Source organism: Stappia indica (genome assembly GCF_020177335.1).
Classification (GTDB): domain Bacteria; phylum Pseudomonadota; class Alphaproteobacteria; order Rhizobiales; family Stappiaceae; genus Stappia; species Stappia indica_B.
This window is the reverse complement of sequence record NZ_JAIVMG010000008.1, coordinates 1-229,293: the sequence shown is the minus strand read 5'-3', so window position 1 is coordinate 229,293 and position 229,293 is coordinate 1. Positions and strand designations below refer to the sequence as shown.

At 65.8% G+C, this 229,293-nt stretch carries 208 protein-coding genes, 1 tRNA gene and 5 pseudogenes (1 of these 214 only partly in view); 86 read left to right on the top strand and 128 right to left on the bottom strand.

The genetic code is table 11. From position 1 onward, the window contains the following. On the top strand, positions 1–1,849 hold the 3' portion of the coding sequence (gene hrpB, locus LC062_RS12880) for an ATP-dependent helicase HrpB (RefSeq protein WP_224911429.1). Its footprint begins 629 nt before the window's first position; 1,849 of the gene's 2,478 nt are visible here — the last part of the coding sequence; its start codon lies beyond the left edge, outside the window; the stop codon is at positions 1,847–1,849. Between the two features lie 432 nt (positions 1,850–2,281). Here the strand turns inward: hrpB and putA are convergent, their stop codons facing one another. Then, a complete protein-coding gene (putA, locus tag LC062_RS12875) occupies positions 2,282–5,443 on the bottom strand; it encodes a bifunctional proline dehydrogenase/L-glutamate gamma-semialdehyde dehydrogenase PutA (protein WP_404829714.1) in 3,162 nt (1,053 codons plus the stop codon). A 136-nt stretch (positions 5,444–5,579) separates the two neighbouring features. Between putA and LC062_RS12870 the strand changes: the two genes are divergently transcribed. The 4 genes from LC062_RS12870 to LC062_RS12855 all read left to right on the top strand — a co-directional run bounded on the left by LC062_RS12870 (position 5,580) and on the right by LC062_RS12855 (position 9,782). Beyond that, the gene (locus tag LC062_RS12870) at positions 5,580–6,065 is read left to right on the top strand and encodes an Lrp/AsnC ligand binding domain-containing protein (RefSeq protein WP_224911428.1); all 486 of its coding nucleotides are present in this window, start codon (positions 5,580–5,582) and stop codon (positions 6,063–6,065) included. Positions 6,066–6,158: 93 nt separating this feature from the next. Continuing rightward, complete coding sequence (locus tag LC062_RS12865) at positions 6,159–7,388, top strand: ABC transporter substrate-binding protein (protein ID WP_224911427.1); 1,230 nt, start codon at positions 6,159–6,161, stop codon at positions 7,386–7,388. Positions 7,389–7,419: 31 nt separating this feature from the next. Then, positions 7,420–9,102: an ABC transporter permease gene (locus LC062_RS12860; protein WP_224911426.1), complete on the top strand. Its 1,683-nt coding sequence runs from the start codon at positions 7,420–7,422 to the stop codon at positions 9,100–9,102. Further along, positions 9,099–9,782: an ATP-binding cassette domain-containing protein gene (locus tag LC062_RS12855; protein ID WP_224911425.1), complete on the top strand. Its 684-nt coding sequence runs from the start codon at positions 9,099–9,101 to the stop codon at positions 9,780–9,782. Before LC062_RS12860 ends, LC062_RS12855 begins: the two co-directional genes overlap by 4 nt. Positions 9,783–9,789: 7 nt before the next feature. On the opposite strand, the gene bfr is transcribed toward LC062_RS12855, so the two are convergent. Together bfr and LC062_RS12845 are read right to left on the bottom strand one after the other, a co-directional pair. Further along, on the bottom strand, positions 9,790–10,275 hold the full coding sequence (gene bfr, locus LC062_RS12850) for a bacterioferritin (RefSeq protein ID WP_181760996.1): 486 nt from the start codon (positions 10,273–10,275) through the stop codon (positions 9,790–9,792). Further along, on the bottom strand, positions 10,265–10,498 hold the full coding sequence (locus LC062_RS12845; protein WP_181760997.1) for a (2Fe-2S)-binding protein: 234 nt from the start codon (positions 10,496–10,498) through the stop codon (positions 10,265–10,267). Before LC062_RS12845 ends, bfr begins: the two co-directional genes overlap by 11 nt. 130 nt (positions 10,499–10,628) lie before the next feature. Between LC062_RS12845 and LC062_RS12840 the strand changes: the two genes are divergently transcribed. From LC062_RS12840 to LC062_RS12830, 3 genes are all read left to right on the top strand, one after another. Continuing rightward, on the top strand, positions 10,629–11,378 hold the full coding sequence (locus LC062_RS12840) for an SDR family NAD(P)-dependent oxidoreductase (RefSeq protein WP_224911424.1): 750 nt from the start codon (positions 10,629–10,631) through the stop codon (positions 11,376–11,378). Positions 11,379–11,545: 167 nt separating this feature from the next. Further along, positions 11,546–13,261 carry a methyl-accepting chemotaxis protein gene (locus tag LC062_RS12835; protein ID WP_224911423.1) on the top strand — a complete coding sequence of 572 codons (1,716 nt, stop codon included), beginning with the start codon at positions 11,546–11,548 and terminating at the stop codon, positions 13,259–13,261. A 194-nt stretch (positions 13,262–13,455) separates the two neighbouring features. After that, positions 13,456–15,891: a methyl-accepting chemotaxis protein gene (locus LC062_RS12830; protein ID WP_224911422.1), complete on the top strand. Its 2,436-nt coding sequence runs from the start codon at positions 13,456–13,458 to the stop codon at positions 15,889–15,891. 276 nt (positions 15,892–16,167) lie between these two features. On the opposite strand, the gene LC062_RS12825 is transcribed toward LC062_RS12830, so the two are convergent. The 5 genes from LC062_RS12825 to LC062_RS12805 form a co-directional block, all read right to left on the bottom strand. Then, entirely contained in the window at positions 16,168–17,313 is a 1,146-nt protein-coding gene (locus LC062_RS12825) for a serine hydrolase domain-containing protein (protein WP_224911421.1), read from the bottom strand. Between the two features lie 166 nt (positions 17,314–17,479). Continuing rightward, positions 17,480–18,280, bottom strand: a complete 801-nt coding sequence (locus LC062_RS12820) for an FAD binding domain-containing protein (protein WP_224911420.1) — start codon at positions 18,278–18,280, stop codon at positions 17,480–17,482. A gap of 149 nt (positions 18,281–18,429) precedes the next feature. Continuing rightward, entirely contained in the window at positions 18,430–20,799 is a 2,370-nt protein-coding gene (locus LC062_RS12815) for a xanthine dehydrogenase family protein molybdopterin-binding subunit (protein ID WP_224911419.1), read from the bottom strand. Positions 20,800–20,951: 152 nt separating this feature from the next. After that, positions 20,952–21,440: a (2Fe-2S)-binding protein gene (locus LC062_RS12810; RefSeq protein ID WP_181761004.1), complete on the bottom strand. Its 489-nt coding sequence runs from the start codon at positions 21,438–21,440 to the stop codon at positions 20,952–20,954. A gap of 90 nt (positions 21,441–21,530) precedes the next feature. Further along, the gene (locus tag LC062_RS12805; protein WP_224911418.1) at positions 21,531–22,241 is read right to left on the bottom strand and encodes an SRPBCC family protein; all 711 of its coding nucleotides are present in this window, start codon (positions 22,239–22,241) and stop codon (positions 21,531–21,533) included. A 331-nt stretch (positions 22,242–22,572) separates the two neighbouring features. Between LC062_RS12805 and LC062_RS12800 the strand changes: the two genes are divergently transcribed. Genes LC062_RS12800 through LC062_RS12790 form a run of 3 tightly spaced genes read left to right on the top strand, consistent with a single transcriptional unit; the run spans position 22,573 to position 25,249 of the window. Next, positions 22,573–23,511: a class I SAM-dependent methyltransferase gene (locus LC062_RS12800; RefSeq protein ID WP_224911417.1), complete on the top strand. Its 939-nt coding sequence runs from the start codon at positions 22,573–22,575 to the stop codon at positions 23,509–23,511. After that, a complete protein-coding gene (locus LC062_RS12795; protein WP_224911416.1) occupies positions 23,508–24,362 on the top strand; it encodes a TrmH family RNA methyltransferase in 855 nt (284 codons plus the stop codon). Before LC062_RS12800 ends, LC062_RS12795 begins: the two co-directional genes overlap by 4 nt. Positions 24,363–24,382: 20 nt before the next feature. Continuing rightward, positions 24,383–25,249, top strand: a complete 867-nt coding sequence (locus tag LC062_RS12790; RefSeq protein WP_224911415.1) for an SDR family oxidoreductase — start codon at positions 24,383–24,385, stop codon at positions 25,247–25,249. Positions 25,250–25,256: 7 nt separating this feature from the next. Here the strand turns inward: LC062_RS12790 and glpK are convergent, their stop codons facing one another. Further along, positions 25,257–26,762 carry a glycerol kinase GlpK gene (glpK, locus tag LC062_RS12785; protein ID WP_224911414.1) on the bottom strand — a complete coding sequence of 502 codons (1,506 nt, stop codon included), beginning with the start codon at positions 26,760–26,762 and terminating at the stop codon, positions 25,257–25,259. Positions 26,763–26,972: 210 nt separating this feature from the next. Here glpK and LC062_RS12780 point away from each other — a divergent pair, with 210 nt between their 5' ends. Continuing rightward, positions 26,973–28,157, top strand: a complete 1,185-nt coding sequence (locus tag LC062_RS12780; RefSeq protein WP_224911413.1) for an MFS transporter — start codon at positions 26,973–26,975, stop codon at positions 28,155–28,157. A gap of 139 nt (positions 28,158–28,296) precedes the next feature. On the opposite strand, the gene LC062_RS12775 is transcribed toward LC062_RS12780, so the two are convergent. Then, positions 28,297–28,497, bottom strand: a complete 201-nt coding sequence (locus tag LC062_RS12775) for a cold shock domain-containing protein (RefSeq protein WP_224911412.1) — start codon at positions 28,495–28,497, stop codon at positions 28,297–28,299. A gap of 440 nt (positions 28,498–28,937) precedes the next feature. Here LC062_RS12775 and LC062_RS12770 point away from each other — a divergent pair, with 440 nt between their 5' ends. Next, on the top strand, positions 28,938–30,542 hold the full coding sequence (locus tag LC062_RS12770) for a B12-binding domain-containing radical SAM protein (RefSeq protein ID WP_224911411.1): 1,605 nt from the start codon (positions 28,938–28,940) through the stop codon (positions 30,540–30,542). Between the two features lie 27 nt (positions 30,543–30,569). On the opposite strand, the gene lepA is transcribed toward LC062_RS12770, so the two are convergent. The 4 genes from lepA to LC062_RS12750 form a co-directional block, all read right to left on the bottom strand. Continuing rightward, positions 30,570–32,375, bottom strand: coding sequence for a translation elongation factor 4 (gene lepA / locus LC062_RS12765; RefSeq protein ID WP_224911410.1), 1,806 nt, complete (start codon positions 32,373–32,375; stop codon positions 30,570–30,572). 74 nt (positions 32,376–32,449) lie between these two features. After that, positions 32,450–33,592: a penicillin-insensitive murein endopeptidase gene (gene mepA / locus LC062_RS12760; RefSeq protein WP_224911409.1), complete on the bottom strand. Its 1,143-nt coding sequence runs from the start codon at positions 33,590–33,592 to the stop codon at positions 32,450–32,452. Between the two features lie 150 nt (positions 33,593–33,742). Continuing rightward, positions 33,743–34,807 (bottom strand): patatin-like phospholipase family protein, encoded by a 1,065-nt coding sequence (locus LC062_RS12755; protein WP_224911408.1) that lies wholly within the window; start codon positions 34,805–34,807, stop codon positions 33,743–33,745. A gap of 105 nt (positions 34,808–34,912) precedes the next feature. Next, positions 34,913–35,719: an alpha/beta hydrolase gene (locus tag LC062_RS12750; RefSeq protein ID WP_224911407.1), complete on the bottom strand. Its 807-nt coding sequence runs from the start codon at positions 35,717–35,719 to the stop codon at positions 34,913–34,915. Between the two features lie 124 nt (positions 35,720–35,843). On the opposite strand from LC062_RS12750, the gene LC062_RS12745 reads away from it, so the two are divergent. From LC062_RS12745 to LC062_RS12725, 5 genes are all read left to right on the top strand, one after another. Beyond that, positions 35,844–37,034 carry a glycosyltransferase family 4 protein gene (locus LC062_RS12745; protein ID WP_224911406.1) on the top strand — a complete coding sequence of 397 codons (1,191 nt, stop codon included), beginning with the start codon at positions 35,844–35,846 and terminating at the stop codon, positions 37,032–37,034. 150 nt (positions 37,035–37,184) lie between these two features. After that, positions 37,185–37,727 carry a translation initiation factor IF-3 gene (gene infC / locus LC062_RS12740; RefSeq protein ID WP_224911457.1) on the top strand — a complete coding sequence of 181 codons (543 nt, stop codon included), beginning with the start codon at positions 37,185–37,187 and terminating at the stop codon, positions 37,725–37,727. A 325-nt stretch (positions 37,728–38,052) separates the two neighbouring features. Then, complete coding sequence (gene rpmI, locus LC062_RS12735; protein ID WP_224911405.1) at positions 38,053–38,250, top strand: 50S ribosomal protein L35; 198 nt, start codon at positions 38,053–38,055, stop codon at positions 38,248–38,250. A gap of 38 nt (positions 38,251–38,288) precedes the next feature. Then, positions 38,289–38,648, top strand: coding sequence for a 50S ribosomal protein L20 (gene rplT / locus LC062_RS12730; RefSeq protein WP_224911404.1), 360 nt, complete (start codon positions 38,289–38,291; stop codon positions 38,646–38,648). Positions 38,649–38,866: 218 nt separating this feature from the next. Further along, positions 38,867–39,925, top strand: coding sequence for an aromatic ring-hydroxylating oxygenase subunit alpha (locus LC062_RS12725; RefSeq protein WP_224911403.1), 1,059 nt, complete (start codon positions 38,867–38,869; stop codon positions 39,923–39,925). Between the two features lie 27 nt (positions 39,926–39,952). Here the strand turns inward: LC062_RS12725 and LC062_RS12720 are convergent, their stop codons facing one another. The 7 genes from LC062_RS12720 to LC062_RS12690 all read right to left on the bottom strand — a co-directional run bounded on the left by LC062_RS12720 (position 39,953) and on the right by LC062_RS12690 (position 45,139). After that, the gene (locus LC062_RS12720) at positions 39,953–40,537 is read right to left on the bottom strand and encodes a TetR/AcrR family transcriptional regulator (RefSeq protein ID WP_224911402.1); all 585 of its coding nucleotides are present in this window, start codon (positions 40,535–40,537) and stop codon (positions 39,953–39,955) included. Positions 40,538–40,569: 32 nt separating this feature from the next. Further along, on the bottom strand, positions 40,570–41,112 hold the full coding sequence (locus LC062_RS12715; RefSeq protein WP_224911401.1) for a carboxymuconolactone decarboxylase family protein: 543 nt from the start codon (positions 41,110–41,112) through the stop codon (positions 40,570–40,572). Between the two features lie 16 nt (positions 41,113–41,128). Beyond that, complete coding sequence (locus tag LC062_RS12710) at positions 41,129–41,548, bottom strand: PACE efflux transporter (RefSeq protein ID WP_181761021.1); 420 nt, start codon at positions 41,546–41,548, stop codon at positions 41,129–41,131. A gap of 309 nt (positions 41,549–41,857) precedes the next feature. Then, positions 41,858–42,505, bottom strand: coding sequence for a response regulator (locus tag LC062_RS12705; protein WP_224911400.1), 648 nt, complete (start codon positions 42,503–42,505; stop codon positions 41,858–41,860). 328 nt (positions 42,506–42,833) lie between these two features. Continuing rightward, a complete protein-coding gene (locus tag LC062_RS12700; protein WP_224911399.1) occupies positions 42,834–43,718 on the bottom strand; it encodes a pyridoxamine 5'-phosphate oxidase family protein in 885 nt (294 codons plus the stop codon). An 18-nt stretch (positions 43,719–43,736) separates the two neighbouring features. Continuing rightward, positions 43,737–44,384, bottom strand: a complete 648-nt coding sequence (locus tag LC062_RS12695; protein WP_224911398.1) for a glutathione S-transferase family protein — start codon at positions 44,382–44,384, stop codon at positions 43,737–43,739. Positions 44,385–44,584: 200 nt separating this feature from the next. Continuing rightward, on the bottom strand, positions 44,585–45,139 hold the full coding sequence (locus LC062_RS12690; RefSeq protein WP_224911397.1) for a carboxymuconolactone decarboxylase family protein: 555 nt from the start codon (positions 45,137–45,139) through the stop codon (positions 44,585–44,587). 103 nt (positions 45,140–45,242) lie between these two features. Between LC062_RS12690 and LC062_RS12685 the strand changes: the two genes are divergently transcribed. Then, positions 45,243–46,142 (top strand): LysR family transcriptional regulator, encoded by a 900-nt coding sequence (locus LC062_RS12685; RefSeq protein WP_224911396.1) that lies wholly within the window; start codon positions 45,243–45,245, stop codon positions 46,140–46,142. 30 nt (positions 46,143–46,172) lie between these two features. On the opposite strand, the gene LC062_RS12680 is transcribed toward LC062_RS12685, so the two are convergent. Genes LC062_RS12680 through LC062_RS12660 form a run of 5 tightly spaced genes read right to left on the bottom strand, consistent with a single transcriptional unit; the run spans position 46,173 to position 50,261 of the window. After that, positions 46,173–46,589, bottom strand: a complete 417-nt coding sequence (locus LC062_RS12680; RefSeq protein WP_224911395.1) for a hypothetical protein — start codon at positions 46,587–46,589, stop codon at positions 46,173–46,175. Positions 46,590–46,611: 22 nt separating this feature from the next. Beyond that, a complete protein-coding gene (locus LC062_RS12675) occupies positions 46,612–47,337 on the bottom strand; it encodes an ABC transporter ATP-binding protein (RefSeq protein WP_224911394.1) in 726 nt (241 codons plus the stop codon). Positions 47,338–47,341: 4 nt separating this feature from the next. Further along, entirely contained in the window at positions 47,342–48,475 is a 1,134-nt protein-coding gene (locus LC062_RS12670; protein ID WP_224911393.1) for an ABC transporter permease, read from the bottom strand. Then, on the bottom strand, positions 48,472–49,635 hold the full coding sequence (locus LC062_RS12665) for an efflux RND transporter periplasmic adaptor subunit (protein ID WP_224911392.1): 1,164 nt from the start codon (positions 49,633–49,635) through the stop codon (positions 48,472–48,474). Before LC062_RS12665 ends, LC062_RS12670 begins: the two co-directional genes overlap by 4 nt. Further along, on the bottom strand, positions 49,632–50,261 hold the full coding sequence (locus LC062_RS12660) for a TetR/AcrR family transcriptional regulator (protein WP_224911391.1): 630 nt from the start codon (positions 50,259–50,261) through the stop codon (positions 49,632–49,634). Before LC062_RS12660 ends, LC062_RS12665 begins: the two co-directional genes overlap by 4 nt. A 157-nt stretch (positions 50,262–50,418) precedes the next feature. Here LC062_RS12660 and LC062_RS12655 point away from each other — a divergent pair, with 157 nt between their 5' ends. Further along, on the top strand, positions 50,419–50,994 hold the full coding sequence (locus LC062_RS12655; RefSeq protein WP_224911390.1) for a HutD/Ves family protein: 576 nt from the start codon (positions 50,419–50,421) through the stop codon (positions 50,992–50,994). Positions 50,995–50,999: 5 nt separating this feature from the next. Here the strand turns inward: LC062_RS12655 and LC062_RS12650 are convergent, their stop codons facing one another. From LC062_RS12650 to LC062_RS12605, 9 genes and pseudogenes are all read right to left on the bottom strand, one after another. After that, on the bottom strand, positions 51,000–51,755 hold the full coding sequence (locus LC062_RS12650) for a sulfite exporter TauE/SafE family protein (protein WP_224911389.1): 756 nt from the start codon (positions 51,753–51,755) through the stop codon (positions 51,000–51,002). A gap of 127 nt (positions 51,756–51,882) precedes the next feature. Beyond that, a pseudogene (locus LC062_RS12645) lies at positions 51,883–52,350 on the bottom strand (amino acid ABC transporter substrate-binding protein); the annotation flags it as partial. Next, positions 52,296–52,555, bottom strand: a pseudogene (locus LC062_RS12640) (NAD(FAD)-dependent dehydrogenase); the annotation flags it as partial. The pseudogenes LC062_RS12645 and LC062_RS12640, both read right to left, overlap by 55 nt. 124 nt (positions 52,556–52,679) lie before the next feature. Further along, the gene (locus LC062_RS12635) at positions 52,680–53,627 is read right to left on the bottom strand and encodes an MBL fold metallo-hydrolase (RefSeq protein ID WP_224911388.1); all 948 of its coding nucleotides are present in this window, start codon (positions 53,625–53,627) and stop codon (positions 52,680–52,682) included. Between the two features lie 124 nt (positions 53,628–53,751). After that, positions 53,752–53,964 carry a YgaP family membrane protein gene (locus LC062_RS12630; RefSeq protein WP_224911387.1) on the bottom strand — a complete coding sequence of 71 codons (213 nt, stop codon included), beginning with the start codon at positions 53,962–53,964 and terminating at the stop codon, positions 53,752–53,754. Between the two features lie 221 nt (positions 53,965–54,185). Continuing rightward, positions 54,186–54,409: pseudogene (locus tag LC062_RS21380) on the bottom strand (DUF3422 family protein). Positions 54,410–54,567: 158 nt separating this feature from the next. Continuing rightward, positions 54,568–55,024 (bottom strand): annotated as a pseudogene (locus tag LC062_RS21575) (DUF3422 family protein). Further along, positions 54,946–55,617: a Crp/Fnr family transcriptional regulator gene (locus LC062_RS12610; protein WP_224911385.1), complete on the bottom strand. Its 672-nt coding sequence runs from the start codon at positions 55,615–55,617 to the stop codon at positions 54,946–54,948. Before LC062_RS12610 ends, LC062_RS21575 begins: the two are co-directional and overlap by 79 nt. A gap of 63 nt (positions 55,618–55,680) precedes the next feature. Beyond that, positions 55,681–56,337, bottom strand: coding sequence for a peroxiredoxin (locus LC062_RS12605; RefSeq protein WP_224911384.1), 657 nt, complete (start codon positions 56,335–56,337; stop codon positions 55,681–55,683). Between the two features lie 100 nt (positions 56,338–56,437). Between LC062_RS12605 and LC062_RS12600 the strand changes: the two genes are divergently transcribed. Continuing rightward, positions 56,438–57,358: a hydrogen peroxide-inducible genes activator gene (locus LC062_RS12600; protein WP_224911383.1), complete on the top strand. Its 921-nt coding sequence runs from the start codon at positions 56,438–56,440 to the stop codon at positions 57,356–57,358. Here the strand turns inward: LC062_RS12600 and LC062_RS12595 are convergent. The 13 genes from LC062_RS12595 to LC062_RS12535 form a co-directional block, all read right to left on the bottom strand. Continuing rightward, positions 57,343–58,311, bottom strand: coding sequence for an SLAC1 anion channel family protein (locus LC062_RS12595; protein ID WP_224911382.1), 969 nt, complete (start codon positions 58,309–58,311; stop codon positions 57,343–57,345). The two genes, LC062_RS12600 and LC062_RS12595, sit on opposite strands and share 16 nt — an antisense overlap. Before the next feature lie 12 nt (positions 58,312–58,323). Continuing rightward, positions 58,324–58,809 carry a bacterioferritin gene (locus tag LC062_RS12590; RefSeq protein ID WP_224911381.1) on the bottom strand — a complete coding sequence of 162 codons (486 nt, stop codon included), beginning with the start codon at positions 58,807–58,809 and terminating at the stop codon, positions 58,324–58,326. A gap of 53 nt (positions 58,810–58,862) precedes the next feature. Then, a complete protein-coding gene (locus LC062_RS12585) occupies positions 58,863–59,228 on the bottom strand; it encodes a DUF5368 domain-containing protein (RefSeq protein WP_224911380.1) in 366 nt (121 codons plus the stop codon). Positions 59,229–59,240: 12 nt separating this feature from the next. Continuing rightward, on the bottom strand, positions 59,241–60,542 hold the full coding sequence (locus LC062_RS12580) for an NAD(P)/FAD-dependent oxidoreductase (RefSeq protein WP_224911379.1): 1,302 nt from the start codon (positions 60,540–60,542) through the stop codon (positions 59,241–59,243). Between the two features lie 230 nt (positions 60,543–60,772). Next, positions 60,773–60,880 (bottom strand): hypothetical protein, encoded by a 108-nt coding sequence (locus tag LC062_RS21570; protein WP_404829717.1) that lies wholly within the window; start codon positions 60,878–60,880, stop codon positions 60,773–60,775. 226 nt (positions 60,881–61,106) lie between these two features. Then, the gene (gene cydX / locus LC062_RS12570; RefSeq protein ID WP_224911378.1) at positions 61,107–61,244 is read right to left on the bottom strand and encodes a cytochrome bd-I oxidase subunit CydX; all 138 of its coding nucleotides are present in this window, start codon (positions 61,242–61,244) and stop codon (positions 61,107–61,109) included. A 14-nt stretch (positions 61,245–61,258) separates the two neighbouring features. Then, positions 61,259–62,422 carry a cytochrome d ubiquinol oxidase subunit II gene (cydB, locus tag LC062_RS12565; protein ID WP_224911377.1) on the bottom strand — a complete coding sequence of 388 codons (1,164 nt, stop codon included), beginning with the start codon at positions 62,420–62,422 and terminating at the stop codon, positions 61,259–61,261. Positions 62,423–62,427: 5 nt separating this feature from the next. Continuing rightward, a complete protein-coding gene (locus LC062_RS12560; RefSeq protein ID WP_224911376.1) occupies positions 62,428–64,095 on the bottom strand; it encodes a cytochrome ubiquinol oxidase subunit I in 1,668 nt (555 codons plus the stop codon). A gap of 108 nt (positions 64,096–64,203) precedes the next feature. Further along, positions 64,204–65,805, bottom strand: a complete 1,602-nt coding sequence (locus LC062_RS12555) for an amino acid ABC transporter ATP-binding/permease protein (protein ID WP_224911375.1) — start codon at positions 65,803–65,805, stop codon at positions 64,204–64,206. Beyond that, a complete protein-coding gene (locus LC062_RS12550; protein ID WP_224911374.1) occupies positions 65,802–67,448 on the bottom strand; it encodes an ABC transporter ATP-binding protein/permease in 1,647 nt (548 codons plus the stop codon). Before LC062_RS12550 ends, LC062_RS12555 begins: the two co-directional genes overlap by 4 nt. Before the next feature lie 57 nt (positions 67,449–67,505). Beyond that, the gene (locus LC062_RS12545; RefSeq protein WP_224911373.1) at positions 67,506–68,207 is read right to left on the bottom strand and encodes a Crp/Fnr family transcriptional regulator; all 702 of its coding nucleotides are present in this window, start codon (positions 68,205–68,207) and stop codon (positions 67,506–67,508) included. A 53-nt stretch (positions 68,208–68,260) separates the two neighbouring features. Next, positions 68,261–69,469 carry a TsoY family (seleno)protein gene (locus LC062_RS12540; RefSeq protein ID WP_224911372.1) on the bottom strand — a complete coding sequence of 403 codons (1,209 nt, stop codon included), beginning with the start codon at positions 69,467–69,469 and terminating at the stop codon, positions 68,261–68,263. A gap of 509 nt (positions 69,470–69,978) precedes the next feature. Then, positions 69,979–70,473 carry an Rrf2 family transcriptional regulator gene (locus LC062_RS12535; protein WP_224911371.1) on the bottom strand — a complete coding sequence of 165 codons (495 nt, stop codon included), beginning with the start codon at positions 70,471–70,473 and terminating at the stop codon, positions 69,979–69,981. A gap of 101 nt (positions 70,474–70,574) precedes the next feature. Here LC062_RS12535 and LC062_RS12530 point away from each other — a divergent pair, with 101 nt between their 5' ends. Further along, positions 70,575–71,045 carry a carboxymuconolactone decarboxylase family protein gene (locus LC062_RS12530; protein ID WP_224911370.1) on the top strand — a complete coding sequence of 157 codons (471 nt, stop codon included), beginning with the start codon at positions 70,575–70,577 and terminating at the stop codon, positions 71,043–71,045. Between the two features lie 245 nt (positions 71,046–71,290). Here the strand turns inward: LC062_RS12530 and LC062_RS12525 are convergent. Then, positions 71,291–71,380: transfer RNA gene (locus LC062_RS12525), tRNA-Ser, on the bottom strand. A gap of 255 nt (positions 71,381–71,635) precedes the next feature. On the opposite strand from LC062_RS12525, the gene LC062_RS12520 reads away from it, so the two are divergent. From LC062_RS12520 to pabB, 3 genes are all read left to right on the top strand, one after another. Next, the gene (locus tag LC062_RS12520) at positions 71,636–71,956 is read left to right on the top strand and encodes a hypothetical protein (protein ID WP_224911369.1); all 321 of its coding nucleotides are present in this window, start codon (positions 71,636–71,638) and stop codon (positions 71,954–71,956) included. 51 nt (positions 71,957–72,007) lie between these two features. Next, entirely contained in the window at positions 72,008–72,667 is a 660-nt protein-coding gene (gene msrA, locus LC062_RS12515; protein WP_224911368.1) for a peptide-methionine (S)-S-oxide reductase MsrA, read from the top strand. 215 nt (positions 72,668–72,882) lie between these two features. After that, the gene (pabB, locus tag LC062_RS12510; RefSeq protein WP_224911367.1) at positions 72,883–74,796 is read left to right on the top strand and encodes an aminodeoxychorismate synthase component I; all 1,914 of its coding nucleotides are present in this window, start codon (positions 72,883–72,885) and stop codon (positions 74,794–74,796) included. 8 nt (positions 74,797–74,804) lie between these two features. On the opposite strand, the pseudogene LC062_RS12505 reads toward pabB, so the two are convergent. The 5 genes and pseudogenes from LC062_RS12505 to hemP form a co-directional block, all read right to left on the bottom strand. Next, positions 74,805–75,251: pseudogene (locus tag LC062_RS12505) on the bottom strand (nucleotidyltransferase family protein); the annotation flags it as partial. A gap of 249 nt (positions 75,252–75,500) precedes the next feature. Continuing rightward, positions 75,501–77,927, bottom strand: a complete 2,427-nt coding sequence (pheT, locus tag LC062_RS12500; protein WP_224911366.1) for a phenylalanine--tRNA ligase subunit beta — start codon at positions 77,925–77,927, stop codon at positions 75,501–75,503. A gap of 55 nt (positions 77,928–77,982) precedes the next feature. After that, the gene (locus tag LC062_RS12495; protein ID WP_224911365.1) at positions 77,983–78,666 is read right to left on the bottom strand and encodes a phenylalanyl-tRNA synthetase subunit alpha; all 684 of its coding nucleotides are present in this window, start codon (positions 78,664–78,666) and stop codon (positions 77,983–77,985) included. Further along, a complete protein-coding gene (gene pheS, locus LC062_RS12490) occupies positions 78,663–79,745 on the bottom strand; it encodes a phenylalanine--tRNA ligase subunit alpha (protein ID WP_224911364.1) in 1,083 nt (360 codons plus the stop codon). The genes LC062_RS12495 and pheS overlap by 4 nt, the downstream gene beginning before the upstream one ends. Before the next feature lie 407 nt (positions 79,746–80,152). Next, complete coding sequence (hemP, locus tag LC062_RS12485) at positions 80,153–80,350, bottom strand: hemin uptake protein HemP (protein WP_224911363.1); 198 nt, start codon at positions 80,348–80,350, stop codon at positions 80,153–80,155. A 263-nt stretch (positions 80,351–80,613) separates the two neighbouring features. Between hemP and LC062_RS12480 the strand changes: the two genes are divergently transcribed. After that, a complete protein-coding gene (locus LC062_RS12480) occupies positions 80,614–81,870 on the top strand; it encodes a DUF2325 domain-containing protein (RefSeq protein ID WP_224911362.1) in 1,257 nt (418 codons plus the stop codon). Here LC062_RS12480 and LC062_RS12475 read toward each other — a convergent pair. After that, on the bottom strand, positions 81,867–82,529 hold the full coding sequence (locus LC062_RS12475; protein WP_224911361.1) for a class II aldolase/adducin family protein: 663 nt from the start codon (positions 82,527–82,529) through the stop codon (positions 81,867–81,869). The two genes, LC062_RS12480 and LC062_RS12475, sit on opposite strands and share 4 nt — an antisense overlap. A 214-nt stretch (positions 82,530–82,743) precedes the next feature. Here LC062_RS12475 and mtnA point away from each other — a divergent pair, with 214 nt between their 5' ends. Next, positions 82,744–83,844 carry an S-methyl-5-thioribose-1-phosphate isomerase gene (gene mtnA / locus LC062_RS12470; RefSeq protein ID WP_224911360.1) on the top strand — a complete coding sequence of 367 codons (1,101 nt, stop codon included), beginning with the start codon at positions 82,744–82,746 and terminating at the stop codon, positions 83,842–83,844. Positions 83,845–84,035: 191 nt separating this feature from the next. Further along, complete coding sequence (locus tag LC062_RS12465; RefSeq protein ID WP_224911359.1) at positions 84,036–85,091, top strand: dipeptidase; 1,056 nt, start codon at positions 84,036–84,038, stop codon at positions 85,089–85,091. A 35-nt stretch (positions 85,092–85,126) separates the two neighbouring features. Here the strand turns inward: LC062_RS12465 and LC062_RS12460 are convergent, their stop codons facing one another. Beyond that, entirely contained in the window at positions 85,127–85,420 is a 294-nt protein-coding gene (locus LC062_RS12460) for a hypothetical protein (RefSeq protein ID WP_224911358.1), read from the bottom strand. Positions 85,421–85,718: 298 nt separating this feature from the next. Between LC062_RS12460 and LC062_RS12455 the strand changes: the two genes are divergently transcribed. The 5 genes from LC062_RS12455 (at position 85,719) to LC062_RS12435 (ending at position 90,286) form a co-directional block, all read left to right on the top strand. After that, the gene (locus tag LC062_RS12455; RefSeq protein ID WP_224911357.1) at positions 85,719–86,534 is read left to right on the top strand and encodes an ion channel; all 816 of its coding nucleotides are present in this window, start codon (positions 85,719–85,721) and stop codon (positions 86,532–86,534) included. A gap of 199 nt (positions 86,535–86,733) precedes the next feature. Continuing rightward, a complete protein-coding gene (locus tag LC062_RS12450; protein WP_224911356.1) occupies positions 86,734–88,140 on the top strand; it encodes a cytochrome ubiquinol oxidase subunit I in 1,407 nt (468 codons plus the stop codon). A 5-nt stretch (positions 88,141–88,145) separates the two neighbouring features. After that, the gene (cydB, locus tag LC062_RS12445; RefSeq protein ID WP_224911355.1) at positions 88,146–89,153 is read left to right on the top strand and encodes a cytochrome d ubiquinol oxidase subunit II; all 1,008 of its coding nucleotides are present in this window, start codon (positions 88,146–88,148) and stop codon (positions 89,151–89,153) included. Then, the gene (locus LC062_RS12440; protein ID WP_224911354.1) at positions 89,153–89,293 is read left to right on the top strand and encodes a DUF2474 domain-containing protein; all 141 of its coding nucleotides are present in this window, start codon (positions 89,153–89,155) and stop codon (positions 89,291–89,293) included. The genes cydB (LC062_RS12445) and LC062_RS12440 overlap by 1 nt, the downstream gene beginning before the upstream one ends. A gap of 117 nt (positions 89,294–89,410) precedes the next feature. Then, the gene (locus tag LC062_RS12435) at positions 89,411–90,286 is read left to right on the top strand and encodes an alpha/beta hydrolase family esterase (protein WP_224911353.1); all 876 of its coding nucleotides are present in this window, start codon (positions 89,411–89,413) and stop codon (positions 90,284–90,286) included. A gap of 40 nt (positions 90,287–90,326) precedes the next feature. Here LC062_RS12435 and LC062_RS12430 read toward each other — a convergent pair whose 3' ends face one another. Next, positions 90,327–91,592, bottom strand: a complete 1,266-nt coding sequence (locus LC062_RS12430; protein WP_224911352.1) for an OpgC family protein — start codon at positions 91,590–91,592, stop codon at positions 90,327–90,329. A 49-nt stretch (positions 91,593–91,641) separates the two neighbouring features. Continuing rightward, positions 91,642–93,024 (bottom strand): tetratricopeptide repeat protein, encoded by a 1,383-nt coding sequence (locus tag LC062_RS12425; RefSeq protein ID WP_224911351.1) that lies wholly within the window; start codon positions 93,022–93,024, stop codon positions 91,642–91,644. 290 nt (positions 93,025–93,314) lie between these two features. Between LC062_RS12425 and LC062_RS12420 the strand changes: the two genes are divergently transcribed. Next, the gene (locus tag LC062_RS12420; RefSeq protein WP_224911350.1) at positions 93,315–94,475 is read left to right on the top strand and encodes a YeeE/YedE family protein; all 1,161 of its coding nucleotides are present in this window, start codon (positions 93,315–93,317) and stop codon (positions 94,473–94,475) included. A gap of 60 nt (positions 94,476–94,535) precedes the next feature. Here the strand turns inward: LC062_RS12420 and LC062_RS12415 are convergent, their stop codons facing one another. From LC062_RS12415 to mdoH, 4 genes are all read right to left on the bottom strand, one after another. Further along, complete coding sequence (locus LC062_RS12415) at positions 94,536–96,164, bottom strand: thiamine pyrophosphate-binding protein (RefSeq protein WP_224911349.1); 1,629 nt, start codon at positions 96,162–96,164, stop codon at positions 94,536–94,538. Next, entirely contained in the window at positions 96,161–97,420 is a 1,260-nt protein-coding gene (locus LC062_RS12410; protein ID WP_224911348.1) for a CaiB/BaiF CoA transferase family protein, read from the bottom strand. The genes LC062_RS12415 and LC062_RS12410 overlap by 4 nt, the downstream gene beginning before the upstream one ends. Positions 97,421–97,536: 116 nt before the next feature. Beyond that, positions 97,537–98,049 carry a hypothetical protein gene (locus LC062_RS12405; protein ID WP_224911347.1) on the bottom strand — a complete coding sequence of 171 codons (513 nt, stop codon included), beginning with the start codon at positions 98,047–98,049 and terminating at the stop codon, positions 97,537–97,539. 160 nt (positions 98,050–98,209) lie between these two features. Then, entirely contained in the window at positions 98,210–100,108 is a 1,899-nt protein-coding gene (gene mdoH / locus LC062_RS12400) for a glucans biosynthesis glucosyltransferase MdoH (protein WP_224911346.1), read from the bottom strand. A gap of 225 nt (positions 100,109–100,333) precedes the next feature. Here mdoH and LC062_RS12395 point away from each other — a divergent pair, with 225 nt between their 5' ends. From LC062_RS12395 to LC062_RS12380, 4 genes are read left to right on the top strand one after another with little or no spacing between them, the layout of a single operon-like run. Next, positions 100,334–101,230, top strand: a complete 897-nt coding sequence (locus LC062_RS12395) for a zinc-dependent alcohol dehydrogenase (protein WP_224911345.1) — start codon at positions 100,334–100,336, stop codon at positions 101,228–101,230. A gap of 23 nt (positions 101,231–101,253) precedes the next feature. Beyond that, positions 101,254–101,655: a 6-pyruvoyl trahydropterin synthase family protein gene (locus tag LC062_RS12390; RefSeq protein WP_224911344.1), complete on the top strand. Its 402-nt coding sequence runs from the start codon at positions 101,254–101,256 to the stop codon at positions 101,653–101,655. Next, positions 101,652–102,737 carry a glycosyltransferase family 4 protein gene (locus LC062_RS12385; RefSeq protein WP_224911343.1) on the top strand — a complete coding sequence of 362 codons (1,086 nt, stop codon included), beginning with the start codon at positions 101,652–101,654 and terminating at the stop codon, positions 102,735–102,737. Before LC062_RS12390 ends, LC062_RS12385 begins: the two co-directional genes overlap by 4 nt. After that, positions 102,734–103,546 (top strand): class I SAM-dependent methyltransferase, encoded by an 813-nt coding sequence (locus tag LC062_RS12380; protein WP_224911342.1) that lies wholly within the window; start codon positions 102,734–102,736, stop codon positions 103,544–103,546. The genes LC062_RS12385 and LC062_RS12380 overlap by 4 nt, the downstream gene beginning before the upstream one ends. A gap of 63 nt (positions 103,547–103,609) precedes the next feature. Here LC062_RS12380 and pcaF read toward each other — a convergent pair whose 3' ends face one another. Beyond that, complete coding sequence (gene pcaF, locus LC062_RS12375; protein ID WP_224911341.1) at positions 103,610–104,815, bottom strand: 3-oxoadipyl-CoA thiolase; 1,206 nt, start codon at positions 104,813–104,815, stop codon at positions 103,610–103,612. A gap of 319 nt (positions 104,816–105,134) precedes the next feature. Here pcaF and LC062_RS12370 point away from each other — a divergent pair, with 319 nt between their 5' ends. Genes LC062_RS12370 through LC062_RS12350 form a run of 5 tightly spaced genes read left to right on the top strand, consistent with a single transcriptional unit; the run spans position 105,135 to position 111,050 of the window. Continuing rightward, positions 105,135–105,392, top strand: a complete 258-nt coding sequence (locus LC062_RS12370) for an acyl carrier protein (protein ID WP_224911340.1) — start codon at positions 105,135–105,137, stop codon at positions 105,390–105,392. After that, positions 105,392–106,573: an acyl-CoA dehydrogenase family protein gene (locus tag LC062_RS12365; RefSeq protein ID WP_224911339.1), complete on the top strand. Its 1,182-nt coding sequence runs from the start codon at positions 105,392–105,394 to the stop codon at positions 106,571–106,573. The genes LC062_RS12370 and LC062_RS12365 overlap by 1 nt, the downstream gene beginning before the upstream one ends. Positions 106,574–106,584: 11 nt before the next feature. Further along, positions 106,585–107,493: an amino acid--[acyl-carrier-protein] ligase gene (locus tag LC062_RS12360; protein ID WP_224911338.1), complete on the top strand. Its 909-nt coding sequence runs from the start codon at positions 106,585–106,587 to the stop codon at positions 107,491–107,493. 14 nt (positions 107,494–107,507) lie between these two features. Next, complete coding sequence (locus tag LC062_RS12355; RefSeq protein WP_224911337.1) at positions 107,508–108,509, top strand: DUF1839 family protein; 1,002 nt, start codon at positions 107,508–107,510, stop codon at positions 108,507–108,509. A gap of 48 nt (positions 108,510–108,557) precedes the next feature. Further along, positions 108,558–111,050, top strand: a complete 2,493-nt coding sequence (locus LC062_RS12350; RefSeq protein ID WP_404829716.1) for a glycosyl hydrolase 2 galactose-binding domain-containing protein — start codon at positions 108,558–108,560, stop codon at positions 111,048–111,050. Here the strand turns inward: LC062_RS12350 and LC062_RS12345 are convergent. Genes LC062_RS12345 through LC062_RS12330 form a run of 4 tightly spaced genes read right to left on the bottom strand, consistent with a single transcriptional unit; the run spans position 111,035 to position 116,535 of the window. Further along, positions 111,035–112,849, bottom strand: coding sequence for an alpha/beta fold hydrolase (locus tag LC062_RS12345; RefSeq protein WP_224911335.1), 1,815 nt, complete (start codon positions 112,847–112,849; stop codon positions 111,035–111,037). The two genes, LC062_RS12350 and LC062_RS12345, sit on opposite strands and share 16 nt — an antisense overlap. Continuing rightward, positions 112,846–113,898 carry a glycoside hydrolase family 5 protein gene (locus tag LC062_RS12340; RefSeq protein WP_224911334.1) on the bottom strand — a complete coding sequence of 351 codons (1,053 nt, stop codon included), beginning with the start codon at positions 113,896–113,898 and terminating at the stop codon, positions 112,846–112,848. Before LC062_RS12340 ends, LC062_RS12345 begins: the two co-directional genes overlap by 4 nt. 46 nt (positions 113,899–113,944) lie before the next feature. Next, entirely contained in the window at positions 113,945–115,330 is a 1,386-nt protein-coding gene (locus LC062_RS12335; protein ID WP_224911333.1) for a lipopolysaccharide biosynthesis protein, read from the bottom strand. Continuing rightward, positions 115,327–116,535 carry a glycosyltransferase gene (locus LC062_RS12330; RefSeq protein WP_224911454.1) on the bottom strand — a complete coding sequence of 403 codons (1,209 nt, stop codon included), beginning with the start codon at positions 116,533–116,535 and terminating at the stop codon, positions 115,327–115,329. Before LC062_RS12330 ends, LC062_RS12335 begins: the two co-directional genes overlap by 4 nt. Before the next feature lie 328 nt (positions 116,536–116,863). Between LC062_RS12330 and LC062_RS12325 the strand changes: the two genes are divergently transcribed. Both LC062_RS12325 and LC062_RS12320 read left to right on the top strand, forming a co-directional pair. Further along, positions 116,864–117,949 carry a polysaccharide deacetylase family protein gene (locus LC062_RS12325; protein WP_224911332.1) on the top strand — a complete coding sequence of 362 codons (1,086 nt, stop codon included), beginning with the start codon at positions 116,864–116,866 and terminating at the stop codon, positions 117,947–117,949. A 1-nt stretch (position 117,950) separates the two neighbouring features. Continuing rightward, on the top strand, positions 117,951–119,135 hold the full coding sequence (locus LC062_RS12320) for a glycosyltransferase family 4 protein (protein WP_224911331.1): 1,185 nt from the start codon (positions 117,951–117,953) through the stop codon (positions 119,133–119,135). Here LC062_RS12320 and LC062_RS12315 read toward each other — a convergent pair. Both LC062_RS12315 and LC062_RS12310 read right to left on the bottom strand, forming a co-directional pair. Further along, the gene (locus LC062_RS12315; RefSeq protein ID WP_224911330.1) at positions 119,099–120,433 is read right to left on the bottom strand and encodes a UDP-phosphate alpha N-acetylglucosaminyltransferase; all 1,335 of its coding nucleotides are present in this window, start codon (positions 120,431–120,433) and stop codon (positions 119,099–119,101) included. The genes LC062_RS12320 and LC062_RS12315 overlap by 37 nt on opposite strands. 16 nt (positions 120,434–120,449) lie before the next feature. Beyond that, positions 120,450–122,558 carry a GumC family protein gene (locus tag LC062_RS12310; protein ID WP_224911329.1) on the bottom strand — a complete coding sequence of 703 codons (2,109 nt, stop codon included), beginning with the start codon at positions 122,556–122,558 and terminating at the stop codon, positions 120,450–120,452. A 333-nt stretch (positions 122,559–122,891) separates the two neighbouring features. On the opposite strand from LC062_RS12310, the gene LC062_RS12305 reads away from it, so the two are divergent. Next, the gene (locus tag LC062_RS12305) at positions 122,892–123,641 is read left to right on the top strand and encodes a WecB/TagA/CpsF family glycosyltransferase (protein WP_224911328.1); all 750 of its coding nucleotides are present in this window, start codon (positions 122,892–122,894) and stop codon (positions 123,639–123,641) included. Positions 123,642–123,658: 17 nt separating this feature from the next. On the opposite strand, the gene LC062_RS12300 is transcribed toward LC062_RS12305, so the two are convergent. Next, entirely contained in the window at positions 123,659–124,429 is a 771-nt protein-coding gene (locus LC062_RS12300) for a cobalt-precorrin-6A reductase (protein WP_224911327.1), read from the bottom strand. Then, positions 124,426–125,550, bottom strand: coding sequence for a cobalt-precorrin-5B (C(1))-methyltransferase (locus LC062_RS12295; RefSeq protein ID WP_224911453.1), 1,125 nt, complete (start codon positions 125,548–125,550; stop codon positions 124,426–124,428). Before LC062_RS12295 ends, LC062_RS12300 begins: the two co-directional genes overlap by 4 nt. A gap of 158 nt (positions 125,551–125,708) precedes the next feature. Here LC062_RS12295 and cobA point away from each other — a divergent pair, with 158 nt between their 5' ends. Both cobA and LC062_RS12285 read left to right on the top strand, forming a co-directional pair. Then, a complete protein-coding gene (gene cobA / locus LC062_RS12290; RefSeq protein WP_224911326.1) occupies positions 125,709–126,581 on the top strand; it encodes a uroporphyrinogen-III C-methyltransferase in 873 nt (290 codons plus the stop codon). Beyond that, the gene (locus LC062_RS12285) at positions 126,578–127,897 is read left to right on the top strand and encodes a cobyrinate a,c-diamide synthase (protein WP_224911325.1); all 1,320 of its coding nucleotides are present in this window, start codon (positions 126,578–126,580) and stop codon (positions 127,895–127,897) included. Before cobA ends, LC062_RS12285 begins: the two co-directional genes overlap by 4 nt. A gap of 81 nt (positions 127,898–127,978) precedes the next feature. On the opposite strand, the gene LC062_RS12280 is transcribed toward LC062_RS12285, so the two are convergent. Beyond that, positions 127,979–128,506 carry a flavin reductase family protein gene (locus LC062_RS12280; RefSeq protein WP_404829715.1) on the bottom strand — a complete coding sequence of 176 codons (528 nt, stop codon included), beginning with the start codon at positions 128,504–128,506 and terminating at the stop codon, positions 127,979–127,981. 11 nt (positions 128,507–128,517) lie between these two features. Further along, entirely contained in the window at positions 128,518–129,642 is a 1,125-nt protein-coding gene (locus LC062_RS12275) for an LLM class flavin-dependent oxidoreductase (RefSeq protein WP_224911323.1), read from the bottom strand. Positions 129,643–129,813: 171 nt separating this feature from the next. On the opposite strand from LC062_RS12275, the gene LC062_RS12270 reads away from it, so the two are divergent. Next, entirely contained in the window at positions 129,814–130,377 is a 564-nt protein-coding gene (locus LC062_RS12270) for a winged helix DNA-binding protein (protein ID WP_224911322.1), read from the top strand. A gap of 16 nt (positions 130,378–130,393) precedes the next feature. Here LC062_RS12270 and cobM read toward each other — a convergent pair whose 3' ends face one another. The 7 genes from cobM to LC062_RS12235 are packed head-to-tail and all read right to left on the bottom strand — an operon-like array spanning position 130,394 to position 136,960. Then, entirely contained in the window at positions 130,394–131,173 is a 780-nt protein-coding gene (gene cobM / locus LC062_RS12265) for a precorrin-4 C(11)-methyltransferase (RefSeq protein ID WP_224911321.1), read from the bottom strand. After that, on the bottom strand, positions 131,170–132,990 hold the full coding sequence (gene cobJ / locus LC062_RS12260; protein WP_224911320.1) for a precorrin-3B C(17)-methyltransferase: 1,821 nt from the start codon (positions 132,988–132,990) through the stop codon (positions 131,170–131,172). The genes cobM and cobJ overlap by 4 nt, the downstream gene beginning before the upstream one ends. Beyond that, on the bottom strand, positions 132,960–133,691 hold the full coding sequence (gene cobI / locus LC062_RS12255) for a precorrin-2 C(20)-methyltransferase (RefSeq protein ID WP_318246105.1): 732 nt from the start codon (positions 133,689–133,691) through the stop codon (positions 132,960–132,962). The genes cobJ and cobI overlap by 31 nt, the downstream gene beginning before the upstream one ends. Next, a complete protein-coding gene (gene cbiE / locus LC062_RS12250; protein WP_224911318.1) occupies positions 133,688–134,893 on the bottom strand; it encodes a precorrin-6y C5,15-methyltransferase (decarboxylating) subunit CbiE in 1,206 nt (401 codons plus the stop codon). The genes cobI and cbiE overlap by 4 nt, the downstream gene beginning before the upstream one ends. Continuing rightward, positions 134,890–135,552, bottom strand: a complete 663-nt coding sequence (locus LC062_RS12245) for a precorrin-8X methylmutase (protein ID WP_224911317.1) — start codon at positions 135,550–135,552, stop codon at positions 134,890–134,892. The genes cbiE and LC062_RS12245 overlap by 4 nt, the downstream gene beginning before the upstream one ends. After that, positions 135,549–136,703: a sirohydrochlorin chelatase gene (locus LC062_RS12240; RefSeq protein ID WP_224911316.1), complete on the bottom strand. Its 1,155-nt coding sequence runs from the start codon at positions 136,701–136,703 to the stop codon at positions 135,549–135,551. Before LC062_RS12240 ends, LC062_RS12245 begins: the two co-directional genes overlap by 4 nt. Then, complete coding sequence (locus LC062_RS12235) at positions 136,700–136,960, bottom strand: DUF6732 family protein (protein ID WP_224911315.1); 261 nt, start codon at positions 136,958–136,960, stop codon at positions 136,700–136,702. Before LC062_RS12235 ends, LC062_RS12240 begins: the two co-directional genes overlap by 4 nt. Before the next feature lie 410 nt (positions 136,961–137,370). Between LC062_RS12235 and LC062_RS12230 the strand changes: the two genes are divergently transcribed. Together LC062_RS12230 and LC062_RS12225 are read left to right on the top strand one after the other, a co-directional pair. After that, a complete protein-coding gene (locus LC062_RS12230; RefSeq protein WP_224911314.1) occupies positions 137,371–137,898 on the top strand; it encodes a cupin domain-containing protein in 528 nt (175 codons plus the stop codon). A 107-nt stretch (positions 137,899–138,005) separates the two neighbouring features. After that, positions 138,006–138,527, top strand: a complete 522-nt coding sequence (locus tag LC062_RS12225; protein WP_224911313.1) for a glycine cleavage system protein R — start codon at positions 138,006–138,008, stop codon at positions 138,525–138,527. A gap of 27 nt (positions 138,528–138,554) precedes the next feature. On the opposite strand, the gene LC062_RS12220 is transcribed toward LC062_RS12225, so the two are convergent. The 15 genes from LC062_RS12220 to LC062_RS12150 all read right to left on the bottom strand — a co-directional run bounded on the left by LC062_RS12220 (position 138,555) and on the right by LC062_RS12150 (position 155,062). Then, positions 138,555–139,358, bottom strand: coding sequence for an ABC transporter ATP-binding protein (locus tag LC062_RS12220; protein WP_224911312.1), 804 nt, complete (start codon positions 139,356–139,358; stop codon positions 138,555–138,557). Further along, positions 139,351–140,217, bottom strand: a complete 867-nt coding sequence (locus LC062_RS12215) for an ABC transporter ATP-binding protein (protein ID WP_224911311.1) — start codon at positions 140,215–140,217, stop codon at positions 139,351–139,353. The genes LC062_RS12220 and LC062_RS12215 overlap by 8 nt, the downstream gene beginning before the upstream one ends. A 7-nt stretch (positions 140,218–140,224) precedes the next feature. After that, on the bottom strand, positions 140,225–141,157 hold the full coding sequence (locus tag LC062_RS12210) for an ABC transporter permease (RefSeq protein ID WP_224911452.1): 933 nt from the start codon (positions 141,155–141,157) through the stop codon (positions 140,225–140,227). Further along, positions 141,157–142,221: an ABC transporter permease gene (locus LC062_RS12205; protein ID WP_224911310.1), complete on the bottom strand. Its 1,065-nt coding sequence runs from the start codon at positions 142,219–142,221 to the stop codon at positions 141,157–141,159. Before LC062_RS12205 ends, LC062_RS12210 begins: the two co-directional genes overlap by 1 nt. Before the next feature lie 12 nt (positions 142,222–142,233). After that, positions 142,234–143,844, bottom strand: a complete 1,611-nt coding sequence (locus tag LC062_RS12200) for an ABC transporter substrate-binding protein (protein ID WP_224911309.1) — start codon at positions 143,842–143,844, stop codon at positions 142,234–142,236. A 149-nt stretch (positions 143,845–143,993) separates the two neighbouring features. Beyond that, a complete protein-coding gene (locus tag LC062_RS12195; protein WP_224911308.1) occupies positions 143,994–145,145 on the bottom strand; it encodes a DUF1513 domain-containing protein in 1,152 nt (383 codons plus the stop codon). Beyond that, a complete protein-coding gene (locus tag LC062_RS12190; protein ID WP_224911307.1) occupies positions 145,126–146,271 on the bottom strand; it encodes an imelysin family protein in 1,146 nt (381 codons plus the stop codon). The genes LC062_RS12195 and LC062_RS12190 overlap by 20 nt, the downstream gene beginning before the upstream one ends. Before the next feature lie 43 nt (positions 146,272–146,314). Beyond that, the gene (locus LC062_RS12185) at positions 146,315–147,838 is read right to left on the bottom strand and encodes a di-heme oxidoreductase family protein (RefSeq protein ID WP_224911306.1); all 1,524 of its coding nucleotides are present in this window, start codon (positions 147,836–147,838) and stop codon (positions 146,315–146,317) included. Between the two features lie 98 nt (positions 147,839–147,936). Beyond that, entirely contained in the window at positions 147,937–149,208 is a 1,272-nt protein-coding gene (locus LC062_RS12180; RefSeq protein ID WP_224911305.1) for an imelysin family protein, read from the bottom strand. 51 nt (positions 149,209–149,259) lie between these two features. Further along, entirely contained in the window at positions 149,260–149,769 is a 510-nt protein-coding gene (locus LC062_RS12175) for a hypothetical protein (RefSeq protein ID WP_224911304.1), read from the bottom strand. A gap of 153 nt (positions 149,770–149,922) precedes the next feature. Next, positions 149,923–150,384, bottom strand: coding sequence for a MarR family winged helix-turn-helix transcriptional regulator (locus LC062_RS12170; RefSeq protein WP_224911303.1), 462 nt, complete (start codon positions 150,382–150,384; stop codon positions 149,923–149,925). Between the two features lie 9 nt (positions 150,385–150,393). Beyond that, positions 150,394–151,668: a flavin-dependent oxidoreductase gene (locus tag LC062_RS12165; RefSeq protein WP_224911302.1), complete on the bottom strand. Its 1,275-nt coding sequence runs from the start codon at positions 151,666–151,668 to the stop codon at positions 150,394–150,396. An 88-nt stretch (positions 151,669–151,756) separates the two neighbouring features. Next, positions 151,757–152,794 (bottom strand): TRAP transporter substrate-binding protein, encoded by a 1,038-nt coding sequence (locus LC062_RS12160; RefSeq protein ID WP_224911301.1) that lies wholly within the window; start codon positions 152,792–152,794, stop codon positions 151,757–151,759. 166 nt (positions 152,795–152,960) lie between these two features. Beyond that, positions 152,961–153,680: a UTRA domain-containing protein gene (locus LC062_RS12155; RefSeq protein WP_224911451.1), complete on the bottom strand. Its 720-nt coding sequence runs from the start codon at positions 153,678–153,680 to the stop codon at positions 152,961–152,963. 5 nt (positions 153,681–153,685) lie between these two features. Further along, positions 153,686–155,062: a formimidoylglutamate deiminase gene (locus tag LC062_RS12150; protein ID WP_224911300.1), complete on the bottom strand. Its 1,377-nt coding sequence runs from the start codon at positions 155,060–155,062 to the stop codon at positions 153,686–153,688. 116 nt (positions 155,063–155,178) lie between these two features. On the opposite strand from LC062_RS12150, the gene hutI reads away from it, so the two are divergent. The 7 genes from hutI to LC062_RS12115 all read left to right on the top strand — a co-directional run bounded on the left by hutI (position 155,179) and on the right by LC062_RS12115 (position 163,801). After that, complete coding sequence (gene hutI, locus LC062_RS12145; RefSeq protein ID WP_224911299.1) at positions 155,179–156,390, top strand: imidazolonepropionase; 1,212 nt, start codon at positions 155,179–155,181, stop codon at positions 156,388–156,390. Beyond that, positions 156,387–157,937 carry a histidine ammonia-lyase gene (gene hutH / locus LC062_RS12140; protein ID WP_224911298.1) on the top strand — a complete coding sequence of 517 codons (1,551 nt, stop codon included), beginning with the start codon at positions 156,387–156,389 and terminating at the stop codon, positions 157,935–157,937. Before hutI ends, hutH begins: the two co-directional genes overlap by 4 nt. Beyond that, positions 157,934–158,755 (top strand): N-formylglutamate deformylase, encoded by an 822-nt coding sequence (gene hutG / locus LC062_RS12135; protein ID WP_224911297.1) that lies wholly within the window; start codon positions 157,934–157,936, stop codon positions 158,753–158,755. The genes hutH and hutG overlap by 4 nt, the downstream gene beginning before the upstream one ends. After that, the gene (hutU, locus tag LC062_RS12130) at positions 158,752–160,425 is read left to right on the top strand and encodes a urocanate hydratase (RefSeq protein ID WP_224911296.1); all 1,674 of its coding nucleotides are present in this window, start codon (positions 158,752–158,754) and stop codon (positions 160,423–160,425) included. Before hutG ends, hutU begins: the two co-directional genes overlap by 4 nt. An 81-nt stretch (positions 160,426–160,506) precedes the next feature. Further along, on the top strand, positions 160,507–161,604 hold the full coding sequence (locus tag LC062_RS12125) for a TRAP transporter substrate-binding protein (RefSeq protein WP_224911295.1): 1,098 nt from the start codon (positions 160,507–160,509) through the stop codon (positions 161,602–161,604). A gap of 134 nt (positions 161,605–161,738) precedes the next feature. Further along, entirely contained in the window at positions 161,739–162,251 is a 513-nt protein-coding gene (locus tag LC062_RS12120) for a TRAP transporter small permease subunit (RefSeq protein WP_224911294.1), read from the top strand. Continuing rightward, positions 162,248–163,801: a TRAP transporter large permease gene (locus LC062_RS12115; RefSeq protein WP_224911293.1), complete on the top strand. Its 1,554-nt coding sequence runs from the start codon at positions 162,248–162,250 to the stop codon at positions 163,799–163,801. The genes LC062_RS12120 and LC062_RS12115 overlap by 4 nt, the downstream gene beginning before the upstream one ends. Positions 163,802–163,856: 55 nt before the next feature. On the opposite strand, the gene LC062_RS12110 is transcribed toward LC062_RS12115, so the two are convergent. After that, positions 163,857–164,390: an ureidoglycolate lyase gene (locus LC062_RS12110; protein ID WP_404829713.1), complete on the bottom strand. Its 534-nt coding sequence runs from the start codon at positions 164,388–164,390 to the stop codon at positions 163,857–163,859. Positions 164,391–164,626: 236 nt separating this feature from the next. Here LC062_RS12110 and LC062_RS12105 point away from each other — a divergent pair, with 236 nt between their 5' ends. The 6 genes from LC062_RS12105 (at position 164,627) to LC062_RS12080 (ending at position 178,291) form a co-directional block, all read left to right on the top strand. Then, complete coding sequence (locus tag LC062_RS12105) at positions 164,627–174,628, top strand: right-handed parallel beta-helix repeat-containing protein (protein WP_224911292.1); 10,002 nt, start codon at positions 164,627–164,629, stop codon at positions 174,626–174,628. Between the two features lie 157 nt (positions 174,629–174,785). Next, positions 174,786–175,307: a phage tail protein gene (locus tag LC062_RS12100; protein ID WP_224911291.1), complete on the top strand. Its 522-nt coding sequence runs from the start codon at positions 174,786–174,788 to the stop codon at positions 175,305–175,307. Positions 175,308–175,358: 51 nt separating this feature from the next. Next, complete coding sequence (locus LC062_RS12095) at positions 175,359–175,877, top strand: phage tail protein (RefSeq protein WP_224911290.1); 519 nt, start codon at positions 175,359–175,361, stop codon at positions 175,875–175,877. A 12-nt stretch (positions 175,878–175,889) separates the two neighbouring features. Continuing rightward, positions 175,890–176,417 (top strand): phage tail protein, encoded by a 528-nt coding sequence (locus LC062_RS12090; RefSeq protein ID WP_224911289.1) that lies wholly within the window; start codon positions 175,890–175,892, stop codon positions 176,415–176,417. Between the two features lie 43 nt (positions 176,418–176,460). Next, the gene (locus LC062_RS12085) at positions 176,461–177,738 is read left to right on the top strand and encodes a hypothetical protein (protein ID WP_224911288.1); all 1,278 of its coding nucleotides are present in this window, start codon (positions 176,461–176,463) and stop codon (positions 177,736–177,738) included. A 1-nt stretch (position 177,739) separates the two neighbouring features. Further along, positions 177,740–178,291 carry a GNAT family N-acetyltransferase gene (locus tag LC062_RS12080; RefSeq protein ID WP_224911287.1) on the top strand — a complete coding sequence of 184 codons (552 nt, stop codon included), beginning with the start codon at positions 177,740–177,742 and terminating at the stop codon, positions 178,289–178,291. A gap of 101 nt (positions 178,292–178,392) precedes the next feature. Here the strand turns inward: LC062_RS12080 and LC062_RS12075 are convergent, their stop codons facing one another. Together LC062_RS12075 and LC062_RS12070 are read right to left on the bottom strand one after the other, a co-directional pair. Beyond that, positions 178,393–178,695, bottom strand: coding sequence for a DUF6916 family protein (locus LC062_RS12075; protein ID WP_224911286.1), 303 nt, complete (start codon positions 178,693–178,695; stop codon positions 178,393–178,395). 34 nt (positions 178,696–178,729) lie between these two features. Beyond that, positions 178,730–179,170, bottom strand: coding sequence for a hypothetical protein (locus tag LC062_RS12070; protein ID WP_224911285.1), 441 nt, complete (start codon positions 179,168–179,170; stop codon positions 178,730–178,732). 179 nt (positions 179,171–179,349) lie between these two features. Here LC062_RS12070 and LC062_RS12065 point away from each other — a divergent pair, with 179 nt between their 5' ends. Next, positions 179,350–180,126 (top strand): SapC family protein, encoded by a 777-nt coding sequence (locus LC062_RS12065; RefSeq protein WP_224911284.1) that lies wholly within the window; start codon positions 179,350–179,352, stop codon positions 180,124–180,126. A gap of 93 nt (positions 180,127–180,219) precedes the next feature. On the opposite strand, the gene LC062_RS12060 is transcribed toward LC062_RS12065, so the two are convergent. The 10 genes from LC062_RS12060 to LC062_RS12015 form a co-directional block, all read right to left on the bottom strand. After that, the gene (locus tag LC062_RS12060; RefSeq protein WP_224911283.1) at positions 180,220–180,780 is read right to left on the bottom strand and encodes an invasion associated locus B family protein; all 561 of its coding nucleotides are present in this window, start codon (positions 180,778–180,780) and stop codon (positions 180,220–180,222) included. 115 nt (positions 180,781–180,895) lie between these two features. Then, positions 180,896–181,429: a dTDP-4-dehydrorhamnose 3,5-epimerase family protein gene (locus LC062_RS12055; protein ID WP_224911282.1), complete on the bottom strand. Its 534-nt coding sequence runs from the start codon at positions 181,427–181,429 to the stop codon at positions 180,896–180,898. Continuing rightward, positions 181,429–182,670, bottom strand: coding sequence for a class I SAM-dependent methyltransferase (locus LC062_RS12050; RefSeq protein ID WP_224911281.1), 1,242 nt, complete (start codon positions 182,668–182,670; stop codon positions 181,429–181,431). Before LC062_RS12050 ends, LC062_RS12055 begins: the two co-directional genes overlap by 1 nt. Further along, complete coding sequence (gene rfbG, locus LC062_RS12045) at positions 182,667–183,740, bottom strand: CDP-glucose 4,6-dehydratase (RefSeq protein ID WP_224911280.1); 1,074 nt, start codon at positions 183,738–183,740, stop codon at positions 182,667–182,669. The genes LC062_RS12050 and rfbG overlap by 4 nt, the downstream gene beginning before the upstream one ends. Before the next feature lie 3 nt (positions 183,741–183,743). Beyond that, positions 183,744–184,514, bottom strand: coding sequence for a glucose-1-phosphate cytidylyltransferase (rfbF, locus tag LC062_RS12040; protein WP_224911279.1), 771 nt, complete (start codon positions 184,512–184,514; stop codon positions 183,744–183,746). Positions 184,515–184,633: 119 nt separating this feature from the next. Next, positions 184,634–185,704 (bottom strand): class I SAM-dependent methyltransferase, encoded by a 1,071-nt coding sequence (locus LC062_RS12035; protein WP_224911278.1) that lies wholly within the window; start codon positions 185,702–185,704, stop codon positions 184,634–184,636. A 62-nt stretch (positions 185,705–185,766) separates the two neighbouring features. Beyond that, on the bottom strand, positions 185,767–186,603 hold the full coding sequence (locus tag LC062_RS12030) for a phytanoyl-CoA dioxygenase family protein (protein ID WP_224911277.1): 837 nt from the start codon (positions 186,601–186,603) through the stop codon (positions 185,767–185,769). Further along, the gene (locus LC062_RS12025; RefSeq protein ID WP_224911276.1) at positions 186,600–187,325 is read right to left on the bottom strand and encodes a WbqC family protein; all 726 of its coding nucleotides are present in this window, start codon (positions 187,323–187,325) and stop codon (positions 186,600–186,602) included. Before LC062_RS12025 ends, LC062_RS12030 begins: the two co-directional genes overlap by 4 nt. Further along, a complete protein-coding gene (locus LC062_RS12020) occupies positions 187,322–187,843 on the bottom strand; it encodes a GNAT family N-acetyltransferase (RefSeq protein WP_224911275.1) in 522 nt (173 codons plus the stop codon). Before LC062_RS12020 ends, LC062_RS12025 begins: the two co-directional genes overlap by 4 nt. Positions 187,844–187,848: 5 nt before the next feature. Further along, positions 187,849–188,592 carry a cephalosporin hydroxylase family protein gene (locus LC062_RS12015; RefSeq protein WP_224911449.1) on the bottom strand — a complete coding sequence of 248 codons (744 nt, stop codon included), beginning with the start codon at positions 188,590–188,592 and terminating at the stop codon, positions 187,849–187,851. A 134-nt stretch (positions 188,593–188,726) separates the two neighbouring features. Here LC062_RS12015 and LC062_RS12010 point away from each other — a divergent pair, with 134 nt between their 5' ends. After that, positions 188,727–189,863 (top strand): DegT/DnrJ/EryC1/StrS family aminotransferase, encoded by a 1,137-nt coding sequence (locus tag LC062_RS12010; RefSeq protein WP_224911274.1) that lies wholly within the window; start codon positions 188,727–188,729, stop codon positions 189,861–189,863. Between the two features lie 48 nt (positions 189,864–189,911). Here the strand turns inward: LC062_RS12010 and LC062_RS12005 are convergent, their stop codons facing one another. Next, entirely contained in the window at positions 189,912–190,814 is a 903-nt protein-coding gene (locus tag LC062_RS12005) for a glycosyltransferase family 2 protein (RefSeq protein ID WP_224911273.1), read from the bottom strand. A gap of 195 nt (positions 190,815–191,009) precedes the next feature. On the opposite strand from LC062_RS12005, the gene LC062_RS12000 reads away from it, so the two are divergent. Together LC062_RS12000 and LC062_RS11995 are read left to right on the top strand one after the other, a co-directional pair. After that, a complete protein-coding gene (locus LC062_RS12000; protein ID WP_224911272.1) occupies positions 191,010–192,176 on the top strand; it encodes a glycosyltransferase family 61 protein in 1,167 nt (388 codons plus the stop codon). A 161-nt stretch (positions 192,177–192,337) separates the two neighbouring features. Next, positions 192,338–192,862: a DUF2938 domain-containing protein gene (locus LC062_RS11995; protein ID WP_224911271.1), complete on the top strand. Its 525-nt coding sequence runs from the start codon at positions 192,338–192,340 to the stop codon at positions 192,860–192,862. A 75-nt stretch (positions 192,863–192,937) separates the two neighbouring features. Here the strand turns inward: LC062_RS11995 and LC062_RS11990 are convergent, their stop codons facing one another. Continuing rightward, entirely contained in the window at positions 192,938–194,260 is a 1,323-nt protein-coding gene (locus LC062_RS11990; protein ID WP_224911270.1) for an acetamidase/formamidase family protein, read from the bottom strand. A gap of 170 nt (positions 194,261–194,430) precedes the next feature. Beyond that, positions 194,431–194,895, bottom strand: a complete 465-nt coding sequence (locus tag LC062_RS11985) for an Lrp/AsnC family transcriptional regulator (protein ID WP_224911269.1) — start codon at positions 194,893–194,895, stop codon at positions 194,431–194,433. A 105-nt stretch (positions 194,896–195,000) separates the two neighbouring features. Here LC062_RS11985 and LC062_RS11980 point away from each other — a divergent pair, with 105 nt between their 5' ends. From LC062_RS11980 to LC062_RS11935, 10 genes are all read left to right on the top strand, one after another. Then, positions 195,001–196,461, top strand: a complete 1,461-nt coding sequence (locus LC062_RS11980) for an aminotransferase class V-fold PLP-dependent enzyme (RefSeq protein WP_224911268.1) — start codon at positions 195,001–195,003, stop codon at positions 196,459–196,461. After that, the gene (locus LC062_RS11975; RefSeq protein ID WP_224911267.1) at positions 196,458–197,810 is read left to right on the top strand and encodes an MFS transporter; all 1,353 of its coding nucleotides are present in this window, start codon (positions 196,458–196,460) and stop codon (positions 197,808–197,810) included. The genes LC062_RS11980 and LC062_RS11975 overlap by 4 nt, the downstream gene beginning before the upstream one ends. A 39-nt stretch (positions 197,811–197,849) precedes the next feature. Next, a complete protein-coding gene (locus LC062_RS11970; protein WP_224911266.1) occupies positions 197,850–199,325 on the top strand; it encodes an NAD(P)-binding domain-containing protein in 1,476 nt (491 codons plus the stop codon). Beyond that, positions 199,322–199,804: a hypothetical protein gene (locus LC062_RS11965; protein ID WP_224911265.1), complete on the top strand. Its 483-nt coding sequence runs from the start codon at positions 199,322–199,324 to the stop codon at positions 199,802–199,804. Before LC062_RS11970 ends, LC062_RS11965 begins: the two co-directional genes overlap by 4 nt. Continuing rightward, positions 199,801–200,388 carry a peroxidase-related enzyme gene (locus LC062_RS11960; protein ID WP_224911264.1) on the top strand — a complete coding sequence of 196 codons (588 nt, stop codon included), beginning with the start codon at positions 199,801–199,803 and terminating at the stop codon, positions 200,386–200,388. Before LC062_RS11965 ends, LC062_RS11960 begins: the two co-directional genes overlap by 4 nt. A 228-nt stretch (positions 200,389–200,616) precedes the next feature. After that, entirely contained in the window at positions 200,617–201,741 is a 1,125-nt protein-coding gene (locus LC062_RS11955) for an NAD/NADP-dependent octopine/nopaline dehydrogenase family protein (protein ID WP_224911263.1), read from the top strand. A 50-nt stretch (positions 201,742–201,791) separates the two neighbouring features. Beyond that, complete coding sequence (locus LC062_RS11950) at positions 201,792–202,898, top strand: ABC transporter substrate-binding protein (RefSeq protein ID WP_224911262.1); 1,107 nt, start codon at positions 201,792–201,794, stop codon at positions 202,896–202,898. An 82-nt stretch (positions 202,899–202,980) separates the two neighbouring features. Continuing rightward, positions 202,981–203,970 carry an ABC transporter permease gene (locus LC062_RS11945; RefSeq protein WP_224911261.1) on the top strand — a complete coding sequence of 330 codons (990 nt, stop codon included), beginning with the start codon at positions 202,981–202,983 and terminating at the stop codon, positions 203,968–203,970. Continuing rightward, positions 203,967–204,758: an ABC transporter permease gene (locus tag LC062_RS11940; protein WP_181760859.1), complete on the top strand. Its 792-nt coding sequence runs from the start codon at positions 203,967–203,969 to the stop codon at positions 204,756–204,758. Before LC062_RS11945 ends, LC062_RS11940 begins: the two co-directional genes overlap by 4 nt. Then, positions 204,755–205,840, top strand: a complete 1,086-nt coding sequence (locus tag LC062_RS11935; RefSeq protein WP_224911260.1) for an ABC transporter ATP-binding protein — start codon at positions 204,755–204,757, stop codon at positions 205,838–205,840. The genes LC062_RS11940 and LC062_RS11935 overlap by 4 nt, the downstream gene beginning before the upstream one ends. Before the next feature lie 90 nt (positions 205,841–205,930). Here the strand turns inward: LC062_RS11935 and LC062_RS11930 are convergent, their stop codons facing one another. From LC062_RS11930 to LC062_RS11890, 9 genes are read right to left on the bottom strand one after another with little or no spacing between them, the layout of a single operon-like run. Beyond that, positions 205,931–206,761 (bottom strand): 4'-phosphopantetheinyl transferase family protein, encoded by an 831-nt coding sequence (locus LC062_RS11930; RefSeq protein WP_224911259.1) that lies wholly within the window; start codon positions 206,759–206,761, stop codon positions 205,931–205,933. A 13-nt stretch (positions 206,762–206,774) separates the two neighbouring features. Then, complete coding sequence (locus LC062_RS11925; protein ID WP_224911258.1) at positions 206,775–207,977, bottom strand: acyl-CoA dehydrogenase family protein; 1,203 nt, start codon at positions 207,975–207,977, stop codon at positions 206,775–206,777. Further along, complete coding sequence (locus LC062_RS11920) at positions 207,958–209,034, bottom strand: C45 family autoproteolytic acyltransferase/hydolase (RefSeq protein WP_224911257.1); 1,077 nt, start codon at positions 209,032–209,034, stop codon at positions 207,958–207,960. Before LC062_RS11920 ends, LC062_RS11925 begins: the two co-directional genes overlap by 20 nt. Continuing rightward, positions 209,018–209,638 (bottom strand): GNAT family N-acetyltransferase, encoded by a 621-nt coding sequence (locus tag LC062_RS11915; protein WP_224911256.1) that lies wholly within the window; start codon positions 209,636–209,638, stop codon positions 209,018–209,020. The genes LC062_RS11920 and LC062_RS11915 overlap by 17 nt, the downstream gene beginning before the upstream one ends. Then, the gene (locus tag LC062_RS11910; RefSeq protein ID WP_224911255.1) at positions 209,635–209,901 is read right to left on the bottom strand and encodes an acyl carrier protein; all 267 of its coding nucleotides are present in this window, start codon (positions 209,899–209,901) and stop codon (positions 209,635–209,637) included. The genes LC062_RS11915 and LC062_RS11910 overlap by 4 nt, the downstream gene beginning before the upstream one ends. Further along, positions 209,898–211,439 carry an AMP-binding protein gene (locus LC062_RS11905; RefSeq protein ID WP_224911254.1) on the bottom strand — a complete coding sequence of 514 codons (1,542 nt, stop codon included), beginning with the start codon at positions 211,437–211,439 and terminating at the stop codon, positions 209,898–209,900. The genes LC062_RS11910 and LC062_RS11905 overlap by 4 nt, the downstream gene beginning before the upstream one ends. Continuing rightward, positions 211,439–213,487 (bottom strand): class I tRNA ligase family protein, encoded by a 2,049-nt coding sequence (locus LC062_RS11900; RefSeq protein WP_224911253.1) that lies wholly within the window; start codon positions 213,485–213,487, stop codon positions 211,439–211,441. The genes LC062_RS11905 and LC062_RS11900 overlap by 1 nt, the downstream gene beginning before the upstream one ends. Further along, the gene (locus LC062_RS11895) at positions 213,487–214,566 is read right to left on the bottom strand and encodes an NAD(P)/FAD-dependent oxidoreductase (protein ID WP_224911252.1); all 1,080 of its coding nucleotides are present in this window, start codon (positions 214,564–214,566) and stop codon (positions 213,487–213,489) included. Before LC062_RS11895 ends, LC062_RS11900 begins: the two co-directional genes overlap by 1 nt. After that, positions 214,563–215,846 (bottom strand): lysine N(6)-hydroxylase/L-ornithine N(5)-oxygenase family protein, encoded by a 1,284-nt coding sequence (locus LC062_RS11890; RefSeq protein ID WP_224911448.1) that lies wholly within the window; start codon positions 215,844–215,846, stop codon positions 214,563–214,565. Before LC062_RS11890 ends, LC062_RS11895 begins: the two co-directional genes overlap by 4 nt. Before the next feature lie 464 nt (positions 215,847–216,310). On the opposite strand from LC062_RS11890, the gene LC062_RS11885 reads away from it, so the two are divergent. Beyond that, the gene (locus LC062_RS11885) at positions 216,311–216,517 is read left to right on the top strand and encodes a helix-turn-helix domain-containing protein (RefSeq protein ID WP_280513992.1); all 207 of its coding nucleotides are present in this window, start codon (positions 216,311–216,313) and stop codon (positions 216,515–216,517) included. A 270-nt stretch (positions 216,518–216,787) separates the two neighbouring features. Here LC062_RS11885 and LC062_RS11880 read toward each other — a convergent pair whose 3' ends face one another. From LC062_RS11880 to LC062_RS11845, 8 genes are all read right to left on the bottom strand, one after another. Then, positions 216,788–216,934, bottom strand: coding sequence for a hypothetical protein (locus LC062_RS11880; protein ID WP_224911251.1), 147 nt, complete (start codon positions 216,932–216,934; stop codon positions 216,788–216,790). Beyond that, complete coding sequence (locus tag LC062_RS11875; protein WP_224911250.1) at positions 216,931–218,163, bottom strand: MFS transporter; 1,233 nt, start codon at positions 218,161–218,163, stop codon at positions 216,931–216,933. Before LC062_RS11875 ends, LC062_RS11880 begins: the two co-directional genes overlap by 4 nt. 92 nt (positions 218,164–218,255) lie before the next feature. Beyond that, the gene (locus LC062_RS11870) at positions 218,256–219,188 is read right to left on the bottom strand and encodes a diiron oxygenase (RefSeq protein ID WP_181760871.1); all 933 of its coding nucleotides are present in this window, start codon (positions 219,186–219,188) and stop codon (positions 218,256–218,258) included. Between the two features lie 33 nt (positions 219,189–219,221). After that, positions 219,222–220,160: an alpha/beta fold hydrolase gene (locus LC062_RS11865; RefSeq protein WP_224911249.1), complete on the bottom strand. Its 939-nt coding sequence runs from the start codon at positions 220,158–220,160 to the stop codon at positions 219,222–219,224. Then, entirely contained in the window at positions 220,150–221,049 is a 900-nt protein-coding gene (locus LC062_RS11860) for a beta-ketoacyl synthase N-terminal-like domain-containing protein (protein WP_224911248.1), read from the bottom strand. The genes LC062_RS11865 and LC062_RS11860 overlap by 11 nt, the downstream gene beginning before the upstream one ends. Beyond that, positions 221,046–222,236, bottom strand: coding sequence for a beta-ketoacyl-[acyl-carrier-protein] synthase family protein (locus tag LC062_RS11855; protein ID WP_224911247.1), 1,191 nt, complete (start codon positions 222,234–222,236; stop codon positions 221,046–221,048). Before LC062_RS11855 ends, LC062_RS11860 begins: the two co-directional genes overlap by 4 nt. Then, positions 222,233–222,490, bottom strand: a complete 258-nt coding sequence (locus tag LC062_RS11850; RefSeq protein WP_224911246.1) for an acyl carrier protein — start codon at positions 222,488–222,490, stop codon at positions 222,233–222,235. The genes LC062_RS11855 and LC062_RS11850 overlap by 4 nt, the downstream gene beginning before the upstream one ends. Further along, the gene (locus tag LC062_RS11845) at positions 222,483–223,991 is read right to left on the bottom strand and encodes an MFS transporter (RefSeq protein ID WP_224911245.1); all 1,509 of its coding nucleotides are present in this window, start codon (positions 223,989–223,991) and stop codon (positions 222,483–222,485) included. The genes LC062_RS11850 and LC062_RS11845 overlap by 8 nt, the downstream gene beginning before the upstream one ends. Before the next feature lie 352 nt (positions 223,992–224,343). On the opposite strand from LC062_RS11845, the gene LC062_RS11840 reads away from it, so the two are divergent. From LC062_RS11840 to LC062_RS11810, 7 genes are all read left to right on the top strand, one after another. After that, positions 224,344–225,504, top strand: a complete 1,161-nt coding sequence (locus tag LC062_RS11840) for an ABC transporter substrate-binding protein (RefSeq protein WP_224911244.1) — start codon at positions 224,344–224,346, stop codon at positions 225,502–225,504. 47 nt (positions 225,505–225,551) lie between these two features. Further along, on the top strand, positions 225,552–226,025 hold the full coding sequence (locus tag LC062_RS11835; RefSeq protein WP_224911243.1) for a 3-hydroxyacyl-ACP dehydratase FabZ family protein: 474 nt from the start codon (positions 225,552–225,554) through the stop codon (positions 226,023–226,025). A gap of 102 nt (positions 226,026–226,127) precedes the next feature. Continuing rightward, a complete protein-coding gene (locus LC062_RS11830) occupies positions 226,128–226,433 on the top strand; it encodes an acyl carrier protein (RefSeq protein WP_224911242.1) in 306 nt (101 codons plus the stop codon). A gap of 21 nt (positions 226,434–226,454) precedes the next feature. Beyond that, positions 226,455–227,156 (top strand): hypothetical protein, encoded by a 702-nt coding sequence (locus LC062_RS11825; protein WP_224911241.1) that lies wholly within the window; start codon positions 226,455–226,457, stop codon positions 227,154–227,156. After that, positions 227,153–227,893, top strand: a complete 741-nt coding sequence (locus LC062_RS11820) for an SDR family NAD(P)-dependent oxidoreductase (protein WP_224911240.1) — start codon at positions 227,153–227,155, stop codon at positions 227,891–227,893. Before LC062_RS11825 ends, LC062_RS11820 begins: the two co-directional genes overlap by 4 nt. A 52-nt stretch (positions 227,894–227,945) precedes the next feature. Further along, entirely contained in the window at positions 227,946–228,404 is a 459-nt protein-coding gene (locus tag LC062_RS11815) for a MaoC family dehydratase (RefSeq protein WP_224911239.1), read from the top strand. A gap of 137 nt (positions 228,405–228,541) precedes the next feature. Then, positions 228,542–229,293 (top strand): alpha/beta hydrolase family protein (locus LC062_RS11810; RefSeq protein WP_224911238.1); only part of this gene is annotated, 752 nt, incomplete at its 3' end.

Below are 229,293 nucleotides of genomic sequence, written 5' to 3'. Positions count from 1 at the left end.
CCGCCAGGCGCTCGACACCGAGAGCGGCTCGATCCTTGCCTTCCTGCCGGGCCAGGGGGAGATCCACAAGGTGGCGGAGCTTCTTGCCGCCAACCTGCCCGCCGGGGTCGATCTCGCGCCGCTTTACGGCGCGCTGACGGCGTCCGCCCAGAACGCGGCCATCCGCCCGGCCGCGAAGGGACGGCGCAAGCTGGTGCTGGCCACCTCCATTGCCCAGACCTCGCTGACCATCGAGGGGGTGCGGGTGGTGATCGACAGCGGCATGGCCCGGGTTCCGCGCTACGAGCCGGCCACCGGGTTGACCCGGCTGGAAACCGTGCGAGTGTCACGGGCTGCCGCCGATCAGCGGCGCGGCCGTGCCGGACGAACCGAGCCGGGCATCTGCTACCGGCTGTGGGACGAGGCGCAGACCCGGGCGCTTGCCGCCGACGACCGACCGGCAATCCTTGAGGCGGATCTGTCGCGGCTTGTTCTCGACCTCGCCGCCTGGGGCGTCACCGATCCGGCGATGCTGCGGTTTGCCGATCCGCCGCCTGCGGCCGCCTGGTCCGAGGCGGTGTCTCTGCTGCGCTCCCTGCATGCCCTTGACGCAAGCGGTGCGCTCACCAGCGAGGGCCGGCGGATGATGCGCCTGCCGCTGGCGCCGCGCCTTGCGCATATGCTGATCGCATCAGTGGCGGAGGATGCGGGCGGGCTCGCCGCCAGAACGGCGGCGGTTCTGTCCGAAACCGGCCTAGGCGGCCGCTCCACCGACCTGCGCGACCGGCTGGCCGGACTTGCCCGGGGCAAGGACCCGCGCGGCAACGCCGCCCGCGATCTCGCCGAGCGCTGGCGCAAGCAGGCGGGACTGTCCCGGGGCAGCGCCGGGCCGGAGGCGGCGGGCCGGGTGCTGGCGCTTGGCTATCCGGACCGGGTGGCCCAGGCCCAGGACGGGCGCGGCGGCTTTCGCATGGCCAGCGGACGCGGCGCCCGGCTAGAGGAGACCGACCCGCTCGCCCGCGAGGCGTTCCTTGCCATCGCCGAGGTACAGGGCACCGCCGCACGCGGGCGCATCCTGCTCGCCGCCCCGCTGGCACGTGCCGATATCGAGGAGCTGTTCGCCGAGGACATCACCCAAGAGGTTGTCGTGACCTGCGACGCGGAGGGCAAGGTCCGGGCAAGGCGGCGCCGGATGTTCGGGAAGCTCCGCCTGTCGGAGGACATCGAGCCGGCGCCGGATCCGGACAAGGTGGCGGCGGCGCTGTCCCGCTATCTGAAGGACAGGGGCGCCGGCGCGCTCGACTGGTCGAAGACACAGCGGGCCCTGCGCGCCCGCATCGGCTTCCTGCGGCAAAGGCTCGGGCCGGAGGCAGCGGCGGACTGGCCGGATCTTTCCGACGCGGCACTGACGGAGACGATGGACGACTGGCTCGCGCCCTATCTCGCCGGCCGCAGCCGGGCCAGCGAGATCGGCCCGGACGTCCTTGGCGATGCGCTGTCAGGGCTGTTGCCGCAGCACCGGATGGCGGAGCTGGAACGGCAGACGCCGACGCATTTTTCCGCGCCTTCCGGCTCGCATGTGCCGATCGACTATGACCGGGAGGACGGACCGACGCTGGCCATCCGCGTGCAGGAGCTGTTTGGCCTCGACCGGCATCCGGCGATTGCCGGCGGGCGGGTGCCGCTGATCCTGGAGCTGCTGTCCCCGGCCCACCGGCCGATCCAGATCACCCGCGACCTGCCCGGGTTCTGGCGCGGCTCCTGGGCGCAGGTGAAGTCCGAGATGAAGGGCCGCTACCCCAAGCACCCCTGGCCGGATGATCCCGTTACCGCACAAGCAACCGCCCGGGCGAAACCGCGCGGCACGTGATCCCCGAGCAAAGCCTCAACCGTCTTCAACTCACTACGGTAAATGCGTCTCTCATGCGCGGCTTAAGCATGACGATGATCTTTCGCGTGAGAAAAGGTGAGGCCTGCAGACTCGTGTCCTCCCGCCTTGCGCCCCAAGATCGAGAAGCAGAACGGCAAGCGGTTTGATGAGGTTGGTCCCGAGAGACCTTGCCTCGCCGATCCCGGATCTCCGCTTGCGCGTCGTCCGGGAGGACGCGGAGCGCAAGGATGGTCGGAGGGACCCAGCCGTTTCCTCATGTCTCGGCGTCATCCCGGGCAAGCTCTAGCGCGACCCGGGATCGGAGAGCCGAAAGACTCGCCTTTGCAATGGACTGGGCCCCACTGGCCGTGGGTCGCCGTTCCCGGGACGGCGCTCACGCACCGCCCCGGAGGGTTTGCCCGGGCCGGGGCCTCAGTCTTCCTCGGCCATGGCGATCAGGCTGGCGTTGCCGCCAGCGGCGGCGGTGTTGATCGACACCACCTGTTCCAGCGCGAAGCGGCCGAGATAGGCCGGGCCGCCGGCCTTCGGCCCGGTGCCGGACAGGCCCGACCCGCCGAAGGGCTGGGTGCCGACCACCGCGCCGATGGTGTTGCGGTTGACATAGACATTGCCGACGGACAGCCGGTCGACCACCTTCGCCACCGTCGCATCGATGCGGCTGTGGACACCGAGGGTCAGGCCAAAGCCGGTGGCGGCAATCGTCTCCAGCATCTGCGGCAGTTCGGCGGCCTTGTAGCGCACCACATGCAGGATCGGCCCGAAGGTCTCGCGGGTCAGCGCCTCCGGCCGGTCCAGTTCGACGATATGCGGCGCAACCCAGGTGCCACCGGTGAAGCTGCCGCCGGGCACCGGACCGGAGTACACCACCTTCTGCGAGGCCCGCATGTCCTCAAGATGGGCGTTCAGCTTGTCCCGCGCCGCCGCGTCGATCACCGGGCCGATGTCAGAGGCCGGGTCGGCCGGATCGCCCAATGACAATTCCGCTGCCGCGCCCTTCAGCATCTCCAGTTGCTTGTCGGCGACATCCTCCTGCAGATACAGGAGCCGCAGGGCCGAACAGCGTTGTCCGGCGGAGCGGAAGGCGGACATCATCACATCGTCGCAAACCTGCTCCGGCAGCGCGGTGGCATCCACCAGCATGGCGTTGACGCCGCCGGTCTCGGCGATCAGCGGCACGATCGGCCCGCGCTTTTCCGCCAGCGCCCGGTTGATCGCCCAGGCGGTTTCGGTGGAGCCGGTGAAGGCAACACCCGCCACCCGCGGCTCGGCGACAATCGCCGCGCCGAGCTCCCGCCCACCGGGCGCGAACAGGAACACATCGCGCGGCACGCCCGCCTCATGGATCAACTTCGCCGCCTCATAGGCGATCAGCGGCGTCTGTTCCGCCGGCTTGGCGATCACCGCATTGCCGGCAAGCAAGGCCGCCGTCACCTGCCCCAGATAGATCGCCAGCGGGAAATTCCAGGGCGAAATGCAGACGAAGACGCCGCGCCCACGCAGGCGGTAGCGGTTTTCCTCGCCGGTCGGCCCGGGCATCAACACCCCTTCGCCGAAGCTGCGCTGCGCCTCGGCGGCGTAGTAGCGGCAGAAATCGACCGCCTCGCGCACTTCCGCCAGCCCGTCGGGCAGGGTTTTTCCGCCCTCGCGGGCCAGGAGCGCCATCAGTCGCGGGGAATGCTCCTCCAGCAGATCGCCGAGCCGGGCAATCGCCGCGGCGCGGGTTTCCACCGGGGTCCGCGACCAGCGATCAAAGCCCTTGCCGGCGGCATCGAACATCGCCGTCACCTCGCCGGCAGACGCCTCGCGCACCCGTCCGGCGCGGGTCACCCCGTCGGTGGGCGAGAGCACCGGACGACCAAGGCCGCCCGCCGGCGCGCCGGGATAAAGCGGCGCGGCATCATCGACAGGCGCGGTATGGGCGGCCATGGTGCTGACCAGCCCGGCCCGCTCCTCGGCCCAGCCGAATTCGAGACCGGCGGAGTTCTGCCGGCTGGTTCCGTAAAGCCGGCCGGGCAGCGGGATCTTCGGATTGCGCGCCCGGGTGCCGCCGGCCAGCGCCTCCTCCGGCCGGGCCAAGAGCCGGGTGATCGGCACCGACGCATCGCCCACGGCGGAAACGAAGGAGGAATTGGCGCCGTTTTCCAGAAGACGGCGGACCAGATAGGCGAGCAGATCCCGATGGCCGCCGACCGGCGCATAGATGCGACAGGGATGGCCGTCCCGTTCGGTCACCGCCTTGTAGAGGCTCTCGCCCATGCCGTGCAGCCGCTGGAACTCAAAGCCCCCGCTGTCGCCGGCAAGGGTGACGATCTGCGCCACCGACAGGGCATTGTGGGTCGCGAACTGCGGGTAGATGCGCGGCCGTGCCGCTAGCAACGCCCGGGCACAGGCGAGATAGGAAAGATCCGTCGCCGCCTTGCGCGTGAACACCGGAAAATCGTCAAGCCCCCGTTCCTGCGCCCGCTTGATCTCGGTGTCCCAATAGGCGCCCTTGACCAGCCGCACCATGAAGCGCCGATCGAGCCGGGTCGCCAGATCGACGATCCAGTTGACCACATCGAGCGCCCGTTTCTGATAGGCCTGAATGGCAAGGCCGAAGCCGTCCCAGCCGGCGAGCGAGGGATCGGCGGCGACCACCGCGAACAGGTCGAGCGAGATTTCCAGCCGGTCGGCCTCTTCCGCATCGACGGTGAAATTGAGGTCATGACGCTTGGCCGCCTGCGCCAGTTGCAACAGCCGGGGCGCCAGTTCATCGCGCACCCTTGCGCCCTTGACCGCTTCGTAGCGCGGATGCAGCGCCGACAGCTTGACCGAAATCCCCGGCCGGGCCGGCAGCTCCTTCTTGCCCGCCGCCTTGCCGATCGCCTCGATCGCCGCCGCATAGGACTGGAAGTAGCGCTCGGCATCGGCGGCGGTGCGCGCGCCCTCGCCCAGCATGTCATAGGAATAGCGGTAGCCCTTGGCCTCCTGGCCGGCGGCGCGCTGCAGCGCGTTCTTGATCGTTTCGCCGAGCACGAACTGATGGCCAAGAATGCGCATCGCCTGACGGGTGGCGCCGCGCACCGCCGGCATTCCCATGCGCTTGACCAACGCGGCGAGGATCGTGTCCGGCTTCTCGCCCGGATGGATCAGCCGCGAGGTCACGCCCAGCGCCCAGGAGGAGGCGGAGACCAGCCAGGTGTCGGAGGGGCCGTTCTCCGTCTCGTCGAAGCGGGCGGCGGCGAGCTTGTCCTCGATCAGCTTGTCGGCGGTGGCCGCATCCGGCACCCGGAGCAGCGCCTCGGCAAGCACCATCAGCGCCAGCCCCTCGCGGGTGGACAGGCCGTATTCCCGGAGGAAGTCCTCCACCCCGCCAAGACCGCCAATCGCCGAGCGAATGGTCTGGATATACCCGGAGGCAAGATCGTCGATCCGGGTTTCCTCGGCCGCATCGAAGCCGACCGCACTGATCAGGCGCCGCACCGCCTTTTCATCGCCGGGGGCATAGGGCGCGCGAAACGGGGCAAGCGCCCCGGTCGCGTCGGATGGGGACACCGAAGTCTGAAACGGCGGGGTCTGCAACGGCTGGCTCACAACACACTCCTCCACAAGCGCACAGGATCGACCGGCCCGAGAGCGGGCAGGACACCTCCCTGAGATTTTCGCTATTATACGGCCTGATTCACTGTTATTTTCACCAAATCAATCATCAAATTCAGGAAATAACACTATGAATGGCGAAGATTCCGCGAATTCCCCTAATCTGGACAGGACCGACCGCAGGATCCTCGCCGTCTTGCAGAGCGAGGGGCGCATCACCAACACAGACCTGGCCGCGCGGGTGAACCTGTCGCCGACAGCAACGGCGGAGCGGATGAAACGTCTCGGCCGGGACGGCTATATCCTGCGGTTCTCCGCCGAGCTCGATCCGGAGCTTCTCGGCCTCGGCCTCCTGGTGTTCGTGCAGATCAAGCTCGACCGCACGACACCGGATGTGTTCGACGCCTTCGCCCGGGCGGTCAAACGGGTGCCGCAGGTGCTGGAATGCCATATGGTGGCCGGCGGCTTCGACTACCTGGTGAAGGCCCGGGTGGCGGACATGACCGCCTATCGGCGCCTGCTCGCCGATGTGGTGCTCGACCTGCCCGGCGTGCGCGAGACCCACACCTATGCGGTGATGGAGGAGGTCAAGGACACCCACGTCCTGCCGCTGTGACCGAAGAGCCGCTGGAAAGGCTGTCGTCACGAAGCCGTGTCTTGACCCGCCGGGGTGGCTCTTGCACCTAACAAACCATAAGGAGACCCGCCCATGCTTCACCGCCTCGCGCCGCTCGCCGCGCTTTGCCTCGCCGCCTCCCTGCTGATCGGGACGCCCTCGACCCGCGCCGAAACGCCGGATCCGAAGGACTGGCCGGCGGTGCTGGAGGCAGCGCGCGGACAGACCGTCTATTTCCACGCCTGGGGCGGCGAGCCACGCATCAACGCCTATATCGACTGGGCCGGGGCGGAGGTGAAGCAACGCTATGGCGTGACCCTGCGCCATGTGAAGGTCGATGACGCAGCCACCGTGGTCGGGCGGATCGTGACGGAAAAGGCCGCCGGCAAGGACAGCGGCGGCGCGGTCGATCTGGTCTGGATCAATGGCGAGAATTTCGCCGCGCTGAAGAAAGCCGGCCTGCTGATGAGCCCGGGCTGGGCAGAGGACCTGCCTAACTGGCCTTTGGTCGACACCGTGGCAAACCCGGCGGTTCTGACCGACTTCACTGAACCGACCGATGGGCTGGAAAGCCCATGGGGACTGGCCAAGCTCGTTTTCATGCATGACAGCGCCCATGTCTCCTCCCCGCCCCGGAGCCTTGCGGCGCTCGCCGACTACGCCGCGCGCAACCCCGGCCGCTTCACCTATCCGCAGCCGCCGAACTTCCATGGCTCCACCTTCCTGAAACAGGTGCTGGCGCAAACCATCGCCGATCCGGAAAAGCTCAGCCATCCGGTCGATCCGGCCAGTTTCGACGCCGACATCGCGCCGATGCTGGCCTATCTCGACGCGCTGCATCCCCATCTCTGGCGTCAGGGCCGGGCCTTCCCGCAAAATGTCGCGGCCCTGCGGCGGTTGCTCGACGATGGCGAGATCGACATCGCCTTCAGCTTCAACCCCTCCGATGCCTCTGCCGCCATTGCCGCCGGCGAACTGCCGGACACCGTGCGCAACTTCGTCCTGGACGGCGGCACCATCGGCAACGCCCATTTCGTGGCGATCCCCTACAATGCCACTGCCAAGGCGGGGGCGCTGGTGGTCGCCAATTTCCTGCTGGAGCCGGAAGCGCAGGCGCGCAAGCAGGACCCGGCCGTCTGGGGCGATCCGACCGTGCTCGCGCTCGGCGCCCTGCCGGCGGCGGACAAAGCCCGGTTCGCGGCGCTGGATCTGGGCATCGCCACCCTGCCGCCAGAAGACCTCGGCCCGGTGATCGACGAGCCGCACGCAAGCTGGATGGTGCGGCTGGAAGAGGTCTGGGCGCAACGCTACGGGGCCCGGTGAGCGCCGCCCGCCCGGGCCGGGAGCCTGCATCATGCTGAAACTGGCACCGCTTGCGACGCTCGCCCTGATGCTGGGGCCGGTGATCGCCGGACTGGCCGGAACGGTGCTGCCCGCCTTCGGCTACATGCCGGCCCTCGGCGGCGACAGCCTGAGCCTTGCTCCGTTTCATGATCTTCTGTCCCGGCCCGGGCTTGCCACCTCGCTGGCGCTCAGCCTCGGCACCGGGCTTGCCGCCAGCTTCGGTGCCTTCACCATCGCCATCCTGTTCACCGCCGCCTTCGAGGGCGGACGGTTCTTCCGGGCGATGCGCGCGCTGTTGTCGCCGCTCCTCGCCGTGCCACATGCGGCGGCGGCCTTCGGCCTTGCCTTCCTGATCGCCCCGTCCGGCTGGGCGATGCGGCTCCTGTCCCCCTGGGCCACGGGCGCGACCCGGCCGCCGGACCTTCTGATCATCGGCGATCCTTACGGCCTGTCGATGACCCTGGGGCTGATGGCCAAGGAGGTGCCGTTCCTGCTGCTGATGGTGCTGGCCGCTCTGCCGCAGACCGATTCCTTGCGCGCGCGCCATGTGGCCACCGGCCTTGGCTATGCCCGCATATCCGGCTGGCTGGGCGCGGTGCTGCCCCGGCTCTATCCACAAATCCGCCTGCCGGTCTTCGCCGTGATCGCCTATGCCACCTCCGTCGTCGATGTCGCCATCATCCTCGGCCCGACCACCCCGGCACCGCTGGCCGTGCGCCTCGTCGGCTGGATGCGCGATCCGGACCTTGCCATGCGCTTCACCGCCTCCGCCGGGGCGCTGGTGCAACTCGGCCTCAGCGCGTTTGCCATCGGTCTCTGGGTCGCCGGCGAGCGGCTGGTGGCGGTGATCGGCCGGGCCCGGCTGCGATCCGGGCGGCGACAGGCGGGCGATCGGGTCAGTGCCACCAGTTCGGCGCTGGCGATGGGCGGGCTGACCGCCGCGCTGCTTGCGGGCCTTGTCGCCATCGCCCTTTGGTCTTTCGCCGAGCGATGGCGTTTCCCCGACGCCCTGCCCGGCACGCTGACGCTCGCAAGCTGGCAAGCCCATCTTGGCCACCTCGGTGCGGCGAGCGCGGTTACCCTTGCCATCGCCGTTCCGGTCACGCTGACGGCGCTTGTGCTGGCGCTCGCCTGCCTCGAAGGCGAGACCCGAAAAGGGATCGCCCTGCGCCACCGGACCCTTCCCTTGCTCTATGTGCCGCTGATCGTGCCGCAGATCGCCTTCCTGTTCGGCTTTCAGATCCTGCTCTTGACCCTTGGGATCGCCGATACCCTGCTGGCGGTCGGCCTTGCCCATCTGGTGTTCGTGCTGCCTTACGTGTTTCTCGCCCTGTCCGATCCGTGGCGGGCCATCGACCCGCGCTATGGCCATGTGGCCAGCGCGCTGGGGGCCTCGCCGAACCGCATCTTCTGGCGCGTGCGCCTGCCGCTGGCCTTGCGCGCCGCGGCCACCGCCGCCGCCCTCGGCCTTGCGGTCTCGGTGGCCCAGTATCTGCCGACGCTTTTGATCGGCGGCGGGCGTCATGCCACCATCACCACCGAGGCCGTCGCCCTGTCGGCCGGCGGCAATCGCCGCCTGATCGCGCTTTACGCCATGACCCAGATGATCCTGCCCTTCCTCGCCTTCACCCTGGCCGCCCTCGCACCGGCGGTCGCCTTCCGCCAGCGCCAGGCCTTGCGGGCCTCCGCATGACGGACGCCAAACCCACCCCCGCCCCTGAGACGACGCCGCCGGCCGAGCTGGTGTTCGATGCGGTCCGGATCGAGCGGCAGGGCGTGCCGCTGATCGCGCTTGATGCCCGGGTCGCGCAGGGGGAGGTGCTGACGCTGATGGGCCCCTCCGGCATCGGCAAGTCGACACTGCTGGCCTATGCCGCCGGCTTCCTCGACCCGGCTTTCAGCGCGCGGGGGCGGGTTCTCGTCGGCGGGCAGGATATCACGGGCCTGCCCGCGCACCGGCGCCATGTGGGTTTGCTGTTCCAGGATCCGCTGCTGTTTCCGCACTTGAGCGTTGGGGACAATCTCGCCTTCGCCCTGCCGGAGGCGATCCGAGGCCGCAGCGCTCGGCGCGATGCGGTGCACCAGGCCCTGTGCGAGGTGGAGCTCGGCGGCTATGGCGCCCGCGACCCGGCAACCCTGTCGGGCGGGCAAAAGGCGCGGATCGCGTTGATGCGGGTGCTGGTGTCGGAGCCCCGGGCGCTGCTGCTGGACGAACCGTTTTCCAAGCTCGACACGGGGCTGAAGGCGCAGATGCGCGATCTGGTGTTCGGCAAGGCGCGCAGGCGCGGGTTGCCGGTGCTGCTGGTGACCCATGACCGGGACGACGCGGCAGCGGCCGGGGGGCCGATCGTCGACCTGTCCCCCGGCAAATGACGACCGATTACTCGGCTTCGTTGGCGGCGCCGGCCTGCAACTGACCGTAACGCTCGACGCCGATCTGCTCGATCAGCTCAAGCTGCGTCTCCAGATAGTCGATGTGCCCTTCCTCGTCGGCCATCAGCTCCTCGAACAGGCGCAGGGACACGTAATCGCCAGCGGTGTTGCAGACCTCGCGGGCCTCCTTGTAGAGCGCGCGGGCGGAGTATTCGCCGGCCAGATCGGCCTCGACAACCTCCTTCAGCGACTGGCCGATCCGCAAGGGATCGAGGCTCTGCATGTTGGGAAAGCCTTCCAGGAACAGGATCCGCTCGATCAGCTTGTCGGCGTGCTCCATCTCCTCGATGGATTCCTCGCGCTCCTTCTTGGCCAGCTTGGTGTAGCCCCAGTCATCCAGCAGCCGGTAGTGCAGCCAGTACTGGTTGACCGCCGTCAGTTCGTGGCGCAGCGCCTTGTTGAGATAGTCGATGACCTTGCTGTCACCCTTCATGTTCCGCCTCCGGCTGTTCCGGTGACCGCTCCCGGCCACCTTGTGATTCTTCATGAATGATCGGAATGATGGCCTTGAAGCAGCCGCCGCAACGGGGCCGCTTGCCCAGCGCGCGAAACACCGCGCCCGGTGTGACGATCACGCCATCGGGACCGGACTGCAGCTCGCGCGCGGCGCGGCGCAATTCCTTGTCCGTCAGCACATTGCAGGAGCATACGATCACGCGCTTATCCGGCCTGGTCGCGACGAGGTGGATTTCCCTCGTCAACTGAACTGTCCCCGCCTACATATGGAAGCCGGCGACGAGATGCAATTCGTTTGCCCCCTTACCCAGAGCGAAAGGCCCTCCTTGCATGACACCCGACGGTGAACGAAAGACCCTTGTCCTGACCGGAGCCAGCCGGGGGATCGGCCATGCGACGGTGAAGCGGTTTTCCGCCGATGGCTGGCGGGTGATCACCTGTTCGCGCCAGCCGTTCTCCGACAAGTGTCCCTGGCCTTCCGGCCCGGAGGATCACATCCAGGTGGACCTGTCCGATCCGGAGAACCTTGGGGTCGCCGTCGCCGAAATCCGCAAGCGGCTGGAGGCTGGCGGCTCGCGCCTGCATGCGCTGGTCAACAACGCAGGGATCAGCCCCAAGAACGAAAATCGCGAACGACTCAACTCGCTGACGACGCCGATGCACCTGTGGCGCACCGTGTTTCAGGTCAACTTCTTCGCTCCGATCCTGCTGGCGCGGGGGCTGTTCGACGAATTGGCCCGGGCGCGCGGCGCGGTGGTGAACGTCACCTCGATCGCAGGCATCCGCGTCCATCCGTTTGCCGGCACCGCCTATGCAACCTCAAAAGCGGCGCTCGCCAGCCTCACCCGGGAGATGGCCGCCGATTTCGGCCAGCACGGCATCCGCGTCAATGCCATCTCGCCGGGAGAGATCGACACCTCCATCCTGTCGCCCGGCACCGAGGAAATGATCGGCGACATCCCGCTGCGCCGGCTCGGCACACCGCTGGAGGTCGCCGAAACCATCTTCTTCCTGTGCTCCTCCTCCTCCTCCTACGTCACCGGAGCGGAGGTTCACGTCAACGGCGGTCAGCACGTATAAGAGACTGACCTTTCTCCGATTTTTTCCAGAAAAAACTCAAGGAAAGCTTCTCCCCGCAAGGCCATTCCGCAGCGATAACCGGGAGTTTACAAATACTCCCCGATACTCCTTCCCCAAGGGCGCCCAGGAGGATAGCGCCACGATTACCCAGGAGGGGTTTTGGGCCTATGCGTATTCTTTCCCGTTTCAATCTCGTTTCCATTGTCTCCGCCACCACTGCCTTGATGATCGGACTTTCACTCGTCGCCGTCGGCGTGGTGATCTTCATCGTTCTGTCCGGGCAGATCCAGACCGATGCGGTCACCCGTCAGGACACCAGCCTGAGGATCGCCGCCAGCATCGTCGCCCGCGACATGCCGGGCACCTCGGTGAGTTGGGGCGAGGACGGCAATGTCGAGCGCATCGTCATGGACACCTTGCCGGATGCGGTCGAAGATCATGCGATGATCGATGAAATCGGCCGGATGACCGGGGAGACCGTCACTGTCTTCAAGTGGGACCCGGACACCCGCGATTTCTGGCGCAAGACCACCAACATCGTCAAACCCGATGGCAGCCGCGCGGTGGGAACCCGGCTTGGACAAAACGGCGCCGTCTACCCGGTGCTGACCGGGGGCAAGACCTTTCGCGGCGAAGCGGTGATCCTCGGCACCCCCTATTATACGATCTATCAGCCAATCTTCTCGCCCTCCGGCGAGGTCAGCGGCATTCTCTACGCCGGCGTGCGCAAGTCGGTGATCACCGCCCTTCTCGGCTCCGTCACCTGGAACCTGCTTCTTGCCTTTGTGCCGATCCTCGTCATCGCAACGGCGGTCATGGCGGTGCTGGCCCGCCGGCTGCTGCGGCCGATCCCGCTGATCGCGGCGACCGCCCACCGGATCGCCGAGGATGATCTTGACGTGGACGTGCCCTATGCCGACCGCCGCGATGAAATCGGCCAACTGGCCGATGCAGTGGAGATCCTCAAGCAACGCGCGCTGGAGCGGCGTAGCCTCGCCGCCGGCCGGGACGAGGCCGATACGCGGCAACAAACCCGTCAGGCGGAAATCGACCGGCTGATCGCCGCCTTCCGCGCCCGCGTTGCCGAGGTCAACCAGATGAGCGCGGCCACAGCTGAAAGCCTTTCCCAGGCTTCCAGCGAGTTGACCGATCTTGCCCGCGACAGCTCGGACAAGGCGCGGGAGACCTACGGCGCCAGCGAAAGCACGTCGGGCCAGGTGGAAACCGTCGCCAGCGCGGCGGAGGAGTTGTCCAGCTCGATCGCCGAAATCGCCCGGCAGGTGACGCAAACCACCGAGGTGGTCGGCAAGGCCACAAAGGACACCCATGCGACCAACGAGAAAGTCGCGGGGCTGTCCGATGCGGCCAACAAGATCGGCGAAGTGATCAGCCTCATCCAGGCGATTGCCGAGCAGACCAACCTGCTGGCGCTGAACGCCACCATCGAGGCAGCGCGGGCCGGCGAGGCCGGGCGAGGCTTTGCCGTGGTCGCGGCGGAGGTGAAGGAGTTGGCCAACCAGACCTCCAAGGCGACCGAGGAGATCGGCGCGCAGATCTCGGCGATCCAGGGCGCCACCAACGACGCGGTTTCGGCCATCGGCGGCATTGCCAGAATCATCGAGGAGGTCAATGGCTACACCGCCTCGATTTCCTGCGCGGTGGAACAGCAAGGTGGGGCCACCGGCGAGATTTCCCGCAATGTGCTGCAGGCCGCCGAAGGCACCAGTCTCGTCATGCGCAACATGACAAACCTTGCCGACACGGTGGGCCGCACCAACACGGCCGCAGGCTCGGTGCTCTCCGCCTCCACCGCCATGTCGGAGCAGTCCGATGCGCTGCGCCAGGAAATCGACCGCTTCCTGGAACAGGTCGCGGCGGCCTAGGATCCAGACTCACAAACAGGCAAGGGGAACGGGCCGACGGCCCGTTCCCTTTCTCCGCGTCAAGCAAACGCGGACCGGGGCGAGGGCGGCCAACACCACCAGTAATTGTTAATTCTGACGATGCCCGCAGCTTTACCCAAACTTCACACACCGTCTCCTAGTCTCCGACCACGTATTGCTTTCAGGAGGGACGTATGTCGCGTTTGCTTGGGGTTGTGGGGAACTTGGGCTTCGCCGCCAAAATCGGCGGCGGCTTTGCAATTGTCCTGTTATTGACCGCCGTCGTCGGCGGCGTCGGCATCATCGCCATTGGCGGATTGACCGACCAGATGAAGACTTCGGAGATCGCCTCCCGGGTGATGGTCAAGCTTCAGGATGTCTCCGCCAGCCGCGAGGCCTTCCTGACCTCGCGCGACGAGACCCGGCTGGAACAGACCAACGGGCTGATCGGCGAGTTGAACACGGAGTTGAAGAGCCTGCGCGCCTCGGTGGCCGATGACGCCGGCTCTCTGAAGCAGGTCGATGAAGCGATCGCCTCGATCGCCCGGCTGCAGGAGACCGTGACCGGCGTTGGCGCGGAGATCGCCACGCAGACTGTGCTTCTTGGCAATCTGCAGGAGGCGAGCGTCAAGCTCGATTCCCTTGCCACCACGATCAACAACGAGATGCAGGACGAGGGTCGCGCCGCCAAGCAGGCGAGCATGAACGCCTCCGCGGTGCAGCGTAAGGCCGATCAGATCGGCCGGATCGTTTCCTCGCTGCAGGAGGAAGCGCTGAGGACCCAGTACCTGTTCCTCCACTCCACCACCTCCACGGCTCCCGAGGCCCTCAAGGAGGCGATCAAGGAAGCGGCGGACCTTGCCGACAACGCGCGGGTCCTGACCCATACCAACCTTGAGGGCATCGACAAGGCGCTGATCACCGAGCTCGCAGCCAAGGCCGCCAATCTGGAAGAGAATCTGGACAAGCTGGTCAATTCGGCGGATTTCGCGGTCATCTACCAGGTGCGCCAGACCGTCCGCACGACGATCTCGGAAATCACCGAACTGGCCGACAAGGTGCGCACCTCCGCCTATACCGCCATCGACGCGGTTCAGGCAGAGGTGCGCAGCAGCGCCATGGCCCAGATCAAGGTCGATCTGGTCAGCAAGAACAGTGCCGACCTGGCCCGCCAGGCCCTGACGGTCAAGGCCTCGACCCTGCAGCTCCTGTCCTCGCTGGGCGAAGCCTCCGAAGCGCAGGTGCGTGCCGAACTTGCGCAAGTGCGGACCATTGCCGAGAACCTCACCACCCTTGCAGGCGGCTTCCCCGCCGTTGCCATTCTGGTGAAGGACATCCAGACCCAGATCAGCGCTTATGACACCGCCTTCGGCGAAATGCTGACCAGTGTCGCCGCCCTGGAGCGCATGACCGCCGAACTCGGCACCCTGGCAGTGACCACGCGCGGGCAGATCGCCGATGTGGTCGGCGAGCAGGCGAGCCAGGCCGCCATGGCTGGAACCACCATGTTGTGGACCATCGCCACCACCTTGCTGATCGCCACCGCCTTCGGCGCCCTGGTGGCCGTCGTCCTGTCGCTTGCCATCACCCGCCCCACCCGCCGGCTGACCGCCGTGATGGGGCGTCTGGCGAAAGGCGACACCGATGTGACCATCCCCGACGCCGAACGGGGCGACGAAATCGGCGCCATGAGCCGCACGGTCGAGGTGTTCCGCGACAATGCCCTGGAGCGGGCGCGGATGCGCGCGGCGCAGGAAGAGGAGCAGGCGGCCAACAGCGCGCGCCAGGCGCGTGTCGACGGGCTGATCGCCGAGTTCCGCACCCAGGTGCAGGAGCTTCTCACCTCGGTTGGCGACACCGCCGGCGGCATGGAGGCGACGGCGCAGGATCTGACGCGGATCGCCAGCGAAAGCTCGATGCGGGCGGAGGAAACCACCCGCAACAGCACCTCCGCCACCCAGAACGTGGAAAGCGTGGCGACGGCAGCGGAAGAACTGGCCGCCTCCATCGCCGAGATCTCCCGTCAGGTCGGTCAGACCACCCAGGTGGTGGAAAAGGCCACGCAAGGCACCCGCTCCACCAACGAAACGGTGGCAGGGCTTGCCCAGGCGGCCAACAAGATCGGCGAGGTGGTGACCCTGATCCAGGCGATTGCCGAGCAGACCAACCTTCTTGCGCTGAATGCCACCATCGAGGCGGCGCGGGCCGGTGAAGCCGGACGCGGCTTTGCCGTCGTCGCGGCGGAAGTGAAGGAGCTGGCAACCCAGACCTCCAAGGCAACGGAAGAGATCGGCACGCAGATCGCCACCATCCAGGGCTCGACCCGGGAGGCGGTCGAGGCCATCGGCGCGATCACCGCAACCATGCAGGAGGTCGACAGCTACACCTCGGCCATCGCCGCGGCGGTGGAGCAGCAGGGGGCAGCGACCAACGAGATCTCGCGCAACGTGCAGAACGCCGCTGAGGGCACCACTTCGGTCAGTGCCAATGTGGGCGAACTGTCGAACGCGGTGGCGGAGACCAACGCTTCGGCCGACATGGTGCTCGCCGCATCAAGCGATGTCGGCGACAAGACCCGGGAGCTGCGCCAGCGCATCGACGGGTTCCTGACCAGCGTGGCGGCGGCCTGACCGCCAGCGCCGTCACCGCTCCCACCAGATAAAAAAACGGCCCGGGTCATCCCCGGGCCGTTTGTGTAAGGACAATTCCTCTGGGTCGTCATCCCGGACGCAGCAAAGCGGCGATCCGGGATCGGCGAGCCACGGTCTGCCGGTTTCAGACCCATGAAACGCACGGCTTTCGGTTCCCCGATCCCGGCTCGGGGCCGGGATGACGCCGAGAGGGACCGTTGCCCTTTGCTCGCCGTTTTCATGTCGGCGGGCGGAGGCTCAACGCGCCGCAGGTGCTCACCGGGCGTAGAGCGCCCGTTCATAGGCCTCGTAGACTTGCGTGAAACGCGGCTCCACGAAGGGTAGCGACTGGGTCATGATCACCGCCGCCATATCCTTGGCCGGATCGAACCAGTAGTGGGAATTCAGGACGCCGGCCCAGGTCTGCGTCCCGGCCGAGCGCATCCCCGGCACATCCTCCTCCACCCGCAGGAAGCCGAAGCTGTGGGTCTTGCGCACCTCCGGGAAGGGATTGCAATCGGCGCTGACCATCGGCATCACCGTCACCATCGGCGTGAACTGCAAGCCGCCCATGTGATCGGCCAGCATCCAGTCGACGCTGTCCTCGCGCAAGAGGCGCTGACCGTCGAGACTGCCCCGGCCCAGGAACAGGCGCAGGAAGCGCAGATAATCCGGCGCGGTGGAATAGAGCGCATGGCCCATGCCATAGACTTCCGGGTGCGAGGGCGGCACCAGGTTCGCCGGCGTGAAGCCGCCCTCCCCGTTGCGGGCGGAAACGGCGGACAGCCGCGCCAGCCGCCCCTCATCCAGTTCGAACACCGTGTCGTTCATGGCCAGCGGCTCGAAAATCTCCTGGCGGCAGAAATCGTCGATCCGCCGCCCGTCGACCGCCTCGACGGCCATGCCGAGCCAGTCGATGCTAATGCCGTAGTCCCAGCCGGTCCCCGGGTCGCGCACCATCGGGTAGTTGAGCGCCGCTTTGGTGCCGGCCAGCGCCGACGGATGGCCGGTGGCCTTCATGTAGCGCCGCACGTCGTCGTTCCAGAACTCATAAGGCAACCCGGCGGTGTGGGTGGCCAGATGGCGGATGATCGCCCGGGTGCGCGGCGGCCGCATCACCGGCTCGTCCCCCTCGAACCGGTCGATCACCTGCAGACGACCGAAGTCGGGCAGGATCTCCTCCACCGGGGTCTCGGCATCGAGCTTGCCCCGTTCGATCAGCAGCATTGCCGCCAGCGAGCCAATCGCCTTGGTCATGGAGAAAATACGAAAGACCGTATCCTCCCCCGCCGCGCGGCCCGGCGCTGCGTCGCCGAAACTGCCCGAATAGGTGGTTCCGGCGGCGTTGCCGGCCATCGCCACGACAAAAGGAACGTCCTGCCGCTCCACCGCGGCGGCGAGAACCTCATCAACTGACCGCATATCGCTCACTTCCCTTTCCGAATGCTCCGCTGGGTTCCAGGCGCGGCGCGCACGCGCGCCTGCACGCGCCGCCCTTTTGGGGCGACGCGCCTCGTCAGTCTGATTTTTCCGGACTATCGGCGACCGGCGGCGCACACCGCCAGCCGCTGCGCCAATCCCGCAGCCGTCAGCCGCAGGCGGCGACCGCGCGCTTGGCCATCACCGTGACCAGATGGGCGCGATACTCGGCCGAGCCGTGAATGTCGGACAGCATCTCGTCGGCGTCGACGGCGATGCCATCGAGCGCTTCGGCGGCGAAATTGCCGGCAAGCGCCTGTTCCATGCCCTCGTGCCGGAACACCCCGTCCTGACCGGCGCCGGTCACCGCCACCCGCACGCCGCCATCGCCGAGCCTGGCGACGAAGACGCCGGCCATGGCATAGCGCGAGGCCGGATTGGGGTATTTGGCATAGGCAGAGGCCGTTGCCGCCGGGAACTCCACCGCCGTGATGATCTCGCCCTCGTCAAGGGCGGTCTCGAACATGCCTGCGAAGAATTCCTCGGCCGGAAGCTGACGCGTATAGGTGTGGATCACCGCCCCGAGCGCCAGCACCGCGCTGGGATAATCCGCCGCCGGATCGTTGTTGGCCAGCGAGCCGCCGATGGTGCCGCGATGGCGGACATGCGGATCGCCGATATGACCGGCCAGCGCCGCCAGCCCCGGCAGCAGGCGCTTGACGATCTCCGAGCCGGCGACCTCCGCATGGGTGGTGGCCGCGCCGATGCGCACACCGCCGCCGGTCTCGGCAATGCCCTTCAGGTCGGCGATGTGGGTCAGGTCGATCACATCGGACGGGGCGGCGAGCCGCTGTTTCATGGTCGGCAGCAGGGTCTGGCCGCCGGCCAGAAGCTTGCCATCCTCGGCGCCAGCCAGCCGGGTCGCCGCATCGGCAACGCTTTCCGCGCGGTGATAGGTCGTTTCATACATGGGTCTCTCCTCGCCCGAACCTTGCCCGGATGCTTACCCGGGAAACCTCTTTCGTCCTGCCGCGCGGGGATCCACGCACGGCGCCTTGTCCATGGATGCAACCGGACGGGACCGGCGGCGTTTCCCGCCAGCCCCGCACGGTACGGGATCTACTCGGCGGCCTCCGCCGTGCGCCCCTGGCGGATCGCCTGCCAGACGGCCGCCGGGGTTGCCGGCATCACCAGATCATTGCTGCCGATGGCATCGGTGATGGCGTTGATGACCGCCGGCGGCGAACCGATGGCCCCGGCCTCGCCGCACCCCTTCATGCCGAGCGGATTGCCCGGACAGGTGGTCACCGTGGTCATCAAGCGGTAGGACGGCACGTCGTCGGCGCGCGGCATGCAGTAGTCCATATAGGAGCCGCTCAGAAGCTGACCGTCCTCGTCATAGGCGGCGTTCTCCAGCAGCGCCTGGCCGATGCCTTGCGTCAGCCCGCCATGCACCTGACCCTCGACGATCATCGGATTGATGATGGTGCCGAAATCGTCGGCGGCGACGAAATCGACGATCTCGGTCTTGCCCGTGTCCGGGTCGATTTCCACCTCGCAGATGTAGGTGCCCGCCGGGAAGGTGAAGTTGGTGGGATCGTAAAACGCCCCTTCCTTCAGGCCCGGCTCCATGCCTTCGGGCATGTTGTGGGCGGTGTAGGCGGCCAGCGCCACCTGGAAGAACGGCAGCTCCTTGTCCGTGCCGGCGACCTTGAAGGTGCCGCCCTCAAGGGTGATATCGCCTTCGGCGGCCTCCATCAGATGGGCGGCGAGCTTCTTGGCCTTGGCCTCCACCTTGTCGAGCGCCTTGACGATCGCCGACATGCCAACCGCGCCGGAGCGCGAGCCATAGGTGCCCATGCCGAACTGGACCTTGTCGGTGTCGCCATGGACGATCGACACGGTGTCGAGGCCAACCCCGAAGCGATCGGAGACGAGCTGGGCGAAGGTGGTCTCATGGCCCTGGCCATGGCTGTGCGAGCCGGTCAGAACCTCGATGGTGCCCACCGGATTGACCCGCACCTCCGCCGATTCCCACAGGCCGACGCCGGCGCCGAGGGAGCCCACCGCCTGGGACGGGGCGATGCCGCAGGCCTCGATATAGCAGGAGAAACCGATGCCGCGCAGCTTGCCGCGGCTTGCCGCCTCCGCCTTGCGCGCGGCAAAGCCGGCGTAGTCGATTGCCTGCAGCGCCGCATCGAGCGAGGCATCATAATCGCCCGCGTCGTAGCACATGATCACCGGCGTCTGATGCGGGAAGGAGCGGACGAAGTTCTTGCGGCGGAACTCGGCCGGATCCATGCCGACCTCGCGCGCCGCCGTCTCCATCACCCGTTCGACAAGATAGGTGGCTTCCGGCCGGCCCGCGCCGCGATAGGCATCGACCGGCGTGGTGTTGGTGTAGACCGCCTTGACGTTGGCGTGGATCGCCGGAATGGCGTACTGGCCCGACAGCAGCGTCGCGTAGAGATAGGTCGGCACCGAGGAGGAGAACAGCGACATGTAGGCGCCGAGATTGGCCACCGTCTTCACCCGGAAACCGGTGATCCGGTTGTCGGCGTCCAGCGCCAGCTCCGCCTCCGAATGATGGTCGCGGCCATGGGCGTCGGTCAGGAACGCCTCGGTGCGGTCCGCCGCCCACTTGACCGGCAAGCCGGTCTTCTTCGAGGCCCAGAGACAGACCATCTCTTCCGGGTAGATGAAGATCTTCGAGCCGAAGCCGCCGCCCACATCCGGGGCGATCACCCGCAGCTTGTGTTCCGGGGCGATGTTGTAGAACGCCGACAGCACCAGCCGCGCCACATGCGGGTTCTGCGAGGTGGTCCAGAGCGTGTAATGCTCCTCCGCCTCGTCATAGGAGGCGAGCGCCGCGCGCGGCTCCATCGCATTGGGCACCAGCCGGTTGTTGCGGATCTCCATCCGCGTCACGTGGGCGGCCGAGGCGAAAGCGGCATCCGTCGTCGCCTGATCGCCGATCTCCCAATCGTAGATGAGGTTGCCTTCCGCTTCCGGATGAAGCTGCGGCGCGCCGGGCTTCAGCGCGTCGAGCGCATCGACCACCGCGTCGAGCGGCTCATACTCCACCACCACCGCATCGGCGGCATCGCGCGCCCGCGCCGGGGTGTCGGCGACAACCACCGCCACCGCCTGGCCCACATGGCGCACCGTGTCACCTTCCAGCGCCCGCCAGGCGCCCATCTTCATCGGCGAGCCGTCCTTGGAATGGATCATCCAGCCGCAGATCAGGTTGCCGACGCCATCGGCGACCAGTTCCTCGCTGGTCAGCACCGCCTCGACGCCCGGCATCGCCCGCGCCGCCGAGGCGTCGAGCGAAGTCACTTTCGCATGGGCGTGCGGCGAACGCACGAAGGCCGCATGGGCCATGCCCGGAACGGTCATGTCGTCGGTGTAGCGCCCCTTGCCGGTCACGAACCGCTTGTCCTCGCGCCGCGTCACCCGCGCGCCGATACCCTCAGCAGAAGATGTCATCCTGGTTCCTCCCTCACCCGCCTTTTAACGGGCGTCACTGTCGTCCTTGCCAATGCTTTCCGGGCCAGTCCTTCCCGTGCCGGGTCCTCGCGTTCCCCCTCCCAAGGGTACCCGCGTCTCTCCCGGCCGCGCGGCCCTTCGCCCGCCGCGCCTTATTCCGCGGCGGTCCGCACCCCCGCCATTTCGGCGCTGGCCGCGGCAATGGCCTTGACGATGTTGTGATAGCCGGTGCAGCGACAGATGTTGCCTTCCAGCTCGGCGCGGATCGTCGCCTCGTCCAGCGGACCGCCGAGCCGGTTGATCATGTCGACCGCCGCCATGATCATGCCCGGCGTGCAGAAGCCGCATTGCAGCCCGTGATGCTCACGGAACGCCGCCTGCACCGGGTGCAGCTCGCCGCCGGAGGCCAGCCCTTCGATGGTGGTTACCTCGGAGCCGGCGGCCTGGGCGGCCAGCATGGTGCAGGACTTCACCGCCTTGCCGTCCACATGCACGACGCAGGCACCGCATTGCGAGGTGTCGCAGCCCACATGAGTGCCCGTCAGCCCGGCGCCCTCACGCAGGAACTGGACCAGCAAGGTGCGGTCCTCCACCGTCTTCGACACCGTCTTCCCGTTTACCGTCATGGTCACGTCGGCCATGCTCTTCCTCCCTGCTCAATCGTTCTCGCAGGACCCGCCCCGATGGCCGGCTCCCGCTGGTTCCACGACCCTTTCAACCGTCCTTCCGGCCTATCCCATCAAGGCCAGCACGACGATGACACCCGCCAGCGCGATCAGCCCCCAGACCATCGGTCCGCCGAGCACCCCGCGTCCGGCCGCAGCCTCCACTTCGACCTCGACATCATGCACCGCCTTTTCGATGCGGGTTTCGACGGCCTCCGCCGCCTCCACCACCGCTTCGGGCGCATGATCAAGGGCGATGGTCTTCGCCTCTTCGATCACGCCCGCATCCGGACCATCGCCCGCCATCGCCGCCGCGGACGGGGCCGCCGCCGCGCCGCCGTCCTCCACGATCCCCTTGAAGGTGCCGAAGAACTCATCGGCCATCTTGCGCGCCGTCGAGGCGATCAACCGGCTGCCGAGCTGGGCCAGCTTGCCGCCGACCTGGGCCTTGACGTCATAGGTCAGGACCGTCTCGTCGCCGTCTTCGGTCAGATGCACCTCCGCCCCGCCCTTGGCGAAACCGGCGACACCGCCCTTGCCCTCGCCAACGATCCGGTAGCTTTCCGGCGGGTTCAGGTCTTCAAGCGTGACGGCGCCCTTGAAGGTCGCCTTCACCGGTCCGACCTTCGCCACCACCGTGGCGCTCATCTCCGTGTCGGAGTGCTTTTCAAGTTCCTTGCAACCGGGAATGCACTGGCGCAGCACATCCGCGTCATTCAACGCCGCCCAGACGGCCTCGCGCCCCGCGGCAATCCGGTACTCGCCAGATAGATCCATATCCTGTCCTCCATCGCCGACACGCGTCCCTGACGCCGGTCCGCCGCATGCACCGGTTCCGCAAGGTCAGCGCACACCGCCCGGGCGCGCGCGAGGTCGGCCGCTGTTTCATCGAGGTCAGCTTGTACAACCAGCCGCGACCTTGCAAGTGCTTGAATTCAAGAAAAAAGTGACAAGGGATCGTTGTGCACCGCAACAGAAGCGCCATCGCACCCGCGCAGGTACGCCCGTACAGTTTCGGCAGGCGCATTGACCCAGGCCGCGAAGCGTCTTAAGGCGATCCGGACCGAGCCCTTTTCCTCATGTCCGCAGCCAGTGGAGGCGCTTTCCCGTGTCCGACCCCTTGTCCAGTGCCGTTCCGGCCGCTCCCGGCAAGCCGCCGCGCTCCGTCTGGCCGGTGATGCTGGAGACCCGTGGCTGGGATGACTATGCCCTGCTCGACATGGGCGAGGGGCGCAAGCTGGAGCGCTACGGCCCGGTGACCGTCGACCGGCCGGAACCGCAGGCCATGGGGCCGCGCCGACTGCCGCCCCGCGCCTGGGACGCGGCGGATGCCGTGTTCACCGGCACCGATGAGGATGACGGGCCGGGCCGCTGGCGCGTCAACCGCGACCTGCCGGAAACCTGGGAGATGGCCTATGACGGGGTGCGCTATCTCGGCCGCTTCATGTCCTTCCGTCACGTCGGCGTCTTCCCCGAACAGGCGGCCCACTGGCAATGGATGGCCGATCAGGTGCGCCGCGCCAACCGACCGCTGAAGGTCCTCAATCTGTTCGGCTACACCGGGCTTGCCTCCCTGCTGCCGGCGGCGGCGGGCGCGAAGGTCACCCATGTTGATGCCTCCAAGAAAGCAATCGGCTGGGCGCGCGAGAACCAGGCGCTGTCGGGTATGGAGGATCTGCCGATCCGCTGGATCTGCGACGACGCGCTGAAATTCGTCGCCCGCGAGGTCAAGCGCGGCAACACCTATGACGGCATCGTCCTCGACCCGCCGAAATACGGACGCGGCCCGAAGGGCGAGATCTGGGACCTTTATGAAAGCCTGCCGGAAATGCTCACCCTCTTGGAGCGCATTCTGGCGCCCGATGCCCGGTTCCTGGTGCTGACCGCCTATGCGATCCGCTCCTCCTTCCTGTCGCTGCACGAGGTGATGGCCGACACGCTGAAGACCCGGGGCGGCCTTCTGGAATCGGGCGAGTTGGTGCTGCGCGCCGAAGCCGGCGACCGGGCGCTGTCGACCTCGCTGTTCTCGCGCTGGAGCGGAGCATGAGCGCCGCCCGCCCGCCGGCCGGCGGCACGGGACGGCCAGGACCGGTCAAGAAGATCACCTCCTTCTCCAATCCGCTGATCAAGGACATCAAGGCGCTGGTCGGCCAGCGCAAGCACCGGCAGCGGACCGGCCGCTTCGTCGCGGAAGGGCTGAAGTTGGCGACCGACGCGCTCGCCGCCGGCTGGACCATCGACATGCTGGTTCTGGGACCGGAGGCGCTGGAAAGCGACGCGGCCCGCGAGACCGCCGCCCGGGCGCGGGCACGCGGGGCCACCATCCTGGAGGTCTCCACCGCGGTCCTCGCCGCCGTCACCCGCCGCGACAATCCGCAGATGGTGGTCGGCGTCTACGAACAGAAGTTCCTCGCCCCCGAGGCGATCGCGAAGGACCCGCAAGGGGTCTGGATCGCCCTTGACCACGTGCGCGACCCGGGCAACCTCGGCACCATCCTGCGCACCGCCGACGCGGTCGGCGCCCGGGGCCTGTTGCTCATCGGCGAGACCACCGATCCCTTCGCCGTGGAAGCGGTGCGGGCCACCATGGGCTCGATCTTCCACGTGCCGATGACCCGGATGAGCCGGGAGGCGTTTCGCGCGCTGGCGAAGAAATGGCCGGGAACGGTGGTCGGCACCCATCTCAAGGGCTCGACCGACTACCGAACCATCCCCTACGCGCGGCCAACCCTCCTTCTGATGGGCAACGAGCAGGCCGGCCTGCCGGACGAGATGGCCGAGGCCTGCACCCATCTGGCGCGCATTCCCCAGGTGGGCCAGGCCGACAGCCTCAACCTTGCGGTCGCCACCGCCGTGATGCTTTACGAGATCCGCCGCGACGACCTGTCGCTGACCTGACCCAACCGCAAAGGTCCGCCATGCGCCTGTTCATCTTCGGTTTCGGCTATTCCGCCTCAGCCTTCGCCGAGCGGGTCCGCGGCCGCTGCTCGTGGATCGGCGCCACCACCCGCTCCGCCGACAAGGCGGCGACGATGACGGCGGCGGGCATCGCCCCGTTCCTGTTCGACGGCACGGTGCGCGATCCGGCAACCGCCGAAGCGCTGCGACAGGCCAGTCACGTACTCATCTCCATCGGCCCGGATGCAGACGGCGATCCGGTGCTGCGGCACTACCGGGGCGATCTCAGCGCAGCCCGGCCGCAGTGGACCGGCTACCTGTCCACCGTCGGGGTCTACGGCAATCACGATGGCGCCTGGGTCGATGAGGACACGCCCTGCCGGCCGGTGTCCCGGCGCTCGGTGCAGCGGCTGGCGGCGGAAGAAGCGTGGCTTGACTGGGCCAAGACCAGTGGCCTTCCGGTCGAGATCTTTCGCCTCGCCGGCATCTACGGTCCCGGGCGCAATGCCTTCGTCAACTTCGACAAGGGCACCGCCCGGCGGCTGGTCAAGCCGGGGCAGGTATTCAACCGCATCCATGTGGCGGATATCGCCGGCGCGCTGGAGGCGGCCATCGACGCCCCCCCGGCAACGCGAATCTTCAACGTCACCGACGATGAACCGGCCCCGCCGCAGGATGTGGTTGCCTTTGCTGCCGAGCTGCTGGGCCGGACCCCGCCACCGGATCAGGATTTCGAAACCGCCGAGCTGTCGCCGATGGCCCGCTCGTTCTATGGCGAGAACAAGCGGGTTTCCAACGCCCGGCTGAAGCGGGAGCTGGGCTACGCCTTCCGCTTTCCCGACTACCGGCAGGCGCTGGAGGCGCTCTACCGGGACGGCTGGCGCTAGAGAAGGCTCAGGCGCCACTGCCGGCGGAGCGGGTGCGGGCGACCGCGTCCTGCCAGCCGGCGTAAAGCCTGTCGCGTTCCTCCGCCGACATCTGCGGCTCGAAGCGGCGCTCCAGCCGCCAGCGCTCGGCGAAGGCCTCCCGGTCCGGCCAGACCCCCGCCTTCCAGCCGGCGAGCCAGGCCGCGCCCAGCGCCGTGGTCTCCAGCACCTCCGGCCGGTCGACCGGCGCACCGAGACTGTCGGCGAGGAACTGCATGGTCCAGTCGGACACGGTCATGCCGCCATCGACCCGCAGCACCATGTTCTCTTCACCGATGCCGGAGGCATCACTACGCATCGCCTCGATCAGGTCCCGTGTCTGATAGCCGACGCTTTCCAGCGCCGCACGGCAGAAATCAGCCGGCCCGCTCGCCCGGGTGAGACCGAAGATCGCGCCGCGCGCATCCGGATCCCAATAGGGCGCGCCGAGGCCAACGAAGGCCGGCACCATGTAAAGTCGCGCTTCCGGGTCGGAGGCTTCGGCAAGCCGCTGGCTTTCATCCGCCTGCGAAATGATCTTCAGACCGTCGCGCAGCCACTGCACCGCGCTGCCGGCGACGAAGATCGAGCCCTCCAGCGCATAGGTGGTCTCACCGTCGAGCCGGTAGGCGATGGTCGACAAGAGCCGGTTCCGCGACACCACACGGGTATCACCGGTGTTGATCAGCGCGAAACAGCCGGTGCCATAGGTCGACTTGACCATGCCGGGCGCAAAGCAGGCCTGGCCGACGGTCGCCGCCTGCTGGTCGCCGGCAACCCCGAGGATCGGCAGTTCAGCCCCGAAATGCTCCGCATCGACCGTGCCGAACAGATCGGCGCTGTCCTTCACCTCCGGCAGCATCGACATGGGAATATCGAGCAGCGCGCAAAGCTCCGCGTCCCAGCAATTGTCATTGATGTTGTAAAGCAGGGTGCGCGAGGCGTTGGTGGCATCGGTCACATGGGAGCGGCCTCCGGTCAGCCGCCAGATCAGCCAGCTGTCGACCGTGCCGAACAGAAGATCGCCCTCCTTGGCCGCCGCGCGGGCCCCCTCCACATGATCAAGGATCCAGGCGAGCTTGGTGCCGGAGAAGTAAGGATCGAGCAGCAGGCCGGTCTTTTCGATCACCGCCGCTTCATGGCCCTCGCGCTTCAGCCGGGCGCAGGTTGCGGCCGTGCGCCTGTCCTGCCAGACGATGGCATTGGCCACCGGCCGGCCGGTCTTGCGGTTCCACACCACCGTGGTCTCGCGCTGGTTGGTGATGCCGATTGCGGCAATCTCAGAAGCGCCGCCAGGAACGCCGGCAAGCGCTTCGCGGCAGACCGCCAGCGTGCTGGTCCAGATGTCTTCCGGATCATGCTCCACCCAGCCGGAATGCGGAAAATGCTGGGCAAACTCCTGCTGCCCGCTCGCCACCGACCGCAAGGCCTCGTCAAAGACGATGGCCCGGCTGGATGTGGTGCCCAGATCAATGGCGAGGATAAATCCGCTCATCCGGCGATGCCTCCCGAAGTTTCGTTTTCTTTCAATGCCGACCGGGCGGACAATCAAACGAAACAAAAATCCGGTCAATCGAAAATCCGGCCCGGATCGCCGAGGATCGCCCCGGTTGACCGGTCGGCTCAAAACAAACGATGCTTCGTCGTACGGCGCCCCCGCCGCTGACCGACAGGAGCCACGGCGATCAAGACCACCGCCCTCACCTTGCTGGCCATTGCCGTGGTGGCCGCCCTTTCCCTGTGGTTCGTCTCGGCGGCGATCCTGCCGGAGATGCTGCGCGAGGCGCCGGTGTCCAGCCTGCGCCAGGCGCTGCTGTCGAGCGGGGTGCAAATCGGCTTCGTCATCGGAGCGCTGACCTCGGCGGTGCTTGGCCTGCCCGACCGGATCCACCCCAGCCGTCTGTTCGCCGCCTGTGCGGCACTGGCCGCACTGGTCAACGCCAGCCTTCTGGTGCTGCCCATCGGCGGCAGCGCGGCGATTGCCGCAAGGATGGCCACCGGCGCGCTGCTTGCCGGCGTCTATCCGGTGGGCATGAAGATCGCGGTTGGCTGGGGGGTGCGCGACCGGGGATTTCTCGTCGGCCTTCTGGTCGGCGCCGTAACACTCGGCTCAGCCGCGCCGTATCTGATCTCCTTTGCCGGCGGCGCCAATTGGCGGGCAACGGTCATCACCGCCTCGCTGGCTGCGCTCGCCGCCGCCGGCCTGGCGCTGCTGGTCCGGCTTGGCCCGCACCACGCCAGCGCCGCCCGGTTCGACCCGAGCGTCATTGCCTCCGCCTGGACCAACCGGGGCATCCGCCTCGCCTATGCGGGCTATCTCGGCCATATGTGGGAGCTCTATGCGGTGTGGACCTGGGCGGTCGCCGCCATGACCGCGTCCTTCGCCCTCACTCTTGAGGGCGGCGAGGCGCTGGCATGGGCGCGCATCGTCACCTTCGCCGCGATCGCCGCAGGGGGCTGCGCCTGTATCGGCGCTGGCTGGATCGCCGACCGGATCGGCAAGGAGAACGTCGCCATTGCCGCACTTGCGACCAGCGGCACCTGCGCCATTGCCGCGGCACTCAGCTTCGGCGGCGCGCCGCTGCTGGTCGGCGCGATCTTCCTTGTCTGGGGGTTTTCGATCATTCCGGATTCCGCGCAGTTTTCCGCGCTGGTGGCCGATCATGCACCGCCAGAGCAAGCCGGCAGTCTGATGACCCTGCAAACCGCGCTTGGCTTTACCTTGAGCTTCATCACCGTGCAGGCAACACCAATGCTGGCCGAAGCGCTCGGCTGGCCGGTCATGCTGGCCCTTCTGGCGCTCGGCCCTGCGTTTGGCCTGGTGGCGATGGTGCGGTTGCGGAAGATGTCGGCCCGGGCGCGATCCACGCCGGCGGGCGGGGGAAACTGAAGGCGGCGTGCTTCACACGCACGGCGCCCCGTTTCCGGCATCTGGCGCTCTCACGGAGCTGCCCTCGATGCATCAGTTCAAGAGGTCAGTCCTATCCGCCCCGGAGACCTTGTCCGGTCCGGGACAGCTCGTTTCCGGTTCAGAGAACGCGCAGGTTGTCGGCGACCGAACGGCCCTTCGCGTATTCCAGGTCATAGACAACCAACTGGCCTTCGCGCAGCGTTGCCTCGCCGGCACGGCGAACCACATCAATGCCCACATGAACGAAGTCGCCTTCGTCCGCTTCAATCTGTCCGACACCGGTGCCGATATCGAACCACTTTACATTTCCAAGCTGCATTTCAAGTCTCTTTCTTCTGCTTTCTTGGCATTGTGCTTTTTTGGCAATTGCCCATCCCTTCCGGCACCGCCAGTCCTCAGCCACACCGCACATGAGACCGGACGGAGGTCCGGCCCTTGCGGGGCCTGAAAACGCGAATTTTCGGAAGCAGCCGTGCCCGGGTAGAAAATCGGGTCGCCCGACCGCGGAAACCTTACCGGTTCCGAATGCGCCGAATACTTATGAACAATCACTGTTAAGAAATGGTGACTGTTCTGCAAATTGCAATAGCTCCCGTCAGACCGATGCATAAAAAGACCTGGCGGGCACACCTCCCGCGTGGAGTCCTGCCGTTTTCGGTCTGTATTTTCACGGAAGTTTTGTTAACGTGCCTCAACGACAGCGTGCCGACCGACACGGAGACCGGCATGCCTTGCAATGCCCCGACATGGGAGACCACGATGCCGACCGACATCAACGTGCTGATGGTCTACCCCCGCTTTCAGGCTGGGTCCTTCTGGAACTACCGCAGCACCTGCGAACTGGTCGGCGCGAAATACCCCGCCCCACCGCTCGGGCTGATCACGGTCGCGGCAATGCTGCCGGACAGCTGGAGCGTGCGGCTGATCGACCGCAACACCGACACGCTGGCGGAGGACGACATCCGGTCAGCGGATATCGTCTTCACCGGCGGCATGCTGCCGCAACAGTCGGATGTGCAGACGATCATCGCGAAATGCCGAAGCGCGGGGGTTCCGGTCGTGGTCGGCGGCCCCGACGTGACCTCAAGCCCGGAGCAGTACGGCGACGCCGACTTCCGGGTACTCGGCGAGGCGGAAGAGGTCTTGCCGCGCTTCATCGCCGCCTTCGAGCGGGGCGAGCGCGCGGGCACTTTCGAGGCGGAGAAATTCAAGACCGACGTCACCCAGACACCGGTGCCGCGCTTCGACCTTTTGAATTTCGACAATTACGTTCAGGTCAACGTTCAGTATTCACGCGGCTGTCCGTTCACCTGCGAATTTTGCGACATCATCGAGCTTTACGGGCGCAAGCCGCGCACCAAGACCAATGCGCAGATCCTGCGCGAGCTGCAGGCGCTCTACGATCTCGGCTATCGCGGCCATGTGGATTTCGTCGATGACAATCTGATCGGCAACAAGAAAGCGGTGAAGGCGTTCCTGCCGGAGCTGATCGCCTGGCAGAAGGCCCACAAGCACCCGTTCGAACTGTCGACCGAAGCCTCGCTCAACCTGGCCGACGACAAGGCCCTGCTAACGATGATGCAGCAGGCCGGCTTCTTCGTCGTGTTCATCGGTATCGAAAGCCCCGATCCGGATGTTCTCACCGCTACGCGCAAGAAGCAGAACACCCGCCGCGACATCGCCGCCAGCGTGCGCAAGGTCTATGAGGCGGGCATCTTCGTAGTCGGCGGCTTCATCGTCGGCTTCGATGAGGAAAGCGACCGGGTGGCCGACGAGATTGCCGGCTTGATCGAGGAGGCGGCCGTGCCGGTTGCCATGGCCGGGCTGCTCTATGCCCTGCCCACCACCCAGCTCACTCGGAGGCTGGCGGCGCAGGGGCGGCTTCACGCCGAATTCGACGTGGCCGACCCCGAACATCAGGTCGGCGACCAATGCACAGCCGGGCTCAACTTCGAGACCCTGCGGCCGCGCGCCGAAATCCTCGCCGATTATCGCAAGGTGATCGCCCGGGTCTATGCACCGGAGGCCTATTTCGCCCGGTTGCGCAAGCTGGTGTCGCTTCTGGACATGAGCGGGCCCAATGGCGACATGCTCAACGCCCGTCTCGGCTCCGATCTCAAGAAGCTGGGCCGGCTGATCTGGTCGATCACGCGCAAGCACCCCGCCCACCGCAGCCATCTGTGGCGGATGATCGGCCACACCTTGCTGCGCAATCCGCGCGCGCTCAATCCGATGCTGCAGATGGTGGCGCTCTATGTCCACCTTGGCCCGTTCGCGCGCTTTGTCCTGGAGCAGATCGACCGGCAGATCGCGGAGATCGAAAGCGGCGCGTGGCAACGGCCGGCGCTGGTCGCCGCCGAATAGGCCGCGACAGCGCCACGCCGATACTACTCAGGAATCCATCTTCAGGGCCTTGATGAAGGCTTCCTGCGGGATCTCCACCTTGCCGAACTGGCGCATCTTCTTCTTGCCTTCCTTCTGCTTCTCCAGAAGCTTGCGCTTTCGGGTGGCATCGCCGCCGTAACATTTGGCGGTGACGTCCTTGCGCAGGGCGGCAATGGTTTCGCGCGCGATCACCCGGGCGCCGATGGCGGCCTGGATCGGGATCTTGAACATGTGCCGGGGGATCAGGTCCTTGAGCTTCTCGCACATGGCCCGGCCGCGACGGTCGGCCTGCGACCGGTGCACCAGCACCGACAGCGCATCCACCGGTTCCGCATTGACGAGGATCGACATCTTCACCAGATCGCCCTCGCGATAATCGGTGATCTGATAGTCGAACGAGGCATAGCCCTTGGAGATCGACTTCAGCCGGTCGTAGAAATCGAACACCACCTCGTTCAGCGGCAGGTCATAGGTGACCATCGCCCGGCTGCCGACGTAGTTCAGATCGACCTGCACGCCGCGCCGCTCCTGGCAGAGGGTCAGGATCGCCCCGAGATACTCGTCGGGGGTCATGATGGTGGCGCGGATCCACGGTTCCTCGATGCTGGCGATCTTCACCGGATCGGGCATGTCCGCCGGGTTGTGCAGCTCCTGCAAGGTGTCGTCGGTCAGATGCATCCGGTAGACCACCGACGGCGCAGTGGCGATCAGGTCGAGATCGAACTCGCGCTCCAGCCGCTCCTGAATGATTTCCAGATGCAACAGGCCGAGGAAGCCACAACGGAAGCCAAAGCCCAGCGCCGCCGAGGTCTCCATCTCGAACGAGAAAGAGGCATCGTTCAGCCGCAGCTTGCCCATGGCCGCGCGCAGATCCTCGAAGTCGTTGGCATCGACCGGGAACAGCCCGCAGAACACCACCGGCTGCGCCGGCTTGAACCCGGCCAGCGCCTCGGCACAGGGCTTGCGGTCATCGGTGATGGTGTCGCCGACACGGGTATCGGCCACTTCCTTGATCGAGGCGGTGAGAACGCCGATTTCGCCGGGGCCGAGGTCGTCGATGGTCAGGAACTTCGGCGTCATCACGCCGACCCGGTCCACCTCATAGGAGGCGCCAGTGCCCATCATCTTGATCTTCTGGCCCTTCTTCAACCGGCCATCGATGATGCGCACCAGCACCATCACGCCGAGATAGGCGTCGTACCAGCTGTCGACCAGCAGCGCCTTGAGCGGCGCATCCGGATCGCCCTGCGGCGCCGGCAGGCGGGTGACGATGGCTTCCAGCACCTCGTCGACGCCAAGCCCGGTCTTGGCCGAGATCATCACCGCATCGGACGCATCGAGGCCGATCACGTCCTCGATCTGCTCCTTGACACGGTCCGGCTCGGCCGCCGGCAGATCGACCTTGTTCAGCACCGGGACGATCTCGTGATCGTTGTCGATCGCCTGATAGACATTGGCCAGCGTCTGCGCCTCGACGCCCTGGCTGGCGTCGACCACCAGCAGCGAGCCCTCGCAGGCGGCCAGCGAGCGCGACACCTCATAGGCGAAGTCGACATGGCCCGGGGTGTCGATCAGGTTCAGCTTGTATTGCTGCCCGTCCTTGGCGGTGTAGATCAGGCGCACGGTCTGCGCCTTGATGGTGATGCCGCGTTCGCGCTCGATGTCCATCGAATCGAGCACCTGCTCCTTCATCTCACGGGTCGTCAGCGTCCCGGTCATCTGGATCAGGCGGTCGGCCAATGTCGACTTGCCATGGTCGATATGGGCGACGATGGAAAAGTTGCGGATATCGGAGATGGTCTTGGTGCTCATGCGCGCCCGTTTACCATCGCCGCACGCAAGCGCAAAGGGGTTTCACGCAGGCACAACGGGGATTAGTGCCCCCTCTAGCGCGCCATCAGCACATCCATGCAGGCATCGGGCAGGGCGGCGAGGGTCAGCCCGGGTTTTTTCTTCGCCGGTTTCGACGGTTTCACCGGCTTTTTCGGCACCCAGGGCTCGTCGGACAGCCACCAGGCCAGCTCCTTGCCGCAACCATCGCCGGGCGGCGGCGGATTCTGGTCCTTGCAGCCGGCACTCCCCGCAGGACACGTCATGCGCACGTGGAAATGATAGTGATGGCCCCACCACGGCCGGACCTTGCGCAGCCAGCCGCGATTGCCGGTCTCGAAGCGGCACAGCGCCTGCTTGATGCCCGGGTGAACGAAGATGCGGGCCACGCGCGGATCGCTGGCGGCGCGGCGGATCAGCCGGGCGCGGGAGGCGGTCCATTTCGCCGGATCGACGCCCCGGTCGGCGTTCTTCAGGTTCGACGGCCCCTTGAGCATGGAGACGGCGGAAATCTCCTCGCGCTCCTGGCGGGTCAACACCCGGTCCGGCATCGGCGTCAGCCAGATATCCGCATCCAGGCCGATCTGATGGCTGGCGTGACCGGACAGCATCGGCCCGCCGCGCGGCTGTGCCAGATCGCCGACGAGAAGCCCATTCCAGCCGAGCCTGGGCGCATCGGCGGCAAGGCTCTCCAGAAACTCGATCAGCTCAGGATGGCCCCAGTTGCGGTTGCGTGACAGGCGCATCACCTGCCAGCTCGGCCCATTGATCGCCAGGGCACGCCCCCCGGCCAGGCAACCCTTGGCGTAGGAGCCGATGGAGCGGGCGGCGAGCGGCGCCGGCGTGGTCCGGGCGCCGAAATAGGTCTTGGCCACCGCCTTGCGGGACGGACGTTTGAAGGCCCCCTCGCGGACCACCGGCGCAGCAGGAGAGCTGGCGGGCGGGCGGCTCTGCGGTGCCGGCACCGGCAGCGGCACCGCCGCCAGTTGCGCCTCGCCCCTGCCCTGCGTCCGGGGAACCTCGCCCGGGGCGACAGTCACGGGCATCAGCGCCGCCGGCGTAATGGTGGAGGTGGCAACGAGCCGAGCGATATCGGCCGAGGGCTTGGCGCGCGGCAACGGCGTGTCCGCCAGCGCCGATGACGCAACCGCTCCCCCGCCGGCAAGCGCCAGACAGAGTGCGGCCGCGCGGCCTGTCACACCGGCTCTCCGGCGGATCTCCTGTGCGTGATGGAACCGGGACATCCGCATCTCTCCCTCACCCCCACCTGCGTGCGGCTGCTTCTTGCCCGGAAGGGCGGGGCTTGAAGAGCGCTCATGCAAGTGTCGCACCGAGGCGTTTACACTCGGTTAACCATGCTGCGACAGCCCCCCGGCGGTCCAGTCGCTCCGCTCGGAGATTTCCCCGGCAAGCCGGTCGAGCAATTCGGTGTTGTCGCGAATGATCCGGTCGGCGACGCCGTTGAGCTCGATGATGTTGCCCGGCCGGGTGTTGTCGATCGCCTCGGCCGCGCGCGGCAAGTCGCCATCGAGGCGGATCACCTCGGCAACGCCAGCCTCCGGCAGCAGCCAGTCGGCCTGGTAAGCGGCAGTGGTAGCCTGACCATGCGACAGCACCGACTGCAGCGGTGTGTCATTTGCCGGCGACAGCCAGCCAAGCGCACCCCAGCCGGCAGCCTCCTCGTAACTGTAGCCACGGTGACGGCGCGCGCCGGTGCCCAACGACAGGATCACCATATCCTCGGGCCGCCAGCCGAGCTTGCGCCCTTCCACATAGGCGGTGAGCACCGGGTTGTTGAGGAACACTCCGCCGTCGACCAGCACCTGATCGGTGCCTTGGGTGAGATTTTCCACCTTCGCCGGCTCGAAATACACCGGCGCGGCGGTGGTCGCACGCACTGCCTGCCAGATATAGAAATCATCCGGACGGCTGCCGTCGCTCTGGCGCCCGTTGGTCATGAACACCGCCTCGCGCGCCTCCATGTCATAGGCGGTCAGCACCACATGGGTCAGCGCCGAGGCAATCGAGGTCCAGCCGAACCGGGCCTTGAGCAGCCGCTCCAGAGGACGTTCGTCATAGCGCTGATCGAACAGGGCCAGCGGATTGGTGACAAGGCGCTCCAGCAGCCGCCGACGGTGGAACACCTCGCGAGCCTCCACCTCGAAAAAGCGGCGCAACTCCTCGACGGTCGCCGCCGGGGCACCGCTCATGTCGTCCGGTTTCGGCGCGCTGAGGCCGGCGACGATCAGGCCGCCGGTGGAGGTGCCGGCCATCAGATCGAAATAACGGTGCAGCGGCCCGGACTTGCCGCGCGCGCGCATCCGTGTTTCGAGGCTTTCCAGAACCCGCAAGGGCACCAGCCCGCGCACACCGCCGCCGTCGATTGCGAGAATGAAATGCTTGCGACCTGTCATGGAATCCTCACCGCTTGGGAACCGATGGAAAGATGATGCCAAGACAAGCCTTTTCGCGAAATACGACAAAGCGATGACCTGAGGCGGAAAATCCGGGCGCCCTCGTCAGATATCGGCCTCGGCACCCTCCGCAAGACTTGCCGCCGCCGCCATCAGCCGGACCATGTCCTCTGGCCGCGACAGGCGGTGATCGCCGTCCTTGACGAGGGTTAGGGTCACATCGTCGCGTGCCAGGCACTCCACCAATCGCAAGGCGTGCTGCCACGGCACCGCGTCGTCGCGCTGGCCCTGCAGGATCGTCACCGGACAGCCGGTTTCCACTGCCCCGCCCAACAGCAGGTTGCGGCGACCATCCTCGATCAGCTCGCGGGTGATCACATAGGGGCTGTCGTCATACTCGGACGGACGCTCGAAGCGGCCTTCACGCAGGATCGTCTCGCGAATCTCGTCGGTGAACTCCTGCTTCCACATCAGCTCCTCGGTGAAATCCGGCGCCGGAGCGATCAGCACCATGCCGGCAAGCGGGGCGACGGCCTGCCCGCGCGCGCGCAACGCCCGCGCCAGAAGCAGCGCGATCCAGCCGCCCATGGAGGAGCCGACCACGACCGTCGGCTCGGCGCAGCAGCGCTCGAACACCGCCAGCGCCTCCTCCGCCCAGCGGGAAATCGTGCCCGCCTCGAAGTCGCCTTCCGACACGCCATGGCCAGAATAGTCGAAGCGAGTCATCGCCCGGCCGGTCTGCGCGGCAAAACCGGCGAGCTCCTCCGCCTTGGTTCCGGCCATGTCCGACTTGAAGCCGGACAGCCAGAAAAAGCCGCAGCGATCGGGCGTCCCCACGGCCCGGTCGATGGCGATGCGGCGGGCGTCCGCGCCCTCGCCAACCGTGATGAATTGCAGTTCCGGTGCTGACATACTATGCCTCCATGCCTCGCCTGCTGCCGGGTTTGGCACAGGCGCGCGCCGATGAGAAGGCCCGCCCTTTCCATCGCGCCGTTTGCGACAGACCGCCACCACAGGCCCCGCCAAGGACCCCGCCGTGCTCCCCTATTGCGTTCTTCAGATCATCCCGGAGCTGGAAACCGGCGGCGCGGAACGGACCACCGTCGACATCGCCGCCGCGCTGGTCTCTGCCGGCCACCGGGCGCTGGTCGCCTCCGCCGGCGGGCGGCTGGTGGCGGAGCTGGAGGCACTGGGGGCGGAGCACATCACCCTGCCGCTGGCGACGAAATCCCCCTGGCGGATCTGGCGCAACGCCGGCACGCTGGCGCGAATCGTTGAGCGGGAACAGGTCGACCTCCTGCATGCGCGCTCCCGCGCCCCGGCCTGGTCGGCGCTGATCGCCGCGCGGCGTACGGCGCGGCCCTTCGTCACCACCTATCATGGCATCTACAAGCAGACCAACGCGCTGAAGGGGCTGTACAATTCCGTCATGGTGCGGGGCGATGCAGTGATCGCCAACTCCCGCTACACCGCCGAGCTGATCGCCGAACGCCACCCCTTCGCGGCGGATCGGCTCAAGGTGATCCACCGCGGCTCGGATCTGGGCGGGCTGGCGCCGCAGGCGGTGTCCGACGCCCGCCGCGACGCCCTGCGGCAGGCCTGGGGGATCGCGGCCGGCACGCCGGTGATCCTGAACCTGGCCCGGCTGACCGGCTGGAAAGGCCAGACGGTGCTGATCGACGCCTTGGCGCGGCTTGCCACGGAGCATCCGGATGCGGCGTGGACCGCGATCCTTGCCGGCGACGATCAGGGCCGGCGGGAGTATTCGCAAATGCTGCAGGCACGGATCGCAGCGGCAGGGCTCGCCGACCGGATACGGTTGCCCGGTCACTGCGACGATGTGGCCGCGGCGCTGGCGCTCGCCGATGTCTCGGTGGTCGCCTCGACCGAGCCCGAAGCCTTTGGCCGGGCGGCGGTGGAGGCCCAGGCGGCCTCGGTGCCGATCATCGCCACCGACCTTGGCGGGGCACGCGAAACCGTGCTCGCCCCGCCCGATGTGGCGGAGGAGGCGCGCACCGGCTGGCGGGTTCCGGCCGGCGATGCGTCCGCGCTTGCCGATGCCCTCGCCCAGGTGCTGGCGCTCGACGCCAGGACCCGCACTGACGTGACCGCACGGGCGCTCAGGCATGTCAGCGCGCGCTTCTCGCGCGAGGCCATGTGCGGGGCGACCCTTGCGATCTATGACAGGCTCATCGACAATTGCCGCGCCGACAGCAAACACGGTTGACTTTGCCGCGGTTTCGCTGGATTTTCATGTCTCCGGATTGCCTGCCTTCCTGACCTCGGCGTTCAACGTGCGGGGCCTTTGGCGTAAGCCATGGAAGGCTTTTGCGATTCGGGCCCATCGTTTGTTTGAACAACAGAGGAGATCGCGACCATTCGCCGTCCATACCGCGCACCGCCGCCGACCAAGGAAGGCCCGCGCACAAACCAAGAGATCCGCGTTCGGGAAGTACAGCTCATCGATCAGGACGGGGGCAACCTCGGCGTGACGCCGACGGAAGAAGCCCTGCGCCTCGCCGAAGAAGCTGGCCTCGATCTGGTCGAAATCTCGCCGAACTCTTCCCCGCCCGTCTGCAAGATCCTCGACTATGGCCGGTACAAGTACCAGAGCCAGAAAAAGGCTGCGGAAGCGCGCAAGAAGCAGAAGGTCGTCGAGGTCAAAGAAATCAAGATGCGGCCGAACATCGACACCCATGATTATGAGGTGAAGATGCGGAACATGAAGCGTTTCTTCGACGAAGGCGACAAGGTGAAGGTGACCCTGCGGTTTCGCGGACGCGAAATGGCGCATCAGGACCTCGGTGTCGCTCTCCTGAACAAGGTGCGTGACGAGACCGCCGAATTCGCCAAGGTCGAATCCCATCCGCGGCTGGAAGGCCGGCAGATGGTGATGGTGCTGGCGCCGATCGCCCGCTGACCTTCGCGCAGGTGCCCGACGACAGCGCCGAGGCACCGTCAGGACACTGACCGGAACGCCAAAAGGCTCGGCCCTTGCGCCGGGCCTTTTTCGTTCCGCCATCGCCACCCCGACCGGGGGCGCATCGGGGTGGGAAAGCAGCACGAATCCTCTTGTGTTTTGCCGGAACGCTGCCTATAAGCCCCTGTCCTGAGCCGCCCGGCTTCGCGGGACCCGTTGGCCTTGTGCCAACCCCTTGCGACAAAAGGGCATGCCGTGGCGGTTCATAACGGCTTCCAACACAAATCGGCTGGTTCAGCGCCAGCCGTGCAAGAAAGGACGCAAAATGCCCAAGCTGAAAACGAAGTCCGGCGCCAAGAAGCGCTTCAAACTGACCGCGACCGGCAAGGTCAAGACCGCCCAGGCGGGCAAGCGGCACGGCATGATCAAGCGGACGAAGAAGTTCATCCGCAACGCGCGCGGCACCACCGTGCTGTGTGAAGCCGACGCTCGCATCGTCAAGAAGTTCCTGCCCTACGGCTGAGCCTGACGGCGTCTTAGACTTTCCAAGGAGTACTACCCATGTCGCGTGTCAAAAGGGGCGTAACCGCCCACGCAAAGCACAAGAAGGTCCTCAAGGCCGCCAAGGGCTACTACGGCCGGCGCAAGAACACGATTCGCGTCGCCAAGCAGGCGGTCGAGCGTGCCGCCCAGTACGCCTACCGCGACCGCAAGGCGCGCAAGCGCAATTTCCGCTCGCTGTGGATCCAGCGGATCAACGCGGCGGTGCGCGAGCAGGGCCTCACCTATGGCCGCTTCATCGACGGTCTGAACAAGGCCGGCATCGAGGTTGACCGCAAGGTGCTGTCCGATCTCGCCATCCGCGAGCCGGAAGCATTCAAGGCGCTGACGGAAAAGGCCAAGGGCGCGCTCGGCGCGTAAGACGCTTCGCCGGCGGGCCAGCCCGCCGCCGCAAGGCGTTCCGGACGAGACAAGATCAAGGCGCGCTCCACCTGGAGACGCGCCTTTTTCATATGCCACCTGCCGTTCCCTGCGCCGCCCACCTCGCCGCCTCATCCGGCATTGCCCGCGCTTGAGTGTGGCGGCGCAACCGGGTAAACCGCCGGGGTGTCCGCCCCCCAGCGCCGGAGTTGCGTTCCATGAACAATCTTGAGGCCGACCTGCTGCGCGGTCTGTGGTATGTCGCCTGCCCTTCCTCCGAGATCGCCGCCGGCAAGATGCTGGGCAAGACCCTGATGGGGGAGCCGGTGTTGATCGGCCGCGCGGCGAACGGCAGCGTCTTTGCCTTGCGCGACATCTGCCCGCATCGCGGCATTCCGCTGCGCCATGGCTGGTTCGACGGCGAGACGGTACAATGCTGCTATCACGGCTGGCGGTTCGACACCGGCGGCACCTGCGTGGAGATCCCCTCCACCCATGCGGCCCAGACCATCGACACCTCCAAGATCAGCTGCGGCGCTTATGCCGCACGCGAGCAGAACGGGTTGATCTGGATCTATTTCCCGGAAAACGGCGAGCGCCCGGAAGACGGCCGCCAGACGGAGCCACCGCTGTTGCCGGATTTCGCCGCCGATGCGGCGCCGCAACTGGCGATCATGCTGCCCTTCGTCTGTTCGGTCGACCATGCGGCGCTGGGGCTGATGGACCCGACCCATGCGGCCTTCGTGCACACCTCCTGGTGGTTCAAGAAGAACGCCAAGAAGCTGCGGCCGAAGGAAAAGCCGTTCGCGCCGTCCGAGCTGGGCTGGGCGATGGTGCGCCACAAGCTGCCGCCGCAAAACATCGCCTACAAGGTGCTGGGCGACGATGTCACCACCGAAATTCGCTACGCCCTGCCGGGGCTGCGCATCGAGCACATCCAGGGCAGCAAGCATTCGGTGGTCGGGCTGACCTCGATCACGCCGATCGACAGCACCCACACGGAAGTGCGGCAGATGTTCTGGGCGAGCATGGGCTGGGTACGGCCGTTCAAACCGCTGATCCGCCACCTGATGACCGTATTCCTCGATCAGGACCGGCGCGTCGTGGTGCAGCAGCGCGAGGGGCTGAAGTACAATCCCAAGCTGATGCTGATCAATGATGCGGACACGCAAGGGCGCTGGTGGATGCAGCTCAAGGACGAATGGGTGCGCTCTGGCGCGGAAAACCGCCCGTTCCAGAACCCGGTCAAGGCCCGCACCCTGCGCTGGATGAGCTGACGGAACGGGGGACGCATCCCCTTTCGCTCAGCCCGGATGGAGGGTGAGCGCGATCATCGCCGAGGCGATCTCGCTCTCGGCCTCGGCGCGGGGCAGATCCCCGTCCAGCACCGCACGCCCCAGTTCCTCGGCAACGCCATAAAGAGCAATCCAGCGGCCGGGCGTCAGCAAGCCGTCGGCCCCGGACAGGAACGGCCCGAGCGCCCGGCTGAACGCCGCGCAATAGGCGCGGCGGATCTTGCCATGAATGCCCTGATGCTGCGGATAGGCGGCAAGCGCGGCGACCGCCGCGTCATAGACCCCGCCGTAGGTCACGGTACAATCGAGATAGCTTGCGGCGATCACCCTGGCGGCGCCGGCAAGATCTCGCGCCTTGCCACGCAGGCCCTCGCGCATGCGGGCGGCGAGCCATTCGTCATAGCGCCGGTAGAGCGCCAAGAGCAGAAACTCGCGGCTTTCGAAGTGATTGTAGGTGATCGGCTTGGTGACGCCCGCGGCTTCCGCGAGCGTCGTCAATGTCAGCGCCTCGGCGCCCCGGGTGGCAACAATCTCGGCGGCGGTGTCCAGGAGATGGTCCCTTCGGGCCTCTTTCGACATTCGGCGCTGCTGCATTTTGCCACTCCCCTCGTTGCCGCCCGCCCCTTTTACGGCTGAAGCGGCACCTTGGGGAAGTCGATCTTCGGCCGGGCGAGGTTGTTGATCCAGTTGCTGAAGGCGTTCAGCCCGGTCCAGGCGCAGATCTGCACGATCTGCGGCTCGCTCAGGCCCGCCTCGCGCGCGCCCGCCAGTTCCGCATCCTCCAGATGGCCGCGCGCCTCGATCAGCCGCAGGGCGAGGGTCAACGCCGCCTGTTCGCGCGCGTCTTCCGCCTTGCCGCATTGGGCGGCGATGCAGTCCTCCGGCGACAGGCCGGCCTTCTTGCCGGAGAAGGTGTGACCGCTGACGCAATAGTGACAGCCATTGGCATTGGAGACGGCGAGCGCGATCATCTCGCGCAGCCGCTCGGTGAGAAGGTCGTTTTCCTCCAGCGCCTTGGCAAAATTCAGATAGGCGCTGAGGCTCGCCCCATCGACGCCGAGCGCGGCGAAGAAGTTCGGGATCATGCCGTATTGCGTCTTGAAGCCTTCAAGGATCGGCGTTGCCACCGGATCGGCACTGTCGACGGTGACGGGGGTCATGCGGTTCATCGGGAAGCTCCTTTGGTCATTGAGCAGCAAGGGGCAGACCGAAAACCCGGTCGAAGGCCCAGTTGTAGGCGAAGGTGAAAAACATGAAGAAAAGCGTCAGGCTGGCGTCGAGCAGGAAGGCTTCGGCCAGCGTCATGTCGAGCCACCAGGCGAACATCGGCAGGGTGATCGTCACCAGACCGACTTCAAAGCCGACCGCATGAGCGATACGCCGGCCGAGCGAGCGGCCACGGCGGGCGCGGCCCGCCTCCCACATCTCGAACAGGCTGTTGTAAATCGTGTTCCAGACGATGGCGACGACGACGGTCATCACTCCGAGGCTGCCGGAATGCACCGCATCCTTGCCCGAGGCGGCGATAAAGGCGGCGCTGATGATGAGGAAGGTCAACGCCTCGTAAAGGGCCACATAGGTGACCCGTCTCTTGATGCCCTGCATCTTCTGTCTCCGTGAAATCCAACGCGCGAAAGGACGGCCAGGGGCCGGCACGTCACGGACCGGGAGGACAGTGCATGCAGCGGCCCCGGCGCCAACGGCGCGGGAGGTCCCGCCGGTCGGCCCGGTCTCCCGCCCACGCGGGATCGCTGATGAAGAGGAGGGCAGATGAGAACATGGCACCGGGCCGGGGTTGATACGCGAATTGCGACCGCCCTTAAATTACTAATCGTAACTTATGTCAAGCACCCCGTCCCACCGCCACTGCATGGCAGCCCTGCGGTGGCGGTTGGTGGGAAGGGGCAGATGAGATCAACTCCGAACGCGCGCAAGCACATCAAGCACGAGATGAACCAACTCATCGGGCCGCTGAGTGGCACCAAACACCGCAGCCGGAAGGGGTTTCTCGAGCCGGCCGACGTATAGAATAACAGGTGGAGCAAATTTCTTTCGGGCGAGCGCTTCTGCGAATTTGAGGCCAGCCTTTTCCTCTCCTGGCCTTGCCACATCCGACAGAATGACATCGTAGCGCGTCCGCTCCAACGCCCGGCTCGCTTCGTCATTAGTCAGTCGCACATCAACCTTTGCGCCAGCCTCTTCAAACAACTCCTGCTCTCTTCGGTTATTTTCCGGCGAGTCATCAACCCAAAGTATGCGAGCCCCCTCCAGTAATTGCGAGGACTGCGCAAGGCGACGCGAAACGCGTCCAAGATCGGCGGCAGATAATTTCTGTGCTCGCTGATCAGCCGCCTCTTCAATTGCATGCTGAAACCCTATTTCGAGCCCTGCAACATTCAACTTCTCAACCCGCCCCAGCGCGCCCAATAGCCTCTCTCGCCCCACCCAAAACAAAACAAAAACTATTAGACCTGACCAAATAAGGTGCGGAATCAGGTAACTTATATAATATAAAAAAGAACACCCCTTCACACCATCACTCAAATATTCTAGCTCAAGCATAGCCTACCCGTCTTCATAAACTTTACAACATGAATTATAATGAAAATTATATCATAATAATATTATTTATTATAATTCGTCGTAATTTAAATGACAATAGAAGAGAATTCATCATCCACCGCCCCACCTCCCCCTCTACACGCAGACCATTAACTGCTTCAACCCAAACTTCAACCTTTCGCGCCCCTGCCCCCCTGGGTAGCGCTGCAGAGCCAGACAATGCCCGTGCGGAAGCGGGGTGGGAGCAGGCGACTTGTGGGAGGGGGGGCGCCCGGCCAACAAGTGATTTTGCGCTACGGTTGGCCGGTGCGGCCGGGCGCATATCAGGTCATTCGCCGGCAAGGACGGCGGGCGGCAGCGCGTTGCGGACATGCCAGACCTCTTCCGGCACCATGTCCACCACGCGCTCGGCGCCCTCGAACGCCGCAGCCCGAGCGGGGGACCAATCGACACCAGCGGAACCCGTCAGCAGGAGGGCGTCACCGCTGGCAAAATCGGGGATGAACAGCCCGGCACGGCCACTGACGCCGATATTGCCGAGCGTATTAAAGAAGCGATTGCCGGCGTAATCGGGAAAGCAGAGCGTGCCGTCCCCGCTCAAACGGAGGAACCCGGGCGCGCCGCCGCGATGAGACACATCCGTCCCGCCCTTCGCATGAGACGCGATGAAGAATGTGTCCGCGTAAGAGAGGATCCGGCGCGCCGCCGCATTGTCCATGGTGACGCGGGTGCCCTCAGGCTGGCGTTGGGGCCCGGCAGGCTGAGGAAACGTGCGCGTGCGGATGTATTTCGGGCAGTTGCCAAAGCTCTGCTCGACGGCGATGTCCAGCCCTTCGCCTTCCGCAGCGGTGATCGTGCCATTCATCCGGTTCCGCCGCCGGGTGGCAAATTCCAGCCCAAGCACGGCCACCTTGGCTCCTGGCCGCAGGTCGAGACCGAGCGTTTCGGCAAGAACCGGGCGGCCGCTGAGTGAGAGCCCGGCGCTCGTGGTCCGCGCCCCCTCGGGAAGCAGGCAGGCGGTGGCCCAAGGCCGGCCCATCCCGTCCTGCAGGCCGAGAAACAAGAGCGGCAGGCTTTCGAAGAAGCGCTGGTGCTGCTCCGGCATGGCCGCGCGGATGGCGCGGGCGGCGCGGGCGCGCCACTCCTCGGACACACCGGCGCGCTCCTGCATCGCGCGTTCGCCCGCGTGGAAGATCCGATTGGCCTGGGTCATGCCGCCTCGCTTTCCTTCTCAGGTTTCTTCGAGAACGGGGGAGCGCACCATGCCGACGAAGCCCGGCAGCGCCTCGATCCGGGCGAGCCATGCCCGAAGCGCCGGGTAGCCTTCCAGGCTGACGCCCCCTTCCGGAGCATGGGCGATATAGGTATAGCCGGCGATATCGGCGATGGTGATGGCCTTGCCGGCAAGGAACGGCCGGTCCTGCAGGATCGCCTCCATGACCGCGAACAGCCTGTGCGCCTTGGCCCTGGCGGCGTCACGGTCGAGCGGGACACCGATTAGCACGGCCAGCCGGGCCGCCGCCGGACCTGCGGCGATCTCTCCGGCGGCCACCGACAGCCAGCGCTGCACTTCGGCCGCCGCAACGGGATCATCCGGCAGCCACGCGTGGCCATCGGGGTACTTCTTGACCAGATAGACCAGGATGGCGCTGGAATCGGCCAAGGTGGTGCCGTTGTCATCGATTGCCGGAACCTGGCCGAAAGGGTTGATCTTGAGGAACGCAGGCGCCTTGTGCGCACCGCCCGCCATGTCCAGATCGACGAGCTCGTAGGGCACGCCAAGCAGCGACAACATCAGCTCAACCCTGTGGCTGTGCCCCGATTTCGGATTGCGGTAGAGCTTGACTGGTGCGGCATCGGCTGGGAATTGCGGATTCATGGACATGTCCTCCCGGGATCAAAAGTAGAAGTCGCAAGGCCCTGATACGGGCCAGGCCTGCGGCGCATTGGCCAAGGAAACTTATACGTGTCCGCGCGGATGGGCATCGCCTGCATGTCAGGGGACCTTTTCCCACTGGGACGGTCTTGCGTGAACGAAGAAAACGGCCAGACCGCAGCCGGCCCGGCCGCTTGCGCAGATCAGGCGGCGCGCTCGCCGGCCTCGACCACGGGGAAATCGATTTCGGTCTGGGCCAGCTCGTTCATGTAGTTGGTCCAGGTGTTCAGCGCGACATGCTGCACGATCTCGACGATCTGGCCGTCGTCATAGCCGGCATCGCGAACCGCCCGCAGTTCCTCGGCATCGACACGACCACGCGCATGGGTCAGCTTGGCGGCGAACCGGACCGCCGCATCCGCCTTAGCATCGTTCGAGCGGCCGGCACGGTTGGCCGCGATTTCGGCCGCGTCGAGCTTGGCGAGATTCTTGCCCAGGTAAGTATGAGCCGAAAGGCAATAGTCGCAGCCGTTGATCTGTGCCACGGCCAGTGCCACGCGCTCACGGGTGGCCGCCGGCAGACGACCTTTGCCGAGAGCGCCGGACAGGCCGAGATACCCTTCCAGCGCGGCCGGGCTGATGCTGACCAGGCGAAACAGGTTCGGGACGGAGCCCAACTGCTTCTCGACGGCCTGCAGCAGGGGCTGCGAGGCTTCGGGTGCGTCGGCAATGCTGGCGGGATAAGAGATGCGAGACATGTGAAAGCTCCTTTGCTTGCTGTATGAGCCAGATCTAGATCCTTCCATTGATTGGCAGTAGATCATAAGATTGAAAACACCCCTTCCATAAATTGGAAATTTCATGACCGACCGTCTTGGAACCATGGCCATCTTCGTGCGCGTGGTGGAGGAAGGCAGCCTGACGGCCGGCGCGCGAGCGTTGCGCATGCCGATCGCCACCGTCAGCCGCCGGATTTCCGAACTGGAGGAGAAGCTCGGGGCCGAGCTGTTGCTGCGCTCTCCGCGGGGCCTCACGCTCACGGACACCGGCCGGAGCTATGTCGCGGCCTGCCGCCGGATCCTGGAAGACGTTTCGGAAGCCGAACGCAATGCTTCCGGCGAGTTCACCGCGCCGCGCGGAACACTGACGATGACGGCCCCCATCGTCTTCGGCCGGCTGCATGTGCTGCCTTCGGTGACCGCGTTTCTGACGGCCTTTCCGGATATCGACGTGCGGCTGGAGCTGACCGACCGTCCCGTGAACCTCCACGAGGAGCATCTCGATCTGGCCATACGCATCGGTCCTCTTGCCGACAGCATGTTCATTGCCCGCAAGGTGGGCGAGGTGCGCCGGATCGTCTGCGCCAGCCCCTCCTACCTCAAGGACCGGGAGATGCCACAGGTGCCCGGCGATCTGGAGCCCCTCGACGGCATCACCTTTCAGAGCCTGATGTCCCCGCAGACCTGGCGGTTCGGATCCGGCCGCGACGAAAAGGCGGTCTCAGTGCATTCGCGCCTGATCGTGAACACGGCGGAAGCGGCCATCGACGCGGCCATCGACGGGCTCGGTTTCACGCGGGTTCTGTCCTACCAGGCAGCCGCCGCGATCAAGGCCGGACAGCTCGTGCCTCTCCTGGAGGCGTTCGAACCCGAGCCATGGCCGGTCCATCTTCTCTATGAGCCGCGCGCCTTGATCCCGCAGAAACTGCGCGCATTCCTCGATTTCGCCATCCCCAGGATTTCGGCCGGCATGGCGAGCTGAACGATGCTCCCTCCTCCCCACGGGCACTCGTCACCCTCGGATGGGGCGGAAGGTCCAGACGATGCCGGCCCAGACCAGGGTTCGGACCGTCATTGCCCCAAGCGTGCGCGCCTCGAACGCCCCGCCCATCAGGATATGCCCGGCAAAGCCTGCGAAAACCGCAAGGGTGGCGGCGAGGATCACCCATGACAGCCGCACCGCCCAGCGGCGACCGCGCCACAGCCCCACCCCGGCGGCCGCATAGGCAAAACCGGCGAGAAAGTTGAACCAGAGCACGAAGGGCACGATATCGCCCGCCGCCGCCCGGGCTTCGGCACCGCCGAAGAGCACCCGCCCGCCAGCGAGCACAGTCACCCCGCCGAACAGGATCGCCGCTGCCGCAGTCCCCCGTTGCCAGCGCCGTTTGCCTGCCTCGCCCCCTGGAACCGGACTCGCTCCCGTCGTCATCGCCGCAGCCTCCGTTTTGTCGCTAGCCTGTCGCCGCGCCGTCCTCGCCGCCATTGCCATTGAGCCGGCCGTCGCGCAGGTGGAAGATGTGGTCGAACCGGTCGAAGATCTTCTCGTCATGGGTAACGGCAATGATGCAGGCGTCCTGTTCGGCGGCGAGCTTGCGCAAGAGATCCATGACGATGCCCGCCCGCTTGGAATCGAGCGCGGCAGTCGGCTCGTCGGCCAGGATGATGCGCGGATTGTTGGCCAGCGCCCGGGCAATCGCCACCCGCTGGGCCTCGCCGCCGGAAAGCTGCGCCGGCATGGCATCGCGGCGGTGGCCGATCTCCAGATATTCCAGCAGCTCCACCGCCCGCTCGCGCGCCTGCCGGCGGGTCTTGCCGGCCAGCTCCAGCACCAGCGCCACATTGTCGGTGGTGTCGAGAAACGGCAGCAGGTTGTGAAACTGGAAGATGAAGCCGATCTTGTCGAGGCGCAGGCGGCGCAGGTCACCGCGCAGCCAGCGCCCGTTGTAGACGTCCTCGCCATCAATGGTGAGGCGGCCGGCCGCCGGCTCGACAATGCAGCCGATGACATTGAGCAGCGTGGTCTTGCCCGAACCCGACGGGCCCAGCAGCGCCACCACCTCGCCGGAGCGAATGTCGAGGCTCACCTGGCGCAGGGCATCAACCCGGGTGTCGCCTTCGCCGAAATGCTTCGACACCCCGTCGATCTCAATCAGAACCTTGCGGTCGCGCGTGCTCATGGGCTCAGCCCCCCAATGCCGTTGCCGGATCGATCTTCAGCGCCGCGCGCACGCCCAGACCGCTGGCCAGAATGCAGACGGCGGCGATGATCCCGGCGAGCACAAGCGCGTTCTCCGGCTCCAGCACCACCCGGCGCGGGAAGTAATCCTTGACCAACATGACGACGCCGAGGCCGAAGGCCCAGCCGATGCCGCCCAGCGCCAGCGCCTGCTGGACGATCAGACCGACGATGGTGCGGTCCGGCGCGCCGATCAGCTTCAAAGTCGCGATCTGCTTCAGCTTTTCCATGGTCATGGTGTAGATGATGAGGGCAATCACCACCGCCGAGACGGTCAGCAGAATCGCCATGAACAGGCCGATCTGCCGCCGGGCGCGATCCACCACCGAGCGGGTGAGAAGGTTTTCCTGCCCCGCCTGGCTCATTGCCGCCAGATGCTTCCAGCGGCGCACAGTGTCGGCAACCGCATCGGCGGAGATGTTGGGATCCACCCGGGCGATCACCGCGTTGACCGTGTCGGTGCCTTCCACCGATCCGCCCCGGGCGATCCTCAACCGCGCGGCCGGCGGCGCCAGCTCGAATTGCAGGGTCTGGGCGTCGCTCAAGGTGATGTAGACCGCCGGATCGCCGCCTGAATTGACATGGTTCCGGACGAGCCCGACCACCTGGAAGGAATTGCGCCCCAACCGCAGCCGATCACCCAGTTCCAGCTTCGTGCGGGTATCGGCCACCAGTTCATAGTGGCTGCGGGCAATCGGCCGGCCGGCGACCAGATCCTTCGGCGCGCCCGGCCGTCCCGGCTCGTGGCCGACCACATAGAGCCGCAGCTTGCCGCCAGCGAAGTCGGCCTCCGCCGTCTGATATGTGACGCTGCCCGCCGCCGTCACCCCATGCAGCCGGGCGACCGATTCGCGGGTGTCGGCGGGAATGCGCGAGGCCTCGGCGAAGGGGCCGCGCGTGCCCTCCTCCACCACCCAGACATCGGCGCCAGGGGCGCGGGCGATGGTCAGGGCATCGACCACCAAGCCGTTGTAGATGCCGATCATCGACAGCACCACGGCCATCAGCAGGCTGAGGCCGAAGCAGGTCAGGAGGAAGCGGAACAGGTTGTGGCGCACATCCCGATAGGCAAGGTTCATGGCGCGGCCCCATCGCTCACCCGGGCCAGGCGGCCTTCGCGCAGCCCCGGCACGGTGCCGCTGACGATGCGCGCGCCCTCCGGCAGACCGCCGGTTACCTCAAGCCGGGCATCCTCGCTGCGGTGGCCGAAGACCAGCGCCCGGCGCTGAAACCGGCCGTCCTCCACGGTCCAGACCCGGCCGGTGTGGCCATCGAACCCGGCCACCGCCGCCTCCGGCACCATCAGCGCACTCTCCAGCCGGGCAACGGTGATGCGCACTTCCGCCTGTTCGCCGAGAAAGGCGCGCGGCGGGCATTGCTGGCAACTGACCCAGACCCGGCGCTCCTCGTTGACCCGGTCGCTTTCGATGCCGATCCGCGCCACCTTTGCCGGGAAGACATCATGAGGCAGGGAGCGCAAGCGCACCTCCGCCGGCTGGCCGAGCTCAATGGCACCGGCGCGCGCTTCATCCACATAGGCGAGCGTCCACACGGTCTCCGGCGCCATCAGGGTGAAGATCGCCTCGCCTTCGCGCACGACGGCACCGGGCTCGCGGTGGCGCCGGACGATCACCGCATCGAAGGGGGCGGTCAGCGTATGCTGGCCAAGCACCGTCCGTTCATAGGAGAGCGCCGCCTCCGCATCGGCCAACTGCGCCTTGGCCACCTCGACCTCGCTGCGGGCCACCGACAGCTCCGCCGCCGCCACCTCCTCATCGCGCTGGCTTTCATCGGCCTGTTGCTGCGAGACCACATTGCTGCCGACCAGCGCCTTGCGGCGCTGGTTCACCTGCCGGGTCTGCTCCAGAACCGAACGGGCGCGATCCACATTGGCCTCGGCCTTGCGAATGGTGACAGAGGCCGCCAGCACCGCTGCTTCCGCCCGCCGAACCCGCGCCTGCTGCTCGCTGTCCTGCAGCCGAGCCAGGACAGCGCCCTTTGACACCGCATCGCCATGGTCGGCGCGCAGCTCGGTCAGGGCGGCGCTGACCTCAAAGCCAATCTCGGACACCACCCGCGCCTCGACCGTGCCCAGTCCGAAGACGCGAATGTCGACATCCGTTTCCTGCGCCACCACCGGCACGGACAGCGGCCGGTGCTGGACGAACAGATACGCCCCCGTCACCAGCCCGGCCAGCAGCAGCACGCCGATCAGGGTGGAAACCCGTCGCTTGGTCATTCCATCGTCTCCGTATTCAACATGTCCAACGCGCCAGCCGCAAACAGGCGCAGGTGGGCCGCGAGCAGCCGCCCGCCCTCCTCGGCCAGCGGCCGGGTCCGCCCCCCCAGCGACCAGCGGATGGCCACTCCCTGAATGAGACCGATCAGCATCAACGCGGCATCGCCAGCCTCAAGGTCGGGGCGGAAACGCCCGCTGGCCTGGCCGCGCTGAAACTCCGCCGTGAGGGCCGTCTGGAACTTGCGCATCAGCCCCAGGAAGGTCTGGCGCAACATGTCGTTTTCCGCGTGCAGCTCGCGGGAAAACAGGATTGCCGGAATGGCTGGCGTCGTCTGGATGATGCGGAATTGGGTCAGCACCAGCGCCTCCAGCCGCCCCGCCGGATCCTCCCGGTTCGCAAGCGCCGCCTGCCAGCCCTCGCCCATGAGCTGCGCGATCCGCTCCGCCACCCCGACCCAGATCGCCTGCTTGGTGGGGAAATGACGGAAGATGCCCGGCTGGGTCAGTCCGACCTTTTCGGCGATCGCCTCGGTGGTCAGCCGGTCCGGCCCGAGCGCGTCGGCCAGACCAAGCGCCGCGTCGATGATCTCCGTCTTGCGCTGTTCCGCAGGCTTGCGAATGGTCATTTGCCGCCTCAAGTTAGTAAGCACTCACTAACATATACATCTTGCCATCATCGGCAATGCGACAATTGATCCCTTGTCGCCGGCTGGGCCATAACAGCGCCGCACGCCGCAGCGACAAAGCGCTCTCGCCCATTACAAACCAGACCGGACACCACTCATGACCGACGCCCCGCTCCGCATCATCCTGGCCGAAGCCCTGCGCCCGGTCGCCTGGGTCAATGGCGGCGGCATCACCCGGGAAATTGCGGCGGACAGCGATGCGGAAGGCGTCTTGTGGCGGCTCAGCCTGGCGGATGTGGACCGGGAGGGGCCGTTCTCGGAGTTTCCCGCCATGTCCCGCATCCTGACCGTGGTGGCAGGCGATGGCATGACGCTGGAAGCCCCGCAGGAAACGCTTCAGGCAAGACCGCTGGAGCCTGTGGCCTTTTCCGGCACGCGCCCCATCATGGGACGGCTACCGAACGGGCCAGTGCACAATTTCAACCTGATCTTTCGCGAGAGAGCTATCGACGCCCGCGTCACCCCGCTGCATGGCGCGCTGGAGCTCGCCTACCCGGCGCGTGCCGGCATCCAGCGGATGATCCATGTGACGACGGGAACGGCGCGTCTCGATGGCAAGGCGGTTCCGGCGGGCGCGACAGCGCTCTTCGGCTCAGGCCGCCTTGAGCTTGAGGCCGGCGCGACGCTGCTGGAGGTGCGGTTGGCGCGCCGCCAGAATGCAGACGACCGATAGGCGCGTTACGCGCCCTTCCAGAAGAACAGGGCCGTCATCACCACGCCGACGAAAATGACGAACCAGCGAATGGCTGCCGGTGACAGCCAGTGGCGCGCCGCCCAGGCGCCCGCATAGCCGCCGGTGAGCGCCGCCACCGACATCACCAGCGCTTCGGGCCAGGAGACGATGCCGCCGATGGCGAAGGTCATCACCGACAGCAGCGACAGGATCGCCGACAAGAGGTTCTTCAGCCCGTTCATGCCGTTGAGGTCGTGAAAGCCGACGAGACCGAAGGCAGCAAGCAACAGGATGCCGAGGCCGCCGTTGAAATACCCGCCGTAGATGCAAACGGCCAGCATCGCCATCAGGGTCGCCGCCCGCCCCGGCCCTGGCCTGTCGCCGCGCCGCAGGATGACGACAAGGCGCGGCCCGGCGGCGAACAGCACGGTGGCCAAAAGCAGCATCCAGGGGACGATGCCGGAGAACACCGACGATGGCGTGACGAGCAGCAGAAGCGCACCGATGACCCCGCCGAGTGCGGCCACCAGCAGATAGGCCCGCAGGCCCAGCGCCCCTTCGGCGCGCAAGCTGGCGCGAAAGGCATGGGCCGCGCCGATGTAGCCCGGCAGGGCGGCGACCGTCGCCGTCGCATTGGCCATCACCGGCGGCAGACCGAACCAGACCAGCGCTGGAAAGGTCAGAAAGGTTCCGCCGCCCGCAAGCGCATTCAGACAGCCCGCCAGAAAGCCGGCTGCGACAATCACCATCCAGGACAGCATGATTCAACCTTGAGAGACATCCGCTCCGACCGCTTACCCGGCCCGGCGCCCGGATGCAAACCGATCTTGGCGAGAGGCCGCCTGCGTGGCCTGAGCGCCGTGGAGCAAGCCCCACGACGACGGGGTTTCATCGCGCTGGCGGTGCGTACATCAGACCGCCGTTGCTCCACACCCGGTTGAGGCCGCGATCAATCTTCAAGGGGCTTTCCTTGCCGAGGTGACGTTCGAAGATCTCGCCGTAGTTGCCGACTGTCGACAGCACCCGGTAGGTCCACTTGGGATCGAGGCCCATCGTCGTGCTCGCGCCGCTCCCGACGCCGAGGAAGCGCTTCTGGGAGGCAGTCCCGTTTTCACTGAGAGTGGCCGCGTTCTTTTCGGTGATCCCCATTTCCTCCCCCTCGATCAGCGCGAAGAGCGTCCAGCGCATGATCTTGAACCACTGTTCATCGCCCTGGCGCACGGCCGGACCGAGAGGTTCCTTGGAGATGACCTCGGGCAGCACGACAAAGCGATCCGGATTGGTGAGCAAAAGACGCTGGGCATAGAGCGCCGAGGCATCGCCGAAATAGACATCGCAGCGATGGGCATCGAAGGCTGGGTGAACAGGGCCCGCCCGCACTTCAGTCCCTGAACCAGTTCCCAGGTGTAGGGCGCAAGGTCGTACGGTAGTTCGAGGTGACGCCGTTGCGGCCCAGCGTTTCGACCAGCTCCTCGACCTGGGCCCGGTCGAGCTGAAGCCCCGGGCCGACGACGAGGCGGCCGTATTTCACCACCCGGCATCCGTCGAGGATGACGACGTCGAAGCTTGCGTCGCCCGTATCCGTGGGTGTGCGGCCGCCATTGGTGATGCCCCGGGCGTTGTCCGGCCGCGCTGCAAGGGCCCGCGCCGCGATCATCGCGGCGCGGGCCCTTCGGTGATGGATGCTATTCGGCGACGGACTGGATACTGTCGGCGTCGAAGCTGCGCTCCCGCTTGGACGTGAAGCGGTTCAGAGGCACGCGCAGCACCGCGCGGCCGTGGCTGTCCGGCTCGGGCAGGCGCCCGCCGCGGATATTGACCTGCAGCGCAAAGAGCATCCTGTCCGGCAAGGGCAGCGTGGCATCGCGTTCGTCGCGGGCGGCCATGAATTCCTCGCGGCTGATCCCGTCGCGCACATGGATATTATTGGCCTTGTGCTCGGCAACCGTGGCCATGCAGGCCTCTTCGCGACCGCCCTTGCGATAGTCATGCCCGACGAAGATACGGGTGTCGCCGGGATGCGCCAGCATCGCCTGAAGCGAATCCCACATCTCGGCCGAAGAACCGCCGGGGAAATCACAGCGCGAGGTGCCGCTGTCGGGCACCATGAAGGTGTCGTGGGCAAAGATCGCATCGCCCATCTTGTAGGTGATGGAGGCCAGGGTGTGCCCTGTGGAAAGAGTGACCCCCACATTGCAGGTCCCGACGGTGAAGCTGTCACCCGCTTCGAAAAGTCGGTCCCAGAATTCCGGGTGCCCCTTCAGGCTGTCGTCGGCGTATTTGTCTGACCAGATATCCTGTACCTTCAGGACAAGTTTGCCTATCGCCTGTTGCGGCGTGCCGCCCAGTTGTTCCTTGATGTAGCGGGCCGAGGAAAAATGGTCGGCATGGGGATGGGTGTCGAGCACCCATTCCACATCGAGGCCCTCGGCCTTCACATAGGCCAGCATCTCGTCGGCGCTGTATGTCCAGGTCGCCCCGGCGGCCGGGTCGAAATCCATCACCGGATCGATGATGACGGCCTTGCGGGTATCGGGGCACCAGGCCACGTATTGCCAGGAACCGCTGGCTTCTTCGTAGAAGGCGGCCACGTTGGGGTTGCCGGGATTGCTGGACGCCGGATGGAATTGCACGTCATGTCTCCACTTTTTCGTTCAGGTCAGGCTCGCGCCGCCTTGGGCGCAGCAGAATTCCGGATGAAGCGGGCAAGCAAGATGCCCGCAATGAGGGCCGTGGTGGGGGTGAACGCCGTCTGCATCACCGCGCCACCCGGCAGGTGCGGATGCCGATGATGCTGTAGAGCGGGCAGTTCCCGATCAGTGCCGTGACCGCGAAGACGGCTGCGATGGCAAGCGCGACCCAGAACAGCACGCCGGCACCGAAGATTCCGGTGGCGAAGGCAGCGTATACAAGGGCTGCGGCCACCACGAGGCGCAGGCCCCGGTCGATCTTTCCCATGTTGAGGGTCATTTTTGGCTCCCTAGCAGAATCGCTCGAGAGACAATCGCATGACATGCCAAAAGGCTTTGGTGACTTCATCACCGGCGCCGCAGCATGCCACGAGGTGCCGAGAGCGGACGGCAAGCCGCTCAGTGCCCCCCGCGACGGAGCCGGGCGAGGCCGCCCCAGGTCGCCAGCAGCACGAGTGGCACGAGCGCCGCGGCAACCCAGGACTTCGGCAGATGCCGCGCCTAGATCACCGAACCCGCTACATGAAGCGCAAGTCCGGTCACATAATAGGCGATGGCGATGATGCTCACTCCCTCGACGGTATGCTGAAGCTTGCGCGACAAGTCGGCGCGCGTGTCGATGCGGTGGTCCGTATTGCCGGGTCGAAGCGGTGCGTCATGAATTCCTCGAAGGTCTGGCGCCCCTGGAACCTTCGCTCGCGCAGGCCCCCGATCCTGTCCGCCACCAGCCCCTCATAGGCAGCACTCGCCGAAAACCGAACATCGAACGGCTGGACAGGGCCTCGACCCGGCCGGCGACGGCGAGCAGTGCCTCAAGCCTCTCGACCGACGGAGCCCCCGGGTCATGTCCTGCGACAGACGGGATAGATCAGATTCGACTTGCTCAAACTCGGGACCGAGTTCCCGCGAGCGCAAGAGCGCCAAGCATGGCGAGCGCACGACAGGTTTCGATCTCGCAGAGCCGCTGCACCATCCGGCCGATGCGCCGTGGCCGATGTCGGATCGGTGAAGATCTCATCCAGCCGGGACAAAAGCCGAGGATCGCCGGCATCCATCTCGACCGCAATTTGCGCCGATACCGGCACATGCCCTGGCGTCGAAGCGAGCCATCTGGGATCCAGCGTCGGACAGGGTTCCTCCGGGCACAACTCGCCCGGACGCCAGGCCAGGAGTGTCACGACCTCAATATGGCTCTCCCACTTCAGCCGCCAACCTCCGAATGACCACTGCCAGCGTTGCGGGAGACAATCTCTGCCATGGATCAGCCCGCGGAACGCACCAGCCGCTCCAGACCTGGTCGCCCGATCAGGCGCACCTCCCCGCGCGATTGTTCGACCCAACCGCGGCGCTGGAATTCGGCCAGCGTGCGCGAGATGACCTCGCGCGCGGTGCCGAGTTCGGTACCGAGGGTGGCATGGGTGGCATGCACGACCTGTGCGTCATCGGCGAGTTCCAGGAGCCGCGAGGCCAGTCGCACATCCATCTTCTGAAAGACGATGTCATCAATCAGCGTGAACAGATCGATGATCCGCCGCGAATAGGAGGTGAACACGAACTGGCGGAACACCGGCGACCGCGCCACCAGCGCGTCGAAGGTCGTCCGGGGAATTGCCACGGCGGTGACATCCGTCTCCGCGAGACCGTCCGCCGAATATTCCTCGAACGCAAGCATGCAGGCCGTCGTCAGCACGCAGCTCTCGCCGGCATGGACGCGATAGAGGAAGATCTCGCGCCCGGTCTCGGACTTCTGCTGCACCCGGACCGTTCCATCGAGCAGCAGAAGCAGATTGTCGGCCGACTGCCCTGGCGCGAAGACCGGCGTTCCCGTGGGCAGAGACACCACCTGACTTCCCGCGACGAGATCGGCGCGGATCTCGGCCGGCAATTTCTTCAGGCCGATAAAGCGATCGATCCAGTCAGCATCAGGCGTCATTCGAAGTCTCCAGTCCGGGCAAAGACGTTCCAGCGCATTCGAGATACGCTGGAACGCATATCATCAAAGTGCGCGAGTTGAGAAATACCAGTCCTTCGTCTGGAGGCCTTCGTGCATCCGCGCCTCGGCCGCGTCGGTCGTCTGCGGCGTCGGCACAATCACGTCCTCGCCGGGGTGCCAGTTCTCGGGCGTTGCCACCTTGTGCTTGACCGAGGTCTGCAACGCCCGCACGAGACGCAGGAATTCATCGACCGAGCGGCCGTTGGTCATCGGGTAATAGACCATGGCACGCAGAACGCCTTCGGGGTCGATGACGAAGGTGGCGCGGACTGCCTGGGTGTCGGATGCGCCCGGCTGGATCATGCCGTAGGCCTGCGCCACCTTCATGTCGAGGTCGGCGATGATCGGGAACGGGATGTCGACGCCGAAGGTCTCCTTAATCGAGCGAACCCAGGCGATGTGCGCATAGTGGCTGTCGATCGAGAGGCCCAGAAGCTCGGTATCGAGCGCGGCGAAATCGTCGGCGCGGCGGGCGAAGGCGGTGAACTCGGTGGTGCAGACCGGTGTGAAATCGGCCGGATGGGAGAAGAGGATCAGCCACTTGCCTCGATAGTCGGCGAGCGACTTCGTGCCGTGGGTGGTCAGAGCGGTGAAGGCCGGTGCCGGTTCGTTCAGGCGCGGCAGGCCGGTGGGGGTGGTCATGGTCGCTTCGACGGTCATTCCTGAGGCTCCTTTGCCAAGTGATGGCTTTCGATACCCCGGCTCGTGAAATCTTGGAAATTGATTGTATCATAACTGGTGATCGAATAAATCAATCACCATGACCACACTCCGCCAGCTTCGCTTCCTGACCGCGCTCGACGCCACCGGCAATTTTTCCCGTGCGGCCGATCTTTGTCATGTCACGCAATCCACCCTGTCGACCGGCCTGAAGGAGCTTGAAGAGCGCTTGGGCATACAGGTTGCCGAGCGGACGAAGCACTCCGTTCTGATGACCCCGCTTGGCACCGATCTAGCAGCGCGGGCGCGGGACATCTTGGCCCGGGTCGAGGATTTCGAGGATCGCGCCAGACAGGACGCCACGGGGGCGACCCATATCCGGTTCGGCACGATACCGACGATTGGCCCCTTCCTGATGCCGCGGGCAATGCCGCTTCTGCGGGCCGCTTTTCCGGGTGCGGCATTCTATCTGCGGGAAGAGTTGACCGAAGCCCTCATCTTCGGGCTTGTGGAGGGCCGGCTTGATCTGATCCTGATCGCCTTGCCTTACGCGCTCCCCGCCCAGGTCGTCACCGAGGAGCTGTTTCTGGACGGCTATCGCCTTGCCGCGCCACCGACCGATCCGCTGGCCTGCGCGCCTGCGGTCAAAGGCACGGACCTGGCCTCCCGCGCGCTGCTGCTGCTGGAGTCAGGCCATTGCCTGCAGCGCCACGCCCTGTCGAGCTTTCCCGAGGTGAGGCTCGACGAGGATCAGAGTTTCGCGGCTACGTCGCTGCCGACCCTGATTGCCATGGTCGAGGAGGGACTTGGCATCACGCTCCTGCCGGAGCTCGCGCTGGACGCAGGGGCCGCGCGGGGCCATGCGCTGGAATTGCGTGCCCTTCCCGACGCCTGTCCGCGTCGGATCGCGCTGGCCTGGCGGGCATCGTCCGCACAAGCCGCAACCTACCACAGGATCGCCGATGCGCTGATCGAGGCACGCCGGTCACTCCGGGAGCGCTCGGATCAGCCCTCTGGCTGACAGATCTCGCGCGCCATCGCGGCACGGATCGTGCGCAACAGCAGGCCCGCAATGGTAACGGCAAGCACCGCCAGCAGGGTCTGCCCGATAACAGAATGCACTGCAGAGCCCATCTTCTCTGCGAAGCGAAAGCTGGCGATCGTCACGGCGGCGAGCGGGAATGACAGCGCCCAGAAGGACAGCGCGAAGGGTAGCCGCAGCAGCGCCGGGACCTGGATTGCAACGAGCAGGGTGAAGAAGTACGCTACGTCCAGGAGGATCCGGGCGGTGGCATCGATCTGGCCGCCGTTTAACTGAAGCCAGGCGAGGAAAGCGACCGCCGGCGGCGCGACGAGGATCACGAGGGTCGGCCGCAGCTTGCCCGGCAGCGGATCGTGAAAGATCAGGCGATTGAAGACCAGCGTCAGCAGGACAAGCCAAAAGACCAGACCGACCGAGAAAAAATACCAGCTGATCTCGATATGGCCAAGCGGTGCCCCGGCGAGCGGTACGACAACGTTCCCGACAGCGGGAATAAACCAGGCCGGCGAAAGCTGTCCTGGCCCGAATGCGCGGTGCGAAATCCAGGTGGTGATGACGACGAGCGTCAGAACACCTTGAACGGCAGCACCCACGACCCACACAACCTGGGCCGCACCGGGCGCCAGATCGCGTAGGAAGGTCGCCAGCAGCAGCACAGAAATCGAGATGGCGGGGAAGAAAGCCAGCCGGACAGGATGGTTCCATTCCTCCGCGACGGCAGAAGGGTGGCGCACGGCCTTCGCCGCGTAGAGAGCCCCCAGCAGGATCAGCACCGCAAGTGACACCCAGCCAGTCGCAGCCGAGGCTGCCGTCCATCCGCCCGCGCGAAGCGCAAGCGTCAGGCCGAACAGCCCCATCGCCATTCCGAAGAAGCTGATCGGAAAGTGCTCCAGCCGTGCCGGCTCCGGGGGTGTTTCAGCCACGACCGTCATTGTCGTATTTCCCTAGTCGTCTTCATCGTGACCGAAGGAAACCAGCTTGGAACTGTATGTTTTTTCGCCAAGCCGTTCGATCAGGTCAAGCTGAAGTTCCAGCCAGGATTTGTGACCTTCCTCGTCCAGCACGATTTTCTCAAACAATGTGCGGGTCCCGATATCGCCGATTTCGGCCGCATGCTGTGCAGCTTTTGTATAATAGTCGATGGCCTCTTCTTCGTCAGCCAGATCGGCCTTGAACATCGCCGGCAGGGTTTCGGCCTTTTTCGGGGTCGCGTCGAAACCCATATCCGGCGCCGCCTTCAGGAACATGAGCCGTTCGATGAACATGTCGGAATGGCCCAACTCCTCGGTCATCTCCTCGCGCATCTGCGCGGCGAGTTTCGTCAGCCCCCAATCGTCCAGCGTATGGGCGTGAAGCTGATACTGATGCGCGGCACTCAGTTCCATCTTCAACGCACGTTGCAGGTATTCGACGATCTTTTCGTTGGACATTCTCTTTCTCCTTCTTTTGCGGGGCCCGGCCGGACGCGAGGCCCCATCTTCAATCAGGCCCTATCGCCCTTGGTTCGGTCACTGCCCAGCAGCGCCTCGACGGTATAGACAAAGATCGCCATTCCAACCGCGCCTGCCACGGCCACACCGAGAAACACGATCACGTCGACCGGTCCGCCGATATCCGAAAGGTGCGAATGAGTCATCGCCATCACGAACCAGACGGCGGCGACGGCGCCGACAGGCATCGAGAGTTGCGCCAGAAGAAACTTCCGCCAACTGACGGAACGGTCACGGATCAAGACATAGATATAGGCCAGTGTGACCAGAACCGCCGCCGCCACCATCGCCCAGAACAGCCATCTGCCGAAGATTTCCTCGAAGACGGCGATCAGGGTCTGGAAGGTCAGATCTTTCATCTCGCGTCCTCCTCAGGCATCGCCACGCAGCATGGCGTTGTAGGTGGCCTTCAGCGCCACCTCCTTCATCAGCCAGCTGATCCAGAGTTCCTCCAGCGGGGCGATCATGCCGGGGAAGCTGGGAACAAGGTTGTCGTGATAGTCGAATTCGACCAGCATCGCCCGACCGATGCGGGTGATCAGCGGGCAAGAGGTGTAGCCGTCATAGGTCTCGGTCCCTTCGCGCCCGTCTATTGCCGCGACAAGATGATCCTCGACCACAGACACCTGCCATTTGACCGAAGCGGCGGTCTTGCCCTTTGGCACGCCGGCCACATCGCCAAGCGCAAAGATTTCGGGATAGCGCAGGTGACGCAGTGTCGCCATGTCGACCTCGACCCAGCCCTGATCGGTCCATTTGTCTGCCCAGGACAGGCCAGAGGAGCGGATGAAATCCGGCGCGCGCTGCGGCGGGATGACGTGGATGTAGTCGTAGTCGATCTCGGCGCTGCCCTCTGGTGTCGCGAAGGTGGCGCGCTTTGCGCCCGGATCAATGGCGCTCAGGACATGCGAATAAACCGGCTCAATCCCGCGATCCTCGAACAGCATCCGCACCTTCTCGCTGACGATTGGCACACCGAAGAGTGTGTCGTTCTGCGCGGCATAGAGCATCTCTAGCTTGTCGCTGTTGCCCGCGCGGCGGGCGATGTCGTCGATCAGGAAGGTGTGCTTGAGCGGCGCGCCCGCGCATTTCATCTCGGTCGCTGGCCGGGTGAAGACTCCGCGCCCACCCTCTTCGGTAAAGCGCTGCGCCGCGGCCCAGGTCCGCGCGGCCGCGTCAGGACCACCATAAAGCGCGCCGATGCCGTTTGTGCCGATCAGATCCTCGCTGAAACCCGAGATCGCGCCATAGTCGAGCACAAGTCCGGGAGCCAGCACGAGCCAGTCATAGGCGATATCGGTCCCATCCTCGGTCGAGACGGTCTCCGCCTCGGCGTCGACCGCAGCGACGCGGCTCTGGATCCACTCCACGCCGTTGGGAAGCCAGCGAGCCTCGTCCGAGATGACGTAGTCTGCAGGCTTCAGACCCGTCGCGACCAGCGTCAGGCCCGGCTGGTAGATATGAGTCGTCCGCGGGTCGATGATCGTGATCCGCGCGCCGTCCAGACGACGGACAAGTCGGTTGGCAAGTGCCGTTCCACCCGCCCCGGCCCCGACGATGACGATATGGGCCGAGGTCGCGACTGGTTTGGGCGCGGCGTCTGCCCGGCGCAGTGGAGCAGCCGCTGCAGCGGCACCGAGCGCGGCCAAGGACAGGAAGTCTCTACGTTTCATGGCGGCTCCTCCTTACATGCGCCGGGGCAGGCACCGCATGGGATACGCGAGTCAGCTGCCGATTCTGTATGCGATAGTCTATCTCGGTCCGGGTTGCGGAACGGTGACTTGGTCACCGAACGGGCCGGCAGCGAAAGATCATCCCTCGGCGGAAAACTCGTCCCAACGGGCCAGCGCCTTCGCGCCATACATGAGCCTCGGCCCTGCGCTCATCTGGATCGCCATGGCGATCACGCCGGCCAGCTCCTCGCGGGTCGCCCCGCCCCTCGTAGGGCATCGACATGGGTCGTGATGCAGGGCTCGCAGCGCAGGACTACGGCCATGCCGATGACAACCAGATCCTTTTCCTTGTGACCGAGAACACCAGTGTCCTTGACGGCCTTGCCCAGTTCGCCGAAGGCCTAGGCGGCTTCCGGGACAGCCTTGTAGAGCGCGCGGAGTTCGCCCCGCATGTCGTGCTATTTTTCCCTGCAGGTCATGATCGGTTGCGCCCTTTCCAACTTGCGGCCGTGTCGAATGCCGCTGCAGAAGACCGGGCCGGCCCCTTCGGACCGGCCCGTCTGTTCAGTCCCTGACCGCGAGCGGGCGGTCTTCGTGTTCATCGGCAAGCACCCGGTCGCGCTGCAACTCCAGCCACATGGCGTTCATCACGGCGAAGATGGCGGCGAGCGGCAGGCCTAGAAGCCAAGCGAAATACCACATCGGGTTCCCCTCTCTCAGTAGACGGTGTGCGAATTGCCGGTGACGTCTTTCTCGGTCACCTTGCCCCAGAGCACTTTGTAGACCCAGGCGGTGTAGGCGAGGATCAAGGGCATGAAGATCGCAGTCACCACAAGCATGATGAAAAGCGTCTGATGCGAGGACGACGCGTCCCAGACCGTCAGCGACGAGCGCGGGTCGAGCGACGAGGGCAGGATGAAGGGAAACATCGTGAGCCCGACGCTGGAGATTGCGCCGAAGATGCCGAGCTTGGACCAGAGCAGCGTCGAGACCTCGCGTCCCGCCCGCAGCCCCATCACGGCAAGGCTCATGCCCACCAGCGCCAGGATCGGCGCGATGGCGATCCAGGGACGCGCCGTATAGGCTGACAGCCACGACCCCGTGCGCTCGACGTCCGAATAGAGCGGGTTCGACGGCCCGTCGGTGATCACGTCGCCGACGATGGCATAGCCATCAATCCCGAGGGCGAGCCAGAGGCCGGCAAGCACGTAGCCGCCGATTGTCACGAGTCCGGTGACGGACCCGATGGCCCGCGCCCGTGCCGCGACCGGCCCCTCGGCCTTAAGGGACAGCCAGGCGGCGCCGTGCGTCACAAGCATAGCCAGAGAAACTACGCCGGTCAGAAGGGCGAAGGGGTTCAGGAGGCCGAAGAACTTACCGTAGTAGCTGCCCTCGTAGCGCGAGAAGAGGTCCGGCGTCAGCTCGAACGGCACGCCCTGCAGGACGTTGCCGACCGCCACGCCGAAGATCAGCGCGGGAACCGCTCCGCCGACGAACAGCGCCCAATCCCAGCCCGAACGCCAGGCCGCACTGTCGCGCTTGGAACGATATTTGAACGCCACCGGGCGCAGGATCAGGGCCGCGAGGACGGCAAACATGGCGAGGTAGAAGCCAGAGAAGCTGACCGCATAGAGCGGCGGCCAGGCGGCGAAGATCGCGCCACCGCCGAGGATGAACCAGACCTGGTTGCCTTCCCAGACCGGCCCCACGGTGTTGATGGCCACGCGCCGCTCGATGTCGGTCTTGCCTACGAAGGGTAGAAGCGCGCCAACCCCCATGTCGAAACCGTCGGTCAGCGCGAAGCCGATCAGCAGCACGCCGAGCAGAAGCCACCAGATGACCCGCAGGACGTCGTAGGAGATAAGTTCATAGAGGATCATGTCCGTTACTCCGCAGGCGTGGGCTTGGAACCGGAGAAGCCGTCGTCCACCGCCGAGGCGGCGCGGGCGCCGGCCGGGGCGAAGGGGCCCTGTCCGTCATGGGTGCGCAGACGATGTTCGTGCCGCGCCTCCCAGGCTTCGGTTTCCTCGACATCCTGGAACGGGCCCTTGCGGATGTATTTCAGCATCAGGCCCATCTCGACGATGAAGAGGATGGTGTAGATGGTCACGAAGCCCGCCAGCGTCAGCAGCAGGTCCTGCACGCTGAGGTGGCTGACCGACAGCGCGGTGGGCAGAACGCCGTCCACCGTCCAGGGCTGGCGACCGTATTCGGCCACGAACCAGCCGAGCTCGGCCGCGATCCAAGGCGCCGGGATGATCGCCACGGCAAGCCGCAAGGCCCAGCGCGGATAGCTCTGCTGCCTGAAGGACGACCGCCAGAAGAAATAGACCATCACGCCGATGAAGGCGAAGCCGAGGCCGACCATCACCCGGAAGGCCCAGAACAGCGGCAGGACGCCCGGGATCGTATCGGTCGCCGTCATCGCGATCTGCTCGGGCGTCGCATCGCGCGGATCGTCCATGTAGCGCAGGAGCAGGAAGGCGAAGCCGAGGTTGTCAGAATGGGCCTCGAACGTCTCGCGCACCTTGGCAGGGGTGTCGCCCCGCTGCTCGCGGATCGTCATCAGCGCGTCATAGGCGACGATGCCCGAGCGGATGCGCACCTCGGCCTCGTCGACAAGATCGTTGATGCCGGGGATTTCGCTGGCCAGCGACCGGGTGCCGATCAGGCCCATCACCCAGGGGATCTCGACCGCGTAATGCGTCTCGCGGGCTTCGACGTCGGGAATGCCGAAGGCGGTGAAAGGCGCAGGCGCCGGATGGGTTTCCCACATGCCTTCCATCGCGGCAAGCTTCATCCGCTGCGTGTGGCTGGCCGAGTAGCCGCTTTCATCGCCGAGCACGACGACCGACAGGGCCGAGGCCAGGCCGAAGGCGGCGGCGACGGTGATCGAGCGGCGGGCCAGAGCCGTGTGGCGGTTCTTGAGCAGATACCAGGCCGAGACGCCAAGCACGAAGACCGAGGCGGTGACATAGCCCGCGCTGACGGTATGGACGAACTTGGCCTGCGCGACCTCGTTGAACAGCACCTCGAAGAAGCTGTCCATCTCCATCCGCATCGTGTCGGGGTTGAACGAGGCGCCCACCGGGTTCTGCATCCAGCCGTTGGCGATGAGGATCCAGAGCGCCGAGAAGTTCGAGCCGATCGCGACCAGCCAGGTGACAACGAGATGCTGGACCCGGCTCAGCTTATCCCAGCCGAAGAAGAAGAGGCCCACGAAGGTCGCTTCCAGGAAGAAGGCCATCAGGCCCTCGATGGCCAGCGGCGCGCCGAAGATGTCGCCGACGTAATGGCTGTAATAGCTCCAGTTCATGCCGAACTGGAATTCCATGGTGATGCCGGTGGCGACGCCCAGCACGAAGTTGATGCCGAAGAGCGTGCCCCAGAATTTCGTCATCTGCCGCCAGATGGGCCGGCCCGTCATGACGTAGACGGTCTCCATGATCGCGACGAGGATCGACAGGCCCAGCGTCAGCGGCACGAAGAGGAAGTGATACATCGCCGTCATCGCGAATTGCAGGCGTGACAGCTCGACAATATCGAGCTCCATGTCGTGATCTCCTATTCTATTGCGCAGAGCGCAGTCGCCCGGCGACTCGCAATGGTCAGCGCGTGAATGCCGATTAGCATCATCACGGTCATCGGTTTGGTGATTTCGTCACCGAAGTCCGTCGAGACGGCAGATCCGGTCGAAGACAGGATGATCGGCACCGCGATGCAGCGCAACAAGGATGGCTGCACGGGGCAGGTACCTGCGGATGCTACCGAGCAGTGCTGCGGCAGTGGCATCGTCGAGCCCTTCGGTCGGCTCGTCCAGGACCAGCAGATCGGGTCGGCGCAGCAGGCAGCGCGCCAGCGCCAGGCGTCTGGCCTGCCCACCCGAGAGGCCGTGCCCGCCTTCACCCAGGCGTTCGTCCAGCCCGCCACGCGCGCGGATCGTGCCCGCGAGCTGGGCCGCCTCCAGCGAGGCCCAGAATTCCGCGTCGCTGAAGCCCCCCGCGAGGCATAGGTTCTCGCGGATCGTGCCGGCGATCAGCGCGCTACGTTGCGGAAGAAGCGCGACGCGAGTGCGGAAGGACGCCTCGCTCCAGGCATCCGGGGGGCGCCCGCCGATGGTGATGCCGTCCGCGGGCAACAGCCCCGCGATGGCCAGAAGCAGCGTGCTCTTGCCGGCGCCGGACGGGCCGGTCAGCGCCAGCGCCTCGCCGGGCGCGAGGGTGAGGGACAGGTCAGGCCGCGTGATCCGCAGAACGGGCGCATTGTTCAGGGGCGGTCTCTCGACGATGGAAAGATCAGCTATTGCCGGGCCCACACGCCGCGCCGCACCGCTTATCCGCCCGAGGTCCGCAAACCCTCGCCGAAGCGGCAGGATCGTCTCGGCCAGCGCCAGCGCGACGAACAGGCCAATCACGGCCGTCGCTGGGTCGACCCGGCCCTCTGCCAGCATCCAGCCGCCGGCGAGAAACGCCCCGGTGGCCGCCAATGTGGCGATGACGGACAGCAGGGCGCCGGCGCTACGCTCGATCCGGTCGAGCCCGGTCGTTTCTGCCCGGACGGCCGCGTCCAGCCCCATTAGGTCGCGTTCCCGCACGTCGAGCCTGCCCGTCAGGATCAGCGCCTCCCGGTCGCGGATCATGTCGATCAGTCCACGCCGCAGGTGCTGGGCTCCTTGTTCGGCGGCATCCGAAGGGCCTTGCGTCCGCCGCGCGAGCGCCCAGAGCACGAGGACGGCCGCGGGCAGATAGAGACCGGCAATCGCCAAAGCGACCGGGAGACCGGCCAGCCAGACCAGCACTGCAAAGACCACGCTGTGAGTCAACAGCGCAGCCGCGGACGGAAGCAGGACGCGCAGCACCAGCCCGTCCAGCGCGTCCACGTCCGAGATCATCCGGGTCAGCACCGCCTCGCCCCTGAGCCGCGCCAGCGCCCAGGCGTCAAGGCCGGCCTGCCGCCGCAGGATCGCCACCCGCAGCGCCGCCAGCGCCCGCAGAATGGCGTCATGGGTCAGAAGCCGCTCGCCATAGCGGGCCGCCGTCCGGCCGAGCGCAAGGAAGCGCACCCCGGCCGAGGGACGAAAAACGTCGAAGGCGATACCGACTCCGGCCAGCCCCGCGATGCCTGTGGCGGTGATGAACCAGCCGGAAAGGCCCAGAAGCGCCGCGCCCATGACGAGCACCACGACCGACAGCGCCGCGCCTCGTGCCATGGCCCAGGGCGCGGCACCGACAAGACGGCGAACGATCCGAAGAACCTGGCTCATGCGCTCATCGCCACTTGTCTGTCCATGACCGCCGCCAAGGCCGGGTCGTGGGTCGCCACGAGGATCGCCCGTCCTTCGCCCCGGACGCGGTCGAGCGCCGCGATAATCCGGGTAGCGGTCTCGGTATCGAGATCGGCGGTCGGCTCGTCCGCCAGGATCAGGTCGCCGCCTTCCATGACCGCCCGCGCCAGCATCAACCGCCGCGCTTCGCCGCCCGACACGCCGCCGCCGGTCTCGCCCAGCCGTGTCGCCAGCCCCTCGGGCAGACGGTCCACGATCCCCTCGGCGTCGGCGAGCCGCAGCGCCGCCCAGGGGTCGGCGCCAGTCCCACGCGGATCGAGCCAATCGCCCAGCGGCATGTCCGCGAAATGCACCCGCTGCGGGACGAAAGCGATGCGGCGGCGCCAGCCGTCCGCCGTCCCGCTTCCCAGCGCGCTGCCGCAAACGGAAATCCGCCCCGCCGCCAGCGGCACCAGCCCGGCGATGGCAGCCAGAACCGTGGTCTTGCCCGCACCGCTCGGCCCGATGATGGCCAGCGCGTCCCCCGGCCCGAGCACGATGTCCGGCAGCGTCACCTCTCGCCCCGGCAGCGCCGCGACGGCGGCCTCCGTCCGGAGCGAGAACGCCCCCGCCAGCGGTTCGGCCTCTTCGCCGCTCCCGACCATCGAGGCCCGTTCGGCCGCGTCGAGTGCATCGAGATCGGCAACTACGGCATATCCGGCGGCCCGGTCGTGCCAGGCCGCCGAAAGGTCGCGCAGCGGCTGGAAAAACTCGGGGGCGATCAGCAAGAGGAACAGCCCCTCGCCGAGCGTTAGCGGACTGCCCCAGCTGCCGAACCCGATCTCACCCAGAAGCGTGAATCCGACGAAGACCGCGACCAGCGCCACGCCGATGGCCGAAAACAGCTCGAGCACCGTCGAGGAGAGAAATGCGATGCGGAGCACGGCCATGGTCCGGACCCTCAGTGCCTCGGCCCGCACCGCGAAATCGACCGTCGCCCGCTCGGATGCGCCCAGAAGCCGGATGTCCGTCAGTGCGGAAAGCCGGTCCATCAGCATGTCGTTCATGCTGCCGATCTCGTCCATCTGCCGCCGCGACGCCTCTTCGGCGGCCATGCCGACCAGCGCCATGAAAACCGGGATCAGCGGCCCGGCGACCAGCAGCGTTAGCCCGACGACCCAGGACAGGGAAAAGGACAGGGCAAGAAGCACCAGCGGCAGGACCGACACCCGCATCATCGCTACATGGTAGCGGGTGATCCAGGGCTGCAGCAGCGGCAGCTTTTGCACGACCAGCGACGCGACGGCCGCAGATCCGATCCCGGCGGTCGCCCGTGCCTCGCGCCGGATCATCGCGGCACGCTCACGCGCGATCGTCGCATCGGCCGCCCGGAACAGGAGCGCCCCGGCCCGATGGTCGAGGATCGCCCGCACCAAGCCGGCAAGCAGGAAGGCGAGTGCGGCGCCAAGCGTGTGGGCCGGCTCGACCTCGCCCTCGACCCATCCCGAGACCGCCCAGGCGATGGCGGCGGCCTGAACCGGCCAGAGCAACCCCGCGAGCACGGCAAGACGCCCGGCGGCCTTCAGGTCCCCGGACACCGGCAGGATGATGCGTTGTCTTGCCCTTTGCCGCTGTGAGGACACAGCATGCTCGGGGGCTTTTTTCCTGGGCATTGATTTCGAGTCAGTTCTGAATGGCGATCAGCGCATGTCGCGCCTTGTCTGTCTACCCGACACGCACCAGGTTGACGAGCCTCGCGCAACACGCGAGAGGGCCCCCTGTGCCACGACCTCGATACGGCCCCTGGCCTGCAGGATCCACCCCTTGTCGGCAAAGCACTTCAGACGCCGCGACACGACTTCGCGCGCTGTCACCAGATCCACGGCGATCTCGCGATGTGTCGCGACGATCGGGTTGCCCTGTCCCTGCGCAATCAGCCATGCCGCGAGCCTCTGGTCAGTCGTCTCGACGCCCTTTTCGGAGATGCGCCTGAAAAACCGTGGAAGACGCGCCGCATGTCCGGCAAAAAGGGCGGCCCGAAAGGCCGGATCTTCCCCGACGAGACGGATGAAGGCCTGCGGTTCGAGTTCGTGCCAGGTCGACGGCTCAAGGCAGACAGCCTGCACCGTGATCGGGGAGCCGGACAGGATCGCCGCAGAGACTGGCATGCAATCCTGCCCCGCGAATGCCCGGCATTCCGCCCATGGCAAGCCGGCCCGTTTCGTGCGGAAACGGACCGTGATTCGTCCGGACCGAAGGAGCACGAAGGCCTCCGGCAAGCCGTGCCAGCGAAAGGCTGTCGCGCCGGCCTCGGCCACGTGCGCGATGCCACCCGCCTTGACCACGGCGTTCTCCAGAACCGCAGGATCGGGACGGGCCCGGATATCAAGATCGCAATGCATGTCTGATCTCCGTCCTGCCCGGCGCATGAAGAGCGCCGGGCCGAGGTTCCGAGTCACTCGGCAGGAACGACCGGGGTCCGGGCCGCGCTGAGGAAGTGGCGCCGATTGAGCACGAGGAGTAGCACGACCATGGCCGCCTGGACTGCGAGCGCGAGGCCGGTCAGCATCCAGTAGGCCACCCCGAATTTCGCGATCAGCCCGGCCGCGACGAGGCCCTTGTTGATCCAGAAGTGCCCCATTACCGACAGCGCGACGCCTGGGCAGATCAGCGCATAGCTGCCGACCGAGGTCTCGGATCCGATGATGAAGCGGCGCAGATACCCCGTCGCGCGCAGGATCGTGAGGCCGAAGAGCGCGAAGAGGATTTCGACCGAGATAAACCACGACAGGGTCACCAGCATGTCGCCGGCGCCGCCGTGTCCCCCGAAATGGACGTGGAGCCCGTGATCCTGCCGCAGGACGAGGATGCCGAGCACCGTCATCAGCGGCACGACGATCGTGAGCGTCGGCGCCTGCTCGACGGCGACACCGTTCTCCAGCATCGAGCGGACGCCGAGGGTCAGTGCGACCGCGGCGATCAGGACGGCGGCGACGAGGAAGAAGGTCGACAGTATGATCGACGCACCCGCCGTTAGCGCGGTCGCGCTCATCGAACCGGGAGCGGCAAGGCCGACCCCAACCATCCCGAGCGCGAAGGCGGGCATCAGCTGGGCGAAGGAATTGTTGGCCTTGCAGTCGAAACCGCCGGCACCGATGACGCGGGCGAGAAACCCGCCGAGTTGCCGGAAGGCCAGCACGCCGATGGCAAGGAACGCGGCCATCGCCGCCGGGAACAGGTACTCGACGACGGACCAGAGACCCGGAACGAAGACGAGGCCGAGGATGAAGCCGACGTTGACCGACATCGCAAGCGCCAGCGGCAGGGTCATCATCTGGGTCTGGGCGTTGGCTCCTGCAAGCATCCGTCCCTTTTCGGACGCCAAGAAGGCGCCGACGCGGCGGAGGTTCCAGACTAGGAGGTAGAGGTTCATGGCACCGAAGATCGCGATGCCGGCCACCGCGGCGAGGATCGCCGTGGCCAGAAGAGGCGACGCCTTGCCGAATGCTGCGGCGATGTCCTCGAAGATCGGAACGGCGCGTCCGGGATGCGGCACCCAGAAGAGCAGATACATGAAGAACGAGACAGCAAGGCCGCCCGCCCCGACAGAGGAGAGAAGGTAGAGAGGGGCCCAGTTGTCGGCCGGTCTGCGAATCATGGACATGGCGATGCTCCTGCTTGATGGAGCACTCTTGACACAGCTTCGCGCGGAGGGCGGGTGACAAGGTCACCAAGCGACCGCCCGTATTTCCTGAGGTCAAGCCGAAGGACGGTCACCGTCTCTGCGCTGGGAGGCGAATGCGAAGAGGGGCACCGCTCAGCCCAGCGAGGCAATGGAGCAGCGGGCCCTCAATAATCCGTCTCCACGTACCCCCCCGAGCAATCGTAGGCGACCGCCGCCGTCGCGCCGTTGTTCATGAAACTGCGAAGGCTCAGGAGTTGGGTCGCGGCGGGGATGTCGGTGTCGAGCCTGACCTCGACCACGGTCGGCGTGTTGACCCACCGTGGTGCCGTTCGCGCCCGAGATGGCCGTACCGATGGTCGTGATCGCCGCCGAGACCATGACGGTTCCGGGCGCCTTCAGCGGCCAGCGAGAAGGTCGCCTTCTTCGTCGCATCGGTGTCGCGGCAAACCGGCAGGAACGAAGCACTGACTGATGGCATCGGGTCGCGTTTAACGCTGCGATTCCGCGATGAAATCTGCAATTGCCCGCCGGTTGTGGTCGCTGATTAACGCCTCTCCATCGCTCACCAGATCAGAGAGTGTTTGAGCACGCAAAGCGTCCCGCCAGGCGTCCTCCGCAGCAAGCATGCGAGACTTGATGAAGCAGTCTGCTTTGTAGACGCACGGGTCTTTAGAATAGCCCGGCCCGCGGCGTCGAAGCTCGCGGCAGACGAACGCCGGTTCACGCCCGTCAATGGCCTCAACGATATCGAGTAACGTTATGCTCGCTGGCTCTCGCGCCAGGCGATATCCCCCCCGTGGCCCCGGCAGTGCGTCAATGACACCGGCAGCCGCGAGCGCGCGCAAATGCTTCAGGAGGTAGGACTCGGAAACTCCATGAAGCTCGGCAAGGCTCTTGCCCGCGAGAACCTTGCCATCTGGCAGGTAGGCAAGTGCTAGGGCGCAGTGCAGCGCCGCCTCGACTCCATCGCTCAATCGCCGCACCGGGTTTCCCCCTGTTTTCGCGGTGTTGGGTTGGCACCCTCATATCGTGGATATATTATATCCACGATTCGACGCCAACCCTCATCTGACAGGACTTTGCCATGCAACCGAGAATGAACATCGCCCATCTTGCGCCTGACCTCTATCGTGCCGTCGCGGCCCTCGACAGTGCGGTGAAGACCTCGGGTATCGCCGCTCGCCTTCTGCACCTCGTTAAGCTGCGCGCCTCGCAGATCAACGGTTGCGCATACTGCGTCGATCTTCACGTGAAGGAGGCACTGGCTGATGGACTAAGCCCACAAATGCTGCACCTCCTGCCTGTATGGCGTGAATCCCCCTTCTTCGACGACCGGGATCGCGCGGCCCTAGATTGGACTGAAAGTGTGACGCTGGCCGCCCAAACCGGCATTCCAGATGCCACGTTTGAAGTGGTCAGAGCCGCGTTCTCCGAGACCGAGATTGCACAACTGACCATTGCCATCGGCACAATCAATATATGGAACAGGATTGCAGTGAGTTCGCGCTTGCAACACCCATTGGAAATGGGGCCGGAAAGTGTGAGCAAAGCATAATGATAGGTCAGTCACCGAGATAGCTGACTGCAATGCGTGGGCGACGAGCCTAGAATTCGCCCACGACGCACCTGCCGCAACGCCTCGGCATAGCCCGATCCAGCAACAGCGCCCGCGTGAAGGCGCTGGAGGCCGACCTTGCTAGCCTTTCGCCCAAGCCCCACACTCAGGGCGCCCGACCAACCGATGCCGGACGTCACATCGTCGAGCGCACGGGAAGCGGTGCTCCCGATTTTATGCCGAAATGGCGGAGAGAGAGGGATTCGAACCCTCGAGACGGTTACCCGCCTACACACTTTCCAGGCGTGCGCCTTCGACCACTCGGCCACCTCTCCGCAGTCTCGGTCCTCATGAGCCGGTCGAAGCCGGAGCCCGCAGGTCCGAACCGCATTGCCAGAATGCGGTTTGCAGCCACCGTTTCTGATGCCCGCAAGTCGCGCACTATACCCAGCACGCGATCGAGTTCAAGCGCCGAAATTCCTTTTTGACGCGGTTATCAACATTCCGTCAGCGTCATTGCCCGGCGCCCCTCCTCCGCCTATCTTTCCGGCAGATCAGATCACGCCCTTCATGGGGAATGGACCGCCGCAATGATACGTTTTCTCCTGCGCCTTCTCGGCCTTGCGCTGGTCGCCGTCGCGCTGGTCACCATCGTCCTCGATGGCACCCAGACCATCGCCGCCTCGGCATGGTCGACCACGCCGCTCGGCCAGTACTGGTTCCAAATTTCGCCCGCGTCGCTGAACATCACTCAGGCGGCGATCCAGCGCCACGTCAATCCGGTCCTGTGGGATCCGGTGATCCTGACCCTTCTGGTGCAGCCGGTCTGGCTCGTCGCCGGACCGCTCGGCTTTGTCCTTCTGTGGCTTGGCGAGCGCCGCTGGTCCCGCCGCCGGCCGGAGTTTGTGTGACGCGGAACGCCGGCCCCGCCGCCGGTTCCCTTAGTGCCCAAGGAGGCGCACATGTCGTTCATGACCATGCTCAGCAACAAGTTCTCCCTCGTGGGCCGCGACGCCGCCCTGCCGGGACGCGAAACGCCGATCGTTACGCCCGGGGTCCATGCGGTGTCCGGCATGCCGATCGACGCCAGCCCGGCGGAGGGGCAGGAAGAGGTGCTCCTCGGTCTCGGCTGCTTCTGGGGCGCGGAACGGCTGTTCTGGCAGATGCCGGGCGTTGTCGTCACCGCCGTCGGCTACGCGGGCGGCTACACGCCGAACCCAACCTATCACGAGGTCTGCACCGGACGGACCGGCCATGCGGAGGTGGTGCGGGTGGTGTTCGATCCCAAGGTGTTGCCGCATGACCGGTTGCTGCAAGCCTTCTGGGAAGGACACGATCCGACGCAAGGGATGCGCCAGGGCAACGACACAGGCACGCAATACCGCTCGACCATCTACTTCAGCAGCGAGGCCATGCGCGAGGCCGCCGAACGCTCGAAGACGGCCTATGCACAGGCGCTCGGCAGTGCCGGTCACGGCCGGACGATCACCACGGAGATCAAGCCGGCGGAAAGCTTCTACTTCGCCGAGACCGACCATCAGCAGTATCTCGCCAAGAACCCTTCGGGCTATTGCGGGCTCGGCGGCACCGGCGTCACCTGCCCGATGCCGGCGGCGGACTGACGCCTGCAACGCCGGTTTCGTCGCGGTGGGCCGGGGCATGTCGCGATGTTCATGTCGCGATGGGGGGCTTGCAATGTCGCCCGCAAGACGGTAGCGCCAAAGCAAGGCGGACGCTTGGCCGCGCGGGAGCCATCTCCCGACCGGCACAGCGGCCCGCACCGATCGCCGTCCGGCCTGCCGGGCGGCACGCTCCATCCCCCGCTCCCTGACCGAAAATGCGCGATACCCCCTCGACCGGCACCCTTCTTCTTCTCGATGCGCTTGCCGGCACGGCACGGCTCTTCACCGCGCCGGAACGGATCCTTGCCTGCACGCGGCTGGAAGAGGTGCCATCGGTTCTGGAGGCCGCCGAGCAGGCCGCGGCGCAAGGCCATCACTGCGCCGGCTATCTCGCCTATGAGGCCGGCTATGCCTTCGAGGACAAGCTGCGCACGCCGCCCTTCACATCGCCAGCGGTGCCGCTGGTGTGGTTCGGCGTTTATGGCCCGCCCCGGGAGCTGAGCCGCGAAGAGGCCCTTGCCGCGCTCACCGCCGTACCGGCACCCCAGAGCGCCGAGGAGGCGCCCTCAGGGCTTCGCCTCGACGGGTTCGACATGACCCGCGAGGCCTACGCGCAGGCGTTTGCCGCCATCCGCGATCACCTGGCCAAGGGCGATATCTATCAGGCCAACCTGACCATGCGCGGGCGCGGCACCTGGCACGGCGACCCGGCCGTGCTGTTTTGCCGGCTGATCGCCGCCCAGCCGGTCGGTCATGCCGCCTTTCTCGATCTCGGCAGCCACAGCGTGCTGTCCTTGTCGCCGGAGCTGTTCCTGGAACGGCAGGGCGCACGGCTGCAAAGCCGGCCGATGAAGGGCACGGCCCCGCGCGGATCAGATCCGGAGGAAGACCGGACAATTGCCGCAGAGCTTGCCGCCGACGAGAAGTCCCGCGCAGAAAACATCATGATCGTCGACCTGATGCGCAACGACATCTCGCGGATCTGCGATCCGGGCAGCGTCGAGGTGCCGAAGCTGCTGGAGGTGGAGGGCTATCGCACCCTGTTCCAGATGACCTCGACGGTGGAAGGGCGGATCACACCCGGCACCGGATTTGCCGCCTGCATGGCGCGGCTCTTTCCCTGCGGCTCGATCACCGGCGCGCCGAAGCTGCGGGCGATGGAGATCCTGCGGGAGCTTGAGACCGGCCCGCGCGGCATCTACACCGGCTCCATCGGCTGTCTGGAGCCAGGCGGCAATTTTCGCTTCAACGTCGCCATTCGCACGCTGGTCGCGGCGCGGGATGGAAGCTTCGAGATCGGTACCGGCTCGGGTCTTGTGTTCGATTCCCGCGCCGAACCGGAATACGAGGAATGCCGGCTGAAGCTTGCCTTCCTGGAGCGAAGCGCGCCGGAGTTCGCCCTGTTCGAGACCATGGCCTGGCACCCGGGCGACGGCTACTTGCTGCTGGAGCGGCACCTGAACCGGCTTGAGGCCAGCGCCGCCCAGCTCGGCTTCGCCTGTCCGCTTGGTGCCATCCGGCAGGATCTGGCACAGCGGGCGGCAAGCTTTGACGCGGCCCGGCGGGTGCGGGTGCAACTGGACGCCGATGGCCACTTTTCGGTGACCGACGCCCCGCTTGCCCCCACCCCGCCGCGCTGGCGCGCGGTGCTGGCCGAGAGCCCCGTCGACGCCCCGCCCCCCTTGCTGCGGCACAAGACCACCGCCCGCGCCCACTATGACGAAACCCGGGCACGGCTGGCGGCAGAGACCGGCTGCGACGAGGTGCTGTTCTTCAACGCGGAAGGGTTTCTGACCGAGGGCAGCATCAGCAATCTGTTCATTGCCCGGGGCGGGCATCTCTTGACCCCGGCACTGCGGCACGGGTTGCTGCCAGGGACCTTGCGCGCCGCGCTGCTGGAGAGCGGCCGCGCCCATGAGGCAGACCTCACCCTCGCCGACCTTGCCGGCGCGGACAGCGTCTATTTCGGCAATTCGGTGCGCGGGCTGGTGGCGACGGACATCCAGTCGCGCGATGCCGCCGAGACCGGGCGGACCTCGGCGGATGCCGCCATTGGTGCTCCCTCCGGCCAGGACACGACCTCCAGCTCCGGCCAGAGCACCTTCATGCGACGGGCCTTTTCCGCGTAGCCCCGGCGATTGTCGAGCGCCGGATTGGGCACCAGCCGCATGGCGAAGATATCGGCAAGACCGAAGGGCGCGACGATATCGAGCCGGTCATCGGCGCAGAGGCGCACGCCAACCGCATGGGTGTGCGCGGCATAGCGCAGGAGCGCCTCGTCAGTGCAGCGCAGCGGCGCGTAAGGCACACCGAAGCGCTGTTCGAACCACAGATGCACCCGGGCCTGATTGCGGATCTCCACCGGCCGTCCCGCCCTGGCGAAAAACGGGGCAGCGCGGGCGATCACCCGGTCTTCCGCCTCGAACCCCGGATCGGACGCATCGAAATAGACCAGGTCGAAATCCTTGATCCCGTGACCGGGCCGACGAGCGGTCAGGGCGTTCCAGACGCTCTGGTAGATCGCACCGCTCACCAGACGCCAGTCGGGCAGCGCAAGATCGCGCGCGGCGCGCAGAACGCCCATCAATGTCTCATCGGTGCGGATCAGAAGTTCCAGCATGCACCGACGGTCCCGCTCGCTGGTCAGCGACGGATCGCCAAGGCTCCGCCGGTCCAGCGGCAGCAGTGAGGGCCGGTCGGCGGGTCGGGGCACGACCCGCAAGGTGCGTTGTGGTCTCATGTCACCTCCGACATGACATGTGGCGGCGACCGGCGCAAGCACCACGAGGATCGCCGGCAGACAGGACCCGCCGGCGATGGTTCAGGGCACGGTTCAGCCGCGCAAGGTACCGCCGGTGGCCTTTTCCACCGCCGCCCGGATGCTGGCCGCAACCGCCTCGATGTCCTCGTCGGTCAGCGTCCGGTCGCGCGGCTGCAGGGTGACGTCGATGGCCATCGACTTCTGTCCTTCGGCGATGCCCGCGCCGCGATAGACGTCGAACAGGGTCACCCCGGTGATCAGCGTCTTTTCCGCGCCGCGCGCGGCCTTCAGCAGCCGCTCGGCGGTGACCGCCTCGTCGACGACAAAGGCGAAGTCACGCCGCACCGGCATCAGATCGGACGTGTCGAGCGCGCCCTTGGAGCGCCCCGCCCGGGCCTTGGACTTCGGCGTCGGCACCGCATCGAGATAGACCTCGAAGGCCACCATCGGACCTTCCAGATCGAGCGCCGCGAGAACCCGAGGATGCAACTCGCCGAACCGAGCGAGCACCGTCTTCGGGCCAAGCCGCAATTCGCCCGAGCGTCCCGGATGCAACCAGGCCGGCGCCTCGGCGAAGACCATCAGCTTGTCGACCGGCGCCCCGATCGCAGCAAGCGCGGCTTCCGCATCCGCCTTGGCGTCGAACACCGACACCGCCGGCGCATTGCCGGACCAGTGCCGCTCGGCGCCGTTGAAGCCAGCGGTGCCCCGGCGCAGGCCGGCGGCGACCATTGACTGCCCCTTGGGCGTGTCGTCGCCGAAGATCTGCCCGACCTCGAACAGGGCGACATCGGGATAGCCGCGGTCGGCGTTGCGCTGCGCTGCTGCCGCCAGCCCGGGCACGAGGCTCGGCCGCATGTCCGACAGCTCCGGAGAAATCGGGTTGGCCAGCTCCAGATCACGCCGGCCACCGCCAAAGGCTTCGGCCTGCGCGCGGGAAATGAACGACCAGGTGACCGCCTCCTTCAGACCGCGCACGGCCAGCGCCCGCCGCGCCTGCCCCCGGCGCAACTGGCCGGGCGTCAACACCCGCCCGGAGACCGACGAAAGATTGGGAAGCGGGGTTGCCGGCACCTCATCGAGACCGACGATGCGCACCACCTCTTCCACCAGATCGGCCTTGCCATGCACATCCGGACGCCAGGAGGGCGGCGCCACCTTCACGGTATCGCCGCTGCCGGTGACCCAGAAGCCAAGGCGCGTCAGCACGCCCTTGATCTCCGGCGTCGTCAGCGACAGGCCGGTCAGCCGCTTCACTTCCGCCACCGGGAAGTCGATCATCCGCTCGCTGTTGGGCAGCTCGCCGGTGAACATGACCTCAGTTGCCGTGCCGCCGCACAGCTCGATCACCATCTGCGTCGCCAGATCGAGGCCCGGCAGGCAGAACTGCGGATCGACGCCGCGTTCGAACCGGTAGCGCGCATCGGTGCTGATGCCGAGCGCCCGCCCGGTGCGGGCGATGTTGACCGGGTCCCAAAGGGCGGATTCGATCAGCACATCGGTGGTTTCCTCGGTGCAGCCGGACAGCTCGCCGCCCATGATACCGCCGATGGATTCCACGCCATTGTCATCGGAAATGACGCACATGCTGTCATCGAACCGATAGGTCTTGCCATCGAGGCCGAGCAGTTCCTCGCCCTCGCGGCCGCGCCGAACCACCAGATCGCCGGCGACCTTGGCGGCGTCGAACACATGCAGCGGCCGACCCCGGTCGAAGGTGATGTAGTTGGTGATGTCGACCAGCGCGTTGATCGGACGCAGACCGATCGCCACCAGGCGCTTCTGCATCCAGGCCGGAGACGGACCATTGGTGATGCCGCGCACGAGACGCAGGCCGAAGGCGGGGCAGAGCGGCGGCGTATCGCCGAACTCAAGGCGCACGGCAACCGGGCAGGCCCCCTCGCCGACCACCGATGCCGGGCGGTTTTCCTTGAAGATGCCAAGACCGGCCGCGGCCAGATCACGGGCGATCCCGGACACGCTGGCGCAGTCGGGCCGGTTCGGCGTCAGGCCGATCTCGATCACCGGATCGTCGAGCCCGGCATATTCGGCATAGGAAGCGCCAAGCGGGGCATCCTCGCCAAGATCCATGATGCCGTCGTGGGACTCGGACAGCTCCAGCTCCCGCTCCGAGCACATCATGCCGAAGCTTTCCACGTCGCGGATCTTGCCGACCGACAGGGTGACGTCGATGCCCGGCACATAGTCTCCCGGCCGCGCCAGCACGCCGACCAGCCCGGCGCGGGCGTTCGGCGCGCCGCAGACGATCTGCAGCGGCGCGGCGCCATCGCCGGCATCGACGCTGAGCACCTGAAGGCGATCGGCGTTCGGATGCGGCCTTGCCTCCAGCACCTTGGCGATGGTGAACGGGCGCAGGCGGTCGGCGGGGCTGGTCACCTCCTCGACTTCCAGGCCGATGCGGGTCAGCGTCTCGACGATCTCGTCGAGGCTTGCGTCGGTTTCCAGATGATCCTTCAACCAGGACAGGGTGAATTTCATGGTGTCGGTCTCTTGTCTTGGCCGCGGGCCGCCCGGCATCCACCGGGGCGCGGCATCAATTCTTCGGGGAGAAACGGTCCAGGTCGGGCACGATGGAGGAATTGCCGTAGTTCTCGGCAAACCGCTGGCCAATGTCGTGCAGCCGGTCGGTCCAGCGCTGGATCTGGGCATCGCTCAACGCCCCGCCGGTAACGATCACCTGTGACGCCTCGGTCTCGATCTGGTCGCGCAACAGTCCCAGTTCGAGCATCGCCGCATCCTCGGCGCGGTATTTCTCCAACCAACCGATGGTCATGGTGGCGATGATCACCAGGAGCGCCAGGGCCGAGGTCGCCGTCGACCATTTGGCAATTCCGGCGATCCGACGCTCGCTGACCACCAGGATCATCGTCGCAATGGTGAGAAAGGCGGTGATCGCGACGGCAGTCAGGAAGCTTTCGTAATTGTCTTCCGCATTGGCTTCCTGGCTCGCCCGCAAATGGGTGATGCGATCGCGCAGATACAGAACCGGATCCGCCTTGGCGCCGAGCGCCTCGCGGAAGTACGCGTCGCAATAGCGCAGGCGTCCGCGCTCCTCGGTCTTGTCGGCGCAGACCTCGATGAACGAGGGCAACTCCTGCGGCTGGGCCAGCGCCGGACCGGAACCGGCCCCGCCCAGAAGAGCGGCGAGCAGCATCAAGAGAGCGACCAGCGCCCCACCCCCGGCCTTCCGGCTTCGTCCCCTCCCGGAGCCCGTCATCGCGAAAGCCCTCCGAACAGGGTCGGCAGGTCGAGCGGGCGGAAGCCGTAGTGCTCGATCCAGCGCACGTCCGCATCGAAGAAGGCGCGCAGGTCCGGCATGCCGTATTTCAGCATGGCCAACCGGTCGATGCCCATGCCCCAGGCAAAGCCCTGATACTCGTCCGGATCGAGGCCGCAGTTGCGGATCACATTCGGATGCACCATGCCGCAGCCGAGGATCTCAAGCCAGTCGTCGCCCTCGCCGACCCGCACTTCGCCGCCGGAGCGGTCGCAGCCGATATCGACCTCCATCGACGGTTCGGTGAAGGGGAAGAAGGACGGGCGGAACCGCATCTTCAGCTCGTCGACCTCGAAGAACGCCTTGCAGAATTCCTCAAGAACCCACTTGAGGTGACCGATATGACTGCCCTTGTCGATCACCAGCCCCTCGACCTGATGGAACATCGGCGTGTGGGTCTGGTCGCTGTCGCAGCGATAGGTGCGGCCCGGGGTAATCACCCGGATCGGCGGCTTCTGGCTCATCATGGTGCGGACCTGCACCGGCGAGGTGTGGGTGCGCAGCAGCATGCGCTCGCCATCGGCGCGCGGATGCATGAAGAACGTGTCGTGCATGTCGCGTGCCGGATGGTCTTCCGGGAAGTTGAGCGCGGTGAAATTGAGGTGGTCGGTCTCGATGTCCGGCCCCTCGGCAATGGAAAAACCCATGTCGGCGAAGATCGCGGTCAGTTCGTCGATCACCTGGCTGACCGGGTGAACCCGGCCCTCTTCCGCCGGCGGCCGGCGCAGCGGCAGGGAGATATCGACACGCTCGGCCTCCATCCGGGCCGTGAGAGCCTCTTCCTGAAGCACCGCCTTGCGCGCGGCCAGAGCCTCGCCAACCCGCGCCTTCAGGCCGTTGATCGCCGGCCCCAGTTCCCGCCGCTCTTCCGGCGAGACCTTGCCCAGCATTTTCAGCCGTTCGGAGACCGAGCCCTTCTTGCCAAGGGTGGCAATGCGCACCTCTTCCAGAGCGCTTTCGCTCGCCGCAGCGGCCACCGCCGCGAGAATTTCGGATTCAAGGGTTTCTAGATCGGACATGACACCGTCGGGATTGGCGGCGCGCAGCGTTCGGCACCGGCGCGGCGCGTTGCGAGGAATTTTGCGTCTTTTATCAGACTTTGAGGGGGTTTCCAGCCGTCTGCGGGAAAACGAGGTCTCACCGCGCGACGTCAGCCGCACGGGAGCACCCGGATCAGGGCAGGAGATCAGGAGGTCTTGCTAAATCGGCCGCAGGCGGGCCCTTGCGGAAGCAGACGGTCGGCCGCGCGCACAGGGCCGTTCAAGGGCCGCACCCGGCTCTCGTCACGGGGTGTCGCGCTGGATGGGGCGATTATCATCTGTCCACCTGTCTTGGTGGCCATTCCTTCGCAGATCGCGGCGGCGATGGCAAGACCGGCGGTGCCGACTCATGCGCGCCCGGGACAACCGGGGCGCATGAGCGGGACTTACTTGGTCAGAAGCAGTTTCTCGAACCGGGTGATCGACAGGCGGTAGATCATGTCCTTGTGGCGGATATGCAGCTCGCGCGCGCCCTTGAAAAGGGCCTCGCTGTCCAGCACCGCAGGCGTCGGCTGGTCCTTGCCGGCACCGCTGCCAACAGGCGCCGTCAGGGTCTCGCGGCGCGCATGCGGGGTCTCGGGCATCGTCAAATCCTTCCGGAAACTCGGGTTTTTGGAATCGTTCCAAACTTGCAAGTCATTCGCAAGTTATTTCTTGACTGCAATACTCATCTTTTATACCCAAGGCAATGCCCTTCGACGGGATCCGTTGTGCCCCGGCATCCCGATGGGCGGTCCAAGCGCCAGCAAGCCACGCCGTTCGCTCCCTCGTCGGCCAGCAAGCCAGGCTTTTGCAACAAGCGGCGAAAGCCGATGTCCGGTGACATTGTTGAGAAGGCGGATTCAGCATGTGCGGTAGAGCGGAGGATCTGACGCGGGCGATCGATGCCGCCGTGAAGGCGGCGGCGGCCCCTTCCCCTCGTGCGGTCAATACGGCGGAGGCCGGCCAGACCCGGCGGCGGATCGCGCTATGGGAGCAGAGCGACAGCGTGCATTGTTCGCTGCTTGGCACCTGCGCCAGCGTCGGCGACCTGCGCCGCGTCGCCCGCAAGGTCGGCATCGACATCGCCGGAGGCACCCCGGACTACGACATTCACGGCCATTTCGTCCGGCTCGCCACCATGGACACCCCCTTCACCCGGGCCTTTCAGAAGCTGCTCGACCAGCGCTTCGAAGGAGCCTTGCGCCGGGTTGCGCGCACGCCTTGCGCGCAGGACCTCGATGCCCTCTGGCGCTTGATGTGCGAACGCGGCCAGGTCGCCGCGGCCTATTGGGCGTTCATGACCCACGGCCATGTGCCCTCGGATTTGCGGGTGCGGATCTTCGGCGAGGTGCACATGCTGTCGCATCTGGCCGGCGCCTCGTTCCGGCAAAAATCGGTGGAAGCGGTGGCGCTGCGCGACCAGTTGCAGGACGAGGAAGACCGGGCGCGCCGGGTCGAGGCCGGTCTGAAACAGGCGCTGGAGGCGCGCGACCGGGAGCTGGCGGATTTGCGAACCACGCTGGCGCGGCTGAAGGCGGACCAGGCGGCCCCTGCCCCGGCCGAGCCGCGCGGCCCGTCCCGGGATCTCACCCGGCGGCTCGACAAGATGGAGCGGGCGTTGCAGTCGGCCCGGGTCCGGGCACGGCAGGCGGAGGCCCGCGCGGAGGAGCTGGAAGCCGCATCGGCACGGCGCGCCACGGCCTCCCGGCCCCTCCCCTCGGCCACGGCTACGACACTAACGCCGAGCGCGGAGGCTCCGAAGCCTGCCGAAGCCCGTCCGGAACGGGCGGTGCTCTACATTGGCGGTCTGCACGGCCGCACCGAGCGACTGCGCGGCATCGCCGAGACCTTCAACGCCAGCTTTCACCATCACGACGGCGGGGTGGAGGACACGCCGCAACGGCTCGACGGCATGCTGCCCTCGGTCGATTGCGTGCTGTGCCCGGTCAACTGCGTCAGCCATGACGCCAGCCTCAGGGCCAAGCGCATGTGCCAGAAACTGAACAAGCCGTTCGTGCCGCTGCGCAGCTCCGGCCAGACGGCCTTTCGCAATGCGCTTGCCGCGCTGCTGCGGGAAGACGCGGCGGCGCCCACCCGCCAGGACGAGCCGGAAGCCGGTTAACCGGCCGCCTTCTGCGCATTGAGCCCGTAGCCCTTGAACTTTTCGCGCACCCGCTCGATCTCCGCATCGGGCAGGATCTGCGGCCCCAAAGGCAGCGCCAGGTAATACTGGCGCGCCAGGGTCTCCAGTTCCTTGGCGAGCCACATGGCCTTGGCAAGGTCGGTGCCGGCGGCAAGCATCCCGTGGTTGGCCATCAGGCAGGCGAGCCGCCCGTCAAGCGCCTTCAGCACCGCATCGGACAGCTCCTGGGTGCCATAGGTGGCGTAGTCGGCGCAGCGCACCACCGGGCCGCCGGTGGCGGCGATCATGTAGTGACAGGCGGGAATCTCGCGCCCGGCAATGGCCAGCGCCGTTGCGTAGGTGGAATGGGTGTGCACCACGGCGCCGATATCCGGCCGGGCGTTGAGAATGTCGAGATGAAACCGCCATTCCGACGAGGGTTTCATCGGCCCCTCATACGCGCCCTTCCCGTCCAGCGGCAGGGCGGCGATCATCGCCGGCTCCAGCCTGTCATACGGCACGCCGGAGGGGGTGATCAGCATGACATCGCCGTTGCGCAGGCTGATGTTGCCCGAGGTCCCCTGATTGAGCCCGGAGGCGTTCATGCCCCGGCAGGCGTCGATGATCGACTGACGCAATTCGGTCTCGTGGGCGGTCATGCTGGTCTTCGTCCTGCTTGCTGCGAAAGGCGCGCGGGAGCCTTTCCCTCACGTCCAGATAAAGGGTGCCGCCGGCCCCGCCGGCAGATGCCCCGACAAGGCAACTATCATCAGTCGATTGCCTTTGACATAATTCGTTTCGGCTTCCCAGGGTATGCCCCCTCAAGGATCACCAGGCCCGCCTCATCCGGATGGACCTCAATGGAGAACTACCATGAAAATCGACGGCACCGCGTACCGCTCCATCTGGGCTGGGGCGGGCGGCCGCAGCGCCGGGATCATCGACCAGACCCGGCTGCCGCATGAATTCGTCACCCTGGAGCTCAGCAGCCTCGACGAGGCCGCAGTGGCGATCCGCCACATGTGGGTGCGCGGCGCGCCGCTGATCGGCGCGACGGCGGCCTATGGCATGGCGATCGCCCTGCGCGACGACGCCAGCGACAGCGCCCTTCAGGCGGCCTATGATACGCTGATTGCCACGCGGCCGACGGCGATCAACCTGAAATGGGCGCTCGATGCGGTGATGGCCCGGGTGGGCCCGCTCAGCCCGGTCGAGCGGGCCGAGGCCGCCTGGCGCTGCGCCGGCGAAATCTGCGACGACGATGTCGCCGTCAACCATGCTATCGGCAGCCACGGGCTGGAGCTGATCCGGGCGCTGGCCGCGCGCAAGCCGGCGGGCGAACCGGTGAACATCCTCACCCATTGCAACGCCGGCTGGCTTGCCACCGTCGACTGGGGCACCGCCACCTCGCCGATCTATCAGGCGCATGACGCCGGGCTCAATGTCCATGTCTATGTGGACGAGACCCGGCCGCGCAATCAGGGTGCGAGCCTCACCGCCTGGGAGCTGGGCAGGCACGGGGTGCCGCATACGCTGATCGTCGACAATGCCGGCGGCCATCTGATGCAGCACGGCCAGGTCGACATGGTGATCACCGGCACTGACCGGACCACGGCGCTTGGCGATGTCTGCAACAAGATCGGCACCTATCTGAAGGCCCTGGCGGCACAGGACAACGGCGTGCCCTTCTATGTCGCCCTGCCCTCCTCCACCATCGACTGGACCGTGCGCGACGGGGTGCGCGAAATCCCGATCGAGGAGCGCGACGGCGCCGAGGTGACCTGGGTGCACGGGCGCCGGCCCGATGGGGTCGTCGACAAGGTCCTGATCGCCCCGCCGACCTCGCCGGCGGCCAACCCGGCCTTCGACGTGACGCCGGCACGGCTGGTGACCGGGCTGATCACCGAACGCGGCGTGTGCAGCGCCAGCCAGGCGGGTCTTGCCTCGCTGTTCCCCGAACGGGCGGTGGCCTGAACCGACTGCCGATCCCGGACTGAGCGCGGAGCTTCCGCGCCGGTCCCCCGGAGCACATCCGGCAGGGCGTCCCCGATGGCGCGCGAGCGGTGCGTCACCTTCGAAATTCGTCCCTCGCCCCTTGCAATGCCCGCTGGCGGCGGCAAGACTTCGCCCCCATACCGCGCGCCGGTCCCTATCAGGAGTTCCCCATGCAGCCACGCCCCGTCCCCGTGTTCGACGGCCACAACGACACCTTGCTGAAACTCGAACTCGGCGCCGGGACACCACGGGAACGTTCATTCTTCGAGCGCTCCAGCCGCGAGCATATCGACCTGCCGCGCGCGCGCGAAGGCGGGTTCGCCGGCGGGTTGTTCGCCATGTATGTGCCCTCGCGCGCCTGCGACGACACGGCCCTACCCTATCGCCCCGACGACCCGGCCAACTATGCCGAAGTGGCCCATGGTCCCGCCCTTGACTTCACCCTGAAGCTGGCGGCCCGCGCGTTGCGGCTGGCGCGCGACAGCGACGGCCAGGTCGCGATCTGCCGCGACGCTGCGGAGATTCGCGCCGCCCTTGCCTCCAGCGTGCTGGCGATGGTGCTGCATATCGAGGGGGCGGAGGCGATCGATGCGGAGCTGACGGCGCTGGAGGTGCTGCATTCAGCCGGGCTGCGCTCACTCGGCCCGGTCTGGAGCCGGTCCAACATCTTCGGCCATGGGGTACCGATGAACTGTCCGGCCTCACCGGACACCGGCCCGGGGCTGACCGAGGTGGGCCGCGATCTGGTGCGGGCCTGCAACCGGCTCGGCATCATGATCGATCTGTCTCATATCACCGAGAAGGGGTTCTGGGACGTCGCCGGGCTCAGCGACCGTCCGCTGGTCGCCTCCCATTCGAACGCCCATGCGGTCTGCCCGTCCTCGCGCAACCTGACCGACCGGCAACTCGACGCGGTCGCCGAAAGCGGCGGATTGGTCGGCCTCAACTTCCACGTTGCCTTCCTGCGCCCGGACGGCGCCTATCGCAGCGACACGCCGCTTGAGCTGATGGTCCGACACGTGGATCATCTGCTGGAACGGCTCGGCGAGGACGGGGTAGGCCTCGGCTCCGACTTCGATGGGTGTATGGTCCCCAGCGCCATCGGCGATGCCGCCGGGTTGCCCAACCTGATCGACGCCTTTCGCAAGGCCGGCTATGGCGAGGACCTGATCGAGAAGATTGCCTGGCGCAACTGGGTCTCGGTGCTGGAACGCACCTGGGCCTGAGCCCCACCCGGCCTTCCGGCCAAGCGCCCGGCGGACTACTCGGCGGCGACCCCGGGCTGTTCCGCCGCGATGCGCTCTTCCAGATACTGGGCGATACTGGTGGCGACCGCGTGCAGGCGCTTCAATTCGGCCTCCCGGCGGGTCGTCGCCACGATCTCGATGGCGCGACCGCTTCGTGCCCCCTCGCCAAAGCGGCCAGGGCCGCGGACGATGAACCGATAGGCGGCGCCATCCGGCGATTTCGGCGTGTGCAGAATGTCGCCGACATGCCGCTCGGCGAAACGCAGGGAATCGTCCAGCGTCGGAAGGGCAAGCTGAAGACGCGACATGACACCAACCCCTGTTTCACTCTCACCCGTGCCGCCTCCGCCCCATGAGCGGAGCTGCAGGCGTCCGGTTTGACTAACATGCTTCCCTGAACCGTCCTCGATCCGGCATGTCTTGCACACACCGCCCCAAGACCGGCGACGGAGCGGTCAGACAGGCGTCGCCGGTTGCAAATTCTGACCCGATTCGCGCAAGAGTCCAAAACAGTTGACGAACCATTAAGGTTTTTCGTTCCGGCGGCGTTGCAAAGACGCTGTATTTCCATTGACGCTGGCCCCGTCGTCGCGCTCTTTTCGGGACATGACATCGCATCCGAATCCGTCCGGCACAACGCAGACCGATACGCGGTTCCAGCGCTTTCGCGCCGGCGTGCGCCGCCTCTACTACGGCATGACGCCGGGTGCCCAGCGCTGGCGGCTGACGCTGCTGACCTTCGACATCGTGACCATCGCCTATTTCGTGATCTCGTCGATGCTCGATCCGAACCGGTCCAATCATATTGCCGATTACCTGATCGCCGCCGTGCTCACGGCGGACTACCTGCTGCGGCTTGCCGCCGCACACCGCCCGGTGCGCGCGGTCTTCGAGTTCACCGCAGTGACCGATCTGGTGGTGATCCTGTCGCTGCTGGCCAGTGCGTTCATCGATAATCTCGCCTTCCTGCGGGTGGTGCGGATGCTGCGGTTGCTGCGCTCCTACCACCTCTTGAAGGAGTTGCGCGATGCCTCGGCCTTCTTCCGCAGGAACGAGGAGATCATCCAGTCGGCGATCAACCTCTTCGTCTTTGTCTTCGTGGTGACGGCCATCGTCTATGTGGCGGAGGCTCACCGCAATCCGGAAATCAACACCTATCTGGACGCGCTCTACTACACGGTGACCACGCTGACCACGACCGGCTTCGGCGACATCACCATGACCGACAGCTTCGGTCGCTTCCTCACCGTGATGATCATGATCTTCGGCGTCGGCTTGTTCCTGCGGCTGGTGCAGACGATCTTCCGCCCCCAGAAGATCAGCTACACCTGCCCCGACTGCGGCCTGTCGCGGCACGATCCGGACGCAGTCCACTGCAAGCATTGCGGGCGGACGATCCATATCCCGACCGAAGGCGAATAGTATTCTTGCCATCCGCCTGCGCGTCATGGCGCCGCGCGGCGGCCGGACGCGGTTCAATCTGTCACATGGTCGTAACCGGCGGATGCGCCATCTTGCCGAGCGAACCCAGGCGCGTGCCGGCGACAGCCGTGCCGCACCCGGCAACCGGGATATGCTAAGGTTGCACAGCACATAGGACGGAGACAGGAGAGAGTATGTAATGGACATTTCGGCAGTCGATCTGGCGCGAATACAATTCGCCTTTACGATCTCCTTTCACATCATCTTCCCCTCCTTCACCATCGGCCTCGCCAGCTTCCTGATGGTGCTGGAGGGCCTGTGGCTGACCACCAAGCGGGAGGTTTATCTCCGCCTGTTCCACTACTGGCTGAAGATCTTCGCCGTTGCCTTCGGCATGGGCGTGGTCTCCGGCATCGTCATGGCCTATCAGTTCGGCACCAACTGGGCCGTGTTCGCCGACAAGACCGGACCGATCCTCGGCCCGCTGATGGGCTACGAGGTTCTCTCGGCGTTCTTCCTGGAGGCTGGCTTCCTCGGCATCATGCTGTTCGGCCTCAATCGGGTCGGCCCCCGGCTGCATTTCACGGCAACCGCGATGGTCGCTCTCGGCACGGCCATCTCCGGCTTCTGGATCCTGTCGGCCAACAGCTGGATGCAGACGCCCGCCGGCTACACGATCAACGAGGCGGGTCAGTTCGCCCCAGAGAACTGGTTGGAGATCGTCTTCAATCCCTCCTTCCCGTTCCGTTTCGTGCATATGATGCTGGCGGCCTATCTGACCACGGCCTTCGTCGTCGGCGCGGTCGGCGCCTATCACCTGCTGAAGGACCGCACCAACGACGCCGCGCGGGTGATGTTCTCCATGGCCATGTGGATGGCGGCGATCGTAACGCCGGTGCAGATCTTCGCCGGCGACATGCATGGGCTCAACACCCTGGAGCACCAGCCCGCGAAAATCGCCGCGCTTGAGGGGCATTTCGAGGGCGAGACGCGCGCGCCGCTGCTCCTGTTCGGCATCCCGGACATGGAGAAGGCCGAGACCTACTACAAGGTCGAGATTCCCCTGCTTGGCAGCATCATCCTCACCCATTCCCTTGACGGGCGGGTGCCGGGACTGAAGGACTTCCCGCGCGAAGACTGGCCGGATGCGGCGATCCTGTTCTTCTCCTTCCGGGTGATGGTCGGGCTTGGCTTCCTGATGCTCGGCATGGGGCTTTGGAGCCTGTGGCTGCGCTACCGGGGCACGCTCTACGAGACCCCGCTGCTGCACCGGGCGGCCCTTGTCATGGGGCCCTCCGGCTTCATCGCCGTGCTTGCCGGCTGGATCACCACAGAGGTGGGCCGCCAGCCCTACACGGTCTACGGGCTGCTGCGCACCAGCGACAGCATCTCGCCGGTCGATGCGCCGGCGGTGGCCACCTCCTTGGTGATCTTTATCATCGTCTATTTCATCGTCTTTGGTATCGGCACCGGCTACATGCTCGCCGCCATGCTGCGCAGCCCCGCAACGGGAAGCGGCCCGACACCCGGTGAACCGGCACGCGCCGCCGGCGTGACCCCGGCCCCCGCCTTTACCGACCCCCACCCCTCGAACACGACGGAGTAGACCGGATGGACATCGATCTCGCCCTCGTCTGGGCTCTCATCATCGCCGCCGCCGTCTTCATCTATGTGGTGCTCGACGGCTTCGATCTCGGCATTGGGATTCTGTTTCCCACCGCCCGTTCAGCGACGGAACGCGACCTGATGATGAATTCGATCGCACCCGTGTGGGATGGCAACGAAACCTGGCTGGTGCTGGGCGGCGGCGGGCTCTACGCCATGTTCCCGCTTGCCTATTCGGTGCTGATGCCGGCACTCTACGCACCGATCATCGCCATGCTACTCGGGTTGGTCTTTCGGGGCGTGGTGTTCGAATTCCGCTTCAAGGCACACCCCGAACGCCGCTGGATCTGGGATATCGCCTTCTTCCTCGGCTCCCTGACCGCCGCTTTCGCGCAAGGGGTCGCCCTCGGAGCGATTGTTCAGGGCATTGCCGTCGAGGGCCGCAGCTATGCGGGCGGCTGGCTCGACTGGCTGAGCCCGTTCTCCATCATGACCGGCGTGGCGCTGGTGATTGGCTATGCGCTGCTCGGGGCCTGCTGGCTGATCTGGAAATGCGAGGGCCCGACCCAGGCCCATTTCCGCGAGAAGGCCCGGCTCTTTGCCGTCCTGATGATCGGCGTCATCGGCATCGTCAGCCTGTGGACCCCGTTCCTGCATCCGCAGTTCGCCGCGCGCTGGTTCACCATGCCGCAAATCCTCTACACCGCGCCGGTGCCGCTGATGGTCGCGGCCCTTGCCGTCGTCCTGTTCCGCAGCCTGTCGGGCACCCGGGACGGCCTGCCGTTCCTTGCTGGCCTCGGTCTCTTCCTGGTCAGCTATATCGGCCTTGGCATCAGCCTCTTCCCGCATATCGTGCCACCGCACATCACCATCTGGCAGGCGGCCGCGCCGCACTCCTCGCTGCTGTTCCTGCTGGTGGGTGCGCTCGTTCTGGTGCCGATGATCCTGGCCTATAGCGGCTATGCCTATTGGGTGTTCCGCGGCAAGGTGCGGATTGGCGAGGGGTATCACTGATGATCCGGCAAGACGGTCAGGACAAGCACCACCCTCCCGGCGGCTTCAGCCGCCGGCTGGCCTGGTTCGCCGGTCTGTGGCTGGCCGGGGTGCTGACCCTGTTCCTCGTCGCTGGCGCCATCCGCTGGGCCATTCTCTGACGACATCCGCCCGCTGCGCTCACCAAGCCGTGATGTGACGTCGGGCGGACACAGCTTGCGGCAGCGGCCAGACCGGTCATTCTATCGGCAGCGAACCGATGGAACGGAGGCTTGCCGATGGCGCAGCGACCGCCCCTCTTGCGCCGCATGGCGGCGGCCCTGCCCGGCCTCGCCTTGCTCCTGCTCTTCCCCGCATGGCCCGGCAACGGAGCGCCAAGCTGCGGCGTGAAAACGCCCTGCCGGATCGCCTCGGGCGAATACCGCATCCGCGTTCCGGAAGAGTGGAACGGACGCACGCCGCTCGGCGCGATCGTCTTTCTGCACGGCTGGCGCGGATCGGCGCGCGCCGAACTTCGCAACCCGGCCTGGGTACAGCTTGCCAATCAGCTGAACGTCGCCGTCGTCCTCCCGGAGGGCAAGGACGGCACCTGGTCCTATCCTGGGGCACCGGACGCACTGCGGGACGATTTCGCCTTCTTCGAGGATCTGGTCTCCGACCTGGCCCGGCGCTTTCCGATCCGCCGGGACCGGCTGATGGCCGCCGGCTTTTCCATCGGCGGCTCGATGGTGTGGAACCTCGCATGTTATCGCGGCGAGCTGTTTTCCGGCTATGCGCCCGTTGCCGGCGCCTTCTGGGAGCCGGTCCCGGAGAGCTGCCCATCGCCAGTCCCCGACCTTTATCATGTGCATGGCACCGAGGATCGCACCGTGCCGCTCCTCGGTCGGCCGATCGGCGAGCGCTGGCACCAGTCGACGGTCGCCGACAGCCTTGCCGTCTGGCAACGCAAGGCCGGGCTGGCGGTGATCTTCCCCAAAACCGCCCCGGCGGAGGGGCTGGGATGCCAGCGGCAGGAGACGGGCGAAGCGGTTCTGGAGGTCTGCCTGCACGCGGGCGGCCACAGCCTGCGCGCGGCCTGGATCGCCCGCGCCTGGCGCGCGCTCGCCCACGATCTTCAGCAAGACCGACAGCAAGGCGCGCAAGACACTCCGTAGTGGGGACCGACAGGCTGCCCCCGCCCTTGCCGGGCTTGCGCTATCGGATCGTTTCGAGCCGCGCGCTCCGGCCCGGCGACGGCTCCGGTCCGGAGGCAAGCGCCCGCGCCACGTCCTGGCCGCCGGCACCCGGACCGCCGCCCCGTTTCCAGGGATTGCCCTTGTACCAGGCGACGACATAGGCAACCGCGATCAATCCGGCGAAGCCGGCCAGATTGGCGATCAGTTCGGCAAGCATGTTGCCACGCCCCCAGGCCATGTCGCGCAGGATCCCAATCGCCTGAGCCAGCACCAGACTGGCGAGGAACACCGCCAGCGACTGTTGCCCGACCTTCTGCACCACCTTGACGAACCGGCCCCAACCGTTGTCGACGACAAGATAACGCCCGCCCGCGCCAACCGCGATCCAGGCGAGATAGGCCAGCGCGAGGAAATGCACGAAGCGCAGGATGCCGAAGTGGGTCTTGTCCCACAGCGGGGCGATGGCCTGGCGCATCTCCGCCAGCAACGGCACCGCCTGATAGGCGCGGAAATAGGCAAACGGCACGGTCAGCACGACGATGGCCACGGCCAGCAGCATCAGTTCCCGACGCACCGGCGGTGCCGGAATCCAGCCACGCATGAAGGCAAAGCCGGTGAAGAAGATCAGCTGCCAGGCGAAGGGATTGAAGAACCAGACCCGATCGGACCACGGCTCCGCCGGCAGGCCGAGATAGCCCAGGGTGGCAAGACCCCAGCTGAGCCCCATCAACGCGAAGATCGCGCCGCGCCCAAGGTACGATGCGGCCATTACCAGCGGCAACATCATCAGGATGACGATGTACATGGGCAGGATGTCGAAATAATTCGGCACATAGGTCAGGGTCAGCAGCCCCGGCAGGGTGGTGTCGATCTTGTCCAGGAAATTGACGAGATTCAGCGAGGCGACGTAGTCCTCGGTCAGGCCGCAACAACTGGCGAGATAGCCGCTGCGCTGCACGGCGATCAGGCCGGCGGCGATCACCAGAAACTGGCAGATATGCGCCCAGTACACCTGCCAGACGCGATGGCTGACCCGGGCCGCGCCCATCCACCAGCCGCGCTGATCGAACACCCGGCCGAAGGCAATGGCGGAGGCCATGCCGGAACAGAACACGAAGATCTCGGTCGCGTCGGAAAAGCCGAACCGGGCCGGGATCCACAAGGTCCAGGTGTTGTTCGGCAGATGGGCGACAAAGATGATGAACATGCCGATGCCGCGAAAGAAGTCGAGCCGCGGATCGCGCGGCCTTGGCACCGGCAGCGGAGTGTTTGCGTGTACGTTCACCGAAAGACCTTCGCTTGTGTGAATTTGAAACCTTGCGCCGTTGGCGCCGTCAAAGAGGCACGGCCCGCAGGCCCTCGTCGCCCATGACCCGCTCGGCGCGGCGCATCCGCTCCACCCGCGCCAGCCGCTCGCTGGCGAAACGGTCGGTGGCCCCGCGCAGCGCCTGTCGCTCGCGCAGCAAGCGTTCCGCATCCTCGGCAAGACCGGCACGCAGGGCCGCATCGATTGCCAGTTGCTCGAACACATCGCGCTGCGCATGGCTGCCGCCGATGCTTTGAAGCCCCGGCCGCGCCCGGTCAAGATGGTGGAAGGCGGAGAAGAAATTGCCGCGTTGATAGGCCTCCAGTCCCCGCGCCACCGGCAGACCTGTGCGAGCGGCGACCTCGCCCATGTCCGAATGATCCTCCGACCAGCCGGACAAGGCCGAGAGCATCCGGTCGGCCGCCTGCCTGCGGCCGCCGCCGCTCAGCGACAGCATGTAGTGAAGGTTGGCGAAGACATTGCAGCGGTCGTCGATCCGGGTTTCGGCGAGCCGCGCCAGTTCCTCCCAGCGCTGGCCCACATCCACCCCTTCGATCTCCAGCCGGACCAGCAGGGAGGCGGCGTTGGAAATGTCGCGGTAATCGTCGGTGTGATCGCGGCGGATCCTGGTATCGTAGAGCCACAGCACCTCGCCGATATCGCCCTTGTCGAGATACATCAACGCCAGGTGCCACCACACGTGATAGCCGAAATTGTTGCAATGGGCGAAGGTGGCGGTGTGGCTCTCCAGCCATTTCCGCCCCGTCTCCGACTGCCCGGTCATGTCATAGACATGGGCAACCGCATGCAGCCCCCAGGCATCGTCGGCGGCAAGCTCCAGCGCCTGTCGCCCCGCCCGCTCCGCTTCGGCATAGGCACCGGTTTCCTCCAGCGCGAAGGCATGGCAACCAAGACCATAGCCCAGCGCCGGATGGTCAGTGCCATAGACGGGCAGGACCTTTTCCACCGAGCGCCGCATCGCTACCGCCTCACCCAGCACGAAATAGATGGCATGCGCCAGCTTCATCAGCAGCGGATCGGCGGGAAAGTCGGCGAGCGCCGCATCAAGCCGGGCGGCCGCTCTTCGCGGGGCCCCGTCGAGCCAGTCGCGCAGCGCGTCGATGACCACCGCCTCGCGCACTGTGACCGGCGCCAGCCGGCGCGCCGCCTCGGCATCGCGCCAGTCGCCCTCGGCCACCGCCAAGAGTTCCTTTCGCCCGAGCAGCAGGCAGAACAAGCCATGTGTCGCATGGCCCATGGCGAACTGCGGATCGCACGCCAGCGCCTCGCCGATCAGATCCGGGGTTGCCTTGCCATGGGCCAGGAACGCCTTGACCGTGCCGCTCCAGGGGGCAAGTGCCTCCGGCTCGGACAGGGTCAACGAATATCCAAAGGGGTCGATGATGCTCATGGCAGCCTCTTGAACCTGCGATCGGGAGGTCTTGACGCACAATCGCGGGCAAAGCATGGCCGAACGGTGGCGCGGACCGAGCGCCGGACCTCTATTTGTGGCCCAGAGTGTTCCGCTTGCCCCGATGACACGCAAGACACAATAACTTGTGGCGCGCTTGTCGGGACCGGCCCTTGAAAGCGCTCATATTCCAAATAGCTCCTGGTTGTGAAAATGCATTTGCCCGCGCGGCGCGCCAACCGGAAAAGGAAGCCTTCCGGCCCGAGGGCGGAAAGGGGTAGACCATACGCATGACAGCTCTTGCCCAAACCTTCTCCGGACCCAACCGCCTGATACTGGCGGCTGCGCTTTCCGGCCTCGCCGCGGTCACCGCTCTTGCCAGCCTTCACGGCGGGCACACGCTCGGTCTCGCCACGCTGATCGGCGGCCTCGCCGGCGTGTCGCTCTATCACGCCAGCTTCGGCTTCACCGCCGCCTGGCGCCGGATCGTCACCGAAAAGAGGGGCGGCGGTTTGCGGGCCCAGTTCCTCCTGATCCTGCTGACCGCTCTGGTGTCCTTCCCGCTGATCGGCTGGGGCGCCGGGATCGGCCTTCCCACCGGCGGCTTCGTCTTTCCCTTCGGCATCGCCGCGGCCATTGGCGCCTTCATGTTCGGCCTTGGCATGCAGCTAGGCGGCGGCTGCGCCTCCGGCACCCTGTTTACCGCCGGAGGCGGCTCGACGCGGATGATGGTGACCCTGGCCGCCTTCGTCACCGGCTCGGTGGCCGCCACCCCGCACATGCACCTATGGGGGCAATTGCCGAAACTGCCGGCGTTTTCCCTGATCGGCAATTTCGGACCGATCGGCGCCTTCGCCATCACCGCCGTCGTGCTCGGGGCGATCGCCCTTTGGAGCGTGCGGGTGGAAACCCGCGCCCATGGATCGCTGGCGGAACCGCGCGCCACGGAGTCCGTTCTGACCGGCCCCTGGTCCCTCGTGTTCGGGGCGGTGATGATCGCCATCGTCGGCATCGCCACCTTCCTCGTGCTGGGCCGACCCTGGGGCATCACCTCCGGCTTTGCCCTGTGGGGCGCGAAGATCTGGCAAGGGCTCGGCGTCCCCGTCACCGACTGGCCCTACTGGCAATGGCAGAAGGGCGCGCTGGAAGCCTCGGTCTTCGCCGATGCCACCTCGGTGATGAATTTCGGCATCCTGCTCGGCGCCATGGTGGCGGCGGCCCTGGCCGGCAAATACGCGCCTGCCTGGAAGCTGTCGCGACGCGATCTTCTCACCGCCCTCATCGGCGGGCTGCTGATGGGCTATGGCGCGCGCCTTGCCTATGGCTGCAACATCGGCGCCTATCTCGGCGGCATCGTCTCCGGCTCGCTGCACGGCTGGCTGTGGCTGGTGTTCGGCTTCATCGGCAGCCTTGCCGGCACCCGGATCAGGCTGAAACTCGGCATGGGCTGACCCGGCCTCAAGATGGTGAGGACCTGACCGGCCCACAAACCGCAAGCGGTTTTTGACCGGTCAGAACTTGCCATCATAGGCCCGCCGTCCGATCCGGCAGGCGAGCAGGGTGAAGGTCGGGCGGTCGAGCGCGGCCTGCGCTTCGGCCGCGAGCGTCTTCGCATCCGCCACCCAGACCCCGTGACCGCCGAAGAACCGGGCAAGAGCCGGGAAGTCCGTTCCGGCGAAATCGACGCCAAGATTGGCCCGCTGCCCGCTCCGTTGCTTCAGCTCGATCAGCGACAGGCTTTCATCGACCAGCACACAGACGATCAGGGACAGCCCCATGTCGCGCAAGGTCGCCAGTTCCCCCAGTCCCATTTCCAGCCCGGCATCGCCGACAAACACCACCACCGGACGGGTGGGGTCGGCGAGCCGCTGGCCCATGCCAAGCGGCAGGGCACAGGCCATGGTGCAAAGGGCGGAGGATTGCAGCATCCCGCGCGCGAGCCCCGTCCGCCAGATCTGCGACACAAGGATCCGGTGCGCGCCGCTGTCGGCGGTGGCAACGGTCTCGGGCGGCAATACCTGGCGCAGGGTATGAAACACCGTCGCCGGCCCCCAGCCTTCCGGCTCCGGCGCGAACTGGGCGGCAAGCGCGGAGCGCGCGGCCTCGGTGGCGCCATCGGACCAGGTCGCCCGCGGCGTCAGCCCATCCGACAGGGCGGCAAGCCCGGCGGACACCCCGGAGGGGAGAAGATGGCGCACCGCGTGCATGCCATGCAGGCGCGGCGTGGCGGCAATCTCGACCACCGGCGCCGCGTCCGGCCAGGGATCGCGCCAGTTGATGCGCATTTCAATCGGGTCGTAGCCAAGCAGCAAAATGCAGTCAGACGCCTTGAGCAACGGCAGCAGATGCGCATCCGCCTTGGGGCTGAGGCCGGCGCCGCCCAGCGCCAGCGGGTGCGCCTCGTCGAGCAGGCCCTTGGCCTTGTAGCTGGTGATCAGCGGCACATGAAAGCGGTCGCAGAAAGCGGCGATTTCCGCGCCGGCGCCTTCGTTGACCGCATCAACACCGGCAATCGCCAGTGGCCGCTTGGCGTTTTTGAAAAGGGCGCGCGCTGCCTCCAGCTCCGCGCCTTCCGGGCGAAGCTGCGGTGCCGGCGGGGCCTTGCCCGCCGGACGTTCGCGGGGCTCGCACAGGCTTTCGGCGACCGAGATCGGCACATCCACATGCACCGGCCCGGGCTGTCCGCTGAGGGCGATGGCAATCGCCTTGTCCATCATCCTGCCGATGGCGCCGGGCGCGGCGCGGAAGCTGGCCTTGACGATGGGCCGCAGCAATTGCTGATGATCGAACACCTGGTGAGTGTAGCTCTCCGCCTCGGCGGCATCGACGCAGCCGGTCAGGAAGATCAGCGGGACCCGGTCCTGCCAGGCGTTGGCCACCACATTGACCGCATTGGCCACGCCCGGACCGAGCGTCGCCAGCAGAATGCCCGGCGCCGCCTTTCCCGCCCGCGCCTCGGCATGCCAGACCCCTTCGGCCATGAAGCCGCCGGCGTTCTCATGCTTGACCAGATGGAAAGCGATGCCCGCATCGGCCAGCGCCCCCATCAGCGCCAGCACCTCGCCGCCGGGAATGCCAAAGGCATGGCGGCAGCCGGCACCGGCGAGCCTCTCGGCGATCAGATCCGCTCCGGTGGTCATGCATCGTCTCCCGGGTCCAGCACGCCTTCGTCGATCAGCGCGGCGATTTCCTTGTCATTCAGCCCCAGCACCCCGCGCAGCACCTCCACCCCATCGGCGCCGCGCCGGGGCGGCGCATGGCGATAGGTGACCGGGGTGCGCGACAGTTTCACCGGATTGCCGATCAGATCGACCGCACCGCCCTGTGCCGTCTCATGCGGCAGGGCGATCCGCATGCCCCGCGCCTGGGTCTGGGGATCGGCGAATACGCCCGCAAGATCGTTGATCGGACCGCAGGGCACGCCCGCTTCCTCCAGTGCCGCGAGCCATTCTGCCGCCGGCCGGGTGCGGGTCAGATCGCGGATCAGCGGCTCCAGCTCGCTGCGTCGGCGCACCCGGTCGGAGTTGCGGGCAAAGCGCGGATCCGTCGCCAGTTGCGCCGCGCCCGCCACGTCACAGAAGCGGGCGAACTGGTCGTCATTGCCGACGGCCAGAATGAAACTGCCGTCGCTGGCCGGATAGGCATTGTAGGGGACAATGGTCGGATGGGCGTTGCCGCGCCGGGGCGGCACCTGGCCATCGGTCAGATAGCCAACGCCCTGGTTGATCAGCCAGGCCACCTGGGTATCGAACAGGGCGATGTCGATGTATTGCCCCTCGCCGGTGAGGGTGCGGTGATGCAGGGCGGCGAGGATCGCATTGGAGGCATACATGCCGCACATCACATCGGCGATGCCGACCCCGGCCTTGGTCGGCTCGCCGCCCTCTTCGTCGGGCCGGCCGGTCAGCGACATGATCCCACCCATGCCCTGGATCAGGAAGTCGTAACCCGGGCGATGGGCATAGGGGCCGGTCTGGCCGAAGCCGGAAATCGAGCAATAGATCAGCCCCGGATTTGCCGCCTTCAGATCGTCATAGCCAAGCCCGCGCCGGGCGAGATCGCCGACCTTGAAATTCTCCACCAGCACATCGGCGCGCGCCGCCAGTTGGCGGATGATCTCCTGCCCGCCAGCACTGGCAAGATCGACGGCCAGCGACTGCTTGTTGCGGTTGGCGGAGAGGTAATAGGCGCTCTCAGTGGTCTCCCGCCCGTCCGCATCGCGCAGGAACGGAGGACCCCAACCCCGGGTGTCGTCGCCCCGACCAGGACGCTCGACCTTGATCACCCGGGCGCCGAGATCCCCCAGAAGCTGCGTGGCGGTCGGACCGGCGAGAATGCGCGAGAGATCAAGGACAAGGAGGCCATCGAGCGGGCCGGAGGAGCGTTCTGCGGACACAAGAAGGCCCTTTCATCGGCAGGGGTGAGGGGAAGTGCTTCGCAGGCCGGAGACGACCCTAGAATACCGCCGCGCGGCCGCCAAGCATCCTCTGCACTGCCCCGACCGAACGGTCGTCATCGCGAGGCGGGCATGCGCCAGTGAACCACTGCACCGAGAACCAGAGCGAACAGCAAGTGACCGACCAGCGAGGCCCAGGTCAGTTGAATGAAGCCGAGGAAGGCGGGAAAGCCGGCGATCAGATGCGCCATCACATAGAGCGCGAAGGTCCACAGGCCGACGCCATAGCCGAGCGCCACCACCGGCCAGGACAGGAACGGCAGAAAGCGATCCGCAATCGGCCGGGCGATATAGAGATAGCCGATGGGGTAGAACACCACACCAACGACCAGATGGATCAGTTCCGCCAGCGCGAGGTTGCGGAACCCGAACACCGACTGCACGAGCGCAGCCGGCTGCAGCGGTCCGCCAACCCACAGCGGCGTGATGAACCGGGCCCATATCTCCCAGGTGGCATCGGCCAGGATGCCGCCAAGAAGAATGGTCCCGAGGGTTGCCGCCGTCAGCGGCGGAAACAGTGCCGGCAAGGCGGCAGAATCGGAAACGGTTGTGGATTTGCCCTGGTTCATGCGTGTCCCTCCGGCGAAGCGGGGACGATCCGGTCGTCACCCTCGGTGTCCCGCTAACGTGGGAAATGGCGGCGATCCGCTCAAATCACAGTCTCGAGACACCGAGGGCACCGGCATTCACATTGCCGCGATCCGCCAGGGCACGGCGGAGGCGGACGCCTCAGGCTTCGGCGTTTTCCACCTCGGCGCCGAACATCGCACCGACCGGCGCGAAGGACACGCCGAGCGAGGCATGGGCCGGAAGGCGCAGCGGCAGGAGGCAGGTGGGCGGCACGGTTTCTTCCGGCAGGCGCCACAGCCGGGTGGCCAGGGCAAGCTCGCCGACATCGCGGCGCGACAGAACCATGCACAGCGGCACGGCCAGCGCCGGCCCCAGCACCACCGGCAACAGCGGCCAGATCAGCACCGGCGACAGCCACGCGGCAAAGGCAATGCCCGACACGCCGAACAGGGTCTGCGGCCACAGCTTGCTGGCGCAAAGGCCCAAGGGCAATCCCTTGGTCTCGCGCACCTGCGCGCCCCAGCCGATGGCCCGGCCGAAGGGCAGCCCGGCAATGAACAGCGACACGGCAATCGCCATCACCGGCGCCAGCAGCGCGGAAAACACGATCTCGGTCAGCGCGCTGATCACCACCCGCACACCGCCGCCATAGGCGGTCCGCAGCTCGCGGCGGGCGAGAATGTCGATCACGGTGACGATCTTCGGCGCGAAGATCATCGTCAGGATGGTGGCGAACAGGGCAAGACCCGCCGCCGCGTTGATCTGCACCATCTCGCCGCTGTTCAGCGCCGCCAGCGCCGCGCCGGTTGCCATGAAGGCCAGCCAAGCGGGGGCGGAGGTGAACATCAGGATCGCCAGCAGCAGCTGCAACCGGCTGAGGGGATAAAGACCCGGCATCCGCAAGAGCTTGAAATACTGCAGATTGCCCTGACACCAGCGCAGATCGCGGCGGATGAACTCCAGCAGGTTGGGCGGGTTTTCCTCGAAGCTCTCGGTCTCGCGCGGGATCACCCGGACCTCGTAGCCGGCCCGGCGCATCAACACCGCCTCGACCTGGTCATGGCTGAGGATCGTGCCGGCCAGCGGCCCCTTGCCCGGCAGCTCCGGCAGGTGACAATGCTCGGTGAACGGCGCCAGACGCAGGATCGCATTGTGCCCCCAATAGGGACCGCAATCCCCCTGCCACCAGGCGCTGCCCAGGGTGTAGGAGCGCATGCCAAGACGCATGCCGAACTGGAAGATCCGGGCAAAGGCGCTGACCGTCGGCATGCCGACCACCAGGGTCTGCAGGATGCCCAGACGCGGGTTGGCCTCCATCCGCGCCACCAGATCGAGAATGGCGGGCGCCGCCATGAAGCTGTCCGCGTCAAGCACCAGCGCATAGTCGTGGGCTGCGCCCCAGCGCTCACAAAAATCACGAATATTGCCGGCCTTGAAGCCCGGATTGTCCGATCTGCGGCGATAGAAGATGTCGATATGCGCCGCCCAGCGGTCATGCAGTGCCGCGAAGACGGCTTCCTCGCGGGCGGCGATCTCCGGCTGGTCCGTATCGGACAGCACATAGATCGAGAAGCCCTCGCAACGCCCGGCCTGATGCAGATCCGCGGCCATGGCATCGAGATTGACCGCCACCTGATCCACATCCTCATTGCGGATGCAGGAGAGGATCGCCGTCGAGGCAGAGCCCGCGCGGCTGGCATCGCCCGGCGCGATCGGGCAGACGCTTTCCACCGGATCGCGGGACAGGCGCATCACCAGAAAGCCGATCACCGCGTTCCAGAAGCCGATGACGGTCCAGGGCAGGGTGGCGACGAAACAGGCGATCATCAGCCCTTCGCCCCAGCCGATACCGTTGCCGGCAAGGCTCATGGTCAGAAGCGCGGTCAGGCCGGCCATGCTGACAAGAACAAGAAAAAGAAAGACGGCACGGCGCCAGAACAGCCGGCGCGCATCGTCCGGCCGGTGGACATATGGCCGGTCCATATCATGATCCTCGCCAGCGCCGCCGCTTGCGGGCTGGTCGGGGGCGAGGAAATGGGGCAAACGTTCTCCAAACATTCAGTAAGCCTCTACACGAACCGGAATACCCAACGTCGACGTCAGCGACGCTGCGATGCAACATACGTTGCGCGGCAGTAAGGAGGATTTGTGACGCACAGCCCGACGCCGAAAAAAAATTTTAGCCACGACACGACATACGCCCGTGCGTTGTGGACCGAGGCCCCCCGCAAACTGGCGCTGCGGGCGGAACCACTCCCCCCGCCGCGCGCTGGCGAGGTTCAGGTGCGTGCCCGCTTCAGTGCCATCAGCCTGGGCACCGAACGGCTCGTGTTCACCGGCAAGGTGCCCGAGAGCGAATGGCAGCGCATGCGCGCCCCGTTCCAGGAGGGCGATTTCCCCTTCCCGGTGAAATACGGCTACGCCTGTGTCGGCGATGTCGTCGCCGGCGACGGGTTGCCGACCGGCACCTCGGTGTTCACGCTGCATCCGCATCAGACCCGGTTCAACCTCCCCGCCGAGGCAGCCCACCCCCTGCCTGAGGGAGTGAGCGCCGAGCGCGCCCTGCTGGCGGCCAATATGGAAACCGCTCTCAATGGGTTATGGGACGGCGGGGCCTCACCGGGAGATCACATTACCGTGGTCGGCGGCGGTGTCGTCGGACTGCTCGCAGCCTGGCTCGCAAGTCGAATCCCGGCAACCCGGGTCACCGTTGTCGACGTCAATCCGGCACGGGCGGAGATCGCCCGGCGGCTCGGCGTCGGGTTCGCCGCGCCCGATCAGGCGGCCGGCGAACAGGACCTTGTGCTGCACACCAGCGGCAATCCGGCGGGGCTCGACACCGCGCTGGCGCTGGCCGGACAGGAAGCCACGGTTCTGGAAATGAGCTGGTATGGCAGCGCGCCCGTGACGGCGCATCTGGGCGGCGGTTTTCACAGCCGACGCCTCACGCTCAAGTCGAGCCAGGTCGGCCAGTTGCCACCGGAGCGACGCGCCCGCTGGAGCTACCGGCGGCGCCTTGCAACCGCCCTTTCACTTTTGCGTGAGCCTGTCCTCGACGCGCTTCTCTCCCCTGCAATCGCGTTCGACGATGCCCCCGGACTCCTTCCCGCCATTTTTTCCGGCGAACGGGAAGCGCTCGCCCAGGTGATCGATTACCGGGACGCCGAACCACAGAACTGATCCCTTTCGTCTGGAGATATCCCATGCATGCCGTTGAAGTGCGCGACCACATCATGATTGCCCATTCGTTTTCCGGCGAGGTTTTCGGGCCGGCGCAGAAGCTGCACGGCGCGACCTTCGTGGTCGATGCAGCCTTTTTCGCCCAGTCGCTCGATGCCAATGGCATCGTCATCGACATCGGCCGGGCGCATGAGGTGCTGAAGGAGGTGCTGACACCGCTCAACTTCCAGAACCTCGACGAGCTGCCCGAATTCGCCGGCAAGAACACCACCACCGAATTCCTGACCCGGCACATCCACGACCGTCTGGCCGAAGCCGCCCGGGCCGACCGGCTTGGCCGTCCGGGAAGTGAGCTGCATTCGATCCGGGTTTCCTTGCATGAATCCCATGTGGCTCGCGCCTGGTACGAGGCGCCGATCGCATGACGCCACGGGCGCGGCCAATCATTTTTCTCTACCCCGGTCGGCTGGAAATGCCGACCGGGGGCTATGTCTACGACCGACATCTGTTGAAGGCGCTGGAGGAGATCGGCCTTGCGGTCGAGGCTCTCTCCCTTGGCAAGGGCTATCCGGCACCAACGGCGGAGACGCTGGCGAGAGCGGATGCGCTTCTTTCCGGGCTCGCCGACGGGACGCAGGTGGTGATCGACGGTCTGGCCTATGGCGTGCTCGATGCGGTTGCCGCACGGCATGGCGAGCGGCTGGCGCTGATCGCGCTGGTGCATCACCCACTGGCCCATGAAAGCGGGTTGAGCGCCGACCGGAGAGCCGAACTCGCGACCCGCGAGCGCGCCGCCCTTGCCCATGCCCGGCAGGTGGTCACCACCAGCGCTGCGACGGCGGACACGCTGGTTCGCGAGTTTGCCGTCCCGCCAGAGCGGATCGGCATCATCGAACCCGCGCTGTCCCTTCCGCCGCACGAGCCAGCCCAGAATAAGAAAGCCGAGCCCGGCGCCCGCCCCTGTATCCGCCTGCTCGCGGTAGGCTCGCTCATCCGCCGCAAGGACTATCCGACCCTGCTGGCGGCGCTGGCACGGATTACCGACCTCACCTGGCATCTCGACATCGCCGGCAGCCGGGACGCCGACCCGGATCATGCCGTGGAGATCGCCCGGCGGATCGAGGAACTGGGGCTCGGCGAACGCATCACCGTGCACGGTGCCCTGCCGGAGGACGCTGTGACCTCTCTTTACCGCACCGCCGACATCTTCGTTTTGACCACCCTTTATGAGGGGTACGGCATGGCCTTCGCCGAAGCGATGGCGCATGGTCTGCCGGTCATCGCCACCGGCGAAGGCGCTGTCGCCACCACGGTCCCGGCTTCCGCCGGCGTGGTGCTCCCCGCCGGAGCGGTGGAGACGGTCGCCGATGCCCTGCGCCGGCTGATTGCCGATCCGGGGCAAAGGCAGGCACTTGCCGAAGGCGCGCACAAACATGCCCTGTCCTTGCCGACATGGCCCGATCAGGCGCGCGCCTTCGCTCACCTTCTGAGAGGACTGTCCGAATGAGCGGGTTTTCCCACCAGTGGCTCGCCTTGCGCGAGCCGGTCGACCTCAGGGCACGCAACGCGGCCGTGCGCGAGGCATTCGTCTCCGCACTCAAACAGCGCCAGGCACGGCTGCAACGCCCGCTGACCCTGCTCGATCTGGGATCGGGTACAGGCGCCAGCGCGCGGGCATTGAGCCCGCACCTGCCCTTCCCTCACCGCTGGCGGCTGGCGGAATTCGATCCTGCGCTGATCGCCGTCGCCCGGGAGCTGGCATTGCCCGGGGAAACCCCGGTCGAGGTTATCGAGGCGGATCTTGCCGATGGGGTGCCGCCTGCCCTGCTCGGCGGTGTCGATGCAGTCACCACCTCGGCGTTTCTCGATCTTGTCTCCAGCGATTGGCTTGACCGGCTGGCCGGCGACCTTGCTCGTGCCCGGCTGCCGTTCCTGGCGATGCTGACCTATGACGGACGCATGTCCGTTTCCCCGCCGCATCCGTTTGACGAGACCGTGCGCGCGGCGATGAACACCCATCAGCGCGGGGACAAGGGCTTTGGCCCCGCGCTCGGACCGCAAGCCGCCGATCACGCGGCGCACGCCTTTGCCGCCGCAGGCTTCAAGGTCACCGAAGGCCCGTCCGACTGGCAGGCCCGCAGTAACGAGACCGGGTTTCAGGAGATGCTGCTCGATGGCTGGATCGCGGCGGCGGAGGAAATCGGCATCGACCGGGAGGGACTTGTCGGCTTCGCTGCGGCCCACCGCAAGGCCCTCGCCGAGAAGCGCCTGACCAGCCATGTCGGACACAGGGACATGGCGGCTCTGATCGACTGACGCAAAAAAGCCGTCCCGCATCCGGGACGGCCGTATGTTGCAGACGATCAAGGAAAGCGGTGTTCAGGCTCGCTCAATGGCACAGGCAATACCCTGACCAACGCCGATGCACATGGTCGACAGGCCGTAGCGGCCGCCGGTCTCGGCCAGTTGCAGCGCCGCCGTCCCGACGATCCGCGCGCCCGACATGCCGAGCGGATGGCCCAGCGCAATGGCCCCGCCATTGGGATTGACGTTGGCGGCATCGTCGGCAAGACCGAGGTCGCGCATCACCGCCAACCCTTGCGCGGCAAAAGCCTCGTTCAGCTCGATCACATCCATGTCGCTCACCGCCAGCCCAAGGCGGGCCAGCAGCTTGCGCGTTGCCGGAACCGGACCGATGCCCATCACGCGCGGCGGCACACCGGCGGCGGCCCCACCCAGAACCCGGGCAATCGGCGTCAGCCCATAAGCCTTCACCGCCTCTTCCGAGGCAATCAGCAGCGCGGCCGCGCCATCATTGACGCCGGAGGCGTTGCCCGCCGTCACCGATCCTTCGGAGCGGAACGGGGTTGGCAGCTTGGCGAGTTTCTCCGCCGTGGTTCCCGCACGCGGGTGTTCATCACGCTCGACAATAACCGGATCGCCCTTGCGCTGGGGGATGGTCACTGGCGTGATTTCCCGGGCGAGGCGACCGTTTTCCTGGGCGGCGACGGCCTTTGCCTGCGAGCGGGCGGCGAAGGCGTCCTGATCGGCCCGGCCGATGTTGAAGTCTTCGGCGACATTTTCCGCTGTCTCCGGCATGGAATCGATGCCGTATTGCGCCTTCATCACCGGATTGACAAAGCGCCAGCCGATGGTCGTGTCAAAAATCTCCGCCTTGCGGGAAAAGGCGCTGTCCGCCTTGGGCATGACGAAGGGCGCGCGGCTCATGCTTTCCACACCGCCGGCGATCATCAGATCCGCCTCACCGCAGCGAATGGCGCGGGCGGCCATGATCACCGCATCCATGCCGGAGCCGCACAGCCGATTGACGGTGGTGCCCGGCACCTCCTGCGGCAGCCCGGCCAACAAGGCGGCCATGCGGGCCACGTTGCGGTTGTCCTCGCCCGCCTGGTTGGCGCAGCCGTAGATCACATCATCCAGCCGCGCCCAGTCGACGGAGGCATTGCGTTCCATCAAGGCACGAATGGGAACGGCGCCGAGATCGTCGGCGCGAACCGGGCTGAGCGCCCCGCCAAACCGTCCGATCGGTGTGCGAATGTAATCGACAATATAGGCGTTGCGCATTCTCATGCCCCTCCCGCGGGCCCAATCCTGACAAAATCAGGAGGTCTTTTCCGACACGTCGTTCAGCGCGTCAACCACGCCGCGTCGCAGCATGAAATAATAAGCCGACCGGACGGTCAATTAAATTCGAACCCACGGCGCTGGCCTGCCGTTCTTCGCCGCTGCGGGCAGAGAGTTCCGGTTAACCTTATCCGTAGCTTTGCCACGAGCGCCGGTTGCGTTTTAGGGATTTTAAACGCCGAGGCCGCACCATCACCGGCACAAAGCGGTCCCTCGGACTGCCCGTTTTTTTTGATCAGGAATAACAGGAGAGCAGGTCATGGCGACTGCCGACACCATTCGAACGATTCTGGCGCAACACGGCAAGCTCCCCGTCGACGCGGCCACCCTTGGCGAAGACAGCGACCTTTATGCCGCCGGCCTGTCCTCCTTCGCCTCGGTCCAGCTGATGCTGGCGATCGAGGAAGAGTTCGACATCGAGTTCCCGGAAAACCTCCTCAACCGCAAGACATTTTCCACCATTGCGACCATCGTCGAAGTGGTGACGGAACTGTCGAAAGACCAGCAGGCCGCGTGATGACCATCCAGGGCGCGGTCGCACCGCTGGCGTTGATGGACCGGGCGAAGCGTGTCGCCGCCATTGCCGCCGAACATGCCGATCAGGTCGATGCCGAGGGGCGGTTCCCCGCCGAAGCGGTTGCCGCCATGCGGAGTGAGCGGCTCCTGGGGATCCAGATCCCGACCGCCCAGGGCGGTGAAGGGGTTTCGGTGCTGGAGATCGCCGAGATCTGCACCACCCTCGGCAAGGGCTGCTCGGCGGCGGCCATGGTGTTCGCCATGCATCAGATCAAGGTGTCCAGCCTTGTCTCCCATGGCAGCGGCGCCGGCTGGCATGAGGCGTTCATGTCGCGCGTGGCCGGGGAGCAACTGCTGCTCGGCTCCGCCACCACGGAAGGCGGTATCGGCGGCAACCTGCGCAACTCGATCTGCGCGATCGAGGTCGACGGCGACACCTGCCGCCTGGAAAAGGACGCCACCGTCATTTCCTATGGCGATCAGGCGGATGCGATCCTGATCACCTCCCGCGCTCATGCGGATGCCGCGCCGAGCGACCAGGTGATGACCGTGTTCCTGAAGGACCAGTACACGCTGGACAAGACCCAGACCTGGGATGCGCTGGGCATGCGCGGCACCTGCTCCGACGGCTATGTCTTCAAGGGAGAGGCGCCGGCGCAGCAGATCCTGCCCCGCCCCTTTGCCGAGATCGCCGCCCAGTCGATGCTCGCCCATGCGCATATTCTGTGGAGTGCCGTCTGGTACGGCATCGCCGCCGATGCCTTCGCCCGGGCCCAGGCCTTCGTACGCGCCGCAGCGCGCCGCAGCCCCGAGGCAATGCCGCCCGGCGCCTTGCGCGTTGCCGAGGCCTCATCCCTCCTGCAGGGGGTCAAGGCCAGCATCATTGCCGCCCTCACGCAATACGCGACAGCCAAGGGCGACGAGGACAAGCTGTCCGCCATGAGCTTTGCGGTGGCGATGAACAACCTCAAGATCGCCAGTTCGCAGAACATCCTGACGATCATCAACCATTGCATGCTGATCTGCGGCATCCTGGGCTACAAGAACGGCACGCCCTACAGTCTGGGACGGCATCTGCGCGATGCCCATTCCGCCCAGTTGATGATCTCCAACGACCGCATTCTCGGCAATACGTCGACCATGCTGCTGATCCACAAGCAAGACACCAGCCTTTTGGCGTGAAGGGTACCGACATGGACATGCAGACCAACTTGCTCGACCGGCTGTTCGACGCCGGCCTGCTGATCGACACCGGCGTCGACGGCCTTTATGGCCGCAGCGGTGCCTTCGAAGACGTGATCGCCCGGTTCGAAGCCCTGATCGCCCGCCATGCACCCGAGGCGACGGCCGAGGTGATCCGCTTTCCGCCGGGCATGAACCGGGCCCATTTCGAAGGCTCGGGCTACATGAAGAGCTTCCCGCAGCTCGCCGGTACGGTGCACAGCTTCTGCGGCTGCGAGCTCGACCATGTCAACCTGCTGCAGTGCATGGCGGAAGGCGACGACTGGACCGGCAAGCAGGAAGCCACCGACGTGGTGCTGACCCCGGCGGCCTGCTATCCGCTCTATCCGACCATCGCCAAGCGCGGCCCGCTGCCCGAGGGCGGCGGTCTTTTCGACCTGCAGTCCTATTGCTTCCGTCACGAGCCCTCCAAGGACCCGGCGCGGATGCAGCTGTTCCGCATGCGCGAGTTCGTGCGCATCGGCACGCCGGATGACGTCATGGCCTTCCGCAGCGACTGGATGGAGCGCGGCAGCAAGCTGATCGCCGCTGTCGGTCTCGATGTGGAGCTGGACACGGCCAACGACCCATTCTTCGGCCGCGCCGGCAAGATGCTCGGCAACAACCAGCGCGACCAGAAACTGAAGTTCGAGCTGCTGATCCCGGTGACCTCGGCCACCGCCAAGACCGCCTGCCTCAGCTTCAACTACCATCAGGATCACTTCGGCCAGACCTGGGGCCTAAAGACTGCCAACGGGGAGACCGCCCACACGGCCTGTGTCGGCTTCGGCCTGGAGCGGATCGCCCTTGCCCTCTTCGCCCGCCACGGGCTCGACACCGCCGACTGGCCCGAGCCGGTGCGCAAGGCGCTGTGGGGATAACGGACACGCTCGCGATGATCACCCGCCTTGCCGCCCTTCGCCCCGATGGCTACCAGCCGCACGCCCTGCATGCGGCCACACGCATCTGGCCGGAAACCAACTGCTACGTCGATCTGTGGATCGAGGTGCTGCACGCGCTCGGGCTGACGCCCGAGGCGATGCTCGGCTTCACCCTGACGCAGGATTTCGAAGGGGACCAGTTCACCTTCTTCAAGGTGCCGCTGGAGGATCTGGAAACCCTTTACGGCATCCGGGCGCAGGAACTGGCAATCTACGACCGGACCGAAAGCCATGTGGCGGAGCAGATCGCACGTGGCCGGCTGTGCCTGGTCGAGGTCGACAGCTATTTCCTGCCCGACACCCATGGGGTCAGCTATCGCAGCGAGCACGGCAAGACGACGGTGGCGATCACCGCGCTCGATCCCGCCGACCGCCGGATGACCTATTTCCACAATGGCGGGCTGTTCTCGCTTGAGGGGGACGATTTCGACGGGGTGTTCCAGCGCGGCGCCTTTGCTCAGCCCTTGCCCTTTCTGCCCTACACCGAATTCGCCAAGCTGCCGGCGGAGACAGCTCCGGCTGCGGACCTGCGCCCGCTCGCCGTGCGGCTGCTCGCAGGGCACTTTCGGCGCCGGCCGGACGCCAACCCGTTCACCGCCTATGCGGAGCGCTTTGCCGCCGACATCGAGGCGTTGGCGGACCGTCCCTTCGACGACTTCCACAAATACGCCTTCAACACCTTGCGACAGGCGGGGGCGAATTTCGAGCTGGCGGGCGAGCATCTGGCCTGGCTTTTCCCGGACGGGCAGCTTGCCGGTGAAGCGGAGGCGGCACGCGGCATTGCCGAGAGCTGCAAGAGCCTCCAGTTCCTGCTGGCGCGGGCGCTTGCGCGCAAGCGCTTTACCGGCCTGACGGAAGCGCTGCAGCCGCCGGCGGCTGCCTGGGACCGGCTGATGCAGGGGCTGGAAGAAAAACTGCCCCCCCTTTCCACCGACGCAGCCGGACGCGCCGCCTGACCCACGGCACGTGATGACGACAAAGACCCTGAAGGCAGGCCCCGCATGATGGATGGACTCTCCCTGGAAACGACGGCGGACACCCTGCTTGTCGCCACTTGGTCGATGACCCTTGCGCCCGCCGGCGCCTGGTCCGGACCGGAGGAGCTTGATCCATCGGCCGACTGGGCCCCCGCGCCGGTGCCCGGCACAGCCGCCGAGGCGCTGACCGCTGCCGGTCGCTTCGATCCGAAGGCACCGGAACCCCTGCATGACAAGGATGTCTGGTACCGGGCCACGATCCAGCCGATCCGCCCCGGTGGGCACCGTTTGCGGTTCGAGGGGCTCGCCACCATCTGCGAAGCCTGGGTCGACGGCACGCCCGTGCTGATTTCCAACTCCATGTATGCGCCGCGCGACATCGCCCTCGACCTTCAGGCCCCGGCCGAGTTGGTGCTGTGCTTCCGCGCACTGGCGCCGCATCTGGAAAAGCGCGGCCCGCGCGCGCGCTGGCGCACCCGGCTGGCGACCAGCCAGGGCCTGCGCCTGCTGCGCACCACCTTGTTCGGTCACATGCCCGGCTGGTGCCCCGAAATCCACGCGGTCGGTCCGTGGCGGCCGATCCGCCTGATGGCAGACGATGGGCCGCTTGTCCGCGATCTCACCATCGCCAGCCGGCTCGGCGAGGATGGAACCGGCCGGCTGGAAGTTGCCCTGACGCTGCCGCCGATGGACGAGGCGCCGCTGCTCGCCTGTGCCGGCTGGGAAACGCCGCTCGATGAGGAAGACACTCCGGGGCGCTACCGGGGCGAGATGCTGCTGCCGGCCATCGAGCCCTGGTGGCCACACACCCACGGCACGCCGTATCTGCATGACATCGCCTTGCGGATGGGCGACACCGTGGTTCCGCTCGGCCGTACCGGCTTCCGCCGTATCGAGGTCGATCACGGCGCGGATGGGGAGGGCTTTGCGCTCAAGGTCAACGGCGTTCCGGTGTTCTGCCGCGGCGCCGCCTGGACCACCGCCGATATTCTGCGCCTGCCCTCCGGTCACGACGACTATCGCCCCTGGCTGGAACGCGCCGTTGCCGGCAACATGAACATGCTGCGGATCGGCGGCACCATGGCCCCGGAAGGTCCGGCGTTTTTCGAGCTGTGCGACGCACTGGGCCTGATGGTCTGGCAGGATCTTCCCTTCGCCAATTTCGACTACCCGGCGGGCGATGACAGTTTCCGCGAGGTGGTGACCCGGGAAACGGAAAGCCTGCTTGGCGCGGTCTCCGCCTCCCCTTCGTTGGTCGTGGTGTGCGGCGGCAGCGAAATGTACCAGCAAGGGGCGATGCTCGGCCTGCCCGAGAGCCGCTGGCGCGGACCGCTGACCGAGGAAATCCTGCCCGCCGCTGTCACCGCTGTCCGGCCTGACGTCATCTATGTTCCCAATTCGCCGAGCGGCGGCGCGATGCCGTTTTCTCCCAATGCCGGCATCGCTCATTACTACGGCGTTGGCGCCTATCGCCGGCCCCTGGAGGATGCGCGCCGGGCCAACGTGCGGTTCACCACCGAATGCCTGGCCTTCGCCAATGTGCCGGAGGCGGCAACCGTCACCGCCCACCTTCCCGGCGGCCCGGGCCATGACCCGGACTGGAAACGCAGCGTGCCGCGTGACCGCTCCGTCGGCTGGGACTTCGAGGACATTCGCGACCATTACGTCAAGCAGCTCTACAACATCGAGCCGCTCGACCTGCGCTATGGCGACCCAGCGGCCTATCTCGACCATGGCCGGGCGGCCATCGCCGAGGTGATGGAAGCGACCGTCGCGGAATGGCGCCGACACGGCTCCTCCTGCCACGGCGCGCTTGTCTGGACGCTGCAGGATCTCGTTCCCGGTGCCGGCTGGGGTGTGATCGACGCCACCGGCCTGCCGAAATCGGCCTGGTATGGCCTGCGCCGCGCCTTCCGCCCGGTGGCGGTGATGCTTACCGACGAGGGCACCAACGGTCTCGATATTCACCTTGTCAACGACGGCGCGGAAACGCGATCCTTGCGGGTGGAACTCACCTGCCTTGGCGAGGGGACGCTGCCGGTGGCGAGCGGCGCACTGGACGTCGATCTGGAGGGGCGCGGCACCCGGCGCCTCGCGGCAACCGACCTGCTGGGCGCGTTTTTCGACGTGACCCATGCCTTCCGTTTCGGCCCGCCGTCTCATGACTGCGTGCATGTCCGCCTTGTCGACCGGCAGAGCAGCAAGACCGCCGACGAAGCCTTCCACTTCCCGCTTGGCCGCGCCACCCTGCGCCGGGACGCGGCGATCACGGCACGGGTGGAGCAGGCGGAAGACGGCGGCTTCATGCTGGTGCTGTCGACCGACCGGTTGGCCCCGTCGGTGTCGATCGAGGATGCAAACTACCTGCCCGAAGACAACTGGTTCCATCTGGCTCCGGGGGCGGAAAAACGCATCGCCCTCACCCCCCGGCAAGGCGCGGAGGAGAGCCCCGACAAGCCGGCCCCGCGCGGCACGGTCACGCCCCTTGGCGGAAAACCCGGCCCCTACGCGGCGGGCTGATCCGCTGCATCCCGATCCTGCGCACCGGCTGGCCGGCGATCATCGCCGGCCGTCTCCAACGCGGCTGCCGCAACGATCCGCTCCAGCAGGACGGCTCGTGCCGCCCTAGGCGTGAGATTGTGGTCGGCATCGGCAATCAGGACCATTTCGATATTCGGATACGCGCCAAGGCGGCGACTGTCCTTGCCGAAGAAGGTGCGCAGTTGTTCGAGACCGGAATCGCCCTCGCTGTAGACGAGTTCGACCCGGACGGGCCGGTCGCGTAAGACCGACAGATTGCGGTGCACCCGGCGATAGAGGCGGGAAAAGGGCAGCAGGCCGAAGAGATAGGGCGCGAACCGCCGTTCCCCCCGCCGATACAGCGTTCGCGTCAGATAAAGCGCCAGCGCTGGTACCTCGGCCCGCCGGCGCCACAGCGCTCGCCAGCCGTCCCGGCTGAAAAGCTTGCGGCCATACCCGGACGGGGCCGCATGGCCATAGCGCAGCACCTCGGCCACGTCATCGCGCGGATCCCAGAGAAACCGTTGCAGGTTGACCGCGATCACATGGGCGATCCGCTCATCGGCCACCGCGCCATTGAGAGCCAGATAGGCGCCGCCGCAACCGCCGACCACGACAGCGCCGGATCCGTAGCGGTCGCACAGAAGATCGAGAGCGGCGGAGAGGTCCGCACGCTGGTTTGCATGGTAATGCATGATCGCCGGCCCTTGCGGGTGCGGCCGGCTGTCCCCAAAATCCGCACCGTCGAAGCGCAAGGAGGCGATCCCCCGCCCGGCCAGCGCCCGCGCCATCTCGGCCGTGCCGCGCGCCCAGCCCGCTCGCGGCGTCGCGCCGGCATTGAGAAGCAGCACAGGCCGGCCATGCTGCCCAGCGCTCGGTTCGCACCAGACCCCCACCAGCCCGGCATTCGGCCCGAAAACGCAAGGCGTCTCGTGGAAGGTTTCGGTCTCCAGCCGGCTCTTGGTTGCTCCCGCCGCCTCTCCGACCGGCTTGCCGTGACGAGAGGGTGGCAAAACCTCGCCAAACCAGGCGAGAACCCGCTGGAAGTCCTGAAACGGGGGCATCGAACCGGTCGGATCGATCATCAGATCGTCGTATCCGGCGAAGATCGCGGCCGTACCGCTGGGGGAACCCGCCAATCGGTCGGCCAGCTTCGCCTCCGCCGCCTTACCCGCCCGCGCCAGGATCAGCCGGGGCATGTCCTCACGCAAGTCGAGCCCGGAGAGATCGAGCGCGCGGATTTCGTCCGCCAGCGCCTGCGCCATGCCCAGACCGGCAATCGACAACGCTTCCCCCGGGCCGGTTTCCGGTGGCACGCCGGTGACCTGACCAATCATCAGCGCCTGTGCCTGCACCTCGCGCAGGAAGCTCTTGCCCTTGACCAGCGGTGCCAGCAGCACCAGCCCGGCAACCTCTTGCGGGTGCGCCTCGGCGCGGCGTACGGCCAGCGCCGCCCCCAGCCCGAGGCCGATCAGCGCCACCGCGCGGATCCCCTCCCGCCCGGCCATGACCGCGCAGGCCCGGTCGAGCGCCCGGTCCAGGTGGGCAAGGGCGGTCACGTCCCCAGGATCGGCAAGCGCATCGCCCATGCCCGGCCAGTCGAACCGCAGTACAGGATAGCCGGCCCCAGCGAGCTGGTCGGCGAGAATCCGCCAGCTCCGTCGCGCACAAAGCCCCTCGTAGCCCCAACCGTCGCAGATCACGACGCCGATGTCGCCATCGGCCTCATGAAGCAGCCCAGGGCAATCCTCGATGACAAGCGGCGTCAATCGCCCAAGCCGCGCCCCTTTCCCTGTCATCGCTCCCCCTCCCCGTTGCGCCGCACAAGAGCGGCGCAGGCTTTCTCCCCGGCGCTGCGCCGCTCGATCAACCCTTCGATCGCCACCATTTGCGGACGGTCGGCGCCATCTTCGCCCGGCTGGATCGACAGCGGATAGTCGCCCCACCAGTCGCCGGCGGCCCAATAGGCCCAGCCCGCCCAGACATCCGGGCGGCTGTTGACCAGAGACGCCATCCTGATCAAGCCCTTGTAGCACTCAACGCTGGCATCACCGCCGAACTCTCCCAGAAACGCGGCATTGCCGGTATCCTCCAGCCAGCCTGTCAGGCGCTCCAGCGCCACGACCGCGTCCTCCGCCCGTTCGCAACCGGCATTCGTTCCGGAAAAATCCGCATCGAGATACTGATGCACATCAAAGACGAAGCGCCCTTGCGGGTCGACCACCTTGCGTAGCACCTCGGCATTCGAGCCGCCGTCCTGCGGGTCGAACCAGTGGGACGCCCCTGTCCAGATCGTCCCTGGTACCATCACCAGATTGTCCGCCCCGCTGTCTCGGATCGCCGCCAGCGCGGCATTGACCGCCGGCAGCCAATCGGCCGCCGTGATGTTCGCCGGCTCGTTCATCAGCAGGAAGACAACATCCTCCCGGCCCGCATAGCGGGCGGCGAGCCGGGCCCAGAAGTCGGCGAAGGCGGAGACCGGAGCGCCGTCCGAGCCGATCATCTCCTCCCGGTATTTCGCGTAGTTATGCGGGTCGAGAATGACGGTCAGCCCCAGATGGCTTGCCTCGGACACCGCTCTGTCCAGCCGCTGAAACTCCTCTTCCTCAAGCGGCGCGTTCAGCTCGGGCTGAAGCCGCTCCCACCGGAACGGCAAGCGCGCCACGTTCATTCCCTTGCGGCGCAGATAGTCGAAGGTGGCGCGGGAGGGGTAGATGTAGCTGTGCGCGTATTGCCCGGACAGCTCGCCGAATTCTCCCCCGGCGACATTGGCACCGCGCAGGCACTCCGCCGAAACGGGCAAGACGGAAAGCGCCAGCGACAGCCCACCGGCCAAACCCGCCCGCATGGCCACCGCAGCTTTTCGAACAGCCGACGAGAGAGCCGCGCGGGTGTCAGACCGGCGCATCGCCGTCCCTCGCGGAGATGGGCACCGCCGCGCTCGCGGCTTCGGCATCCCGCCGACGCAGACCCAGGATCGCCGTCGCCATGTTGTCCACCTGCCAGCGCCGCATGACCCAGCGGCGGCTGAACAGATGCACGGCGAGAAGCTGCGCCCATCCGGCAATGGCGATACCCGTCAGTCCCAGCCATTTGCCAAGGCCGAACAGCAACAGCACATAAAAGCCGAACACCACGCAGCGCAGGATCAAGAGATAGCGCTCCCCGCCGCCGATCATGATCACCCAGGTACCTGGCCCGAAGAAGGCATGGGTAATCGCCGACAGGCAGAGGATGAGCAAGACGCCGGAATGCTCGACAAAGGCCGGGTCGAACAGATGCAGCACGAACGGTCCGGTGAAATACAGGAACACGCCACCGATCAGCGCCAAGGCGAAGCTTCCGGCGGAGAGCATCGCCACCACCTTCTGCGCGCCGACCTTGTCATCCTCCTGAAAGCGCGCCGAAATCAATGGCACGCCCACGGTATCGATGGCCAGCACCGGCAGGGTCAGGAGCATGGAGATACGATAGGCGACGAAATAGAAGGCCGCCGCTTCCAGGCCGATTGCCACGCCGATCAGGATGGTTTCGAAATACGCCGCAGCGGAGTTGAAGAAGCCGTTGGCGGTGAAATTCGCACTCTCCTGCCGCCAGATGCGCAACGTCTTCCGGTCCGCCGCCACCTGCGGTTCGCGCAGGAACCACAGCCCCTCCTGCTGGGCGAAGCGCACCGCCTGATAGCCGGTGACGATGAACAAGAGGCCTGTCACCAGCTCCGTTGCCGCCGCCCCGCTCGACAGCAGCCCCGCGAAGGCCACCGCCGGAAGACAGATGGCGGAGGCGATCCGCCACAGGTTTTCGCGTGGAACCAGCGCAAGAACGATTTGCCCATGGATGCGGAAGTAGTTCTGGAAATACTCGCTGATGGTGAAGATCGCGCCGAACAGGAGCGCCACCGGCAGTTCGCGGTAGGGGCTTGGCAGGTCCCAGGGGGACAGAAACAGAAGAAGTGCGGCCAGCAACTGCCCGCCACACCCGATTGCCAGCCAGAAGGCATTGACCCGCAGCAGGGCCTGATTGGTCTTGCCGCGCTGATGATCCTTCAGGCGGAAGTGCTTGACCAGCAGAATATGCTGGCCAAACGTACAGATCAGACCCAGCGAGGTGCCCACCGAAAACAGGAAGATATAAAGGCCGTATTCGCTGGTCTGGAGCGAATGGCTGGCGGCAAACAGCACCGCGAAACTGAGGACCGTGCTGCCGAAGCGGCTGCACAGCGACCAGAAGAGACGCCGGGCATCGGTCCGCAGCACCAACACGCGCAGGCGTTCGATCATATCGCCTCCTCCAGAGTACCCTTCGGCTGTCCCTTGCGCGCCAGCGTCTCCGACAAGGCATCCTCCAGCGCCCGGCTCACCACCGGTTCCAGATAGTCCCCCGCCGATTTCAGAGCCCCTTGCGACAACCGTTCATAAAGCTCTGGCGCGTTTGCCATCCGTTCGATGCAGGACTTCAGCGCCTCGGCATCGCCCACCGCCGCATGGAAGCCATTCTTCCCAGGCGCGATGTTCTCCGCGACACCGCCGATGCTGGAGGAAATCACCGGCACCGCATGGGAAAAGGCCTCGATCGTCGCCCGGCCGAAAGCCTCGCGACCGATGGTCGGATAGACCAGCACATCGACCTCGGGAAAGAACTCCTCCGCGCTCGTCCAACCGAGAAACCGGGTTTTCTCCGGCGGGAACACCGCCCGCGTCTGCTCGGCGAAGGCGTCCCGTCCGGTGCCTCCGATCACGAATTCCACCTTGTCGTTGCCCGCGAGGGCCCGCGCGGCCTCCGCCAGGACGGCAAATCCCTTGAAACGGGTCTGCACACCGAAGAAACCGACGCGAAACGGCCGATCCTCAGGGAACTTGCGCGGCTTGACCGCATGTATCGCGTCGATCACTGCCGGGACGCGGTAGCTGGCGGCGTTGGGGAAATATCCCTCATCCAGATGACGTTGCACGATATCGCGCGATTCGCCGATCACCGCATCGACCAGCCGGGAAAACTGGCGCCGCCCGAACGAGGTCAGGTAGCAGGAGGTGCATTGGCCGGCGCAGTTGCGCCCCTGCTTCTGCATGATGCCGTTCCAGCACATCATGAAGGCACTGAAAACCGTATGGGCGACCGGCACCCCGGCGGCCCGCGCCGCGCCCCAGGAGGCGACGTTGATGTTCTCGATGCTGACCGTCAGCATGACGTCGGGTTTGAAATCGGCGATCTCGCGGCGCATGGCCAGATAGGCGCGCGGATTGCCATTTTCCAGCGCATGCCAGACCATCTTTCGCCAGGCCGGCTGCGGCGTGTAGTAGTTCCAGTAGATGTTGGGGCTCTTGATCCGGTGGACCGGAACCCCTTCATAGACCTCATGCCGGTCCTCATCGCCGACATTCACCACCCGCACGTCATGACCACTCGCGACCAGCATCTTCGCCAACAGAAGCGAAGAGATCGGGCCGCCACCATCCGCAAAAGGCGGGAATGCGGCGCAGGGCATGAGGATGCGCATCGAGACCGGACTTTCCATTCTTATTGCAGGCACGGCTACAACCCATAGCCGCGAGACCTTAAGCCGAGGTATCTGCGGCACGTGCAAGCGCTCTTGCGGAGCGATTTGCCGATTTGAGATTAACCAGACCTTTCCGCCCCCGGTGCGGCGCACGGCGGGCTCCCACGGTGCAAGGGTTTGTTTACCATCGCAAGGATCTGGCTGCGAGATCGCGCGGCCTCAACCTGCTGTTCACGTGCACAGCCTACCGTTTCGCCAAGATGACACCCGCACCATTCGCCGTCAGCTGCATGGCGCCAGCCGGAAAGGGAGAGCAGTGGACACGGTTTCGCAAGACAGCGTCACCCCCAGCCTGAGCCTTGCAGAAAAGGTGAAGCGGCGCATCAAGACCCTCGGACTGCGCGCCTTGCGTTTCAGCGGCGCCTCGTCGCTGGTCGGTACGCTCTATGGCGGGCGCGGCGTCATTCTGATGTATCACGATTTCACGGAAGATCCGGTCGCCCAGCTCGATCAGGGCTGCCGCATCGAGGACTTCGACGCAACCCTTGGTTATCTGAGACGCAGCGGCCGGGACATCGTCACGCTGGACGAGGCCTTGCAGCGCCTTGCCGACCCGAAGGCGCGTCCCTTCGCCGTGCTCACCTTCGACGATGGCTATCGCTCGAACCGCGACCTCGCGCTTCCGGTGATGGAGCGGCACGGGGCCCCGGCGACGATCTACGTGCCGACCGACATGGTCAACCGCACGGTCAATGCCTGGTGGCTCGGTCTGCGTAACCTGTTCCTCGAACGGGACGAGGTGACCATCGAGCCGATGGGCGTGCGCTATCACTGCCCGGATATTGCCAGCAAGACGGCGGCGCTGCGCCGGGCCACCGCCTGGGTCTGGCAGGATTTCCACCGGACCGAGCACCTTGCCGACACCTTCAGCGCCCATGGCATTTCCCTTCCCGCGCTGCTCGATGACGCCGCCCTCAACGAACAGGAACTGATCGAGATCGACCGGCATCCGCTCGTCGAGATCGGCGCGCATGGCACCACCCACCGCGCCCTGTCGCTGATCGAGGCGGAGGGCGTGCATGACGACATCGCCGCCAACAAACGCTTTCTGGAGAGCACCTTGCAACGTGAGGTCGCCCATTTCGCCTATCCCTATGGCGCGCCGTCCCTGACCGGCGACCGCGAGGCGGATATCGTCCGGGAGCTCGGTTTCCGCTCCGCAGTCACCACCGAGCCGGGCTGCCTTTTCCCCCAGCATCTTGACCAGCCGTTCCTGTTGCCGCGCCAGAACGCGGAATATGCCGAGGATGGGGCGAGCTATGCGGTTTGTGGCATCCATGGCGTCTTCCGGGCCATGGCAACCCGAGGCGGCAATCCTGTCGCCCATATGGCGAAGGCCTGACATGACACCTGAGCTTTCTCCCGCATGGCCCCTCCCTGTCACGCCGACCCCGGAGCCATCGGTTTTCAAGACCGATGTACTGGTGCATGTGGTGCGCCAGTACCGACCCAGCGTCGGCGGACTGGAGGATTTCGTCAGCAGCCTGGTGGCCCGGCAACGGGGACGTTTCGCCCGCATCAAGGTCGTGACCCTCGATCGGGTCTTCCGTTCCAGTGACAAAGCCCTGCCCGCTCATGAGGTCCTCGACGGGGTCGAAGTGATCCGCCTGCCGTTCCATGGATCGACCCGCTACCCGCTCACCCCCGGCATTCTCGGTGCCATCGCCGATGCGGATCTCGTCCATGTCCACGCCATCGACTTCTTCTTCGACGCGCTGGCCCTGACCCGCGTCTGGCATCGCAAGCCGATGCTCGCCACCACCCATGGCGGCTTTTTCCATAGCGCCGACTTCTCGGCCTTGAAAAAGGTCTGGTTCCAGTCGCTGACCCGCTTTTCGGCGAACCGCTACGGCGCCATCGCCTGTTGCAGCCAGAGCGACTACGACACCTTCCAGACCATCGCGCCCAAAAAGGTGCGGCTTGTCGAAAACGGTGTCGATATCGACAAGTTCGCCGGTGCCAGCGCGCCGGCGCCGACAAAGGGGCTCGTGACCATCGGCCGCCTGTCGAAGAATAAGCGGGTCGACCGGCTGCTCGATGCCATGCAGGCGCTGACCGCTCGCGACGGGGCCTGGACGCTGGACATCATCGGCACGCCGTTCGACTGGAGCGCGGCGGATATCACGGAGATGATCGACACCCGCGGCCTGTCCGGCTCGGTTCGCCTGCATGTCGGCCCCTCGGATGAGGAAATGCGCGCCATCATCGCCCGCGCGTCGCTGTTCGCCAGTGCCTCAACCTATGAAGGCTTCGGCCTTGCCCTGATCGAGGCGATGAGCGCCGGCTTGCTGCCGGTGGTCGAGGGGAACGCCGCTTTCCGCGCCTTCGCGGCCAAGCATGAGCTTGTCTCGCTTGCCGATTTCACCGACCCGGCCGGCGCGGCGGCGCAGATCGAGGCGACCATCGACCGGCTTTGCGCCGCGCCCGCCGCCGTGCGCGCGCAAGCGATGGAGACCGCCGGCGGCTATTCCTGGGCCAGCACCGCCCAGCGCTACGAGGCGCTGTACCGGGAGGTCACCGGCCGCTGATCGCCAGCGGAAGCAGCGGGGTCTTGCGGCGCCGCCTCGGCGCGGGATGCGCCGGTGTCCGGGTCGCTGGTTGCCCGCCGGCCAAACCCCGGCCACACATCGGCGGCGCCGACACAGACCCAGAGCAGGGCGGCGGTCTTGATCGAATAAAGTGAATTCGAGACCACCATCAGCAGGCAGATATAGGTCACCACCATCGCCCGCAGACGCCATGCATCGGGTGACCGCACCCTGGCAAAGATGAACAGCGACCAGAGCGCGCCGACACCGACCATGCCGATCTGCTGCAGGGTGTAGCCATAGCCGCTGTCGCCGAGAAACACTTCATCGGCGGAAATCCCGAACAGACCGGCGGCATCCAGCTCAAGGAACAGGCGCGAGGACTGGAACCAGCGGCCGGCGAGATTATCTTCCCAGGTCAACTGGCTGGTGGAGGTGCCATAAAGCACCAGCAGCAGGATGAACATGGCCGGCACCAGCCACCAGACCACGCGCGGGACAAAGCGGTAGACCGCGATGGTGCCGACGAAGGCCAGGCAAACGAACATGCCGAACCGCGCGTCGCCAAGGATGATCACGGCGGCGGAGGCCGCAAACAGGAGCTTGCGGCGGGCCATGTCCTTGCGAAACAGGCCCCACATGAACAGGAACGCACCGTAATTGCCCATCGACACCGGTTCGAGAAACACCGACGACACCCGGTGCAGGCCAAGGAAGGGCAAAAAGTTACGCCCTTCCGGGCGCACGCCGCTGATGAACAGGCTCGATCCTTCGTTGAAGTTCTCCCCCTCCTCCACCGTACCGCGGGCGATGTAGTAGTCGAGGATGTTGATATTGGCGATGAAGGTATCCAGCAGGAAATACTCGAACAGGCCGACGGCAATGACGACGCCGGCGCTCAGCATCACCAACCGGTCGGCCACCTTGATATCGGTGATGCCGCGGCCAACGAAATAGAACACGATCGGGATCAGCGCGTCGCGGATGGCCTTCAGGTCCAGCTCCGGCCGGAGCGCGAGAATCAGCGCCATATACGCGAGATAGACCAGCAGCAGCACATAGAAACCGGCATGACGGTTCAGCGCCAGCACCGCGGCGATGCCGATCAGCGCCACCTCCACCAGCATGACATGGCTGGCGGTAACGCCGGTGATCCGGGTGTTGACGAAGGCCAGGAAGCAATTGAACGTCAGCGCGGCGATCACCACCGCGAACACCGCCCGCTGCCACAGGACGGTGATGTCATGCCGCCCGGCGGCACCGAAGCCTCCCGGCCCGGCCGGTAGCCGCGCCGCCATGGGCACGGCCACAGCGTCAGGCCGCGAGGGCAACATTGCCGATCATCCGGTCGCGCCACGGCTGCAACAGGGCCAGGGTGCGGTCAAGCTCTTCCCGGGAGGTCGAGCCGACGCCGCTCACCAGCAAGATGGCATCGGCATAGTCGAGCAGCACCGGCAGATAGGGGCTGGACAGAGCCGACCCGCCATCGATCACAAGGAACTCCTGTCCTTCGCGCGCCAGCGACTGCACGCCGTTCTCGGGGGGGCGTCCATCGAGATGTTCAACCCTGAAGGGCGGCGCGGTGCGTGGATGTCCTGCCTTACCCTGTGAAGCGCCCGCAACAGCCGCCTCGTCTCCGGTCTGCAGATCGCCGCGCCGGCGCGAGGACAGACGGGTGCGCAGCTCACGCCCACTGGCCTGAGACTGTACCGTCTCCTTGTCCGGGGCTCCGTCCCGCGCACCTGTCGCAGTTCCCGGGTCCGACCGGGCGATGAGGACATCCTCGCCCATATCATAAAGGCCGGTGGCAATCGCCCGGGTGAGCGGGGCCAGGGCCGGTTCCTCGCCGCAGGACAGCACCAGCACATTTGCCGGCCGCTCGTTCTCAAAGGCATGGCGCAGCGCATAGGCAATCCGGGTGATGGCCATCTGGCGCGCCGTCGCCTCCGCCTCGGCCCGTGCGCCCCGCTTCCAGAACCGCCCGCCACGACCGGTGATGCCGGCGGCGGACACCGCGTCAGGCGCCCGCAGGCTGGCGATCAGCGGCACACCGGTCCGGTCCACCAGTTCGCCCTCCGAACCGAGCCGACCTCCAAGCATTTCCCAACCGATGCCGGCACTGGCGGCCAGGGCAAAGCCGAACATCGCCGCGGCCGCAAGCACCATCACCTTGGAGGGGGCGAGCGGTTTCAGCGGCGCGACCGCCTGAGAGATCACCCGGGAGTTGCTGGTGTCGATATCCTGCTGTTCCTCCAGTTCCTTGGCGCGGCTGAGGAAGGAGCGGTACACCGTGCCGAGGGTCTCCGCCTCGCTGGTGAGCTGACGCAACTGGATCTGCGCCTTGCTCTGATCCACATTGGTGTTCTTCAGCCGGTTCGCTTCCTCACCGAGCGCGGCGACGGTCGCCTCCGCCCGCTGATAGTCGCTGCGGACGGAGCGGCGGGTTCGGGACAGTTCCTCGCCGATCTGGCGCCGGACGTTTTCAAGCTGCGACCGCAATTCGCGCATCTGCGGATGATTGGCGCCCAGGGTGGTGGAGGCCTGGGCCACCTGCTCGGCGGCGCGGGCATATTGCACCCTGAGCGTGCCGAGGGTGGTGGTTTGCAGATTGGCCGGCAGACCGCCGGCCTCGATGTCGGCAACGGTCAGGTTGCGGACAAGATCATAGTTGCTCTTGGCCCGCTCCAGCTCCACCCGTGCCTGGGTCAACTGGCTGCTGAACCCCTGAAGCTGCTGGTCGGCGACCAGCCCGGCCTGACCGGTGCTGATCAAGCCGTTCTGCGCACGGAAGTTCTCCACCTCCGCCTCGGCCGCCTCCACCCGCTTGCGCAGGTCCGCCGCCTGCACCCGCAAGGCCATGCTGGCCCGCAAGGAGGCATCGGCGCGGGAACGGCGCGCCTCATCGAGATAGGCTCGGGCCGCCTCATTGGCGATCGCCGCCGCCTTGAAGCGATCAGGATGGCTGGCGACGATATTGAAAACGAACGACTTCTCGACCTTGACCACCTGGAGCCGCTCGCGCAGCCCCATGATCGCCACTTCGCGCTTTTCCTCCGGCGTGAGCGTCGCCGGCACCCGCCCCAGCAGCCGGGAGACAAGCCCGCCGCCCTTGCCGACAATCGCCGGATCATTGACCAGACCGAGCTTGTCGACGACCTCGCCCAGCACCGTGTTCGACAGAATGACATAGGCCTGGCTGTCGACCGCCAGCCGCTCCAGCATCTCACCGTTTTCCCGGGCGACGATGTCGTTGCCGACGATCTGCAACCCTTGCGGATCGATCAGCAATTCGGCGGTTGCCCGGTATTTCGGCGTCTGCATGATCAGAAAGACCAAGGCCAGCGCCACGAACAGCACCGGCAACGCGATCAGCCAGCCGATCCGTTTTTTCAAGATGCCTGGAACCTGATAGATATCGACCATCAAAGCGAACCGCTTGCTTCCTTCGGGATCAGATCGGACCCTGTGCTGCCGCGCCAGTAAAGACCAATCGGTGGCGGCCTGACCCGATTACCAACCGACCCTTGCAAACCATGGTTAATATTTGACAAAAAGAAAGCCACCCGGCGCGCGTGTCGCGAACGCCCGGCGGTTCATTCACACTTGCGGATACGATGATGCGTTAGCGGTTTGTTCAATCTACGATCAGTCTGATCCGAGGGTTTCGCAACCATTAACCCTTGATAGCGTACCTCTCGGCCAATTGCAGCGCACAGGATGATGCCGATGGCCGATGCCACGCTAGATGACCGACCAATGACATCAGGCCATGCCCGGATCGGCCCCGTCGCCATCTCGCGGCAGACCCGGTCCGAGGCCATTGCCATGCTGCTCGACTGCATGGCCTCGCGCACCAAGATCAACGTGGCCTTTGCCAATGCGCATGGGCTGCTCCTGGCGATGGACGATCCCGCCTTCGCCGAGACACTCACCCGCTGCCATGTGCTCAACGACGGGATCGGCGCCAGGATCGGCGCGCGCGTGCTCACAGGCGAGGGCTTTGCCGAGAACCTCAACGGGACGGATTTCGTGCCCGCGCTGCTGAACGCCGCGCCGGCCGGAACCCGGGTCTATCTGCTCGGCGCCCGGCCGGATGTGGTGGCGCGGGCGGCCGATGCCTTCGCCCTCAGCCATCCGCATGTCACGATCTGCGGCTGGCGCGACGGCTATTTCCAGGACGGTGACCGGGCGGATATCGTCGCGGCGATCAATGCGGCAAAGGCCGATATCCTGCTGGTTGCCCTCGGCAATCCAAAGCAGGAGTTCCTGATGGATGCCCTGCGCGCGGAGCTCGACCCGCCGGTTGTTCTTGGGGTGGGCGCCCTGTTCGATTTCACCGCCGGCGAGGTCATACGCGCGCCGAAACTGATGCGCCAGGCGGGCCTTGAATGGGTGTTCCGCCTGCTGCACGAGCCGAAACGGCTCTACAAGCGCTACACCAGCGGCGTGATGCGTTTCCTCTGGAAGATCCTGCTGCTGCGCTTCAGCAAGCAGCAAGCGAGCTAACTCCGGGCGCCGCCGCCCTAACTACCGGCAGCCCTGAGGCGGGAAAGCCACCCCGCCACGTCTTCGGCCCGCGACACCCGGTTCCCATCGGGCTCGGGCGGTCGCGACACCATCACCACCGGCAGGCCCAGGGCCCGGGCGGCGGCGATCTTGGCATAGCCCCAGCCCCCGCCGCTGTTCTTGGCCACCACATGGGTCAGACCATGGCGCCGGCAAAGCGCTGCTTCGGCCTCTTCCCGCGCTTCGGGCCGCGCCAGCAGCACCTCGCCGGGCGGCAACGCCTGACCGGGCGATGGCGGGTCGATCATCCGCATCAGGCACCAGATATCCCGGCGCCCGGCAAAAACGCCGACCTCCTTGCGGCCAATCGCCAGAAGGGCACGGGCGCCCGCTGGCAACCGCCGCGCCGCCTCCTCCAGATCACCCGCCTCGATCCAGCGATCGCCGGCGACCGGTTGCCAGGCCGGACGCAGCAGCCGCAGCAGCGACGTACCGGTTTGCCCGCAGGCGGCATGGGCATTGGCGGTGATCCCTGCGGCGAAGGGATGGGTGGCATCGACCACCGCGTCGATCCGTTCCGCCGCCAGATAGGCGGCCAGCCTCTCGACCCCACCAAAGCCGCCGATCCGGGTCCGGCAGGGATAGGCCTTGGGCGCGGCCACCGCACCGGCAAGCGATACGGTGATATGCAATGTGGGTGTAGCAGGCAGCTCGGACGGCGCGTCAGCCAGATACTGCACAAGTTTTCGCGCGTCACCCGTGCCGCCGAGAATCAAAAGGCGGATCATGGCGCGGGAGCCTCGTGGGCCGGGCCGGAACCGGACGAGCGCCTCTCACCGATGACGCGGCCGGCGCGGTCGACCACCAGCACTTCCAGGTCCACCGGCGCCTCCCGCAGCACGGCACGGGCGCTGCGCCAAGCGCCCTCGGCGACGCGGCCGGCAATGTCGATGCCCTCCGCCTCCGCCCGGTCGAGCACCTCCTTGGCGGTGTTGGCGTGTTGCGCCAGGGCGACGAGATCGGACGAGGCGCCCGCCGCCTCCAGCAGTGCGGCAAGCGCGGCGAAATCCACCTGGCTGCGCGCCGAATGCAGGTCCATCGCCCCTTGTGCCAGCTTCAGGAACTTGGCGAAGCCCCCGGCCAGCGTCAGCCGCTCCACCGGATGGGCGCGCAGGTATTTCAGCAGCCCGCCGGCAAAATCGCCCATGTCGAGGAAGGCGATTTCCGGCAGATCATGGCGCGCCCGCACCGCATCTTCCGAACTCGATCCCGTCGCCCCGACCACATGGAGCTGACCTGCGGCCCGGGCGACATCGATGCCGCGATGGATCGAGGCGATCCAGGCGGCACAGGAAAACGGGCGGACGATGCCGGTGGTGCCGAGCACCGACAGCCCCCCGAGAATGCCAAGGCGGGGGTTCATGGTCTTTTTCGCCAGCAACTCGCCGCCGGGAATGGAAATCTCGACGATCACATCGCCGCTGCCGCCAAGCGCGGCGGCCACCTCGGCAATCGCCTCCCGTATCATCCGGCGCGGCACCGGGTTGATCGCCGGTTCACCCGGCGGGATCGGCAGTCCGGCACGGGTGACCGTGCCCACACCCTCGCCGGCACGAAACGCAACCCCCGAACCCGGCGGGCCGGGGCTGACCCGGGCGATCACCGTGGCGCCATGGGTCACGTCCGGATCGTCGCCCGCATCCTTGACGATGCCGGCCAGCGCGAATCCGTCGCCGAGGTCTTCCCGCTCCAGCGCGAAGGCCGGACGCTCCCCCTTGGGCAGAGTGATCTCGACCGGATCGGCGAACTCTCCGCTCAGAAGCGCCATGTAAGCGGATTTCGCTGCCGCCGTGGCACAGGCGCCCGTGGTCCAGCCCCGGCGCAGGGTCGAGATATCCGAAGGTTTCATGCGCCGGACTATAGGCCCGGGCCGGGCTCGCGTCACCGGCGCTGAGAGCCACACGGCGCGGATTTCGGCGGACCGTCCCGCCGCGTCGCGGTCCGGGTATTCCGTGCCGTTGCGCAAGGCTTGGCGAATGCCGCGCAAGACCGTAAAACCGAAAGACCATGACAGATCCGACATCCCTGCCGCCCGCCGGCTTCGACCCTTCCCGCTTTTCCCTGCCGGTGTTCGAGCCGGGCTGGGTGTGGCTGGCCGGCGCCGGACCGGGCGACCCCGGTCTTCTCACGCTGCATGTGCTCAACGGGCTGGCGCAGGCGGATGTGATCGTCTTCGATGCGCTGGTCGATCAGCGCATTCTGGATCAGGCGAAGCCGGGCGCGATTATCGACTATGCCGGGAAACGCGGCGGCAAACCGAGCCCCAAGCAGCGCGATATCTCGCTGAAGCTGGTGGAGTATGCCAATGCAGGCAAGCGGGTCTTGCGGCTGAAGGGCGGCGATCCCTTCGTCTTCGGTCGCGGCGGCGAGGAGGCGCTGACCCTCGTCGAGGCAGGCGTCCCGTTCCGGGTGATCCCCGGCGTCAGCGCCGGCATCGGCGGGCTTGCCTATGCCGGCATTCCGGCAACCCACCGCGACACCAACCAGGCGGTCACGTTTCTGACCGGCCACGACCAGACCGGCCTCACACCCTCGGCCATCGACTGGGACGCCATTGCCAAGGGCTCGCCGGTGATCGTCATGTACATGGCGATGAAGCATCTGCGGCAGATCGCCGACAAGCTGATGGCCGGCGGACGCCGGTCGGACGAGCCGGTTGCCATCGTCGGCAATGCCACTCTGGCCGATCAGATCGTTCTGGAAACGACCCTTGGCACCGCCGCCCGCGACTGCGAGGCCTCACCGCTGCAACCGCCGGCGATTGTCTGCGTCGGCGAGGTGGTGCGGCTGCGGGCCGGGCTCGACTGGCTCGGTGCCCTGGGAGGCCGGGTGCTCACCGCCGACCCGCTCGGCCGGCGCGGGACCTCCGACAGCGCATGAGCGCCCCCGCCCCTCGCCCGGCATCGGGGCTGGTGATCGCCGCCCCCTCCTCCGGGTCCGGCAAGACCGTGCTCACCCTTGCCCTGATCCGGGCACTGCGGCGGGCCGGCCATGCGGTTTCCAGCGCCAAGACCGGGCCGGACTATATCGACCCGGCTTTTCATGCCCTGGCAAGCGGGCGGGCCTGCATCAATCTCGACGCCTACGCCATGCGGCCCGCGCTGCTCGGCGATCTCACCGCCCGGCAGGCCGCCGAGGCCGACCTCCTCGTCATCGAAGGGGTGATGGGCCTTTTCGACGGGGCCGCCAGCGGCGGCGGCTCGACCGCCGATCTCGCCGCGCAACTGGCTCTGCCGGTCGTTCTGGTGATCGACGCAGGCCGGCAGTCCCAGTCGGTGGCGGCGCTGGCACGCGGGTTCCGTGATCACCGGCCGGACATCACCCTGGCCGGCGTGCTGCTCAACCGCTGCGGCAGCGACCGGCACCGGGCAATGCTCGAAGACGCGCTGGCGACCATCGACATGCCGGTGTTCGGCGCGGTTCCGCGCGATGCGGCGCTGGCCCTGCCGGAACGCCATCTCGGCCTGCACCAAGCAGGTGAGCACGCGGATTTCGAAGGCTTCGTCGAGCGGGCGGCGACGCTCATCGCCGAACACTGCGACCTGACGCGGATCATCGCCGCCGCACGGCCGATCCGGCCGCCGGCCACCGGCGCCGCCCCGGCAAGCCTGGCACCGCTCGGTCAGCGCATCGCGGTTGCCCGGGACCTTGCCTTTTCCTTTGCCTATCCGCACCTCCTCGAGGGCTGGCGGCGGCAGGGCGCGGAGCTTTGCTTCTTTTCCCCGCTGGCCAATGAGGGACCCGCGCCCGAGTGCGACGCTGTGTTCCTTCCCGGCGGCTATCCGGAGCTGCATGCGGGGCGGCTGGCGGCGGCGGAGATTTTTCGCGCGGGCATGCACCGCGCGGCGGCGCGCAATGCGCTGATCTACGGCGAGTGCGGCGGGTACATGGCCCTTGGCGATGACCTCACCGATGCGAAAGGAACGCGCCATCAGATGCTCGGCCTGTTGCCGCTGGAAACGAGCTTTGCCCAGCGAAAACGCCACCTCGGCTATCGCCGGCTGCACCCCTTCGCCGGTCTGCCCTGGCAAGGACCGTTGACGGGCCATGAGTTCCACTATGCGACGGTCATTCACGAGGGCGCGGCGGAGCGGCTGTTTCAGGCCCGCGACGCGAGCGGCGTTCTTCAACCCGACATGGGGCTGCGCCAGGGCCGGGTGATGGGCTCCTTCGCCCATGTCATCGACCGGGCATGACCCTTCGCCCCAGCTGAATAGACCCAAGGCTCCTGGAAAAATCGACCGGCCCGGGCGTCCCGGACCGGTCTCCACGTCTTGTCAGGCGGCGGAGATGCCGCGATAGCCGCCGCGCCAATAGGTGAGCGCGGTGCCGGCATCCTTGATCCGCACGGAGGCGACCGCGCCGATGATGATCGAATGGGACCCCCGGTCGATCATCTCCTCCAGCCGGCAATCGAGACTGACGCTGGCATCGGCGAGAAGCGAAACGCCGGTCTCGCCCTTGACCCACTCCGCCCCGTGATAGCGGTCCTCACCCTTGATCCCGCCAAAGCCGGAAAAACGCTCGGCCACCTCCTGATGATGCGCCGCCAGCGCATTCACCCCGAAATGCCGATACCTGTCGATCAACGGCCAGGTGGACGAGGTCCGGTTGACGCAGACAATCACCTTCGGCGGATCGGCCGACAGGGACACCATGGAGATGGCGACGAGACCGGACCGGTCCTCGCCAACCCCGGCGGTGATCACGCTGACATTGCCAACGATCAGCCGCATGGCCTCGCGGAACCGGGCGGTGGTGTCATCGGTCGCGCCGTCAGTGGCGGGCGGCGCGGCAACACGCATCGCCGAGGCGCTCATTCCGCGGCCTCGGCGGCCTTCACCGCAGGGCGAATGCCATGTTCGGCAAGAAGCGGCAGCACCGTGTCGCGGAAGTAGGGGAACTCCTCGGCATAGTCGACGAAGGACAGGGTCGTGCCGCCGAAACCGGCCTTGTGCAGGGCGATGAGCCCCTCGGCCACCTGTTCCGGGGTGCCGGTCAGCGGGAAACCGCCATGGCCGGCGGCCATGCGGCTGCGGATCAGCGCCAGAAGGTCATGCGGGAACGACTGAGCGTGGGCGAATTGCAGCCGGATCAGATTGTCGACCGCGTCCCAGTCCGCATTGGTGTCGGCGGTGTGCTTGAGGAAGTCCTGCGCTTCCTTCTCGGTCGGACGACAGACCACATGCGAGAAGGTCAGCACGTCGACATCACGGCCAACGGTCTCGCCATGGGCCTTGAGCTCGGCAACCTCCTCGCGCGACCGTTCCAGGTCGATGGCCGGGGTGAACAGGAAGTCGGCATTGCGCACGGCGAAGTCCCGTCCCTGCGCCGAACCGGCGGCGTTGAGGATCGGCAAGGGCGACGCCGGGCGCGGATCGCCCAGGACATTCTTCAGCTTGAAATAGGTTCCGTCCCAATCGAAGGCTTCGGTCCGGGTCCACAGCGCCTTGACGATGTCGAACCATTCCTGCGCGTAGCCGTAGCGGGATTCGTGATCGGCGGGCAGATCGAGGCCAAGCGCCTCGTATTCGGGCTTGTTCCAGCCGGCAACGATGTTGAGGCCGACCCGGCCGTGGCTGATCTGATCGATGGTCGCAAGCTGCTTGGCAACCACCACCGGATGATTGGCCACCGTGTGAATGGTGGCAAAGACATTGATGTTGCTGGTCTGCGCCAGAAGCCCGGCCGCCCAGGTCATGGTTTCCAGCACACCGCCATGGAAATTGGTCTCGCCGCCGTAGCCGATCCAGCGCGCGATCGGCAGCATGAAATCGATGCCGGCCGCATCCAGCATGCGGGCAAGCCGCAAGTTGTTGTCCCAGGAATTGTTCCAGCGCCCTTCCGCCTTGGTGACGGTCATGCCGCTCGAGCAATTGGTTGCGAAAGTTCCCAGCAGGAACCTGTCGCGATTGAACATACTATTCCCGGTCACGCTCATTACACTCCTCCCTCGTAATCAAGCGATAGACTTTATGATAAAAAATCTATTTTAAATCCCCGATGGACGCAAGCCGCGAATCCATGCTTGTGTCGGCGACCTCGAAACAACCGGAAAGACCGACGGTCAGCGCGATGCGAAGGAGTGAAGATTGCTCAAGGGGAGAGCCGTGTGACGAAGCGTGATGAGCCCAGCGGCGGCGGACGCGGAGAGGCGCTGGACCGCTCCTGGCATCTGGCGCGCACGCCGGAGGAAGTGGACGTCGCCGAATTCGAATATGCCCTGATGCGGGCGTTCGAGGCCTTCGGCCGCTGGCAGACCGAGTGTCTGGCCTCAAGCATCGAGTTTTCGGCCACCGGGCCGGAGAACGCGCTGTTGCACATCATCCGCATGAACGACCGGCCCAAGACCATCCACGATCTGGCCAACATGACCAACCGGGTGGATGTGCCAAACATCCAGTACAGTCTCAGGAAGCTGAAGCAGGCCGGGCTGATCGAGAGTTCCGGCAGCGGGCGCTCCGGTGTCACCTATGCGGTCACCGAACTTGGCCGCAAGGTGACCGACCGGTTCGCCGATGTCCGTTCGGAGCTGCTGGTCGCCGCCGTGTCCCATGTCTCAGGGCTGGACAAGGGGCTGCAGGGCAGCACCCGCACCCTTGAGCTGATGACCGGCATTTACGAGCAGGCCGCGCGCACCGCCGCCACCCACCGGCGCAAGCCCGGCGCCGAGTAAGGGCGCCGGACCACCGTCAGGCTTGCGCCGGCTTTTTCTTCTTCGGCCGCAGCACATGCACATGCGCGGCGTCATAAAGCGCCGAATCGCGGAAATCCGCGTGCGGCTCCAGCGCCCGACCGACAAAGACCAGCGCCGTGCGGGTGATCTTGGCCGCGCGCACCTTGTCGCGGATATCAGCCAGGGTGCCATGGATGAAGGACTGGTCCGGCCAACCGACCCGATAGGCGACCACCACCGGGCAATCGGCGCCATAAAGCGGGGACAGCTGACGCTCGATCTCGCGCAGGTTCCGGACCGACAGATGAATCGCCAGCGTCGCGCCGCTGCGCCCCAGCGTTTCCAGATCCTCGCCTTCCGGCATGGCCGAGGATTTCATCGCCGTGCGGGTGAGGATCACCGTCTGGGCGATCTCCGGCACGGTCAGTTCCTGGCCGAGCGCGGCGGCGGCTGCCGCAAAGGCCGGCACGCCCGGCGTGACGTCGAAGGGGATTTCCAGCGCCCTCAGCCGGCGGATCTGCTCGGCAATGGCGCCATAGAGCGAGGGGTCGCCGGAATGCACCCGGGCGACATCCTCGCCCCGCTCGTGAGCAGCAACGATCTCGGCCATGATCTCATCGAGGGTCAGCGGCGCGGTATCGACCACCCGCGCGCCCTCCGGCGCCGCCGTGACAATCGCCTCGGGCACCAGCGAGCCGGCGTAGAGACAGACCGGGCACCGCTCGATCAGCTTCAGCCCGCGTACGGTGATCAGGTCCGGATCGCCGGGACCGGCGCCGATGAAATGAACCGTCATAGCTTTTCCTCGATACGCTTGGCATAGCCGCGCGGCGTGTAAACGAAGGGCTTGCCCGATCCGGCGATGACCGCGCGCGAGGCCGAAGAGCCGACCAGAACCGTGGTCAGCATGTCGACCTCGTCCACCGTCAAGGCTTCCAGGGTGGTGACCCTGACGCTCTCGCCCTCGCGCCCCAGATTGGACCCGAGAACCACCGGCGTATCCGCCGGGCGATGGGCCAGCAGGATCTCGCGGGCGGCGGCAAGCTGGCTGCGCCGGCGCTTCGACACCGGATTGTAGAAGGCAATGACGAAATCACCGCGCGCGGCCGCCTCCAGCCGGCGCTCGATCGCCTCCCAGGGCGTCAGCAGATCGGACAGGGAAATGGTGCAGAAATCATGGCCCAACGGCGCGCCGATCAGAGAGGACACCGCCTGCAGCGCGGAAATGCCCGGCGCGTTGACGACCGCAACGCGCTTGGCCGCATCGCTCACCCCGCCCTCGGCCACCGGCCGGTCGAGCAGTTCGTAGACCAGCGCCCCCATGGCATAGATGCCGGAATCGCCCGAGCAGACCAGCGCCACGGAGCGACCCTCGCCGGCCCGCTCCAGCGCAAAACGCACCCGTTCCTCCTCCGCGCCGAGCGGGAAGGCGTGACGCGGCTTGCCCTGAACCAGCGGCGCAACAAGATCGAGATAGAGCGAGTAGCCGACCGCCTCATCCGCGTCGGCCAGCAGCCGCGAGGCCTGCGGCGTGCGCCAGGCGTCCCGCCCCGGGCCGATGCCGATCACCGACAGAGATCCGCGCGGCCGGCCTACGGCGGCCGGGTTGATCGGCGCCGGAGCAACGGCAACGGCCACCGTGGCATTGGCGCTCTTGTGCTTGGCGACCCGCAAGGCCCCTTCGGCGCCGACCGCGGCAAGGGCCGCTCCCTCGCTGACGCCGTGGCAGCCGACTTCGGCAAACACGACATCGGAGGGTGTCGCCAAACGCGGGGCTTCCTGCTCCAGTTGCTCCGCCGAAAACACCCGGAAGGGCACATCCAAGGCCTCGGCAAGCGCGTGCATCGCCGGTTCGTCCGCCTTGAGATCGAGGCTGGCGACCAGCGCCACGGCGCCTTCGGCCAGCTCCTGTTCGGCCAGCACGCCGCGCACCAGGGTCAGAAGCTCTTCCGGCGGACAGCCACGGGCGCAGCCGACGCCGACCGCCAGACGCTTGGGATGATAAACCAGCGTGTCCGGTCCTCCGGTGCGACGTTCTTCCGTAACAGCAATCGTCAGTTCCGCCTTGTCGGCGACCGGCAACCGTGCACGGCTCAGCCAGGGCGCACCGCCTTCGATGCGCACCGGTTCCCCGGCCAGAAGCCGCGCCATCACCGATTTGGCATCGTCCAGATTGGCCAGCCACCAGCCCTTGGGCGGCGCATCGAGAGCAATCCCGAGCGCGGTGTCGCCAGCGGTGGTGATCGCCGGATGGCCGCCGAGGCTTCCGGCAACCTGCCGCGCCAGTGCATTGGCGCCGCGATGCCCGCCGAGCAGCGGCACGACGCTGGCGCCATCCTCCGACACCGCCAGCACCGGCGGTTCGGAGCGCTTGTCCTCGATCACCGCCGCCAGAGCGCGGATCAGGATGCCGGAGGCGCAGACACCGATGATCGGCGTCCCGGCCTGATAGAGCGCCCGGATGTGATTGAGCGTTTCGGCAAAGGCCACATCGAGGCCGGTCACCCGGCGGGCAAGCCCGTGCAGCTTGGCGGCTGGCATGGCGGCGGCAATCCGCCGAGCCACCGGCACGGCGGCCGGCGTCAGGACGAGGATCGCGGGGGAAGCATCCACGCTTCTTCTCCCTTGTAAAGCAGGATCATGGAAAAATAGGGGGCTCCCGCCTCACCGGCCTCGGCAAGGGGAAGCACCCGTTCACTGGCAAGGGTCGCGCGCTCGACATAGCCGGCGCGGTCGAGCAGCCCCATCTCGCCGAGCAGGCGTTTCAGACGGGGCAGATGGCGGCCGACCTTCATGATCGCGACGGCACCAGCCGCCTCGATCCGGGCGCGGATCTCCTCATCGGGGAGCGGACCGGGGATCACCGTCAACACGTCGGTGCGCGCGGTCAATGGCCGGCGCAGGCGCGCCGCACAGGCGGTCAGCGAGGTGACGCCGGGCACGATCTCGCAAGGAAACCGATCGACCAGCCGCTCGAACAGATACATGAAGGAGCCATAGAAGAACGGATCCCCCTCGCACAGGGTCACCACATCCGCGCCGGCGGCAAGCTCGGCGGCAATCTCCTCCGCCGCCCGGTCATAGACCGCCTGCGCGGGAAAGCGCTCCACCCGCATCGGCACGATGATCGGGATCTCGCGCGCGCCCTCGGGGATCAGGTCGGCGGCGATGGAGCGGGCGAAACTCGGACCATCGTCCGGCGCCGGATAGGCAATGACGCGCGCGGCGGAAATCAACCGATGCGCCTTCACGGTCATCAGCTCCGGGTCGCCGGGTCCAAGACCGACGCCATAAAGGGTTCCGGGGCGGGTCACGGCTTGATCAGGCTCCACTGGGTGACGGGCATCAGCGGGCGCCAGCCGGTCAGGGAACCCACCGGCGCGGCCCGGGCAATCGACAACCGGCACAGATCTCCCCCGAAGCGGGCGTAGGCAGCCAGAAGCACTGCCTCGCTTTCCAGCGTCACCGCATTGGCGACCAGCCGCCCGCCAGGGCGCAAGCGCTCCATCACGGCATCGACAATGCCCGGCGCGGTCAGACCGCCGCCGAGAAACACCGCATCCGGTGACGGCAGCCCGGCAAGCCCCTCCGGCGCGGTGGCATCCAGCAGTTCAAGCCCGGGCGTGCCCAGCGCCGCCGCATTGGCCCGCGCGGTCGCCCGGCGCCCGGCATTGGGCTCCAGTCCGATCGCCCGTGCCCCGCGCGCGGCGCGCATCCACTCGATCCCGATGGCGCCGGAGCCGGCGCCGATATCCCAGAGCATCGCATCGGCGACCGGCGCCAGCCGGGCCAGGGTCGCGGCGCGGATCTCGCGTTTGGTGATCTTGCCGTCATGGCGGAAAGCATCGTCGGGCAGTCCCGGCACCCGGGCGCGCAAGGGCGTGTCGCGCACCGCCTCCGCCTCGATTGCCAGCACGTAGAAATCAGCGATTTCCTCGGCCCAGCCCTCGGCACGGGCGGAAATCTGGCGCTCGCGCGGGCCGCCGAGATGCTCCAGCGCGGTCATCCGGCTGTCGCCATAGCCCTCATCGGCGAGAAGATCGGCAACGCTTCCAGCCGTCTCGGCGCTGGAGGTCAGGCACAGCAGCCGTGCGCCGGGGCGGAGAAACGCCCGCAAGGTATCGACCGGACGGCCGTGCAGCGACAAAAGCTCCGTCTCCTGTAAGGGCCAACCGAGCCGCGCGGCGGCCAGAGAAAAGGCGGAAAGCCCCGGCAGCACAGTCATTTCACCGGCGGGCAGCCGGCGGGCCAGGGTCGCGCCAACGCCGAACCACATGGGATCGCCGGTTGCCAGCACCACGGTCGGCTGACCGCGCCGGGCCATCAGCGCCTCCACACCGGCGGAAAACGGCGCCGGCCAGGGGATGACCGGTCCGCACTTGCCCTCCAGCAGCGCCGCATGGCGTTTGGCGCCATAGATCGCGCCGGCCTCGGAAAGCGCCTGGCGGGAGAGTGGGCCGAGACCGTCCCAGCCATCCTCACCGATGCCAATCAGGGTGAGCCAGGGGGCACTCATCGCGGCGCTTCCTCCGGCACGCCGCCGGCCAGCGCATTGAGCGCAGCGGCGGCCATGGCCGAGCCGCCATGCCGGCCGCGCAGAGCGAGATAAGGGATGGCGAAGGGATTGGCGATCAACGCCTCCTTCGATTCCGCCGCGCCGACGAAGCCGACCGGAAAGCCGAGGATCGCCGCGGGCTCGGGGAAACCCTCGCCGATCCGCTCCAGCAGATGAAACAGCGCGGTCGGCGCATTGCCGATGACCACCACCGCACCGGCCAGTTCCTCGCGCCACAGATCGACCGCCGCAGCGGACCGAGTGGTCCCAAGCCGGGCAGCAAGATCCGGCGTGCGCGGATCGTTCAGCAAGCACTGAACCCGGTTCTGCGCCGGCAAGCGGCTGGCGATGATGCCCTCGGCGACCATACGCACATCGGTGAAAACCGGCGCCCCATCCCGAAGCGCCGCCGCGACCCTGGCCGCGACACCGTCGCTCCAGGCCAGATCGGCGATCACCCCGGGCATTCCGCAGGCATGGATAAGGCGGATCGCCACCGGATGCAGATCCGCCGGTATCCGCTCCAGATAGGCCTCCGCCCGCACGATCGCAAACGACTGGCGATAGATCGCCGCCGGATCCTTTTCGTAGTCGTAGCGGACCGGAGCCCGGCCGCTCACCCGTCCCGCCTCATCGACTTCGGCCCGAGCGGGTGGTCCGCATGGGGATAGACCGGGTGATGATGGTCGTGATGATGGCCATCGCCATGGTGGTGATGGTGGTGGCCATGGTCGTGCCCGTGCCCGTGCCCGTGCCCGTGCCCGTGATCGTGATCGTGGGAATGATCGTGATCATGGTGGTGGTGATGCCCCGTCGCCCCCTGCTCCTCGCAGGCGCCGGTGCAGGTCACGTCGCAGAGCTGGCATTCCGCATCCGCGCCCAGCCCTTCCACATGGTGGTGATGGCTTTCCTGCGCCCGGCCCACATCCGCCTCGAAGCCCAGCACCTGCTCGCGGTACTTGCACATCTGGCAGTTCATCAGGTTGGCGCCCTGCAGGATCTCGCTCACCCGATCGGCCATGGTGTCGATCACCTGCGGGTGATCGTTGAGATAGCCGGCCTTGAGGAACTCGATCTCGGGATGGCGTGCCGCCACCTCGTCGGTCTGGTTGTAGATGCGCGAGACCAGGACGCCGGAGAAGAGGAAATACGGGAAGACGACGATCCGCCGATACCCCAGCTTCGCCGCATGTTCCAATCCCGGCCCGACGAGCGGGAAGGTCACACCGGAATAAGCGGTCTCCGCCCAGCCGAAGCCGAAGCCTTCCCACAGCATGCGGGTGATCTTGGAGACATTCGAATTGGCATCCGGATCGGAGGCCCCGCGCCCGACCACGACCAAAAGGGTCTCATGCAGCGGCACATCGCCGTCGCCGGCCGCGAGTGCTTCGCGAATGCGGTCGGCGGCGGCGGCGATCATCCGCGTATCGACCGCCAGTTCGCGGCCATAGTCGATGGTCACCCCGTCATGCTGCGCCTGATAGGTGTTGAGCACGGAGGGGATGTCGTTCTTGGCGTGGCCGGCGGCGAACAGCATGCCGGGCACCGCGAGAATGCGGGTACAGCCGGCCGCGCGCAGTCGGTCGAGCCCGTCCTTGATCACCGGATTGGCGAATTCCAGATAACCGTATTCCACCGGCCAGTCGGGAAAGCGTGCCTTCAGCCCTTCGGCCAGACGGGCGAACTCCTGAACCGCGCCCCGGTTGCGGCTGCCGTGACCGCAGATCATCAACCCGAGTTTTTCGCCATTGGCCGTCATCGCGCCGCTCATGCTTCGCTTCCCCGCACCGTCTGCGGCGCCTCGGCGCCCGCCGTCTGCTCTTCATCGGTCTTACGGCTGTTGCGCCGCGCCCGCGCGCGGCCCACGGCGACGATCCCGGCCAGCAGCGCGGCACCGGCAAGCGCGGCGATGCCGGCCCAATGGGAATGACCGGCCAGCTCGCCGACATGGCCCACATGCGCCTGCGCCAGCGTTGGCAGCGTGGCAACGGCGCCGGCACAGATGGCCGGTGCAAACAAACGGATCATCAAGATAACTCCCTCGTCGGCCGTCTCGCGGCACGACACGCACCGCCCAAAATCCTCGACACACGGCGGCCGGTGGGAAAGAAACCGGTCAAACGCCAAAAGCAGATGCGGGGGACAGGCCCACATCCTGAGGACTTTCGCCGTCGGACAGCTCCGGACTGGACCCCCGATATGGGTCGGTCGCCACCAGAATCGTTTTCAGTCCCTATCACCGGGACGCCGTCATTGCAGCGAACGCTAGTGGAGCGCGCGGCAGGCATCAAGTGCGAAATACGACGCGGCGGCGCTCCCGGCGCGACCTTTCCGCCCGCCCGGTCCCGATCAGGCGTCTGCCCTCGCAGCAGAAACCTGATTTTCATCGTTTCGGGATATCGGACATACAACCGGAAGAATAAGGGAGACCGACAAGAATGCTGAGGCAGACAGGAGGCGCGCCAAGCGGCACGACCGCAACGCCGATCGAACGCTCATCCGCCGGCTTTATGTCCGCTCAGCTCGGGGCGGTGGACATGCAGCCGCAGCCTATCAACCCGGACTGGATTTTGGACGGAACACCGGAGGCCCGCTGCGCCCAGCTTGCCGAAGGCAGCGACCGCAATGCAACCATGGCGGTCTGGGATTGCACCGCCGGTCGGTTCAGTTGGTATTTCGGCTGTGACGAGGCAGTCTATATCCTCGAAGGGTCGGTCACCGTGACCGGGCCGGATGGCGAGGTGCGCAAGCTCACTGCCGGCGACACCGCCTATTTCCCCGCCTACACCTGGTTCGAGTGGCACGTGGAAGAGTATGTGCGCAAGGTCGCCTTCTGCCATGACGTGCTGCCGGTGATGGCGCGGCTGCCGGTGCGGATCATCGGCAAGATGACGCGCGTCGCCGAGCGCCTCTATTCCGTGGTGATGGGCGGCAAACCGGAGCGTGGACGCCGCAAGGCCTCCTGACGTTTCCCACGCCCCGCCCCGCAACATGGGTGGTTTTCTTTGACCGCTTGCGGGCCTACTGTGATCGAAGACCTTTCAGCCCGCTGGACGCTGCCCGGAGCCCTATCATGCAGACAAGTCTTGTCCTCACCGTGATCGCTGACGACCGACCGGGCCTGGTGGTTCGCCTTGCCGATGTGGTCGCCGCCCATGGCGGCAACTGGATCGAGAGTTCGATGGCACGTCTTGCGGGCGAGTTCGCCGGCATCGTCCGCATTGAGGCGCCCGGCGAACGGGTTATGGAGCTGGAAGCGGCGCTGACGAACCTGACGGAGGAAGGCATCCTCACGACGCTGCGCCAGAGCACGGGAACGCAGGAGACCCACGGCCAGACCGCCCGCATCAGCATCCTGTGCCAGGACCACCCGGGCATCGTCCATTCGCTGGCCGGCGCGCTGGCCTCCAAGGGGGCCAGCATCACCCACCTGACCAGCGAGGCCTTCGCCGGCTCCATGAGCGGCGAGCGGATGTTCCGCGCGGAGATGGATGTGGTGCTGCCGGTCGATCTGGAGACCGCCACTCTCGCCGCCGCGCTGGAGGACCTTGCCGGCGACCTGATGGCGGAAGTCGATTTCACCGATCTGAGCTGACCGCTCGCCGCCAACCAGCGGCCGGCCTCACTCCTCCATATGCGCGGAGAAGAAGTCCCGGTCGTAACCGAGGCTGGCCCGCAGCAGCTCCCGGGTATAGGGGTCCTGCGGGGTTGCCTGGCGCATCTGTGCAACGCCCATCACCTCGACGATCTCGCCAAGACGCATCACCGCGATCTGGTCGCACATATGCGCCACCACGGCGAGATCATGGGAGACCATCAGATAGGTCAGCCCACGGCGCGCCCGCAGGTCGGTCAGCAGGTTGAGGATTTCCGCCTGCACCGACACATCAAGCGCCGAGGTCGGCTCATCGAGCAACAGAATGCGCGGCTCCAGCATCAAGGCCCGGGCCACCGCGACTCGCTGGCGCTGGCCGCCAGACAACTGATGCGGATAGCGGAACCGGAAGGCGCGCGGCAGGCCGACATCGTCCAGCGCCTGCAGCACCCGCCGGTCGATGTCGCCGATCCGGTGCAAGCGCAGCGGCTCGGACAGGATCCGGTCGACCGTATGGCGCGGATGCAGCGAGGCGTAGGGGTCCTGAAACACCATCTGCACCTGGCGATAGAAGGCGGTCTCGCGCCGTTCGCCCAAGGTGTCCCCAGCGATCCGAATGGTACCGGACCAGTCGCGCACCAGCCCGGTGATCGCCCGCAGCACCGTCGATTTGCCCGAGCCGCTCTCGCCGACAAGGCCGAAGCTCGCCCCTTCCGGCAGAACGAAACTCACATTCTTCACCGCCTGGAACCGGCTCTCGCCATGGCCGAAGAACACGTTGAGGTTCGATACCTCAAGCGCCGGCACCTTGCCCTTCGCCGTATCAGACATGTGCCACCACGCTCTGTTCCTTCAGCCAGGCCGGATCACGCTCCAGCACATCCAGCCGGGCCTGCGGCTGATCGAGGCGCGGCAACGCCGCCAGCAGCCCCCGGGTATAGGGGTGCTCCGCCTTGTCCAGCTCCGCCGCCCGACAGGTCTCGACGATCCGCCCCCCATACATGATGATCACCCGGTCGCAGAAGGACGACACCAGATTGAGATCGTGGCTGATGAAAATCAGCCCCATGCCGCGTTCCTGCACCAACTTGTCGAGGATCGCCAGCACCCGCATCTGCACGGTCACGTCCAGCGCCGAGGTCGGCTCATCGGCGATCAGGAGATCCGGATCCGGGATCAGCATCATGGCGATCATGATGCGCTGGCCCATGCCGCCGGACACCTCATGCGGGAAGGTCTGGTACACCCGCTCCGGATCGCGGATCTGCACCGCTTCCAGCATCTCCAGCGTCTTCTGGCGCGCCGCCCGGCGCGAGGCGCGGGTGTGCAGCCGGTAGGCTTCGCTGATCTGTTCGCCGACGCGGATGACAGGGTTCAACGAGAATTTCGGGTCCTGCATCACCATGGAAATCCGGTGACCGCGAATGCGCCGCATCTCCCGCTCCGACAGGGTGAGAAGATCCTCGCCCATGAAGTCGATACGCCGCGCCGAGACTTCGCCGGGCGGGCGCACCAACCGCAGGATTGCCCGGCCGGTCATGGATTTGCCCGAGCCGCTTTCCCCGACAATGCCGACGCGCTCCCGTCCGACCGAAAAGGAGGTGCCGCGCACAGCCTCGATCACCCCTTGCCGGGTGGGAAAGCGGACATTGAGATCTTCCACCGTCAACAGTGGATCCGTGGCGTTCATCGCGGCCTCACGATTTCGACTTCTTGGGATCGAGGATGTCGCGCAGACCGTCACCAAGCAGGTTGAACCCGAGCGAAACAGTGAAGATGGCAAGGCCGGGCATGGTGGCGACCCACCATTGATCGAGCACGAACTTGCGTCCGGCGGAGATCATCGCGCCCCATTCCGGCATCGGCGGCTGGGCCCCGAGACCGAGAAACCCCAGACCCGCCGCCGTCAGGATGATACCGGCCATGTCCAGCGTCACCCGCACGATCAGCGAGGACAGGCACATCGGCCACACATGCCGGGTGATGATGTGCAGCGCGCCGGCCCCTTGCAGGCGAATGGCGGCGATGTAGTCCGCATTGCGGATGGTCAGGGTTTCCGCCCGGGCGATGCGGGCATAGGGCGGCCAGGCGGTGAGCGAGATCGCCAGAATGGCGTTCTCGATGCCGGCGCCGAGCGCGGCGACGAAGGCCAGCGCCAGGATCAGCTTGGGAAAGGCGAGGAAGATGTCGGTCACCCGCATGAGTACCTCATCCACCCAGCCGCCAAGATAGCCGGCAAGCGTGCCGACCAACAGCCCGAAGACCGGCGCGGTGACCGCCACCAGCGCGACGATCAACAAGGTGATGCGCGAGCCGTAGACAATGCGGCTCCAGATGTCCCGGCCAAGCTCATCCGTGCCGAGCAGATGCCCGGCGCTGCCGGGGGGCAGCAGGCGTTGGCCCAGATCCTGGGCCGAGGGTTCTGCTGTTGCCAGCCATGGCGCGAAGATCGCCATCAGCACCAACGCGACGATGATCAGAAAGCCGATCAGCGCCAGCGGATTGCCGCGCAGCTTCAGCCAGCCGAGATAGAGCTGGATCATCCGCGCCTGAAAGCGCGAGGCGGGCGCATCGCTGTTGAGCCAGGCCATGAGGCCCGGCCGGGCGATTTGGGTGTCCGGCGCGCGCATCATCGCGCCCTCGGATCGACGATCTTGTAGAGAAGATCGGACAGGAGATTGAGCAGGATGAACACCAGCCCCACCACCACCGTGCCGCCGAGCACCGCGTTGAGATCGGCGGAGAGCAGCGCGTTGGTGATGTATTGGCCAATGCCCGGCCAGGCGAAGATCACTTCGGTCAAGACCGATCCTTCCAGCAAGGTCGCGTAGGACAGCGCCACCACGGTGATCAGCGGGATCATCACATTGCCCAGTGCGTGGCGCCAGATCACGGCGCGCTCGGACAGGCCCTTGACCCGGGCGGTGGTGATGTATTCCTGGCTGAGCTGCTCCAGCATGAAGGAGCGGGTCATCCGCGAGATATAGGCGAGCGAGTAATAGCCGAGGATCGACGCCGGCAGGATGATATGGCTGACCGCGTTCCAGAAGATGGTCATGTCCCCGGCGATCAGGCTGTCGATCAGGATCATGCCGGTGACCGGCGGAATGATATCCTCGTAATAGATGTCGAGCCGGCCCGGCCCGCCGACCCAGCCGAGAATGCCGTAGAAGACGAGAAGGCCCATGAGGCCGATCCAGAACACCGGCATGGAATAGCCGAACAGGCCGAACAGTCGCACCAGATGGTCCGGCCAGCGGCCCTCATGCACGGCGGAGATCACCCCCATCGGCACGCCGAAACACACGCCGATGATCGTCGCCAGCGTCGCCAGTTCCAGCGTCGCGGGAAAGACGCGCAGCACATCCTCCGCCACCGGGCGGGCGGTCAGCGTCGACATGCCGAAATCGCCGGCGGCGACGGATTTCAGAAAGATCCAGAACTGGACATAGAGTGGCTGATCGAGGCCGAGCGAGCGATAGGCGGCCTCGTACATCTCCTGGCTGGCGCGTTCGCCGACGATCGCCAGCACCGGGTCGACCGGCATGACCCGGCCGATCAGGAAGGTCACGAACAATAGACCGATAATGGTCAGCAGGACCGAAAGCAGCGTCGCTGCCAGCGCCCGTGCCAGCTTGAACAGCGGCGGGGTCACGCCCCGCCGCTGTCCTGCCGTTCCCAGCGTATCTGTCATGATCCAGACGGCTTACTTGGTCACCGGCCAGTAGAACACCGCCGTGATCGCGGCGCCCGGATTGAAGCCGTTGACATTCGCGCGCATCGCGTTCTGCTGGACCTGCTGGAACATCGGCGCAAAGGGCGCGACCTTCTGAAAGTCCTTCTGGATGTCCACATACATCTGCGCCCGGACCTTGGCATCGGTTTCCTGCACCGCCGCATCGGTCCGCTTGGTCATCTCCGGAATGTCCCAGGCGTTACGCCAGGCGAGTTTGCCGGTCAGCTGGGCTTCATCGGAATTGTCCGGGTTGTTCGCAAAGGTATCGGCGTTGGTGTGCGGATCGGGATAGTCCGGCCCCCATAGCCCGACATAGATCTGGAAATCGCGCGAGCGGTACTTGCCGAGGGTCTGCTTGCCGGTTCCTTGGGTGATCGTCGCGGTGATGCCGGCCTGGGCAAAGGTGTTCTGCAGCGACTGGGAGATCTCCACCCGTTCCTGCGCATTGCGAACGATGAGCTCGACCTCGAAGCCATCGCCCTCGCCCGCTTCGGCGAGCAGCGCCTTGGCCTTGTCCACATCGAAGCTGTAGGGCTGGTCCTTCAGCTCGCCCATGTAGGTCAGCGGCAGGAAGGCCTGGTGCACCGTGTACTGACCCTTCAGGAACGAGCCTTCCATCCCCTTGTAGTCAACGAGGTATTTCAGCGCCTCGACCACCTTCGGTTTCGACAGCACCGGGTCCTTCTGGTTCATCGAGAAATACATGATCCGGCCGCGCAGCGTGTCCTCGACCTTCACGTTCTCATCGGAGGAAAGCCCCGCGACATCCTCCGGCGACAAGTTGCGGGCAACGTCGATATCGCCCTTTTCCAGCAGCAGGCGCTGGGCCGAGGATTCGGCAATATGGCGCACGATCACCCGCTGCATCGCCACGTCGCCGCGCCAGTAGTTGCCGGCCGCCTGCAGCGAATAGCTCTCGTTCGGCTTCCAGTTGATCAGCTTGTAGGCGCCGGAGCCGGCCGAGTTGGTGCGCAGCCATTCATTGCCCCAGTCGCCATCCTTTTCATGCTCCTGCACCGTCTTGCTGTCGACAATGGAGGCAACCGCCGCGGTGAAGCAGTTGAGCACGAAGGAGGGGGCGTATTTCTTGTCCGTGGTGATCACCAGCGTCCCGTCGTCGGTCGCCCGGATCGTCTCGGCCATGTTTTCCTTGTTGAAGCCGAACTGGGTGAGAATGAAGGACGGCGTCTTTTCCAGCGCAACCACCCGGCGCAGGGAATACTCCGCATCCTTCGCCGTGACCGGATTGCCGGAATGGAACGAAATGCCGGAGCGCATCTTGAAGGTGAAGGTCTTGCCGTCCTCGGACACGGACCAGCTTTCGGCAAGGCCGGGCTGGTAGCCGGACGACAGATCCGCCGGGTCGAACACCACCAGCGTGTCGTAGACGTTGTTGGCATAGTCGGTGCCGGCGAATTCGAACAGCTCATGCGGATCGAGCGACACGATGTCATCAATGCGGTTGGCGATCACCAGCATGTTCGGCGGGGTCGCCGCTTCGGCCTGGGTAAACGGCAAGGTCATCGGCAGGGCAAGCGCTGTGGACAGCGCGGCCGCCAACAAGGAACGTTGGAAACGCATCTGGAAAAACTCCCCTCTGGATTGTCCCACGGCACGCCTTATCTGGCGCGTCCGTGGGAAAGGGGGTATCTTTCAATGCCTCGTCAAAATGATCAAGGCGCCTCGTCCACAACCCTGCATTTTCCCCACCCAGGGCCCGCAAGGGGCGATCAGCGTGGGGAAATAGCGATCATGTGATTGTCCCACGAAATGCCCGCCCGGCTGGCGAGCAACAGCGGCGCACTGTCCGGTGCATCGCTTTGCAGCAGCCCGCCCTCCCCGTCCGAGAGCAGAAAACCGGCGTCATCGAGCGGGGCCACGCCGCAGACATCGGCCCGCACCTGACTTCCCAGGAACCGGCCATCGGCGGCAGCAAAATACAGCATCCGCCCCGCGCGCGGGCAGGAGGCGGCGACGACGCTTTCCTCCCGGTTGAGTGCCACCGACCCGACATAGTTCTCCAGCGTGCCGCGCAGCCTCGGCGCGACATCGTGCAGGCGCAGGCCCTTTTCAGCATCGAGCGCGGCGAGCAGCGGCGGCGTCTCGGTTGCCGCGCCCTGGTGCTGGGCGCCAATCCACACCGTGCCACCAGCGCTCACCGCCATATGCCGGAGGGAGAGCTGATGCAGCTCGGTCCCCAGCTCGAAGCGGGCCAGCAACGCGCCGTTTTCCCGATCGATCAGCGCCACGTTCGGGCGCATGGTGGCAAGGTTCAGCTTGTCCCGCCCGCGCTCCGGATGGGTCTCGATGCCGCCATTGGCGACCACCAGCGTCTTGCCATCGGGCATCGGCAGAATGTCATGCGGGCCGACCCCGCCGCTGTCGAACTCGCCGAGGCGCTGCGGGACATCACCACTAACGTCATAGACGCCGATGATGCCGCGCGCCCCGACAAAATCGTTCTCGGTGGCAAAGACCAGACGGCCATCCGGCGAAAAGGCGCCATGCCCGTAGAAGTGCCGCCCCGCTTCCGCCTGGAACGTGACCGGACCACTCTGCCCCAGCGGATCGAACAGAACGGCGAAGGTTCCGGGACGCCGGGCAAAGGCGAGACAGCGGCCGGTTGCCGGGCAAAGCGCCACATCATGGCCGCGCCCGGGCAGCGGGATGACAAGCACGTCGAGCCCGTCCGGGCTGGTCACCGCAAGCGCGTAAGTGCCATCGGAGCCGCGCCTTGCGGCCACGAACAAAGGTTCGTCCGATCCGGCAAGACCCGCCAGTGCATCCTCCGCCCGGGCGCGGGGAACGTTTGGTGCGGCGGCGGCCAGCGCGGCGGCACAACCGGTCAGGAACGCCCGCCGGTCAATCGCCGTCGAGCGCATTAAAGCCTCCCTTGAGCGCCAGATGCCCCGCCAGTTCTCCGCCGAGCATGCCGCGCAGGCCCGACAGGATGGTGTTCACATAAACCAGCCGAGCCCGTGCCTCGGGATCCGCAAGGCCCGCGCCGAGATCGGCGGGAACGGCGGCCAGCGCGGCACGGGCATTCGCGGTCTCGAAGCGCAGGCTGTTGCCGATCCATCTGGCGTCTTTCGTCCCCTCCGGATAGCCGGCGGCGGTGATGGCCAAGGCAAGCCCCTCGATCCCGGCGGAGAGATGACGCAATGCATTGTGCGACCGCGCAAACGGCGCCCGCGCCGCCCGGGCGTTCGCCGGGCCGGGCTCCAGAACCCGCTCCAGCACCTGATCCTTCATCAGCGCCAGCCCGGTCATCAACGCCTTGAAGGCAACCTCCGCCGCTTCCTTCGGGGTGGCCGCCAGCCGGTTGTCCAGCCCCGGCGACAGCAGCAATGCGGTCTGGCCGGAGGGCGTGGCATAGCCGCTCTCCACCTCGTTTGCCGTGGCGATGAGACCTGTAACGAGCGCACCGGCATAGGCGCAGCGATAGGCACGATCCGGCTGGTTGGTGCCCAGAACCACCGCGCCATCGGGCGAGAACGCGATCCATTCCAGCGCGGTGAGCCCTTGCAGGGCCACGCTCTTGTCCTTCAGCGTCGCCGCCGACAGCGCGCTCGGGTCTTCCTTCGCCAGAAGTCGGGTCACCTGCCGGCGCACCACACCGCGCGCGTCGGGAACAAACGCCAGCCGCTCCAGCGCCGAAGCATCGGCCAGCGCGCCGAAGCGGGAGACGGCAAGCCAGCCATGGGCGTCGACCACGGCGGCAAAGCCATCTGCGAAGACCGTTGCCGCCTCACCGGGATCACCCGCCCCGTCCACTCGGGCACACAGCCGGGCGACACCGCTCTCAAGCTCCTGCAGCCGGTCGCGCAGATCCCGCGCCGCCGGCAGCGCATAGTCCCGGACAAGCGCAGGCACGAAGCGGCCGTAGTCGATGGCCGGCTCCTGTGCCAGGCCGGGCGCGGGGGCGAGAACGGAGGCAAGCCCCACCAGCACCGCCGCGGCGCTTGCCGCCCGCGCCCAGGTCCTCACTCTTGTGATCACGCCTGTCATCTTCGCCCCGTTCTCTGCCGTCTGATCCAATTGCGCTACGTCGCTAGAGCGACTTGAGGAAGCGAATGAGCGCCTCCCGGTCCGCCTTGTCCAGCGCCGCATAGCCATTGCGGGCGGCCTCGGCCTCACCGCCATGCCAGAGGATCGCTTCCTCCAGCGTGCGCGCGCGGCCATCATGCAGGTAGCTTTCCTGGCCGCTGACCAGTTCGGTAAGACCGATACCCCAGAGCGGCGGGGTGCGCCATTCGCGGCCCGTGGCATCGCCCGCCGGACGGTTGTCGGCCAGCCCGTCGCCCATATCGTGCAGCAGAAGATCGGTATAGGGCCAGATCAACTGGAACCGATGAGCGGCGATCGCCGCCTTGCGGGAGGTGACGTATTTCGGCACATGGCAGCCGTTGCAGGAAAGCGCGCGGAACACCGCCTTGCCCTTCAGCACCTGCGGATCGTCCACATCGCGCCTGCGCGGCACCGCCAGATTGCGCGAATAGAAATCCACCAACTCCATCACGGGATCGGGCGCCTCGGTGGGACCGAGATTTGCCTGCTCACCGGTGGGCATCCGCCGACAGTCGGTCTGGCGCGCTGTACAGTCGCCATAAGGGTCCGGACGGTCGGGCGAGGAAATGCCGATGTCGCCGGCGAAGGCGCCCGCCGATTGCGACCGAACCGTCGGCTCCGAAGCCTTCCAGCCGAAGCGGCCGAGCAGAAGCTCGCCGCCCGGTGCCTTGCGGACCCAGCTCGGCTTGCCGGAAATCCCATCGCCATCCACATCCTCCGGATCGGCACGGGTCAGGATATCGCCGGAATGGATCGCCTCCAGAAGGCCCAGGCCGAGCATCTGCGGCGCAACGCGCGGCGAGATCAGCACATCGGCGCGCATCGGCCCGTAGCCGAGGTCGGACATGGTGTAGACCGGATCCCGCAAGGTCACCACCGTGCCATCGCCAAGGGTGACCGGCTTGTCGGTGTAGCTGACCTGCATCCGGCCTTCCGCCGACAATCCCGGCACCGCATAGGTCTGGAACTGGGTGCCGTAGACCGGCTCGGGAATGACCAGCGCGTCGCGATTGGCAAGCGCCGCCTTCTCCGCCTCGGTGGTTGGCGGCACCGAGAGGCGCAGGAACAGGGCAACCGGCTCTTCGCCCGGCGCCGGCGGATGCCCGCGCCCGTCCTTCAGATGGCAGCCCTGACAGGAGCGGGCATTGTAGAGCGGCCCCAGCCCATCGGAGGCGCGGGTGGAGGCCGGCGAGGAAACCCAGAACTTGCGAAACAGGCCATTGCCGACCGCGAAGCGCTGCTGGTCCTCGAAGGACAGATTGGCCGAGGGGTGCGAGAATGCATTGGCATTCAGCTTCTTGCGCGAGGTGGCGGCACCGCCGCTCATCTCCTCGAAGCGTTCGGCCAGATTACTGGCGTCGGGGTCGGCCAGCACCCGTTCGACCTTAGCCTTGTCGGCGTCGCTCAGGTCATCGCGGTGTTCGAGGGAGAGAGGCGCCGCAGCAGCAGCGGTCAGGGAGGCGGTCAGCACGCAGCCGGCCGTCCCGAGCTTCATCAGTGTCATCATATTCGCTGTCCCGTGGCGCGTCCCTCCTGGGGCCCAGCCCCAACGCGCAAACCGGGCGGCGGGTGCCCGTACACCCGCCGCCCCTTGCTCAAACCGGCTTACTGGAAGACCGCGTTCGGATTGTCGAGGCTGTCCGAGCCTTCGAAGGCGATCTGCTCAAGGCCCAGTTCGGACACCACCCGCTCGATCGAACGAGTCTGGTCGATCAGCGACTGCACCGCCGCCTCGACCAGGGCATTGCCCTCCTCGTTGCCCTCGCCAATCATCTGGTCATAGGCTTCCACCGTCTCGGCGCGGGTGCGCAGCGCCTCGAAGGCGGCCAGCGAGGCGTCGAGCTTCGCGGTCATCTCCGCCGCCAGCTCCGGGTTCTTCGCGGTCACCAGATCGCGCAGGGACGCGCCCTCCACCGCCGCGCCGGCAAAGCCCTTGTAGGTGCCGAACCAGACATTGCGGATGCCGATCACGTCATCGAGATGGGACATGTGGGTGTTGTCGGAAAAGCAGTCATGCTCCTCTTCCGGGTCGTGCAGCATCAGGCCGAGCTTCATCCGCTCGCCCGCCAGTTCGCCATAGGAGAGCGAGCCCATGCCGGTAAGAATGGTGGCAAGACCGCCGGCCTCGCCCTTTTCCGCCAGTTCCTTGCGCGCCGCGCCGTCAGCGCTCCAGGCAGTCTTCATCTCATCGAGATCGGCCAACAGCAGCGCGGTCGCTGCCTTCAGATAGGCCGCCCGCCGGTCGCAATTTCCGCCGGTGCAGTTGGCGGTGTCGAAATCGCTGGCCGGACGATTGCCCGCGCCCTTCTCGGTGCCGTTCAGGTCCTGGCCCCAGAGCAGGAATTCGATGGCGTGATAGCCGGTGGCGACATTGGCCTCGATCTCGCCGGCTTCCTGCAGCGTCTCGGCCAGGAGCTCGGCCGTGATCTCCGTCGCGTCGATCTCCTGACCGTTCACGGTGAGCTTGGCATTGGCGATGACATTGGCGGTATAGAAGGCGTTTTCCGGAGAAGCCGCCCCGTAGCTGGCGTCCACGTAGTCGATCAGCCCCTCATCGAGCGGCCAGGCGTTGACCTTGCCTTCCCAATCGTCGACCAGCGCATTGCCGAAACGATACACCTCGGTCTGCTGATAGGGGCGGCGCGCGGCGCGCCAGGCGTCACGGGCAGCGGCCAGCGTCTCGTCGGTCGGATTGGCCAGCAGCGCGTCGATCGCCTTGGACAGATCGAGCGCCGTGGCGTGGGCCTCCGAATAGGCCGCCTCGGCAATGTCGCCATAGGTGTTGAGAACGGTCTGGGGCGTTGCCTCGGTAGCGGCAAAGGCCGGCGTGGCAGATACGCTCGCCAGCAGGGCGAGCATCAGGGAGGTCTTGCGCATGTTGGTCTATCTCGTCTGTTGGTGAATGGGTCGCGTTTGCGTGAAGAAAGGTCAGTGGCGCGTGGCACTGGGCCCGCAGGCGCCGGCAAGCCCGGCCCACAGGCAGGGCAAGGCGTCGCGCCGTGGCAGGAAAAGCTTCGCCCCGCGCAAGGCGTCGGCGAAGCCTGCCGCCGTCTCAAGCGCCGCCGGCAGGCCGGGGGCAAGGACCAGTTCATCGGCCAGTTCGCCTGCCGCCATCTGATCGCCGGCCTGGGAGGCGGCAACCAGCGCAACGGCGAGGCATTCCTGCGGGCAACGGCGCGGGCAGTCATAGGGCAGCGTGTGGACCCCGCCCTTGGTCCAGGCATTGAGCGCCCGGGCATAGCAGGACAGGCCGGTCATGGTGGCGCGCGCCCGTTCGACCCCAAGCGTACAGGCATAAAGATTCCAGGCCCGTTCCCAGCAGTCGATGCTGCCGGTTCGATAGCCGTCGAGCCAGCGGCGCAGCCCCTCGATCACGAGTTGCTCGGCCGCCGCCCCGCCCATGTCGCCACACGGCGACAGGCGCACAGGTTCGGTCATCACATCCCCCAATCGCCGGGGGTCAAGGTCCCGGCATCAAAGGCCGCGGCAGGTGCCGCCACGCGACGAACCAACAATACATGACTTTAAGTGTCAAGAAATAAAATGAAAGAAAACAATAGTTTAGAATTATTATAAAGTGGAATTGCATATTCACGTTTTCAAGTCTCCCCCGCCACCGGGCCGACCGATGATGTGCCGCAGCACCCGCCGCAATTCGTCCCGCTCCCGCTCGCTCAAGCCGTCGAGCAGGATTGCCTCGGCGCCGCCGATCCGCTGGCGCAGCCGGGCAAAGCGCGCCTTTCCCGCCGCCGACAGGGTGTAGCCGACCTTCCGCCGGTCCCCCACCGCCCGGGATTGGCAGAGCACCCCCGCTCCGACCACCGGCTTCAGCGCGGTGGTCAGCACCGACGGCGAGCAGGACATGGCGCGGGCCACCTCCTGATGACCAATCCCCGGATTGCGGTCGACCAGTTCCAGAACCATGAACTGAAGCGGGGTGATCTCCTCATCGGCAAAGGCGCGGGCGAAGGCCTGATGGCCACGCAGAAAGGCGTGGCGCAAGAGGTGGCCGACGAGATCGTTGAGACAGCCGTAGTCCAGGTCCCCGGTCACGGACCACCCTCAGACCGTGCCGGCCGGCGGCACGATGGAGGGGCGCTGGTTCAACCCCTCCACGTCGAAGCCGGCCAGCTTCTTGTATCCGGCGGCGGTTTCGGCCAGTTCCTCCGCCGACAGCACCTGGTCGATCTGCGCGAACCCGTCCGGCGCCCGCTCCTCGACCACATCGAGCACCTTGTCCGGCCCATCGGCGCGGTTGGCGAGCACGATCCGCCCCGTCGCCGGACGGCGCTCCTCTTCATAGGTCTCAAGCGCCGCCGGGACGCAGCCCTGGCGCAGGATCTCGCGGGTCAGCACCCGGGCATCGAGGATCGCCTGGCTCGCCCCGTTGGAGCCGATGGGATACATGGGATGGGCGGCATCGCCCATCAGGGTCATCGGCCCATGGGTCCAGCGCGGCAGCGGGTCGCGGTCGACCATCGGATATTCGAACACATGCTCGGCCGCCCGGATCACCGCCGGCACGTCCAGCCAGTCGAAATGCCAGTCGGCGAAACGCGGCAGGAAGTCGGCAAGCACACCCGGCCGGTTCCAGTCCTCGCGCCGCCACAGGTAATCGTCGGGCAGCTTCAGATCGGCGATCCAGTTGATCAACGCGCCTTCCGAGCCATCCTCAACGGTGATGTCCTCGATCGGGTAGCAGACGAACTTGCGCGGCTTGCAGCCGGCCATCGCCATCGAGCGCCCGGTCAGGAAGCGGGGGCCACGGGTGACGCCGCGCCACATGACGATGCCGCCCCAGGCCGGCGCGCCTTCAGCGGGATAGAGCGCGGCACGGGCGGTGGAATGAATGCCGTCGGCGGCAATGAACAGCGCCCCGCGTTCGGTCCCTGCGCCGCTGCCCTCCCGGCCCGACAGATCGATCTCGACGCCCTCGCCATTCTCGCGCCAGCCCGTGACGGCAACGCCGCAGCGCACAGCATCCGGGCCGAGCCGCTCGCGCACCGCCTGCAGCAGCATCATCTGCAGCTTGCCGCGATGGACGGAGTATTGCGGCCAGCGATACCCGGCGGCGCGGCCACGCGGCTCCGACCAGATCGGTTGGCCGTGGCTGGAGAAATAGGCGACCTCCGCCGTCCTGAGGCCGATGGCGTCGAGCCGGTCGAGCAGCCCCAGTTCGTCAAGCTCGCGCACCGCGTGGGGCTGAAGATTGATGCCGACGCCGAGAGGGCGGATTTCAGCGACGCTTTCGAAGATCCGGACCGGCACGCCGATCCGTTCCAGGCTGAGGGCCAGGGTCAAGCCGGCGATGCCCGCGCCGGCAATCAGGACTGTCATGACATTTCGCTTTTCTGTCGGCGGAAGGCCGCCTTGAAACGGAAAGGCCGGGGCGCTTGCAAGCAGCCCCGGCCCGCGTCGGCAGCAATCAGTTGCCGTCGGCGTATTTGGCGATCATGGCCTTGGCGTCCTCGACCATCGCCGCGCCGTCATAACCCTTCGCCGTCACCTCGGCGATCCAGGCATCGATCACCGGCTGGGCCGCCGCCTGCCAGCGCGCGACCTCCTCCGGCGGCAGCTTGCGGATGGTGTTGCCGGCCTTTTCGGCAGCGGCAATGCCCGGCTGATCGCCCTCATCCATCACCCGGCCGACCCATTTGGACATCTCGCGGCCGCTGTTGGCGTCGATCACCGCCTTCAGGTCATCGGGCAGGCTGTCATACTTCGCCTTGTTCATGGCAAAGATGAAGGTGGCGGTGTAGAGCCCGCGCGGCCCCTCGAAATCGGTGTGGCTGTCGACCAGCTCCGCCACCTTCAGCGGGGTCGTCACCTCCCAGGGCACCACCGTGCCGTCGATCACGCCCTTGGACAGCGCCTCGGGCATGGCCGGCACCGGCATGCCCACCGAAGTGGCGCCGAGCGCCCCGAGCAACGCATTGGTCTGGCGGGTCGGGCCGCGCAGCTTCAGCCCCTTCATGTCCTCCAGCTTCGACACGCCCTCGCCCTTGACGTGCAAAAGGCCGGGGCCGTGCACATGCACGGCGATCGGATGCACATCCTTGAACTCGTCGGTCAGGTACTTTTCGTAAAAATCCCAGAATGCCTGGCTGGTGGGCTCGGCCTTGGCCGGCATGAACGGCAATTCGAACGCCTCGGTGCCGGGGAAGCGGCCCGGGGTGTAGCCCGGCAGGGTCCAGACAATGTCGACCACCCCGTCGCGCGCCTGGTCGAACAGGGCCGGCGGTTTGCCGCCAAGCTGCATCGCCGGATAGACCTCCACCTTGATCCGGCCATCGGACTCCTTCATCACCTTTTCCGCCCAGGGGGTGATGAAGTTCTTCGGAACCGGCGCCGGCGCCGGCAGGAAATGATGGACGCGCAGGGTCACTTCCTGCGCAAGGCCCGGCGCAATACCGGCGCAGAGCGACGCGGTGGCGGCAATCAGCAGCGTTTTCAGTCGAGACATGTGGCTTCCTCCCCAGGATGCGGTCTTGCCGGCAACGGGACCAAGGGCCACCGGCGCCGGATAATCGTTTACAATGTAAACGATTATGCCGCCGATCCGGCCAGGGATCAACGCGGTTGTCTCAACCTGCCCGCGATCTGCGACCGCAACGCCACATCGCCGAAGGTCAGACCCGGGAAATCATCCGGTAGCTGGAGGGGTGCACCATCCGCACAAGGGTGATCGGCTGGTCGAGCAGCCAGGTGGCGCGTTCGATCACGAAGACCGGATCACCCCGGGAGACGCCAAGCATCTCCGCCTCCTCCGCGGTCGCCCCGGCGGCACTGAGGTCATTCTCCATTTCCGAGAACGGTGCGTTGCGCACCAGCCATTCGTTGGGGCTGACCGTTTCGAAGCTCTGCCCAGCGATGTCCGGCACGGCGGCCAGGTTGATCCAGCGATCCTCGAACTGCCAGGGGCGATTGTCGGCGAAATGCAGGCAGCGCACGTGCAACACCGGCGCCCCCGGCGGCAGTTCCAGCCGGGCGCGCAGGGTCTCGGGCACCTCGACCTCGTCGCGGCTGAGCACGGAGAACCGGTACTGGGCGCCGCGCGCCTCCACCTCGGTGCGGACCACGGGAATTTCCAGCCGGGCCTCGCGCAAGGGATGTTCGGCAATCCGGGTTCCCACCCGGCGCTTGCGCTCGACAATTCCAATATCGGCAAGCTCGCGCAGCGCCCGGTTGACGGTCATCCGGGCGCAGCCGAACTCGCGCGCCAGATCCTCCTCGCCGGGAATCAGCTCCCCCGGCTGCCAGATCCGGTCGCGGATGCGGCGCAGGATCTCCGTCTTGATCGTGCGAAAGGAGTTGGGCTGCGCCGCCGCACCAGTGCCCGTTTGCGTCACATCACTCAAAGACCCTGCCTCAGGCTGCGCACCGCGTCGCGGTACCCCTTCTCGATCTGCTCCCGGCGCACGTGACGCCCCTCGCGCACCACATGCCGGCCCGCCGCCCAGACATCGCGGACCACCCGGTCGTCGCCGGCAAAGATCCACGCATCGAGCAGCTCGTCGCCGGCGCAGCCGTCCAGATGCACCGAGCCGGCATCGAGCGCAACCAGATCCGCGACCCGGCCGGTGGCAATCGCCCCGCAATCACGGCCCAGCGCCTGCGCCCCGCCAGCGGTCACCGCGTCATACAGCCGCCGGCCGCAAGACAGATCGCGGGTGGCAAGCACCGCGCGTTGCCGGTCGCGCAGCCTCTGGGAGTATTCCAGCGTCCTCAGTTCCTCGGAGAGGGAAATGCGGATGTTCGAATCAGACCCGATCCCGATCACCCCGCCATCGGCGAGATAGCGCGCACCATCGAAGATGCCGTCGCCAAGGCTCGATTCGGTGATCGGGCACAGCCCCGCCACCGCGCCGCTCGCCGCCAGATCGCGCCGCTCGCCCGTGTCGAGATGGGTGCAATGAATGAGGCACCAGCGCCCGTCGACATCATGGGCATCGAGCAGCCAGCGCACCGGCCGCGCGCCATAGCCGGCCTCGACCTCGGCGATTTCCGCGGTCTGTTCGGCGATATGCATGTGCAAGGGATCGTCGGGCCGCATCGCCACCAGATGGGTCAGCGCATCGCGCGGCACCGCCCGCAGCGAATGCGGCGCAAGCCCCAGACGGGCATCAGGCCCAAGGGAGGCCACCGCCGAGGAGGCCCCCTCGATCAGGCGGGCGAAACTGTCCAGATCGTTGCGGAAGCGCAACTGGCCGCCGGCCAGCGGCCGCCGGTCGATGCCGCCGGTGGCGTAATAGACCGGCAGCAGGGTCAGACCGATTCCGCTCGTCTCGGCGGCGGCAACGATTCGCCGGGAAAGTTCCGCCGGGTCGGCATAGGCCGCGCCATCCGGTTGGTTGTGGAGGTAGTGAAACTCGGCGGAAGCGGCATAGCCGGCCTCCAGCATTTCCATCTGCACGAAGGCGGCCACCGCCTCGACCCGCTCCGGGGTGTAGCTGGCCAGGAACCGGTACATCAGCTCGCGCCAGGTCCAGAAGGAATCGTTTTCCCCTTCCCCGCGCCGCTCGCTGAGCCCGGCCATCGCCCGCTGGAAAGCATGGGAGTGCAGGTTGGACGGCGCCGGCAGCAGAATGCCAAGCCGCTGATCAGACTGGCAATCCGCCTCGGGAACGCCGGTCTCGACCGCCGCGATGCGCCCGTCCGCCGCAATTTCCACCGCCACATTCCGGTGCCAGCCATCCGCCAGCAATGCTGTTTCCGCCCAAAGCCGCGTCATGTTCGCCTCATTTTTGCGATTGACAATTATGTACATACATATCGTAAATATAGAAAGACATATAGAGGCGTGCCGCACAAGCCCGTCTCGGGAGATTAGAGCATGAGGGGAGGAACATGACCGGCATCGTTCTGGACAGGGCGCGGATCGCCACCATGTGTGCGGGCGACAAGCCCTATGGCCTTGTCGATGACGGCGTCCTCGCCATTGCCGAGGACGGCACCATCGCCTATGCCGGCCCCGCCGCCGATCTGCCCGCCCGCTTTTCCAGCTGGGATCGACAGAGCCAGGATGGACGGCTGATCACCCCGGCGCTGGTCGACTGCCACACCCATATCGTCTTCGGCGGCAACCGCGCCCGCGAGTTCGAGATGCGCCTGGAAGGCGCCTCCTATGAGGAGGTGGCGCGCGCCGGTGGCGGCATCGTCTCCACCGTCACCGCCACCCGCGCGGCCGATGAGGAGGCGCTTCTCGCCGATGCGCTGCCGCGCCTCGACACGCTGATCGCCGAGGGCGTTGCCACCATCGAGATCAAGTCCGGCTACGGGCTGACCGTTGCCGACGAGTTGAAGATGCTGCGGGTGGCCCGCCGGCTGGGACAGATCCGGCCGGTGCGCGTCGTCACCACCTATCTTGCCGCCCATGCCACCCCGGCCGAATACAAGGGCCGGGACGATGCCTATCTCGATGAGGTGGTGCTGCCCGGGCTGGACGCCGGCCATGCGGAAGGGTTGATCGACGCGGTCGACGGTTTCTGTGAGGGCATTGCCTTCTCGCCGGAACAGATGGCGCGGGTGTTTGACCGGGCCGCCGCGCTTGGCCTGCCGGTCAAGCTGCACGCCGAACAGCTCTCGGATCTCGGCGGCGCACGCATGGCCGCCGAGCACAAGGCGCTATCCGCCGATCATCTGGAATATCTCGGTCAGGACGGGGTCGATGCCATGGCCCGGGCCGGCACCGTCGCCGTGCTTTTGCCCGGCGCCTTCTACACCTTGCGCGAGACCCAGTACCCGCCGGTCGCGGCGCTGCGGGCCGCTGGCGTGCCGATCGCCCTTGCGACCGACTGCAATCCCGGCTCCTCGCCGCTGACGTCCCTGCTCCTGACCATGAACATGGGCGCGACCCTGTTCCGGCTGACGCCGGAGGAAGCGCTGGCGGGTGCGACCCGCGAGGCGGCCAGGGCGCTTGGCCTTGCCGGTAGCCTCGGCACGCTGGAGGCCGGCAAGCAGGCGGATCTGGCGATCTGGAACGTCGCCGAACCGGCGGAGCTGATCTATCGCATCGGCTTCAACCCGCTGCATCAACGCCTGATCGGAGGCAAGCCATGACCATTCTCCTCACCCCGGGCGCGGTCGGCCTTGCCGAGCTGGAGGCGATCTATCGCGGCGGCTCTGCCCGGCTCGATCCGGCGGTACGCCCCGCCGTGGAGGCAAGCGCGGCCCGCATTCGCGAAGTCGCCGCCGGGGATACGCCCGTCTATGGCGTCAACACCGGCTTCGGCAAGCTGGCCAGCGTGCGCATCGCCCCGGGCGATGTGGCGACGCTGCAGCGCAATCTCATTCTCTCCCATTGCTGCGGCGTCGGCGAGCCGCTGCCGGCGGAGATCGTCCGGCTGGTGATGGCGATCAAGCTGCTGTCGCTCGGCCATGGCGCCTCGGGCGTGCGCTGGGAAACCCTCGCCTTGCTCGACGGCATGCTGGGCGCGGACATCATCCCGGTCGTGCCGGCCAAGGGCTCGGTCGGCGCCTCGGGCGACCTTGCCCCGCTGGCCCATCTCGCCGCCGCCATGATCGGCGAGGGCGAGGTGTTCCACGACGGCGCACGGCGCCCCGCCGCCGAAGCCCTGAAGGATGCCGAACTGACGCCCGTCGTGCTCGGCCCGAAGGAAGGGCTGGGGCTGATCAACGGCACCCAGGTCTCCACCGCCCTGGCGTTGGCCGGCCTCTTCAAGGCCTGGCGGGCGGCCACGGCGGCGCTGATCACCGGCGCCCTGTCCACCGACGCGGCGATGGGCTCCGCCGCCCCGTTCCGCCCGGAGATCCACACCCTGCGCGGCCAGCCGGGGCAGATCGAGGCGGCCCGAACCTTGCGCGCGCTGATGGAGGGCTCGCAGATCCGCGAAAGCCACCGGGAAGGCGACGAACGGGTGCAGGACCCCTATTGCATCCGCTGCCAGCCGCAGGTGAATGGTGCCTGTCTCGACCTTCTGCGCACCGCCGGCGAGACCCTCAGGCGCGAGGCCAATGCGGTCACCGACAATCCGCTGGTGCTGTCCGATGGCTCCGTGATTTCCGGCGGCAACTTCCACGCCGAGCCGGTGGCCTTCGCCGCAGACCAGATCGCCATCGCCGTGTGCGAGATCGGCGCGATCGCCCAGCGCCGCATCGCCCTGATGGTGGACCCGGCGCTCAGCTTCGGTCTGCCGGCCTTCCTGACCCCGGCGCCGGGCCTCAACTCCGGCCTGATGATCGCCGAGGTCACCTCCGCCGCGCTGATGTCGGAGAACAAACAGCAAGCGATGCCGGCCAGCGTCGATTCCACCCCCACCTCGGCCAATCAGGAAGACCACGTGTCGATGGCCTGCCACGGCGCCCGCCGGCTGCTCTCCATGACCGACAATCTGAATGCGATCATCGGCATCGAGGCGCTGACGGCAACGCAAGGGGTGGAGTTCCGCGCGCCGCTTGCCACCAGCCCGGCGCTGGCCGGCGCCATGGCCGCGATTCGCGCCGCCGTGCCGCATCTTGAGGAAGACCGCTACATGGCCGGCGATCTTGCACAGGCCTCCAGGCTTGTGGCCGACGGCCGCCTTGCCGCCGCGATCGCGGCCGGTATCCTGCCCAGCCTTGGAACACCGCAAGGAGAAGACGCATGATTCCGGTCGAGATTCACGAGGGCACCTCCCCCATCATCCTCGGGCTGCCGCACACGGGCACCCATGTTCCCGAGGCGATGCACGCGCGTCTGTCCGAGCGCGGACAGGAGCTCGCCGATACCGACTGGCATATCCACACGCTCTATGACGGGCTGCTGGCCGGCGCGACCACCGTGCGCGCCACCTTCCACCGCTATGTGGTGGATGCCAACCGCGACCCGAGCGGTGTCAGCCTCTACCCGGGCCAGAACACCACCGGACTGGTGCCGCTGACCGATTTCGATGGCGTGCCGATCTGGCGCGAGGGCGGCGCCCCCGATGCGGCGGAGATCGAGGAGCGCGCCGCGCAGTTTCATGCGCCCTATCACGCCGCGCTGGCCGCGCAGATCGAACGGGTCAAGGCACAGCATGGCGTGGCGATCCTCTACGATTGCCATTCGATCCGCTCGCATATCCCGTTCCTGTTCGAGGGCACCCTGCCGGATTTCAACATCGGCACCAATGGCGGCACCACCTGCGATCCGCAGATCGAACAGGCGACGGTCGAGACCTGCGCCAGCGCCGAAGGCTACAGCAGCGTTCTCAACGGCCGGTTCAAGGGCGGCTGGACCACCCGTCACTACGGCCAGCCGGCCAGCGGCGTTCACGCAATCCAGATGGAGCTGGCCCAGTCCACCCACCTGGCCGAGGAAACCCTGCCCTTTTCCTATGACGAGGCAAAGGCCAAGCGCCTGCGCCCCCACCTTGCAACCCTGCTTGCCCGTCTGGAGCGCCTGGCGCTCGACGGACGGCTTGTCACTCCCGGAGACCCCAGATGAACAACCCGCGTCACAACGCCCGTATCGTCAAAGCCGACACCGGCACCGAGATCACCGCCAAGTCCTGGCTGACCGAAGCGCCCTTGCGGATGCTGATGAACAACCTGGATCCGGATGTCGCGGAAAAGCCGCATGAGCTGGTCGTCTATGGCGGCATCGGCCGGGCGGCCCGCACCTGGGACGATTTCGACCGGATCGCGGCAACGCTCAAGGACCTTGAAGCGGATGAGACGCTGGTGGTCCAGTCGGGCAAGCCGGTGGGCGTGTTCAAGACGCACAAGGACGCGCCGCGCGTCCTGATCGCCAATTCCAACATCGTGCCGCATTGGGCCAACTGGGACCATTTCAACAAGCTCGATAAGGCCGGGCTGATGATGTACGGCCAGATGACCGCCGGGTCGTGGATCTACATCGGCTCCCAGGGCATCGTGCAGGGCACCTACGAAACCTTCGTCGAGGCCGGCCGCCAGCATTACGAGGGCAGCCTCAAGGGCAAGTGGATCCTGACCGGCGGCCTCGGCGGCATGGGCGGCGCCCAGCCGCTCGCCGCAGTCATGGCCGGCGCCTGCTGTCTGGCGGTGGAGTGCAACCCGGATTCCATCGATTTCCGCCTGCGCACCCGCTACGTCGATGAGAAAACCGATTCGCTCGACGAGGCACTGGAGATGATCGAGCGCTGGACCAAGGCCGGCGAGGCCAAGTCCGTGGCGCTCTTGGGCAACGCGGCCGACGTGTTCCCCGAGCTGGTGCGGCGCGGCGTGCATCCGGACATCGTCACCGACCAGACCTCCGCCCATGACCCGATCAACGGCTACCTGCCCAAGGGCTGGACCATGGCCGAGTGGGAAGCCAAGCGCGAGAGCGATCCCAAGGCGGTGGAGAAGGCCGCGCGCGCGTCGATGCGCGATCACGTGGAAGCCATGGTCGCCTTCTGGAACGCCGGTGTGCCGACCCTCGACTATGGCAACAACATCCGCCAGATGGCGCTGGAGGAAGGGCTGGAAGACGCCTTCGCCTTCCCCGGCTTCGTGCCCGCCTATATCCGGCCGCTGTTCTGCCGCGGCGTCGGCCCGTTCCGCTGGGCCGCCCTGTCCGGCGATCCGGAGGACATCTACAAGACCGACCAGAAGGTCCGGGAGCTGCTGCCCGACAACACCCACCTGCATCGCTGGCTGGACATGGCGCGCGAGCGCATTTCCTTCCAGGGCCTGCCGGCGCGTATCTGTTGGGTCGGCCTCGGCGACCGTCACCGGCTGGGCCTTGCGTTCAACGAGATGGTCCGCAATGGCGAGCTGAAGGCGCCGATCGTGATCGGCCGCGACCATCTCGATTCCGGCTCGGTCGCCTCGCCGAACCGCGAGACCGAAGCGATGATGGACGGGTCCGATGCGGTGTCCGACTGGCCGCTGCTGAATGCCCTGCTCAACTGCGCCTCCGGCGCGACCTGGGTCAGCCTGCATCATGGCGGCGGCGTGGGGATGGGCTTTTCCCAGCATTCTGGCATGGTGATCTGCTGCGACGGCAGCGACGATGCCGCCCGCCGGATCGAGCGCGTCTTGTGGAACGATCCGGCGACCGGGGTGATGCGCCATGCCGATGCCGGCTATGACATCGCGCTCGACTGCGCGCGCGAAAATGGATTGCGCCTGCCCGCCATTCTCGGCAATTGAAGGAAGCGACGGACAGGCACATCGGGAGCCGCGCGGGCTCCCGTTTCCTGGCAACGACAACAACCAGAGGACCTACGTGCGATGAAAAGACGTGATTTCCTGAAAAAAGCTGCGGTTGGCGCCGCCGCAACCGCTGCCGGCGCGACGCTCGCCGCCCCGGCAATCGCCCAGGACAAGCTGCGCTGGAAGATGGTCACCGCCTGGCCGAAGAATCTGCCGGGCCCGGGCGTCGCCGCGCAGATGCTCGCCGACCGCATTAACGCCCTGTCCGGCGGCCGGATCGAGGTGCAGCTTTTCGCCGCCGGCGAGCTGGTGCCCGGCCACGGCGTTTTCGATGCCGTTTCCGAAGGCACCGCCGAGCTCTACCACGCGGTTCCCGCCTACTGGGGCTCCAAGTCCAAGGGTATCCTTTTGTTCGGATCGCAGCCCTTCGGCCTGCGCGCCGACGAGCAGTTCGGCTGGCTCGCCCATGGCGGCGGACAGGCACTCTATGACGAGATGTACGGCCGGTTCGGCCTGAAGCCGTTCCTGTGCGGCAACTCCGGTCCGCAGTGGGCCGGCTGGTTCCGCAACGAGATCAATTCGGCGGAAGACCTGAAGGGCCTGCGTTTCCGCACCACCGGTCTTGCCTCGGAAATGTGCGCCAAGCTCGGCATGGCCGTGCAGGCCATGGGCGGCCGCGACATGTTCCAGGCGCTGCAGTCCGGCGCGCTCGACGCCGGCGAATTCATCGGCCCGTGGAGCGATTCGGCGCTCGGCTTCTACCAGGTCGCCAAGAATTACTACTGGCCCGGTGTCGGCGAGCCGTCCTCGGCCGAGGAATGCGCCGTCAACAAGGAAGCCTACGAAGCGCTTCCCGCCGATCTGCAGCAGGCCGTCGCGATGGCTTGCGAGTCGCTCTACAACCCGGTCTGGACCGAGTATTCCACCAAGCACGCGCTTGCTTTGGAGAAGCTCGTCGCCGAGCAGGGCGTCCAGGTGAAGAAGCTTCCGGACGATGTGATCGTCGCCATGGGCAATGCCGCCGGCGAGGTCATCGGCGAGCTGCGCGAGGACAGCGACGAGCTGGTCCGGCGCATCACCGAGAGCTTCCTCGCCTATCGCGCCTCGATCGCCAAGTACATGACCTACGCGGACAACGGGCAGATGAACGCCCGGGCGATGGACTACAAGTACTAACGCGCTCCTGCGGCGGGCTGGCCACGCGCCGGCCCGCCGTTGTCGTTCCGACCCTCCGGCCACCTTCCTGGCAGGGCGCGGCCTCCCCTCAAGCGGGCGCCAGCGCGACAGCCAGGTCACGAGGACCCCGCACCGTGCTCACCCGCTTCGCCGACAGGCTGGACACCATCAACCGGGCGACCGGTGCCTTGGTGCGCTGGCTGGCCCTTGCCATGATCCTTCTGCAATTCGCGGTCGTGCTGCTGCGCTATGTCTATGGCGTCAGCTTCGTCTTCCTGAACGAGGGCGTGCTCTACATGCACTCCGCCCTGTTCATGCTGGGCGCCGGCTACACGCTGCTGGTCGACGGGCATGTGCGGGTCGATATCTTCTATTCCCAGATGTCCCGCCGCCGGCAGGCGATGATCGACGCGGCCGGAAGCGTCCTGTTCCTGTTGCCGTCGATGGCGGTGCTTGCCTGGTACGCCTACCCGTCCGTGCGCAATTCCTGGTCCGTGCTCGAAGGAGCCATCTCGGTCGGCGGCATTCCCGCCTCCTTCCTGCTGAAATCCCTGATCCCCGCCTTCTGCCTGCTGGTCGCCATCCAGGGGCTTGCCTGCCTGTTTCGGGATCTGGCGCGTCTTTCCGCCCATAAGGAGGGCGCATGACCCTGCCCCTTGACCTCTTGATGTTCGCGGCGCTGATCGGCGCCATCCTGATCGGCTACCCGGTCTCCTTCACCCTCGCCGGTGTCGCGACCCTGTTCGCCCTTCTCGGCTGGCTCACCGGTCAGTTCGACCCGGGCCTGCTCGGCGCCCTTGGCCAGCGCGCCTTCGGGCTGATGACCAACCAGGTGCTGATCGCCATTCCGCTGTTCGTCTTCATGGGCATCGTCCTGGAGAAAAGCCGCATCGCCGAGGACCTGCTGGAAACCGCCGGCCGGCTGTTCGGCCCCTTGCGCGGTGGGCTCGGCATCTCCGTGGTGCTGGTCGGCGCGCTGCTGGCCGCCTCCACCGGCATCGTCGGCGCCACGGTGGTCGCCATGGGGCTGATCGCCCTGCCGACCATGCTGCGCAACGGCTACGACCCGAAACTCGCTTCCGGCATCGTCTGCACCTCCGGCACGCTCGGGCAGATCATCCCGCCCTCCACCTTGCTGATCATCCTCTCCGACGTGATGTCGAATGCCTATCAGCAGGCCCAGTTCCGGGAGGGCAAGTTCACCATCGACACCATCTCGGTCGGGCAGATTTTCGCCGCGGCGCTGCTGCCGGGCCTCACCCTCGTCGGCATCTACATTCTCTACCTGCTCGCCAAGGCCTGGCTGAACCCCGCCTCGGCGCCGGCGATGAAGGCGCTCGACGTCCGCCCCGCCCGGCGCGAGATCGCCGCCGCCATCCTGCCGCCGGTGCTGTTGATCATCGCCGTGCTCGGCTCGATCCTCGGCGGCATCGCCACCCCGAGCGAGGCCGCCTCGGTCGGGGCCATCGGCGCCCTGCTGATGGCCAGCGCCCGTCAGTCGAAAGGCGCGAACCGACTGGTGTTCGCCGGCGCCGCCGCGCTTGGCCTTCTTGCCGTTCTGATCGGCATCCATCCGGTGCGGCTGCAACGTTCGGATGCTGGCCTCACTGACTGGCTGGTCGGTGGTCTCGCCACCGTCCTGGTGCTGATTGCCGCCGCCGCCATCGCCCAGGCGCTTCACCGCACCTTCCGCGGCGGCGTGCTCAAGCCGGTGATGACCTCGACCATGAGCGTCACCGCGATGATCTTCGCCACGATCCTGACCGCCAGCGTGTTCTCGCTGGTGTTCCGGGGCCTTGGCGGCGATCTGCGGGTGGAGGAGTTCCTGGCGAACATGCCCGGCGGGCCGCAAGCGGCGCTCCTGTTCGTGATGGCCCTGATCTTCGTGCTCGGCTTCTTCCTCGATTTCGTGGAAATCTCGGTGATCCTGCTGCCGCTGGTCGCCCCGGTGTTGATCATGATGGGCCACGATCCGGTCTGGCTGTCGATCCTGATCGCCATCAACCTGCAGACCTCGTTCCTGACCCCGCCCTTTGGCTTTTCCCTGTTCTACCTGCGCGGGGCCGCACCGAAGGAGATCACCACCGGTCAGATCTACCGCGGCGTGGTGCCGTTTATCGGGCTGCAGATCCTTGGCATGGCGCTGATCTGGCTCTGGCCGTCGGTTGCCACCTTCCTGCCGAAGCTCGCCTTCTGATCGTTTCGGCCCAAACAGCTTCCCGGGCGCAGCGTCCGCGCCCGGGAGAAAACACTCAGACCGGGGCGATGCGCGCCCAGTCTCCGTCGGCGAAATGCACCTCCTCCAGGTTGTTGCCCGGCCCGGCCCGGTCGACGACCAGAAAGTCTTGCATCGGCTGCAGCACGAGCAGCGGATGGTGCCAGACGCCACGGGCGATCTGAACGCCCTGATCCCCCCGCGCCAGAAAACAGCGGCAGGCAGCGGCTTCCGGCCGCTCGGCCACGACCACAAGCCAGGGGTGTCGCTCCATCGGCACGAAAGCCTGCGCCCCCAGCGGATGACGTTCCAGCATCCGGATCTCGACAGGTGTCGGCCAGGGCGTGCCACGAAAGATCGACAGAATCGCCTCGCCCTCCTCCCCCGGCTCGGCACTCGCCAGCGCGTGAAACCGCCGCGTCCGGCCATCGTTGATCAGATGGCTGCGGCTCGCATCGGCATCGATCACGCGCCCATAGGGCGCAAATGCCTCCTCGGACAGCACTTCCGGATTTAACTGAAACAACGGCTCTTCCTTTTCCTGATCGATCCCGGTCCGGCGCATCCTCATGCCAGGCCTCCGAAGGCTCTCGCCGGACGGCACACAGTTCCACCTCTTATGGTTGCCTGGCAGGCTGAACACCCGTCGCCTGTCGCATTTTCGCAACAGCCACACCAAAATCCAACCGCCGTCAACCACAACCTCAAGTATGGATATTGCCTTAGGATTTTTACGCAGCGTAATTGAGAATTGATTTCTACTGATGGTGGAAGAGGTTCTTTTGCACCCCCTTCCCCACTCGGACAGTGTTTTGCCCGCCGAACTCCTGGGAGAGTGTCATTTCCTATCCGGTCCCCCATTCCCGGTTCCTGAAAGGCGCCGGACGAGAACTCCTCTCCTCCTCCTGCGCGGCCGCGCTGCTGGCGGGCGCAAGCGCCTCCGCCAACGCACAGGACGCGGCGCCCGTCTGGGGGCCCTGGGGCGAGTTGGGCGCACAGGCCGGATCCGAAGCGGCCGGCTTCCTGGAAGGCTTCGTGCCGCTCGCCCAGGACGGCGAATCGCTCGTCTTCCTCGACCTGAGACTGGACGTGGGGGAGAATGCACGCGGCTCAACATCCGTGGGCCTCGGGCTGCGCCGTATTGTCGGCCCGGACCTGATCCTTGGCGCCAATGTGTTTGCCGATGCGGTCAAGACCGACAATGGCAACTACTTTGGCGGCGCGACCCTCGGCCTTGAGGCCTTCACCTCGATCTTCGACCTGCGGCTGAATGCGCATATTCCGATCGGCGGCGGCACCTCGGCCGGATCGACGCTTCGGTCGGACGGCGTCAGCATCACCAACAACCAGTTGGTGGAGAACCGCACCCGGATCAACAGCTCCGAAGCACTGCTTTACGGCCTGACCGGTGAGATCGGCGCGCTGTTCGCCTCGCCCTTTGGCGAAAAACAAAAGCTGCGCACCTATTTGGGCGGTTATGTCTACGACCGGGACGGGTATGACACCCAGAGCGGCGGCCGGATTGGTCTGGAATACCGGATCGACGACGTGCTCGGCTTCTCCGGCTCGCGCTTTACCCTCGGCGCGGAACTGGTGCTCGACAGCGAGGACGATCTGGACGCGCTGGCGAGCGCACGGCTGCGGATTCCGCTGTTCGGCGGCACCACGGATGCGGGCACCCGCAGCACCCTGTCGCCGCTGGAACAGCGGATGACCGAAGGCGTGCGCCGCGACAAGGGCATCCGCGCGGGCAACAAGACGAGCACGTCCGCCGCAAGCAGCGTGGCCGTGATCAACCCGGAAACCGGCCGGGTCTACGGCGGGGTCTACTATGCCGACAGCGTCGGCGGCGGCACCGGCTCTTTCGCCGACCCGACGTCCCTGGCAACGGCGGTGGCGAATGCCGGTGTTGACGGGCTGGTGATCGCACTGGGCGACAACGGCACCATTTCCACCTCCGGCATCACCCTGCAGCAGGGGCAGATCCTGACCGGCGGCGGCGAGACGGTCGCGGTGCAGCTCAGCGACGGAACCACCACCAATTTTCTGCTGTCGGGCACCAATGGCACCATCGATGGCGACCCGGGCGTCACCACGGTCACCCTCGCCAACGGCGCGACCATCCGCGACCTGACGATCCAGGGCGGCGCCATCGCGGTAGGCGGCAGCGGCGTTGCCGATGCCACCTTGCAGGACTTGTCGCTGCAGAACACCACGGGCGACGGCATTCACATCACCGGCGCCAGCAACCTGACGCTATCGAACCTCTCGTTCAGCGGCATCGGCGGCAGCGCCATCTTCCTGAACAACCACGCCGCCACCCTGTCGAACATCACCATCAACGGCGCCGGCAGCGGCATCACCATTGCCAACAACACCGGCACGACAAACTTGTCGACGGTCAGCATCAGCAATGTCACCGGCAACGCGCTGACCTTCACCAACAACACCGGCGTGATCAATGTCACCGATTTCACCGCCAACACGGTCGGCGGCGACGGGATCCAGGTCAGCGGCGGCGGCAGCTACGGCTTTTCCGGCACCACCGAGATCAACGGCCTGGGCGCGGCGGCGTCCAGCGACGGTATCGACCTCAGCGGCACGACCAACGCGACCCTGACTTTCGGCGATGTGGACATCACCGGTCTTGGCGGGGGAACCGGTCTCAATATGGCGGGCGCCGACGCCACGCTCGCGATGCAGAGCCTGGACGTCACCGGCACTGGTGTTGCCGGCAGCAAGGGCGTCGACATTTCCGGCACGCTGAACGGGCGCAGTGTCACCATCACCAATGGCGGCACCATCACCAATGTGGGCACGGGCATCGTCCTCGGCACCAATGGCGCGGCCTTCGCCGCGCCGAATGCGGTGTTCACCTGGGGTGGCGGTGACATCGGCGGGCTTGCCTTCGCGCTGGACGGTATCGGCGTCAACGCCGCGAACGGCAGCTACTCCTTCGGCACCACCACCTTCACAGGTGGCTTCAACTTCCTGTCCGCAGGCACGCCGAACTATTTCGTCGCCGCCACGGCGACCGGCACCGGGGATGGCTCCTCGGTCGACAACCGGGCCTCCATCTCCACCGCGATTGGCGCCGCTGGTGGCCTTGGCACCGTCAACTTCATCCTGATCAACGATGGCGCGGCAATCGACACGGCGGGTCTCACCTTCGCCCTTGCTGACAACCAGACCGTCGACACCTTCGGCGACGGCCGCACCTTTGTCGATGCCGGCCTTCTGGTCGCCGCCAACATCACCGGCGACAACATCCCCGCAGGCTCGACGGTCATTTCCGACCCGACCGGCAATGGCGCGGCCACGCTGACCAATTCGTCGGGCGCGGTCAGCACCATTGAGGTGGGCAACAACAATGCGGTGCGCAACATCACCCTGGGCAGCAGCGCAGGGACGGCGCTGTCGGGCTCGGGCATTTCCGGACTGACCATCGAAGGGGTCACCATCGGTTCGGGCGGCACGACCGCCGTCAACGGCATCTCCCTTGCCAACACCACCGGTGCCGTGACCCTGACCAACGTGTCGGTCAACAACACCTCCGGAACGGGCGTCGCCATCATCAATGCCCAGGGGACCGTTACCGGCAACAACGTCGACATCACCGGCAGCAATGCGCTTGCCGTATCCGGCGGGGATGCGGCGATTTCCTTCAACGCCTCCAGTTCGATCGACAATACCGCCGGGGCCGCGGTGTCGATCACCGGTCGCATCGGCGGCAGCTTCAGCCATTACGGCACGATTTCGTCCAACGGCGCCGGTGCCTCCGGCATTGTCGTCCACAGCGCAACGGGCGCCAGCGACGTCACCTTCGGCGGTCAGGTGTCGCTGGGCACCACAACAGCGCTCGGTGGCGGCTTGGGCGTCAACATCGACAACAACGGACAAACCTCGACCATTGCCTTCGATGGCGGCCTCGACATCGCCACGCAGGGGTACACCGGGTTGCTCGCCTTCGGCGGCGGCACGCTGCGGATCAGTGACGCGGCAAGCGAGAGGGTGACTGCGGCCAACGCGCGTGTGATTGAACTGAATGGCATCAACAGCAACGTCACATTTGACGAGGTCATTGCGACCAACGCCAATATGGACTCGATGCTGCTCCAGAATGTCGACGGCACCTTCACCCTGAAGGGCGGCACCTTGAACACGGTGGCCTCCGGCAGCAATTTCAGCAGCGTCAAGGTCCTCCAGAACGATGTCGGCGCGACACGTAGCCTGACGCTGGACATCAATGGCCTCACCATCAACCACGATGCCTCGGGCGCGGCGGTTGCCCAAAACGAATTCGGCATCCTTGTCGAGACCCAGGGCGACGACCGGGCGATCGTCTCCATTGCCAACTCGACCTTCAAGACGGAGGACAGCAGCGTTCGCCTGTTCGGCCATGGCCCTGCAGGAAACCTGATCGTCACCGATTTCTCCGACAACACGCTGGTTGGCGATGCCACTGCCTTCGACCCGACCTTGTTCGGCAATGGCGTCACCTTCAGTGGCGTGACCTTCGACAGCGATCTTGCGACCGCCGGATTGCAGACCGTTGCCGGAGGCCGCTTCCAGGCAGGCAGCGCCGCGCAGGCGATCAGAAGCGGCGTCTTCTTCACGACGTCCGCCGGCCGGAACCAAGGCACGATCGCCTTCGACGACTACGATGCCAATGTCTACAGCACGACCCTGCAGGTCGAGGGCAATCAGCCGGGTCTTGCCGTGAACATCGCCGACGGATCGGTTTCCGGCGACAGGATGTCGCTCGGCGGCGGCGGGCCGGTTTCCGGCACCATCACCCTGAGCGAGCTGTCTCTCACCCGGCTGACCGGCGGGAATGCCCTCCAAATCGAGAACTTCACCGGCGCCTTCACCGTGACCGGCGCGACCACGATCCTGTCCCCGGAAGTCGCCTCCCAAATCGGCAGCAATTACCTGCGGAGCACGGTCACTGCAGTCGCAGTGGCCAATTCCGCGGCGAATATCAGCTTCAACACCCTGGACATCCAGTCGACAGCGATGCCGGCGCCAGGTGCCGGCCGGGAATTTACCACCGGCGGCGCCACGGTCGGCCTCGACCTCAAGGGCAATACCGGAAGCTTCTCCGTATCCGGAACCACGACGATCGCCGATACGGTGGATGATGCGATCCGCATCACCGACACCTCGGGCGCGATCAGCTTCGGCCAGGTGACCATCACCAACCCCGGAGCCGACAGCACGATTGGCGCGCCGCTCGCGCTGCTCATTCCAGCGCTTCCCGCCGATGCCGCCGCAATCAGGATCGCCGGCACGATCGACGGGACGATCCATTTCGACAACATCGACATTGCGCTCGACAACGACAACCGCACCGGTTTCGACGTCAGCGGCGCAACCTTGAACGCCGCCGTGACGGCCGATGATTTCGACCTGACCAGCAGCAGCGCCACCGGCACCATCGGTGTCGACCTGCGCGGTGTGCTCGGCGGCCAGACCATCCGTCTTGGCGATACGGTCGCCGGCGGGGCCTCCAGCTCGATTGCCGGCGTCGATACCGGTGTGTTCCTCAATGCGGCCTCAAACGCCAATTTCACCTTCGGTGATGGCGAGAGCGGTGTCGATACCGGATCGACCATCGCCGCAACGACGGCCATCGACGCCAGTTCCGCCCCGGTCGCCGGCACCTACAATTTCCAGGATGTGGCCTTCGCAGGCAGCCCCGGCAAGGGCTTCGGTATCGGCAGGATCTACTTCGTCGATGCCGATGGCGCGGGCGGCGGCGGCGACGGGTCCGGCTCGGATGCGGCGAACCCGATGACGCTTGCCGCTGCGGAACTTGCAGCGGCGGCCGGCGATATCATCATCCTGATCAACAATGGCAGCACGATCACCGCAGCAGGCACCAATGGCGACAACACCCTCAACCTGAAAGACACCCAGCAATTGCTGAGTTTCGGTGACGGGGCCGGCGGCAGTCAGGCGATTGTGGTCAATCTCACCGTACCGCCGACCATCCAGCTCTTCGCCCCGGGTCTGACCATCGACGACCCGACCGGCAACGGCGCGGCGACGCTGACGAGCAGCGCCGGCGCCAATGTTGTCACGCTGGGATCGAGCGGCAACCGCATCGCCGGCCTCGACCTGGAAGGCAATGGCACTGCCGCGCGCGGCATCAAGGACAATGGCGCCGGCGCCACGGGAACCCTGATCGAGCGGTCGCGGATCAGCAACTTCGCCAATTACGGCATCGAGATCACGCCCTCGACCAACACCACGATCAGCGGCGTCACCTTCTCCGGCAATGCCAATGACATTCGGCTGAATGCCGCCGGCACCTCCATCAGCAATGTCACCAGCACCGGCGTGACCGGCACCTCGATCACGCTGAACAACACCACCGGCACGACGACGCTTGAAAACATCTCGATCTCCGGCGCGGCCAACGGCATTGCGTTCAACAACGCCGGCGGCACCATCAACGCCACGAATGTCGATATTTCCGGCGGCAACACGCTGGCGATCAGCGGCGGCGACGCGGTCTTCACCTTCGACACCGCCAGCTCGATCGACAATACGTCCGGAACCGCAGTGTCGATCACCGGCCGCTCTGGCGGCAGCTTCACCCATGCCGGCTCGATCGTCGCCAACGGAGCCGGCACCACCGGCATCTGGTCCAGCGGCGCGACCGGTGCGAATACGGTCTCCTTTACCGGCACGCTGGATCTGGGGACCACGACCGCACTTGGTGGCCACGGCGTGTTCATCGACAACGCCACCCAGGCCGTCACGATCAGTTTCGCCGACATTGATGTGGCGACGGATGGCGGCTTCGGCATGATCGTTCAGAACGGCGGAACGCTGTCCGTCGGCACCGGATCACTTGCGGTCAACAACGCGCAGATCGCCAACTTCGCGGGTATTGCCTTTGGCGCCGGCGGCGTCAATTTCACCTCCATCACAGGCACGAATATCGCAGGCCCGGGCCTCGGGCTCCACACCATTACCGGAGGTGCGTTCACCGTCAGCGGCACAACCTCGATCTCGGGAACCCTGGGGTCGGCGATCGCCGCGACAAATGTCTCGTCGAACATGACCTTCGGCGCGGTCAACCTGACGCTGGCCAGTGGCGACGGTCTGCTCCTCACTGGCAACTCCGGAACGCTCACCACTGGCGACATGACGATTGCCATGGGAGCGGGCGGCAACGGCATCCGGGCGACCGGCACGAACGGCAACATGTCCTTCGGCAATGTCGACATCACCAATCTCGGCGCGGGAACAGGTCTGAACCTCTCTGGCGGCACCTTCGACGGCCAGATCACTTTCGCGAGCCTCGATATCAGCGGCACGAGCCAGACCGGCTCGAGAGGCATCGACCTCACCGGCTACGACAACAGCAAGGATGTGGTCACCACCAATTCCGGCACGATCCAGGGCGTGCAGGTCGGCATCGACCTGACCAATGCCGACATCGCCAATGGCGTCCGCTTCCAGTATGGCGATGGCTCCGCCCCGGTCGCCAGCCTGATCGACACCTCCGGTATTGCCGGCAATTTCGCCATCGTCACGACCGGCACCACGGCCACCGGCGAGTATAATTTCGAGGATGTCGGTTTCGGCGCCAGCAATGTCGCCAACCTGGCGGGCCCGACCGTCTTCGTCATCGACAACGCAGGCACCTCCGGCCTTGGCACCTTCGCCGACCCGGGCACCGCCAGCGAGGCGGAGGCGTCCGGTGCCAATGTGATCGTGCTGATCGATACCAACGTGAACGGCGTCAGCGACCTGATCGACCTGAACGCCCAGGGAGAAAGCTCGCTTGACCTTGCCGATGGGCAGGTGCTGATCGGCCTCAAGGCCGGCGAGAGCATCGACGTTTCGACCCTCGGGATCTCCGGCGGCGGGGCTCCGGCCAGTGTGAAGCTGACCGGCATGGGCTCGTCCTCGGTGGTCGCCGCCCCCGCTACCGGCATCGACACGGTGCTGCCGACCCTGACCTCCGCCACCGGCGACACGGTGACCCTTGCCGGATCCTCCGGCATCCAGAACGTCCAGATCACCAATGGCGGAACGTTCGATGGCATCGCCGCCAGCTACGCGGCTGCCGAAGACCTGATCATCCGGTTCAGCAGCATCGGCGGCGGAACCGGCGGCGACGCAATCGACGTCGCCACCACTGCGGGCGCCTCCACTTTCGATTTCTCCGGTCTGGCGCTGACCAGCGGCCTGCGGCTTGACGGCTCGGGCGGCGGCTCCCTCACCGGCACCGCGACCGGCACCAACACGATCAACACCACCACCGGACAGCTGATCTCGCTGAACAGCGTGACGATCGATGCGGGCGGCATGGCCTTCGACACGCTCGCCTCGTCCGGCAAGGTCACCGGCAATGCCGTGACCATGACCAACGTTGGCGGCCCGGGCACCTTCACCGCCAACTCGATGGACATTGCCGGCAGCACGGCGAACGGCATCGACATTTCCTCGTCCTCGGGCACTTTCTCCTTCGGCACGGTGACCATCGGGTCAGACGCGACGGCGGACAATGTCGCGACCGGCATTCGCCTCGACAACAACTCGGGCAGCTTCACGCTGAACAACAGCTCGATTATTCGCAATCCGACGGGCAGCGGCGTTTCGATCACCAATTCCGCTGCAAGCTTTACCGCCGACTTCCTGGGCCAGATCGAGGTTCGCCATTATGCCAACGCCAGCGCATCCGCAGGCGACGGCTTCGTCTTGACGAACAACAGTACGGCAGCCATCAACTTCAACAGTCTCGTCTACAACGACGAACCTCGCACAGGCGGACCGTTGACGACCGGTCAGGCCATCGTCGCCAACGACGGAGGCGTACTGACCATTTCCGGCGGTACAATTCGAACAAATAACATCCTCGGCGCGGACACTTATGCGGTCGACATCGCCAACACGACATTGGGTGCGGGCGGCATCACCATCGACACCCTTTGGATCGATCACGACGACATGGTAGAAAGCGGCGGCGGCGTCAAACTCGTCAACAACACCGGAACATTCTCCTTCAGTACGATCACGGGCATTTCCGCGGTCAACGCCTCGGCCATTCTTGCCAGCAACACGGGCACGCTGAATATCGGCACGACGAGCGCGGGCGGCCTCACATCGAACGGCCGCGCGGTGCTGGACATCAGCAACACCACGCTGAACCTGAACGCAACGAACACCCGTTCGACCGGCAGCACCGGGACCGGCATGAGGCTCCTCGGCGTCGGCGGCACGGTCAATCTGACGGGAAACATGACGATCACCGGGTCCACCGGGACCGGCCTTTTGGTGGCGAACAGCGTCAGCGGGACCACCCTCAACTTCTCCGGTGGCACGAAGACGATCAACAGCGGCATGCAGACCGCCGTCAACCTGACCGGGAATGCGGGTTCCGCGATCAACTTCATCGGCGGCGGCCTCGATATCGACGCGACGTCGGGTGCGGGCTTCGTCGCAGCCGGCGGCGGCACGGTCACCGTGCAAGGGGCGGGCAACTCCCTGACAACCACCACCGGAACAGCGCTCAATGTCACCGACACCACCATCGGCGCCGCCGGACTGACCTTCCAGTCGATCTCGTCGAATGGTGCGACCTCTGGCATCCTCCTCAAAACCACCGGCACGGCAGGCGGCCTTACCGTAACCGGCGATGGGTCCGTCCCGGCGCGCGGCGGCAACGGTTCGGGCGGAACGATCCGGAACAGCACAGGGACTGGCATCTGGCTGATCAATACGGTTGACGTAAACCTGTCGCACATGACGGTCACGGGGTCCGCCGACCAAGGCATCGATGCCTTGCGCGTGAACAACCTGACACTGAACGGAATGACCCTGTCGTCGAACGGCAATGCAAATGCAGAGCATGGCCTGAGTATTATTGACGGCAGCGGCACCTACGACCTGTCGCAGTTGATCGCCTCCGGCAATTACGACTCCAATATTCGCGTGGTCCAGGAAACGGGCGCAACGGGGATGACCTCATTCCTGCTCGATGACAGCACCCTGCAGAATGTCACCACGGGCTCTTACCGGGATGGCATCTCCATCGACCTGCTGAGCGGCGCCGCCATCGGTACGATCACCGTGCAGAACAGCAGCTTCAGCAATAACGCTGATTACAACATCCAACTGACCCTGGACGGAACCGCCACTGTCACCTCAACGACGATCAGCGGCAATACCATGACCTCCGTCGGTGGTGGCTTCTCCGGCGGCGCAATTGCGGTTCACCACGCAAACAGCAATTCCAGTAACGCGATCACAATCACCGGCAACGCGATTGGCACTGCGGGGGTCATCGGCTCCGCCGGCTACGATAGCATCTCCCTCACGATCCTTGGACATGCCACGTCCGCGAGCGCCGGCACGATGACCGCGCTGATCGAGAACAACACGATCCATGACTTCGGCGGTGTGGGCATCGCCCTCACAGCGAAGGACGGCAGCTCCAATCAGGCAATCCTGAACGCAACGGTCCGCAACAACACCGTGACGGAGACCGGTTCCGCCTTCGCCTTCGCGGCAGTCTTCGCCGACAGCCGTGACGGCAATCAGCTTTGCCTCGATCTTGGCGGCACCGGCTATGAGAACAACCTGACGACCACCACACCCAGTGCCCAGGAAGTCGCCCTCCGCGCGAATTCGAGCGCGACCGTCAACCTCAATGGCTATGGTGGAGCTGCGAATGACGGCGCCGCGATCGAGGCGTATCTGCAGGGCCGCAACACCGGCGCTCCAGTCGTCGCCACGTCCCTGGCTAGCGGCGGCGTGATCCAGGGCGGCGGGGCTTGCCCGCTGCCCTGATCAACGATGGTGCGAGATCCGGAAATTTATCATTGGCAGCGGCGCCAAGACCCTTGATTGCGTAGCGGAAGGACGACATACTCGCATGAGAGGTTTCTATAAATTAAGCAATCTATAATTGAATAAACCTCTCGCTGACCAAATTGGGGAACACCGTATGTCCGAGCCATTCCTCGCCGAAGTCCGGATGGTGGGTTTTAATTTCCCACCACGTGGCTGGGGCTTTTGCGATGGGCAGATCCTGCCCATCAACCAGAACCAGTCGCTTTATTCCCTGCTGGGGACGACCTATGGCGGCGACGGGCGCACCACTTTCGCCCTCCCCGACCTGCGCGGACGCACCCCGATCCATGTGGGGCGCAGTGACGGAGGAAGCGAACATCGGCTGGGCCAAAAGAGCGGCGAGGAAACCCACACGCTCAGTCCCAATGAGATGCCGCAGCACGATCATATCGCCTATGCCTCCAACACGCCGGCCAATCACATTCTGCCAGGCGGTCACATCCTGGCGGCGACGCCAGACCTTTACACCCCGTCCTCATCGGCGGCATCGCGCCAAGCCCTCAGTTCCGCAACACTGACCCATGTCGGCGGCAGCCAGGCGCATGAGAATATGCAGCCTTATCTGGCCGTCAATTTCTGCATCGCCCTCCAGGGCCTGTTCCCCTCACGCAACTGATCCCCACGACAGAACGACCGATCCCTTTGAAGGCTTGGGAGGGCCACCTGAATGTCCGAACCCTTTGTCGGTGAAATTCGCATGTTCGCGGGGAATTTCGCCCCTCGCGGATGGGCCTTTTGCGACGGGCAACTGCTCGCTGTCTCACAGAACGACGCCCTGTTCTCCCTGCTTGGCACCATTTACGGCGGCGACGGGCGCACCACCTTCGGGCTTCCGGACCTGCGCGGGCGCATCCCGATCCATGCCGGCCATGGGCCGGGCCTGTCGGAACGGCGCCTGGGAGCCAAGGGCGGTGCGGAGAACGTGACCCTCACGGTCAATCAGCTCGCCTCGCATGGCCACACCTACAATGCGATGACCGACATGGCCACCGTCAGTTCGCCGCAAAATACCCTGATCGGTGAAAGCCCCACCGTCGCCATCTTCACCGACGCCTCCCCCACCGATCAGTTCGCCAGCAGCGCCATCACCAACACCGGCGGCAGCCGCTCGCATACCAACCTGATGCCGTATCTGTGCGTGAATTTCATCATCGCGCTGTTCGGCATCTATCCCAGCCGGCATTGAGGGAGACCCGCCATGTCTGAACCCTTCATTGCGGAGATCCGCATCTTCGCTGGCAATTTCGCTCCCAGAAGCTGGGCATTCTGCAACGGTCAACTGTTGCCCGTTGCCCAGAATACGGCGCTGTTCTCGCTGATCGGCACCACCTATGGCGGCGACGGCCGCACCACCACCGCCTTGCCGAACCTTGAAGGGCGCGCGCCGATGCATCCCGGCCGGGGCCCCGGGCTGACCTCCCGGCGCCTGGGTCAGCGCGGCGGCGTCGAGACGGTGACCTTGACCGAAGCGCAGATGCCCCAGCACCGGCACACGATGCGCGCGGACTCGTTCCGCGCCTCGTCTCAGGTGCCCTCTGCCAACCAGGTCCCGGCCCAGTCGATGGGCGGCCTCGCCTATCAAACCGACACGAGCAGCAACCTTGTCCCCATGGAGGATGCCGCGGTGCTGCCCGCCGGCGGGTCACAGCCCCACAACAACCTGCAGCCGTTTCTGGCCATCAATTTCATCATCGCGTTGCAGGGGCTCTATCCCTCCCGCGGTTGAGTGCGGCCCCGCCACGACACGATTTTCGCACAGGAGCGCGATCATGAGCGATGCCGAGAGAACTGAAATCGAGCTGGAAGAGGACGCGTTCCTGCCGCAGGGCGCGCCAGCGGAAACGCCCTTCGCCGAGCTTTCGCGGCTGATGGTGATCGCCATCGACGTGAATGCCGGGGATACGCTCTCCTGGAACGCCCAGCCGGCGCCGAACGGGGCATGGACCACGCAATGGACCCGGATCAACGACACCGCCTACAGCGTGCTGGCAAGCGGTGCCACCTTGGATGGCCGGGTGGCCATGGTGGCCCAGACCAAGGCCTCAACCGACGTCCAGTACATCGATGAAGCGCCAGCAGCACCGGATGGCGTACAACGCTGGAATGCACCGGTCAGTCTCGGCCTGCCGGCCGGTTGCGGCGGCTTTGCCCAGCTTGCCATGACCGTCAACGCCGGCGGTCGGGTCGCGGTCTTCGGCGTCGACGATGCGACCGGCGCGGTCTGGTGGATCTACCAGAACCCGGACCGGATCGTCGAGAGGACCATCGAGCAGGTCCCGCCGGGGCAAACCGACCCGATCACCATTACCGTCCATGAAGCCGCACCGCCTGAGACACCCTGGAGCGACTGGCAATCCCTTGGCACCGACACCCCGGTGTCCCGCATCACCCTGGGCAACAATGCCGACGGGCGCGTGCTGATCGCGGCCATCGGCCCCGAGGCAGAGGACAAGCAGGTCTACGTCAACCAGCAGAAGACCGACGTCTCCCTGAAGGTGACGGACTGGACCGGCTGGCAGCGCCTCGACACCAGTGCAAGCGGCGGCGCCACCTCCGCGCCGGCTGTGGTTCTCGATAAGGAAGGTGCGGTCAACATCTTCATGATCGGGGCCCTTGCCCAGGTCGTGCAGATCCGGCAACAGCCGCCGGGAGAGGCAACCTGGTCGACCTGGGCGCGGCTTGGCATGACCGGCGTTCCGCTGGTCGCGCTGACCGCCTCTTTCAATGCCGCCTCTCGTCTCGTCCTTGTCGCAATCGACGAGAACAAGGGGGTGCATGGCAATGTGCAGATCGACCCGCTCTTCCAGCAGTGGATCGGCTGGGAACAGATCGGCGTAGCCTCCGGTTTCGGCGAGATCGCCATGGACTACAATGCGGATGGCCGGCTGACGCTCTTCCAGCGGGTCGATGCCAACGCCGATCTGCAGTGCCTCTCACAATACACGGTCGATTCCACCAGTTGGGAAGCCGGGTGGGACACGCTGGCGCAGGGCGGCATCGGCTCCTTTGGCGTGGTACGGGACCTGACCCCGCCACAGACCGGCTGAGATGCCCGCCGACGCGCTCGCCATTCCGGGCGGCACCGCTGGCCGGCGCCGCCTGCCTTCCCTGCCGCGTGCGCGGGCGCGCGGTCTGCGGTTTCGCCGTATCCAGGAAGCCGATCTTCCGTTCCTCAGCCTGCTTTACGGATCGACCCGGGCGGAGGAGCTCGCGCCCCTTCCCTGGAGCGAGGCCGAGAAATCGGCCTTTCTCGACATGCAGTTCCGGGCACAGCACAGCCATTACATGGCGCATTACCCGGATGCGGACTGGCTCCTTGTCGAGTGGCGGCAAGAGCCGGCGGGACGGCTCTACCTGGAACGCTGGCCCTCGGAAATTCGCATCATCGACATCGCCCTTCTGCCAGAGGCCCGTGGGCAGGGTCTTGGCGAAGCGATGATGCGGGACGTGATGACGCTGGCGACGCGCGCTGGCCTCGGCGTCGGCATCCATGTGGAGCACAACAACCCGGCGATGCGTCTCTATCACCGTCTCGGCTTCACCAAGCGGGAGGACAAGGGTGTCTATCACCTGATGCGCTGGGATCCGGCGCCGCGCTGATGCCGCGTGGATCGCACAGCCCATAAGGAAACCGGCCGCCCCCCTCAGTCGCCGATCCTCAGACATGACGGCCGGTTTGGTCTCTTACGGCAATGGCCGCGTCAGCCGAAGACCGCCTCATAGAGCCGGCCACCGGCGTCCTCGCCAACCGGCACCAGAAAGATCTCCAGTGGTTTCATACCCTCGAACTCAAGACAGTGAACCGCCTGGTCGACGACCGGTTCGGCAGGCCCCCGAAACACCACCGAAAACGCACCGCCGTTCCTCTGTGACTGACCCATTTTCGTGATCTCGGTGATTTCAAGCGGCATGGTTTCGCCGCCGGCGGCCAGATGCAGTTTGCGGTCGCGGCGCGTTTCGAAATCCTCCTTCGTCAGGATCTCAAGGGCAGGCCAGTCGTTCATGCAAGTCGCTCCCTTAAACCTTCTGCCTGTGATGTTACTCGGTCGCCGTCGGATCATTCGCGGCCTGGCGCCGACGAAGGATCCGGGGGATCGGGAAGGTACCGAAACCCAGATCGATCGCCCCCCGGCCCGTTGCCGAAGACGAGACATTCATCGTCGACGCCACCGCCTCAGCCGCGGGGCTGTTCAGAACCGAGCCATCGTGAATGGCGGCCAGGGTCCTATCCACCACCGCCTCGAAGCCCCCCTGCCGCAGCGCCCCGAGCATGAGCAGCGTGTTCGCCGCCGCACCGGCAAAACCCCACCGACATCCCTCGAAGTGACACCCCGACAACACCGGCGGCACGCCGCCTTCGTAGACCATGTGACAGCGGATAAAAACGCAGCCGTGGAAAGCACCGCCATCCAGCAGGACTTCCCGATCCTGGAAGGTTACGCCCCGATGCGGGGCCCGACCGGTCGTGTCAACTGTCATGCCTGCTCCTGATGCACCGTCTGCGCACGCGCAAGGCGCACAGCCCTTGGGCGGAGCGCCGATACCGCGCATTGCCTGTACCCGCCACTCTAGGCAACTTGACGTTGGAACTGTACAAAAAGTTTCCGAAGCACCGGCCATCGCCCCCCCCCTATTTTGCAAATGAGGAATTGGACACCATGACGCAATCTTCTGCCGGAACCGGCGCATCGCGCACAGACGGCGCGGCCCCCTCCGGGCTGCCGCTCTTCTACCAAGCCCCTGAGCCGGTGCGCGCGGATCGGCATGGTGATCTGGCGCTGGACACCCGGCCCAACTTCGATTTTGCCCGCGGATGTCACGCGGTGCCGATCAATGCGGTGGAATTCGCCCCGGCCGCGCGCCACTATCCGATCGTCTTCGCTGCCAACACCACCCCACCGGCGGCCATCGCCGTGCTCGGCCTGCGGCGCGACCAGAATGTTTTCGTAGACGCCGATGGGGCCTGGAAAGACGATGTCTACGTGCCCTCCTACGTGCGCCGCTATCCCTTCATCCTCGCGCGCAACGACGCCTCCACGGAATTCGCGCTGTGCATCGATGCGCGGAGCGGCAAGCTGAGCAAGAAGGGCGACACGGCGCTGTTCGAAAAGGGCGAGCCGACCGAGGCGACCCGCAAGGCGCTGGAGTTTTGCGGGGCCTATCAGCGCGAAGCACGGGAAAGCGAGGCGGTTCTGGCAAAACTGGCCGAGCACGACCTGCTGGTGCCGAACGAGGGCCGCTTCACCCTGCCTTCGGGCGAAGTGCTGACGGTGGCCGATTTCCAGATCGTCGACGAGAACCGGCTGAACGCCCTATCGGATGAGGCGTTCCTTGACCTGCGCAAGGCGGGCGCCCTCAGCGCGATCTACTGCCACCTCATCTCGATGCGTAACTGGCCGGACCTGATGCGCCAGATCGCGGCCAAGGCCGCCTGAAGAAGCCTGCAGACAAAACGCGAGGGCGGCGAGAATCATCGCCCTCGCAGGGGGCCGGGCCTCAGCCCGGTCGCGGGAAGGACGCGAACGGGGTCAGTTCGTCGCCGCCTTGCCCAGTTGCGAATAAGCGGCGGTGAAGCCGATCAGGGTGACCGGCACCGCCAGGTCCTGTCGCTGTGCCGTCTTGAAGGCAATCTTCAGGGTTTCGCCCTTTTTCATCGACGCGAGCAGGTCGTCGGTGATCGCCATGCCCGCATAGGCACCATTGGCATCGCTGGTCTGGATCACCATCGGCGCCGGCTTGCCGTCGTCAACCTGAATCGAGGCTCCGGCGGGCAGGAACACGCCATGCGGCAGCGCCAGCACCAGCGCATGGTTCGGCGCCTTGTCGCGCGGCTCCACCACCACGGTCAACAGCCGCTGCCCGGTCTTCTGCATGACGATGTTCTGCAAAGCGCGGCATTGCTTCGCCTTGCCCTCCTTGGCCTCGGCGCATTGCACGACCCAGTTCGGGGCCGGCTCACCAGCGGGCTTGGCCGGGCTTTCCGACTGCGCGGCGGCCGGGCCGGCAAGAGCCAGAAGCAAAGGCGCCGCGAGAAGCGCAGTGAGGCGCGAACGGGCAAATCCACGAAAGAGTGAAAGCGCTGACTGCATCAGATCGTCCATATGTCTTGAGGAAAAATACAATTTACGGTCGATGGTACGTTGCCCGGCAATACGGGGTCAACGCACTGGCATGATCAATGCACATGGGACCTGCGCCCCACCTTTATCCGACAAACAGAGGCCACTCCTGGTCGGCCCTGGAGATCGAGACCGGCGCCGCCGGCCAGTCGATCGCAAAGGCCGGGTCGTCGTAGCGAATGCCGGCGGCATGTCCCGGCTCATAGGGGCGCCCCATCTGGTAGAGAACGCCGGTGTCATCCTCCAGGGTCAGGAAGCCATGGGCGCAGCCTTCGGGAATGAACAGGCCGCGCAGGTTATCCGCCGACAGCTCGAACGCCTGCCAACGGCGATAGCTCGGGCTGTCCGGGCGAAGATCCAGCACAACGTCGTGGATCGCACCGGTCACCACCCGCACGAACTTGGCCTCGGCCCGTGGCGGCGCCTGGAAATGCAGCCCGCGCAAGGTGTGGCGCAGCGTATTGGTCGACAGGTTGATCTGGCTGGGAGTGAAGGCAATCCCCGCCTTGGCAAAGGCCTCAGGACAGTAAAGCCGAGCAAAGCCGCCACGCTCGTCCCGGTGAGCGCCGGTTTCCACCAGCACCACATCCTGCAGGTCGGTCGCCTGGAAGCTCAGCATCACAAGATCCGGGTCTCGGGCACGGCGGTGACGAACCGGGTTCCGCCCTGTTCCAACTCGCCCAACTGGGCACGGATCTCATCCGCCAGGTTCCACGGCAGGATCACTACATAGTCCGGGCGGGAGGCGATCAGTTCCGCCGGATCGACGATCGGCACATGGCTGCCCGGCAGCAGCTTGCCCTGCTTGGCATGGCTGCGGTCGGCGACCATGGTGATCTCCTCCGCCGTCACCCCGCACACATTGAGGAAGGTGTTGCCCTTGGCTGCTGCGCCATAGGCGGCAACCGTGCGCCCCTCTGCGCGCGCCGTGTCCAGAAAGGCCCGGAAACTCTCGCAGCAGGCCCGGATTTTTTCCGGGAAACCGGCATAGCCGGCCAGCGTGTCGAGCCCGGCGGCCCGTTCGGCGGCGCGGATGGCCGCAACGCCCGGCTGCTCCGCATGGCCCGCCTCCTTGCGGCAGGCGAAGACCCGCAGGGACCCGCCATGGGTCGGCAGTTCCTCGGCGTCGAAGACGCGCAAGCCCGCCTTGTCGAACACCCGCTCCACCGCCAGCAGGCTGAGGTAGGAGAAATGCTCGTGATAGATCGTGTCGAACTGCACGAGATTGATCAGGTTCAGAAGATGCGGGAACTCGAAGGTCGCCACGCCCTCCGGCGTCAGCACTTCGGTGAACCCGCAGGCAAAGTCGAGAATATCCGGAACATGGGCGAGCACATTGTTGGCCGCCGTCAGATCCGCGCGGATCCCTTCCGCCGCAAGCTTCTGGCCGAAGGCTTTGCCGAAATACTCGATGCGGGTGTCGATGCCCTTGGCAATCGCCGCGTTTGCCGTACTGGCGGTGGGCTCGACGCCCAGAACCGGCACCCCAGCCGCCTTGAAGTGCTGCAACAGATAGCCGTCGTTGCTGGCAACCTCGATCACCCGGGAAGACGGGCCAAGACCGAAACGCGCCCGCATGGCCTCCGCATACCGGCCGGCATGAGCGACCCAACTGTCCGAATAGGACGAAAAGTAAGTGTAGTCCGCACCGAAAATATCGGCGTGGCGTACCACCTCGTCCGCCTGAACGAGAAAGCAGGAGCCACACACCCGTACGACCAGCGGATGCGCCGTGTCCCGGCCGGCGGCAACGTCGGCCTCGGTGACATAGGAATTGGACAACGGCGTTTCGCCAAGATCGGCGAACAGGGTGTCGAGGGGCGCGCCGCAGAACCGGCAGGCGGGAGAGTTTGCAGTCATTGCGATTGGCCTGCGTTTTTCAGGAAACTGTCGATCTGGCTCAGGGTTTGCGCGCGCATGTCGCCTCTTTCCGCACAGGCGCGATACCAGTCCGCCGTCCAGGCGGACAGGCGCGCACCGGCAAGATGATCCGTCCAGCCCAGAAGCGCGCGCGCCCGGCTGGTATCCAGGGTCAGCTTGGCCATCTCCCGCGGACCGGCGTCGGCAGCCTGCGCCCAGTCACTGCCCGGCCGGATGGCGGAGAGAATGTCCTCGGCGATCTCGCGCACGGTCCGGCCCTTGCTGTCCGCCGGGCCGAAGTTGAGCGACAGCGGCACACCGCCCTCACCCGCCAGCGCCTCGATGTAAAGCAGATAACCGTTCAGGCAATCGAGCACATGCTGCCAGGGCCGGGTCGCTCCGGGATTGCGCAACTGCAACTCCTGATCGTCCCGCACCGCGCGCCAGATATCCGGCACGATCCGATCCTGAGAGAAATCGCCGCCACCAATCACATTGCCGGCCCGGGCGCTTGCCAGGCGGATGCCATGGTCGGCGGCGAAGCAGTCGCGCCAGCTCGCGGTGAGGATTTCACAGGCCGCCTTGGACGCCGAGTAGGGGTCATGGCCGCCGAGCGGATCTTCCTCGATGAAGGGCCGCCCGGTCTCGTCGTTGCGGTAGACCTTGTCGGAGGTGATCACCAGAACGACCGGCGGATGGCCAAGCGGCTTCAGGGCTTCCAGCAGATGCAGCGTGCCATCCACGTTGGTCTGCCAGGTTTCAACCGGCTCGGCATAGGACCGGCGCACCAGGGCCTGGGCCGCCATATGCAGCACAATGTCTGGACGTGCCTCGGTCAGCGCCGCGGAAAGCCCGGCGCGATCGCGGATGTCGCCGATCCGGCTGTCGATGCCCTTGTCGCAACCGGCGAGGGCAAAGAGGCTTTCCGTGCCTTCCGGCGCGAGCGCATATCCGGTCACTTCGGCACCGAGACGGGCAAGCAACAGGGAAGCCCAGGCTCCCTTGAAACCGGTATGGCCGGTCAGGAAAACGCGCTTTCCCCGCCAGAAATCAGGATTGGGTGCGGTCACGGGCTACCAGACCTTCCAGGGCGCCTTGCCGCCCTGCCAGAGCTGTTCCAGGTGGTTCTTGTCGCGCAAGGTGTCCATCGGATGCCAGAAACCGTCATGGCGCCAGGCCATCAGCTCGCCGGAGCTGGCGAGTTCCATCAGCGGCTCACCCTCAAAGGAGGTCTGCGGGCCGTCGATCAGATCGATCACATCACGATTGAGAACGAAGAAGCCCCCATTGATCCGGGCGTTGTCCCCCGGCGGCTTCTCGGTGAAACGGTCGACCCGGTTGCCGGTCATTTCCAGCGCGCCATAGCGGCCCGGCGGGATGACACTGGCCACGGTTGCCCGCTTGCCGTGCGATTTGTGGAAGGCCACCTCGCTGGCGATGTCGATATCGGCAACGCCATCGCCATAGGTCAGGCAGAAGGGCTCATCGGCATCGAGATAATCGGCAACCGCCTTGACCCGGCCGCCGGTCAGCGTGTCGGCGCCGGTTTCCACCAGGGTGACGCGCCAGGGCTCGGCGGTGGTCTGGTGATAGATGATCTCGCCGCTGCGCGCATCGATGGTGACATCGGAGGCATGCAGCACGTAATTGGCGAAATACTCCTTGATCATGTAGCCGCGATAGCCGAGGCAGATCACGAAATCGGAGATGCCATTGGCCGCGAAGATCTTCATCACGTGCCAGAGGATCGGCCGTCCGCCGATCTCGATCATGGGTTTGGGCCGAAGATGGCTTTCTTCGGAGATCCGGGTTCCGAGACCTCCGGCGAGAATAACGGCTTTCATGAACTCTTGAGCCCCGCGCCCGCTGTGGGATGTTCAGGATGACAGCGCCGATCTTATAGGGACCGGCGCCGCCCATGACAATGCAGGGCAACGTGACCAATGCTTGGCGGCACTGTCGCTTACCCGTTGAGATAGACGATCCGCGCCCCGTCCGGCTTCCAGGCGGCGTCGGCAGGCAGAATGCGCCGCGCATGATCCGGATTGAGCCCTGCGAAAATCAGCTCGACCCCGACCGGGCATGCCTCCGGGGTCAACACCGGGCAACCAATATGCTCAGTTCCCTGCAAATGCGGATTTCGGTCAAGAAAACAAACCGGTTTCTCCGAAAAGCGGCTGGCGATCAGCGTGCCATAGAAGCCTGCGCCATAGATCGCAAATGTCTTGCCATCGATCTGAGCTGCATCAATGCTCGACAGAGCATGCTCCCAATTCTTCAGCAAATCCCGCACGGTTTCAGCGCATGATGCCGCGCCGGTCGCCGGACCAAGCGTCTCCCCATTCAGAGCCGGTGTCGCCAACACCACATGGGCGCCGCGAAACTGATCCTGGCGGATCGCTAGCGGCCGCAATCCGGCGCGGTGCAAAGCTTCCGTCAGACTGGAGGTGGTGAAATGATTGAGATGGTCGGCCACGAGCAAGTCGCCGGAGTTGCCGACCGGATCAGGCACGGTGAAGAACAACCGCCCACCCGGCGCAAGACAGGCGCGCAGCTCCGCCAGAATGCCGACCGGATCGGTCACATGTTCCAGCACGAAATGCGCCGTGATCAGATCGAAACGCCCGGACCAGGCCTCAGGCAAACGATAGGTGGCCTGATCGGCAACATCCACCCAGCCATTCCAGTGCTCACGATAGTCCTCGGACACGTCGAAAACATGAGGATGCAGGTCCGGCCTCTGCTTGAGAACCGCACGCAGGGTGGTCGCCTTGGCGGCGCCGAAATCCAGAACCTTCGCACCATCCGGCAGATCAAGGCCCAGAACGAGCGACGCCTGATGTCCGGTTCGAAACACCGGACCATCGTCGCGCTGTTCATAGAGCTGATCGTGTTCGTCGGATTGCAACGAGATCCGGTACTCGCGATCGTAGAACGCCTGCACATCCGGCAGATCCGGTGATTGCACATGCGCACAAGCATCGCAGACGAACACCTCGGTCGGCGTTGCGATCAGGGTTGACAGCGATGTCATCGCCGGTGCCGGCGCGGCATAGGCCGGCGCCGGCATCTCGGTTTTGCAAATGCGGCATTGAGTCATCGGGAGGCCACCAGTTCCGGCAGGACTGTCGCAAAGCTTTGCCCCGCAGCAAACGAGCCTTTCCAGCTCAGCTTCTCGCCGAGCGGATCGGCATAGTTGAAATACCGGAACTGCATCGACCAACGCGGAATATCAGAACGGTTTTGCCCGGATTGATGCAAGGTGAGGAAATCCATCAAAATGAGGTCACCAGGTTCGGTCAGCGGCGCAGCGTGCTGATAGCGGGCAAGCCGTTCCTCTTCCCGGTCGAGACGCAGCGCATAGGCGCCGGTCTTGCCCACGCCGCCGTCATCCTCCCACACCGGGACAATGCCTTCCTTGTGGGAGCCGACCGCCAGTTCCACCGGTCCCAGTTCCGGAAAGACGGGGATCAGTGGCGACCAGAACACAATGCCATCCGGGCTGCGCAACTGGGCGGGAAACTCCTGATGCCAGGGCGCACGGAACTTCGCTTCTCCCGGTGCATCGATGCGGATGCCGTAGCCGCCTGCCGCCAATCCGGGAACCGCGCCCGGGCGCAGGGCCGCGAACAGCTCTGAATTGCGCGGATCGCTGACAAGACTCATGAAGGCCGGTATCTGCTTCACCGCATCATAGACTTCCCCACCCCAGGCACGGCTGGCGGCGGCAAGGGCAAGGTATCCCGGACCGAGCGCGTCCTCGACCGTCGCGGTCGGTGCATCGACGCCATACTTGCGGCACAGCGCCTCGATGATCCAGCGAGCGCCCTGCCGGACCGGCTCGACCTGTTTTGCGGGGTCGTAGAAACCACGGATAATGGTATATCCGTCCTTGCGGAAGGCGTCCGCGTGCGCTGCAATATCCTTGGTCACAATCCGGTTTCCTTACGATCCTTGAACTGACGCCAGCCTAACGTCGCAGGGCACAAATGGGTAGCCGCCTCCTCAGCGGGAAGACTGGCAAGCAGATCGAGACACGTGACGTAGGGCGTAAAAGGCGCTGGCGACTGCGGCCATGGCCGCGGCGCATAGTCCATGTAGGACACGGCAATACCGGCAGCCTCGAAGGCCTCATGGTCGAGATAAGACAACGCGCCATGCCCGGTGATGTATTCGGTTCCGCCGACCGCCTGCACAAGACGCAGGACCCGGTCCCACGAGCGACCATCGACGCCCATTTTCGAGGACCGCAATCGCCGCACCGGCAACACATCCAACTTTGCAGCTGGAGCCTCCGCACTGGCGATCAGCGTCTCGACGAGAGCAGCGTCGAAGGGCAACCCATCGAACAGGTCCAGCACCGCATTCGCGTGAGGCCGGTCACGCAAGGCCTGCAGCAGAAGCGCGCGGTGGGCTCGGTGCCAATCAGCCTTTGCGGGAACGAGCTCGTGAATGGCACGATGGCTTCCCTTTCCCTCGAGCGCAATCGACAGCCATTTCATGCCGGCGTCGGTCTTGACCTGCACCCGATTGGTGAAGCTGCCCTTGGAAAACTGCGCGTCGTCCAGCCAGATATAGACATCCGCGAGGGCCATTTGCGCCAGAAACCCGGCCCAGGGAAGGTACATCGGCTGGGAAATGACCACCCGCGTCATGCCGACGTCTCCAGACAGGCTTCCATCAAATGAACGTCATGCCACTGCGTGCCGTCAAAATAGTGGCGTCGCATGGTTCCAACGGCCCTGAATCCGGCATTCTCGTAGATCCTGCAGGCGGCCGTATTGTCCGCCCGCACTTCAAGCATCACCTTGCGCAATCCCATCTCGCTACGCGCATAGGCCAGCGCTGCGGCGACGGCAGCACGCCCATAGCCGTGTCCCCAGCACTTGCGGGAAATGGCGATACCGAAATACGCATGGCGCCCACGCCGGTGCACTTGCGCGAATTGCACATAGCCAACCATCGCATTGCTCGAAGTGGCGACGGTCAGAACAATGCAATCGGGATCCTGACGCTTGCGGTCTAGCCACCCCTCAACGTCAATGGCTGCCCCGCCGCCTGGATAGGCAAGCAGGCTATGCTGGATATCGGCGTCCGACCGGATCTCCGCGAAACCGCTGATATCGGCTTGCGTCGGCAAGCGCAGACTGACAGCCACATGACGATCCAGCATTGCGTCTATCGCCTTACGATGTACCCGCCCGGTGACGAGGACATCACGAGCTTGCCATTCAGCTCTTCATCGATCTCGAACATATCGGTCTCGTCCATGTACATGCGCAGGGCCGTCAGCGGCTCGTTGCCCTTGTACCAGATCTTCGAACGCTTCGTCGGCGCGCGATCCGCATCCAGGTGACCGACGGCGGTATCGGCGACCACCATGTAGCACCCCTTGGTGACAAGCGGCCCATAGGCGCGCAGTTCGGCCAGTACATGGTCGCGGGAATGATCTGAATCGAGCACCACCATGACTGATGCCCCCGGCGGGATCATCTCGCGCACACGGGCCAGCGTGTCCTCACCGACAGAGGAGCCTTCGACAAGTTCGATCCGCTTCGACATCGGGTGGCTTTCGATGCTGTCGCGATTGTGCGCACGAATGTCGATATCGACACCGATGACCTTGCCCTTGCCGAGCATCTCGAGCAGCGACGCCATGAAGATCACCGATCCGCCCCGGGCAACACCGGTTTCGATGATCACATCCGGCTTGGTCGCCCAGATCACTTCCTGGGTCGCCATCACATCGGCCGGGAACTGGATGATCGGCACCCCCATCCAGCTCCAGAGGTAGGAGTAGTCATAGGTATCGAGCGCGACCATCGTATCGAGGCTCTTCTCGAAGACGGCCGTATCCTTGCCCAGCGCCACGGACTGGCGACGCTTGTTTTCCTCGAACTCCGCGCGATCGTCTTTCACCAGCTTGTCCTTCCTGAAATTTGCGCGAACCTAGCCGCGAACGAAGGCAAGGCCAAGGTCAAAATTGGTCGATTGCGCGGGATGCGTGGCCTATGGCACAAGCAGGTATCCCATATGCGAGGAGCCTTGAAGCCCATATGTCCATCGCAGACGATTTCCTGCCCGTTGCCGGACCTTCCATCACAGATCGGGAGGTGGCCTATGCAGCTGATGCGGCTCGCAATGCCTGGTATCAGAATCACAACGCCTTCAACGCCCGTTTCGAAGCCCTGTTCGCCGAGACTGTCGGAGCCAAGCACGCAGTCAGCCTGCCCCATTGCACGGCCGCCATCCACCTGGCACTTGCCGCGCGCGGCATCGGCCCGGGAGACGAGGTGATCGTTCCGGACGTCACCTGGATCGCATCAGTGGCTCCAGTGAGCTATGTCGGCGCAACACCGGTGTTCGTCGACAGTCTCAAGGAGACATGGTGTATCGATCCGGACGCCGTCGTTGCTGCGATCACGGACAAGACCCGGGCGATCATCGCTGTCGACCTCTACGGCTCCATGGCCGACTGGCAGCGCCTGCGCGCCATCGCCGACGCGCATGACCTGTTCCTCCTGGAGGATTCCGCCGAAGCCCTGGGATCAACCTATGCCGGACAGCAGGCCGGAAGCCTTGGCGATATCGGCGTGTTCTCCTTTCACGGCTCAAAGACGGTGGCCACCGGCGAGGGGGGAATGCTGGTGACCAGCGACGACGCGCTGCATGCCCGCGTGATGACCCTGCGCGATCATGGCCGCCCGCCTGGCGACCGCTTCTTCCTCAACACGGAAGTGGCCTTCAAGTACAAGATGAGTGCGGTTCAGGCTGCCCTTGGCCTCGGCCAGATGGAGCGTTTCGACGAGCTGATCGCCCAGAAACGCCAGATCTTCGCCTGGTACCGGGACCGGCTCGCCAACCTGCAAGGCGTGGCCCTCAATACCGAGCCGGCCGGCACCAGCAATTCCTATTGGATGGTCACCATCGTGCCCGACGCCGACTACGGCCTCGACAAATTCGCCATCATGGAGGGCCTGAAAGCCCGCGGCATCGACTCGCGTCCATTCTTCACGCCGCTTTCGACCCTTCCTGCCTATGCGGAGCAACTGGAAAGCGCCCGGTTCCTGCCCTCAAATCCGGTTGGCCACGAGATTGCCCGGGTGGGGGTCAACCTGCCATCCGGCTATCACATGGACGAGGCCAAGGTGAACCGGGTGGCGGCGGCCCTGGAAGAAATCCTGCGTCGCTGAAGCACCTGCCGCGCATCAGCTCATAGCGGCTGATGCGCGAACCGGGGCTCAGCTCCTGCCAAGGGCTCCTGCCAGTTTCTTGCGCATGCGCAACTTCCAGACCCTCCAGGGCGAGGACCTCACGCGGAAATAGGCATATCGGTCGATCACCCGATTGAGGACAAAGCGCTCGAGCGGGCTCCATTCCCGCTCGTCCACGGCCTGCCGGCACAAGGGCCGGAATCGGGCAAGCGAGGCCTCCTTGTCGGCAAGCAGCTCATTGAGCGGCCGGCGCTGCTTAGGGGCGTTGAGTTGCCCTTTGCGTGCGCCGATCCGCTGGATGAAGCAGGCCTGATTGTCGCCAACCACCGCGTCATCAAGGATCACTCCGAGCAGAACCAAGTGGTCATTGGCCCAGCCGACCGGGTATTTTTCCCAGGTTTCGCGATAGTGGCGCCGCAGAGCGTCCGTGCGCCACAATCCGTAGATCCAGGAGGGGTGCGACAGAAACATGCGGCGTACGATGTTGAGAACGCGCGGACCGGGCCAGCGTTCCGGATAGCGGATTTCCTTCACCCGTCCCTTGCTTGGCTTGCGCGACTCCACGCGGGCAGCGGCCAGCACCGTTCCCGGCGTCTCGTCAAGGCGGGCGACCATGCGCTCAAGAAAGTCCGGCGAGGTCAGATCATCGTCGGCGCGCCACAGGAAGAACTCCGTGTCGGCGCGATCCAATGCATCAAGGAAGTTCTTCTCCGACCCGACATTGACCGGATTGCGATGAATGCGGAACCGCGCGTCCCGGGCGGCAAATTCCTCCGCAATTGCGACCGTCCGGTCGGTCGAGGCATTGTCATGGATGTTCACCACAAAATGCGGATAGGTCTGCGCCTCGATCGAGGCCAGGCACTCACGCATCAAGTCTTCGCCATTATAGACCGGAAGCCCGATCGTCACTCTCGGCGCCGCGTCCATTCCAAAGGTACCTCTTGATCTGTCTCATCCGCCCGCACCGCTGCGATGCGATCCGCCCACACGTGAGCCGGAGGTGTTCTTCGCACCCTCGCTGTGGCATGACAAGCCATCAGATAAGGGCCGTCCACGCTGAGCGGTCGGCCACATGCACTATCACCCGGCGCACATCGCCGCACAGAGGACACGCTGCCGCTGATGGCGCGCAAGAAATCAAAACTCCGACAGATCCTGAGCATCCGTCGGCTGCGCTGGTCCTTCATGCGCGGTGCGATCCGGCTCTGGCCACCGCTTGGACGGGCCTTTGCCTTCCCCTTGATCAGCCTTCGGGCGGTCGATTGTGCCGCCAAGGTGCTGGAAGACCGGCAGGAACTCTGGAAGATCGACGTCACACCCGAGGAAGTCCGCGATATCCTGCGTCCCTCGGCCGGCAACGACACCGGCGACACAAAGGGCAATGAGGCCGGCGAGACCGTCATGCGCCGGCAACTGGCACTGCTAGAGAACTGCGAGGTACTCGGTCACACCGGCACGATCTTCCGACCGCAGGAACAAGCACTCGTCAATCTCGACGGATCGCGGCCGAACTGGAATTTCAGCAAGCCCGCGCGGTTGCAGCGTCATCAGCTCGCCCCCGGGCGATACGTGCTGCTGCCCAACATGGGGCACTACTACCACCTTTTCGCCAATGACATCCTGCCGCTTCTCGCCGTGCTTGAAAACCGGTCGCCGGAGCTGCCGCTGACGGCCCTGGTTCCCACCGGCGGACATCCGGTGCAGCAACAGGCTTGCGACGCCCTTGTCAAAGCCTACCCCTGCCTCCGGGTCGAAGAGTTCGGCAAGTCCGAGCGGCTTTCCGGCGGAACGCTTGAGTGGATTGCCGCGCTCGGCGCCAACTACGAATGGATGCCGGTGACCCGGGACCTGGCCACCCAGCTGACCCGGATCCTGCGCAACGGCAACGGCGCCCCTCAGGACAGCACGCGCGCCAAACGGGTTTTCCTCGATCGCGGCACTGCCAAGCTCCGGCGCATGCGCGACGATGTGGCTGTTCGCGCGGTGCTCGACCGGCATGGCTATAGGCCCTTCATCGCCCACTACGGCAATTTCGCGGAACAGGTCGAGACCTTCCACGCCGCAGACCGGGTCGTCGCCGTGCATGGCGCCGGGCTCACCAACCTGCTGTTCTGCCGGCCGGGCACCCAGGTGGTGGAAATCTTTCCGGAGAACTTCGTCAAAAGCACCTATTTCTGGCTGAGCCGGCGGCTTGGCCTCGACTACCGCTATGTGATCGGCGGACCGGGCGACTACGACCAGACCTTTCAAGCGGGCGCCGAGGCGCTCGACATCAGGTTGCGGGACTGACTGACAGGCACGTTCGTCCTCCCGCCCTTTTTGCCCATGAGACAGCAAGCCCAGCTCTTCTCCGTTGACAGATGGCCCTCACCGCTTCATCATTCAACAAATCAATTGAATGATGAAGCGGTGAGCCTTGCCAAGGCCGGAGCACCCCGAAGGAGAGACAGGTGACGGGAAACTTGCTGCCGGGGATTTTCGCCGCCGTGGCGATTGGCGTTGGCGCCACGGCCTTCATGGACCTTTGGGCGCTCCTGCAAAAACGCCTGTTCGGCATTCCCGCGCTCGACTACCGGCTGGTGGGCCGCTGGATCGGCCACTTCCGGCACGGGCGCTTCATCCATGACGCCATCGGCAAGGCGGCGCCGGTTCCAGGCGAGGCCTTCCTGGGCTGGACGGCGCATTACGCCATCGGCGTTCTCTTTGCCGCCGTGCTGTTGCTGGTGTGGGGATCGGGATGGACGGTGCGGCCGACATTGGCTCCAGCGCTGATCATCGGTATCGGCAGCGTCCTGGCGCCGTTCCTGCTGATGCAACCAGGATTGGGCGCCGGCATCGCCGCATCACGAACGCCGAAGCCCTGGACCGCTCGGTCCCGCAGCCTGGTCGCGCATCTGTCCTTCGGCATCGGGCTCTATCTGAGCGGGTTGCTGCTGGCCGCTTCAGGGATCCTGCCTGCGGCAGCCGGCTCGTGAGCCCTCCCCCGAAATAAAATCCGCCACGGCCCGTTTGGGGCCGTGGCGGAAGAGACATGGAACCACGCGTCCGGCTCAAAGGCCGTATTGTTCGCGCGCGTAGTCGCCGAGGCCGACCGCATCGAGCTTGGCGAGCGGCGCCAGGAAGGTCACCTGGATCACGCCGGGCGCCCGGCCGATCTCGATCGCGCCGTTGATGGTGGCCCGGTTGCGCACCTCGGGCACGGTGACGCCAAGCAGCTTCGCCGCGCGGGCGAGACCGTTCTCGATGGCATCGTTGAGGTTGGCCGCCGTACCGATCACCGAAATCGGCGCCAGCGGCTCCATCTCCGACACACCCCATTTCGCGGCGAGACGCTGCCCCTTGGCCTTTTCCTCCTCCGAGAAGGGCCGAGCGAGCGGCGGCAGGTCCTCAAGCAGCGGGAACAGCACCGGCCCGTCGAGCGGATAGTTCTTCACCACCTCGACCTGCAACGTCACGCTGCCGGCGACATCCATGGTGTGCCCGGCAATCTCGCCATCGCCCTGGCCGGCGTGCATGTCGCCCATGTAGAGCCCCGCGCCCGCTACCTTCACCGGCGCGACGAGGATCGCACCGGCGCGCACCGCGTCGATGTCCATGTGCCCGTCGGTCTTGTGCTCGGCCAGTTCCTCCGCCGTGATGGCGTAGTCATGCGGCGCGCCGACAAGGAAGGCGCCGAAGTCGCCGGCGTTGTGGCTGTCCGGCATGGCCTTGGACGGGCAGGTGCCGAGCTGGCCGAGGAAGGGGCGCATGCGCACCAGCGTGCCCGGCATGTCGGCGGGCGCGTAGGTGAGGATCGAGTGCTGACGGCTTTCGTCCGGCAGCGCCGCATAGTGGTTGGCATCGCGGGCGATGGTCTCCGCCGCCGCCTGCGGCAGGGTCAGACCGACCGTGCGGGTGTCGTCGAAGGTCACCGTATAGCCATGCTCCACCTCGAAGGGCTTCACCGCATTGCCGCAAACGTCGCATTTCACCGCGTCCTGGCCGATGCCCTCCACATGGGTTTCCGGCCAGACCGTATCGCAGGTCGGACAGCGCGCGGCCACATAAGGATCGCCGAGGCAAAAGCCTTCCGGCGAGGTGTCATGGCCGGATGCGGTGGCGATCGAGGTGACGGTGATGTCGCGAATGCGGATCGCCAGCCCGTCGCCGGGCTCGGCGCCCTCGACCCGCACCGGCCGCGTGACCTCATGGCCGCCGCGCAGGCGCGGCGTGATCATCGGCCCCCAGCAGCCCGGCGCGGTGTTGGCGATGACGGTACCGCCATCCTCGACCGGCCCAAGCATCTCGCCGTTCGGATCGAGCACACTGTTGGTGAACCCCTGAACCAGCAGGCTGCGCCGTGCACCCGGCGCCGTCTTCATTCCGTCGGCCATGTCCGAACTCCTGTTATTGAAGCGTCCAACCAATGACTTATGCAGCCTCCGGCGTTCGTCCAAGTCCCCCGACCGCTTCGGACCGGGAGCCGACCGGATGACGTCGCGCCTTTCGCCAACCGCCCTCATGCGGCATGTCGTCACGGCACGGGCGGAGAGCACGCACCGTCTCACGCGAGCGGAATCGGCCGCTGCTCCTCGATCGCCTCCATGGCGAAGAAGGAGGTGACGGTCTCCAGCTCCACCTCGTCGATCAGCCGCTTGTAGACCTCGTCGTAGCTGACCATGTCGCGGGTGATGATCTTCAGCAGGTAGTCGTATTCGCCGCCGATCCGGAAAAAGTCGATCACTTCCGGAATGGTGGAGACATGCCGCCGGAAGCGTTGCAACCAGCTTGCCGAATGGTGCCGCGTCTTGACCATGACGAACACCACCAGCCCCGCCTGCAACTGGTTCCGGTCCAGCACCACGGTCCTGTGCCGGATGATGCCCGCTTCCTCCAGCGCCTTCAGGCGTCGCCAGCAGGCGTTCTGCGACAGACCGATCCGCTCGCTGAGCGCCCGTTGCGACTGGGCGGAATCCCGCTGCAGCTCCTCCAGGAGGCGGCGGTCAAAATGATCGAGTTTATGGGTCATTCCTCGATCATATGATCGAATTTTTTTAAATCCAAGAGTGATTTATGTGAAAATACCTACGTATTTGATGTCAAACTATCGGAAAGTTTCAGCCTCGGAGCCCGAATGTCCCCTCTTTCCGATTTTCTCCAGTCCCTTCGCCAGCCGGATATCCGAGAGCGGATCCGCGACGGTTTGATTGGCGACGGTGTGCCGATCGACGGCCCGTTCGGCGAAAAGCCGCTGCTTTATGCCGATTATGTCGCCTCGGGGCGGGCGCTGGTGCAGGTGGAGGACTTCATTCGCGACCGGGTCCTGCCCTATTACGCCAACAGCCACACCCAGGCGTCCTTCTGCGGCAGCTACTGCACACGCCTGCGCGAGGAAGCCCGGGCGCAGATCGCCCGGCTGATCGGTGCCGATGACAGCATGAGCGTCGTCTTCACCGGCTCCGGCTCCACCGCCGGTATCAACCGGATCGTCGGCCTGCTCGACATCGCCGCGATCACCGCCGGCGGCGGGCGCGCGGTGGTGCTGATCGGCCCCTACGAACACCATTCCAACCTCTTGCCCTGGCGCGAAAGCGGCGCCGAGGTCATCGAGATCCCGGAGGCCCCGGAGGGCGGGCCGGACATGGCCGCGCTGGAAGGCGCGCTCACCAGCGCTGCCGGAGCGGAGCTGATCGTCGGCGCCTTTTCCGCCGCCTCCAATGTCACCGGCATCCTCACCGATGTGGACGCGGTTACCCGCTGCCTGAAGCGCCATGGCGCGCTGGCGATCTGGGATTTCGGCGCCGGCGCGCCCTACATGCCGATGGAGATGAAGCCCGGCACCGATGCGGAGCGTGACGCCATCGTCTTTTCGCCGCACAAGTTCCCCGGCGGCCCGGGCGGCTCCGGCGTCATGGTGGTGCGCGACGCCATCGCCCGCCGCACCCGGCCGACCCTGCCGGGCGGCGGCACGGTCAGCTTCGTCTCGCCCTGGGGCCATGCCTATTCCGCCAATCTTGCCGCGCGCGAGGAAGGCGGCACCCCCAATGTCATCGGCGACATTCGCACCGCGCTTGCCATGCTGGTCAAGGAAGCTCTCGGGCAGGACTGGCTGACCGAGCGGCAGCAGGAATTGCGCCGCCGCGCGCTCGCCGTCTGGTCGCGCAATCCGCGCATCGACCTTCTGGGCAAGGCACCCGCCACCGCGCTGCCGATCTTCTCGTTCCGCGTTCGCGATGGCGCGGACGGACTGGTTCACCACCAGCTTTTCACCCGGCTGCTCAGCGATGTGCATGGCATCCAGGCGCGCGGCGGCTGTGCCTGCGCCGGCGCCTACGCCCATCGCCTGCTTGGTCTCGACCAGGCCCGTTCGGATGCAATGCTTGCCGACATTCGCGCTGGACGCGAAACGGAGAAGCCCGGCTGGGTTCGCCTCAATCTTTCCGCCCTGATGAGCGATGAAAAGGTCGACCGGGTCATCCAGGCTGTGGATGAACTTGCCTCTGTCGCTCAAGATTACATTCCATGCTATCGGGTGGACCCTCGAACCGCCCGGTTCACCCCCGTCGACCAGAGAGAAGCGAGCCTCGTCTCTTGAAAAGTCCCCTGTCGCACCCCGCCTTCCGGACATTGTTCGCCGCGCAGATCTGCTCTCTGCTCGGGGTCGGGTTGCTGACGGTCGCCCTCTCCCTCGCCGCCTATCGAATCGGCGGCGATGCGGCGGGCGGGCGCGTTCTGGGGATGCTGCTGGCGCTGAAGATGGTCGCCTATGTCGGGCTGGCCCCGCTCGCCGAGGGCCTGTTCGCCGGGCGCGACCGCAAGCGGGTGATGGTCGGGCTCGACGCGGGCCGGATGCTGCTTCTGCTGCCGATGCTGCTTGCCACCGAGACCTGGCAGATCGCCGGGCTTGCCTTCGCCTTCTTCGTCTTGGCCGCCGGTTTCACGCCGCTGTTCCAGTCGGTCATTCCGGACGTGCTGCCGGATGAAGAGACCTATACCCGGGCGCTTGCCTGGTCGCGCATCGCCTATACGTTGGAAGCGGTTCTGAGCCCGGTCATCGCCGCGCTTGTCCTGCGGCTGGTGGCACCGGAGACCCTGTTTCTCTTCGCCGCCCTCGCCTTTGCCGGTTCGGTCGGCTTTCTGCTGGCGACCGCCTTTCCCGTCACCGCTGCCGTTGCCCCCGGCGTCCGCTTTCTGGCACGCGCCGCCAAGGGCCTCAGGATCTACCGCCGCACGCCGCGGCTGCGCGGATTGTTTCTCCTGAACCTTGCCCTGTCGCTTGCCATGGCCTGGGTGTTGGTGAACACGGTGATTTACGCCAGCCGCCGGTTTGGCGACGCGCAAACCCTCTACCCGCTGCTGATGGCCTGTTACGGCGGCGGCGCGGCGCTTGGCGCCGTGCTGGTTCCCCGCCTTGTCGAACGCCGGTCCGAGCGATCGAGCATGCTGATGGGCGTCTTCGGCTTCGCCGCGCTCGGTGCCGGCTTCGCGCTATTGCCGCCGGTCGCCACCGTGCTTCCCTTCGCCGCCCTTCCCTTCGCAGTCTGGGCCGGGTTCGGCCTGCTGTCGTCGCTGGTGCTGACGCCCGGCGGGCTGGTGATCACCCGCTCGTCCAACCGGGAGGACCGGGCCTCGGTCTTCGCCGCGCAGTTTTCCCTGAGCCACGCCGGCTGGCTGCTGGCCTATCCGCTGGCCGGATGGCTCGCCAGCCGGATTGCCCTTGAAACCACGCTTTTCATCCTGTGCGGCCTCGCCGCGCTGGTGGCGCTGGCCGCCACCCGCGTCTGGCCGGCGCATGATCCGCTGACCCGGCCGCACGCACACCCGGAGTTGCCGCCCGACCATCCGCATCTGCGCGAGGCACCGGCCTCAGGCTCCGATCACCGTCACAGTCATGTCTACCGCATCGACGATCTCCACCCCTGCTGGACACCGATGCACGGCTGACATGATCCCCATCCCATCGCAAGAGCGAGTCCCCAGCCCATGACCCCTCAGCCCACGACCAATGCATCTCCGATCGACGGCCTTGGCCTTTCCGCCCTTGAGGCGCGCCTGCGCGAGGACCTTGCGTTTCTCTGCTACCCCGGCAAGGACTGGGTCCCGCGCAAGGACGGGGTGAGCGACGTCATCATCATCGGCGGCGGCATGTGCGGCATGGTCGCCTGGCTCGGTCTGATGACCGGCGGCGTTCGCAACATCCGGGTGCTCGACCGCAGCCCCGCCGGCTTCGAGGGCCCCTGGCTCAACTACGCCCGGATGGAGACGCTGCGCTCGCCGAAGGAGCTGACCGGCCCGGCCTTCGGCCATGGCGCGCTGACCTTCCAGGCCTGGTACCGGGCACAGTTCGGCACCGACGCCTGGCGCGAGATGGACAAGATCCCCCGCCCGATGTGGATGGATTACCTGCGCTGGTACCGCAAGGCGCTCGACATTCCGGTCGAGAATGGCGTCTCCGTGGATCGGGTCGAGCCGGAAGGAGATCTTCTGCGCCTGCATCTGTCGGGTGCCGAAGAAGCCTCGATCCTCACCCGCAAGCTCGTGTTCGCCACCGGCCGCGACGGCACCGGCGAGCCCAACATTCCCGGCTTCGTCCGCGACTTGCCGCGCCGACTCTGGGCCCATAGCGCCGATGCCATCGACTTTGCCGCCCTCAAGGGCAAGCGGGTCGCCGTCGTCGGCGTCGGCGCCTCGGCGGTGGACAACGCCGCCGAAGCCCTCGAACACGGCGCGGCGGAGGTGCGTCACCTCATCCGCCGCAAGCAGATGCCGACCATCAACAAGATGATGGGCATCGGCAGCTTCGGCTTCACCGCCGGGTTCGGCGAATTGCCGGACGAATGGCGCTGGCGCTTCATGCAGTACTCGTTCAAGACCCAGACCCCGCCGCCGCATGGCTCGACCAAGCGGGTCAGCCGTCATCCCAACGCCTATTTCCACTTCGGCAAGGGGGTGGCCGCCACCCGCGAGGTGAACGGCGCGGTGCGGATCGACTTCACCGATGGCACTTCTTACGAGGCGGATTTCCTGATTCTGGGCACCGGCTTCACCGTCGATCCGCTGTCGCGGCGCGAGTTTGGCGCGGCAGCAAGCGACATCCTGCTGTGGGAGGATGTCTACACCCCGCCGGAGGGCGAGGAATCCGCCGACCTCGGCCGTTTCCCCTATCTCAATCCGGATTTCACCTTCCGCGAGAAGCAGCCGGGCACGGCCCCCTGGCTCGGCAATGTCTACTGCTTCAACTACGGCTCCTCGGCGAGCCTCGGCAAGGTCAGCGGCGACATTCCCGGCGTTTCGGAAGGCGCCGCCTGGCTCGCCCGGGCCATGGCCGCCACCCTTTATGCCGAGGACGTCGACACCCATTGGCAGGCGATGCTCGACTACGACACCCCCGAGCTGAAGGGCGATGAATGGCAGCCGAGCGAGCTGAGCGAGACCGCGACTGAAGGACAGGTTGCATGAGCATCTTTGAGACGACGGCGCTGAGCGTCGCCGGCATTGCCGCTGAGACCGCCACCGGCGCGGCGGCCGCGACCCGGGCCAACATCATGGAGATGACCCAGGCGGCGGAAGAGGCCGTCCTCGCCCCCGAGGACACCGGCGCCTTCCCGCATGAGCTGCGCGCCGCGCTCGCCGCCCGGGTGGCCCGGCTCAACGGCGACAACGCCCTGGCCGGGCGCTATCTGGCGAAGGCCGGGACCTTCGCCGGCCTTGCCGACACCGGGACCGACGGCAGCGCCGAGGATCTTGCCGCGGTTGTCGGGTTCTTCGACAAGGTCGCGGCGCGCACCGCCGATGTTGCCGCCGAGGATATCGCCGCGCTTCAGGCCGCTGGCGTTTCCGATGCCGACATCGTCCGCCTGTGCGAGCTCAACGCCTTTCTCGCCTATCAGATCCGGCTGATCGCCGGTCTGCGGCTGATGCAGGGAGACGCGGCATGACGCGCATCGTCCACAAGTTCACCCGCAGCGTTCCGGACTGGCAGCCGCGCGTCACCCCGGTCAAGCTGGAGGAGGCGACCCCGGAGCAGCTCGACGCGCTCAAGGTCACCCCGTCCAACACCAAGGTCTCGGCCTATGTGCTGACCCTTGCCCATGACGTGGAATCGCTGAAGGTCCGCTCGCCGCTGTTCAACGCGATCATGTACGATCCGGGCGGCATGTCGCGGGCCGAACGCGAGGTCGGCGCCCTGGCCGCCTCCATGGTCAACCGCTGCATCTACTGCGCCGCCGTTCATGCCGACCGCCATGCCAAGCTGGAAAAGAGCACCGAGGTCACCGACGAGCTCTTCCTCAACGGCCCCAACGCCCGATTGTCGCCGCGCGACCGCGCCATCTTCGATTTCGCCGTCAAGCTGGCCAAGGCGCCGCCGGAAGCAGGTGCCGAGGATATGGCGAAGCTGCGCGAGGCCGGCCTGTCGGAGGAGGAGATCCTCGACCTGATCCTGTCCTCGGCGCTGTTCGGCTGGGCCAACCGGCTGATGCACGTTCTCGGCGACCCGGTCGCCAAGACGGCGAAGGCGTAGGTCCCATGCACGCCCCCTGTCTATCAACAGACGCATCACGCATTGCGGCCTACGTAAAACCCCTGATTGGTAGCGCGGGCGTTTCCCGCGCCAATCACGGCTTCCAAGGCTTCTATCGCGTCTTCAAAGGCGTCATTATGCCGCGGAATCGCCCGGGCGAAGTACAAACGGGCCTCATCTGAGACACATCCGGACGGATACGAAACGACCAAGCGGGAGGAACATTTCATGACGAGTGAGGACGCGGCACCGTCCAGAGTCGGGATCGCCGGCGCCGGCTCCATCGCCTTCGCCACCGCCGCGCTGTTGCAGGGCCGAGGCCATCAGCCGATGCTCTGGTCGCCCTCGGGTCAGGGAACCGCCTCGCTCGCCAATGGCGACCCGCTGGTGGCAACCGGTGCGCTGGAAACCACCTTCTCCCCGCGCCTTGCCGCGAGCGCTGCCGAACTGGCGGCCGGCAACGACGTTCTTCTGATCGCCGTGCCGGGCTACGGCCACAAGGCGGTGATGGACGCGCTTGCCCCGCATATCCGCGCCGGCCAGCACATCATCATTTCCTCGCATGCCTCGATGGGTGCGCTCTATCTGATGCGGTTGCTCGCCGAACGCGGCATCGACGCGCCGGTCACCGCCTGGGGCACGACGGCGGTCACCGGCCGCCGCCAGTCCGGCACCGAGGTGACGGTCAACACCGTGCGCAAGCTGATTGACCTGTGCACGGTCCCGGCCAGCCGGTCGGAGGAGGCGCAGGCCGTCTGCCGGCGCCTGTTCGGCGACCGCTTCCAGGCTCGCGACGGGCTTCTGGCGATCTCGCTGTCGAACCTCAACCCGCAGAACCACATGGGCATCGCCCTTGGCAACATGACCCGCATGGAGCGCGGGGAGACCTGGAGCCAGGGCCAGAACGTGACGCCCAATGTCGGCCGCCTCCTGGAGGCGCTGGACGCGGAGCGGCTCGCCATCGCCGAGGCGCTTGGCCTTGAGGTGCGCACCATCTTCGAGCATTTCCACCTGTCCTTCCATGTGCCGGTGGCCTCGATCTCCGAGATGAACCAGCAGATGCACACCGAAGGCAACGGCGGCACCGGCCCGGCGACCGCAGACAGCCGCTACGTCACCGAGGACGTGCCCTACGGCCTCGCGCTGACCGTGGCGCTCGGCGCGCTGGTCGGCCGTCCGGCGACGCTGCACGAAGCCGGCATCCGCATCTTCTCGGCCATGTATGGCCGCGACTTTGCCGCCGAAAACGAATTGCTGACCGCGCTGGATCTCACGCGGTTCAGCCTGGAAGAGCTCCGGCAGGCCGCGCAGACCGGCCGGCTCGACACGACGCCCGTGCAAGAGGCGTGCTGACCCCGATGGCAAGGGCCAATCACAAGAACCGTTCAGAAGGAAAAACCGACATGACCAATCTCTCGCTCAACCGCCGCCACCTGCTCAAGGCCGCCGCGATCGGCTCGGTGGCGCTCGCCAGCCCGGCCTATCTGCGCCGCGCCCATGCCGCTGGCGGCGAGGTCAACATCTGGACCTACAACAACTTCGTGCCGGAGAGCTTCAAGAAGCAGTTCGAGGCCGACACCGGCATCAAGGTCAACGTCCGGCTCGTCGACGACCAGGGCAAGCAGTTCAACCTTCTGGCTGCCGAACAGCCGAACCCGACCGTCGACATCATGACGGTGGCCGGCCACCGCTTCCTGCAGTTCATCGACAGCGACCTGCTGGCGCCGCTCGACACCGGCCGGCTGAAGAACTGGGGCAACATCAACCCCACGTTCTCCGAAAGCGACTGGTCGACGATCAAGGACAACAAGTGGGGCGCGCCGATCCTGTCCGGCATGGAGGTGCTGTCCTACAACACCGACTATGTGTCGGCGGAGGAAGCCCGCACCTGGGACACGCTGTTCTCGGAGAAATACGCCAACCAGACCGCCTATATCATCCAGGACATGATGTCGATCATCATGCTCAAGATGGGTTATGACGGGAACATGGTCGAATACCTCGACAAGCCCGAGGAAGCGGCACGGATCGTCGAGGAAGCCAAGCAGTTCCTGATCAAGCACAAGCCGCTGGTGCGCAAATACTACGATGGCGGCGCGGAAATCCAGCAGATGTTCGTCAACCAGGACATCGTCCTCGGCCATTCCTGGAACGGCCCGGCGGCCGCGCTGATCAACGACGGCTTCCCGCTAGACATGACCATTCCGAAGGAAGGCTCCTACGGCTTCGTCTACACCTACAACATCGCCAAGAACGCGCCGAACGCGGACAATGCCTATCTCTTCCTCGACGCGATCCTGTCGTCGCCGGAGATCGGCGCGGCGATGACCAAGGCCTCCGGCTACATCTCCACCTACAAGGACGCCTCCAACCATCTGACGGACCTGGAGAAGAAGTCCACGTCCTTCACCGATGAGGAACTGTCCACGCTGCAGTTCTTCCGCGCCGAGGCCAACAAGATGAAATACGGCCTGATCGACCCGGCCGTCGAAGCCATCAAGGCCGCCTGACCCTCTGGCTTATCGCTCCAGTTTCCACCCCCGGATCCTTCTTCCGGGGGTGGGTGGTCCGCTTGAGGAGAAAGGGACCCTCATGAGTTATGACGCCGCATCCGCGCGGAACGAGCGCGCTGCGAGCACGTTGCGGCAGGCCGATCGCACCTTCTGGGGGCGCCTCGTCAACTGGTCGCCCTATCGCGCCTTCGCCGGACTGATCGGCGCCTCGCCGCGCCGCCAGTTCCTGATTCTCGCGCTCTTCCCCATTCTCTGGGTGCTGACCCAGCATCTCGGTCCGATGATCCAGATGGTCGGCGTCAGCTTCACCGATGCCTATCCGGTCGCGGCCGGCAAGGAACAACACCTGACCCTCGACAACTACGCCCGCTTCTTCGGCGACAGCATCTTCTGGATGCCGTTCTTCCGCACCCTGTTCTTCGCCGCCACCTTCACTTTCTGCACGCTGATCCTCACCTACCCGGTGGCCTATTACCTGGCCCGGCACGTCAGCCGGAAGAACCAGATGCTGATGCTGCTGCTGTTGCTCATCCCGTTCTGGGTGGGCGAGATCGTGCGCACCTACGCCATCATGATCCTGCTCGGCAACACCGGCGCGGTGAACCTCTTGTTGCGCAGCATCGGCCTGATCGACCGGCCGATTCCCTTCATGTACACCAGCTTCTCCATGGGCATGGGCATCGTCTACCTGACCGCGCTCTACATGCTGCTGCCGCTCTACTCCGCGCTGGAAAAGCTGCCGAAAAGCTACAATGAGGCGGCCGCCGATCTCGGTGCCGGCGCCTGGACCCGCTTCCGGCGGGTCACGCTGCCGCTGACCATCGAGGGCATTTCCTCCGGCTGCACGCTGGTCTTCCTGATCGCCACGGGCTTTTACGCCACGCCGGTCCTGCTCGGCGGTCCGTCCACCACGGTCTTTGCCGAGACCATCGCCGGTTTCTTCCATGTCGCCGGCGACGAGTGGCCCACGGGTGCGGCCTTCGCCACCATCATGTTCGTTTCCGCGCTGATCGTCACCGTGGTGTTCCAGCGGCTGATGAGCGCCTTGCGAAAGGGAGACGTGAAATGAACCGGGGCAACCGCGTTCTTCTCTCCTGCGTCTACTGGGCCTTCGTGCTTTATGTCTTCGTGCCGCTGATCCTCATGGTTCTGGTCAGCTTCAAGGACAGCAAGTTCATCGGCTTCCCGATCCGCTCCTGGACCTTCGAATGGTACACGGGCGTGTTCGCCGACGCGCAGGTGCTCTCCACCTTCGGCTATTCGGTCGTCATCGCCGTGCTGTCGACGGCAATCTCCGTCGTCGTCGGCACCTGGATCGCGGTGCTGCTGGAAGGCCGGCGCTTCTGGGGCCGGGCGGTGATCTTCGGCCTGACCGTGCTGCCGGCACTGGTCCCGGGCATCATCTCCGCGATTGCCTTCCGCATCTACGCGCGGGGCCTTGGCATCGAGCCGGGCATGGGGGCGATCGTCTGGGCCCACGCAGTCCACAACGTGCCCTTCGTGGTTCTCGTCGTGATGGCGCGCCTGTCCACCCTGCCGAAAAGCCAGATCGAGGCAGCGCGCGACCTTGGCGCCGATCCGCTGATCGCGTTCCTGCGGATCACCCTGCCCTATCTGGTGCCCGCCATTCTCGGCGCCTCGATCTTCTGCCTGCTGCTCAGTTTCGACGATTTCGTCCGCTCCTTCTTCCTGGGCGGCTATGAGCCGACCTTGCCGGTTCTGATCTTCGCCAAGCTGCGCTCGGGCATGTCCCCTGAAATCAACGCCATCGCGACCGTGGCGCTCATCCTGACGGCGGTCGTCGGGATCTGGGCCGAACGGTTCACCCGCCGCCTGAAGAAGGAAACCGAAGGATGACCGTTCAAGATCCTCTCGTGCGCATTCAGGGCATTTCCAAGAGCTTCGGTGCGGCCGTCGCGCTGGAAAACCTCGACCTCGACATCGCCCGCGGCGAATTCGTCACCTTCCTCGGCCCGTCGGGCTGCGGCAAATCGACGACGCTGCGCATCCTCGGCGGCTTCCAGCAGCCGGATCGCGGCCGCATCCTGCTCGACGGCGAGGACGTGACGCGGCTGCCGCCGGAAAAGCGCCATGTGAACATGGTGTTTCAGGACTACGCCCTGTTCCCGCATATGACCGTGCGCCAGAACATCGGCTTCGGTCTGGAATTGCAAGGGCTCGACCGCGCGTCGATCAAACGGCGGGCGGACGAGATCATGTCCTTCCTGGAGCTGCAGCCCTTCGCCGAGCGCTATCCGGCGCAGCTTTCCGGCGGGCAGCGGCAGCGGGTGGCGCTGGCGCGGGCGCTGGCGCCCGATCCGGCCCTGCTTCTGCTCGACGAACCGCTTGGCGCGCTCGATGCCAAGCTGCGCGGTCAGGTGCAGCAGGAGCTCAAATCGATCCAGCGGCGCACCTCGAAGACCTTCTTCTTCGTCACCCACGACCAGGAAGAAGCGCTGACCATGTCCGACCGGATCATCGTCATGAACCATGGCCGGGTCGAGCAGGACGGCACGCCGGAGGAGCTTTATTTCCACCCGGCGACCCGCTTCGTCGCCGAGTTCATCGGCGAGACCAACCTGTTGACCGGCAAGGTGCGCGGCGTCGACAGCGATGCCGTGGTGATGGACTGGTTCGGCCAGACCCTGCGCGGCCACGCCCCGGCGGGCGCGCCCCGCGCCGGCGACGCGATCACCGCCTCGATCCGTCTTGAACGGCTCGGCTTTCACGCCCAGCGCCCGGACACGCCGAACGCTCTTCAGGCCCGGGTGGTCGGCAAGACCTTCCTCGGCAGCCGCATGGCGGTCGATCTGGAGGTCGCGGAGGCGGAAGGGGCGCGTCTCAAGGCCTATGTGGACACCGATCTCGGCCAGTCCGTCGGCGAGGCGCCGGTGTGGATCGGCTGGGACACGGACAGCATGGCCGTGCTGCGCGACTGACGCGCCATCGACGCCAGACGCCGGGCCCAACGGGCCCGGCGCTTTCGTGACGGCCGCCTTCTCGGCGCGCGAAACCCGTGATTGCCCCGGCTACAGAAAGCGTCTGCTCAGAGGCAAAGGCCGCCCGCCTCCCAGGGCAACCGCCTCCATGGGCAGGCGGGATCCCCCGCCCGCAGTCAGCTCGCAGGCAAGCGAGACATGCACGCTGTCGAACGCGCCGGAGACGAAGCGCCAGCGCTCCGGCGCCCCCAGTTCCGCATCGTGAAACGCGACCCTCGCAGGCGTGGCGCCGTCGAAGGAGAAGCTCTTCAGCGGTTGCGCGAAGCCCTTGCCGATGGCCTTCACAAAGGCTTCCTTCAAGGTCCACAGGGCGGTGAATTCCGGGCTGGTCCGGTTCTGCGGCAAGGCCCGCAGGCGCTCCGCCTCTTGGCCTGCAAAGAAGCGGTCGGCGATATCGAGCTGGGACCGCGACGGATCCTGTCGTTCCGCATCGATGCCGATCCTGAAGCCCCGGGCGATTGCAGCAGCGACGAACCCGCGCGTGTGGGACAGGGACACCGCGACATCCCGATGCAGATACGGCGAGACGATATGCGGCCGGCCGGCGGCGTCGGCTGAAATTGCCCAGGACCGGGCGGGCGCCTGAAAGGTCCAGCTCAACAGATGCCGCAAGAGCCCGTGGGCAAGCACATACTCGGCGCGCAAGGCGGCAGACCGCAGCACCCCGGCCCGCCGCCGCTCATGCGGATCGAGATCGGCCATCATGCGCGTGACACGCAAAGGCGCCAGATCGCCCAGATCGAGCAGTGCCACCCGCACGAACGGGCGCCGTCCGCGCAATGGCGAGAGCCGCCCGGACGCCGGCCACTCCCCCATCACGCGGCCACCGGCCCCGGTCGGCATGCTGGCGCGATCCCGCATCCGGCAGCGTCTTCTAGCGAAGACTTCCGGCGATGACCGCCTCGCTCAGGATGTCTTCCTGCACTTCCGACGCCCCCTCATAAAGCCGCAGAGAGCGGATCTGACGATAGAGGTTTTCCGGAACGGAGCCGGCCACAAGCCCGGCGGCACCGTGCAACTGAACGCTCTGATCGACGATGCCCTGAGCCGCCTCGGTGGCATGCAGCTTGGCGAGTGAGGACAGCGGGCTCTTGCGCGCCCCGCCCCTGTCCATCTCCCAGGCCGCTTCGGTCACGGTCAGTTGCGACAGGTGCATCGCGGCGGTCATCCTTGTCAGGATGCCGCGCACGGCAGGAATATCCGCAAGGCGGCGCCCGGTGGCCCGACGTTCCAGCACGTGGCCGCCGGCTTCGACCACGGCCCGGCGGGCAAAGCCGTTGGCGGCCGCGCCGACGGTGATCCGGCAGCGCTCCAGCGTATCGATGGCCACCGCCAGCCCCATCCCCTTGTCGCCGACAAGCCGGTCGGTGGGAACGAGAAAATCGTCGAATGTGATGTCGCCGAAGGGCCGGGGCGCGATCAGCTCGACCGGCTGAACCCGGCAGCCCTCGGACCTGGTGTCGGCGACGAAAAGCGTCAGGCCCAGCGGCCCTGCCCCCGCGCCGGTGCGCGTCAGGACGACGACCTGGTCGGCAATATCCGCGTTGGCGATCCAGCTCTTCTGGCCCGTCAGGCGGAAGCCGCCGTCGGTTTCCACCGCTTGCAGACCGATGGCGGAGATATCCGAGCCGCTGTCACGCTCGGTGAGCGCGAAGGCCCCGATCTCCTCGCCGGAACACAGCTTCGGCAGAATTTCCGAGCGGTGCATGTCGCTGCCCCACAGGGCCAACGGCAGGGCTGCCAGGATCTGAATGGAAAACGCATAGTCGAGAAGATCATGGCGATAGGCAAAGGCCTCGCGAATGAGGCAGATCGCGCGGGTGTCGACCGGAGCCTTGAGCGCCAGCGAGAACCATCCGCCCTGCCCCAGGAGACGGGTGAGCCGGCGGACCGCCTCGGGCGGCGGCAGGTCCAGCGCCTCGGCGATCTCGCCCTCCGCCTCTCTTGCCCAGTCGGACAGGCGCCGCGTCAGCGCCTGGTGTTCCTCGCCGAAGAACGGCAGGTCGGCGCGGTCCGGCGCGAGCCAGTCGCCGTCCTGTGCTCGGGTGGCTTTTCGCTCAGGCGTTTGCACATTCATGTCTGTTCTCTCCCCAGCCGACCATGTCGAAGGACACCGTCGGCGTGCCGAATGGATCGCCCGCCCGGACGTGAAGGCTCCTGTTCACCGGATCGAGGACAACGGAGGCCACCGTTTTTTCAACGGCCCTGTTGCCGCTGTCCTTCACCCGGACCGGCTCGGTGCTGAACAGGTCGAAATAGCTTTCCGGCTCCCGATTGGCGCCATGAGACGCCAGCCAGTTGCGGCAGGCATCGAGCCGCTTGCGCGAGCCGTTCTGCGCGAAGATGTTCAGCTCGTCATGCGGCGCAAAGGCGGGATCGAGAAAATGGTTGGTGTGGGTCAGTTCCGCGCCGCGATGCACCGCCAGCTTCCCCGCCATCGCCTCGACAAAGGCGGCGTTGGCGCCATCGCACAGCATGAAGCAGCGCGAACTGGCAAGATCCAGCCTCCGAAGGCAGGCGATGGCCTCCTCCACCGACCCGCAGCTGTCGAGCAGGTGGCGGATCGCCAGATAGGGCGGCAACCCGGGCCGCCAGTCGCCGGCAAGCACCAGGTTGAGGCCAACGGCCAGACCGCGATCGTTGACACCGAGATAGCCGAGCAGCCCGGTGAAACTCATCACCAGCGCGCGATGCCCGCTTTCCGCGTCACGGACCTTCAGAAGGGTGACCTGATCGTCGAGATCGCCGGCAAGGTCCACCGTCTGGCCGATCACCGCGCCCTCGCCCGTGCGGGCGAAGGTGGTGCAGTCGCCGGAGGTGTTGAACCGGCTGAAGCCGGCCAGTTCCCTGCGCACCTGCAAGAGCACGGCCTCGTCCATCGAGATCCCGGCGCCTTCGCTCAAACCGATGATTTCCCGGTAGAGCTCCGGCGTCTCCCGCTCGATCGCCGCGCCATAGGCGGCGATGTCCTGGCCAAGATCCGACAACCGGATATCCGGCCCGAGGAAGGTGTCGAGACGGGCCAGGCCATCATCCAGAAACGCAGCGATGCGGCCGGCTGCCTGCCGGCCGTGCTGCTGCCCCCGGGTCAGAGGGCAGCCATCGAGCGTGATGACGTCAGGCAGGCTGGACATCGCGGGCACCCTCGACACGCTCCTGCCCGAGCAGCAAGGCCTTCACCCTGGGCCATTCATCCGCGAGGACCGAATAGAAGATCGCATCCCGGCGCCGGCCTCCGGGCATGAAATTGAAACTGCGCAACACGCCTTCCTCGGTGGCGCCGATGTTGCTCAGCCCCTTGCGGGCCTGCTCGTTCAACACGTCGGTCTTGAACTCGACACGGGCGCAGCCCAGCACCTCGAAGGCATGGGTCAGGAGGGCAAGCTTGGCGTAGCGGTTGAGGCCCGCGCCGCGATACGCCTTGGACAGCCAGGACCAGCCGATTTCAAGCCGCAGATCCGCCTCGGCGAGATTGCCGAAACACATGCTGCCGGCCAGCTTGCCGGTTTTCTTGTCGAAGATCATGAAGACCGCGCGCCGACCGGCCGCGATGTCGGCAAGCCCGGTCTCCATGAACCCGTCAAGGTCTTCCTCGCTGTCGATCCGGGTAACGAAATAGCGCCAGATATCCGGATCGAACACGATCTTGGCGAGCTCGGCCCGATCCGATGCCTGCAACGGCCGCATGAGAACACGCTCGTTTTCAAGCGTCTCGTTGAACACGGTTTTCCAGCTCATGATGCCACCCCCTCCCGGGCCTTTTCGAAGGCGCGGATCAGATCGCCCGCGCTGTTGATGCCTGCCAGGTCTCTTTCGTCGAAGCTCGACAAGGTGACCCCGAGTTCCTTGCACAGGGTCGTCATCAGCAAGATCATCTTCATGGATGAAATGCCGAACTCCTGCTTGAGATCGACGGTGAGGTCGATGCCCTCCGGCGCGATCTGAGCGGGCTTCGCCGTCGCCGCGATGTGATGCCGTATGGTGGTTTCAAGCTCGCTCATGACTGGTCTCCATACGCCTCTTGAATGGCCTGATGATAATGTTCGGTGATGGCCCGGCGCCGCAGTTTTCCCTGCGAGGTCAGGAGGCCCGCGCCCTCCGAAAAGCCATCGGCAACGGGAATGACCAGCTCGACGGCTTCAGAGCCGAAGCCGCGCGTGGCTTGCTGGACGGCGCGCTTGACCGCATCCGGATTGGTCCCGGGCGCGGGGCAAACCAGGCTGGCCAGAACGGGGCGCCCGGTGCCGAACACCATCGCCTGTTTCACCTCGGGCAGCCGGAGAATTGCCTCTTCAAGCGGGCGCACCGAGATCGTCTTGCCGTTGGCAAGCACGACCACATCGTCGGCACGGCCCATCACATATAGAAAGCCCTCGTCGTCGATGTAACCGAGATCGCCGGTCGCCACCGATCCATCGGCCATGAACACCTTTTCCGAGGCGCCGTCCGGCGCGAACAGATAGCGGGTGTTCACCGGGTGATCGCGAGAGACACGGATCTGGCCCTCCGCGTCGATCTCGACCCGAACGCCGTCCAACGGCTTGCCGACACTGCCGCGCTTGTGGGCCCCGGGGTGGTTCTTGGTGGTGATGCAGGTCTCGTTGAGACCGTAGCCTTCGAAGATCGGCACACCGCAGGTGACCTCGAAGAACTCCAGCGTATCGGGCCGCGCGGCGGCCGATCCGGTCCAGAGATAGCGCAGGCGGTCGCCCAGCACATCGATCGCCGAGGCACGCGGCGAGCCGGCGCCCGCCGACATCTCGATGTATTCCTTCAAGGTGTCGAAGAAGGCGGGCACCCCCATGATCACGGTGGGATGTTCCCTCTGGATCGCCTCCAGCGCGAGCCGGGAATCGGTGATCACGATGTCGTGCCAGTAAAGAATGGCCGAATAGACCCAGTAGCGTTGCTGCAACAGGGACAAGGGCAGGAACACAAGGAGCGTATCGCCGGGCCCGTGCGAAAACAGCTTCTGCGTCGAGCGAAGCGATTGCTCGATGCTGCCGACGGTGGCGCCGAGCCCCTTGGCGATCCCCGTGCTCCCGGAGGTGAACTTGATGGTGCTGATATCCTCGGGGGCATAGGTAACCGGCTCGGCGCTGTCCCGGTCCCGCTCCTTGCCCGCTTCCTCAAGCACCCGCTCGATGGGCAGGACGTGGTCCGCGCCCGATCGCGGGCTTGCGACCCGCGTGTCCAGAAACAGCTGCTTCAGACCGTATTTTTCCACAAGATCAGTCTCTTGCGCGAAGGAGGCGGGGTCGAAACACGCGGTCACGAGCCCCAGCCGGAGAGCCGCAAGATCGAGAAGGACATATTCGAGCCGGTTGGACGACAGAATGCCGATCCGATCGTGCCGCTGGAGGCCGAGGGATGTCAGCCAGGCGGCGACGCCTTCCACCATCCCCTGCAGGTCCGACAGGGGGATGGCCTCAGCTTCGGCGCCAAACCGATAAATGCTGAGCTTGTGCTCCGCGCTCCATCGACGCTTGAACAAAGCGTTGAGGAACGCGGTTTCCTGTGGCCAGGCCTTGATCGTCATCAGGCTGCATCCGTCACTTTGATCGGCGCGACGTTCTCGCCCACCTTCTCGGAAAAGAAGCGCTGATCGCTCAAGGTGACCCGATTGCCGGCGGGCAGAAGCTCGATGGTCCGCGGCCAGGTGCTGGCCGGGTCGAGCCCCAGCCCCTTTCTCAAGGCTTCGGAGAAGCGCGGCATCAAGGGCGCGGTGGCATCGGACAGAAGGCGCGCTGCCGCAAGCTGCAGGGCGATCGTCGTTCTGTGGCGATCCGCAGCGGCGGCGTGGCCCGCCAGATGCCGGTTTGCCTTGACGAATCTGATCGTATCGCGAACAAGCGTCTGGAGCGTGTCGGCCGCCTTGTTCAGCGAAAAGCCGGCGGAGCCATAGGCGGTTTCGATCTGCTGGCGATGCTGCTCCAGAAGCTGCAGGAACGCCTGGTGATCGACGCTCCAGTCGCCCGCGTCCGGCGCCACGCCGTCATGGCGCGTGAGCACCTCGGCCCCAAGCGCCTGAAGCCAGCCCTGCCACACGTCGATCAGGTCCCTGTTGGTTGCCTGCAACGCGCTCACCGAGAAATTCGTGCGCTCGATCTCGCCCCGTGTCAGCGCAAGGTGGAAGCGGACGCAATCGACGGTCTCGGGGGTCAGAACCTCCTTGCCCCAGACAGCCCGTTGCCGGCTGGTCGAGAATTTATCGCCCTCAAGGCACAGGAATTCATTGACGTGATACTCGATGTCCGCGTGCCAATCGGGGAAGGCGGCCTTGTAGAGCGCGGGGTAGAGGATCGTGTGGTAGAAGCTGTTGTCGTAGCCGAAGAAATGGACAAACTTCCAATTGTCCCGCGGCTCCAGCGCCTTCCAGTCGTGGCCGATCCGCTGACCGAGCGCCTCGATCCCGTAGAGAAAACCGAACGACATCTCGGGCCAGACCCAAAAGACCTGATCGGCCATGTCCGGATCGGTCGGGGAAATCCCCCAGTTCTGTGGGTGGGTGATCGGAACGTGGAAATCCTCGCGCGCAAGCACCCGCTCGGCCAGAGCCTGAAGGCGTGCGCTGGCCTTGCTTTCCCGCATCGCGCCGAGGATATGATCGGCAAAGTCATTCAGCGCGATCGCATAGCGCTCGCAGGGGCGGACCACGGGGGTTGCCCCGGTCTGGGTCGAAACCGGGTCCAGCATGTCATAGGCCAGGTTCGGCTCGCCGCATTCCTCGCAGATGTTGCCGCCGGATCCAGATCCGCAGGTCGGGCAACGGCCCTTGATGTCACACTCATAGAGATAGGCATCCGTCGTCGGATCGAAGGCCGCGCTGTCCGCCCGACGCTGAACGCTGTCGGATGCGGCCACACTCTGGAAGAACGCCTTCACCTGACGCTCATAGTCCGGTGCGTGGGAGGTCAGCGTGAACTGATCGATCTGAACGTCGAGAAGGTCGAGGGTCTCGGTGATCTCGCGGCTGAAGTGGTCGGCAACCTCTTGCGGCGTCTTGTTGAGCTGCCGCCCCTTGGCGATCACATAGCTCTGGAAATCGTCACTTCCGGTGATGTGGAAGGCGGTCTTGCCGAGCAGGCGCTGGAACCGGGCAAAGACATCGGCCCCGAAATACGGTCCGGACAGATGGCCCAGATGCAGATCGCCATTGGGCGTCGGCGGCGTGGAAAAGACGAAACACGGCGCCTCGGCGGCCGGATCCGTCACCTCCTCTTGCGCCGAAGCCCCCTTCTCCGCTTCCTTCATTGCGGTTTTCGCATCGCGCCAGTAGGCGGTTGCGAAAACGAGCTTGCCGGATCCGGTGTTGCGCAGCACATGCTTGTCGAACGGGGAAATCGCGACGAGATCGCCCGAACCGACGGCGATCCTGTCGCCCCCGTCGGCCTCCACCACGCCCTCGCCTTCAAGAATCGCGAACAGCTCGCATTCATCGTGGCGGTGAAAGGCGGTGACGCCCTCAGGCTCGATCACCCCATAGCCAGCCCCGACGTCGTCCGTTCCGGAAAAGGCATCGACCGAAGCCATCTGGATCCCGAACGCGGGCAGAAGCGACTGGTCCTTCAGCTTGAAAACTCTCATCACACCATCTCCCGGGCAGGTACTTTCGCAATGGCCTTGAGTGTCTTGCGGGCAATGGCCGGCGCGAGGCGGTAGCCCGATCCATTCGCCGCCCCGGCAAAGACAATGCGCCCGGAGGACGTGACCGACGCGACGACCGGCGCGCCGGTTGCGCTATAGGCGTCGCAGAAGACCTGACCGCCTCCGACCGCGTCGCACAGCTGCGGTGCGATCCGGGCAAGCACAGCCAGCGCCTCGGCGCGATCTTCGGCGGTAATCGCCCCGTAGGAGTCCTCGGGGGTGACGTCCCACTTCTTGCGGGTGAAGCTGAAGAGACGCTTGTCTCCCTTGCCCCATGGCATGAAGAACGCATCTTCGTCGAAGAACAGATCCACCGTCGGTACGGAGGCGGGCTCGCGGAGGTCGGCCGCATCGATGTGGAAGGCAACGACCCGCTTGATCCGAATATCGAGATTGCGGGTGTAGGGCCGGAACACATCCGAGAGCGCCCAGGGCCCGGGACACAGAATGAGATGATCGGCCTCGATGCTGAGGCCGTCATGGGTCGACAGGACAGCCTTCTCGGGCGTCTCCTCGATCTTCGCGATCTTCAGGCCGAAGAGTGTCCTCAGTCGTCCCCCCAGCGCCTCGCGGTAGAAGCCGATCAGGGCCGGAACATCGGCATATTGGGCGTCGTCCACCGTCCACACGCGGTAGTCCGCGTCCGCGGACGCAAGCGGGCTCGGCTGCTCGTCCGGCCCCAGAGGGGTCACGGGGCTGGTGAACATGGAGGAAAGACCGGCGTGATCCAGCTTGGCGGAATGAACGCGCAGCCCAAGCGGATGGATCGGCGCGGCTGGACATTCCGCGCGCAGGTCTTGGTAGAATTCCTCGCTGTAGCGGCTCATCTCCCGCACACGCGGATAGCGGCCGAGCGGAAAGTGCAGCCCGGCGGAGCGAGCCGAGGCGCCGGCCCCCGGGACATCCCGGTCAATCAGGGTCACGGCACTATCGGGAAACGCGCGGCAGACTTCCCGGGCCACGGTGAAGCCGATGATACCGCCACCGACGATGGCAAAGGAGGGCGCGCCGGTCATCATGCGGACCTCCGCGCTTCATCGGAAACCGAGGCGAGCGGGCCCCAGCACACTGCCGACGGAATGGGCTCGACCGACGCGGGGAAGCCGGTGATCCGCTCCACCATCTTGGCACTGCGCCAGGCAAGCAGGCTCAGATTCGGATCGGCGAGACCTTTCTGGCCCCGGCTGGCGTTGTGAATGAGGATCGCCCGGTTCCGCGGCCCGTTCCAGAGCGCTGCGAAATTGTCGTCAACCGCGACCTCGTCGCCGCAATACTGCAGCCTTTCGGCGATGTTATCCATGAAGTGAAGCGGCGCATTCCGATAGCCGGTCGCCCAGATGACCACATCGACATTCATCATCTCGCGGGTGCTGGCCTCGCCGTGAACGGTGCGCAAGGTCCAGCGCGGTCCGTCGGGAGCGGCGTGTTCGACGGCCCGGTTGGGCAGCAGCTCGACGGTGTTTTTCGCCGGTCTGACAAAACGGCGCATATAGAGCCCCTGATAGATCTCGTTCAGGGTCGACATGGAGATGCCGTCGCTGGCCAGGACATTGTCCTTCAGGAACTGCTGCCGCGTTGCCTCCCCCAGAGAGGAGAAGTAGTTCTGGTGGCAGGGCATGAAGAGATCATTGGTGAAGGGCGAATCGTCCAGCGGCCAGAAACCCGCCCGGCGGGACACCCAGGAGACATGCGCGGGTGCATCCGCCCCCTCCCGCGACATCAGATCGAGAAAGATCTCGGCGCCGGACTGGCCGGAGCCGACGATGGCCACCCGCTTGTTCGCCAGCTTGTCCGCATGCTTGAGGTAGTCGGAGCTGTGGAACGTGGTTTCGCCCAGGCTCCCGGCAACGAAGGCCGGAACAGACGGCACCTTCCCGACGGCAATCGAGATGTTTTCCGCCCGCACCGTCTTGGCGGTGGTCGTGACCACGAAATCGTCGTCAAAGTCGATGTCGACGACCTCTTCGCCGAACTGGATGTTCTCGTTCTTGCGCGCCGCCCAGTGCAGATATTGCGTGAACTCCTGACGTGTGACCGCGTCGAACCGGGCATTCAGAAACTGGTAGGTACGGCCATGTTCATGCAGATACCCCAGGAAGGAAAACGGGTTTGTCGGATCGGCCAGGGTGACCAGATCCTTCAGGAAGGACACCTGCAGACTGGCATTGGGAAGCTGGAGCCCGGAATGCCAGCTGAACTCCCTGTCCTTCTCGAAAAACTGGCTTCGCAACCCTGTCGGATAAACAAGTGACGCCAAACTAAGATTGGCCGGCCCCACACCGACACCGACGATCTGCATCTTCACGGCTGCTCTCCCTCAAAGTTCGGCACGTTCCCATCGAAACAATAGCGGCCAATGCAATCACAGATTTTGATATCTGAAATAACACCTAATGAAGTTATTTTAAGTCATGCCGGCTATTGATATTTCAAGAATTACCTATGACATTCACTTAAATCGTATATCAATCGGACACTCCCAACCTCAACTCACATAATTAGTAGGCCTTCATGATACTAATTGATATTTTTTTGAACTAGACAAAGAAAAATCAGATTATACGATAAAAGACACTGTCAAAAATGACAGAAACATATAATTCAAAAAAAGTATTAGAAAAAATACCTACAAGCATGCATATTACACGCGAATGTAACCTTTGGTTGCATCCTCCTTCCAGGGGCGGAAAATCCACGCAGCGTCCCGGTCTCTAGAGAAATTCGAGAATTCAAATGTTTCAACGGAGGAACTAGGGAGTCTCCATGGTGAACAAGCTTACAGACCGTGAAATCGAGGTCCTCAAGTGGGCCGCGCATGGAAAAACGTCGCGCGAGACGTCGATGATCCTGAATATCTCGATCAACACTGTAAATTTTCACATCAAAAACACGATGTCGAAGCTCGGAACCGCCAACCGGGCCTCGACGGTTGCATCCGCGATCCGTTCCGGATTGCTGGAACTCCAGTAGCGGATCAACGCATCCGCTTCCTCACGCCGCCCCATCGGCCTCCAAGTGCGGGAAATCCCTTCCGACGACACGACCAGGCGCCGCAATGAACGGGAGGTTCAACGCGGCGAACACAGATCTCCGCTGCGCGGCCTTCCAACGGAAGGCCGTGCGCGAAACATCGTTGGATTCAACAGAAAAGCACGCGGGTCGCATCACTTCATGCACAGACCAACCGGCGAAGCAGGCAGCAGGACACCATGCCTGCGCGCCCCGGCGACCGCGCCTGCCCTACCCGCAAAACCGCATGGACGAGGCGTAGGTGTAGACGAACACGGGATCGAGATAGGTAAGGAACCCGTAGACCAGCACCGCCAGCAGCGCCAGCACCAGAAGCCCATTCACGGCAAGAGAAACGAACGGCAGGTCTTTGCTCATGCGGGCACCGCCTCGATTGATGTGCGTCTTGCCAGTTGCCGGTCATTGATCGGCATGTGCAACAGGGCGGCCAGCGCGCCAGCGCCGATCGACAGCCACCAGATGGAACTGTAGGAGCCGGTTGTGTCGAACACATAGCCGGCCAGCCAGATGCCGAAGAAGGCGCCGAGCTGGTGGCCGAGAAAGGCGAAGCCGAACAGGGTCGTGAGATACCGCCCCCCGAAGATCTGGCCGATCAACCCGATGGTCAGCGGCACGGAGCCCAGCCACAGAAAGCCGATCATGCCTGCGAACAGATAGGTGCTGACCGGTGTCAGCGGCACCGAGATGAAGGCGACCATTGCCAGGGTGCGGCAGGTGTAGAGGAAGGCGAGCGTGTATTTGCGCCGGAAAACCGGACCGCCGACATAGCCGAACACGAAGGCGCCGACGATATTGGTCAGCGAAATCAGCGCAATCGCGGTGCCGGCGACCGGAAGGGGCACGCCCCGGTCGACCAGATAGGACGGCACGTTGCCGGACAGGAACGCCAGTTGAAATCCGCTGGCCGTGAAGCCAAGGAGAAGAAGCCAGAAGCCGCGATGGCGGAGCGCTTCGTAGATCGCCGCGCCCATGGTAGGCGCATCCGTGCCAGTGGCGACCTCCTCCGCCCCCCTTGTCCGCAGCAGCCAGGCCAGAGGACAAACCGCAAGAAGCAGGACGGCGAGGACGAGGAAGGTCCCGTCCCAGGCCCGGGTGTTCAGCATTTCATGAACGAAGGGCACGACGAGGAACTGCACCGTGGCGCCGATCGCACCCACCGCCCCGATCGCCCAGGGGCGGTCCCTGGGCGGGACGATCTTGCTCACCGCGCTGTAGATGACGCCAAAGGCGGTGCCGGCGAGGCCAATCCCCACCAGCACCCCGGCATTGAGATTGAACAGCAACAGGTCGGAGGCCCGCGCCATGGCGAAGAGGCCCGCCGCATAGAGCAGCACGCCGAAGAAGATCACCCGGGCCGGTCCGAACCGGTCCGCGATCATGCCCGTCAGCGGCTGCGTCAGCCCCCAGATCAGGTTCTGCAGCGCGAAGGCGAAGCCCACATCCTCGATGGCCCAGTCCAGCCCCATGGACACCGGCAGCATGAACAGGGCCTGCGACTGGCGTGTGCCGAGCGACAACCCCATGACGATGCCGCCGGCAAGGACAAGCAGGCCCCAGCGGCGCAACACTCCGTTTGACAGGTTCATTGGCGTTCCCCCCACGCCGGCCGGAGCAGGCCCCTCGCAGCGCCCACCCGGCGGGGAGCCCCGCCGGATCTGCAAAGGGACGGCCTTGCGCCTTACTGGAAATCGAAATCGATTGCGTCGGTGATTTCGAGTTCGTCGAACAACCGGCGGATGGTCGTGTAGTTCCGCTTCAGCACCAGTCCGCGGGTGGTGTTCGCGTGCCGCTGCAAGATGGCGTCGCGATTGGGGACGTCGAGATAGTCGAGCATCGAGGCCCAGTAGGTTTCGTCCGGCTTGGTGAAGTCGCGCAAGGCCACACCGATATAGGCGCGGAACCGATCCCGCTGGACCGTGGACATCCTGCGATAGACCGAGCCGACGATCTCGGAGAAGCCGATGCCGTGGGCGGCCTCGTCCTGACGATGCATGTCGGTGTTGATCCGGTTGAGCGGCTGAATGGTCATGTCGCCCGCCACCTCGTTCAGGTAGGCGTTGATCGACATCTCGGCCACCGAGGCATAGGCCACCTGGGCAATCCGGGCATCATCCGCATCGGCCGCATTGCGGACCAGCTCCTTCAGATGCGTGCCCAGAGCCGGTTCGGGCATGGTGTAGTCTTCCAGCCCGTGCCGCAGCCGGGAGACGCGGCAGATATCCAGGCACATCAGGATGTGGAACTGCTCGTCGACCTGGATCTGGGCGATGACCTGCTTGGTCTGCGCCGCGCCGACGCCGGGAAGCTCGTTTCGGAACAGGAGCGCGCAGGCGGGCTGAACGATGGCCTCTTCCAGGTAGATCGCCTTTTCATTATAGGCCAGCCACGCGACCGCCAGAAACCGCAGCTTGAAGTCCGGATCCAGATTGGCGAAATCCTCATCGTCCCAGAAGGGCACCAGCGAGACCGGGAAATCGGGAATGCTCGGATCGTAATACTGGGTCAGATCCAGGCGCTCCTTGCGCACGGCAACACGTTCATCCCAGCTCTTTCCCAGCGTCGCCAGGGCATTGCGTACCAGGGCCGAATCCTCAGAAATATTGGTATACATTGAACGCCTCCGCAGTCTGATGAGGGGTCACGGTCACGCTTCCGGCCGGCCACGGTTGAAGAACTCGACCGCGGTGCCGTGAATTGTGTCGGACGTGAAAATGCCGAAATGCCCGCTGTTCCGGATTTCGGAGTAGCTACAGGCTGGCAGGGCATCGGCGAGCGTCGTCGCCGTATCGGCATGAATGACCGTGTCGTCGCAGCAGTGCAGAACCAGCGCGGGAATACCGACAGTGCCGAGACCGGCGAAAACGGTTTCGTCGCGGCACGCCGCCTGCAGGCGGGCGTAGGTGTAGGTGGTCTCCGGCGTCACGAACGGCAGCCGGTCGATCGCCTCGAGCTCCTCCGCAAGCCCCGCCGGAGCGGAGGACGCGGATGTTTGCAGCAGGCGTTGAATGAGCGCCGCTTCCGAGGCTCCCTTCTCCGCCACATCGCGCCAGATCGGCAGCATGGTGCGCTGATAGACCGTCTCCTCCCGGGGGACGGGCAACTCGATGGACGGGCTGACGATGCAAAGACGGCGTGTCGTGAACAGCCCTCGAACGAGCCCGCAAAGCGCGACATTAATGCCCGAGCAATAGGTCAGAATGCCGGCAGGCTGACTGATGCCGAGCCGCCACAGCACATCGGCGCCGTCTTTCGCCAGCCTTTCCAGCGACAGATCGCAGTCCTCGCCGCTGTCCGAAGCGCGAGGAAGCCCGCGGGTTTCCCAACTCACCACGTGATACTGCTGCGACAACTCCCTGGCGATGGCCGCCAGGAAGAGAACGGACATGCCGACGGCGTTGACAAGCAGCAGCGTCGGATTGGACCTGTCGCCCGCCTCGAACACATGCAGCGGCTGGCCGTCGTCCGCCCGGCAGAGGGAATGGGTGAAAACCCGCCCGGCCTCGGCAAGCTCCCAGGTCCGGGCCTCCTCCGGCAGATAGGTCAGGACATCCAGAACCTCGGCCGCGTCCGCATCAATGATCACGCTGTTCCTCCCCGATTTCACCGTTTGCGGAAGACGGAATATCCAGAAGAAGACACACCGCCTTGCCGTCATTGCCATGTGAGATGAACGCATGAAGACCGCTCGCAGGCGCCGCGCCGATCACCTCGATCAGGTGGATCGGTCCCGTCGCCGCCCGGTAGTCGCCATCGCCCCGATCGCCACCAAGAACGGTCCTGCGCACGTTGGACGGATCCGCTGTTCGTCCGGCAACGGCGAGCGCGGCGGCGATCAGGTCGTCATCCGACCGGCCGCCGACCATGTCGCTGGACCAGCCGAGGATCCTGACCGCATTGCTGTCCGTGTCCTCGGCAGCCGCCAGCATGAGCAGGCCGACGCCGGGCAGTGCGGTTTTCACGGGGGCGGAAGGAGCGGCCTCCCCCTCCCCCGGCACGCTGTCCGATGCGGGGGTGTCGAACCCGCCGGCCACCATGCCATCGACATGCCGGGCGCGGATCAGGCGACAGGCCATGACGATGGCCTCAAGGCCGGATTGCTCGCCGAGCAAGGTGAGGTTCGGACCGAGCAATTGCTCCAGACTGGCCACGACACCGGCGGTGGAGTTCGGCAGGCCCGTTGCGTACCAGGCTGTAACCACATCCTCAAAGCCCGTGCCATGCGCCGTCTTCAGGGAGGTCTCCACAATTCCGTTTGCGCCGTGGGCCGTGCCGAGGCTGAGACCGATCCGCTCCTGCTGCGGCCGGCCATTGCCTTCCAGGCACCGTCTGAGCGCCTGAACGACCATCCGCGCCTGGGTGTTGATCGCGCCGACACGCGGAGAGCGGCGCTCCGCGCACAGCATATCCGCCGGCATGCTGCCGTCGTTCGCCGCCTTGCCGGCGGCCGTGGCGCGTATGACGATGCCGGTCATGCCTGTTGCCTCCGGGTTGCGAGGAACCGTTCATCGGCGACAATCATCACGCAGTTGTTGCCACCGAACCCGAAGGCGTTGACCATCAGGCAGGAGCCTTCAAGCGGCGTCGGCCGTGCCGACACGGACACCGCGCCCAGCGCCGGATCGACCTCGCCCAGGTGGGTGATGCCGGGAAGTTCGCCGTGTTTCAGGCTGAGCAGCGCTGCCAGCAGCGAGATTGCGCCCGCGCCGCCCTGTGCATGGCCGATCGCGCTCTTGACCGAGGTGACGGGGGGAAGCGGGACCTCGCCGAAGACATCGCGCATCGCATCGATCTCGACCTTGTCATTGGTCGGCGTGCCCGTGCCATGGGCGATGACGCCGGAGATTTCCACTGGCGACACCTGCGCCGAGGCCAGTGCCTGACGAATGGCGCGCCCGATTCCGGCAACGCTGGGCGCGGTCGGATGGCCACCGTCGCAGCTGATGCCGTAGCCGAGAATGACGGCCTGAATCGGGGCCTGCCGGGCCTCTGCGGCCTCCAGCGGCTCCAGGCAAAAACAGGCCCCGCCCTCGGACAGGATGACCCCCTTGCGCTCGCTGCTGAAGGGCCGGCAGGTCTCCTGCGTCGCCACCCGCAGCGAATTGAAGCCGCAGATCGTATATTCCAGCAGAACGTCCATGCCGCCGGCCACCATCGCCTCGGCCTCGCCGGACTTGATCATGTCCGCCGCCAGCGCCGGTGCCAGCAGCCCGGACGAGCATGCCGTCGACAGGGTCAAGGTCGGCCCCTGCCAGGAAAGACCCTCGCGGGGCACCAGATCCGCATCTTCCCAGGAACGGGTGGCGCCTTCGTCCGCCGCGGCCAGGGTTGCCAGCTCCATCAGCTCCGCGCAGGCGGTGGTGGTGCCCAAAGCGCATCCGACACGCCCGGCCCCGTCAACCGGCAGGCCTGCGTCCCGCAAGGCACTGCGCGCCAGAAAACCGGCCATCCGTTTGGACCGGGTCGTGCCATGGGTGTCTGACAGCGTCGCCCAGGTCTCTTCCGGAATGGCGATGACATTGTCGACCGGATAGATCTCAAGAGCGCGATGGGGCCAGGGGCTGCGCCGGTCGGCGCCATCCACCAGGCTTTCCCAGAACCTCTGATCGGTCGATCCATTTGGCGAAAAAACGCTTGAGCCGGTGATCGCAATCGCTGTCATTGCATCTGCCCGTCCATTGCCAGATGAACATTCTCGGCGAGCGCGTTCAACGTGATTTCCTTCAGCGCATCGGGCTGAAACGAAATGGAGTAGCGACGCTCGATCCGCCTGATGAAATCGATCAGCTCGATGGAAGTGATGCCGTAGTCGCGCAGCGGCTGCCCCGCTTCCATCGCGCCGGGATCCAGATGGATGATCTGCGCTATCAGATGACGAAGCTCATCGACAATTTCTGCATTTGAATTCTCACCCATCCGAGGGCCTCGCGCTTTTAACTTGTGAAATCAAGGAAGTGGACGGCAGCCGAGCCGATAGAATGAGGCCGAGACCCGCGCCAATGGCAACGGCGAACGCCACAGCACCCATGCCTGCGCCAGACCCGTTCTCACCGTCCGGAACGCTGGCTGCGACCGCGAAATAGACGCTGCCCAAAAGCGCGGTTCCGGTGACGATGGAAAACTGGGAGCAACTGGTGACGAGGCCGCTCAGCGACGCCGCGAACGAAGGCGGGATGACAGCGGTCATGCGGTTGACGCTGGTGCCGAAGCTCAGGCCATGGCCGCTGCCGGCGGCAAACAGCAGCAGAGGTCCGGCGACCGGGTGCCACCAGCCATCGGAGACCAGAAACCCGAATGCCAGACTGGCACACAGCAAGGTCGCCAGGGCCACGGAGGGCGCATGGGCGACGATCCGGTCCGGCAGGCGCGACCAGAACAGGTTCCACACCCCGAAGCCGGCCGCATAGGCACCGAAGGTCACCCCCGAGACCAGCGGGCTGAAGCCCAGGCCGACCTGCAGATAAAGGGCAACGGTGAGAAGCCAGCCGCCGTATCCGATGAAGCCGACAGCGACGATCCCCAGCCCCTGGGGCACGCCGCGAATGGTCAGCAAGGCGGGATCCAGCAGCGGTGCGCCGCCACGGCGCGACAGCGCCTGCTCGTAGCGCCAGAAGGCAACGAGCGCGAGCAGGCCGGCGCCGATCATCACGAGAGACCAGACCGGCCAGCCCAGCTCCCGGCCGAAGGTCAACGGCACCAGCACGCAGAGGGCGACACCGGTGACCGCAAGAACGCCGACCAGATCGAGCCTGACCCGGCGGCGCTCGACAATCCGTGGTAGGAAAAACAGCGCCAGACCGATGAGCGCGACGCCAACGGGAATATTGACCAGAAACGCCGGGCGCCAGCTCAGCGACCACAGGTCGATATCGACGATGACCCCGCCGAGAAGCTGACCGGCCGCAGCGCCCAACCCGAGGATCATGGAGTAGAGGCCGACGGCGCGAGCCTTCGCCGCCCCGCTGTAGCTCAACTGGATCAGGGAGAGCACCTGCGGCACCAGGAGCGCCGCCCCAAGCCCCTGCAGGATGCGGCCGAGGATCAGGACACCAGCGGTTTGCGCCGTGCCGCACACCAGCGACGAGATCGTGAAGACCGCCACCCCAAGCATGAACAAGCGGCGGTAGCCGTAAAGATCACCGAGCCTTGCTGCCGTGATCAGGAAAGACGCATAGGCGAGGCCATAGCCGGCAACGGTCAATTGCAAGGAGGCGCCGGACAGGCCGAGTTCGGCCTGCAGCGTTGGCGCGGCCACGTTGACGATCGCCGTATCCATGGCAGCCAGAGCCTGCCCGCACAGAATGACTGCGAGCATCCAGAGCGAGCCTTGCATGGGAACACCGCCGATCTCGGGAGCGGCGCGGGGATCGAGGATGGCGCCCGGTTCAGGGGCCGTGTCTTTGGGCACGCCAGGCATGACCCCTCCAGGGTGCAATTGCGAAATAGAAAATCGCCAAGAGAATTGATCATGAAAATAGGGCGAGCAACTACCAACAATAGTAGCGACCCCACTAGTTACATATATTTATTGACATAACCCACTACCACAAAGGGTAGTTGATCTAATTGACTATATAATGGAGTCTGCATTCTCGAAATGAATGCCATGTAAATAATCATGAAATACGCAAATCAAACGATGTATTATTTGATTTGCCTGACTCCCGTTTTCAATCCCGAAGGGTGAACCTTAAAATAGAGGCTTAGCAATGATCACGATCTCTGCAGTGAAGTCCTGTACGGGGGCAGTTGTCGGACTCGCAGCCGCCATGCTTTGTGCACAGCCGGCCTGGTCTGCCGACCGGGTCGTGAAGATCGGCGGCTTCGGCGCGAAGTCGGGCGTTCTGAAGCCCTTCGGCGACAACAGTGAAGCGGCCATGCGTGCCGCCGGATCGCTCATCAATCGCGCCGGCGGGGTTCGCCTGGCCGATGGCACACGGGCGCGCATCGAGATCGAGTATCGGGATGATCGCTGCGATTCGGAACTCGGTGTCGCGACGCTGGGGTCTTTCGCAGAGGAAGATTGGCTGGCGGTCATCGGCACCACCTGCTCCTCGGTGCTGAAGCCGGTGTTCGAAAGCCTGCAGAAAAAGGCTGGCGATGACAGCGACACCGGTCACCGGATCCCGGTTTTCGCCGATGTGGCGATGCGCAAGGGTCTTGCCGGGATTTCCGACTGGGCGTTCCGCAACATCCCCGACGAGATCCAGATGTACGATGCGCTCTGGGCGTGGATGCATCAGGAAAACCCTGAGCTGAAGACCGTCTACGCCGGCGTTGAGGAGAACTTCGTTCACTCCAACCAGACCTGGTACAACATCATCAAGGAACGCGCCGGGCTCGCCGGCTATGAGGTGAAGGGCCAGGCGAAGTGGCTGGTCGACGATGTGGACTTCGTCGAGCAGGTCAAGGAAATGGCCGCCGTGAATGCGGATATCGTGGTGATTTCCGCCCACCCGTTCTCCGCCTGCGGCGTGCTGCGCGAGATGGAGCGCCAGAACTACAACCCGCCCGCGGTCATCGGGCTGACCAGCCTCACCACCCCTCAGCTGATCGACGATTGCGGCGCACAGGCCGCCGGGATGATCGTACCGACCAGCTTCGCCCCGATCAACGACATCGCCCGCGCGGCGGCCGCGGCCACGGCGCAGTTCGGCGGCTATGCGGACCTTCACAGCATGGCGGCCTGGGAAAACATGTATGCGATCAAGCAGGCGATCGAGAACGAGGGCGTTGAGGCAAAGCCGGAAACCGTCGCCGAGGATCGCGAAAAAATCCGCCGGGGCATCCAGAAGCTCAACCTGGTCGACGGCCTCCTCGGCCCCATCGCCCGGACCAACGAGGGCGAATCCGACAAGGACTTTGTCCTGGTGAAGGCGATGACCGACGGCTGGGAAGTCATCGAGCAGAAGGAAACCGCGAAGAACTGAGGCCCGAGACGAGGAACGGCGGACGCATGAGACATTCGGAGAGCCAGATGCTTCCCCCCGAGACCGTGACCGACCCTGCGTCCGCCGCTTCCGTGAAAAGGCTGCTTGCCCACCGGGACCCTTTTCTCTTCGTCGACCATGTGGAGGCCGACAGCGAGCTCCTGACCGCACGCGGAACCCACCGGTTCGATGAAGGGAACTGGTTCTTTGCCGGTCACTTTCCGGGGGACCCGATCGTCCCGGGGGTGCTTCTTCTGGAAATGGCTGCCCAGACCGCGAACGTGCTGCTGGGCTTGCGCGCCGGCAAGACGGTCAAGGCCTATCTCGTCGGCTCCGGCAATGCCGCCTTCAAGGCGCCGGTCCTGCCGGGCGAAACCGTGGTCGCGGAGGCGCGACTGACGCGTGATCCCGGCCCGCGAGGGACAGCCGGCCCGGGCAGCTTCTTTTCCTTCAAGACCTCGATCCGACGGGGAGACGTTCAGTGCATGCGCGCCGAACTGACACTCTGGTGGGCGGAATAACGAGCCAGGCCGTACGCCTCGACATTGGTGCCGACATTGTTGCCAGGGCACGGAGCATCGCGCGGCACCCTTCAGGATCCGAACCAAGACGGAGCAACCGATATGACTGCGATTACCAGGGAACAGATCGTCGATTTCATCTGCAAGGACCTTCTGATCGAGCGCCTCGATCTTGGGGCAAGCGGCATCGAGCTCAAGGATCTCAATGAGGCGACCGCCTTGAGCGAGCCGCCGCTTTCGCTCGATTCCGTCGACACACTCGAACTGGTCGTGGGCGTCGAACGGCAGTTCTCGCTTCCCCGGCAGGACCTGACCCCCGAAGACCTGCGCGAGACCTGCGCCACCATCGGCACGCTTGCGGACTATGTCACGCGGCGCGTGCCGCAAGACGCCGCCCCGGCGCAATAGACCTTGCAGGTGTCGAACCACATGAACGGCGTCCTCCTTATTGGCGAGCCCGACAGCCTGATGGACGCGCTTCGCGCGAAGCTGTCCGGCCTGCCGGTCGCCGTCCATGAGCTTGGCGATCACGCCCCCGCTGGCGCCCCTGCCGGCCGCCCTGATGGCGACCGGCAAGGGTCTGCCGTGGTCGCGCTCGATGCCTGGGACATGTCGGCCGCCCCCATTGACCGGATCGTCTTCGGTCCGGTCGCCATCGAGCACGACCTGCCGCGCACGGCCGACGACATCGACCGGCTGGCGCTTTCCCACGAAACCGCGATCCTGTCGTTCCTGATGCAACTGCAGGCCGCCGGCCGCCTGCTCGCCCGCCATCGCGGCGGGCAGATCTGGGTCATCACCCCCGATCAAAGCGCCAGGTACCTTGTTCCCATAGCCACCTCGCCCATCGACACGATGGCCCGGCGCGCCGCGGTGAAGAGCTTTGCCCGGGAGATCCGCCGGATGGATGTTCTCGTCAATTGCCTTGAGGTCCAGCTGGAATTCGACCGGGTTCCGGAGGACCAGTGGCGCACCCCGCGCAACCGCACGAATGTCTATGCCTCGCGGTTCCGCAAGTCGCCCGCAACCTCGGTGGCCGGCTTTCTGTGCGGCCTGCTCGCTCAGGCAGACCTTCCCATGTCCGGCCTGGTCGTTCCTGTCGGCATCGGCTTGACGGAGCAGAACATTTGAACCCGCCATCTCCCTCGACCATTCTCATCACCGGCGCCTCCCGGGGCATCGGCGCCTCCATAGCCGAGCATCTGGCCCCGGACGGTCACCGGCTGGCCCTGTGCTATCGCACCGATCGCGCTGCCGCCGACCAGGTCGCCGCGACGGTGAGAGCTGCCGGCGCCAAGGCCGAGGTGTTTCAGGCCGACATGTCCGACCCGCAGGAAACGCGAGAGCTGCCGGCCCGCGTCGCCGCCCGTTTCGGCGGCATCGATGCGGTGGTCGGCAATGCGGGCATGACCAATGACGGCCCCTTCCTCACCTTGCAGGCAGATCAGATCTCCTCGGTGATCCGGACCAATCTGACCGGAACCTTGCGACTGCTCCTCAGCGCGTTGCCCTTTCTGGAGCAATCGGCGGCGGGCCGTATCGTTCTGGTCTCCTCGCTTGGGGGCGTCTATGGCACGGACGGGCAGGTTCCCTACAGCGCCAGCAAGGGCGGGCTGATCGGCGTTACGCACTGGCTCGGCGAGTTGCTCGGCCCGAAGGGAATTGGCGTCAATGCCGTCGCCCCCGGCTTCATCGAAACGGACATGACCGCCCCCCTCGCCCGGGAGCGCATTCAACCCTTTCTGGATGTCTCCGCCCTCAGGCGCATCGGCAAGCCGGAGGAAATCGCGCAAGCCGTCCGGTTCCTGCTCGAGCCGGGCTATGTGCAGTCGACCACCATCCGCTGCGATGGCGGCTTCGCAAGATGACACCGCATCCGGCCAGAGCTGGCGGATGGCGCACGCAACCACGGGAGGTGGCATGAGCGAACCCCTGCTTTATCTTGACGAGATCGTCCCCGGCATGACCTTCGGCTCGCCATCCATCACCGTGACCGAAGAAGAGATCGTCACCTTCGCCGCGCAATACGATCCGCAGGTGTTTCATCTCAACGATGAGCGCGCCCGCGATACGTTCTTCGGACGGCTGGTGGCCAGCGGCTGGAACACGGCGGCGCTGACCATGCGCCTTCTGGTCGGCAGCGCCTTCCGGCCCGCCGGCGGGATTGTCGGCGCCGGTTTCGAGGAGTTTCGCTGGCCTCAATCCGTCCTGCCCGGCGACACTCTCCGGCTCGACATTACCGCGCTGGAAACCATCCCCTCCCGATCCGCACCGAAGCGCGGGATCGTCAAGTTGCGGATCAGGACGCTCAATCAGCGCGATGAGCCGGTTCAGGTGATGGTCGCCAAACTGGTGATGCAGCGCCGCAGCCAGCCCTGACGGCCGCGCACCGGGAGAGCTTGCCCGTCCCTGCTGCGACCTATCGTCGCGGACGGTCAGCAGGACCGGTTGCGCGCCGAAAATGTATACTCACTAGTGAATGTACTCAAGGGGTGCGTGGGCGTAGGCTGACCGACATGCACGACAATGTCCTTCACCTGAAACCGATTGGCTGCGAAGAGATCACGATTCCCTGCAAGGACGGGGTCGTTCTCGGCGGCCATCTCTGGCGCGGCACTGATAACGGCCGCCGCGGCCAGGTGATCATCAACCCGGCCACCGGGGTGCTGGCGCGCTACTATCATCGCTACGCCCAGTTCCTGGCCGGGCGGGGCTTCGATGTGCTGACCTATGACTATCGGGGGATTGGCGCGTCGCGGCCGGCCGATCTGAAGGGCTGCGACTACCTGTGGCGCGACTGGGGCGAGAAGGATTTCGATGCCGCCGTGCGGCTGATGCATGAAGAGCGCCGGCAGCGGCCGCTGCTGGTGGTCGGCCACAGCGTCGGCGGCTTCCTGCCGGGGCTTGCGGCCAGCGCGCCGCTGGTCAGCCGAATGCTGACGGTGGGGGCGCAATACGCCTGGTGCGGCGACTATGCCCGACGGCACTGGCTCTCGATGTTCTGGCAATGGCACATCGTCATGCCGGCGCTGACGGCCTGTTGCGGCTATTTCCCCGGCCGGCGGCTGGGGTGGCTGGAGGATCTTCCCGCCGGCGTGGCCCGGGAGTGGAGCTTTCGCGGGCCGCGCTTCGAAAGGAGCCATCCGCCGCGGGAGCGACGGTCGGCGCTGCGGCGGATGGCCTCGGTGTCCGCGCCGATCCTCGCCGTCACCATGACGGACGACGCGTATGGCACGCTCAGCGCCATCCGGCGCACGCTGCGCTACTA

Coding starts and splice junctions, on each gene's coding strand:
- LC062_RS12870 (WP_224911428.1), top strand. CDS start 5,580: ATGAATGGCGAAGATTCCGCGAATTCCCCTAATCTGGACAGGACCGAC.
- LC062_RS12865 (WP_224911427.1), top strand. CDS start 6,159: ATGCTTCACCGCCTCGCGCCGCTCGCCGCGCTTTGCCTCGCCGCCTCC.
- LC062_RS12860 (WP_224911426.1), top strand. CDS start 7,420: ATGCTGAAACTGGCACCGCTTGCGACGCTCGCCCTGATGCTGGGGCCG.
- LC062_RS12855 (WP_224911425.1), top strand. CDS start 9,099: ATGACGGACGCCAAACCCACCCCCGCCCCTGAGACGACGCCGCCGGCC.
- bfr (WP_181760996.1), bottom strand. CDS start 10,275: ATGAAGGGTGACAGCAAGGTCATCGACTATCTCAACAAGGCGCTGCGC.
- LC062_RS12840 (WP_224911424.1), top strand. CDS start 10,629: ATGACACCCGACGGTGAACGAAAGACCCTTGTCCTGACCGGAGCCAGC.
- LC062_RS12835 (WP_224911423.1), top strand. CDS start 11,546: ATGCGTATTCTTTCCCGTTTCAATCTCGTTTCCATTGTCTCCGCCACC.
- LC062_RS12830 (WP_224911422.1), top strand. CDS start 13,456: ATGTCGCGTTTGCTTGGGGTTGTGGGGAACTTGGGCTTCGCCGCCAAA.
- LC062_RS12825 (WP_224911421.1), bottom strand. CDS start 17,313: ATGCGGTCAGTTGATGAGGTTCTCGCCGCCGCGGTGGAGCGGCAGGAC.
- LC062_RS12820 (WP_224911420.1), bottom strand. CDS start 18,280: ATGTATGAAACGACCTATCACCGCGCGGAAAGCGTTGCCGATGCGGCG.
- LC062_RS12815 (WP_224911419.1), bottom strand. CDS start 20,799: ATGACATCTTCTGCTGAGGGTATCGGCGCGCGGGTGACGCGGCGCGAG.
- LC062_RS12810 (WP_181761004.1), bottom strand. CDS start 21,440: ATGGCCGACGTGACCATGACGGTAAACGGGAAGACGGTGTCGAAGACG.
- LC062_RS12805 (WP_224911418.1), bottom strand. CDS start 22,241: ATGGATCTATCTGGCGAGTACCGGATTGCCGCGGGGCGCGAGGCCGTC.
- LC062_RS12795 (WP_224911416.1), top strand. CDS start 23,508: ATGAGCGCCGCCCGCCCGCCGGCCGGCGGCACGGGACGGCCAGGACCG.
- LC062_RS12790 (WP_224911415.1), top strand. CDS start 24,383: ATGCGCCTGTTCATCTTCGGTTTCGGCTATTCCGCCTCAGCCTTCGCC.
- glpK (WP_224911414.1), bottom strand. CDS start 26,762: ATGAGCGGATTTATCCTCGCCATTGATCTGGGCACCACATCCAGCCGG.
- LC062_RS12775 (WP_224911412.1), bottom strand. CDS start 28,497: ATGCAGCTTGGAAATGTAAAGTGGTTCGATATCGGCACCGGTGTCGGA.
- LC062_RS12770 (WP_224911411.1), top strand. CDS start 28,938: ATGCCGACCGACATCAACGTGCTGATGGTCTACCCCCGCTTTCAGGCT.
- lepA (WP_224911410.1), bottom strand. CDS start 32,375: ATGAGCACCAAGACCATCTCCGATATCCGCAACTTTTCCATCGTCGCC.
- LC062_RS12755 (WP_224911408.1), bottom strand. CDS start 34,807: ATGACAGGTCGCAAGCATTTCATTCTCGCAATCGACGGCGGCGGTGTG.
- LC062_RS12750 (WP_224911407.1), bottom strand. CDS start 35,719: ATGTCAGCACCGGAACTGCAATTCATCACGGTTGGCGAGGGCGCGGAC.
- rpmI (WP_224911405.1), top strand. CDS start 38,053: ATGCCCAAGCTGAAAACGAAGTCCGGCGCCAAGAAGCGCTTCAAACTG.
- rplT (WP_224911404.1), top strand. CDS start 38,289: ATGTCGCGTGTCAAAAGGGGCGTAACCGCCCACGCAAAGCACAAGAAG.
- LC062_RS12725 (WP_224911403.1), top strand. CDS start 38,867: ATGAACAATCTTGAGGCCGACCTGCTGCGCGGTCTGTGGTATGTCGCC.
- LC062_RS12720 (WP_224911402.1), bottom strand. CDS start 40,537: ATGCAGCAGCGCCGAATGTCGAAAGAGGCCCGAAGGGACCATCTCCTG.
- LC062_RS12715 (WP_224911401.1), bottom strand. CDS start 41,112: ATGAACCGCATGACCCCCGTCACCGTCGACAGTGCCGATCCGGTGGCA.
- LC062_RS12710 (WP_181761021.1), bottom strand. CDS start 41,548: ATGCAGGGCATCAAGAGACGGGTCACCTATGTGGCCCTTTACGAGGCG.
- LC062_RS12705 (WP_224911400.1), bottom strand. CDS start 42,505: ATGCTTGAGCTAGAATATTTGAGTGATGGTGTGAAGGGGTGTTCTTTT.
- LC062_RS12700 (WP_224911399.1), bottom strand. CDS start 43,718: ATGACCCAGGCCAATCGGATCTTCCACGCGGGCGAACGCGCGATGCAG.
- LC062_RS12695 (WP_224911398.1), bottom strand. CDS start 44,384: ATGAATCCGCAATTCCCAGCCGATGCCGCACCAGTCAAGCTCTACCGC.
- LC062_RS12690 (WP_224911397.1), bottom strand. CDS start 45,139: ATGTCTCGCATCTCTTATCCCGCCAGCATTGCCGACGCACCCGAAGCC.
- LC062_RS12685 (WP_224911396.1), top strand. CDS start 45,243: ATGACCGACCGTCTTGGAACCATGGCCATCTTCGTGCGCGTGGTGGAG.
- LC062_RS12680 (WP_224911395.1), bottom strand. CDS start 46,589: ATGACGACGGGAGCGAGTCCGGTTCCAGGGGGCGAGGCAGGCAAACGG.
- LC062_RS12675 (WP_224911394.1), bottom strand. CDS start 47,337: ATGAGCACGCGCGACCGCAAGGTTCTGATTGAGATCGACGGGGTGTCG.
- LC062_RS12670 (WP_224911393.1), bottom strand. CDS start 48,475: ATGAACCTTGCCTATCGGGATGTGCGCCACAACCTGTTCCGCTTCCTC.
- LC062_RS12665 (WP_224911392.1), bottom strand. CDS start 49,635: ATGACCAAGCGACGGGTTTCCACCCTGATCGGCGTGCTGCTGCTGGCC.
- LC062_RS12660 (WP_224911391.1), bottom strand. CDS start 50,261: ATGACCATTCGCAAGCCTGCGGAACAGCGCAAGACGGAGATCATCGAC.
- LC062_RS12655 (WP_224911390.1), top strand. CDS start 50,419: ATGACCGACGCCCCGCTCCGCATCATCCTGGCCGAAGCCCTGCGCCCG.
- LC062_RS12650 (WP_224911389.1), bottom strand. CDS start 51,755: ATGCTGTCCTGGATGGTGATTGTCGCAGCCGGCTTTCTGGCGGGCTGT.
- LC062_RS12630 (WP_224911387.1), bottom strand. CDS start 53,964: ATGACCCTCAACATGGGAAAGATCGACCGGGGCCTGCGCCTCGTGGTG.
- LC062_RS12610 (WP_224911385.1), bottom strand. CDS start 55,617: ATGACGCCTGATGCTGACTGGATCGATCGCTTTATCGGCCTGAAGAAA.
- LC062_RS12605 (WP_224911384.1), bottom strand. CDS start 56,337: ATGACCGTCGAAGCGACCATGACCACCCCCACCGGCCTGCCGCGCCTG.
- LC062_RS12600 (WP_224911383.1), top strand. CDS start 56,438: ATGACCACACTCCGCCAGCTTCGCTTCCTGACCGCGCTCGACGCCACC.
- LC062_RS12595 (WP_224911382.1), bottom strand. CDS start 58,311: ATGACGGTCGTGGCTGAAACACCCCCGGAGCCGGCACGGCTGGAGCAC.
- LC062_RS12590 (WP_224911381.1), bottom strand. CDS start 58,809: ATGTCCAACGAAAAGATCGTCGAATACCTGCAACGTGCGTTGAAGATG.
- LC062_RS12585 (WP_224911380.1), bottom strand. CDS start 59,228: ATGAAAGATCTGACCTTCCAGACCCTGATCGCCGTCTTCGAGGAAATC.
- LC062_RS12580 (WP_224911379.1), bottom strand. CDS start 60,542: ATGAAACGTAGAGACTTCCTGTCCTTGGCCGCGCTCGGTGCCGCTGCA.
- cydX (WP_224911378.1), bottom strand. CDS start 61,244: ATGTGGTATTTCGCTTGGCTTCTAGGCCTGCCGCTCGCCGCCATCTTC.
- cydB (WP_224911377.1), bottom strand. CDS start 62,422: ATGATCCTCTATGAACTTATCTCCTACGACGTCCTGCGGGTCATCTGG.
- LC062_RS12560 (WP_224911376.1), bottom strand. CDS start 64,095: ATGGAGCTCGATATTGTCGAGCTGTCACGCCTGCAATTCGCGATGACG.
- LC062_RS12555 (WP_224911375.1), bottom strand. CDS start 65,805: ATGAGCCAGGTTCTTCGGATCGTTCGCCGTCTTGTCGGTGCCGCGCCC.
- LC062_RS12545 (WP_224911373.1), bottom strand. CDS start 68,207: ATGCATTGCGATCTTGATATCCGGGCCCGTCCCGATCCTGCGGTTCTG.
- LC062_RS12540 (WP_224911372.1), bottom strand. CDS start 69,469: ATGTCCATGATTCGCAGACCGGCCGACAACTGGGCCCCTCTCTACCTT.
- LC062_RS12530 (WP_224911370.1), top strand. CDS start 70,575: ATGCAACCGAGAATGAACATCGCCCATCTTGCGCCTGACCTCTATCGT.
- LC062_RS12520 (WP_224911369.1), top strand. CDS start 71,636: ATGATACGTTTTCTCCTGCGCCTTCTCGGCCTTGCGCTGGTCGCCGTC.
- msrA (WP_224911368.1), top strand. CDS start 72,008: ATGTCGTTCATGACCATGCTCAGCAACAAGTTCTCCCTCGTGGGCCGC.
- pabB (WP_224911367.1), top strand. CDS start 72,883: ATGCGCGATACCCCCTCGACCGGCACCCTTCTTCTTCTCGATGCGCTT.
- pheT (WP_224911366.1), bottom strand. CDS start 77,927: ATGAAATTCACCCTGTCCTGGTTGAAGGATCATCTGGAAACCGACGCA.
- LC062_RS12495 (WP_224911365.1), bottom strand. CDS start 78,666: ATGACGGGCTCCGGGAGGGGACGAAGCCGGAAGGCCGGGGGTGGGGCG.
- pheS (WP_224911364.1), bottom strand. CDS start 79,745: ATGTCCGATCTAGAAACCCTTGAATCCGAAATTCTCGCGGCGGTGGCC.
- hemP (WP_224911363.1), bottom strand. CDS start 80,350: ATGCCCGAGACCCCGCATGCGCGCCGCGAGACCCTGACGGCGCCTGTT.
- LC062_RS12480 (WP_224911362.1), top strand. CDS start 80,614: ATGTGCGGTAGAGCGGAGGATCTGACGCGGGCGATCGATGCCGCCGTG.
- LC062_RS12475 (WP_224911361.1), bottom strand. CDS start 82,529: ATGACCGCCCACGAGACCGAATTGCGTCAGTCGATCATCGACGCCTGC.
- mtnA (WP_224911360.1), top strand. CDS start 82,744: ATGAAAATCGACGGCACCGCGTACCGCTCCATCTGGGCTGGGGCGGGC.
- LC062_RS12465 (WP_224911359.1), top strand. CDS start 84,036: ATGCAGCCACGCCCCGTCCCCGTGTTCGACGGCCACAACGACACCTTG.
- LC062_RS12460 (WP_224911358.1), bottom strand. CDS start 85,420: ATGTCGCGTCTTCAGCTTGCCCTTCCGACGCTGGACGATTCCCTGCGT.
- LC062_RS12455 (WP_224911357.1), top strand. CDS start 85,719: ATGACATCGCATCCGAATCCGTCCGGCACAACGCAGACCGATACGCGG.
- LC062_RS12450 (WP_224911356.1), top strand. CDS start 86,734: ATGGACATTTCGGCAGTCGATCTGGCGCGAATACAATTCGCCTTTACG.
- cydB (WP_224911355.1), top strand. CDS start 88,146: ATGGACATCGATCTCGCCCTCGTCTGGGCTCTCATCATCGCCGCCGCC.
- LC062_RS12440 (WP_224911354.1), top strand. CDS start 89,153: ATGATCCGGCAAGACGGTCAGGACAAGCACCACCCTCCCGGCGGCTTC.
- LC062_RS12435 (WP_224911353.1), top strand. CDS start 89,411: ATGGCGCAGCGACCGCCCCTCTTGCGCCGCATGGCGGCGGCCCTGCCC.
- LC062_RS12425 (WP_224911351.1), bottom strand. CDS start 93,024: ATGAGCATCATCGACCCCTTTGGATATTCGTTGACCCTGTCCGAGCCG.
- LC062_RS12420 (WP_224911350.1), top strand. CDS start 93,315: ATGACAGCTCTTGCCCAAACCTTCTCCGGACCCAACCGCCTGATACTG.
- LC062_RS12415 (WP_224911349.1), bottom strand. CDS start 96,164: ATGACCACCGGAGCGGATCTGATCGCCGAGAGGCTCGCCGGTGCCGGC.
- LC062_RS12405 (WP_224911347.1), bottom strand. CDS start 98,049: ATGAACCAGGGCAAATCCACAACCGTTTCCGATTCTGCCGCCTTGCCG.
- mdoH (WP_224911346.1), bottom strand. CDS start 100,108: ATGTTTGGAGAACGTTTGCCCCATTTCCTCGCCCCCGACCAGCCCGCA.
- LC062_RS12390 (WP_224911344.1), top strand. CDS start 101,254: ATGCATGCCGTTGAAGTGCGCGACCACATCATGATTGCCCATTCGTTT.
- LC062_RS12385 (WP_224911343.1), top strand. CDS start 101,652: ATGACGCCACGGGCGCGGCCAATCATTTTTCTCTACCCCGGTCGGCTG.
- LC062_RS12380 (WP_224911342.1), top strand. CDS start 102,734: ATGAGCGGGTTTTCCCACCAGTGGCTCGCCTTGCGCGAGCCGGTCGAC.
- pcaF (WP_224911341.1), bottom strand. CDS start 104,815: ATGCGCAACGCCTATATTGTCGATTACATTCGCACACCGATCGGACGG.
- LC062_RS12370 (WP_224911340.1), top strand. CDS start 105,135: ATGGCGACTGCCGACACCATTCGAACGATTCTGGCGCAACACGGCAAG.
- LC062_RS12365 (WP_224911339.1), top strand. CDS start 105,392: ATGACCATCCAGGGCGCGGTCGCACCGCTGGCGTTGATGGACCGGGCG.
- LC062_RS12360 (WP_224911338.1), top strand. CDS start 106,585: ATGGACATGCAGACCAACTTGCTCGACCGGCTGTTCGACGCCGGCCTG.
- LC062_RS12355 (WP_224911337.1), top strand. CDS start 107,508: ATGATCACCCGCCTTGCCGCCCTTCGCCCCGATGGCTACCAGCCGCAC.
- LC062_RS12350 (WP_404829716.1), top strand. CDS start 108,558: ATGGATGGACTCTCCCTGGAAACGACGGCGGACACCCTGCTTGTCGCC.
- LC062_RS12345 (WP_224911335.1), bottom strand. CDS start 112,849: ATGACAGGGAAAGGGGCGCGGCTTGGGCGATTGACGCCGCTTGTCATC.
- LC062_RS12340 (WP_224911334.1), bottom strand. CDS start 113,898: ATGCGGGCGGGTTTGGCCGGTGGGCTGTCGCTGGCGCTTTCCGTCTTG.
- LC062_RS12335 (WP_224911333.1), bottom strand. CDS start 115,330: ATGATCGAACGCCTGCGCGTGTTGGTGCTGCGGACCGATGCCCGGCGT.
- LC062_RS12330 (WP_224911454.1), bottom strand. CDS start 116,535: ATGCCCTGCGCCGCATTCCCGCCTTTTGCGGATGGTGGCGGCCCGATC.
- LC062_RS12320 (WP_224911331.1), top strand. CDS start 117,951: ATGACACCTGAGCTTTCTCCCGCATGGCCCCTCCCTGTCACGCCGACC.
- LC062_RS12315 (WP_224911330.1), bottom strand. CDS start 120,433: ATGGCGGCGCGGCTACCGGCCGGGCCGGGAGGCTTCGGTGCCGCCGGG.
- LC062_RS12310 (WP_224911329.1), bottom strand. CDS start 122,558: ATGGTCGATATCTATCAGGTTCCAGGCATCTTGAAAAAACGGATCGGC.
- LC062_RS12305 (WP_224911328.1), top strand. CDS start 122,892: ATGACATCAGGCCATGCCCGGATCGGCCCCGTCGCCATCTCGCGGCAG.
- LC062_RS12300 (WP_224911327.1), bottom strand. CDS start 124,429: ATGATCCGCCTTTTGATTCTCGGCGGCACGGGTGACGCGCGAAAACTT.
- LC062_RS12295 (WP_224911453.1), bottom strand. CDS start 125,550: ATGAAACCTTCGGATATCTCGACCCTGCGCCGGGGCTGGACCACGGGC.
- cobA (WP_224911326.1), top strand. CDS start 125,709: ATGACAGATCCGACATCCCTGCCGCCCGCCGGCTTCGACCCTTCCCGC.
- LC062_RS12285 (WP_224911325.1), top strand. CDS start 126,578: ATGAGCGCCCCCGCCCCTCGCCCGGCATCGGGGCTGGTGATCGCCGCC.
- LC062_RS12280 (WP_404829715.1), bottom strand. CDS start 128,506: ATGCGTGTTGCCGCGCCGCCCGCCACTGACGGCGCGACCGATGACACC.
- LC062_RS12275 (WP_224911323.1), bottom strand. CDS start 129,642: ATGAGCGTGACCGGGAATAGTATGTTCAATCGCGACAGGTTCCTGCTG.
- cobM (WP_224911321.1), bottom strand. CDS start 131,173: ATGACGGTTCATTTCATCGGCGCCGGTCCCGGCGATCCGGACCTGATC.
- cbiE (WP_224911318.1), bottom strand. CDS start 134,893: ATGAGTGCCCCCTGGCTCACCCTGATTGGCATCGGTGAGGATGGCTGG.
- LC062_RS12240 (WP_224911316.1), bottom strand. CDS start 136,703: ATGAGCGGCGCGATGACGGCCAATGGCGAAAAACTCGGGTTGATGATC.
- LC062_RS12235 (WP_224911315.1), bottom strand. CDS start 136,960: ATGATCCGTTTGTTTGCACCGGCCATCTGTGCCGGCGCCGTTGCCACG.
- LC062_RS12230 (WP_224911314.1), top strand. CDS start 137,371: ATGCTGAGGCAGACAGGAGGCGCGCCAAGCGGCACGACCGCAACGCCG.
- LC062_RS12225 (WP_224911313.1), top strand. CDS start 138,006: ATGCAGACAAGTCTTGTCCTCACCGTGATCGCTGACGACCGACCGGGC.
- LC062_RS12220 (WP_224911312.1), bottom strand. CDS start 139,358: ATGTCTGATACGGCGAAGGGCAAGGTGCCGGCGCTTGAGGTATCGAAC.
- LC062_RS12215 (WP_224911311.1), bottom strand. CDS start 140,217: ATGAACGCCACGGATCCACTGTTGACGGTGGAAGATCTCAATGTCCGC.
- LC062_RS12210 (WP_224911452.1), bottom strand. CDS start 141,157: ATGCGCGCGCCGGACACCCAAATCGCCCGGCCGGGCCTCATGGCCTGG.
- LC062_RS12205 (WP_224911310.1), bottom strand. CDS start 142,221: ATGACAGATACGCTGGGAACGGCAGGACAGCGGCGGGGCGTGACCCCG.
- LC062_RS12200 (WP_224911309.1), bottom strand. CDS start 143,844: ATGCGTTTCCAACGTTCCTTGTTGGCGGCCGCGCTGTCCACAGCGCTT.
- LC062_RS12195 (WP_224911308.1), bottom strand. CDS start 145,145: ATGCGCTCGACGGCGATTGACCGGCGGGCGTTCCTGACCGGTTGTGCC.
- LC062_RS12190 (WP_224911307.1), bottom strand. CDS start 146,271: ATGACAGGCGTGATCACAAGAGTGAGGACCTGGGCGCGGGCGGCAAGC.
- LC062_RS12185 (WP_224911306.1), bottom strand. CDS start 147,838: ATGATGACACTGATGAAGCTCGGGACGGCCGGCTGCGTGCTGACCGCC.
- LC062_RS12180 (WP_224911305.1), bottom strand. CDS start 149,208: ATGCGCAAGACCTCCCTGATGCTCGCCCTGCTGGCGAGCGTATCTGCC.
- LC062_RS12175 (WP_224911304.1), bottom strand. CDS start 149,769: ATGACCGAACCTGTGCGCCTGTCGCCGTGTGGCGACATGGGCGGGGCG.
- LC062_RS12165 (WP_224911302.1), bottom strand. CDS start 151,668: ATGACAGTCCTGATTGCCGGCGCGGGCATCGCCGGCTTGACCCTGGCC.
- LC062_RS12160 (WP_224911301.1), bottom strand. CDS start 152,794: ATGTCTCGACTGAAAACGCTGCTGATTGCCGCCACCGCGTCGCTCTGC.
- LC062_RS12150 (WP_224911300.1), bottom strand. CDS start 155,062: ATGACGCGGCTTTGGGCGGAAACAGCATTGCTGGCGGATGGCTGGCAC.
- hutI (WP_224911299.1), top strand. CDS start 155,179: ATGACCGGCATCGTTCTGGACAGGGCGCGGATCGCCACCATGTGTGCG.
- hutH (WP_224911298.1), top strand. CDS start 156,387: ATGACCATTCTCCTCACCCCGGGCGCGGTCGGCCTTGCCGAGCTGGAG.
- hutG (WP_224911297.1), top strand. CDS start 157,934: ATGATTCCGGTCGAGATTCACGAGGGCACCTCCCCCATCATCCTCGGG.
- hutU (WP_224911296.1), top strand. CDS start 158,752: ATGAACAACCCGCGTCACAACGCCCGTATCGTCAAAGCCGACACCGGC.
- LC062_RS12125 (WP_224911295.1), top strand. CDS start 160,507: ATGAAAAGACGTGATTTCCTGAAAAAAGCTGCGGTTGGCGCCGCCGCA.
- LC062_RS12115 (WP_224911293.1), top strand. CDS start 162,248: ATGACCCTGCCCCTTGACCTCTTGATGTTCGCGGCGCTGATCGGCGCC.
- LC062_RS12110 (WP_404829713.1), bottom strand. CDS start 164,390: ATGAGGATGCGCCGGACCGGGATCGATCAGGAAAAGGAAGAGCCGTTG.
- LC062_RS12100 (WP_224911291.1), top strand. CDS start 174,786: ATGTCCGAGCCATTCCTCGCCGAAGTCCGGATGGTGGGTTTTAATTTC.
- LC062_RS12095 (WP_224911290.1), top strand. CDS start 175,359: ATGTCCGAACCCTTTGTCGGTGAAATTCGCATGTTCGCGGGGAATTTC.
- LC062_RS12090 (WP_224911289.1), top strand. CDS start 175,890: ATGTCTGAACCCTTCATTGCGGAGATCCGCATCTTCGCTGGCAATTTC.
- LC062_RS12085 (WP_224911288.1), top strand. CDS start 176,461: ATGAGCGATGCCGAGAGAACTGAAATCGAGCTGGAAGAGGACGCGTTC.
- LC062_RS12080 (WP_224911287.1), top strand. CDS start 177,740: ATGCCCGCCGACGCGCTCGCCATTCCGGGCGGCACCGCTGGCCGGCGC.
- LC062_RS12075 (WP_224911286.1), bottom strand. CDS start 178,695: ATGAACGACTGGCCTGCCCTTGAGATCCTGACGAAGGAGGATTTCGAA.
- LC062_RS12070 (WP_224911285.1), bottom strand. CDS start 179,170: ATGACAGTTGACACGACCGGTCGGGCCCCGCATCGGGGCGTAACCTTC.
- LC062_RS12065 (WP_224911284.1), top strand. CDS start 179,350: ATGACGCAATCTTCTGCCGGAACCGGCGCATCGCGCACAGACGGCGCG.
- LC062_RS12060 (WP_224911283.1), bottom strand. CDS start 180,780: ATGCAGTCAGCGCTTTCACTCTTTCGTGGATTTGCCCGTTCGCGCCTC.
- LC062_RS12055 (WP_224911282.1), bottom strand. CDS start 181,429: ATGCTGAGCTTCCAGGCGACCGACCTGCAGGATGTGGTGCTGGTGGAA.
- LC062_RS12050 (WP_224911281.1), bottom strand. CDS start 182,670: ATGACTGCAAACTCTCCCGCCTGCCGGTTCTGCGGCGCGCCCCTCGAC.
- rfbF (WP_224911279.1), bottom strand. CDS start 184,514: ATGAAAGCCGTTATTCTCGCCGGAGGTCTCGGAACCCGGATCTCCGAA.
- LC062_RS12035 (WP_224911278.1), bottom strand. CDS start 185,704: ATGACATCGCTGTCAACCCTGATCGCAACGCCGACCGAGGTGTTCGTC.
- LC062_RS12025 (WP_224911276.1), bottom strand. CDS start 187,325: ATGACGCGGGTGGTCATTTCCCAGCCGATGTACCTTCCCTGGGCCGGG.
- LC062_RS12020 (WP_224911275.1), bottom strand. CDS start 187,843: ATGCTGGATCGTCATGTGGCTGTCAGTCTGCGCTTGCCGACGCAAGCC.
- LC062_RS12010 (WP_224911274.1), top strand. CDS start 188,727: ATGTCCATCGCAGACGATTTCCTGCCCGTTGCCGGACCTTCCATCACA.
- LC062_RS12005 (WP_224911273.1), bottom strand. CDS start 190,814: ATGGACGCGGCGCCGAGAGTGACGATCGGGCTTCCGGTCTATAATGGC.
- LC062_RS12000 (WP_224911272.1), top strand. CDS start 191,010: ATGGCGCGCAAGAAATCAAAACTCCGACAGATCCTGAGCATCCGTCGG.
- LC062_RS11990 (WP_224911270.1), bottom strand. CDS start 194,260: ATGGCCGACGGAATGAAGACGGCGCCGGGTGCACGGCGCAGCCTGCTG.
- LC062_RS11985 (WP_224911269.1), bottom strand. CDS start 194,895: ATGACCCATAAACTCGATCATTTTGACCGCCGCCTCCTGGAGGAGCTG.
- LC062_RS11980 (WP_224911268.1), top strand. CDS start 195,001: ATGTCCCCTCTTTCCGATTTTCTCCAGTCCCTTCGCCAGCCGGATATC.
- LC062_RS11970 (WP_224911266.1), top strand. CDS start 197,850: ATGACCCCTCAGCCCACGACCAATGCATCTCCGATCGACGGCCTTGGC.
- LC062_RS11965 (WP_224911265.1), top strand. CDS start 199,322: ATGAGCATCTTTGAGACGACGGCGCTGAGCGTCGCCGGCATTGCCGCT.
- LC062_RS11960 (WP_224911264.1), top strand. CDS start 199,801: ATGACGCGCATCGTCCACAAGTTCACCCGCAGCGTTCCGGACTGGCAG.
- LC062_RS11955 (WP_224911263.1), top strand. CDS start 200,617: ATGACGAGTGAGGACGCGGCACCGTCCAGAGTCGGGATCGCCGGCGCC.
- LC062_RS11950 (WP_224911262.1), top strand. CDS start 201,792: ATGACCAATCTCTCGCTCAACCGCCGCCACCTGCTCAAGGCCGCCGCG.
- LC062_RS11945 (WP_224911261.1), top strand. CDS start 202,981: ATGAGTTATGACGCCGCATCCGCGCGGAACGAGCGCGCTGCGAGCACG.
- LC062_RS11940 (WP_181760859.1), top strand. CDS start 203,967: ATGAACCGGGGCAACCGCGTTCTTCTCTCCTGCGTCTACTGGGCCTTC.
- LC062_RS11935 (WP_224911260.1), top strand. CDS start 204,755: ATGACCGTTCAAGATCCTCTCGTGCGCATTCAGGGCATTTCCAAGAGC.
- LC062_RS11930 (WP_224911259.1), bottom strand. CDS start 206,761: ATGCGGGATCGCGCCAGCATGCCGACCGGGGCCGGTGGCCGCGTGATG.
- LC062_RS11925 (WP_224911258.1), bottom strand. CDS start 207,977: ATGAATGTGCAAACGCCTGAGCGAAAAGCCACCCGAGCACAGGACGGC.
- LC062_RS11920 (WP_224911257.1), bottom strand. CDS start 209,034: ATGTCCAGCCTGCCTGACGTCATCACGCTCGATGGCTGCCCTCTGACC.
- LC062_RS11915 (WP_224911256.1), bottom strand. CDS start 209,638: ATGAGCTGGAAAACCGTGTTCAACGAGACGCTTGAAAACGAGCGTGTT.
- LC062_RS11910 (WP_224911255.1), bottom strand. CDS start 209,901: ATGAGCGAGCTTGAAACCACCATACGGCATCACATCGCGGCGACGGCG.
- LC062_RS11905 (WP_224911254.1), bottom strand. CDS start 211,439: ATGACGATCAAGGCCTGGCCACAGGAAACCGCGTTCCTCAACGCTTTG.
- LC062_RS11900 (WP_224911253.1), bottom strand. CDS start 213,487: ATGAGAGTTTTCAAGCTGAAGGACCAGTCGCTTCTGCCCGCGTTCGGG.
- LC062_RS11895 (WP_224911252.1), bottom strand. CDS start 214,566: ATGATGACCGGCGCGCCCTCCTTTGCCATCGTCGGTGGCGGTATCATC.
- LC062_RS11890 (WP_224911448.1), bottom strand. CDS start 215,846: ATGCAGATCGTCGGTGTCGGTGTGGGGCCGGCCAATCTTAGTTTGGCG.
- LC062_RS11885 (WP_280513992.1), top strand. CDS start 216,311: ATGGTGAACAAGCTTACAGACCGTGAAATCGAGGTCCTCAAGTGGGCC.
- LC062_RS11880 (WP_224911251.1), bottom strand. CDS start 216,934: ATGAGCAAAGACCTGCCGTTCGTTTCTCTTGCCGTGAATGGGCTTCTG.
- LC062_RS11875 (WP_224911250.1), bottom strand. CDS start 218,163: ATGAACCTGTCAAACGGAGTGTTGCGCCGCTGGGGCCTGCTTGTCCTT.
- LC062_RS11870 (WP_181760871.1), bottom strand. CDS start 219,188: ATGTATACCAATATTTCTGAGGATTCGGCCCTGGTACGCAATGCCCTG.
- LC062_RS11860 (WP_224911248.1), bottom strand. CDS start 221,049: ATGACCGGCATCGTCATACGCGCCACGGCCGCCGGCAAGGCGGCGAAC.
- LC062_RS11855 (WP_224911247.1), bottom strand. CDS start 222,236: ATGACAGCGATTGCGATCACCGGCTCAAGCGTTTTTTCGCCAAATGGA.
- LC062_RS11850 (WP_224911246.1), bottom strand. CDS start 222,490: ATGGGTGAGAATTCAAATGCAGAAATTGTCGATGAGCTTCGTCATCTG.
- LC062_RS11845 (WP_224911245.1), bottom strand. CDS start 223,991: ATGCCTGGCGTGCCCAAAGACACGGCCCCTGAACCGGGCGCCATCCTC.
- LC062_RS11840 (WP_224911244.1), top strand. CDS start 224,344: ATGCTTTGTGCACAGCCGGCCTGGTCTGCCGACCGGGTCGTGAAGATC.
- LC062_RS11835 (WP_224911243.1), top strand. CDS start 225,552: ATGCTTCCCCCCGAGACCGTGACCGACCCTGCGTCCGCCGCTTCCGTG.
- LC062_RS11830 (WP_224911242.1), top strand. CDS start 226,128: ATGACTGCGATTACCAGGGAACAGATCGTCGATTTCATCTGCAAGGAC.
- LC062_RS11825 (WP_224911241.1), top strand. CDS start 226,455: ATGAACGGCGTCCTCCTTATTGGCGAGCCCGACAGCCTGATGGACGCG.
- LC062_RS11815 (WP_224911239.1), top strand. CDS start 227,946: ATGAGCGAACCCCTGCTTTATCTTGACGAGATCGTCCCCGGCATGACC.